The sequence below is a fragment of the Flindersiella endophytica genome (genome assembly GCF_054779015.1).
Genome location: NZ_BAAGYY010000044.1, coordinates 1 through 225,997 on the forward strand (window position 1 = coordinate 1; position 225,997 = coordinate 225,997).

Consider the following 225,997-nt stretch of genomic DNA (forward strand, 5'->3'; position numbering starts at 1 on the left):
TTTGGCGGCCTTGACCCGCGCCACTTGGCCCTTGCCGGCATCGGCCGGTGCCGGCGGGTCAGGGACGCCGGTTACCCGGTCGATCGGCACAGGCGTGCCATCCACAAAGACAAAGTTCGACGCTGACCAGGCTGAGCGCCACAACGCCTCGGTCAGGCTGCCTGGCCAGCCAGCAGGGCGATGCCTTCCTGAACATACCGCCATGCCGTGGCGGTCCCGACCTTGAACGCGTCCGCGACCTGCTCAAACGGCTCGTTCTTGAACAGGTGCACCAACACCAGCAGCGCCTGCCTGCCCGGGCTCAGCCGCCGCCACCGCGACCCGATCGCCTTCTGGTGCCCACCGATCAGCCCAGCAAGGAAGGACACATACTCACCCGGCAACGCCAAACTGGCAGGACAAGACAACACGAGGCCCTCCCGGCACGATGTGACTTCGACAATCACTTCAACTACCGGGAGGGCCTTGCTACGTCACGCACCAACACACCCCAAGCCACGATGAAAAAGGCTCAATGACCACGTTAACCAGCCAAATGCGTGGTTAACGTGGTCATTCGCGAAGGGTCGAGGATCAGCTGGTCCGCCGGCTCAGAGGTCGCCGTTGGCGGCAGCCTCGGCCAGCCCGATCAGCGTCCGCACGCCGCTGCCGGTGCCGCCGGCCGGGGTGTAGCCCCACGGTGCGCCGTCGTTGTACGCCGGGCCGGCGATGTCGAGGTGGGCCCAGCGCACGTCGTCGGCGACGAACTCGCGCAGGAACGCTGCCGCCACCAGCGCGCCGCCGTACCGCCCGGACGCCACGTTGGCCAGGTCGGCGATCTTGGAGTCGAGCCGCTCGCGCATCTCGTCCGGGATCGGCAGCGGCCAGCCGTTCTCGCCCACCTGGTCCGCGGTCTGTTTCACCTGCTGGGCGAAGCCCTCGTCGTTCGACATGATCCCGAACACCCGGCCGCCGAGCGCGATCATGCACGCGCCCGTCAGCGTCGCCACATCGACGATCACGTCCGGCTTGTCCTCGCCGGCCCGGACCAGGCCGTCGGCCAGAACCAGGCGGCCCTCGGCGTCGGTGTTGAGCACCTCGACCGTCTTGCCACCGCGGATTGTGAGGACGTCGGATGGCCGCTGAGCCGTGCCGGACGGCATGTTCTCGGCCATCGGCGCCCACGCCGTGACGTTGACGGGCAGCTCGAGCTCGGCGACAGCCGTCACGGCCGCGAGTACGCCGGCCGCTCCGCTCATGTCGCATTTCATCGTGAGCATGCCTTCGTTCGGCTTCAGCGAAATGCCACCGGTGTCGAACGTGATTCCCTTGCCGACGAATGCGAGGCTGACTTTCGCCTTCGGATGCCGGTAAGCGAGTTTCACCAATCGTGGCGGGCGTTCGGAGCCCTTACCGACACCGAGAATTCCGCCGTATCCACCGGCAGTCAATTCCTTGTGGTCGAGGATCTCGACGTCCAGGCCGAGCTTCTTGCCTTCGGTCCGGGCGGCCTTGGCGAATTCGGCCGGATAGAAGTCGGACGCCGGCATGTTGATCCAGTCACGGGTCAGGTTGACCGCCCGCGCGACCGCCTGCGCCCGGGCCAGCGCCCGCTTCACGCCGGCGTCGCGGGACTGCTCGGTCAGCACCGTGACGGAGCCCAGCCGCTTGCGCTCGCTGCCGTTGCTCCGGTACTGGTCGAACGCGTACGCCCCGAGCAGCGCGCCCTCCGCGAGCGCGCCGAGCTGCTCCGCCGTCCCGTCGACCGCGAACGCGACCGAGGTGGCCTTGCCGGCGAGCCGGCGGCTGACCGCACCGGCTGCCCGGCGTACCTGCTCAGCAGTAGGGGAGTCGGAACCGAGGCCGACGGCCACGACCAGCGGCGCGGAGACCGCGCCGCCGGACGGTACGAGCGAGATCTCCTCGACCTTGCCGGTGGCGCCGAGCGTGGCCAGCGTCGCCGTGAGCAGGCCCTCGAACGCGGCGTCGACGGTTTCGGCGCCATCCGCTAGCGCTACGCCGCCCGAGTCCGGGTGGACGCCGATGACCAGTGCATCGGCCTTGATCTGGGCGGGCGCCGCCTTGCGCACCGCGATGGACGGACCGGATGGGCTCACAGCAAGACTCCTCGTTGACGGTAAAAAACCTTCGGCGATGCATCGTATGTCGACGGATCGGCCGCATTGTAGGTTCACCGACATGAAGCATTCCCCTGTGAACGAACAGCACGTGGCCCTGCACGCAAAGTTCGCGGAGTTCGGCGGCTGGGAGATGCCGCTCGAATACGCAGGTGGCGGCGTGCTGAAGGAGCACGCCGCGGTGCGTACGTCCGTGGGAGTGTTCGACGTCAGCCACCTCGGCAAGGCCCGGGTGGCCGGATCCGGCGCCGCCGCGTATGTCGACGCGACGCTCACCAACTCGCTGGCCAAGATCGAGCCCGGCAAGGCGCAGTACACCCTGTGCTGTGACGACGCGTCCGGCGGCATCGTCGACGACCTGATCGTCTACTACAAGAGCGACGACGAGATGTTCCTCGTCCCCAACGCCGCCAACACCGCCGAGGTCGTACGCCGGCTGGCCGAGTCGGCGCCCGAGGGCGTCGAGGTGACCAACCAGCACGACGACTACGCGATCTTCGCGGTGCAGGGGCCGAGGTCCGACGAGGTGCTCACCGCTGTCGGCCTTCCGGTCGGTCACTCGTACATGTCGTTCGTCGAGTCGGCCTGGAACGACTCGCCGCTCACGGTCTGCCGTACCGGCTACACCGGCGAGCACGGCTACGAGCTGGTCGTCCCGGTCGCAGGTGCCGCCTCGCTGTGGGATGCGCTGCTGGCCGCGGGCGAGGCGTACGACATCCGTCCGTGCGGGCTCGGCGCGCGCGACACGTTGCGGACCGAGATGGGCTATCCCCTGCACGGCCAGGACATCTCGCTCGACGTCACGCCTGTCGAGGGCCGGATCGGCTGGGCGGTCGGTTGGAAGAAGCCGGCGTTCTGGGGCCGCGACGTGCTGGTCGCCGAGCGTGAAGCCGGACCGAAGCGGCGGCTGACCGGGCTGGAGGCCGTCGGCCGGGGCATCCCGCGGCCGGGCATGCAGGTGCTGGACGAGGCGGGCTCGCCGGTCGGGCTTGTGACCAGCGGGACCTTCTCGCCGACCCGGCGGGTCGGGGTCGGCCTCGCACTGCTCGACGCCGGAGTGGCCGAGGGTTCGACGCTCACCGTCGACGTCCGGGGCCGGCAGGAGCAGTTCACGGTGAAGAAGCCGCCGTTCGTGGACGTTTCGCCGAAGGCGTAACCGCTTGGCTTATCTCGTACCCGAGATATCGTTTCCGGTATGGACGACAACCTGCCGATCATGCCCGGGTTCCGGGAGATGGCGGAGCGCCGCCGTGACCTGGCAGCGAAGCTGGTCGAGCTGCGGCACGCCGCCGGCCTGTCGCAGACCCAGGTAGCCGCCCGGATGGGCACGTCGCAGTCTGCCGTCGCCCGGCTCGAGGCCGGCGACGTCGACGCGAGGCTGTCCACGCTGGAGAAGTACGCAGCGGCGATCGGCCAGTCCCTCGACCTCGGAATCACCCGGACGCGGAAGGCGGACCGATGATCGGCGAACGCGGCATCGACTTCGAGACCTACCTCCACAGCCAGCTGTTCGAACGGCGGATCGTGCTCGCGCAAGGTCCGCTTGACGACGAGCGCGCGACTCGCGTGTCGGCCCAGTTGCTGACGCTCGAAGCGCTGGCCGCCGAGCCGATCCGGCTGCACCTGGCGAGCCCGTCGGGCGACATCGGCGCGGCGCTCAGCCTGGTCGACACGATCGGCGTACTGGGCGTTGAGCTCACCGCCGTCGCGGTCGGCGAGGTGACCGGCGCGGCCGTGGCCGCGTACGCCGCGGCGCCGAAGCGGCTCGCGTACCCACACGCGCGGTTCGGGCTGAGGGAACCGGAAGGCCCGGAGTTCAAGGGCTCGGCCACCGAGATCGGCAGCCGGGCCGAGGACTACCTCAACCGCCACCAAGCCTTCGTCGAAGTACTCGCGGAGGCGACCGGCCGCCAACCCGACGCCATCGCCGCCGACCTGCGTACGGGGCGGTATCTCACCGCCGACCAGGCGGTCGGGTACGGCCTCGCCGACGAGATCGCCCAGCGCTAGCACCCGGCGCCGCGCGTTGGCCGCGACCTGCCGGGCGGAGGGCTTCCTCAACCGGCGTCGGGTCTTGCATGGGGTGCTGCCGGAGCGGCTGGCCGCCGGTCGGCGGACGGGCGTTTGTCTTACTGCTGGGTGCGGCTGGGCCGGCGAGTTCGCTCCGTGCTGACTTCCGGGCTGACGAACTCCACCGGTGCCTCGAACGCCGCCCGCCGGGCGGCTCGGCGCAGGGTGGCCAGCACGACGCGGCCGGCCAGCAGGACGAGCAGGGCGTTCACGACCGCGCGGATCAGGTCCCAGCCGAGTGAGGTCGACACGTAGAACGTGACGTAATGCCGCAGGTTGGCGGCTAGTCCGCCATCGGCCAGGTAGGCCAGTCCGGGCGGCAGCGTCGTCGAGAACGGCCAGAACGTCAGGTTCAGCAGCAGGCCGAACCCCAGCCCGCCGACTGCCGCGAACGCGGCCAGCAGGACTCGCTCGGCCCGTCCGGTCGCCGGCGGCAGCAGCCCCGCGAACAGTCCGGCCCAGGCCAGCCCCTGCATCTGGAACGGCAGCCACGGACCCACTCCGCCCGTCGCCAGTGCGCTCGCGATGATCGTGACCGAGCCCAGCGCGAAGCCGAACCCGGCGCCGAACACCCGTCCGGCGAGGATCACCAGGAAGAACATGGGCTCGAAGCCGCCCGTGCCGGGGCTCAGTGCGCGCAGCGCCGTCCCGACCGCCGCCAGTACGCCGAGCATCGCGACCGCCTTGGCGTCCATCCCACCCTCGGACAGCTCCGCCAGCACGACCGCGACGACGAGCGCGAGCAGCAGCATGAACAAGTACGGCGCGTCGCCGGAGTGCCCGGAGATCTGGCTCGCCGTACCGGCGAGGAACGGCCACGCGTAGCCGACGACGCCGACCAGCGAGGCCAGTACCAGCGTGGCCAGCGCTCGCGGCCGGAGTTGGAGCGGCGATGCGGGGTTCACGACGCGGCTTCCAGCGCTTCCGCCACCTCGTCGACGGTGAGCCACGGCTGTGGCCGCAGCACCTTCGCGACCTGCGGTGCGAACATCGGCGACGCACCGATCACCGCGGGCGTCGGCCCGTCGGCGACCACCTCGCCGTCGGCCAGCACGACGACCCGGTTCGCCAGTTCGGCCACCAGCTCCACGTCGTGTGTCGCGAACACGATCGCCCGGTCCTTCGCCAGGGAACGGACGATCTCGGCCAGCCGGGCCTTCGCGAGGTAGTCGAGCCCACGCGTCGGCTCGTCCAGCAGGATCACCGGCGGCTCGCCGGACAGGACGACGGCCAGCGCGAGCGCGAGCCGCTGGCCCTCCGACAGGTCCCTCGGATGCTGGTCCGGTGGTACGTCGGGCGCCAGCCGCGCCAGGATCTCGGCGCAGCGGCCGGGCGGCGCGTGCAGGTCGATGTCGGCCTGCTTGCACTCGGCGGCGACGGTCTCGGCGTACAGGAGATCGCCTGGTTCCTGCGGTACGAGGCCGACCGCGCGGGCGATTCGGGCGGGCTTCTCGGCCGACGGGTCGAGCCCGCCGACCCGTACCGAGCCCTTGGCGGGCCGGACCAGCCCGGCCAGGGTGCCGAGCAGCGAGGACTTGCCGGCTCCGTTGCGGCCCATCAGCGCGACCACCTCGCCGGCGGAGAACTCGAGCGACAGGTCGCGTACGGCCGGGCGGCTGTCCCGCCTTCCGTACCGCACGACGAGATCCCGGATGGTCACGATGGCCTCACCGCCGCCCGCGGTGTCCGGGCGAGCGGGTTGCAGACCGGCGAGCCGGTCCCTCAGCGGGCCGGCCAGCCGCCGGGCGTCGCGTACGGACAGCGGCAGCGGCTGCCAGCCCGCGAGCCGGCCGAGCTCGACCACGGGCGGCGCCACGGTGGACCGGGCCATGATCTGCTCGGGCGGGCCGACCTCGACCGCGGAGCCGTTGCCGGGTACGAAGATCACCCGGTCGGCGTACTGCACGACGCGCTCCAGGCGGTGCTCCGCGAGTACGACGGTCACGCCGAGGTCGTGGACCAGCCGCTGCAGCGCGGCCAGCACCTCCTCGGCCGCGCCCGGATCCAGCGCGGACGTGGGCTCGTCGAGTACGAGCACGCGTGGATGCATGGTTAGCACCGACCCGATCGCGACGCGCTGCCGCTGGCCGCCGGACAGGGTGAGGATCGGGCGGGTACGTACGTCGGCGAGCCCGAGCAGGTCGAGCGTCTCCTCGACGCGCGTGCGCATCACGTCAGGCGCGATGCCGAGCGACTCCATGCCGTAGGCCAGTTCGTCCTCAACGGTGTCGGTGACGAACGAGGCCAGCGGATCCTGACCGACGACGCCGACGACATCGGCGAGATCGCGCGGCCGATGAGTGCGAGTATCGCGCCCGTCGACGACGACCCGGCCGGACAGCGTGCCCCCGGTGAAGTGCGGCACCAGCCCGTTGATCGCGCGCAGCAACGTGGTCTTGCCGGTCCCCGTACGCCCGACGACCAGGCACAGCTCGCCCTCCGGCACCTCGAAGCTGACGTCGCGCAGGACCGGCTCAGCCGCGTCGGAGTACCGGACGGTCACGGACTCGAACCGAATCACAGCGCCTCCTCAGCCGGCGACGGGGACAGCCGGGCCGGTGGCGTCAGCGGGCCGGGGTGGCGGGTGGTGGCTTGGTCGGCGCAGCTCACCGGAGCTCTTCCGCGCTGTGGCGGGGACAGCCAGGCCGGCAACAGCCCGACCAGCGCGGCGATCGTCGGTACGACCGGCAGGGGCGGGAACGTCAGCGGAACGGTCGAGACCTGCAGGCCTTCGGCACCGCTGACGCCGGCCCAGATGAAGCCGGCGGCGGCCACCGCACCGGACAGCGCGACCAGCCATTCCGGTAGCCGCCACGGGTCCGGGCGATAGCGGGAGCGCTGGGTCCGGCGCCCGCCCAGCGCGAGCCCCGCCGCTGCGGCGAGCGCGCCGGCCAGCAGCATCGGCAACCCGAGTGGCGCGGGCGACCCGCCGTCGAGCAGGCCGTAGGTTCCGACGCAGACGCCGAGCAGCCCGCCGAGTACCAGGCCGCCGGTCACCCGGCGGGAACGGACCGAGACCGCCGCGGTCCGGCCGTACCCGCGAGAGTCCATCGCCGCGGCCAGCGCGACCGACCGCTCCAGCGCGCCCTCCAGTACCGGCACCGCCGTCGAACGTAGTGCCCGCAGCCCGCGGTCGGACCGCCCGCGCAGCCGGCGCGCCGCCCGCGCCCGGCCCGCGTCAGTCACCAGCTGGGGCGCGAACGTCATCGCGACCACGACCGCGACGCCCAGCTCGTAGAGCGCGCCGGGCATCGCCTGCAGCAGCCGCTTGGGGTTGGCGAGCGCGTTCGCCGCGCCGACGCAGACCAGGACGGTCGCCAGCTTCAGCCCGTCGTACGCCGCCGCGGCCAGCGCCTCGAGCGTGACGGGGCCACCGATCCGCAGGCCTCCGCTCCACTCCGGCAGCGGCACGGCGGGAATCGTGAACAGCACGGTCCGGCCAGTCACAGCGGCGCCGAACACCGTCTGGAACACGATCCGGATCGCGATGATCAGCAGGCCAAGCTTGAGGAACGCGGAGTACGAGCGGGCCCATGGCGCCCCCGTCCTCCGCACCGCGACCACATACCCGGCGACCGCGGCGAGCAGGAGGAGCAGCAACGGATTGCTGGTCCGGCTCGCCGCCGTCGCCAGCCCGAGTGCCCACAGCCACCAGGCCCCCGGATGCAACCGCCGCGGCGTCATCGGATCGCCTCCAGCCTGCCCCGGCCACCGGCCAACGCCTGGGGCACGCCAGCCCGGCCGACGGTCATGGCAGCGGCGGTGAGGTGGCCGACGAGGAGAGTCAGCAGTGGATGGAGCGCGTCCGGGCGCAGGCTGTGTGGGGTCATCGGGATGCCCCCGGCTCGACCCGGCCACCGGCGTCGCGCCTGGGGCGCGCTCGCCCGCCCGACGACAGCGGCGGCGGCGGCGAAATCGCAGGCAGCCGTGGCCGTCAGGGGAGTGAGCGCGCCCAGGTGCGGGCGCCGATACATCATCAGATCGTCAGTCGTCAGTCGATCCGGACGACGATCCCGCTCCCGCGTTGCGGCGCCGGACCTGCCAGAACGCCCCCGCCGCCAGCAGGACGATGATCACCACCACGATGACCGGCCAGACGGGAAAGCCGCCGTCCTGGTCCCCAGGCGAATCCGCGTTCGTCGCGGAGTCAGTCGTGGGCGAGGCAGACGCACTGGCCGACTTGTCGGCCGGCTTCGTGGTCGCCGGCGCCGGCTGGGCGAGCTGCAGCTGGATCTTCGGTTCCGGCGAGGGGATCTTCGGCACGTCGGCGTCCTTCACCGGGTCGCCGCAGCCGGCGGAGGGGAAGCTGTCGATCGCGCAGATCAGGCCCTTCTCCTCCCGGACGCCGCCGACCTGGCCGAGCACCTGGGCCGACGTCGCCTTCGGGTCGACGACGGCGCAGGCGCCGCGCGCCGCAGGTGGTGTCACGCCGTTCGGTGCCTCGTTGGCGCTGCCCGGGTCGATCACGACGCCGACTCGCTTCTTCCCGGCCGCGGCCGGGGTCGAGGCGCAGAGCTGGTCGAACGTGGCGGTCGCGCGCGGCACGCGCTGCCCGGTGGCGTTGCCGGAGATGGCGTAGCGCCAGCCCTCGACGGAGCCGTCCGCCGGCGTGACCTGGGCCGGGCCCTTGGTCGCGAACGCCCAGGCGCCGTCCTTGAGCTGCCAGAACCCCCAGAAGCGGTACGCGTCGGCGTGCGCCGTACCGGAAAAAACGGTGAAGCAGAGCGCGGTGGTTATCAGAGTGAGCAGACCGGAGATGAATCGCCAGCCGGACCTGTGCCCTCTGACCATGAGTCCTCCCTTAGGGCGGGTCCGAGCGCGGGGACCGGGGGAGGGCTCGCGGGAGCCTGAACCCGGCTCCGCCCGTAGACCTCGACGGGTTTGCGTGGAGCCTGATCACTGAGCAGGCGTTCCGGCTCGCCGCACTCGGGTAGGAGAGCGGCCTACGGTTGCGGGTCAGCGCCGGACTTCGACCGGCTTCCCCTGCTTCGTGACCTCGTACGGTTTGATTGTGCAGTACGCCGTGACAGATTGAGTGGGAGGGCTCGATGCCGATGACCTGGACCTGGCGGCTGGAGAACAGCTCCGGCAGCCCTGTGGACGCCGGCGATCTTGGCCGGGCGGAGTTTCCGTCCCAGAGCGACGCCGAGAGCTGGGTCGGTGAGTTCTGGCGCGACCTGCTGGCCGCGGGGGTCGATCAGGTGACGCTGCTCGAGGCTGAGCGCGTGGTCTACGGACCGATGAGCCTCCACGCTGCTGACTGAGCCAAGGGGCCGATCCGGCCGGTCAGTAGTTTTTGACCGGCGGGATCGGCTGGCCCGGCTTGAGCAGCGGCTTCGGCAGCCGGAGCCGCCGCAGCTGGGTGGCCCGCATGATGCCGTAGCTCACGGCACCGCGGTGAGACTCGTTCGGGAACTTCTCGCGTAGCTCCTTGCGCAGCTTGAAGCCGAGGTAGACCAGGTCGAGTGGTACGAAGATCAGCGCCGGCACCCACATCGTGAGCGCGATCGTCTGCGCGATCGGCAGCGGGATCAGCATGATCACGAAGATGATCAGGAAGTACGGCAGGAGGTATTCCGCCGGCGTCCGGCGCGCGTCGACGTAGTTGCGGACGAACCGCCGGATCGGGCCCCGGTCACGAGCGGGCAGGCTGCGCTCGTGCTTCTCGTCGGGGTTGTTCATCGCCTCGTTCATCTTGGCGCGCTGCTCGCGGCTCTTGGCCCGCTGCTGGCGTACGGCGTCCTTGCGGTCCTTCGGCGCCTGAACCCGGGCTTTTCGGGCAGCCTCTGCCTCCCGGCGCTTCGGGGTCGGGCGGCCCTTGCCGCTCCGCGCGGCTTCGCGCGACTGGTCCTGGACCTCTTCGGACGCGGCCTGGGCGGCGTCGGAGGAATCCTGCGTGGTCGTACGGCGTCGGAACACGAGAGGTGGGGTCGCCTTTGGGTAGGGAACGGGCATAGGGTGATCACCGTTACTGTACGACAAGAGCGCTGAGCCTATGAAGCTAAGCCGAACGAACAAGCATGAGCTCCGGACCCAACCGGCCTTAGCCTTGACAGAAGGGGGCGGCCTCCCGCTATGGGCGTCTTCAGCCGTTTGCAGATGATCTTCCGCGCGAAGGCCAACAAGGCCTTGGACCGTGCCGAAGATCCACGCGAGACCCTTGACTACTCCTACCAGAAGCAGCTCGAGATGCTCCAGAAGGTTCGCCGTGGCGTCGCTGACGTCGCGACCAGCCGGAAGCGCCTCGAGCTCCAGATGAACCAGCTCACGTCGCAGTCGGCGAAGCTGAAAGACCAGGCGTCGAAGGCGCTGGGCATGGGCCGCGAAGACCTCGCACGCGAGGCACTCACCCGGCGTTCCGGCCTGGAAGGCCAGATCTCCGACCTGTCGACGCAGCACGCGACGCTGCAGGGCGAGGAAGAGAAGCTGACTCTGGCGGCCCAGCGGCTGCAGGCCAAGGTGGAAGCCTTCCGTACGAAGAAGGAGACCATCAAGGCCACCTACACCGCCGCCGAGGCGCAGACCCGCGTGGGCGAAGCCTTCACGGGCATCTCCGAAGAGATGAGTGACGTCGGTCTGGCCGTACAGCGTGCGGAGGACAGGACCGCCGAGTTGCAGGCCCGTTCCGGCGCGATCGACGAGCTGCTGGCTTCCGGCGCGCTCGACGACGTCACGGGCACCGGCAAGGACGACATCTCGCTCGAGCTCGAGCGGATGGCTTCGGGCAACGACGTCGAGTCCGAGCTGGCCGCCATGAAGGCTCAGCTGGGCGGCGGCGCCGAGCCGCCCCGGCAGATCGAGGGCCAGGGCACGACCCCCGAGGCCGCGCCCGCGACCCCCGCGCAGGCCGACAAGCCTGCCGACGCACCCAAGCAGGGGGAAGCATGATCGTCCGGATCCTGGGCGAAGGTCAGTTGAAGGTTGCCGACGAGCATCTCGGTGAGCTCAACAAGCTCGACTCCGCGCTGGAGTCGGCCATCAACGCCGGCGACGAGTCGTCGTTCCGTACGGCTCTGACCGAGCTGCTCGACAAGGTGCGGGCGGTCGGCACGAAGCTGCCGGACGACTCTCTCGAGGACTCCGACCTGTTCCTGCCGCCGAGCGACGCCACGGTCGACGAGGTCAAGGACCTCCTCGGGGACGAGGGCCTGATCCCGGGCTGAGCAGCGCGCTGACCATGCTCTGATCAGGCCGAACACACGACAGCGGCGGGCTCCGGGAACGTCTGGGGCCCGTTCGTCGTTTCTCCTCAAGGTATGAAAGTAGGAGTTGAGACCTGAATGGCGCACACGCGTTTCACCGCCGACCGGGGCCTGACCGGCCGCATGGTTTTCGTCATGTTCCTGCTCGGCCTGCTCTACGTCGCGGTCGTGGCGGGCCTGATCGTCGCCGGCGTGTCCTGGTTGTTCGTGCTGCTGATCGCAGGCGGTGTGTTGTTCGCGCAGTGGTACTTCTGCGACAAGCTCGCGCTGCTCGCGATGGGCGCTCGCGAGGTGACGCCCGAGCAGGACCCACAGCTGCACGCGATCATCGACCGGATGTGCGCGCTGGCCGACATGCCGAAGCCGCGCATCTACGTCTCGCCGATGGACATGCCCAACGCGTTCGCGACCGGGCGTAACCCCAGCAACTCCGTGGTCTGTGTGACCCACGGCCTGCTGCGCCGGCTCAACACCACAGAGCTCGAAGGCGTGCTGGCCCACGAGCTGTCCCACGTCGCCCACCGTGACGTCGCCGTCATGACGATCGCGTCGTTCCTCGGCGTGGTGGCCGGGCTGGTGTTCCGGTTCGGGCTCTACTTCGGCGGCGGCAACAGCCGCGACAACAACGCCCTCCCGGTGATGGCGATCGTCTGGCTCGGCTCGATCGCGGTCTACATCATCAGCTTCCTGCTGACCCGCGCCCTGTCCCGCTACCGCGAGTTCGCCGCCGACCGGGCGGCCGCCTACCTCACCGGCAACCCCTCGGCGCTGGCGTCCGCACTCGTCAAGATCTCCGACGACGTACAGCAGATTCCGAAGCGCGACCTGCGCAAGGCCGCGCCGGCGTCCGCGTTCTTCTTCGCACCGGCGGCGGTCGGCAAGTCGCTTGCGGGCATACTGTCGACTCACCCGTCGACCGAGAAGCGGATCGAGAAGCTGTCGCAGATCGCCGCTCAGCTCGGCCGGGAGACGTACTGATCGACCTGACCGACCTGACCGACTGACGAGGCCCATCGACGCCTAGAGAGGCCGCCGCTGTGGTGAAGTTCCTGGACGCACTGTTCGGGCGTACGCAGCCGAAGAAGCCCGATCTCGACCAGCTGTTCGGCGTACCTTCGGCAGCCCTGACCCTCGAGGTCGCCGGCGGCTTCAAGCCGACGGGCGCCGGCTCGGTCTGCTACCGCGCGGCCGAGGGTGGCGCGTTCGCCGCCACCCAGGCCGACGTCCAGGAGCTGCTGGACGCCGATGACGGCCCGAAGGTCGAGCGCGTCCAGGACGAGTACGGCTACACCTGGCTGGTCGTACGCCACGACCCGTCCGACATGTCCGGCCTGGTCACCGACCTGCACGCGGTCAACAGCTCGCTCGAGGCCGCCGGCTTCGGCCCGTCCCTGCTGTGCTCCCTCGCGGTCTTCATCGACGGCGACGGGCGGCGGCTGGCGCTGGTCTACCTCTACAAGCGGGGGAGCTTCTACCCCTTCGCCCCGACCGGCGGCCAGCAGCGGGACAACGCGCTGGAGCTGCAGGTCCGCGGCATGGTCGCCAACGACCTGCGGGTCGAGCAGGACCTGAGCCGCTGGTTCCCGGTCTGGGGCGCGCCCGGCCTCTGAGCCGGCGTTCGCTCCGACGGTTTCGGCTCAGAGGAACATGCCCGACGGCAGGTAGGGCTGCGGCGGGCGCATGTGGCGCAGGCAGAGATAGCCCTGATTCTGGATCGACAGGCCGGCCGCCAGCGCGACGTCGACCGCCCACTCCTGGGCGGCCGAGAGGTAGTTGATGCGTACGTAGCCCCCGGCAGGCGACGCGGCGATCGCGGACCACAACAGGCGCTGCGCCAGCTTGCGGTTGGTCGCCGCCAGCAGGACGGGGGAGCCGGACTCGTCGACGTAGCAGTAGCCGCTGCCTGTGAACGTGTCGGCCACCAGCAGGCCGTGCTCTTCGTTCAGGAACTCGTGGTCGACACCATGTGCCGCGCCGCGGACCTGACGGTCGACCGAGTCGCAGAGGTCACGGTCGGACAGGTCGCCGACCCGGATGGCCTCCACGACGGGCAGCGTCGAGCGGTCGACCACGCCGCTGATCCGCATCGTCGGGTGCAGGCTGAAGCCGGCCAGCCGGTAGCGCCGGGCGGCCCGGGGGTCTTCGGTCGAGATGATGATGCCGCGCAGGCAGCCTTCGCTGTAGCGCAGCACCGCCTCCAGCAGCGCCGACCCGATCCCCGCCCCCTGGCGGTCGGGGCGGACGAAGAACGCCGACAGCCCCCAGAGGTTTTCCCGGCGCAGCGCCATCGTGACGCCCACGACATCGCCCAGTTCGTCGGCGGCGACCCAGCAACCGTCCGGGTCGTGTTGGAGGAAGAACGCGGCCCGGCGTTCCCAGCGGGCATCTCGCCGCGCGCGGTCGTCGCTGCCGCTCGGCGACGGCGGTGCCGGGACCTGGTTGCCACTGCGGAGCAGCTCGAGCGCGGCGTGGCTGAGCTCTCGCGCGGCCGGGATGTCGTCCTTACGCATGGGGCGGATGAGCACATTGCGAACCTACCCGGCACGATCTAGTGGTGCGTGTGCTGATTGCTCCTGACAAGTTCGCCGGAACGCTCTCGGCCGTCGAGGCCGCCAACGCGATCGCGGCCGGCTGGAAACAGCAGGCTCCGGACGACGAGGTGGTCACGGTCCCGATGTCGGACGGCGGGCCCGGCTTCATCGACGTCCTGCACGCGGCGTTCGGCGGCGAGCTCCACGCGCTGACTGTCGCCGGTCCGCTGGGCGAGCCGACGCCTGCGACGCTGCTCGTCCTCGACAGCGCCGAACGAACTGCCTACATCGAGTCCTCGCAGGCCTGCGGGCTCGCATTGGTGCCGCCGGACCAGCGGGAGCCGGAACGGGCGATCACGTACGGCGTCGGCGAGCTGCTGGCCGCCGCCGTCGACGCGGGTGCCCGGCGGATCGTGGTCGGCCTCGGTGGCAGCGGTACGAACGACGGCGGTGCGGGCCTGCTGGCCGCGCTCGGCGCGGTCGCGGAGCCGGCCGGCGCCCTCACCGGCGGCGGCATCGCGCTGGCCGGGCTGGAACGCGTCGACCTGACCGCGGCCCGCAGCCGGCTGGCCGGGGTCGAGCTGCTGGCCGCCAGCGACGTCGACAACCCGCTGCTCGGCCTGCGCGGCGCCACGAACATCTTCGGCCCGCAGAAGGGCGTCCACCCGGACCGGCTGCCGACGCTGGACGCGGCGCTGGAGCGACTCGCGGTCGCCGCGGACCGGAAGCTCGCCGACGCCGCCGGCGCCGGGGCAGCCGGCGGACTCGGCTACGCACTGTTGCTGATCGGTGGGAAACGAGTGCCCGGCGTTGAGACGATTGTCACGGCGACCGGCCTGGAGGACGCTGCTCGCGAGGCCGACCTGGTGATCACCGGCGAGGGCGCGTTCGACTACCAGTCCAGGGACGGCAAGGTGGTCTCCGGCGTGGCCGACGCGGCCGGCCGGGTGGTTCGCCCGTGCATCGTGCTGGCCGGACAGGTGCTCGTCGGCTCCCGCGAGATGCGCTCGATGGGGGTCCAGTCGGCGTACTCACTGGTCGATCTGGTGGGCAAGGACACAGCCTTTGCCCAGCCGGAACAGAGCCTGATCGCCCTGGCCGAAAGGGCCGCCCGTACCTGGCATCGTTGATTCTCTGTGCAACGATGGATGAGGCACACGGGAATGCCCGTGTCCACGGCATCGTTGATCTTCGACGAAGCCAGAGATTTTGACTTAACGCCGATAAGGGAGTCGCACGGATGACCGAGGCCACCCAGACCGAGCAGACCGCCGGTGTCACGCTGACCGACGCCGCCGCCACCAAGGTGAAGAACCTGCTCGAACAGGAAGGTCGCGACGATCTGCAGCTGCGTTTGGCCGTGCAGCCGGGCGGTTGCTCGGGCCTGCGTTACCAGCTGTTCTTCGACGAGCGCCACCTCGATGGTGATGTCGTCCGTGAGTTCGGCGGCGTCGAGGTCGTCACCGACCGGATGAGCTCGCCCTACCTCCTTGGCGCGACGATCGACTTCGTGGACACGATCGAGAAGCAGGGCTTCACGATCGACAACCCCAGCGCCACGAGCTCCTGCGCCTGCGGCGACTCGTTCCACTAGACGCGAAGGCGCGGCAACAGCAGTTCGGCGTAGCGCTCACTGCCCCAGAAACACCGGGTTGGTGAGCGCTGCCATCTGTTCCAGGAACGGGAGCGCCGCGTCCTGGTCGGTCCGCCGGACCTCGACACGTACGTACGACGACACCGCCGGCGTGGTTCGCCAGCTCACCACGCCACCACCGGCCGGCACCGGCAGGTGCGCCAGCCAGCCCTCGTCGGTGACGAAGCGCACGTAGCCTTCCGGGACGCCGCTCACGGCGACCTCGATTTCCACCTCGGTCTCCGCCGGCACGGCCAGCCGCTCGCCGATCCCCGCCGAGGACCCGCCACCCGACGCGCGGAGTTCGACCGAGACCTCTGACGACTCCGTCACGTAGCAGTGCCCGGCCCGGATCCCAGCCAGGATCGCCGGCACCGTGAGGTCGTCGGCCAGCACCACCGTCTGCGCCAGTCCGATCGGCGACGACGACTCGTGAGTGTCGCTGGCACCGACTGCCGGCAACCACGTGCCGCCCCGGCCGGACTCCACCAGCGTGGCGTTCCAGCCCTGCAGCGACACCTCGTCGTCGACGGTCCACTCGCCGTTCCAGACCTCGACCGCGGAGATGCCGGAGTAGCCGTGCTTCCACTGGCAGCCCAGGCACGGCGCGTGCGGATGCGCCGCGATCGCGAGGCCGTCCTGCTGGTGGATCTCGGCCAGCACACCCGGCAGGGTCCCGTCGATCGCGCGGTGCCGCCAGTCCAGCCAGGTGCCGGCCCGCAGCCCGGCCGCGACCAGGTGCCCGTTGCGGGTCGTGACCTCCTCGCCGTTGATGATCAGCAGATCGTCGGACGCGTGATGGCCCCAGATCCCGTGCGCGGTGTTGGTGTTGTGCTCGGTCGACACGATGAAGTCCAGCCCGGCGGCGCGAGCCGCGTCGACCAGCTCCTTCGGCTGCCACTGCCCGTCGGAGTGAACGGTGTGCGTGTGCAGGTCGCCGCGGTACCACGCCCGCCCGCGCCCGGTCGCCCGCAGGGGCGCGTGCAGCGGTTCGAACCCGGAGGCAGCATCAGCTGACCGGGCGCCCGTCCGCAGCGTCACCTCGACGCGGTACGCCATCCCGTCCGGATGCACGGTGTACGGCCCGAGCAGCAGCTGCCACGTGCCCGCACCGATCGGCCCCGGGACGTATCCGGGCGTCGCCTCCGCCGTGCTGATGAAGAACGAGGTCCGCGCCCCACCCGACCAGCCCCGGAACCCGTCGCCGTCGAAGATGCCGACGTCGAGCGCGTTGCCCTGCTGGCCGGCCGGCGGCTCCGGCCGGTCGTAGGAGTACGACACGGCCAGTTCGCCGACGCCATCCGGCACCTCGATCGGCACGTACACCCAGTCCGGTGCGCCCGGCGCGATGTGTCCTTCGTGGATCCGCGTCTCGACCTGCGAGTCCGAGTCTTCTGGCACGCGACGAGGCTATCGCGGGTCGCCCTCCGGCCCCAGGTCCGTCAGGTGCCGCTTGCAGCGCCGGACACCGTCGGCGTCGCCGAGGTCGGTGTAACGCAGCCAGGCCGCCTCGTAGTGACGCAACGCGCGGTCCCGATCGTCGCGCATGCGGTACGCATGCCCGAGATGCTCGTTGACTTGCGCGAGTGTGGCGGGATCGCGGTCAGCGAGCGATTCGGCCGGGGTGAGATACCGCAACGCCTCCGCGGGATCGCCGCGGCGCAACTCCACCGCGGCGAGGTTGATGTAGGCAGAGCAGCGCGCCCTGTGACTCTTGTCGGGGAACAGCCGGAGCGCTTCGGCGAACGCCGCGGCTGCCTCGTCCAGCGCCTGCTGGTGGAGGGGCGAGTCCTTGGGCGCTTCGCCTGCCGACTCCAACCGGAGCCGCCCGAGCTCGTGGCAGCGTACGGCACCGACCTCCTGCTGGGGCGCCACCTCCATCAGCCGTTCCGCCTCGGCCAGGCAGTCCGCCGCCGCATCGAGGTCACCGATCCAGCGGTGCGCGGTGGCCTGCCTGATCTGCGCCAACGCCCCGATGTCGGGCCGGCCGGCTTCCGCGGCGAGCTCGGCCATCCGTCGGGCCAGCTTGAGCAGGTCCTCCGGCCGGTGCTGCCTGTGTAGCCATGACTGCAGCTGATCCAGGAGCTGGTTGAGGTCGTCGATCAACTCAGGCAGCAGATCAGCGGGGTAGGCGCCGGCGACGAACGGCGTGAGGCGCTCTGCCGCCTGCTCCGATCTCTGCTCCAGCATCGCGGTCGCTCCCGCGGCGTAGTCGTGGACGAGCGCCCGGATCGCGCGCGCGGCCGGCACCGCGCTGTTGCGGGCGCCGCTACCGGTCCCCGCGATGACCAGGCGCACCTCCTCGGGGACGCGGTATCCGCGGTTGGTCCGCTGCACCAGGTTGTACTGCTCCAGCTCCGCGCGTGGGTTACCGGTGGGAGATCCGCCGGCGATCGTGCGCTCCATACTCGCGATCGCCTGCTCCGGAAGGTCCGTCACCGGAAGCTGTGCGAGCGCGTACATCAGCGCCATGGCCTCCTCCGACAGGTCCTCCTCGATGTGGCGCAGCAGCTCGGTCCAGATCTCCACCAGCGGGTTTTCGCCGGCCTCGACGGCGACCGCCGTCAGGGGCTCGGCCAGACCGGGGATGGACACCTTCGCGCCGGGGCGCTTCAGCGCGATCGTGAGGTCCTTCACCGCACGTGGCCGGCCGAGGCAGGCGAGCAGGACGGCGTCCAGCCCGTCGCGCGAGCCGATCTCGTACCCTCTCATTTCGAACTCGAACATCGCCCGCATCTCGTCCGGGGTCAGCGGCTCGACCGGCAGGTCGAAGTAATGTCCAGTTGGGCAGTTCCCCGCGATGACGAGGATCGGCTGCTGCGGGCCCGCCTGCGGCCAGTGCGGCAGCAGCCAGTCGAGCTGGCCGGGCGACACGTTGTCGAGCACGAGCGTGAGCCGCTTGTCCTGGCAGGCCTTCACCAGCAGCTGGGCCGCCAGGTCGAGAGTGTGGTCACCACCGGCCGGGTAGGCCAGCTCGAACTGGGTGAGCAGGCGCCGCGCCACCGTGGACTGGTCGTCGGGTTCGTGTGAGGAGAACCCGCGCAGATCGAACAGCATCGTGGTCGAAGGGTCGATGCTGCCCGCCGCCGCGGCTTGGTGCACAACCAGGTCCGCGACCGTGGAGGTGCCGACGTCGCGCAGACCGCAGATCACGACCTTGCCGTACTGCGCCAGGATCTCCGGCGCGGCCTCCACGTGCCGCACGCGGATCCGCCACACCTCGGAATGCGGGCGCAGGCGGTCGTACGGCCGCAGGTCGGGCGGCGTCTCGTCGGTCTGCGAGGTGAGGAACAGCACCAGCCAGACCGCGAGCAGCACGCAGAACACGACGAGTACGACGACAGCGGTGAGCGCGGAGATCAGCGAGCTGAACGCCGCGACCACGAGCGAGGCCGCCATCACGGCCGTGCCCCCGGACAGCGACCGGAAGCGTTCGATCGTCCGCTCGCTACGGCGTTTGGGCGGGGAGGTCACTGTCGGCCACCGCCGATGAGCCCACGGACGACCCGGCTCCAGGTCAGTGCGAGCAGGATCACCGGTGGCAGCAGTGCGATCACCGCGCTCGCGGCCACGGCACCGGACGAGCTGACGAACTGCCTTGCCTCGCCCCAGAGCACAAGCGTCAGCGGCGTCGAACCCGGCCCGCTGATCAGCAGCCCGACGATGAAGTCGTTCCACACCCAGACGAACTCCAGGACCGCGACCGCGATCAGGGAGTACTTGGTCCGCTGCCATACGCGGCCGACCGTGACGTGCGAGCTCGGGCGGCCCAGCGCGAGCTCGACGGCCTGCTCGGGCGACAAGTGTCGAGCGGCGTGGGAGTACGAGGCATAGAGCACGAGGATGGCGAACGGAAGCCCGGCGGCGGCGTGCACGATGGCGAGCACGACGGGAGAGCCGGTGACGCCGGCCCAGCCCAGGAAGCTGCCGAGCGGGCCGGCGTACATCTGCACCGGCGTCGCAACGAGAACGGTCAGCAGCAGCCGGATGCGCGTGGACGCGCGCGTGCTCAGCCCGCCCCACAGCAGGAGATAGGCAGCCGGAACGCCCACGACGACGACCAGGCCGGTCGCCAGCACCGCCATCACGAACGTGCGGGTCAAACTGGACAGCAGCTCGGGATGGACGGCATCACCGAACGAGGTGAACCCGACTCCACTCGGGCTCCACCAGCTATCCGCCACCGCTGGCACCGGATCGTGCAGGGCAGTCGCGAACAGGACGACCATCGGGAGCACCCACAACACGATCACGCTCGCTGCCAGCAGCCTGGCTCGCCAGCCTCTGTGATCGGATCCGTCGTCGGGCTCCAGCGGGCTCCAGAGCGCCGCCGGCTCGTCGCGGTCGCCTCCGCGCAGGAGCCGCTGACCGCCGAAGACGATCAGGTTCACGAACGCGAACAGGAGGACCGCCAGAACAGCCCGCTCACCGAACGTCGAGCCCAGGCTGCGCCACCATTGGACGCCCATCACGCCGACGTCGTCCTGCACCGAACCCGGAGCCACGATCAGGATCAGGTCGAACACCCTGAGCGCGGCGATCAGGACCGTGAGCACCACGACGGTGCTGACCGGCAGCAGGAGGAGCAGCTTCCTGTGCCTGGACAGGGCGTCGAGGACCCGGAGCGGGGAGAGCCGGCGCCGGCCGCTCCGACGCGGTCGTCGCAGCGACGCCAGCAACTGGGCCGGCATCGCTTCGAGTCCTGCCCGGAACAAGGTGACAGCGAAGCCGAGCCAGATCCAGGCGAACGCGGAGATCAGTACCAGCCAGACCCATCCCGGGCCCAGCCAGGCGGGTGGCTGCCACGGCAGCAAGCCGGCGACCACTGTCGCGAGGCTGCGTTCAGGAGTGGGGTCGAAGATCAGTCGGAACGCGGCTCCCGCCGCGAGCGACGAGACGCCGGCCGGGAGCACGAGGACGAGGATCAGAACCCGGCCGAGGCTGCTGGCGATCAGGCTGAGCCTGGCCAGGCCGAAGCCTATGACCAGGACAACACCGGCGACCAGCAGCCAGAGAACGCTGTTGATGACGGCGTGCTGGACATCGGGGTCCCCGGCCAGGTCCCAGAAGTTGTTGCGACCGGTCATGGCGTTGGCCTGGACCGACCAGACGACCGCGGAGACGAACGTCACCGCGACAGGCACGAGCACCAGCAGCCCGATCAGCAGCATCGCAGGCAGGCCGAGCAGCCAGCGGTTGACCCGCAGTCTCGCGCGGCTCGACACCGGGCCGCTCGGGAGCTCGCTGCCGAGGATGTCCGGCGGTCCCGGCTCGGCAAGCGGCGGCTGTGGCTCAGCCCGCGTTGCCATAGCGCCTGCCAATCGCCTTCATCCGGTCGATGGCGGCATCGACCAGTTGGGACGTGTCCGCCGTCGACGGCAGCTGGGAGAGGAAGTCTTGCAGAACGCGGCCCAGCTCGTCGCCCACCGCGCCAATCTGGTCGGAGAGATCGAACGGGAACTCGTTGTCGGCCAGCTCCTCGACCTGCTCGCGGAGGTGCGCGGAATAGGGCCACTCCGGCCGGACGGCTGGTGGCTCGACCTGACGGTTGCCGGCGATGAACCCGCCGGGGTTCTGGACCCAACTGGTCGGCGCGTCCTTGCCGGCCAACCAGGTGACCAGCTGTCGCGCCTCGTCGCCGGCCCTGCGGTGCAGGACGGCGATGTCGCCGCCGACGACCAGTGGCTGCTCTGGTCCTACGGCGGGGAAGCGGAACAGGTCGACGTTCCTGAGCTCCCGATCGGACAGGAAGCGCCTGATCACCGACTCCGCGAAGTCGGGCGTCATGACCGAGGCCGCGTTGCCGCGAAGGAAGACCTCGAGAACGTCGTCGGGAAACTGCAGGGCGAGCGCGCCGCGACTGCCGCCGGCGAGCGCATCCGGCATTCCCCACATCGCGGCCAGCCGTTCGAACGCCGTGCGTACCTGTCGGCTCTCCCACAACCGCTCGTCTCCGGGGTTTCGCTGCAACTGGTCGTACACATCCCGGGAGGCACCGAGGAGGACGTTCTCGAGGTAGTCCGTCAAGGGCCAGCCGTCGGCGCCGGCGACGGCGAGCGGCGTGAGTCCCTTGCGGACAAGGCGTTTGTTGAGCGCCAGCCAGTCGTCCCACGTACGCGGCGGGGTGAGGTCGCCGAAGTAGTCCTTGCGGTACCACACCAGCGACTTCTGCGCGAGCTTGAAAGGGATGCCGTAAGGCTGTGCGGGCCGGCCGAACCACAGCAGCTCCCGCCAGCGGGTCGCGAAGTAGGAGTTGCTGGTGAGCGCCGTCCGCAGTCCCGTGGGCAACGGCTGGAGCTTGCGGTAGTGCTCGCGCAGGAGGCCGATGCGTGGCAGCATGACGATGTCGGCTCGCCCGGAGGTGTTGTCGTTGAGCGCGGTCGAGATGTCGTCGCCGCGCGGGGCGAGCTCGACGGCGAACTCCTTCAGCCGCTTCGGTCGCCGGGCCAGGACCTTGAGGAAGGCTTGGCGTTCGGCCCCGCTCCACGAAACCGCCACCCGTACGGACGGGCGCAGGCCGAGTGCCTCGCTTGCCGCGCAGCCCGAGACCGCCATCGCCGACGTGAGCACCGAGGCCTGAAGCAGCGTCCTCCGATCCACCACACCACTCTCCCCATGATCGCCGGCCGCCCCGCCTCCAACCCTAGGTGAGCAGACGGAGCTGCGCAGCGATCTGGCCTGGAGGTGTGGAAAAGCGCCAACCCGCCGTGCGAAAATCGGCTAGACGAAGACGACCGGAGTCAGGTCGGGCTGGTGGATCTCCTTGTCGAGCGGGTGAATCGGGCGGTCGACCTCGTGGTAGTCCAGTCGTTCGAGATCCTGGTCGACGCCGCCCGGGGTCAGGGCCAGCACCCAGCCCTTGGCCGCGGCGAACAGATCCGGTTGCAGATAACCGATCTTGACCGCCGTGATGTCGTGCGCCGCCGGATCGAGGCCGAGTGCGAGGAGGTCCTTGACGAAGTGGTACGGCCGCCGGCGGCTGGTCAGGATCGCGTGGATGCCGCCCGACTTCACGACGGCGACGCGGACCTCGTTGCCCATCCGGGTCTCGGTGTGCAGGGCGTAGACCTCGCCGGTCAGTGCCACCGCGTCGCCCCCGCCGTAGACGCCGCCGACCGACACCGAGACCTGGGAGCCGAGGCCGGCCTCGAAGGCCGTGTCGACCGCGTCCGGTGCCACGCAGCTGGCCCAGATCGCCGAGCGTTCGCCGGACGCGAGTTCGGGTGTCGCGAGGAACTGGCCGAGGAGGTACGCGACGTCGTTAGAGCCGCCGGCCGTCGGGTTGTCGCCGGAGTCGCTGACGAAGAACGGCCGTTCGGTCGAGTCGAACGCCTGCCGGATGGCCCAGTCGGCCTGGCCGGCCGGTGCGCAGAACTCGAACTGCTCGCGTACGTCCCACCAGGCCCGCGCGATCCGGGACGCCTCCTGGGTGACGACGGCTTCGTCGGTGCCGTAGACGACCACGGTCGCGGCCGAGCGGTGCTCGTCGGCCCAGGCGTAGCCCACCAGCAGCGACGCGTCGATCACGCCTGCCTTCGCCTCGGACTCCGGCAGCGAGGCGTAGATCGACTGAGCCGGCTCGACGCGCGTGCTGGTCTTCTCGCCGGGCAGCATCACCGGGACCTTGATCCAGGCGCGGACCGGACGGATGCCTTCGGTCAGGCAGCGGGCGAGGTTGCGGACGGCGCGCTCGCGGGTCTCGACGTAGTCGATGTGCGGAGCCGTGCGGTACGCCGTGATCAGCTCGACGGTCTTCGCCAGCTCCTCCGAAACCTGTCCGTGCAGGTCCATCGAGGCCGAGATCAGGCAGTCGTCGCCAACCAGCGCACGGATCTTCGCAGCCAGCCGGGCCTCCGCGTCACGGCGGCCGTCGACGGACATGGCGCCGTGGATGTCGAAGTAGAAGCCGTCGAGCGGTCCGTCGGCAAGCGTGGCTTGCAGGCGGGCCAGGAGGTCCTGTTCCATCGTGTCGTACGCCTCGGGCAGCACCTGGCCGCCCGGCAGCGCACTGGCCTTGAGCAACGGGATCCACTCGATGTCCGGGTGCTCGGGCAGCCGCCAGTTCGAGAGGAACGGATAGCGCTCGGCCATCTCCTCGGACCCGCGCTGGATGAAGAACTCGCCGAGTGTGGTGCGGTGGGGCGCGAACGTGCTCGACTCGGTGGAGATTCCGCCGATTGCGACGCGGTATGTCACCTGGCAACTCCGTCTAATGCTCGAGAGCGATACAGAATGCGTGCTCGCCGCGACCGGTGGGCAGCGAGACCGTGATGGTGTCGTCGTCGACAGTCCAGGTCGCGTCCGCGGCCGATCCGGCGGAACGGGCGCCGCCGAGCAGGCGGACTCGCCTCGGCTCGCCGAGCTGCCGGGGCAACCCGATCTCCGCTGGCAGCGTATCCGAGTTTGCCGGGAGCAGGCCGATGGCGTAGGTCGTCCGGCCGTCCTTGGAGCGGGTGAAGTAGACCTCGTCACGCTGGTACGGCGCGACCGGGCGCGTGCCGTAGATGGCTTCGCCGTTCGCGTCGAGGAAGGTGCCGAGCCCCGCGAGTCGCTCGTAGACCTCCGGGACGAACTCGCCGGTGGCGTCCGGGCCGATGCCGAGCAGCAGGTTGCCGCCGCGCGAGACGATCCGTACCAGCATGTGCACGACCTCGGTGACGGACTTGTAGCGCTCGTCCGGGCTCGCTGCGTACCAGCTCGGGCCGAGCGGGATGCAGCTCTCCCAGGGGTAGGGGAGTGGCTCGTCGGGGTACTCGTGCTCCGGCGTGAGGTAGTCCTGGAACGGTCCGCGCACGGCGCGGTCGACGACGATCAGGCCGGGCTGGTGCTCGCGGGCCATCGCCGCGATGCGTTCCATGTCGACGTCCTGGCCACGCCGGCCCGGACGAACCCAGCCGCCGTCCAGCCAGAGCATCTCCAGCTCGCCGTAGCGCGTGACGAGCTCCTCGATCTGCCGGTACGTGAACTCCTTGAACCGCTGCCAGCGCTCGGGGTAACGGGTCAGGTCGTAGTTGGCGTGCCGGTCGGCTGCGGGGAAGCGGCGCCACCAGAAGTCGTCGCTGTGCCAGTCCGGCTTGGAGAAGTACGCGCCGGCGGTCAGGCCCTCCGCTCGGAACGCGTCGAACACGTGCCTGGTGAGGTCGGCCCGTGGGTCGGCCGAGAACGCGCAGGCCGGGTCGGTGACCTTGTACGTGGTCTGCCGCGTGTCGTACATGCAGAAGCCGTCGTGGTGCTTGGTGGTGAACACGGCGTACTTCATGCCGGCCTGGGATGCCGCGCGCGCCCAGCCCTCCGGGTTGAAGCGGGTCGGGCGGAAGGTGGCGGGCAGCGCCTCGTAGCGCTGCTTGTAGAGCGCGTAGTCGTGGGCGTACGGCCCGCGCCGCTCGCACCAGCCCTCGTCCTCGCCGCAGAGCGACCAGCTCTCGACGACGCCCCACTGGCTGTACGGACCCCAGTGGATGATCATCCCGAGCTTGCGGTCCTGCCACTTGTCGAGGGCTTCGCGGACCAGCGGGTCCCGAGGTGGGATATAGGCCGCTATATCGGTCGTGCTGTCCAAAAGCTGTTCCGGCACGCGGGCATCCTATAGGATATTTCGTAATGTCAGGTCGACCACCTGTCTATTTGCCGGGCGTCCTAGATCGAGTTACTAGTACGCTCCCCCAGGAGGTACGTGATGGCGACGGATGCGCCTGAAAGCCAGGCACGAAGGGTCGCGCGGCTGCCGCAGCGGCAGATTCTCGCCGATGACGTCTACGAATCGCTCAAGGCGTTGGTGATGGATCACGCGATCGAGCCTGGCGCGCGGATGAACATCGACGGGTTGGCCCGTGATCTCGGCGTGTCGCAGACGCCGGTACGCGAGGCCTTGGCGCGCCTGGAGTCTGACGGCCTGGCTGTCAAGGAACCCTTGCGGGGGTACACCGCGACGCCGTTGCTGTCCCGGGCCGACTTCGAGCAGCTCTTCGAGGTTCGGTTCCTGCTCGAGCCGTGGGCCACGGCCCGCGCGGCCGAGCGGGTGACGCCGGCCGACCGGAAGCTGCTGAAGGCCGAGCTCGCGCAGGTGAAGGACGTCCCTGCCGAGGGCGACTACGACGCCTACCGCGTCCTGACCAGTCACGACCAGCGCTTCCACGCGATCATCCACGAGATGTCGGGTAACCTCCTGCTGAGGTCGCTGTTCGAGAAGACGCACTGTCACCTGCACATCTTCCGGCTCTACTACGGCAGCGGGATCGGCCTGCAGGCCGTCGCCGAGCACAGGCAGATCGTCGCCGCGATCACCGCGGGCGATCCGGAGACTGCCGAGTCGGCGATGCGCGACCACCTCACCGCCTCCCGCGACCGGCTGCGCCCCGTCCTCGGCTGAACGGCAGCCACCGGCCCAGCAGGCGGGAGCGTTCGGCGTCGGGCGGAGGGCGCTCGAAGGGCGCTGCCCGCGCCGCCAGTTCGGTGATCAGCAGGATCGCCGCCAGCTCCACGGCCAGCAGGCAGATCAGCACGACCAGCTGGAACGCGGCGGCGACCAGTGGCTGCGCGCCGCCGAGGACCATGCCGATGAACGTGCCGGGCAGCGTGACCAGCCCGACCGTGCGGGTCTGGTCGAGCGCGGGTACGAGCGCGTCGGCACCCGCTGTCCCGGCCACGGTACGGACTGCTTGCCGCGGCGTGAGTCCCAGGCTGAGCGCGGCCTCGTACTCACCCCACCGGTCCCGCATCGTGCCGAGCAGTCGCCTGCCCGCGAGGCTGGTCGCCGTCATCGCTCCGCCGATCAGGATGCCGCCGAGGGGGAGCAAGGTCGCGGGGTTGTCCGGCACCGAGTGGGTCGCGGCCAGCAACGTCAGCATGACGACCGCCGGACCTGCGATCGCGAGCCCTGCGCGGCGCCGGCTCCGGGGCAGTGCCCGCAGCCGTCCACCGCTGGTGAAGGCGGCGACCGTGAGCATCAGCAGCAGGAACGCGACCGTTCCGGCGAACGAACGCAGCGCCAGTCCGACCAGGAGCCCGACCGCGGCGAGTTGCACGACGGCCCGGATCGCGGCCACCGGGATGGCGCGCTCGTGGCCGAGCCCGCCGAGCCGGGCGAGCACCGCGGTGAGTACGACGAGCACGACGAGGAGAACCGCCGTTACCGCGCTCAGTCCCGCTAGGTCCATTCGGGCATCCTGTCTCCTGTGACCGACACATCTGGTCGCGGCCTCCTGAAGGCCGTCCTCGACGACGTGGAAGCCGGCCGCATGCCTCCGGCCGACGGCACGATCCGGGTCGTGCCGCAACCAGTGCCCGAGCAGGCAGCGGTGGTGGTGTTCACCGCCCACATCCTGATCGCGGCCGACATCGAGCCCGAGTGGGCCGCGACGCTGCTCCCGCCGGGCGACCTGTCCGAGCCGCTCAACCCGCCGTTCCTCGGAGCAGTCTGCGAGCGGACGAAGCGCCGGGTCAACTGCGTCGACATGGTGACGTACGCCCCGGCACTGCCCGGTGACCCACCGCTGGCGCTCGAGCGGATCGACGACGACTGTGCTTGTCCGGCCCCCGCGGCCCCCGCGGGCTCCGCCCGCACGGGCCCACCCCACTCCTGCCACCCACGGGTCAGACGTGCACACGTCTACCGGTCGGACGTCAGCGTGTGGACTCTGCCCGACGGCGGCGGCGTGCTGATCCTCGGCCGCGGGCTCGCCGGCCGGTGGGAGGCGGCGTTCGAGGTGCCGCCGGAGCACCGAGGGCGTGGGCTCGGCCGGCTGCTGGCGCAGTCCGCGCGGCATCTGCTGCCGGCAGGAACGCCCGGCGTCTGGGCCCAGGTCTCGCCCGGCAACGCCGCGTCGGTCCGTACGCTGCTGGCGGGCGGCTTCCTGCCGGTGGGTTCGGAGGCGCTGCTCGTGCGGCACCGTTCCCCGGGCGGCTGAACAGGGTGGCCGAACAGAGTGCCTGAACGGGACGGCTGAACGGGTGGGAACGAGCCTGACCCCACGAGCGGCCTCAGGGCGAGTCGGTAGGCTCGCCCGCATGCGGAGGCGATCCTTCTTGGCCGGCGCGGCCGGTGCGGCCGCCTCGTTCGCCACCATCGGTCTGGCCGGATGCAGCGACGACACACCCGGCGGGCCTGGTGACACGCCGACCGAGCTGCCCCGGACGGGCCGTCCCCGCTACCAGGGCGAGATCGTCGTGGCGACGCTGCAGAACCCCTCGCCGGCGGCGCAGCAGGCGCTGACCAAGGCGTACCAGCAGTACCAGCCTGACGTCGACATCCGCTGGGAGACGCAGGACTGGCCCGACAAGGGCCTGTACGCCACCTGGCTCAGCGCCCAGCTGGCCGCGGCGCCCACCCGCCCGGACATCATCTCCGGAGAGTACGAGCCGGGGTTCAGCAACTACGTCAACCTCGAGGAATACCGGTGGCGCACCAACCCGTACACCGGAAACGCCTGGGACAAGGACTTCCTGTTCGCGCGTGTCCGTGACCTCGACGCGACTGGGAAGCGCACCACGATCGGTACGGAGACGCAGCACCTGTCGTGGTACTACAACCAGAAGGTCTTCGACGACCTCAAGCTCGAGCCCCCGGCCAACTGGGACGAGCTGGTGACGGTCTGCGAAACCATCTCGGCGACCGGCGTCACACCGCTGTCGGTGAGCCTGAGCGACGCGGTGATTCCGTGGTTCGCGCCGACGTACTTCGACCAGTACCACACGTCCTGGGCCGGCATCGTCCGCGCCCGCGAAGGCGACTGGGACTGGGACCCGCGCCGTCCCGAGTTCGTCGACGACCCCGACGAGCAGCAGCTGCACGTGAGGTACACCTTCAGCCCGCTGCGCTTCTACCAAGCGCTGAAGGATCGGCGGCTGCGGTTCGACACGCCTGCCGTCATCGAGATCATGTCGAACCTCGGCCGGATCTTCCCGCGTTACGCCGACTCGGCCACCCTCCTGAGCGGCGACCACTACGTACCGTTCCTGCAAGGCCGGGCCGCGATGATGGTCGAGGCCTCCTGGGCCCTCGTCCAGCTCGACCGCGACCTCGACAAGCTCAGCGCCGAACGAGCCAACGAGCTCAACATCGACCCCGGATCGGTACAACGCTTCGAATGGGGCGTCTTCGAGTTCCCGCCGATGGTCAGCTCACTCGCGTCGTCGATCGTCCGGGTGCCCGAGCCGACCGTGGGGTACGAGATCGGCGTCGTCGGCAAGGGCGACGAGCAGACGGCGATGACGATGGACTTCCTGATGTTCTGGTTGTCGAAGCCGGGGTTCAGCGCCTTCCTCGACGCCGAGCAGTCGTCGCCGGGATGGGTGCCGGAGGGCTTTCCACTCGTCACCGAGGTCGCATATCCCGATGACGTCGCGAAGCTGCAGGAGAAGGTGCGGCTGACGGGAAATCCGATCGGGGTCTACAGCGACTTCTGGGTGTCTGGCGGCGGACAGGCGACGCAGGATCTGCGAGGGCTGTTCGGTCAGGCCATCCAGGGGAGGGTGGCGGCTCCGGAGTTCGCGACGCAGTTGCAGGCTTACGTGCAGGCGCATTTCACCGAGCTGCTCGGGCATGCGGGGCTCACCGACGGCGATCTGGCCAACCCCGCGCGGAGGCCGGCGACCCTGTAGGTCGAGGTCTTCGGCTCAACGCCGCAACGAAGTCGCGTCGACGTACTGCTCCACCGGCTCGTCCGCTTCGGCCTCGGCGCTGAACGGCCCGGGGCCCGGCCGCCTCGGCTCGCGTACGCCGGCGGCCCCGCCGCCGAACTCGTCGTCCGGACGGTCCGGATTGGTCGTCGGCGCCGTGGGCATGAGGTCGCGGCTCCACCTGCGCCTTCGCAGTGGGTTGAACTTCCCCGGCCGGCTCGACTTCGCCATGACGTAACTCAGCCCTTTCTTCGCCCGAAGACGCGGATCCCGCCCGCGTACTTTCTGTGTACGGCCTGTCGTGACACGCCGAGTACCGCCGCGATCGCCTCCCAGGAGCAGCCCTGGATGCGGGCGCGCCTGACCTGGACCTCGGTCTCGGCTTCGAGTCGCTGCCGGGTGGCGGCGAGCTCGGCCAGTGCTTCCAGCGGCTCCTGGGCACGGACGGTGTCCAGCAGGTTGTCGACCATGCATGTCAACATATGTTGACGGATATGGCTTGTCAACCTGGGTAGCGTTCGTGAGGTGACCCGGAACGAGACGGAGCACGGCCAACACAGCGCCCCCGAGCAGCCCGGCCCGGAGTATCCCGAGCGCTGGGAGGCCGACATCGTGCTGCGCGACGGCGGCACCGCGCTGCTGCGCCCGATCCGTCCAGGCGACGCCGAGCTGCTGGTGGAGTTCTACGCCCGCGTCTCCGACGAGTCGAAGTACTACCGCTTCTTCGCGCCGTACCCCCGGCTCTCCGACCGCGACGTGAAGCGGTTCACCGAGGTCGACCACAAGGATCGTGTCGCGTTGATCGTGACGGTGGGCGCGGAGATGATCGCGGTCGGGCGGTACGACCGGATCGCCAGCACGCAGGCGGAGGTCGCGTTCCTCGTGCAGGACGACCACCAGGGCAGGGGAGTGGGCAGCGTCCTGCTCGAGCACCTGGCCCAGGCCGCGCGCGAGAACGGCATCAAGCGGTTCATCGCCGAGGTGCTGCCCGACAACCGCCGGATGACCGGCGTGTTCGAGGAAGCCGGCTACCAGACCAAGGGCGGGTTCGAGGACGGCGTCATCGAGCTCGAGTTGGCCATCGAGCCGACCCGGACGAGCCTCGACGTGATGCAGTCGCGCGAGCACCGCAGCGAGGCACGCTCGGTCGAGCGCCTGCTGAAGCCGAAGTCCGTCGCGGTGATCGGTGCCAGCCGCAAGCCGGAGAAGCTCGGCCAGGCGCTGGTCCGCAACCTCGTGCTCGGCGGCTTCACCGGGCCGGTCTACGCCGTCAACCCCAGCACCCGCGCGGTGGTCGGCGTCCCGTCGTACGCCTCACTCGACGACGTCCCGAGCGAGGTCGACCTCGCCGTGGTCGCGGTGCCGGCCGACAGCGTGCGGCAGGTCGTCTTCGACGCCGCGTCCAAGGGCGTACACGGGCTGCTGGTCGTCTCCAGCGGGTTCGCCGAGTCGGGTCGCGAGGGCCGGGAGCGCCAGCGTGACCTCGTACGGCAGGCCCGGGCGTACGGCCTGCGCGTGATCGGGCCGAACGCGCTCGGCATCATCAACACCGACCCGGACGTGGCGCTGAACGCCTCGCCGTCGCCGATCGTGCCGAAGCGTGGGCCGGTCGGCTTCTTCTGCCAGTCCGGCGCGCTCGGCACCGTGCTCGTGGAGACCATCGCCAGGCGTGGCATCGGCGTCTCTACGTTCGTCTCGGCCGGCAACCGGGCCGACGTCTCGGGCAACGACGTGCTGCAGTACTGGGAGGAGGACGACGCCACCGAGGTCGTCCTGCTCTATCTGGAGTCGCTGGGCAACCCGCGTAAGTTCAACCGGATCTCCAACCGCGTCTCGGCCGGAAAGCCCATCGTGGCCGTCCGTTCCGGGCAGTTCAGCCAGGGCGTGCCGCTCGGGCACACCGTGCACCGCGCGGACGTGCCGGAGGCCGCGTTCGACGCGATGTTCCGGCAGTCCGGCATCATCCTGGTCGAGGGCATCGAGGAGATGCTCGACGTCGCGCAGATCCTGGCGTACCAGCCGCTGCCGGACGGGTCCGAGCTCGGCCTGGTCGGCAACTCCGATGCCCTTGCCACGTTGGCCGCCGACGCCGCGGCCCAGCACGGCCTGCCGGTCACGCGCGAGCTGGCGACGCTGGGCTCCGACGCGACCGCCGCCGACTTCCGGGCCGGCATCCGCGACCTGCTCGACGACTCGAACGTCGACGTGGTGGTCGCGATGTACGCCTCGCCGACCGACACCGTGGGCACCGAGATCGCCGCCGCGATCGCCGAGTCCGCCCGCGACGCCGAAAAGCCTGTGCTGGCGGCGTTTCTCGGGCGCGAGGGCATGCGCCCGGACCTCCTCGGCACCGTTCCGTCGTACGCCACTCCGCAGGCCGCGGTCCGTGCGGTGGCCAAGATCGCCGACTACGTACGCTGGCGGCGCCGCCCGCGCGGCGGCACTCCCGTGCTCGACGACATCGACACCGCGGCGGCTCGCGCGCTGCTCGAGGAGGTGCTCGCGAGCGCGCAGGAGGGTGCGGATCTCGACCAGGCGCAGCAGCAGAAGCTCTTGTCCTGTTACGGAATCGACCTCTGGTTCGCGCATCCGGTGAGCACCGCCGAGGAGGCGATCGAGACCGCCGAGCGGCTGGGCTGGAACGTCGTGCTCAAGGCCACCGCGCCCCGGTTGCGGCAGCGCCCGGACCTCGCCGACGTCCAGCGCGACCTGGAGACGCCGGCCGAGATCAGGATGGCGTGGGAGACGCTGTGCGAACTGGTCGGCGCGCCGGAGGAAGCGGGGTACGTCGTGCAGAAGACCGCGCCGCCGGGCGTCCCGACCTACCTCGGCGCGACGGGCGACCCGATGTTCGGCCCGGTCGTGACGTTCGGCGTGGCCGGCGTGGCGACCGAGCTGCTGGGTGACCTGGCCTACCGCATCCCGCCGCTCACCGACGTCGACGCCGCCGCGATGGTCCGCGAGGTGCGGGCGGCGCCGCTGCTCTTCGGCCACCGCGGCGGTGAGCACGCCGACGTAGCGGCGGTGGAGGAGCTGATCCTGCGGCTGTCGCGGCTGGTCTACGACCTGCCGGAGGTGCTGTCGGCCGAGCTGCTGCCTGTGCTCGCCGGCCGCGCCGGTGCGGCGGTGCTGGGCGCCGCGATCCAGATCGCCCCCGTCGAGCCGGCGACCCGCACCGACTGGTACGCCCGCCGCCTCACGCGCTACTAGACGATCTATTCCAAGGGGTCGCCTGACGCGCGACGCCTGGCCTCCACGCTGGCTGCGTTGTCGTCGATCGCCGGAGGCCCCTCCTGGCTCCTCCTCCGGCTGTGCCCACCCCCACGAGCGGCGCCATGCGCCGCGCGCTTGACCGGCGACCCCTTGGAACAGATCGTCTAGCTGAAGCTGCTGACCACGGACTTCGGGAACGCCGGCTCAGCCTTGGCCGGGCGAGCGAAAGCCCGAGGGCGTCCCCGCCGGGCAATCGGCGGGAACGCCCTCGAAACGCGTGCGCCGTCTGTGCGGCGTCCTCGGTGCTTACGTGCTTACAGGTCGGCGAGCGAGACGATCGCCTTGTTCTTCACCGAGGCGTACGCGCCGAGGATGACCTTCAGCACGTTGATGCCCTCGGCCTCGGTGTTGATCGGGCGGCGCTTGTCGGCGACGCAGCCCACGAAGTCGGCGACCTCGGCGGCGAACGTGTTCACCTGCGGGAAGTCCAGCGTCGTGGTCTGGTCGTCGATGCGGTAGCTCAGCGTCTTGCCGTCGCTCCACAGCGCGCCCTTCTCCGCCACGACGGAGAACCGCTCGGTCACCGCCGCCGGGCGGTAGGCCCAGCTGGTGACGATGTTGCCGACACTGCCGTCGGCGAACCGGACCAGCACCTGCGCGGAGTCCTCGCCCTCCATCGGCAGGCGGTAGCGGCTCGTCATCGCCGTCACCTCGGTCGGGGCGGCCTGTGCGAGGTTGAGCAGGAGGTACGTCGGGTGGTAGCCGGTGTCGATCAGCTCACCGCCACCAGCCGTCTCGAGCGACCCACGCCAGCCCATGTCCTTGTTGAGCCCGCCGTTGAAGAACGAGTCGGTCGTACGGATCTCGTAGACCTGGCCGAGCGTGCCGTTCTGGATCAGCTCGCGCGCCTTGGCGACGGGGGGCATAAACAGCTGGTTGTGCGCGCACATCAACGTGACGCCGCTCTCCTTGACGGCAGCGGCGATCTTGTCGGCCTCCGCCGTCGTGATGCAGAGCGGCTTCTCGCACAGGATGTGCTTGCCGGCGGCCGCGGCCGCGAGAATCGCGTCGGCGTGGAGGTGGTGCGGCAGGCAGATGTCGACGGCGTCGATGTCGGCCTGGGCGATCATCTCCTTGTAGTCTGCGAAGATCTGCGCGCCGCCGAGCTGGTCGGAGCGCCGCTCGGCGTTCTCGACGACAACGTCGGCGACCGCGGTCACCTTGGCCTGATCGGGGATCGCGAGGTATCCGTTCACGTGCGGGTTGGAGATTCCGCCGCACCCGATCAGTCCGATCTTGACGGTCATGAGAAACAATCCTCTCTGAGCTGCTAACTAGAGGCTTACCGGCGCGTCGATCGCGACGGAGTGGTTGGCGGCTTCCATCAGGCGGGTCAGATCCACACCGAGGGCGACGTTGTCAGTTGCCTTGGTGCCATTCTGGATGTGCTCGACCCATTGGTGGAAAGCCGACGGTAGCGGCTCCGGTACCGTCACTTCTGTCCATTCCTTCCCGTCCGCATACGCGGGCGAACGCACGAGCAGCTTCGCCTCCGGCGTGCCGTACAGCAGGCTGCCGTGCGTGCCGTGCACCTCGATGGTGAACGGCGAATGGTTGTTCACGAATCCCGTCTCGGCCAGGCCGATGGCGCCGTTGCCGTAGCGCAGGACCGCGACCGCGTTGTCCTCGACGCCCCTGCCGGTGACGTGGCCGTAGCTCGCGCTCACAGACGTGGGCAGCGCGCCGAAGAACAGCCGGTTGAGATACATCGGGTGGGCGCCGAGGTCGACCATCGCGCCACCGCCGCACTGCTCGGCGTTGTAGAAGTGCTCCGGCAGCCAGCCCTCACCGACCGAACCGCCGTGCGAGAGCCGGACGCGGACGAGCGTGATGTCGCCGAGCGAGCCTTCGTCGAGCACCTTGCGGATCGCCTGGGTGTAGCCGTCGTAGACCCGCGGCAGCGAGAGCGTCAGCACGACGCCTGCCTGCTCGACCTCGGAGAGGATCTCCTCGCATTCGCGCGTGGTCAGCGCGAGGACTTTCTCGGTGAAGATGTGCTTGCCGGCCCGGGCGGCTTTGCCGATCACTTCCGGGTGCCGGTTGGTCGGTGCGTCGACGATCACGGCGTCGACGTCCGGACGGGCGAGCACCTCGTCGAGGGACTCGTGGAAAGGCACGCCGAGCTTCTCGGCCTCTGCCTTGCCACGCTCTGGCTCCTCGTCCCAGACGGCGGTGATCGTAGTGTCCGGATGTTGCGCTGCGTTACGGGCGTAACCGCCGGCGTGGACATGCCAAAAGCTCAGCATGGCAACACGAATCATGAATGCCCCAACTCCTGCTCAGGTAGGCCTCGAACCATTCTTGCCAGAGAACGTGGGAAGTCGACCTCACGTACACGGGAAAATCGGCCGATTGTGGCCGACTCCAGGCCGGTTGTCTTACCGGCGTCAGGACGATCTTGACACACCCGGCCATGACCTCCACGGACAACCGGCTGCTCGCCGAGGTGTTCGTGGTGCGCGGGCAGCGGAGGCGGCCGCCGAAGGTGCTCGGCAGGCCCCGGAGCCCGGGCGTCGCCAGCCGGCTTCTGCTGCGGGCGGCCGCCGTCCACCTGGATCGTTCGATGTCTGGCTGGTCAGCGCGCGCACCGGCCGCTGATCGCGACGAAGCGGCAGCGTCGCTTGCGCGAGGCTCTCGTCCTGCTGGAGAACGACGACCCTTTTCAGCTGCGGCCGCGCTGTCCGGCGGCACTGGCCGCCGGACGCCGCGCCGACCGGCGGGGGCTGCGGAGTGGGAGTGCTCGGAGGCGGCAGCCGGCCGGTTCGCGGCGGCGATCGATGTCATGGCCCCGACCGAGCTGGGCCGATCCCGGCTCGAAGAGGTATGTCGGTGCTCGCCGATAACGTCACCGGCATGTGCGACGAAGACCTGCTCGACGGCGTGCTGATCGCCGAGAGCCTGCTGCCCGAGACCGAGCTCGACCGGCTCGACCTGACCGTGACCCGGATCGTACGATCGAGGTCGGGCACTCGCTCGCCGGACCAGCCGAAGACGTGGACGTTGCTCTACTTCCAGGCACCGGCCGAGGCGTCGGTCCGGCTGGCCGAGACCTTCGCCAGTGCGTTACAGCCGACCGGCGGGTGGTACGTCGACTGGAATGCGGGTGCGGACAAATACGTTGTGTTCGCCGGCCGGATCTTCCACTACCCACGCGCTGACCAGGCCGGACATTCCGCTGCCATGGCCCACGGCCGCAGCGTCGGAGTGCCGGAGCCACAGCTCGACTGGGGCCGCTGACGACGGCCCCAGCAGACTGTCGGTGCTCGCCGCTACTATGACCGAACCACGCTCTTCGCACACATGATCGACTGATTACTCGAGGACGGAACCGCCGCCGTGGCCGACCAGCTCACCATCCGAGGAGCCCGCGAACACAACCTCAAGGACGTCTCCCTCGAACTGCCCAGAGACGCCATGATCGTGTTCACGGGCCTGTCCGGCTCGGGCAAATCCAGCCTGGCCTTCGACACGATCTTCGCCGAGGGCCAGCGTCGCTATGTGGAGTCGCTGTCGGCGTACGCGAGACAGTTCCTTGGTCAGATGGACAAGCCCGACGTCGACTTCATCGAGGGCCTGTCGCCGGCGGTCTCGATCGACCAGAAGTCCACGTCGCGCAACCCGCGGTCGACGGTCGGCACGATCACCGAGGTCTATGACTACCTCCGGTTGCTGTGGGCGCGGATCGGGCGCCCACACTGCCCGGAGTGCGGCCGGCCGATCGCGCGGCAGACGCCGCAGCAGATCGTCGACCGGATGCTCGAGCTGGAGGAGGGCACCCGTTTCCAGGTGCTGGCCCCGCTGATCCGCGGCCGCAAGGGCGAATACGGCGAACTGTTCCGCAACCTCACCACGCAGGGCTACTCCCGGGTCCGGGTCGACGGCGGGGTCTATCCCATCGCTGAGGTGCCCAAGCTCGACAAGCAGAAGAAGCACACGATCGAGGTCGTCGTCGACCGGTTGACGATCAAGAAGTCCGCCAAGCGCCGCCTGACCGACTCGATCGAGACCGCGCTCCACCTCGGTGGCGGCCTGGTCACGCTCGACTTCGTCGACCTCAAGGACAACGATCCGGAACGCGAGCGCACCTGGTCCGAGCATCTCTACTGCCCTTACGACGACCTGTCGTTCGAGGAGCTGGAGCCGCGGTCGTTCTCGTTCAACAGTCCATACGGCGCGTGCCCGGAGTGCACCGGTCTCGGCACCCGGATGGAGGTCGATCCCGAGCTGATCGTGCCCGACCCGTCGAAGTCGCTGGCCGAGGGCGCGCTGGCGCCGTGGGCCGGTGCCCACATGACCGACTACTTCGGTCGCCTGGTCGAGGCGCTGTCCACCACGATCGGCTTCCGGATGGACCAGTCGTTCGAGCGGCTGACGGCCAAGGCCAAGAAGGCCTTGTTACACGGCTATGCCGACCAGGTGCACGTCCGCTACAAAAACCGTTACGGCCGCGAGCGGTCCTACTACACCAACTACGAAGGCGTCATCTCCTACGTCAAGCGCCGGCACGCCGAGGCCGACTCCGACGCCAGCCGGGAGCGCTTCGAGGGCTATATGCGCGAGGTGCCGTGCCCCGCGTGTGAGGGGTCGCGGCTCAAGCCGATCTCGCTGGCGGTCACGATCAACGACAAGTCGATCGCGGAGGCCTGCCGGCTGCCGATCGCCGACGCGGCGGAGTTCCTGCGTTCGCTCGACCTGACGCCGCGCGAGAAGCAGATCGCCGAGCGCGTACAGAAGGAGATCGGCGAACGGCTGCGGTTCCTGCTCGACGTCGGGCTCGACTACCTCACGCTCGACCGGCCGTCCGGGTCGCTGTCGGGTGGCGAGGCGCAGCGGATCCGGCTGGCGACGCAGATCGGGTCCGGCCTGGTCGGCGTGCTCTACGTTCTCGACGAGCCGTCGATCGGCTTGCACCAGCGGGACAACCACCGGTTGATCGAGACGCTGGTGCGGCTGCGCGACATCGGCAACACGCTGATCGTCGTCGAGCACGACGAAGACACGATCCGCCACGCCGACTGGGTGGTCGACATCGGTCCGGGCGCGGGGGAGCACGGTGGCCAGGTGGTCCACTCCGGTCCGCTGTCCGGGCTGCTGAAGCATCGCGACTCGCTGACCGGGGCGTATCTCTCCGGCCGCAAGCAGATCTCCGTTCCCGAGCTGCGCCGGCCGCCGACGCCGAAGCGCGCGATCACGGTGCACAGGGCCTACGAGCACAACCTGCAGGACGTCACCGTCTCGTTCCCGCTCGGCACGTTCATCGCGGTCACAGGTGTGTCGGGCTCGGGCAAGTCCACGCTGGTCAACGACATCCTCTACACCTCGCTGGCCAAGCAGATCTACGGCGCCAAGGACGTGCCCGGCCACCACCAGAAGATCACCGGCACCGACAACATCGACAAGGTGATCCACGTCGACCAGTCGCCGATCGGCCGCACTCCGCGCTCCAACCCCGCGACCTACACCGGCGTCTTCGACCACATCCGCCGGCTGTTCGCAGAGACGCCGGAGGCGAAGATCCGCGGCTACCAGCCGGGCCGGTTCTCGTTCAACGTCAAGGGCGGCCGCTGCGAAGCTTGCTCCGGCGACGGCACGATCAAGATCGAGATGAACTTCCTGCCCGACGTCTATGTGCCGTGCGAGGTCTGCCACGGTGCGCGCTACAACCGCGAGACGCTCGAGGTCCACTACAAGGGCAAGACGATCTCCGAGGTGCTGGAGATGCCGATCGAGGAGGCGCTCGACTTCTTCGAGGCCATCCCGGCGATCGCACGCCACCTGAAGACCCTGGTCGAGGTCGGCCTCGGCTACGTCCGGATGGGCCAGCCCGCCCCGACGCTCTCCGGTGGTGAGGCACAGCGGGTGAAGCTGGCGTCCGAGCTGCAGAAGCGTTCGACGGGCCGCACCCTCTATGTCCTCGACGAGCCGACCACCGGCCTGCACTTCGAAGACATCCGCAAGCTGCTCGGCGTGCTCACCTCCCTGGTCGACAAGGGCAACACGGTCATCGTGATCGAGCACAACCTCGACGTGATCAAGACCGCCGACTGGCTGATCGACCTCGGCCCCGAGGGCGGCATCCGCGGCGGTCTGGTGGTCGCGGAGGGCACCCCGGAAGAGGTGGCCGCCAACCCCGCCAGCTACACCGGTGAGTTCCTGCGCCAGGTGCTGCCGGGCTATGCCGAGCAGCCGGCGAAGAAGCGCATCTCCGCGGCCCGCAAGGCCAAGACCGTCCGTTCGACGAAGGTGGTCAGTTCGGCGGTGAAGTAGCCGCAGTGTCGTTTGTGAAGAGCCGCCCGGGCTTGTCGGCCCGGGCGGCTCTTCGCGGTTTCGTGTCAGCTGTCAGGTCATGGATACCTTCGCCAGCAGACTGTGTAGTCCAGATGCTTGAAGCCCCGGTCGGGGAACTTGTAACCGACCCAGCCGTCGTTGCCGCAGAAGCTCGGCTGGTACTTGCCGGTGTAGCCGGTCACGATCGCGTTGGCTTTGTCGCAGTCGGAGAAGTGCATCCACCAAGAGTTGCCTTCGTTCTTGACCTTCACGCAGTTGTTCTTCTTCGTGTAGGCCGCGTCGTCCTGGTAGAGGTACTTCGTACAGATGACGACGTTGAGCTCCGGCCGGCTGGCGTTGGTGTAGGAGATGCCCTCGCGGTAGTCGCTGCGGTCCCGGCACTTGTCGTAGCTGGTCGTGCCGTAGTACTTCGCGATCACCTCGAACGCGCCGGGTTCACAGGTGGACATCCGCCACGACGTCGACGTGGACGTGCCATAGACGCACTCGCCGACGATCGCGCTGCCGGCCGGGTCGGTGTACTGGTAGTTCAGGCACAGCACCAGGTCGTTGGAGTCGTCGGACGGGTCGTCGTAGTAGACGGCGTAGTTCGAGTGGTTCTTGTCGCCGCCACAGCGCTTCGTGTCGGTCGTCGCGGCGATGCGCTGGACGACCTTGTAGCTGCCGGGGCTGCAAGCCGAGTCCAACGTCAGGTTCGGCGAGGACTGCGTGCCGGAGTCGGTGAAGCACTGGTCGACCTGGGCTTCGTACCCGTCGTCTGTGAAGAGCGGCGTCGGCGTCGGCGAGGGCGACGGGGAGTCCGAACTGTCGTCGGAGGTGTCGTCGGAGTCGTCGCTCGAACTGGTCGAGCTGGCAACGGGATCCGACTTGCCCTTGAACGCCTTGAAGGCCAGGTAGCCTCCGCCGCCGAGCAGCCCGACCACCAGCACGATCGCCAGGATGACAATCGCGATGGCGCCGCCACCCATGCCCTTCTTCGGCGGCGGGCCGTACTGGTTCGGCATCGGTCCCATCGGCCCACCAGGCGGCCCGTACGGACCACCAGGCCCACCGGGTCCAAAACCTCCGGGGCCGCCGGGTCCAGGTCCGCCCGGACCGAACGAGCCGGGCTGCTGCCCAGGCATCGGCGCCCAGGCCGGTTGGTCGTACGGCCCGGGCCCGCCCGGGGGTGGCCCTTGCGGCTGGAACGGCCCCGGTCCGCCCGGGCCTCCGGGCCCAGGCGGTGGCGGAGCCGACCCAGCCTCCGCCGCGGTTACGTCGACACCCTGCGGTGGCGGAGCGAACGGGTTGGCAGCGGGCGGGGTACCGGTAGCCTCGCCGCCTCCGGAAGCGCCGGCCGCACCCGCACCAGCCGCCGCGGCTAGCCCGGCAGCTCCGGCAGCCGCGTCGCCGAAGTCGGAGTGCTCCCCGGCTCCTGCCGGGTCCGATCCGGGCTTCGCCACATCGCCGGCCTCCGCAGCCAGTGGCGTAGCTGCCGTACCCGATCCGGCGTCGTCCCCCGCGCCCATCGCAGATGTCTCGCCGCCCTCATCCGCACCTGCGGCCGCAGCCCCGAGCTTCACGGTCGACTCGCCGGTATCGCCCGCAAGCGGCGTGGCTCCCGCGGCTTCCGCCCCCAGCTTCGAGGTGGCTTCAGCGTCATCTCCGCCCTCGCCCGCAGACGACCCGGCTGCCCCGGCATCTGCTGCCGGCGATGCGCCGGGCTCGATGTCGTCGTGGTCGAGTTTTGTAGCGGCTTCAGCCTCGCTGGCCGACACGGGCGCGCCGGTGTCGCCGTCGGCTCCTGCTGCTGGCGTGGCGGCAGGCTCGGTGTCGTGGTCGAGCTTCGCAGTGGCTTCCGCCTCGCCGCCGGCGGACGGCGTGGTTGCGCTGGTGTCGCTGGTTGCGAACTGCTTGGCCGCCTCGGCGTCGTCGCCCGCGCCGGCTGCCGGCGTGCTGCCCGGCTCGGAGTCGTCATGGTCGAGCTTCGCGGTGGCTTCGGCCTCGCTGGCGCCTGCTGCTGCTGCCGTGGCGGCCGGCTCGGAGTCGTCGTGGTCGAGCTTCGCGGTGGCTTCAGCCTGGCCGCCGGCGGATGGCGTGGTGTCGCTGGTTGCGAACTGCTTGGTCGCCTCGGCGTCGCCGTCCGGGCCAGCTCCTTGCGAGGCGGGCGCTCCGGCGGCTCCCGCCAGCTGCGTGGTCGCCTCATCCGATCCGCCCTGCCCGCCGAAAGCTCCGGGCTGCTGGTCGCCGTAGCCGCCAGGTGCTGGGGACTGCTGCTGGCCGCCGCTGTACCACTGGCCGGGCTGTTGCTCGCCGTAGCCGGGCTGCGGTGGCGGCGGCGGAGCCTGGTTGCCGTAGCCACCCTGCGCCGGTGGCTGCTGCGGGCTACCGCTTTGCCATTGCTGGCCGGCGCTGTGCCATGGGTCCGGCGGCTGCCCGCCGGGGCCACCCTGCATCGGTGGCTGCTGTTGGCCGCCGCTGTACCACTGGCCGGGCTGCTGTTCGCCGTAGCCGGGCTGCGGTGGCGGCGGCGGAGCTTGGTTGCCGTAGCCGCCACCCGGAGCCGGGGGTTGCTGTTGGCCGCCGCTGTGCCATTGGCCGGGCTGCTGTTCGCCGTAGCCCGGCGGCGGGGGAGCCTGCTCGCCGTAGCCACCCTGCGCCGGAGGTTGCTGTTGGCCGCCGCTGTGCCATTGGCCCGGCTGCTGTTCGCCGTAGCCCGGCGGCGGGGGAGCCTGCTCGCCGTAGCCACCCTGCGCCGGAGGTTGCTGTTGGCCGCCGCTGTACCACTGGCCCGGCTGCTGCTCGCCGTAGCCACCCTGCGCCGGTGGCTGCTGCTGACCGCCGCTGTGCCATTGCTGGCCGGCGCTGTGCCATTGACCCGGCTGCTGCTCGCCATACCCAGCGGGCGGAGGCGGCGCGGCCTGCCCTCCGTAGCCGCCACCCGGACCGGGCGGCGGCTGCGGCGGTGGTTGGTCGCCGTAGACGCCGGGCCACTGCGATTCCTGCGGCGGCTGACCCCCATAGCCAGGCGGCGGAGCCGGCTGCGTGGGATCCCCGGCAGCAGAGCCGGCGCCACCGCTGCTCCAGTCCGGGAGCGTGGACTGGTCACCCGCGTCGGCCCACCAGGGAGGGGTACTGGCGCCGAAGCCGGAAGGGCCGGCCGACGAGGACTCGCCGCCGCCTGACCAGGCTGGGAAACCGGACTCGTCGCCACCCGCGGACGCCCATGGCGGCGAACCGCCTGCCGGCTGGCCGGGTTGGCCGTCGTCCGGCCCGCCCTTATCCGGCGACTCAGGTGGTTCGGACTGCGATCCCGGACTCATGGCATCCCCTGCTGCTGACTCCGACGGGTAATGCTCCCGCTCACTCCCGTCTGTCCTGATAGGTCCCTGAATTCTGTCAGACGACTCCGTCCCCGCCTGCACCGAGACGCGCGCGTCGGCCGGGCGAACGCGGCGGGTAAAGCGGCATAGGCTCGAGAGCTATGACGCAAACGCCGCCGTTCGATACCGCTGTCACCGACCATCTGCTGTCCACCACGCGTGCCGTACGAAAGCGGCTCGACCTGGAACGCCCGGTCGAACGCGAGGTGCTGCTCGACTGCCTCCGGCTCGCCATCCAGGCACCCACCGGCAGCAACAGCCAGGGCTGGCGCTGGGTCGTCGTCACCGATGCCGACAAGCGGACAAAGCTCGCCGAGCTCTACCGTTCCGGCGGCGAGAAATACCTCCGGGCCCGAGGCGACGCACCGGTCAGCGGCCAGCAGGCCCGCGTTCAGGACTCCGCGAAATACCTCGTCGACATCATCGACCGCGTGCCTGTGCTAGTGATTCCTTGCCTGCAAGGCCGGATCTCCAAGCTCGAGCACGCCGCCGGGTTCTTCGGCTCGATCCACCCGGCCATCTGGAGCTTCCAGCTCGCACTCCGCTCCCGCGGCCTCGGATCGGTCTGGACGACGTTCCACCTCGCCCACGAGCAGGAGGCAGCCGAGCTCCTCGGCATCCCCGACAACTTCACCCAGGCGGCAATGCTCCCCGTCGCCTACACGCTCGGCACCGACTTCAAGCCGGCCGTACGCAAGCCGATCGAGGAGCTCACCTACTGGAACACCTGGGACAACGCCTAGACGATCTATTCCAAGGGGTCGCCTGACGCGCGACGCCTGGCATCCACGCTGGCTGCGTTGTCGTCGATCGCCGGAGGCCCCTCCTGGCTCCTCCTCCGCCTTGCCAGCGCGGCGCCATGCGCCGCGCGCTTGACCGGCGACCCCTTGGAACAGATCGTCTAGCCGACGCCTCAGCTCGGCACGTTCACCGGCTCCGGCTTGCCCGTCTCCGTCGAACGTGCCGCGGCCTCGGCCAGCGCGAGGCTGCCCAGGTTGCGCCGGCCAGACGTCTCGGGCTCGTCGCCGGTACGAATGGCGCGCACGAGCTCCATCAGCGTGCCCTGCCGCCCGACGTGCTGCATCTCCGGCAGCGACACCTGCTTGGGCTGGCCGGAAAGCTCGCGAATCTCGACCTGGTCGTTCTCGGTGACGCCCGCGCCACCGTCCCGGCCGGTCCAGTAGATCTCGCCGCGCTCGCACTCCATGAACCACCGGCCCGACCACGGCGTCGGCGCGCCGGAGCTCGCCCAGCTGCCGCGGTAGCTCACGATCGTCCCGCCGGAGAACGTGATGGTCAGTGCCGCCGAGCCCGGGCTGTTGAACCGGCTGTACGGCGGATCGGTCGCCTTCGCGTACACCTCGACCGGCTCCTGGTCGAGCACCATCCGCATCAGGTCGAAGTGGTGGATCGCCATGTCGTACAGCAGCGGGTGCTTCAGGTTGTAGTGCCGGTGCTTCGCGCCGGCCGGCGCCTTGTTGGCCCACTTGCGGAAATCGAGGTTGACGACACCCAGCTGCCCGAGCTTCTGCTCCTTGACGAGCCCGGCCGCGGTCCGGGCGGCCGGATAGAAGCGGTAGTTCTGGCTCACCGCCAGCTTCAGCCCGCGTTCGTCGGCGAGCTCGACCGCCTCCCGCGCCTCCGCCACGGTGTGGCCGAACGGCTTCTCCACCAGGACGTGCTTGCCCGCGCGCAACGCCTCCAGCACCACCGGAACGTGGAAGTCGAGCGGCACGGTCACCAGGACGGCGTCCGACTCGACTGCGTCGAGCGCGTCGGCGAGCCGGGCGTAGGGCTGGTCGATCGGGTCGACCTTGGCTACACAGTCGATGTCGGGCAGGGTCGGGATCACCGAGCGCGCCCAGTCACCTCCCCAGCCACCAAGCCCCACGTGAATCAACCGGATCGCTTGTCCCGCCATCGTGTGTCCTTTCTCGGCCGCGTTCCGCCTTGTGTTCGACGGGTTCCCATACGAGCCTGGACCCTGTGAGCGCACAAGGCGAGCGGATAACCGGAGCCGGTCAGGGCTGTGCCTATCCGGCCCCCGCGGCCTGCGGCCGTACAGGCCCACCCCGCTCCTTCGGACGGGTGGTCGCGGCGGTCGATCTCGGCGCGGAGAGCGGCCGCGTCCTGGCCTACGGTTTCGACGGCGAACGTCTGACCCTGCTTGCCAGCAGGCGATTCCCGAACGGTGCGCGCACTGCGGAAGGCTTCCTGCGCTGGGATTTCGAGGCGCTCTGGACCGCGGTACGCGACGGGCTGGCCGAAATCGGCGCTCAGCTCGGCCGGATCGACAGCGTGGGCGTCGACAGCTGGGGCGTCGACTACGGCCTGCTCGATGCCAACGGCGACTTGCGCGAGGATCCGGTCGCCTACCGCGACGCACGGACGTCCGGCCTGCTCGAGGCGGCAGGGGAGGCCGTCGGACTGGAACGGATCTATGACGAGACCGGCATCCAGCTGATGGAGTTCAACACGATCTTCCAGCTGTACGCCGACGCGCGCGCGAACCGGTTCGCCGGCACAGAGAAGCTGCTGCTGATCCCCGACCTCTTCCACTATCGCCTCTCCGGCGTGGCGGTGTCCGAGACCACGATCGCCAGCACGACCGGCTGCTACGACGTTCGGCGCAAGGCCTGGACGACGGATCTGCTCGCCGACCTCGGCGTCCCGGCCGAGATCCTGCCGGAGGTCGCCGAGCCCGGCGCCGACCTCGGCCCGTTGACCGCGGCCTTGCGCGGCGGCGCTCTCGACGGTCCGGCGTTCGCGGGTACGCGGGTCGTGCTGCCTGGCAGCCACGACACGGCCAGCGCCGTCGCCGGCGTACCGTTCGCCGATCCGCACGCGGCCTACATCTCGTCCGGCACCTGGTCGCTGGTCGGCCTCGAGACGCCTTCGCCCGTTGTCACCGAGGCCACCCGGCTCGCCAACCTCACCAACGAAGGCGGCGTCGCCGGTACGAATCGCCTGCTGCGCAACGTGATGGGCCTGTGGCTGCTGCAGGAGTGCCGGCGGCAGTGGCAGCGCGAGGGCACCGACCTCAGCTACACCGAGCTGGTCGCGCTGGCCGAGAGCGCGCTCACGACCACGGTGATCAACCCCGACGAGCCGGCTTTCCTCGCTCCGGGCGACATGGTCGACCGGATCAGGGAGCAGGCCCGGCGTACCGGCCAGGCCGAGCCCGTCACGGTCGGCGATGTCGCCAAGTGCGTGCTGGTCAGCCTCGCCGATCGGTACCGGCAGACGATCGACGACCTCGCCGTCGCCAGCGGCCGCGACATTCCCGCGATCCACATCGTCGGCGGCGGTGCCAACAACCACCTGCTCGACCAGCTGACGGCGAAGGCGACGGGCCGGCCGGTGTACGCCGGGCCGACGGAGGCGACCGCGCTGGGCAACGCGGTCGTCCAGCTGATCGCGCTCGGCGAGCTGGCCGACCTCGCGGAGGCCCGGAAGATGTTGCGTACGACCGAGAAGCCGCAGGCCTTCCACCCGTCGCAGTGACTGCCACAAAACCGGTCCAAAAACACTGTGAGCCACTCGAAAACGCCCAGATGAACAGGGTGTTACACCAAATGGCGCGTAGTGGCCATTTGATGTCATACCTCTCGACAGCGCGGCGTGATTTGCCGTACACATCTTGCATCCCGCATTCGTAATAGGGGTTCCTCGACCCCCTAAGCCGGGTGCAAACCACGCAGAGGAGGGGCGAGGTGACCAGAAAATCCACCTGGAGGCGGCCACTCGCGTTCGCGGCCGCTGCCGTCACCGCCATCGGTGGCGTCGCGGCGCTCTCCGGATCCGCGGGGGCCGCGGTCCGGGCACCAGAGCAGGCACCGCTTCTAGGCGCCGGCAAAACCACAGCCGTCAAGGGCGAGTACATCGTCGTACTGAAGGAGGGCGTCTCGGCCAGCCGTACGAACCAGGCGAAGCAAAGCGCCAAAGCCGACGGCGGCAAAGTCAAGTTCACGTATTCCCATGCCCTGAACGGGTACGCGGCCGACCTGTCGTCGGACGCGCTGGCTTCGGTTCGGGCCAACCCGGACGTCGACTACGTCCAGGCGGTGCAGAAGGTCGGTATCGACGAGACGCAGACGCCTGTCACGTGGGGCATCGACCGGCTCGACCAGCGGGCGTTGCCGCTCAGCGACAGCTACACCTACACCTCGACGGGTGAAGGCGTCACGGCCTACATCATCGACACCGGCATCCGTACGTCGCACCAGGACTTCGGTGGTCGCGCCACCAGCGGTTTCGACGCGATCGACGGCGGTACGGCTGACGACGGTCACGGCCACGGCACGCACGTCGCCGGTACGGTCGGCAGCAACACCTACGGTGTCGCCAAGGGCGTCAGCCTGGTGGCCGTGCGGGTGCTCGACGACCAGGGCTCTGGTACGGACGCTCAGGTCATCGCCGGCATCGACTGGGTGACCGAGAACCACCAGGCCGGCGCGCCGGCGGTGGCGAACATGAGCCTTGGTGGCGGCGTCTCCGCGTCGCTGGACGCCGCGGTCGAGGCCTCGATCGCCGACGGCGTGACGTACGCGCTGGCAGCCGGTAACGACTACGGCGGCGACGCGTGCGACGGCTCTCCGGGCCGGGTGGCGCCGGCGATCACCGTTGGTTCGACGGACTCGAGCGACAACCGTTCGTCGTTCTCCAACATCGGTTCCTGCGTCGACATCTTCGCTCCCGGCTCCGACATCGAGTCGCTCGGCAACTCCAGCGACACGGCGACGGCGACCATGAGCGGCACGTCCATGGCGACGCCGCACGTGACCGGCGCGGCCGCGCTCTACCTGGACGCCAACCCGTCGGCGACGCCGGCGCAGGTGGCCAGTGGGCTGACCGATGCCGCGACGCCGGACGCGGTCGGCGACCCGGGCTCGGGTTCGCCGAACAAGCTGCTGTTCACTGAAGAGGGCGAGGGCACGGGTGAGCAGCCGCCGTCGGCCTGCTCGGACCTCGCGACGGTGAACCCCGGCACGCTGGCTAGCGGTGCGTCGCAGTACTTGTCGAGCGCGGACGGCTTCACGGCCGGCGCGGGCGCGTTCAGTGGCTGCCTCGACGGCCCGGACGGTGCCGACTTCGACCTGTACCTGCAGAAGAAGGGCAGCCTGGGCACGTGGACGACGGTCGCACGTGGCATCACCGACGCGGCTGACGAGGAAGTGACCTACACCGGTACGGCCGGTACGTATCGCTGGCGCGTGCATGCCTACAGCGGCAGCGGCGCCTACACGTTGGGCTACGAGGCGCCGTAACTCCCCACCGGCGCGGTCGTAGCTCCGTTCCTGCGAATGACCACGTTAACCACGCTTTCAGCTGGTTAACGTGGTCATTCGCTTTACGCGGCGGAGCAGCAACATCAGCACTTCGCCACGCCAGTAGGTGCTTCGCCACGGGCCGGGGCGTGGTTAACCAGCCAATTGCGTGGTTAACGTGGTCATTCGCGATGAGGGGGAGGGGCGGCGAGCGTGGACCAGAGCGCGGAGACGAGCGGGCGGCGCAGGTCGGGGCGGCGGACGCAGAGTCCGATCCGGAACTCCGTGAGCGCGGGGTCGGCCGGCAGCACGACGAGGCGGTCGCGGACGACGCTGCCTTCGTAGACGAGCTTCGGCACCACGCCGACCCCACATCCCAACGCCACAAGGGTGAGCAGCGCCTCGTGCCCGTCGGTCTCGGAGTCGACCCTGGGCGTGATCCGGCGCTTGCGGAACCAGCGGTCGGCGTACTCGCGAGCCAGGCCGCGGCGTGGCAGGACGTACGGCACGTCGGCCCAGAAGGAGTGGGGTGGGCCCGTGGCGCCGAAGGCGCCGGGGGCTGGATGAGCACAGTCCTTTTGGGCGACGCGGGCCAGCTCCTTGTGAGTCCGGGAAGCGACGAACACCACAGGCGTACGGGTGATCTCGCGGCTCAGCAGCTGCTCGGGCAGCCGGCCCGGCAGGGCGGCGACCGCGAGATCCACACCGCCCTCGTCGAGGCGGGCGATCGCGGCCGGCGCGTCGCCGGTCTGGATGTCGAACCGTACCTGCGGATGCCTGGCTCGAAACGGCGCGAGCAGGTCGGGCAGCAGTGACTGGCAGGCGGTCACGGTGGCGAAGATGCCGACCCGGCCGGTGAGCTCGCCGGCGTCGGATCCGCTTTCCTGGCCGGCGTTCCGGTAGGTCGCCCAGAGCCCCAACGTGTGGTTGGCGTAGTCGCGGAACCGTCTCCCGGGCTCGGTCAGGGCGACGCCGCGCGGCCCGCGGTCGAGCAACCTCTGGCCGGCTTGGCGTTCCAGCCGCTGCACCGTACGGGTGAGCGTCGCCGGGGAGACGTGGCACTCGGAGCTGGTGCGGCCGAAGTTGAGCGTGTCGGCGAGGTGCAGGAACAGCTGGAGCTCCTGGTGATGGTCCATGGTCGCGCTTCTTTCACTTTCTGGAACGCTGCGCTTCGAACCTTGCGCTTGTCGAAATGCTAGCTCAGGGCCTAGAACAAGGAGCATGACGTTCACATCCAAGATCTTCGAGGTCGACACCATCGAGCTCGCCGGCACGACCGAGAGCATCGTGCGCGGCGGCAGGAACCTGTTCCCCCTTCTGCCCAAGGCCTTGGCCGGCGTACGGCAGATCAGCGTGATCGGTTGGGGGTCGCAGGCGCGGGCTCAGGCGCTCAACCTGCGAGACTCACTGGCGGGCACGGGCATCCGGGTGGCGATCGGGCTGCGGCCGGGGTCGGCGTCGTTCCCGAAGGCCGAGACCGAGGGATTCTCGCGTACCGACGGAACACTCGGCGACTGGCTTGAGGTCACGGCTGCCGGTGACCTGGTGCTGCTGCTCATCTCGGACGCGGCGCTGGCCGAGAACTACGCCTCGATCTTCGCCGCCCTACGGCCGGGTGCGACGCTCGGCCTCTCGCACGGCTTCCTGGCCGGGCACCTGTCGGCGCTCGGCGAGTCGTTCCGGGCCGACATCAACGTCGTCGCCGTCTGCCCGAAGGGCATGGGCGACTCGGTGCGGCGGCTCTACCTGCAGGGCGCCGACGTCAACGGCGCGGGCATCAACTCCAGCTTCGCGGTCGTGCAGGACCTGGACGGCGGCTCGGCGGACCGGGCGCTGGCCTGGTCAGTGGGCATCGGCTCCCCGTACACCTTCGAGACGACGCTGGTCAGCGAGTACCGCTCGGACCTGGTGGGCGAGCGCGCGATCCTGATCGGCGCCGTCCACGGGATCGTGGAGAGCCTCTACCAGCGCTACCGCCTGGCCGGCGACTCGCCGGAGGTCGCGTTCGAGCGTTCCGCGGAGGCCGTGACCGGCGCGATCTCGCCGGCGATCTCGAAGGCGGGACTGCTCGCTGTGCGGGAGAACCTGCCTGCCGGACCCGCGGTGGCGGAGTTCGACCGGGCCTACGCGGCGACCTACGGCACGACCAAGGACCTGATCGAGGAGATCTACGACGAGGTCGAGTCGGGCAACGAGATCCGCAGCGTCGTGCTCGCCGGCCGCCGGCTGGCCAGGACGCCGATGACCTCGGTCAGCGGATCGCCGATGTGGGCTGCGGGCGCGACGGTCCGGGCCGGCCGGACCGAGGGCACTCCGGCGGCCACGGATCCCTTCACCGCAGGCGTCTTCCTCGCCGTCATGGTCGCGACGATCGACGTACTGGCGGAGCGCGGCCACCCGTGGTCGGAGATCGTGAACGAGTCCGTCGTGGAGGCGGTCGACTCGCTGCTGCCGTACATGCACGCGCGCGACATCGCTTACATGGTGGACAACTGCTCGGTCACCGCCAGGCTTGGCACCCGCAAGTGGGGCCCGCGCTTCCAGGCCCTGCTCGACCAGGTGGTGTATCCCGAGGCCGACGCCGGAACGGCGGACTCCGTTGCGGTGAAGGAGTTCGTGGCACACCCGGTGCACGAGGTGTTCACCAAGCTGGCGGCCTACCGCCCACCGGTCGACGTCTTCGTGGGCTGAGCCCTCGGCGGAGAGCGCCAGACCCCCAGGCGACTACGTCAGGGCTGGATCCGGCCATAGGCCTTCAGGACCTGGAGGGCGCGGAGCGTTTCGATGCCGCGCCACTCCAGGACCGCACCCGTGCTGGGCGGCTCCCAGGTGATGTCCCAGCCGCCGTCCTCGAGCTGGCCGGCCTCCAGCGCCTCCAGGTGCGCCAGCAACGCGACATCGCTGAAGAAGTGCCGCCGCGGACTGTCCGGCGCCGGCGCGAAGTGCAGTGGCGTCAGCCCATAGCCCTGCCCCGGCAGCGCCTGGAAGAACGCGAGCTGGTTCAACCGCCCGCCAACCCCTTCGTAGACCTTCTGCGCCCACACCTCGTCGGGCTCCGTCTCACAGAACCGCAGCACCTCGAGCGCGGTGTGCGCATCGGAGACGGCCCCCGGCGCGTCGATCTCCAATCTGCAGAACGCGGCCGCTGCCTCGATCCACGGATGCCGCAACCCGAACGCGCGCGCCCGCGCCACGATCCCGGCCGTCGGATTCAGGGCCGGTGGGAACTCCCCGTCTCCCCAGTGCGCCGCCCGCGGATGCGCCGCCACACTCGGAAGCACGATCGGCAGCCCGCCGTCGTCGGCCGCGATGCGTACGAGGAACGGCAGGCTCGCCGCCGCCGTGTCGGCCGCGATCTGCCAGACCATGTCGTGCTCGCCGGCGTAGTCGAGGATGTCGTCGAGGACGGTGTAGCCGAAGTCGACGGCGAGCGGCTGGCTCTCCGGCGCGCGTACGTCGGGTTCCAGCGACTGCCCGAACGCACCGTCGGCGTTGCGATAGGCCGCCAGCGCCGACAAGGCGGCGAGCGCGGGTGTCGGATCGGCTGACCCGTTGGCGTCGGGACCCTGGGCGGTGTCGAGGTAGACCTCGGCAAGCCGGACCTCGAGGATGCGAGCGTTGGCCCGCAGGAAGGTCCGAGCCGCGGGCACGTCGATCGTCATGCGGCAAAGGCTAACGGGAACAAACGGGCGCTTCTTGTATGGATCGGCCACCCCTCCACTCTCACCGCAGCAGCTGGGACGGGGTGGAGCCGGTGAGCTCCTTGAGATCGCGCGACAGGTGGGCCTGGTCGGTGTAGCCGGCCGCGAACGCCAGCTCCGCCAGCGCGACGGCCGGCTTGACCAGCGCCAGCCGCCGCGCCCGCTGCAACCGCGCCACGCGCAGGAACGTCGCCGGCCCGTAGCCGACCGAAGCCGTGAACGCGCGACGGAACTGCCGCTCCGACACCGGCAGGTCGCCGACCACCGCGCTCACCCGTGGGCCGCCCACCAGCAGCCGCCGCACCGCTTCGTCGACGAGCGAGTCGGGGGAATAGCGGGTGCGCGCCAGCCGTTCGGCCACCACCGCTGCCAGCTGCTCCGGCCCGGCCAGTAATCGCTCGGTGAGCCGCACGCCCTCGGCGCCCCACAGATCGGCCAGGTCGACCCGCTGGTCGAGGAGCTCGGACGCCGGCAGGCCGAGCACTCGATGCGCGCGCCCCGGCCGGAAGCGAATGCCGTAGGTCGGTGTCGACATCGGCTTGGCCAGCACCGCACGCGTGTCGGGCCCGGCCACGAAGACCCGATCGGGCTCGCGCGAGACGATCAGGTCGAGACAGCCGTCGGGCAGGATCGGCGTCACGCCGCTGAACGCCGACCACCACACGCACTGCACGTCGGCGCCCAGCCGCACCGGCGGTGCGAACTCGGCGTAGGTGCGTTCCTGTCCCATGTCGAGGACGCTACCCCCGACCACCGACACATCACTTGTCACGCTCACGAAGAAAGCGACAACTCCGCCAGGTACCCCTGGTCGTCGCCGTCGACCGTCGTGAGCCGCCATGGCGAGCCCTCCACCACCGAGCGCAGCTCGTCCGGCGTGCAGAGCAGCAGCGAGACCCACGGGTCGGCGAGGTTTCCGAAGCGGGTACGGATCCGCAGCGTGCCGGGCAGCCGCCCGGCCGCCTCGTTCCGCGCGTAGTACGCCTGCTGGACCGGATCGTCGGACCGGGAGAACCCCAGCCCTCCGAGGATCCGCGCGCCGGGCGCGGCGACGGAAGCGAGCGCGGCCAGCGCCGCGGGCGGGTCGCCGCCGATCAGCCCGAGGTTGGCGCCCAGCAGCAGGAACGTGTCGTACCGCTCGCCGACCTGTGCCAGCTCACCCAGGCCGGCCAGGCCCACCTGCCGTACGTCGTGCACGCCCCGCGCCCGGCTGACCTCGCACGCGCCGGCCGAGACGTCCACGCCCGTCACCGTGCTGCCCTGCTCCTGGAGGTACAGCGCATGCCGGCCGGCACCGCACCCGACGTCGAGCACGCGTCCCGACACCCGGGCACAGGCCGCCACCTCGAGCTCGCCCCACTCCGACGGCCCGGTGAAGTACATCGCCGGATCGTGCGGGGTCAGGAGGTCGTCGTCTCGTTCCATGGCGGCGAATACCGGTCGCCCGGTGCTCGCCGCCTTGAGCATCTCGCCGAAAGCGTCACCGATCACCCGGCAACGCTAAAGGCAACCCCGAGAGACAGCTCAGCCCGCCGCCTGCCAGATCACGGCGGTCGGTGCCGCCGCGGTGAGCTGGAGGTTCCCGGACCACGAGACGAACGACTCGCCCGGCAGGTAGTCCGTGCCGAGCAGGAACCCCCGCTGCAGGGCTCGCACGGTCACCGACGCACCCGTGTCGGTGCCGACGACCACGCGCCTGGCCGAGATCGACTCGATGTCGGCCGCGGTCGTGCCTGCCGGCAGCTCCACGGTCGTGGCCGCCGGTACGTCCCGCTGGATCGACCAGGTCGGGTCGACGTGGTTGGACCAGTAGACCGTGTCGCCGGACTTCAGCCGCACGCCCAGCGCCACCCCGATCCAGTTGGCCCCGGTGTTGGCGTCGCTCGTCTGCTTCTCGACAACCGTGTAGAGGTAGTTGCGCTGGTCGCTCACCTCGGGCGTCGCCGCCGACTGGTCCGACGGCGCCTCGACCTTGCCCTCGCGGATCAGCTCCTTGGCCATCACGAGGTAGCTCCAGGGGTTCTGGTCCATGACGTACTCCCGCGCCTTGCCGGCGGGCAGCGTGCCGAGCACGGACGGGAAGAACCGCATCTGGTTGTCGACGACGTCGCACATGTTGTTGTTGGACGTGCACGTCTGCAGCGTCGCGTGGTCGCCCTCGTAGCGGCCCTTGAACTGCAGCGTCTCGTGGTTGGGCGCCTGGTAGACGTCGCTGCCCGTGACCCGCCTGCCCTGCGCGTCGACCGTGACGGCGTAGATCCACTCGATGTCGGTCGTCCGGCCCCACCGCGCCATCAGCGCGGGTGTGTTGGTGCCGCCGTCCTCGTTGCTCCACACGACGGAGTACGTGAACCGGCGCTCGCCCGGCACCGAGGTGGTGCCGGCCTCGTGCCAGGCCAGCAGCGGCGTGTCGGTGCGCGCGTTCTGGTTGGCGTCACCGAGGTCCGGCAGGTTGCGACCGTAGACGATCGGCGCGTACTTCAGCGCGAGGTACTCCGGGTCGCCAGGGGAGTACGTCCGTACGCCGAAGTCCGACACCACGACGCGCCGCGCGGAGGCCGCGGACCGCTCGCCGGCGAACCGCAGCTTCACCACATGCGTGCCGCGGGCGAGCCGGCCGAGTCCGAACTGCTGCTTCAGCGGCTGATCGCCGGTCACCACGACGTCTGTGGCGTACCGGTCGTCGACGAACACCGACACGACGGCGGACTCCTGGCCGGCGACCGCCCAGTCCGTGCCGGGTGCCGCCACCTCCAGGTCGAGCAGCGCCTCACCGGACGCTCGGGTGTGGACGGGCACGATCACGTCGCGTCCGTCGCGCTTGACAACCAGGTCACCTCTGGCCTGCGCGGCCGCGGCGCCCGCGGCGCCTGCCGGACCAGCGAGGCCGGCGAGACTCGCGAGCGCGGTGGCGACGCCGGTCAAGGCAATGATTCTGAGCTTCATGCCCGTGGTTCTACACCCGGGTAGTGAATGGTCGTAGGACCAAAGATGGACAAGAAGCCCAGCCCGCGTCCGATTCGGGACGTTGCACCGGGCGGCTAACGTGCTGGGATGTGACCACCGTGAACGCTGTAGACAGCACTGAGGACAACACTGACACCAAGCCTGCCCAGGGCGGCATCTTCGGTCCCACGTTCCGACCGTTGACGATCGGCATCGTCACGCTCGTCCTGCTGGTGGCGTTCGAAGGGATGGCCGTCACCACGGCGATGCCCGCCGCGGTCCGTGAGCTCGACGGGCTGGCGTTCTACGCCTGGGGCTTCTCCGGCTTCATGGTCTCCAGCATGTTCGCGACGGTGGTCTCCGGGCAGCTGGCCGACCGGCTCGGCCCGACCGTTCCGCTGGTTGGCGGCATCTCCCTGTTCACGGTCGGACTGGTGGTCGCGGGCAGCGCGCCGTTCATGTGGCTGTTCGTCCTCGGCCGGGTGATCCAGGGCCTCGGCGGCGGCGCGATCGTGGTCTCGCTGTACGTCGTCGCCGGGCGCGCGTACCCCGCGGCGCTGCTGCCCCGGCTGTTCTCGGTCTTCTCCGCCTGCTGGGTGCTGCCGTCGATCATCGGGCCGCTGATCGCGGGCGCGCTGACCGAGCACGCGACCTGGCGGCTGGTGTTCCTCGGCCTGGTGCCGTTCGCGGTCGTGCCGATCGTGCTGGTCGCGCCGAAGCTGCGCTCGCTGCCGGCTGTCGAGCCGCCCGCGCGGCGCGCCGGCCGCAAGCGGCTGGCGCTGGCCGCGGCGATCGGCATCGGGCTGCTGCAGTACGCCGGCCAGGAGCTGCGCTGGTGGAGCCTCGCCGTCCTGGCGGTCGGTCTGGTGCTGCTCGTGCCCAGCCTGCCCAGGCTGCTGCCGCCCGGCACGCTGCGGTTCCGGCGCGGACTGCCTGCGGTGATCGGTATCCGCGGGCTGGCGGCCGGTGCGTTCTTCGGCGCGAACTCCTTCATCCCGCTGATGCTGACCAGCCACCGGCACCTGTCGACGACGCTGGCCGGTGTGGTGCTGACGATCGGCGCCCTGGGATGGAGCACCGGCTCGTGGTGGCAGGGCAGGCCGACGATGCGCCGGCCGCGCTATCAGCTGGTGCAGATCGGGACCGCGTTCATCGCGTCCGGCCTGGTGGTGACCACGCTGACCGTGCTGACGGCGGTGCCGGTCTGGCTCGCTCCGGTGGGCGGCGTCCTGTCCGGACTGGGGATGGGGCTCACCACCTCCAGCCTGTCGGTGCTCCTCCTGGAGCAGTCGCCGGTGGCCGAGCAGGGTGCGAACTCCGCATCCGGGCAGATGTCGGACGCGATGGGACAGGTCATCCTGATCGGCCTGGGCGGCGTGCTGTTCGCCGTGCTCAACGCCACGCTGCCGGCGACGCTGGTGTTCGGGCTGATCGACCTGGTGATGGTGGCCATCGCGGCCCTGGGCGTCACGCTGGCGCGTCGCGCCAAGCCGAATGTCGGTGTGCCCGCATAGGCTTTTCGGCATGAACAAGACGCGGCTGCCGGGCCGGCCGGACACGGAGCTGGTGATCGTGCTGGACTGCCGCGACATCGACCGGACCGCCGCGTTCTGGTCGGCCGCGCTCGGCTACGTCCGCACCGACACGGTGGGTCCCTACTGCTCGCTGCATCCGTCGGACGGCAACGGCATCGAGCTGCTGCTGCAGCGCGTGCCGGAGTCCAAGCCGGCGGTGAAGAACCGGCTCCACCTCGACCTGCGCGTACCCGACCTGGAGGACGAGGTCGACCGGCTGGCGGCGCTTGGAGCCGATGTGCTCACCAGTGAGCCGATCGTCGAACACGGCTGGGGCTGGCACGTCCTGGCCGATCCGGAGGGAAACGAGTTCTGCGTGTTGCAGCCGCCGGCGCAGTAGTTTCCGTGGGAGTCGGCAATAGCGAACAAATAGCGTCGAATCGTTGTCCGGTGCCGGACAGGTTCCCCGTTGGTTGCCCGAAAGGTCACTGCGAGGTCGCGAAGATCGTGACAAGGTAGATCGGGTGGGGGTGATGCCCGTGCGACATCGGATAGCCGCACGCCTTGCAATGCTCGCCTCGGTCGCCACGGTGGCGGTGGTAGGGGCGTCGAGCCCGGTACCTCCGTACCTCCGGCCGGTGGACGAACCGCCCAGCAAGCTCACCGCCGAGTCCGACAACGGTGTTCGCCCGTTCGTCGATCCGGACGGCCTGTCGTTCAACCCACCGGGATGGGACGACAAGACCACGCCGGCGCAGGACGACTCCGACGGCACCAAGACCAAGAACGCCGGCGACCGCGCCAATGTCGCAGGCAGCCTGGGCATACCAGGTGTCGTGCTCAAGGCGTACCAGAACGCCGCCGGCAAGCTCGCCACCTCGGATCCCGGCTGTCACGTCACGTGGCAGATGCTGGCGGGGATCGGGAAGATCGAGTCCAACCACGCGCGCAGCTCGGTGACGAAGAACGGCGACACGACCTCGCCGATCCTCGGGCCGCGGCTCGACGGCGCGCGCTGGTCCGCGATCTCCGACTCCGACGGTGGCCGCCTGGACGGCGACTCGGTGTGGGACCGCGCGGTGGGCCCGATGCAGTTCATTCCCACGTCGTGGGCCCGCTTCGCCGTCGACGGCAACGGTGACGGTGTGGCCAGCCCGCACAACGTCTTCGACGCGGCGTACGCGACGGCGACCTACCTCTGCGTCGGCAACCGCGACCTCTCCAACCGGGCCGACCTGACCGCGGCGATCTACACCTACAACCACTCCGACTCCTACGTCGCGCTGGTGCTGTCGTGGATCGACGCCTACACCCAGGGCACCGTGGTCGCGACCGGCAACCGCTCCAACAACAACGACAAGACGATCGTCGCGAGCGACCCGATCCCGCCGCCGGGCGACAACGCACCGAACGAGCCGGCCCCGAAGCCGAACCCGCCGCCCAAGGTGCCGGACCCAACGCCTACGGCGACCCGCACATCGGATCCGCCCGACCCGCCGAAGTCCGACCCGCCGCCGACGACCAAGCCGACGGACGAGCCCACGAGCCAGCCGACGGACGAGCCGACGACTCCGAACACGCCGGACCAGACGCCGACCCCGACGCCGACGGCGACCTGCACGCCGACTCCGACCCCGACACCAACGCCGACGCCGACCGACCAGATATCGCCGAGCCCGTCGCCGTCCTCGCCGGTGCCGACGCCGGCGGACACCCAGTCCCCGAGCCCGACACCTTCGCCGGTGGAGGAACCGGAGCCGACCACCACCCCCACGCCGACTCCCTCACCGACCTGCACGCCGAACTGACGTAGGGGAGCGCGCACCAAGGCTGCCGCCGAAGGCCGGCCGACCAGCGATGGACGGCCGGCCTTCGGCTGCGTGCCGTGCTCATTGCGGGTCGTCGGTGTCCCAGGGACAGCGGAACTGCTCCGGCTCCAGCTCCCACTCGCGGCCAGCGTGACCGGGGCCGCGCGCCGACACCTCGGTCACCAGGCGCCGGCCGAGGCGCAGTGCGCTCAGCTTGTCGGCCGGCCGGCGCGAGCCGTCACCCGGCCGGCATGGTCAGGGCAATCGGCCGAGGAAGAGGAGGGACGCGGCCGCCGCTGCCAGGGCGGACAACAGGGCGAAGCCGATCCAGCGCGCTGTGACCTCGCGTTCCTCGGTCGTGTAGCCAATCGAGGAGCCGATGTCCTCGTACGCGGACGACAGTTCGGTCCCGGACTCCGCGGCGAACATCTTGCCGTCGGTCTGGTCGGCGATCTGCTGCATGGTGTTGAGGTCGACGGGAACGTCGGTGACCTGGCCGTCGATCTCGACCGTGCCGTACTGCGTGCCGAAGCCGATCGTGTAGATCGGGACGTTGGCCCGTTGCGCCGCCGCGATGCCCGACTCGACGCTGCGCCCGGTGTTGCGGAAGCCGTCGGACATCAGCACGATACGGGCCGGCGGCGGGTCGTTCGGGTGCTCGGGGTCGGCGGGCACCTGCTTCAGCGCCTCCAAGGACGTGAAGATCGCCTCGCCCGTCGCTGTGGACTCGGCCAGGTCGGCTCCGTCGATCGCCCGGATGACGGACTGGTGGTCGGTGGTCGGCGGCACGAGGATCTGGGCCGTACCGGCGAACGTCACGAATGCGACGTTGTACTTCTCCGGCAGGCCCTCCACGAACTTCTTCGCCGCCGCCTGGGCCGCCTTGATCCGTGTGGGCGACACGTCGTCGGACATCATCGAGAGCGAGACGTCCATCGTGAGGACGATCGTCGCGCGCTCGCGGGGCACCCGCACCTCCGACTGCGGCTGCGCGAACGCCGTGACGATCAGCCCGACCGTGATCATCGTGAGGATCGCCGCGACGTGCCGGCGCCACCCCGGACGCTTCGGCGCCACCTTGTCGAGCAGTGTCAGGTTGGTGAACCGCATGGCGTAGCGCTTGCGCCGCCACTGCAGCAGCGCGTACGCCGCGACCAGCACCGGCACGAGCAGGAGCAGCCACAGCCGGCCGGGTTCGACGAAGCTCATGCGCCCGCCCCTCTCGCCTGCGGAGAGTGCAGCTTGACCGCGACCCGCCGGTGCTCGAGTACGAAGCGGGCGGTGTCGGCCACCCAGTCGCGCGACGTCGACAGCTCCAGGTGTGCCGCGCCGGTGCGGCGAAGCGCCGCCCGGACGCGCTCGCGGTGTTCACGCGCTCCCGTGGCATAGCGGGAACGGACCTTGGGATCGGCGGTGTTCACCTCACGGACTGTGCCGGACTCGGGATCGGTCAGCATCACGACCCCGACGTTCGGCAGCTCCCACTCGCGTGGGTCCGTGATCTCGACGGCCAGCAGCTGGTGCCGGCCGGACAACCGTTTCATCGCTCGCTCCCACGGCAGTTGACCGTTCTCATCGAACTCGCCCGCGCCGTCCAGGAAGTCGGAGACCACGACCCGCAGGCCACGGCGCTGCTTGGCGCGGGAGAGCTGTTCGAGGGCGCCGGAGAAATCGTCCGTGCCCGGTGACGAGCTCCGCGGCTCGCCCAGCAGCGACCGCAGCAGACCGTACAGCGCGAGCCGCCCGGACCGCGCGGGCCACCGGCGGGTCTGGCCGTTGCGTACGACGAAGCCGCCGAACCGGTCGCCGAGCCGCTGGGTCAGGAACCCGACCGTGCCGACCGCGGCGACGGCGAGCTCGCGCTTCTCCAGCGCCGCCGTTCCGAAGTCCATCGACGCGGTCAGGTCGACCAGCGCCCACGTCTCCAGCTCGCGGTCGGCGATCACGTCGCGGACGTGCGTGACGGTGGTACGCGCGGTGACCGACCAGTCGATCCGGCGTACGTCGTCTTCACCCGGCCGGTAGACCCGCGCCTCCGCGAGCTCGGTGCCCGGCCCCGGCAGCAGTCCGAGGTGCTCACCGCGCAGGAAGCCCTCGAGCCGCCGGACGATCATCAGCTCCAGCCGGCGCAGCGCCTGTTCGGGCGCCAGCTGGCCGAGGCTGAGCGACCCGGTGGGCTGGCTGGCAGGCCTCAACGGAACTCCGGGCGGCCTTGACCCGGGCCGATGTCGTTACGCCAGACCGGGCGCGGTGGTGGCACTGCCGACAGCACGCGATCGACCACCTGGCCGGCGTCCACTCCGTCGGCCATCGCGTCGAACGTCAGCACCAGGCGGTGCGGCATCACGTCACGGGCGACGTCGCGTACGTCCTCGGGCAGGGCGTAGTCGCGGCCGCGCATCAGCGCGAGCGCCCGGGCCGAGGCGACCAGGCCGAGCGTCGCGCGCGGGCTGGTGCCGACCTCGATCACTCCGGCGAGATCGGGTACGTGGTATTCGACCGGCCGCCGGGTGGCCAGCACGAGCCGCACGACATAGTCGGCGACCAGCCGGTGGACGAACACGCGGTCGACCGCGTGCTGCAGCCCGATGATGCGCTCGGGATCGAGCACCTGTCGAGCGCTCGGCGGGTCGACACTCATCCGTTCCAGGATGCGGTATTCCTCTTCGGCGTCGGGCAGGTGCACGTCGACCTTCATCAGGAACCGGTCGCGCTGCGCCTCCGGCAGGGGGTAGACGCCCTCGTTCTCGATGGGGTTCTGCGTGGCGATCACGATGAACGGCTTCGGCAGCGGGAAGGTCTGGCCTCCGATCGAGACCTGCTGCTCCGCCATCAGCTCGAGCATCGCGCTCTGCACCTTGGCCGGCGCGCGGTTGACCTCGTCGGCGAGGACGAAGTTGACGAACACGGGCCCGAGCTCGACGTCGAACGCCTCCTTGCTCGGGCGGTAGATCCGGGTGCCCACGATGTCGGACGGCACCAGGTCGGGTGTGAACTGCAGCCGCGCGAACTGGCCTCCGACGACGTCGGCGAACGTGCGGACGGCCAGCGTCTTGGCGACGCCCGGCACGCCTTCGAGCAGGCAGTGCCCGCGGGCCAGCAGGGCGACCATCAGCCGCTCGACCATGTGCTCCTGGCCGACGATGACCCGCTTGACCTCCTCGACCGCCTCCAGGATCAGCTTCGCGTCGGCGGCTGGCTGGGGGTGCGGTGCGGAGGAGTTCTGCGTGTCTGAAACGCCGGGGTTGTACCCCGGACCGGAGCTGGTCATAGGCTGTCCACTTGCTGGCGAGTACGTCGTATCGTCGGCCACGGCACCTAGGGTGCCATCCCAGACTAAGAAAACTATGAAGGCGGGGGCCTAGCACAAAGATGAGCTCTGAACCGCTACGCCCAGGTGACCCGGCTGTCGTAGGACCATTCCGGGTACGCGGCAGGCTGGCCAACCACCAGGCCGGCGTCGTTCTGCTCGCCCAAGACGCGGCGGGCAACTCGGTCGCGGTCGCGGTGCTGCATGCCGCTGCCGCCGAAGACTCCGCCGTACGCGACCGGCTGGCCGGCGCGCTCGAAGACATCGCCGACCCCGAACAGGTCGCCATGTCCGGCGTGCGTGACCCGGTGCCGTGGGTGGCGACCACCTACACCTCCGGGCGGCCGGACCACGCGCTCAGCCTGCTCGACGCGGCCGCGCTGGCCGGCGGCTCGAGCCTGTTCGGCAGCCAGCAGACCGGACCCGACTTCGCGCCCCACTGGGCGGGCAGCCCGGCGTCGCAGTCGTTCACGCCGACAGGGCCGTCAGGGCCGCAGGGACCGTCGCCGGCGCCGCCGGGCGTACCGGCTGGGAAGCCCCGTGACACGCAGCGCTCGCTGCTGATCCTCGGCGGCATCATCTTCGGCGCGATCGTGCTTGTGATCGGCGTCTGGTGGCTGGTCTCCACCCTCACCGACGACAAGAACGTCACCGCCGACCCCGGCGAGTCGCACCAGACCCTCGGACCGCTGCCGAGCGGCTCGCCGAGCGCTGGGCCGACCACGACGTCCGACCCGTCAGAAACTCCGACGACTGGACCCTCGTCCAAGCCGACCTACACCGACGGCCCGCCCGGGCCGGTCGCCGGCCCGACCTACGGCAAGGGCGAGCCGACCTACCTCATGGAGCTTCGGGGCATGCCGTTCTCGTTCCGTGCGCCGGGTACGTGGGGCTGCGTCAGCGGCTCGGTCAAGGGCCGCCCCGACGTCAAGGCCTGGGTCTGCGCCGACGAGGCCGGAACGTTCGGCAACGGCGAACGGCCGGCGGTCCCCGGCAGGTCCGAGATCTACCTCGAGAAGTGCCCGGCCCCGTGCGGCGCCGCCCAGTGGAAGAAACTGCGCGACACCGCCTTCGACCTCGACGACAAGCAGTGGAAGGCCACCGACTCGACGACGCGCTACGCCGAGGAGAGCCTGCAGTCGGGGAAGACGCGGCTGTCGATGAGCCACGTCTTCGCCTCGAAGGCAGGCGGCAAGGCCGATACGCACATCGGCATCAAGGTCAGCGGGGCACCCGCCGACAAGAAGACGATGCAGAAGCTGATCAACGAGATCCGGACCAAGTCCGGCTGACGAGCGCGCCGGCGGGCTCTGACTAGACCTCGATGGTTCGGGGAATGGCGGTGCCATGCCTGTGCGCGTCGGCACGTCCGGCTGGTCCTACCAGGACTGGCGGGGACCGTTCTATCCAGGCGACCTGCCGCAGCGGTTGTGGCTGGAGCACTACGCCACCCGCTTCTCGACCGTCGAGCTCAACAACGCGTTCTACCGGCTGCCCGGGCGCGACACGTTCGAAGGCTGGCGCGACAAGCTGCCGGCCGGGTTCGTGGTCGCGGTGAAGGGGAGCCGCTATCTCACGCACATCAAGCGGCTGCGCGATCCCGCCGAGCCGGTCCACCGCCTGGTCGAGCACGCCAGGGGACTGGGCGCGCGGCTCGGGCCGTTCCTGCTGCAGTTGCCGCCCACCCTCCGGTCGGACGCCGGCCTGCTCGACGCCTGCTTGGCCGAATTCCCCGCCAGGACCCGCGTGGCGGTGGAGCCCAGGCACGAGTCGTGGTGGGAGGACGCCGGCGCCGTACGGCCGGTGCTGGAACGCCACGACGCCGCCCTGTGCTGGGCGGACCGGCTCGGCCGCCCGGTCACGCCGCTGTGGCGTACAGCGAGCTGGGGCTACGTCCGCCTCCACGAAGGGCGGGCCAAGCCGTGGCCGCACTACGGCCGGGCGGCGCTGGAGTCGTGGGCACAGCGCGTCACCGACACCTACGAGGACACCGCCGACGTCTACGCCTACTTCAACAACGACCCCGGATGCGCTGCCGTGGCCAACGCCGACACGTTTGTGGGGCTGTTACTACAACGGGGTACAACAGTCCAGTAGTTGTAAGGCCGTGCATCCGTACGGCAGAATGTGCACGCGGGTTGGCATCTGACGAAGCCGTGAGACGCCTGTTGAGGACGCAGGGGAAGGCGCTCCTCGAACAGGAAGGTGGAGTCCGGTGACAACCCGAGGTGTGTTGTTCGTACATTCCGCGCCGGGTGCGCTGTGTCCCCACGTCGAGTGGGCGGCCGCCGGCGTACTTGGCGCGCGCGTGAATCTCGACTGGATCCCGCAGCCCGCGGCTGCGGGTGCTTACCGTGCGGAGCTGTCCTGGCAGGGCGCGGCCGGCACGTCCGCGGCACTGGCTTCGAGCCTGCGCGGCTGGCAGCAGTTGCGCTACGAAGTCACCGAGGAGCCCAGCCAGGGCTGCGAGGGTGCTCGCTACTCCTACACGCCCGCGCTCGGGTTGTTCCACGCCGTCACCGGCGTCCACGGCGACATCCTCGTGCCCGAGGATCGGCTGAAGGCCGCGATCGCCAAGGCAGCAAGGGGAGAGGGGAACCTCGAGTCCGAGCTTGATCGTTTACTCGGCAAGCAATGGGACGACGAACTGGAGACGTTCAGGCATGCTGGTGAAGGCGCGCCCGTCCGCTGGCTCCATCAGGTCGTGTGATTCGCATGTTGCGTAAGGTAGGCGAATGGGCGGTCTCGGAGTTCGAGACGGGGGTGCGATTTTGGAAGCTACTCACCAGTTAGGCTTGACCAGACCAGTGGGTTGGTGGGTAACGTTTCGGTGACGCAGGGCGCACCGAAGATCCAACTCGAAGTGACGATCCAGGGCGAGGCCTGACCAGGCCAGGAACCACTTCGAACCTTAGACTTTGTGGCAAGAGGGCGAATCACAGACGTGGCCGCGCGGCGCCGACAGGGGCGACCTCGGTAGCCGAGCACGCGGCCGCACCACGTGGGACGCGGGCCGGGAGTTCCTCCCGGCCCGCGTCCTCTTTTTGGTCCCCGGTTTGTCTACGGTTCTTGTCTCCGGCGAAGTCGTGCCGTCAGGCCGGCGGAACCGCGGTCTGCCCGCCGTCGACGACGAGGAGCTGGCCGGTTACGAAGCTCGACACCGGCGTCCCGAGATACCACGCGGCCTCCGCGATGTCCTCCGGCGTCCCCCAGCGCCCGATCGGGCACAGTTCGAGCCAGTTGCGCTCCGTCGCCTCCACGTCGCCGGAGGCCTCCGCCAGCGCCCGGTTGAGCGGCGTCTCGATCACGCCCGGTGCGATCGCGTTGCAGCGGATCCCCTTGGGTGCGTACTCCGCCGCCAGCTGCCGCGACAGCGAGACGATCGCACCCTTCGAGGCGGCGTACGCCGGTTGCTCCGCGAACCCGCGCAGCGCCTGGGTCGAGGCGATGTTGACGATCGCACCGCGGATGCCGTGCTCGAGCATCGTCCGGACCGCGGCCGCCGAGCCCCAGAACGTGCCGCCCTGGTTGATCGCCCACGTACGTTCGACCGACTCTCGCGTAGCCGTGTGGATCGAGGCCGGCAGCGCCACACCGGCGTTGTTGACCCAGACCGCCAGCTCCCCGTGCTCCATCGCCAGCGCCGCGGCCGCGTCGTGCGTCGCCGGGTCGGTGACGTCGCCGACGTACGGCACGAGCGAGTCGCCGCCGTCGCCGTCGGCCAGCTCCAGCACGGCCTGGTCGCGGTCGACGCCGACCACGGTGTAGCCGCCCGCCTGGAACCGCCGCACGATCCCGAGCCCGATCCCCATCGCCGCGCCCGTGACCACCACGACCGGCGGGCCGCTCACGCGCCCGCCGCGAACTCGACGACCTTCGACGCAACGACCCGGATGATCACTCGCTGCGAACCCTCCGGATCGGCCGGCGGATCCTGGCCGAGATAGCGATGGGTGAGCTGGTACGACATCGCGCGCTCCGGATCGGCCGACACCGATGCCGTGCCGCGGATCTCCAGCGAGTGGTACGGATTCGCGGTGTCGAAGATCGTGATGCTCACCCGCGGATCCCGCTCGATGTTGCGGACCTTGCGACGGTGAGCCATAGCTGAGAACAGCAAGGCCTCGCCGTCCCACTCGTACCACACCACGGACGTCTGCGGACTGCCATCGGCATTGAGCGAGGCGAAGACGGCGAAGTGCTTGCCGTCGAGCAGCGCGAGCGCGCTGTCAGATAAGGAGGTCGACACAACCCCAGGCTAGCGACGCTCCAGCCCTCTGCCACGAATCGAAGCGTCGATCAGCTCGACCGGGTGGTAGAGCGGGAGGTCCTCACCCAGGTGCCGCCGGATCTGCAGCAGGCAACCCGGGTTGGCGGTCGCCAGCGCGTCCGGCGTCACGGTCCGGACGTTCGCGGCCTTGCGCTGGCCGAGCTCCTCGGCCGCCTCCGGCTCCAGCAGGTTGTAGACGCCCGCCGACCCGCAGCACAGCTCGGCCTCCGGGATGTCGACCACGTCGAGCCCCGGAATCGTCCGCAGCACCGCCCGCGGCTGCGCGCGTACCTTCTGCGCGTGCCCGAGGTGGCAGGCGTCGTGGTACGCGACCCGCGACAGGCCCTTGACCGGGTGCCGCGCCGCCCGCGGTGTCAGCTCGGCGAGCACCTCGGTGATGTCGCGCACCTTCGCCGAGAACTCCCGGGCCTTCTCGGCGTACGCCGGATCGTCGGACAGCAGGTCGCTGTAGTCCTTCAGCATCGAGCCGCAGCCGGCGACGTTCACCACGACCGTGTCGACGTTGTACGCCGCGAACGTGTCGATCGTGTGCCGCGCGCGCCGCAGTGCCTCCGGCTCGCGCCCGGCGTGCTCCGACAGCGCCCCGCAGCACCTCTGCTCGGCCGGGACCAGCACCTCGCAGCCCTCGGCCGCCAGCACCCGCGCGGTCGCGGCGTTCACCCGCGAGAAGTACACCTGCTGCACGCACCCGGCGAGCAGGGCGACCGTACGACGCCGCTCGCCGACGGCCGGGATCCGCGTCGGCGCCTTGCCGAACACCTCGCGCAGCTTCACCGGCGGCAGCAGCGCCTCCAGCGCCCGCAACCGCGGCGGCAGCTTGCCGACCAGCCCGCGCCGGTGCAGCAGCTTCCGGATCCCCAGCTTCTGGTAGGCGATGCCGCCCAGCGCGGCGAGCCGCAGCCGGCGGGGATACGGGAACAGCGCGAAGATCAGCTGCCGGAACGCGCGGTCCTTCCAGCCACGGCTGTGGTGCCGCTCGATCTGCGGTCGCATCGACTCCAGCAGCCGGTCGTACTGCACGCCGGACGGGCACGCGGTCACGCACGCCATGCAGCCCAGGCAGGCGTCGAAGTGCCCGACGAGCGTGTCGTCGAAGGACGCGGCGCCCTCGTGCACGAGGTTCATCAGGTAGATCCGGCCGCGCGGCGAGTCCATCTCCTCGCCCCACAACGCGTACGTCGGGCAGGTCGGCAGGCAGAACCCGCAGTGCACGCAGTCGTCGAGCAGGTCCGGATCCGGCGGCCGGTGTGCGTCAAACCCTTGTGCGGTCACGAAGCGTCCGTCCTTTACATCCACGGTGCGAACCGGCCGGGGCAGAGCCGGTTGTCGGGGTCGAGCTGTTTCTTCAACGCCTGCAGCACTTCGACCGACGACGGCGGGCGGCCCCAGGCAGGTACGAGGTCGGTGAGCCCGGGCGCCCCACGGTGCAACGTGACGCTTCCACCGGCTTCGGTGGCGTCGGAACGCCAGGCCTGGAAGACCTCCGCGTGCCCGGCGACCCCGCCGCCGGACAGGCGTACGGTGTGGACGCCGATGCCCACACTCGACGTCAACTCGACCTCGACGCTGTACTCCGAGGCGAGGTAGACCAGCCGGTTGGCCAGCGACGGCATCCGGTCGGGTCGGGTGCCCGCCCGGAACACCGTGTCGCCCTCACCGCCCAGCGCGCTGTCGGCGACGGCTTGCCAGGCCTCCGCCCCCGCCGCGTCGTCGAGGACGTCGGGCGTGCTCGCACCCAGCTTGGTCAGCAGGTCGGCGGCCTTGTCGACTCGCCGGCGGACGCCGTGGTCGGTGCCTTCGAAGCGGACCAGCAGCCGGCCGGTCGTCGCGTCGCCGTGCCACTCGACCGACACCGGTTCCAGCGGCGAGCCGAGCAGGTCGAGGGTGTACCCGAACGCCTGCCCCGGATCGCAGGCGACCGCGAGGGTGGCCGTGGACTCCGGCAGCGGATGCACCCGCAGCACGACCTCGGTCAGCAGGCCGAACGCACCAAGCGATCCGGAGAACAGCTTGGCCAGGTCGTAGCCCGCGACGTTCTTGATCACGTGCCCACCCGACCGCGCCACCGTGCCGTCGGCGAGCACCACGGTGACGCCGATGACGAGGTCGCGCAGCGAGCCGTACCGAGGGCGCAGCGGCCCGGCGTCGCCCGTGGCCAGCAGGCCGCCGACGGTCGCACCGCGCCCGATCCGGGCGGCGTCCAGCGCGACGTACTGGCCCCGCAGCTGGGACTGCAGTGCCGAAAGGGAGATCCCGGCCCCGACCGCGACCGTCATGTCAGACGGGTTGTAGGCCACGATCTGGTCCAGGCCGGTGGTGTCGAGCACGATGTCGGTGGGCTCGACGGGTGCGCCCCACGACTGCGCCGACCCGGCACCGCGGATCAGCACCCGCCGGCCGGCGTCGGCGGCCTTGGTCAGGACGTCACGCGCTTCGCGCAGGTCGGCGGGCCGCTCGGTGATCGGCTCGGCCGTCGACACGGGCTCAGAGTCGTTCGATGACACCGGCGTCCTCCAGCGGATGCGGACGGTACTTTCCCGGCCGTTCGCCGCACAGCCGGGGAGTCGGCAACACCTTGCCGGGATTGCAGAGGTTTTCGTGGTCGAACGCCCGGCGTACGCGGTCGAACGTCGCCAGGTCCTCCTCGCCGAACATCACCGGCATCGAGCAGGCCTTGTCGGTGCCGATGCCGTGCTCACCGGACAACGAGCCGCCGAGCTCGACGCACACCTCCGCGATCTCCTTGGAGAGCTGCTCGGCGCGTTCGTGCTCACCCTTGGTCTCGTCGTAGAGGACCAGCGGGTGGAGGTTGCCGTCGCCGGCGTGGAAGACGTTCGCGACCCGCAGCCCGGCCTCGCGGCCCATCTCGCCGATCCGGCTCAGCGCCTCCGACAGGCGGGTGCGCGGCACCACGCCGTCCTGCACGAAGTAGTCGCGGCTGATCCGTCCGACCGCGGCGAACGCGGCCTTGCGTCCCGTCCAGATCGCCAGCCGCTCGGCCTCGTCGCGGGCGACGCGGATCTTCGTGGTGCCGTTGCCGCGGCAGAGGTCCTGTACGGACTCGAACAGGGCCGCGCACTCGTCGTCGGGCCCGTCGAGCTCGACGACCAGCGCGGCCGGCGTGCCGAGCGTGTAGCCGGCGCCGACCGCGGCCTCGGAGGCCTCGATCGCGAGCTCGTCCATGATCTCCATCGCGGCCGGGACGATTCCCGCGGCGATGATGTCGGTGACGGTCTCACCGGCGGCCTCGATCGAGGGGAAATCGGCGAGCAGCGTCTGGACGGACTCGGGCTTGCGCAGCAGGCGTACGACCACCTTCGTTACCAGCCCGAGCGTGCCCTCCGAGCCGATCATCAGCCCACGCAGGTCGGGTCCGGCGACCTCGGGGGAGGGCCCGCCGAGCCAGGAGCGGGTGCCGTCGGGAAGCACGACCTCGATCGCCAGCACGTGGTTGGTGGTGAAGCCGTACTTCAGGCAGTGGGCGCCGCCGGAGTTCTCCGCGACGTTGCCGCCGATCGTGCAGACCTGCTGGCTGGACGGGTCGGGGGCGTAGTAGAGGTCGTGGGGTGCGGCGGCCCGGCTGATCGCGAGGTTGGTGACGCCCGGCTCGACGACCGCGCGCCGGTTGACCGGGTCGATCTCGACGATCGAGCGCATCCGCTGCAGCGAGATCACCACACCGTCGTGGACGGGCAACGCGCCGCCGGACAGGCCGGTGCCCGCGCCGCGGGCGACGTACGGCACGCGAGCCCGGTGGCACGCGTCGACGGCGGCGGCCACCTGGTCGGACGTGGCCGGCAGGACGACGAGCGCGGGCGTGACGCGGTAGCCCGCGAGCCCGTCGCACTCATAGGTCCGCAGCTGAACGGGATCGCTGATCACGGACTCGGCGCCGACGATGCCCTCGAGCGCTGTGCGCAGTCCGTTGATCGCTTTCATCGAACCCTCCAACCGTGCCGCTCGGTAGGTCTCTGCCCATGACTACTTCCAGGACTATTCCGGCCGGCCACTTCACCCTAACGTCGGATGTTCGCTGCGACGTCCGGCGGCGGTCACGGCGCGCGGCCGGTCCATGCCATGTGTATGCCAGGATCGGATGCCGTGAAGTGGTGGCAGATTGTCCTGATCGTGCTCGGAGTGGCGCTGGCCGTACTCATCGCGTTCGGCATGTGGAGGGAGTCGGGCGCGCGCCGCAAGAACATCGACGACCAGGTGTCGCGCAACGGGTGGAGCCGTGCCGACAGCGACCCGGGCCTGCTGACCCGGTGGGAGGGCGAGCCGTTCAACCTGGGCCGGCAGTACCAGGCGACGAACGTGATCACCGGTGACTACCGCGGGCACACGATCGTCGCGTTCGACCTGACGTTCGTCGCGCGGTTCGGCAACCAGGAGCACGCCCGGCATCAGTACTCCGTCTACGCCGTGTCGGCAGGCGGCGCCACCGATCAGCCGCAGGCGGCGCGGGCCAAGCAGCTCGCCGCGATCACCACGGACCAGGAGCTCGCCAAGCGGCTCACCGCGATGGGCGAGAACGACCGTACGTTCCGCCTGGTGGGCGGCGACCTCCTGACGTGGGACCTCGTACCCCTGGAGGCCTACGCCACCCGGCCGGGCCACCTGGAGAGCCGGTTCGCGCTGCTGATCGACGTGCTCGACCGCATCCCGCCTGGTACGTGGCCGTCGTCACAGTGAGCCCGGTGCCTGTGGACAACCCGGATTGGACGGCCTTGCGGCATATGTAAGGTGTATCGGTCGCAAAACACCAATGAGGGATGGTGCACACGGTGGGAGAAAGACACGTCGACCGAGAGCTGATCCGAAGCATCGGCGAGCGGATCGGTTCGGAAACCCCGGAGCCGCTGAAGTCGGCCATGCGAAAGTCCGACGCCGCTCAGGAAGTGAGCATGGCCAACTGGACGGCTGTCACGAAGTCGTTCGCGTCCGCCTACGTCGTCGCGGTCGAGTACGCCACTCAGTCCTGGGACACCAAGATCGACGACGCGACCCACCTCTCGGAGGCGCTCGCGGTGCTGGCCGACCGCTGGAACGAGATCGAGCAAGTGTCCTCGGTCTCGCTCGAGCAGGCCATGAACGCGATCGAAGGCTCCGGCAACGGTGCCTGAGCACCACGAGCACCGTTAAGCAGAGAGGGTTCGACAGTGAGTATCTCCGAAGCCACCGTTGCGGTTCTTGAGCCGGGCGCGGCCATGGCACAGGGCGCGTACGTCGGCATGATGCTGGCGTGCACGGCGTTCCCGGCCGCTCGTTTCCTCCCGGCCAACCTCGCCAGCGAGGCGTTCCTGCTGCAGACCGACACCGGCGCGATGGGCAAGGCCGCGGTCGACCTGTGGAAGTCCGGCGAAGAGGGCGTGAAGGCCGCCGACGTCATCCGGGAGCAGCTGGAGCGGATCGACGCCGAGACCTGGCAGAGCGGCGACCAGAAGGAGTTCCACAAGTCCGCGACCGACCTGAACACCCGGATCAGCCTGACCCAGATGGTCTGCGTGATCACGGCGACGTTCACGATGGTGATCGCGTTCCTGATCTTCGCGATGATCACCGTGGTCACCGTCTTCGCGGCGATTCTCGGTGCGCTCGCGATCACCTACTGGGCGACCCGGTTCATCCCGTTCCCGCCGGTGCAGGCGTTCAACATGACGATCTTCAGCCTGGGCAACTCGATCAGCTTCTCGTGTAAGTCGTTCATCCGGGCGATGGAAGTCCCGATGAACGCGATCCAGCACACCGGCGCCGGCATCATCGGTGCGCTGACCGCGATGAGCACCGGCATGCAGATGGTCATGGGCGGCGGCCTGCAGGCCGGCCTCGACCTGATCCAGGGTGCGGTCAGCGGTCTCGACGACATGGCGCGCGGTTTCGCGCAGCGGGCCGAGAACCAGTTCCTCGGCGGCGCGGGCATGGGCGGCAAGCTGGCGGGCCGGTTCCCGGGCGCCGACGCGATGCTGCAGAAGGTCGGCCGGTACGCCGGTATGTCGCCGTGGGGCTGGGACTCCGTGGCGCAGGGCTCGCCGAGCGGCACGGGCCGGCTGTTCGATCCCAACGACGGCCCGATCCCGGACCAGGAGTGGGGCAACCGGCACTCCGACGAGCTGGGGGAGAACAACCCCGAGCGGGAGAAGTACCAATAGCACGTCCCTCAGGCGTTGGTGAAATAGCGGAAGGAACAGCACGTGTTCTCGTTCGACCAGATTCCGACGTACCTGCACGACCCCGAGGAGATGGCTCGACAGCAGGCTGTGCAGATGGAGCGGCTGGCCGACTACCAAGAGCAGCTCGCCGCCGCGGCCGGCACGGCCGAGAGCGAGGACGGTGAGATCAGCCTGACGTTCTCCGAGGAGAAGGGCCTGCAGAACCTCAGGATCGACCCGCGCGCGTTTCGGGACGGCTCGGAAGACCTGGCCACCCAGATCCAGGACCTGGTCAACCAGGCCCGGACCCAGCTGCAGCAGAAGCAGGTCGAGATCGCCCGGAGCACGTTCGGCGACACCGTGGATCCGGCCCAGCTGCTCGCAGACATGCCCGAGATGCAGGCGCAGCTCGGCGAGCTGATGAACATCACCCGTGAGACGGGCAACGACGTGGGCATGCTGGTCGAGCGGATCCAGCGCGCGTTCCCCACCAGCTGATCCGGCCGCCGACGGGGCCGCCGGCACTGGTTCCACGGACTCCGCGATACTGAACGTCGATCTCACGCAGCATCGCAACGCGGTTTGGTGACGGCGGGCGAATCCCTGGGAGGGCGCACTTGCGGAAGGGTCGTTTCACGCTGGATCCGGTGCTGGTCATCGGAACGGTGTCGTCGGTCGGGATCGCGGTGTTCTTCTACCGCAACACCACGCTCGCGCCAGCGTTCGCCACGTTCGCGGGCCTGCTCGGCGGGATCATCACGCTGCAGGTGCAGATCCTGCTGCGTGACAAGCGACGGGCCGAGTACGAAAGCCGGATGGGCATGCTGATCCGGATGATCGAGGGCACGTCCTGGCTTCCGGACATCGTGGAGTCGATGCTCCGCTCGGCGACGCGGGTCGAGCAGGAGTACGCCGGTACGCCGGCCGTCGACGCGTGCAAACTCGCGTTCGAGGACTGCCGGGGCAAGCTCACCGACCTGGAGCACGGGCGGTTCCAGCTTCCGTACAACGACAACTCGCTGGCACTGCGACTCGCGCGGAACGTCGAGCGAGAGATGCTGGTGACCAGCGTTCCGGCGATCGATCTGGACTGGTGGGAGGAGCCGGAGGGGCGCGCCTACTGGGAGCACCAGGCTCGGGCGCTGCGGGACGGGCGTGAGATCCGGCGGGTCTTCATCCACAACGGATGGTCGGATCGGCTGGACGCGCTGGCGCGGATGCAGCAGGAGGCCGGTGTGAAGGTGCGTCGGGTGCACACGGACCGGCTGCCGGCGAACATGCGCGTCATCATCGGGCTCTGGGACGGGCGCTGCGGCCACGAGCTCAACTACAACGCGTCGGGTGAGGCGGTGCTGTTCTCGTTCACGGTCGCGCCGTCCGATCTGGCTCGGCTGCGTCAGTTGTTCGAGTTCATCGAGCGGGTGGCTGTGGGGCTCGACGAGGAGGAGCCCGGGCTGCCGGTCGTCACCGCCTGATCCGGCTGGCCCGGCTGGCCCGGCTGGCCCGGCTGGCTCGCTTGCCTGCGGACGGCTGCGCGGAAGCCGTCGTATCCGAGGATCGCCAGCGCCACCCAGATCAACAGGAAGGCGCCCCACCGCGGCCCCGACATCACCTCGCTGAACACCAGCAGGCCGATCAGGAACTGAATGACCGGCTCGAGGTACTGCAGCAGGCCGGCCACGCTCAGCGGAATCCGGTTCGCCGCGGCGCTGAACAGCAGCATCGGCGACAGCATGACGACGCTCGCGCCGATCATCAGCAGCGCGTGTGCCAGCGAGACTCGCCCGAACGTCGCGGTGCCGTCGACCTGCAGCACCAGGCAGTACGCCAGCGCCGGCAGGAACAGGATCGCCGTCTCGACCGTCATGCTCACCACGGCTCCAACGCCGAGCGCCTTCTTGATGAGCGCGTACGCACCGAAGCTCGCGGCCAGGCAGAGCGCGATCCACGGCGGGCGGCCGGTGCCCACGCCGAGCACGAGAACTCCCGCCACACCGGCGCCGACCGCAGCCCACTGCAGGGGACGTGGCCGTTCCCGGAACACCAGCACGCCGAGCAGAACCATGACGAGCGGGTTGATGAAGTAGCCCATCGACGCGTCGATCACCCGGCCACTGGTCGTGGCGTAGATGAACAGTCCCCAGTTGACCGCGGTGAGCAACGAGGCGACACCGAGCAACGCGAGCTTGCGGGGCTGGCGCAGGAGATGCCGTAGGCGCTTCGCGTGCCGGCGCAGGACGATCAGCGCGCCCAGCGCGAACAACGAGCAGACGACGCGCATGGACAGGATCTCCAGCACACCGGACGGCCGCAGCAACGGCCAGTACAGCGCAGACGAGCCCCAGATGACGTACGCGGCCGCGCCCAGCACGAGCCCGCGCCGGGCCTGCGTTTCGGCGGTGTTTCCGGGCGCGGGCATCCAGCCATAGTGCCAAACGCCACCAGGCCGGTGGAGTGCGTGGCCGGAGCGGCGCCGGCGGGCGGGCCGCCCGCGGCGTTCGGGGACGCGGCGTCAGTCGTGGGCGGGCGTCGGGTCGCACACCTGGTCGCTGGCGCTGGTGAGCCGATCGACCTGCTCGTCGGCCAGTTGCCAGCCGGCCGCGCCGAGGTTGTCCTCGAGCTGCGTCATCGTCATCGCACCGATGATCGGCGCGGTCACCGCCGGACGCTGCAGCAGCTCCGGCGTAGACGTCAGCAGTGTCGAAGAACATCCCGCCGGCCTCGGCGAAGCGATCCGCCAACTGGTGAGCGACCTGCTCGTCGGGTGCGGCGTCGAGGTCGTCGGCGCCCCACAGCATCGTGCCAAGTCAGAGCTCGCTGACTTTCAGTCCGGTGCGTCCGAGTGTGTGGTATTCCATGCCGCGAGGCTAGGTTCGAACCGTCGGGTCGGGCCGGTCCGTTCGGCGGCGCCGATTCCGGGCCAATCGCGGACGTGGAGTCGCTGATGGAACTGCTCACCGGAGCGGGGGAGGGCCGCGAGGTCTGGCGAGTCGGCGGCACGGTACGCCGTGCTGTCGGGCCGCAGACGCCGGCGGTGCACGCGTTGCTCCGCCACCTGGAGGCGGTCGGCTTCGAGGGTGCGCCACGGGTGCTCGGCTTCGACGAGCAGGGCCGGGAGGTGCTCACCTACGTCGAGGGGGAGCCCGGCTGGAACGGCCCGTACGACGATCGGACGCTGGCCGAGACCGCTCGTACCATCCGCCGCTTCCACGACGTCGTGGCGGGCTTCACGCCGCCGCCGGACAGCGTGTGGCGCGAGGCGCACCAGCCCGCCGGAACCTACGAACGGCAGATCATCTGCCACAACGACCTGTCACCACCGAACACCGTCTACGCACCGGGCCGCGCCCCGGTCTTCATCGACTGGGACCTCGCCGGTCCGGCGCCCGCGCTGTGGGATGTCGTGGCTGCCGCCCGCAGCTTCGTTCCGCTGTACGTCGACGAGGACTGCGAGCGGATCGGGATACCGATCCTGCCGCGTGGGCCGCGGCTGAAGCTCTTCTGCGACGCGTATGGCCTGACCGAGCGCGCCGCGTTCGTTCCGCTCCTGTGTGGGTATTTGCGAGAGCGCGACAGCCCGAACACCCGGCGGACACTGCGCCAACTTGACGCTTGGGAGTTGGGAAGCTACCTGGAGTAGTACATGGCCGGTCTGGCCAGGTCCGGCGTGGGTGGGGGACCAGGTTCGCAGCGGAGGTGGCAGGGTTGACTGCAGGGACGACCTGATGCGACAACTGGAGGCAGCCGTGCGGGCGAGCGTGGTGACAGAGGGTCTGGGCGAAGCGGGTGAGCGCATCTTCACCGATGCCGCATTGGAGTTCGTGGGCGAGCTGCACGAGCGGTTCGCGGGCCGGCGTGAGGAGTTGCTGGCGCTGCGCCGCGAGCGCCGGGAGCAGATCGCCCGGACGGGGCGGCTCGACTTCTTGGCCGAGACCAAGGAAATCCGCGAGGACCCCGACTGGCGGGTGGCACTCGCGCCGTACGACCTGATCGACCGGCGGGTCGAGATCACCGGGCCCACCGAGGCCAAGATGGCGATCAACGCGCTCAACTCCGGCGCCAACGTCTGGCTCGCCGACCTCGAGGACGCCAACACGCCGCACTGGTCGAACGTCGTGTCCGGCCAGTCCAACCTCTACGACGCCGTTCGCCGGCAGCTCGCGTTCACCTCGCCGGAGGGCAAGTCGTACTCCCTGAAGGACGACGGAGACCTTGCCACGATCGTGATGCGCCCGCGCGGCTGGCACCTGCCCGAGCAGCACGTGCAGATCGACGGCCGGCCGGGGATCGGCGCGCTGGTCGACTTCGGCTTCTACTTCTTCCACAACGCCAAGGAGCTGCTCTCGCGCGGCAGCGGGCCGTACTTCTATCTCCCGAAGCTGGAGTCACACCTCGAGGCCCGGCTGTGGAACGACGTCTTCGCATTCGCCGAGGAACGCCTCGAGGTCCCGCAGGGCAGCGTCCGCGTGACGGTGCTGATCGAGACCATCACGGCGGCGTTCGAGATGGAGGAGATCCTCTACGAGCTCCGCACGTACGCCTCCGGCCTGAACGCCGGCCGCTGGGACTACCTCTTCAGCATCATCAAGAACTTCCGCGACGCCGGCGCCGACTTCGTGCTGCCCGAGCGCAACGCGGTGACGATGACCGCGCCCTGCATGCGGGCCTACACCGAGCTGCTGGTCAAGACCTGCCACCGCCGCGGCGCGTTCGCGATGGGCGGCATGGCGGCGTTCATCCCGAGCCGGCGGGACCCGGAGATCAACCAGGTGGCGTTGGCGAAGGTGCGTGCCGACAAGGAACGTGAGGCTGGCGACGGCTTCGACGGTTCGTGGGTCGCGCACCCCGACCTGGTGCCGATCTGCAGGGAGGTCTTCGACGCGGCGCTCGGCGCGCGGACCAACCAGCTGCATGTGCTGCGCGAGGAGGTTTCGGTCAGCGCCGAGGAGTTGCTCGACACCAAGTCGACGCCGGGCGGGATCACCGAGGCGGGTCTTCGCAACAACATCTCGGTCGCGCTGCAGTACCTCGAGTCGTGGCTGGGCGGCAACGGCGCGGTCGCGATCTTCAACCTGATGGAGGACGCGGCGACCGCGGAGATCTCGCGTTCGCAGATCTGGCAGTGGATCCGCAACCAGGTCGTGCTCGATTCCGGCGACGTCGTGACGGCCGAGCTGGTGCACCGGATCGAGGACGAGGAGCTGGCCAAGATCAGGGAGGCGGTGGGTGAGGAGCGCTACGCCTCCGGCCGCTACGACGATGCCCGGCGGCTGTTCGAGCAGGTCGCGCTGGCCGACGACTACATCGACTTCCTCACGCTGCCGGCGTACGAGCTGATCGACTGACCGCTCGGCGGGCTAGGGCTCGCCGGGTTCGGGCTGGTCCTGCTGCCTGGCGGCGTGAGCGCGGACCTTCGACCGGTTGCCGCAGGTGGCCATGATGCACCAGCGTCGGCGGCCGCGGGGGTCGAGGAAGAGCCAGCCGCAGCTGTGACCTGGGCAGGCCTTCACCTGCTGCCTGGCCGGGCTGCCGAGCAGGTCGGCGGCCGCCCGGGCGACGGCGAGTAGTGGCTGGTCCAGGCCGCTGCGAGAGGGGAATCGCCACTGTGCCAGGCCGTCGGCTTCGGCGACCAGGCGGACGGTCGCGTTGGCCTGTTGGGCGGCCTGCGCCACGATCTGGAACGCCGAACGGTTGGCCGGCTCGAGGAGTACGTCGTGGAGCGCGCGGCGTAGGTACCAGGCCTGGCGTACGGTCGCTTCAGCGTCGGCCGGCTCGCGTTTCGCCTTGCGTAGCAGGCGTTCCGTCGTCTCGGCGTCGATCAGCCCGGCGAACTTCGCCCACACGGCGAAGTGCTCGTAGGACGGGATCCAGTCGCGCCGCGGATCGCCGGGCTCGGCGTTCCAGCCGGCCCACGTGTTGCAGAAGTCGAGCGCGACATGCCCGCCGATGCGGTTGGGCATCGGGTAGCCGTCGAACTCCGTCCAGTGCATTGCGATCGTGTCACGCCCTCTTGCTCTTCGCTCCTCCTAACCGGTTATCTGAGATTAACCGGTTAGGAGGAGTTTTATGCGTCTTCGTCGTGCCACCATTGTCGCTGCTCTGACCACTGTCGCGCTCGCGGCCGGAGCCACTCCGGCGTCGGCCACCGGCCCGGAGCCGTGGAAGCCGTTCCGCAGCGAGGGCTCGATCTCGCCCGCGGGCAGGCACTGCACGTACCCGCTGGAGACCAAGATCGTCGACGACCAGGAGGAGTCCCGAGTCGATGCCCGCTATCCCGACGGCGCTGTGAAGGCAGTGGAGTACAGGGGCGTGCTCATCGTCGACTTCATCAACCTCGACACCGGTGAGTCGATCCGGCGCGACCTGTCCGGACGCGGCCTCGAGACGCTCTACCCGGACGGGAGCACGTCCAGCTTCGGCGGAGTCGGACCGTTCGGGATCGGCTTCGTGGCTACGGACGACTACCCGCAAGGCCGTTACGTACTCGACGGCATCCATGAGATCACCTACGACAAGGACGGCACCAAGCACATGGCAGTCGCGATCGGCCCGGAGGAGAACGTCTGCGAGACGCTCGCCTCCTGACCGACTGCGTCACCAGGCGACGGGCATCGCCGAGAGTCCGCCCGTCAGCAAGTGAGTACGCCTGGGCAACTCCTCTGCGGGCACCGTGAGCCGCAGTCCTGGCAGCCGGTCGAACAGCGTGCCGAACACCGACTGCAGCTCGATCCGCGCCAGTGAGGCGCCGATGCAGAAGTGCGGCCCGTGGCCGAACGTCACGTGCGGGTTGTTCTGCCGCCTGATGTCGAAGTCCTCGGGCTCGGTGAACACCGCGTCGTCGTGGTTGGCGTCGCTGGTGTCGAGCAGGACCAGATCGCCCGCGGACACAGTCGTTCCGGCGACGTCGAGGTCGGCGCTGGCGTACCGGGGAATCCCTCCGGTGCGCTCGCCGGCCTGCCGCCGCGGGCGGTTGAGCCGCAGGATCTCTTCCACGGCGGACGAAACCAGGGCCGGCTCACCGCGCAGTGCCGCCAGCTGGTCCGGGTGCGTCAGGAACAGCACGATGCCCCGGTCGATCGCGGAGACGGTCGTCTCGTGCCCGGCGAACAGCAGGCCGGCTGCCAGCGAGACCACATGGTCGTCGGTGAACGCGTCCGGCGCCATCGCCTGAGCACCGAGCAGGTCGGACAGCACGTCCTCGGCCGGCTCGCCGCGCTTGCGGTCGAGCAGCGAGCGCATGTACGCCTGAAGCTTCCCGATGCCCGCGAGCGAGGTCGCCTCGCTGGTCATGTCGGCGGCGTCGTCGGACCAGTGCCGGAACTGCTCGCGATCCTCGTACGGCACGCCGAGCAGCTCGCAGATCACGAGGACGGGCAGCGGGAACGACAGCCGCTCGTGCAGGTCGGCTGGGGAGCCCGCGTGCTCGGTTTCGTCCAGCAGGCCGTCGACCAGCGCCTGTACGCGCGGCTTGAGCTGGGTCAGCCGCCGCGCCGAGAACGACCGGCTCAGCAGCTTGCGCATCTGCTGGTTCTGCTCGCGTTCGGCCTCCGGAGTGCCACCGGTGGCGCGTCCGAAGATGACGGAGTCGGTGTAGCGCGAGGCCTTCTCCGGCTCGGGATGCGAGCGGCCGAGCCGTGGGTCGGCCAGCAGGGTCTTCACGGTCTCGTAGCCGGTGATGTGCCAGGCGGGATCGCCCGCCGGCGTCGTGATCTGCCGGATCCTCGTGTCCATCGCTGCTGCTCTCTCCGTGCGAGGGGATAGTCTTCTCGATTGGGAGACTAGAACATCATGAACTCACTACACAATGATTTTAGTACAGAAAATCGCCCGCCGACACTGCAGGCGCTGGATGCCGTGTTCGGATTGACCACCCGGCTGGCGCGGGAGACGGCTGAGGAGCTGGCAGCGCGCGGGCTGAACGAATCACGCGCCGAGGTGTTGTTCCGGCTGGAGTCGGGCGGGCCGATGGTGCAGCGTCAGCTGAGCGAGCTGCTGCGGTGCACGCCGCGGCACGTCACCGGCCTGGTCGACGACCTGGAGGGAGTCGGACTGGTCGAGCGCAAGCCGCATCCGACCGACCGGCGGGCGTCGCTTGTCACGTTGACCAGGAAGGGGAAGTCGACGACGGAGTGGATGATGAACGAACGCCGGCGCGCGGCAGACATACTGTTCGGCGACGTCGACGAGGTGAAGCTGGCGGCGTTCATCGAGGTGATGCACGGCGTGCTGGGCAAGCTCCAGCGCCCGGACACGGAGCAGCCGGAGTAACCGGCCCGGGCGCTCGGTTCGCTACCAGGTGACCGGCAGCTCCAGCAGCCCGCCGGTGAGCATGTAGTTGCGCGGCCGCAGCTCGTCGAACGGCACTGCCAGCCGCAGGTCGGGGAACCTCGTGAACAGCGTGCTGAACACCGTCTGCAGCTCGGTCCGGGCGAGCGGTGCACCGATGCAGAAGTGCGGACCGTGGCCGAAGCCCAGGTGCGCGTTGTTCTTCCTCGTGATGTCGAACGTGCGGGCATCGGCGAACATCGCCTCGGTGAGGTTGGCCTGCTCGAGGCTGAGGATCACCAGGTCGCCGCTCGGGATGACCGTGTCGCCCACCTCGATGTCCGCGGTCGCCCAGCGGGCCAGCCGGCCGGGCGGTCCCTGCACGGGGTTGGGCAGCCGCATGATCTCCTCGACCGCCGACGGGATGAGGTCGGGATCGGCCTTGATCGCGGCCAGTTGCGGAGGATTCCTGAGCAGCAGCACGACACCACGGTCGATCGCGGAGACCGTCGTCTCGTGACCGGCCCAGAGCAGGCCCGCGGCCAGCTGGACGACCCGCGCGTCCGACATCACATCGGGCATCAGCTGCTGCGCCCTGGCGAGGTCGGTGAGCACGTCCTCCGCCGGCTCGGCGCGCTTCTGGTCGAGCAGCTTGCTGGCGTAGGCCTTGAGCTGCGCGTCGGCGGCCTCGGCACGGGCGCGGTCGCGCATGTCGGCGGCGTCGTCGGACCAGCGCCGGAAGTCGTCGCGGTCTTCGTACGGCACGCCGAGCAGCTCGCAGATCACCAACGCCGGAAGGGGAAACGCGAGCATCTCGTGCAGGTCGACCGGCGGCCCGGCCGCGGCCATCTGGTCGAGCAGGTCGTCGACGAGCTCCTGCACGCGGGAACGAAGCTTGGCCATCCGCCGCGCGGAGAACGCCGGCGTGAGCAGCCGGCGCATCGCCTGGTGCTCTGCGTGTTCCGTCTCCGGACTGCCGACCGGTCTGCCGAGCACTGCCGCATCGGTGTAGCGCGAGGCCTTCTCCGGCTCGGCATGCGAGCGGCCGAGGCGCGGATCGTCGAGCAGGGACTTCACGGTGGCGTAGTCCTCGGCCAACCAGGCCGGATCTCCGGCGGGCGACGTCACCCTGGACACCAAAGCGGTCATTGCTGGCACAACTCCCCTCGCGTGGTGGTCGGTGCTACCCACACCGGAGAGTAGGTGAGTTTCCTGAGCTTGCCAACGGATCTCAGACTGTTTTAAAGACTGGATCGTTCAGGATTTCAACGCAAGCCGCGCCGCCGTGGCGAGCTTGTGCATCACGGCCACCTCACCGCGTTCGTGCCAGGCCAGCCGGCGGAGCACCTTCACCGACGTCCACTCGCCGTCGTCCGACCGCCGTTCGATGCCGGCCGGCATCGCCTCGACGGTTTTCCGTACGTGGGCAGCCGATTCGTCCAGCTCGGTGAGCAGATCGTCAGCCCTGTCCTTGGAGTCGAGGCCGGCGACCGGAAGGTAGTAGCGGCTCTCGGTGTCGGCGACGTGCCAGGCCAGCTGGCGGATCGTGCGCCATCGGGCATACGAGGGAAGGGTGCGCTCGGGGTCCTCCCAGTCGAGCACCTCGTCCGGCAGCGCCCGCACGAGCGCGAGCGTCTGCGGCCGGACATAGTCGAGAATCGCGAGCGTCGTCCGGCGTTCGTCGTCCGTACAAGGCCTGTGATCGCGCTCGAACGCCCGCTCGTCACCGGTCTGCTGACAGGCCGTCCGTTCGACGACGTTGAGGTCGACCTTGCCGGTGATCCGCTTGCGTACGTCGGAAAGGGCCGCCGCCTCGTCGGGCCCCTGTCCGCAGGTGCCCCACAGATCGAGGTCATAGACCCATGCCGCGCACCAGCCATCGAACGCCATTCCGGCGTTGTTTTCGACATACACGTCCACGACGCGCATCAGATCCGCCGCCTCCCGAGCGTCGAGCCAACCAGAACCTGCTGTGCCCAACTACGCAGCCGAAGACTAGCGGACCGTAACGGCGGCATTCATCCGGTGTGTCGAACGAGAAACCGGGCGAGGCGACCTGCGTTTGTAACGCGGACTCGCCTCGCCCGGTGATTGGCCGGCATGCCTGGTCGGGCGCCGGCCGCGGGGCTGGCACTGGGTTGGTGCCGCTGCCTCGGAAGGGTCGGGAAAGAAGGGGAACTCAGGCCGAGCGGAACGCGATCACGAGGTTGTGCCCGCCGAAGCCGAACGAGTTGTTGATCGCCGTCAGCTCGCCTTCGGGCAGGGGCCGCGCCTCGCGGGCGACGTCCAGCCCGACCTCGTCGTCGAGGTCGTCGAGGTTGGCGGTCGGTGGGACGACGCGATTGTGCAGCGCCAGCACTGTCGCGATCGACTCCGCGACGCCGGCGGCGCCGAGCAGGTGTCCGAGCCCGCCCTTGGGAGCGGTCACGATGACGTTCGACGCCGCCTCGCCGAGCAGCGTCCGGATCCCCAGCGCCTCGGCGACGTCGCCGACCGGAGTCGACGTGGCGTGCGCGTTGACGTGGTTCAGCTGCTCGGGCCGGATACCAGCGTCGGCCAGGGCCTCTCGCATGGCGGTGGCGTTGCCCGAACCGGTCGGGTCGGGCTGGACGATGTGGTGCCCGTCAGACGACACACCGACGCCGGCGACCTCGGCGTAGACCCTGGCACCGCGGCGTTCAGCGTGCTCCGCCGACTCGAGGATCATGACGGCGCCGCCCTCGCCGAGCAGGAAACCGTCGCGCGCCTTGTCGAACGGCCGGGACGCCCGCTCCGGCTCGTCGTTTCGCCGGCTCAGCGCCTTCATCGCGCCGAAGGCGGCGACCACGAGCGGAAGAATCGCTGCCTCGGCGCCACCGACGACCGCGACATCGGCCTTTCCGGTACGGATCAGGTCGACGCCGTGCCGGATCGCCTCGTTGCCGGACGCGCAGGCCGCGACGGGCGTCTGGACGGCGGCCTTCGCGCCGACCTCCAGTCCGACCCACGCCGCGCCACCGTTCGGCATGATCATCGGGATCATGAACGGGCTGACGTGCCGCGGCCCCTTGGTGTTCAGCGTGTCGTACATGTTGATCGTCGAAGCGATGCCGCCGATGCCGGAGGCGATCGAGACGGCGATCCGCTCACCGGGAACGCCGGCGTCGACCAGCCCGGCGTCCTTCCAGGCCTCCCTCGTGGCGACCATGGCGAACTGCTCGTAGCGGTCCATCCGGCGCGCCTCGACCCGGGAAAGCAGTTCCAAGGGGTCGACAGCGGCGGGCGCGCCGAGACGACTGGGCATCTCGGCGTACTGCTCCCCGGTCAGCTGCTGGCCCGCGGATCTCCCGGACAGCAGGCCTTCCCAGGTGGAAGGCACGTCGCCTCCGAGCGGGGTAGTGGCCCCGAGTCCAGTGACGACAACCTTGGTGCTCATCGCAGATCTCCTTCTTCGCCTTGCGCGGTTCAGCCGGGTCGGGCCGGTCGGGGCCGGGACGACCGCGTGCACCCCTCGGCACGCGGCCGGCCTCGACGTGGGCCTTCTGTCTGGCTGGCCCTATGCCTGGGCCCGCTCGATGTAGGCGACCGCGTCTCCGACGGTCTTGAGGTTCTTCACTTCGTCGTCCGGGATCTTCACGTCGAACTTCTCCTCGGCGGCGACGACCACCTCGACCATCGACAGCGAGTCGACGTCGAGGTCGTCGGTGAAGGACTTCTCCAGCTGGATGTCCTCAGTGGGGATACCCGCGACCTCGTTCACGATGTCGGCGAGTCCGCTGCGGATCTCCTCAGTTGTAGCCATGCTCAATTGCTCCTTTTACGTGATTTCTACCGGGGCACCGCGCCCGACTCGTCGAAGGGCGGGACATCTGTACTGTGCTGTCAAATGTTCAGGGAATCCGCACGACCTGCGCGGCGTACGCCAGTCCCGCGCCGAAGCCGACCAGCAGCGCCCTGCCGCCGCTGGTGATCTCGCCGCTTCCCAGCATGCGCTCCATCGCGAGCGGGATCGACGCCGCGGACGTGTTGCCCTGGTCTGCGATGTCGCGGGCGATCGCCACCTGCTCCGGCAGCTTCAGCGAACGCGCCATCGCGTCGGTGATGCGCATGTTGGCCTGGTGCGGGATGAAGGCGTCCAGGTCCTCCGGCGCGATCCCGGCCCGGTCGATCGCCTCGCGGGCGACCTTGGCGACTTCGTACGAAGCCCACCGGAACACCTGGTTGCCCTGCATCGTGAGGTGCGGGAACGAGCTCGCGTCGACCGCCTCGCGCCAGCCGGTCCGCTGGGTGATCATGCCGAGCTGCGAACCGTCGGATCCCCAGACGATGGGGCTGATGCCGGGCTCGTCGGACGGGCCGACCACCGCCGCACCCGCTCCGTCGCCGAACAGGAACGCGGTCGAACGATCGGACAGGTCGGTGAGGTCGGACAGCCGCTCCACCCCGACGACCAGGACGTAGCCCGGCGTACCGCCGACCACCATGCTGCGCGCGAGCTCCAGGCCGTAGCAGAACGCGGCGCACCCGGCGTTGATGTCGAGCGCGGCCGCTCCGCCCGCGCCGATGTCGGTGGCGACGGCCGGAGCGAGCGCCGGCGTCTGGAGGAGGTGCGACACGCTAGCCAGCAGCACCGTGCCGATCTGGTCCGGCGACACGCCGGCATCGGCGAGCGCCTTGCTGGAAGCCGCGGCCGCCATCGCCTGCAGGGTTTCCTCGTCGCCGGCCCAGCGCCTGGTCTGGATGCCGGAACGGGTACGGATCCACTCGTCGGAGGAGTCGATGTAGGTGCAGATCTCCTCGTTGGTCACGACCCTCGCGGGACGGTAGGCGCCAATCCCCAGAATGCGTGCGTGCGGTGTCGCCAACGTCATACCGCTCCTATCTGTCGTCACGCCGGGCTGACCACTGGGTTGAGCCGGACCAACGGCTGCCCAGGCGAAACCGGGTCGCCGTCGGCGACCAGCCACTCGACGACCTTGCCGCCGTGTGGTGCGAGGATCGGGTGCTCGTCGCGGCGGCTGACCACCGCGCCGACGACCGTTCCGGGTGCGAGCTCGTTGCCGGTCTGCGGCCGTACCTCGCCGAACGAGAACACGCCCTTGATCGGCGAGACCAGCAGGCGTCCCGCCGGGGTGCTCTCGCTGTCCGGCCGGCTGTGCTCGCCCTGGCCGTGCTTCTCGACGAACTCGCGGGCCGCGTCGAGCTGGTCTGGTGTCTTCAGTGCGAACGTCTCAACTCCGCGCAGGGCGCGCCGGGCGATGCCGGTGAGCGTGCCGGCGGGCGGCACCTCGAGCAGGCCGGTCACGCCGAGCTCCCGCATCGTCTCCATGCAGAGGTCCCAGCGCACGGGCGAGCTGACCTGGGTGACGATCCGCCCCAGCACGTCGCGGCCACTGGTCACGACCTGGCCGTCGCGGTTGGACAGCAGCCGGGTGCGCGGGTCGTGGGTGGAGATCGATCGGGCGTAGCGGCCGAGGTGGTCGACGGCGTGCGCGACGTAGTGCGTGTGGAACGCGCCCGCCACCTGCAGCGGGACCACGCGGGTCTTCGCCGGCGGCTCGGCGGCGAATCGCGCGAGGTCGTCCAGCGCACCGGCGGCGACGATCTGGCCGGGGCCGTTGTTGTTGGCCGGGACCAGGTTGTGCTGCTCGATGAGCGCGAGCACCTCTTCGGGGTCGCCGCCCAGCACCGCGGTCATGCCGGTCGGGCTCTGCTTGGCGACCTCGGCCATGATCTTGCCGCGCTCGCGGACGAAGACCATCGCCTGCTCGGCGGTGATCACGCCGGCGCCCGCAGCCGCCGTGACCTCACCGACGCTGTGGCCTGCGACCAGGTCGATCTTGCGGAACGCGTCGACAGCGGGACGCGGGAACAGTGTGACCGCGGCGACCAGCCCCGCCGCGACCAGCAGCGGCTGCGCGATCGCGGTGTCGCGGATGGTCTCGGCATCGGCCTTGGTGCCGTAGTGGATCAGATCGAGGTCGCAGACGGCGGACAACCAGTGCATCCGGTCGGCGAAGGTCGGATCCTCCAACCACGGAGCGAGGAAACCAGGAGTTTGCGCCCCCTGTCCGGGCGCGACGATGACGAGCACGTCTTCAACCATGACTGGTGAACGGCTCAGAGGGACGGCGGTATCGGCACGAATCTTCGCCGGAGATCGCTGTAGGAACCCTACAAAGTGGCAGGTCGTGTCTCCCAAATAGCGCTGGTTAAGCTCGCGGCGCATCCGCGCCGCGCTGACGGTGCCGCGGGGGATGGCAATAGGCACCGTGTCGGGCATACTCGCGAGGCGCCGCGGTGCCGTCAGCGTGGATGCGGGGCGTCGCGAGTCAGGCGATATTTGGGAGGCGCGGCCTAGTTCGACGGGTTCGGGTTCTATGCGCGGAGACGTCCCAGTGTCAGGGCGAGCCGCAACGTGTAGGCCTGCCGCGGGTCGGACGGGGAGTAACCGGTGAGGTCGGTGATCCGCCGCAGCCTGTAACGCACGGTGTTCGCGTGGACGAACAGTAGCCGGGCGGTGGCTTCCACCGAGCTGCCGGTCTCGAAGAACGCGCCGAGCGTCTCGAGCAGCACCGGCCCGCTCTCGGCGAGCGGTCCGTAGAGGTCGGCGACCAGCTGGCGGCGGGCGTGCCCGTCGCCGGAGAGGGCGCGTTCGGGCAGCAGCTCGTCGGCGGCGACCGGGCGCGGAGCGTCCAGCCAGGCCGGTGCCGCGCGCAGGCCGGCCACCGCGGCCCGGGCGCTCTCGGACGCGGCGAACAGGTCGGGCACGACCTGCCCGTAGACCACCGGGCCCGGCCCGAAGTGCGGCGCGACGGTGGTCGCCGCGGCCTGCGGGGTCTGGCGTACGACACCGGGCTGGGTCGTGCCGCCGTCGGGCAGCGCGACGCCGCCGAGGATCGCGATCAGCCGGTCGCCCTGGACGCCGGTCAGCACGTCGAGCTTGGCGTGCCGGGCGTCGCGGCGCAGCATGTGGACCTTCGACTCGGTGTCGCCGTCGGGCGACCGCCCGGCCACGACCAGCACACCGGCCGACTCCATCCAGCCGAGCGCGGCGGCCCTGGAACGCACGGCTTCGTCGGCCTCGGCACGCAGCACGGAGTCGACGATCAGCGCCTCCAGCCGGGCGTCCCAGGCGCCGCGAACCTCGGCAGCCCGGGCGTAGACCTCGGCCGCGCCGAACGCCAGCTCACGGGAGTAGAGCAGGACCGCCTCGCGCACCATCGGCACGCGGTTCTCCGGCACGATCTCGTGGATCTTCTCCTCGACGACCTCGATACAGATCCGGACCAGTTCGACGGTCTGGTGCAGCGTGACCTTCCGGGTCAGCTCGCGCGGCGCGGTGCCGAGCACGTCGGCGGTGACCGCGGGATCGTCGCCCGGCTCGCGAAACCACGCGATGAACGCGGCGATACCGGTCTGGGCCACCAACCCGATCCAGGAGCGGTCCTGAGGACTCATCGTGCGGAACCATGACAGCCGCTCACCCATCCGGGCGATCGTCGCGGCGGCTAGCGTGCCACTGGCCCGCTCCAGATGCGCCGCCGTATCTGCACGGATGGTGTCCCGGCTGTTGGAATTCGACACTCTGGCAGTCTGGCACGCCGTGCCCACACGTCTACTCAACCGGGCAAGCTATGTCTATGTCCTCCACCGAAGTCGCCGGGCCGATCGAGCAACTGAAGCGAATCGCCTACCTGATGGAGCGCGTACGTTCGGAGTCGCGCCGGACCACGGCCTACCGCAAGGCGGCGGCGACGCTGCGTGCGTTGCCCGACGGCGAGCTGGAACGCCGGATCGCGACCGGCACCGTCACCGAACTGGCCGGTATCGGCCCTTCGACCGGCAAGGTGATCAAGCAGGCGGCGGCCGGCCAGGTCTCCGACAAGCTCGCGGAGCTCGAGGCGGCCGCCGAGCCGTTGCCGTTCGGTGGCGGTTCTTCGTTGCGGGCGGCACTCCGCGGCGACCTGCACCTGCACTCGGAGTGGTCCGACGGCGGGTCGCCGATCCGCGACATGGCGCAGGCGGCGATCGCGCTCGGGCACTCCTACATGGCGCTCACCGACCACTCGCCGCGGCTCACGGTCGCGCGCGGGCTGACGGCCGAGCGGCTGCGCAGGCAGCTCGACGTGGTGGCACGGCTGAACGACGCCCTTCCAAATGAATATGGCGAGCCGTTCCGGATCCTGACCGGCATCGAGGTCGACATTCTCGAGGACGGTTCGCTGGACCAGGAGGAGGAGCTGCTGGGCCAGTTGGACGTCGTGGTGGCCAGCGTGCACTCGAAGCTGAGGATGCCGGCCAAGGACATGACGCCCCGGATGGTCGCCGCGATCGCGAACCCGCACATGGACGTGCTGGGGCACTGCACGGGCCGGCTGATCACGGGGGAGCGCGGGCTGCGGGGCGAGTCGGAGTTCGACGCGGAGATCGTGTTCGAGGCGTGCCGGCAGTTCGACGTGGCGGTCGAGATCAACTCCCGGCCGGAGCGGCTCGACCCGCCGAAGCGCTTGCTGGCGCTGGCGTTCGAGATGGGCTGCGCGTTCTCGGTCGACACCGACGCGCACGCGCCGGGACAGCTGGAGTGGCAGGGCTACGGCTGTGCGCGGGCCGAGGAGGCCGGGATCCCGCCGGAGCGGATCATCAACACCCGCGAGCACCCGCTGCCGGTCTGAGCCCGGCGGCTGCCGGTCAGGCCGGGTTGATCTCCTCGCCGCGGATACCGGTGAGCTGCGCGAACGACGCCAGCAGCTCCTTGGGCGCGGTGGTGCCCGCCCGGATCGCGACGCCGGGCTCGGTGTAGCCGCCGGGAGCCTGCAGTGCGACCGTCTCGCCGGTACGCAGCCGCAGCAGCAGGATCGGCCACGACGTGCCGTCGGGCGGCTGCTTGTCGAAGAGCCGGGACAGCCGTTCCTCCACCTGCATCCGCGAGAGCGTCAGGCGGGCGACGACCGGCTGCTCCTTCAGAGCCGGCCACTCCGCCGAGCCGATCGCCTGGAACGGTGGCACCGGCCACGGCCGGCGGGCGTCGAGCTCGGCGACCAGACGAGTCAGGAAGTCGCGGGCAGCGGCCTGCTCACCGGCCTCGAAGCCGATCTGCTCGCCGGCCGCGAGCGCCGCCGACGCTGCCTGGTAGTAGTCGTCGACCGGCTCGGTGAACATCTGCTGCTGGATCAGCTCGCCGGCCCGGCGGCTCACCTCGGCGTCGGCGACCGGTCCGCTCAGGTCGATGCCGTAGAGGGCGGCGTTCACCAGGCCGCGCCATTCGGTTGCCGCGCTCAAAATCCTGCTCCTCTGTTGACGGTGCCGGTCGGAAGACCCTGCCGGCCGAGCTCGTCGATGACCCTGTCGTTGTGCGCCTCGGTGGGCCGGTAGTGGCCGCTCTTCCGGGTCATCTCATCCAGCGTGCCGTTGGTGACCCGGACCTCTCCGGCTCCTGCGACGTCGGCGCCGCCGAGGAAGCTCGAGTGATGCAGCTCGTGGACGATCTGCTTGTTGGAGGCGTAGAGGTTGCCGTGCTGGTCCATGACGAACATGGCCCGGCCGCCGCCGGAGTGGGCGGTGCTGGCCGCGCTGGTGTCGAACGGCGTGCCGTCGGAAGCCCTGTAGAGCTTGCCGTCGCGTACGAACAGCCGATGGGCCTCGAGCTCGTCGGCGTCCATCTTGCGTACGGTCTTCGGCGCACACCACCGGCTGGGATCGGCGGGGTTGTGCTCGCCCTTGTAGTGCGGCTCGAGGCTCTTGCCCGGAAGCAGATCGTCGTCGGCTCGCCGCAGCGCGGGCGGGATGCCGGTCTTCTTCGCCGCGTCGCCGGCGTTCTCGGCGACGTTCTTGGCGGTGCGGCCCATCCGCTTCCTGGCCGGCCGGATGAGGTCGCCGAGCATCTTCTTCAGGAATCCGCCGCCGGCTTTCGCCGCCTTACCGAACTTGGCCAACGCGTCCCTGCTCTCGAGGTTCTTCCGAAGCTGCCGCTGGATCTTATCCGAGTGTCGGTGGGCGGCGATAAGACAGAGTGATGAACGAAGCATTGGGTAACGCACGTGACCTGAACGGACGCACCGCCCTGGTCACCGGTGGCGCCGCCGGCATTGGCGCGGCGGTGGCCGAGGCGCTGGTGCGGGCGCGGGCCGGTGTCGTGATCGCCGACCGCGATGTCGAGTCCGGGCAGGCGACCGCGCGGCGGCTGGGCTGCGCGTTCCTGGAGGCCGACGCCGGCTCGCTGCCCGGCGTTCACGCGATGTTCGAGGCCGTTCACAGCCGATGGGGGCCGGTCGACGTGCTGGTCAACAACGCGGGCGGGTTCAGCCGGCCGACCTACCCCGAGGCGAGCGCCGGCCACTGGCTCGCCGCGCTCGACCTCAACCTGCGCGCGGTGATGCTGGCGACCCAGCTCGCGATCGAGGACCTGGCCGACCGCGGCGGCGCGATCGTCAACGTCTCCTCGGTCGCGGGGGTGGGGCACGCGGCGCACCCGTCACCCGAGTACGCCGTCTCCAAGGCCGGCATCGTGCGGCTCACCGCCTGCCTGGCGCCGCTGCGGGAGAGCGCGGGCATCCGGGTCACCTGCGTGTGCCCCGACCTGGTCGACACACCTTCCTCGCGACGCGATCGGGCGAGCATGCCTGCGGACCAGCTGGCAACGCTTCCGCCCGCGATCCCGCCCGAGGAGATCGCCGACGCCGTGCTGCGACTGGTGCTCGACGAGAGCCTGGCCGGACGCGCGATGGTCTGCCGGCACAAGGAGCCCAAGCGTGTGCTGCTGCCGGTCGTCGACTGGGACGACTACATCGACCACCTCGCGACGCTGGCCGGCTGAGGGTTCCTGCCTGCAAGAATTCTTGACAACAACCTTCGTGATGCATTGTGCTCGGAGCAGAAACTCACAAGGTCTGCTGCTGGTCTCGGAGGTAGGCAGTGAACTGGAGCCTGGCCGTCCTGCTCCTCGGCGCTCTCGCGTTCCCCGGTCCCAAGCCCGCTGCCGGCGGTGGTCTCGCGGCCGCACCCAGGGCCGAACCAGGCGCCTGGCCCACCGACTTCACCGCCTGGACCAGTCCTGCCGACTTCGCCTCCGGCACGTCCAGCTCGACCGTGGTGTCGGCGAGCGTCGGTGACGGAGCTCTGACGCTCTCAGCCGGCGCGGCCGAAGGCACCTGGACCTCGCCCTGGCTGACCACGCCCGCGCCGTTCACCGAGACCGTGCCGTCCTGGCAGGCCGACACACCGGGCGCATCCTGGCTCGGCCTCGACCTGCAGGTGCGCACGCCCACCACCGAGAGCCACTGGTACACCATGGCCAACTGGGCGTTCGACACCACGGAGATAGAGCGCGAGACGATCGGCACGCAGGCCGACGCGGTCGGGCGGATCATCTGGGACACGTTCCGTTCGTACGACACCGCGCCCGGCGGCGCCCCGGTCGCGTACCGGCTGCGGGCGACGCTGCACGGTGATGGCGCACACGCGCCGACACTCCGGCAGGTCGCGTCCACGTCGTCGGCGCCGGGCTCGCTGCCGCCGACCAGTGCGCCGATCTCGGCGAAGGCCGTCGAGCTCGACGTGCCGGCCTACTCCCAGATGACGCACGCCGGCGAGTACCCGAAGTACGGCGGCGGTGGCGAGGTCTGGTGCAGCCCGACCTCGACCGCGATGGTGCTGGCGTACTGGGGCGCCGGTCCGAGTGCCGGCGACCTCGCCGGCCTGCCGAAGGACAAGGTGTTCGAGCGCAACGGCCGCAAGGACGGCCAGGTCGACTGGGCGGCGCTGCACGTGTGGGACTTCGGGCGCGGTGGCGCGGGCAACTGGCCGTTCAACACGGCGTACGCCGCGTCGTACGGCCTGGACGCCTCCGTACGGGAGTACTCCACGCTGCGCGAGGTGGAGCGTTGGCTCCGCGACGGTGTGCCCGTGATCATCTCGATCAACTGGAACAACACCGACGCCGACACCGGCAACGACCTCGACGGCGCCGCGATCCCGAGCAGCGCGGGCCACCTGATGGTGGCGATCGGCCTCACCGCCGCCGGCGACGTGATCGTGGCCGACCCCGCCGCGGCGTCGAACGCCGAGGTACGCCGGGTCTACCGCCGCGATCAGTTCGAGCGCAACTGGCTGCGCGCCTCCAACGGCGCGACCTACATCATCCAGCGGGCGAGCGGTCGCTGAGACCGACTCAGCCGAGCTTGCGCGCGAACGCGTCCACCGCGTCGGCCACGTCGGCGTGGACGCGGGCCGAGTCACCGATGCCGGCTGACACCTCCATCGCGTGGTCGGCACCCGGCACCTCGTGGACCGTGTGGCCGCAGGCCTGGGCGAAGTCGCTGTCCCACACCCGGTCGCCGGTGCCTCCGACGAGCAGGGTCGGTGCCTCGATCGCCTGCAGGGCCTGGCGAACCGTCGGCTCGGTGAGCAGGGGAGTGAGCCAGACGCCGGGCAACTGGCGTTCGGCCGCGAGCCGGAGTGCCAAGCTGCCAAGCGACTTGCCGACCAGCAACACGCGCTCGGCCTGCGGTTCGGCCTCGATCGCCCGCACGGCCTGGTCGCACACCCACGACTGCCGGTCGTCGCTGTCGGACATGGTGCGGACGTCCCACCACACCTCGTGGATCGTCCAGCCGAGCTCGTTCAGCACACGGCCGGTGTAGTGCAGCAGCGGTAGCGCGGGGAAGTAGCCGGCGCCCGGCAGGATGACGGCCACCCGTGACGGGTCGGCTTCGCGCCGGGTGATCAGGTCGATCTCCATAGCCGCTTATCCTTTCGCAGATGGAGCCCATGAGTTTCGAGGTCACCCTGGGACGATCGGACGCGTCGAGGTCGGGTGCCTTCATCCAGCTTCCGTTCGACGTCAAGGCGCTTTTCGGCAAGGCGAAGCCCAAGGTGCTCGTCACGATCAACGACCACACCTACCGCTCGACGGTCGCGGTCTACAGCGGCGACTATCTCCTGCCGGTCAACGCGCAGAACGCCAAGGCCGCCGGCGTCCAGGCCGGCGACACCGTGACCGTCACGATCGCCGAGGACACGGCTCCACGTCTCGTCGAGCTGCCCGAGGACCTGGCCGAGGCCCTGCGGCCCGTACGCGAGAAGTGGGACCAGCTGTCCTACAGCCACCAGCGGGAGTACGCCACGTGGGTCTCGGAGGCCAAACGCCCCGAGACCCGCGCGCGTCGAATCGCCCAGACGGTGGAGAAGCTGAGCTGACCGCTCAGGCGTCGCCGCCTTCCTGCTTGATGTGGCGTACGGCTGTCGGGTCGGTGATCTGATAGCGGTCGGCCGCCTCCCGGACGTGCTCCGGCTTCACCTCACCGCGTCGCGCGAGCTCGGCCAGCGTCGCCACGACCACGGAGGGCGCGTCGACGTTGAAGAACCGCCGCGCCGCCGGTCGCGTGTCGGCCAAGCCCCAGCCGTCGGTGCCGAGCGAGCTGTAGTCGCCGGGCACCCAGCGCGCGATCTGGTCGGGCACCGCACGCATCCAGTCGGAGACGGCGATCACCGGGCCGGGTACGCCCGAAAGCTTCGACGTGATGTACGGAACGCGAGGCTCCGAGCCGGCGTTGCGGAGGTTGTGCTGCTCGCACGCCACCGCGTCCCGCCGCAGCTCGTTCCACGACGTCACCGACCAGACGTCGGCCGCGACGCCCCACTCCTCGGCCAGCATGCGCTGAGCTTCGAGCGCCCACGGCACGCCGACGCCCGACGCGAGCAGCTGCGCCCGCGGCGTCTTCTCGTCGGCGCCTTGGTACGGCGAGTAGAGGTGCAGCCCGCGCACGATGCCCTCGACGTCGACACCCTCCGGCTCGACCGGCTGCGCGATCGGCTCGTTGTAGACGGTGAGGTAGTAGAAGATGTTCTCGCCGTTGGGGTGCTCGTCGGTCGAGCCGTACATCCGGCGCAAGGCGTCCTTGACGATGTGCGCGACCTCGAACGCGAACGCCGGGTCGTAGGCCACCGCGGCCGGGTTGGTGGACGCCAGCAGCTGGGAGTGCCCGTCGGCGTGCTGCAGGCCCTCGCCGGTCAGCGTTGTCCGCCCGGCGGTCGCGCCGATCAGGAACCCCTTGCCCAGCTGGTCTCCGAACGCCCACATGAAGTCGCCAGTGCGCTGGAACCCGAACATGGAATAGAAGATGTAGACCGGGATCATCGGTTCGCCCTGCGTGGCGTACGACGTGCCGGCCGCGATCACCGAGCCCATCGCACCGGCCTCGCTGATGCCTTCGTGCAGGAGCTGTCCGACCTCGGACTGCTTGTAGGCCAGTAGCAGCTTGCGGTCGACGCCTTCGTAGACCTGACCGTGCGGGTCGTAGATCTTCGCCGTGGAGAACATGGAGTCCATGCCGAACGTACGGAACTCGTCCGGCGCGATCGGCACGAACCGCGCGCCGATCTCCTTGTCGCGCATGAGGTCCTTCAGCAGCCGGACGAACGCCATCGTGGTGGCGATCTTCTGCTTGCCGGAGCCCTTCTTCAGCTCGGCGTACATCGAGTCGTCGGGCAGCTTGAGCTGGACCGGGTGGACGCGGCGCTCCGGGATCGACCCACCGAGCTGGCGCCGCCGCTCCAGCATGTACTCCATCTCTTCGGAGTCGGCCGGCGGGCGGTAGTAGGGCGGCAGCTCGTTGCTGTCGATCTCCTGGTCGGTGATCGGGAGGTAGAGCCGGTCGCGGAACTTCTTGACGTCGTCCTTGGTGAGCTTCTTCATCTGGTGCGTCGCGTTGCGCGCCTCGAGCGCCTCGATGGTCCAGCCCTTGATGGTCTGGGCGAGGATCACCGTCGGCTGGCCGACGTGCTCGGTGGCGGCCTTGAACGCGGCATAGACCTTGCGGTAGTCGTGGCCACCGCGCGACAGGTGCCGCAGGTCGTCGTCGGTGAGCTTCTCGACCATCTTGCGCAGGCGTACGTCACCGCCGAAGAAGTTTTCGCGGATGTAGCCGCCGGTCTCGACGGCGTAGGTCTGGAACTGGCCGTCGACCGTGGTGTTCATCTTGTTGACCAGCACGCCGTCGCCGTCCTGCGCCAGCAGCGGGTCCCAGTCGCGGCCCCAGACCACCTTGATGACGTTCCAGCCGGCGCCCCGGAAGTAGGCCTCCAGCTCCTGGATGACCTTGCCGTTGCCGCGGACCGGACCGTCGAGCTGCTGGAGGTTGCAGTTGATCACGAACGTGAGGTTGTCGAGCTCCTCACGGGACGCGACGCCGATCGCGCCGAGCGACTCCGGCTCGCCCATCTCGCCGTCGCCGAGGAACGCCCAGACGTGCTGCTCGGAGGTGTCCTTGATGCCGCGGTTGTGGAGGTAGCGGTTGAACCGGGCCTGGTAGATCGAGTTGATCGCCGTGAGGCCCATCGAGACCGTCGGGAACTCCCAGAACTCCGGCATGAGCCGCGGGTGAGGGTAGCTCGACAGGCCGTTGTGCGCACCGTGCGAGACCTCCTGGCGGAACGCGTTCAGGTGGTCCTCGGTGAGCCGGCCCTCCAGGAACGCCCGGGCGTAGATGCCGGGGGAGGCGTGGCCCTGGATGAAGATCTGGTCTCCGCCACCAGGGTGGTTCTTGCCGCGGAAGAAGTGGTTGAAGCCGACTTCGTAGAGGCTCGCCGCCGACTGGTACGTGGCGATGTGCCCGCCGACCTCGAGGCCCTTGCGGTTGGCGCGCGACACCATGATCGCGGCGTTCCACCTGATGTAGGCGCGGATCCGGCGCTCGATGTGCTCGTCGCCGGGGAACCACGGCTCCTTCTCCGGGGGGATGGTGTTGATGTAGTCGGTGCTCCGCAGGGCAGGCACGCCGACCTGCTTTTCGCGCGCGCGTTCGAGCAGGCGAAGCATCAGGTAACGGGCACGTTCCTGGCCACGCTGGTCGAGCACAGCATCCAGGGATTCGATCCATTCACGGGTTTCGTCTGGATCGATGTCCGGGAGCTGGGTCGGGAGGCCGTCTGTGATGACGGGCCTACGCTCTGCTCCAGAAGCCACGGCGATCCCTCTCTTCGCATGATGTGGGGGTCTCCCACACCGCACAGTTCTCTCTCGGTGTCTCTCGTGTTACAGACCACCACCGGAATTCAAGAGGCTTCGGTGCGACTCCTGAGTTCCAGGCTCTCCATCATTCTCCCGCGCCGTGGTCTAGACCACTGACACCTGGCTCGAAGAAAGTCGAATTTCGGCTGGCACGGGAGGCCCCGGTGGGACACTTGACAGGCAGTGCGGCTCGCGGGGTGTTCAAGCGCCTGTCGGGGGCAAATCTCTCCTATCACAAGTCGTGGCAGCAATGATGCTGGGGAGTTCCTGATGTACGCGCACGTTGGTGACCGGCTCCACGTCCACGGAAGGCACGTAGGCAACCCTGACAAAGCGGGGCGCATCATCGAGGTCCGTGGTGACGGCGGCAGACCACCCTACGTGGTCAGCTTCGACGACGGCCACGAGGCTCTGGTGTTCCCCGGACCGGACGCGGTGGTGGAGTCGCCGTCGGACGAGGCCCAGGAGGCGCCGTCGGCTCCGGCCTGAGGCGTCCAGTATCGGCCAGCGCGGGGTCCACGGTACGGTCGCGTAACTCACAGACCGTGAATCGGACAGTAAAAGCAAGTGGAAGAGAGACGGATGCGGAGCCAGGTCGTCGAGGTGCGGACTGGAGACAGCGAGACGGTGACCGATCTCACTGACCGTGCACAGCGGTTCCTCGCCTCGGAGGCGGGTGGAGACGACGGCCTGCTCCATGTCTTCGTGCCACACGCAACGGCGGGCGTGGCGATCATCGAGACCGGGGCGGGCAGCGACGACGACCTGCTGTCGGTACTGGGTGAGGTGTTGCCACGCGACCATGGCTGGATCCACCGGCACGGCTCGCCGGGGCACGGGCGCGATCACGTACTGCCGGCCTTCGTCGCGCCGTACGCCTCGCTGCCGGTGCTCGCCGGCTCGCTCGGGCTGGGCACGTGGCAGCGGATCTGCCTCGTGGACACGAATCGCGACAACCGAATACGAAGTGTAAGGTTTTCCTTTCTCGCGGGGTGAGATGAGCGCCGACACGCGGCAACACTTGCGCTGAGTGGCGCGGAGGCGCTGAACTACGGGCCAGCACATCGGTAAGGACGACAAGGAGGGCTACGTCGTGAGTGCGACCGCAGACGAGGCCGAGGGCCAGTCTGGGCCGGCTGAACGGCTTGGTTTCCAGCCGGGCATGGTGGTGCAGGAACTCGGCTTCGACGACGATTGCGATGAGGACCTGCGCCTGTCGATCGAAGAAGTGACGGGGAACGAGCTCGTCGACGAGGATTACGGCGATGTGGTGGAAGCGGTCATCCTGTGGTGGCGAGAAGACGACGGTGACCTCATCGACGCGCTCGTGGACACCAAGACCGACCTCACCGACGGCGGCGTGATCTGGCTGTTCACACCCAAGGTCGGCCGGGATGGTTACGTCGACGCCAGTGACATCGCTGATTCGGCGCCGACCGCCGGACTGTCGACGACAACGAGCTTGTCGGCGGCGCCCGACTGGGCCGGCACCAAGCTGGTCGCGCCGCGCTCCGGCCGGCGTTGAGTCGTGAACCTAGGTGAGGTCGCGCCAGACTTCACGCTGAGAGATCAGCACGGCGCCGAGGTGCGGCTCGGCGCCTTCCGTTCTCCTTCGGATGCTTCCGGGGAGGTGCGGAACGTGGTGCTGGTCTTCTATCCGTATGCCTTCACCGGCGTATGCACCGGCGAGCTGGCCGCCTTGGGGAAGCGGCTGGCGGAGTTCGAGGCGCTGTCCGCCTCGGTCGTCGCGGTGTCGTGCGACTCGGTGTACTCGCAGCGGGTTTTCGCCGAGCGCGAAGGGCTGACGTTCCCGCTGCTCTCCGACTTCTGGCCGCACGGCGCGGTGGCCTCGGCGTACGACGTGTTCGACGCCGAGCGCGGCTGCGCCCTGCGCGGCACGTTCGTGATCGACACGGCTGGAGTGGTGCGCTGGCAGGTGGTGAACCAGCTGCCGGACGCCCGCGACCCGGACGAGTACCTCGCGGTTTTGAGCGGTCTCTAGTCGTTCGGTACGCTAACCCGGCCATCTCCTCTCCGGGGCCGTAGCTCAGTGGTAGAGCATCGCGTTTACACCGCGAGTGTCGGCGGTTCGATCCCGTCCGGCCCCACCCACGTGTTTTCTTCGCCGGTTCCGGCTCACTCGCTTGGAATCATCATCAGACAGGCGAGCGCCGCGCAGCCGTAGAGGGCGGCTGCGACGAGTGCGACCAGGTGGAAACCCAGCAGGAAGTACGGCTGGCCCGGCTGCCCGGCGAACGCGCCCGCCAGTGCGATACCGACCGCGCCGGCTGCCTGCCGGGCGGTGTTGTTGATCGCCGACGCCAGTCCCGACCGTTCGGCCGGTACCGCCGCGATCGCGGCGGCGACCACGGCCGGCGTCAGGATGCCGAGACCGATACCCCATAGCAGGAACGCCGGCAGCAGCGACGGATAGCCGGAGCCCGCGGTGGTGAGGCCCAGCAGCGCGAGCCCGGCTCCCGCGACCAGGAGCCCGGCGACGATCGGGTATCTCGGCCCCACCCGTCCGGTGAGCCGGCCGGCGAACGGGGCCAGCACCGCCAGCGGCGCGAACAGCGGGACGATGGCGAGCCCGGCCTGGAGTGGGGAGTAGTCCCGCACGGACTGCAGGTAGAGCGTCAGCACGAACAACACCCCGAGCGTGCAGAGGTTCATCGTCCCGGCCGCGGCGTTGGCGACGGTGAACCCGCGCCGCCGGAACAGTGCCGTCGGCACCATCGCCGCATCGCCCGCGCGCCGCTCCACGAGCAGGAACGCGACCAGGCCGCCGATCGCGACGACGACGGCGAGGAGCACCGGCGCCGACCGGATCCCGGCGCGGCCGGCCTCGATGCCCGCGTACACCGTCGCGAGCAGGACGACCATCCCGAGCACGGCACCGGGCAGGTCGAGCCGGCGGGCGGACGCAGTGGTGCGGTCCTCGCGTACGACGTGAACAGTGGCGACGATTGACGCCAGCACGATCGGGACGTTCAGCAGGAAGACGGCCCGCCAGCCGAAGCCGCCGATCAGCAGCCCGCCGAGCAACGGGCCGGCCGGCAACGCGACGCTCCCGACCCCCGCCCAGACACCGATCGCCTTGGCCTGCTGGGCTCCGGCGGGGAAGGCGGTACTGATGATCGCCAGCGTGCCGGGCAGCAGGAACGCCGCCCCGACCCCCTGCACCACCCGGGCCGCGACGAGGACGCCCACGTCCGGCGCGAGCCCACACCCGAGCGACCCGATGCCGAACGTCACCAGCCCGGCCAGGACGACGCGCTTGTGCCCGCGCAGGTCGCCGATCGTCCCGCCGGCGAGCATCAGGGACGCCAGTGCCAGGGCGTACCCGTCGACGACCCACTGCAGCCCGCTCACGCCCGCGCCCAGCCGGTCACCGAGCTGCGGCAGGGCCACGTTGACGATCGTGACGTCGAGGAGGACGAGGAAGTAGCCCGCGCACATGACGACGAGCACCACCCACGGCGACGTCTGACTGCCGCCGGGGGCGGTCGTGGTGGTGTGCCGGCTGGTTGCCTCAGGCATTCCCGGCCGCTACCCCCGGCACAACCGTGGAAACCGCCCGGGCCCTAAGTCCGGACAATTCGCCGGCGGAAGAGCGCGTTCGCGAGGTAGATCAGCGCACAGGTGAGGCTGACAGCGGACGCCAGTGAGCCGAAGCCGAACCCGTCGTCGTCGGTCGCGACCAAAACCAGCACGGACACCGCCAGCACGACAAGCACCAGCGCCGACACCACCCCGATCACCGGCACGCCGCGCAACCGGCGCCGGCGCCGTCGGTACAGGAAGCTGCCGGCGCCGAGTGCCGCCAGCGAGAGCAGCAGGAACAGGTTGCCTATCCAGCCGGTGAGGGCCAGGACGATGGCGTTGTCCGCATACACCGGGAGACAGGCCATGAGTGCGCCGAACACTGCTGCCGCGATCAGCCAGGCCGGCTGGTCCCTGCTCTGCCCGGAGAGTCGCACGTCGTGCCGAACGGTGCCCAGCAGGTAGGTCCAGAGGCCGGCGATGGCGAGGACGACCGCGACGCTGGCCACCCAGAACTCGTTGTCCTGAACCAGCCAGAGAGCCATGATCAGCGCCTGCCCGTGTACGAAGATGGCGACCACCTGCGCGGGTAGGAGCGTGGCCCGGTTCTGCCTCCGCACCCATCGGAAGCCGGCGAGGCCGGCAGCGACGATACCCGGAGTAACCGTGTAGACGATGAGCCAGGTTTCGACGCTGGTGAGCGGAGTCTCTCCGTCGCTGCCCGCCGGGAGGAAGAGGCTGCCGAGCCACAGGAGGGCTCCCGCAAGCAACCAGCGCGGATCATCCGGTGGCTTGGCAGGCGCGGCGGTCGGCTCCGGCCCCCGCTCTTCCACAGATGGGGTCAGCTCGGTCTCGCGCCGGCTGCTGATCACCGGCGCGGTGGACCGGCCCGGCCGGGCCGCGCGCCGGGTTTTGGGGCGATCGAGGGCGGCCTGTTGCTCGACGGTCAGCACCACCGGCACGCCGCCGCCCGCCCAGCGCAGCTGGATCTCCGCCTCGCCGGCAGGTGCGTCGACCGTGGCCTGGACGACGAGTTGGTCGCCGGTGAGCGTGGCCGTGACGCCTTCCGGAACGGTGTCGAGTGTGGCCTCCAGCGCTACCGGCGGTCCGATCAGGCGTACGGTCGCCGAATCGCCGCCGCCCACCAGGCTCAGCGTCTCCGGCCGCACCCCCGGTGCGCACGCGGCCAACGCGGCTCCGGCTGCCTCCCGGACGCGCAGCGAGTCGTCCTCGGCCAGCTGGAGCAGTGCCGCGACCGCCGCCCGGGCCATCGGCAGGTCCGTTCCGGCGGCGCGGTCGCGGAGGTCGGTGGCGGCGCCGAGGCGGGCGGCGGCCACCGGACTCGCGAGCAGTTCGCGGATCTCCGTGGGCAACGCCGACACCGATGCGCGCGGGCCGCGTGGGCTGCGGGTCACCCGGAGGTCGCCGCTGGCGCCGAACGTCCAGAGATGTGGTGTCTGGGGCCGGCCCGCCTGCTGGATCCGCTGCCGGATGTACTCGAACAGCTCGGAAAGTCCTACCCAGCCGTCGCCGTCGCGGTCGGCGTCGCCGTCGGCGATGCCTGCCCGCATCGCCGAGGCGAAGACCGACGGCTCCACCTGCGAGTCGGTGAGCCGGTCGCCCTCGAAGGCGTACTCGATCGCGCTCGACGCTGTGATCACCGCCCGCGAGCGAGCACCGCCGCCCAGCGCGGCGAACGCGTCGCCCACCTGTGGGTCGCCGGCGGCGCGCGCCACCATGCCGCGCGCGAACGCTCCGCCGTAGCAGCAGTCCAGGAAGATCACCGCGCCCGCGGCCCGGCTGTCGTTCAGCAGCGAGCACAGCAGCTGCGCGGACACGGCGGTCGACTGCAGCCGGTTCGGCCGGGTGTCGTGAGCGGCGAAGTAGAGGTTGCCCTTCGGGTCCTTCAACCCGTGGCCGGACACGTAGAGCACCACGATGTCGTCTGCCGTCGCTTCGGTGAACAGGTCCTCGAGGGCCAGCCGCATCTCCTGCGCCGAAGGGCTTTCGAGCCTCGCTACCGAGAACGGCCCGATCCGCGGGTCGGCGAACAGATCGCCGAGCTCGACCGCGTCCCGCACCGCCGACGGCAGCTGAGCCAGCTGGCCGTCGGCATACGTCGAAGTCGAGACGAACAGGGCCGAGCGAGCCATGCCCCCACCTCTCTTCGCCCTATTCGATGCGTTCCGGGCCAGTCGTGGATGCCAGCCAGGCTTCGACGAGCCGTGCGGTGGTCTCCTCGTCGGCGGCCGCGAGCTCCAGTGACTTCTCGCCGAACTGGATCTTCAGCGCACCCGCGGACGTCGCGAGCCCGCGGCGGCGGCGCTGCCACGCGCGCAGCACCGAGAGCAGCGACTGGACGGAGACGACCATGGCGGGAATGGAGACCAGGATCGCTTGTACGGAAGCGGCTTCGAGCCCTCGGGAGCCTTCTGGTGCCGGCCCTCCGGGGTCTGGCTCGACCCGCGCGCTCGGCACGTGCTCGACCTCCTGGACGAGCGACCGCACCGCATCGTCCAGCGCGGCCGGATCGGTGTCGAGCTCCTCGACCAGGACCCGGAGCCGGATCTCCGCCATTGCTGTTCTCCTCGCGAGCCACCCCTCGATATCGATCCTAGGACGTCAAACCACCGCCGGATGGCGGTTCGCGAAACCGGCGAACGGAACTTCCCGCCCGCTTCCCACGAACACGAGGGCGATCGCCTGCGCGGGGAACTGGAACTCCGGTGCGATCCCGAACACTCCGCCCTTCACCTCCACCCGCCAGCGCCCGGCCGGTGGCGTCCGCACCACCACCTGCTCGACGTTGTCGACGACAGGACCCAGCGCGGCCGCGGCCGCCACCAGTCCGCTCACGCCGAGGTTGGCCGGGTCCCACTGGTTCCCGCGGTACTCCTGGCCGGCCGGCCCGGCCGGCGGCGTGACGTGCAGGGTCACCGGATGCTGGATCGTCGCCCCCGGCGGGTCGTCCCAGGTCAGCATCACCCGCAGCACCTGGGTGCCCGCGGGCAGCTCGAAGTCGTACGTGAGCGTCGATCCCGGCCCGACCGCGTCGTCCCTTGCGTGGAACGTGACCGGCGCTGTCGGCGCCAGCGACTGCCGCAGATCCAGCCGGCCCCAGCCGAATCCACCGGCGAGGTTGGGTGGCGAGGCGGCGGGGGCGAGGTTCGTCGCGCCGTTCAGCAGGGTCGCCCGCACCAGGGCCGCACTCGGCGCGTCGTACGCCAGCCGGCTACCGGTCCGGGTGACCGCTGTCTGGCAGTGCCGCAACGTCTCTCCCTCCGACTCGACCCAGGTCAGCCAGAAGTACCGTCCGGTCCACGCCAGCGTGAAGTCGCGGACGTTCGCGGTGGCCGAGCTGATCGCGTGGATCGGCGCGGGCGTCGCCACCGCACCGGGAGGCGCACTTGGCGGCGGTGGGATCTGCACTCGACGGCCGTGCTCGTCCAGCAGGGTGAAGTACAGCGTGCGTACGCCACCGGCGCTCGGCTGGCCGATGAACGCCAGCCCGAACCCGGGGCTCCACAGGTTCGCCACCTGAGCCGCAGTCGCGTTCGCCCCCGGACTGGCCAGCGGCTCGTCGAGGAACGTGCACACCACCTGCGGGTCGGTCGCCTCGGTGGCCGGCTGCCAGCCGGGCGCGGCCGGAAAGATCACCTGGATGTCCCGCCGGGCCGGGGCAGGCGCCGGCAGGTTGGCGAGCACCGCGCCGTCGCGGCCGAGCCGGCTGACCCAGACCTCCCACGGATTGGCCGCCGCGGCCCGGAACTGGAACGCGACCAGGTGCTGACGCTGGCGGGCGGCGGCACCGGTGAGCCCGACCGGTCGCGGCGCGATCGCCGCGTTCGTCGACTGGCCGGCGACAGCGGTCAGCTGGACCGCGGCCTGGGCGGTGAACGCTCCGGTCGCGGCGTTGCGCCGGCTGCGCGCGATCCGGGACTGGTGCACACCTGCGTTGTCCTGGTCGGCGAACGCGGCCAGCACGAGGTTCTCCTCGTGGACGTACTGGAACCAGCCGTGCCGCGCGGTACGCAAGGAGTGGCCGGTCGCGACAGGAGGCACCAGGTCGTGGTCGGCCGCACCGACGTCGGCCAGCGTCGCGGCGTTCAGCGTCGCCAGCCGGATCCGTTCGGAGACGAACAGCCCGGACTGGTATCCGACCAGGATCCGGGCGTTGGCTCCTGGTACGAAGCCGAGCTCCGGCGTCTCGGCTCCGCCGGCGTCCTCGCGGGTCTGGTGCGGCGCGAGGCCGGCGATCGGAGCACCCTGCGTGTCGAGCACCTGCACGGTCGCCTTGCCGATCAGTGGTGCGGTCACCACGACGAGCTGTTGCCCGGTCCACAGCATCGAGTGCCGGTCGACGTCGGCCGTTCCGGCCAGTACGACAGCCGGTGCCGGCACACCATCGGCGGAGGTGCGAACCAGCTCCGCGACACTCAGGCCGGCGGCTTGCGGCGTCTTGCGCAGCACGAACCGCTGCCCACCGGCCCAGCAGGCGCTCACGGCTTCCAGGGAGGGGCTTGCGGCATAGGGCGCCAGGATGTGGTTGACGTAGGCGCCGGCACGGATCATCGGCGTGTTCGGATCCGCCTGTGCCTGCAGGGTTCCGTCGGGTGTGATGACGAGGGCGTACGCGCCGCGCCGGTCGCTGTTGATCTCGTCCTCGCTCTGCCACACCACGGTTGTCGTGCCGTCCGCGGCGACGGTCGCCGCGAACCCGGAGGTGGCCAGCGGACTGTCGGAGACGCGCAACACGTTGCGGAGCAGGGGATCCTTCGGATCGGCAGGTATACCCGCCAGCGGCGTACCGGCGGCGTCGAGGATCGTCGCGTAGACGTCGAAGAGCGCGGCCGCCGCCGAGTCCTGCGTGTCGTCCTCCCACACCAGCACGCCGCCCTGCACGGGATGCGGTGCGACGAACGGCCGGCGGCAGGTCCGCCCGGCTGGGATGGAGACGGGCGTCAGGAGGTTCCCGGTCGCCACGCCGTTGGCGTCGAGGAAGCGCAACCGGATCACCGCGCCGGCCCCGCCGATCTCGTCGCACCAGGCGAGCAGGTAGCGCCGGCGGCCCGGATCCCAAGCCAGGTGAGGCTCTCGCAGCACCGTGGCCTGATCGACCAGCACCGTCGAGGCGCCGATCGGCGCGCCGGCCGCGTCCAGCCGCTGGAAGCGCAGCCGATTGTGCCCGGCCGTGCTGGAGTCGACCCAGGCGAGTGCGAACCGCGTGCCGTCGTGGGCGATCGCGCCATGCGGGGAGAGCTGGCTCGCCGCCCCGAGGTTGCGTTCCGGTCCGACGGTGGCACCCGTGGTCGCGTTGAACAAGCGGAATCGCAACGTGCCAGGCCCATCCTCGACCCAGGTGACCGCTGCCTGGTTTCCGACGACGAGCAGCCCCGGCGGACGCTTGGCTGTCGTCGACGCCCCGTTCGTCACAGCCACCGTTCCGGCAGTCCCGAAGGTGGCTTCGACGCTGAGGTCGCGTTTCAGCCGTCGAAGCTGAACACCGGTGGCCTTCTGCCGGTGCACGACGAGCGTCGCGTCGCCGTGCCGGGCGACCCGTGGCGACGAAGTAGCGCCGACGTCGGTGCCGATCTGAACTGGGTTGGCGTTCACCGGTACGAGGGTGCTCGCGGTCCGGTTCGCCATCAGCCGTACCGCGGCGGCAGGCACGACAGGTGTGAACCACGCCAGCAGCAGCCCGTCCGCGTGCGGGCAGGCGACGGGCAGGCCGAAGAACTGCGTCGGCGGTGGGGCGGCCGCGGATGGGACCTCCTCCAGCAGCCGTGGCCGGCGCAGCAGGCGGAAGAACGTGCGGTAGTACTGCCGCACCAGCAGGCCCGCGCCGGTGACGTGCGGCGTGGCCTGGCTGGTCCCGTTGAAGAACGCGTAACGGTTGGGTGCGCCGCCGGGGACGGAGGAGGACCCCATCGAGATGATGTTGGTGCCAGGGGCGACGAGGTGCGGCGCGATCCGGCCGGTCGGCGCGAGCGTTCCGTTGGGCAGCCTCCGCGTCACGTTGCCGCGGTTGCTGAACAACGCGATCTCGTTCGCCTGGTCCGACATCGCGAACGGCAGCGCATCGGCAGCCGTGAAGCTGGCGTGGCTCCACCGGTTGGCGGCGTTGGGGAACGCCGAGGTCCGATAACCGGTGGGATGACCCAGGTTGTTGCGGACGTTCTCGCTCGCGCCCACGCACAGGATGTTCTTGGCGACCTGCTCGGGTCGAAGCGCGCGCATGTCCATCAGGCCGTCGCCGCCTGCCGGCTGCAGGTCCTCCTCGTCGTTGTGGGAGCAGAAGAGGACCAGCACGTCCGGGTGTGCGAAGCAGACGCGATCGAGTTGGGTACTCGACGTCGCGGTGTACTCGTTGCCTGTGGGCCCGATGCCCTGCCGCCAGGAGTCGTTGTGTGCTCGCGCGCCCGCGCGGTAGGCGATCATCAGCTGCGGAACGATGGCGTTGGTCAGCGGCTGCGACACGACGAACGCCGCGGGTGCGACGCCGGCCGTGGTCACCGGAAGCGCTTGGGCAGCGGCACCGGAGCCGTTGCCCGCGATGATTCCCGTGACGTGTGTGCCGTGGCCGTTGGTGTCGATCTGCAGGAGCCCACCTGCGTTGATCACCCGGCCCCGGATGTCGACGTGCATGGTGGCGAGTACGCCGGTGTCGAGGCCGGTGTCCATCACTCCGGCGATCTCTCCGGCGCCGTCGAGGTCGACCAGGAACTGCCTGCCGCCGAAGGCCTGGGCCACTTGGTCGGCGGCCACGATGACCCGGCTCCGGTCGAGGCCGGGGACCGGCGCGCCGTAGCTTTCCAGAGATGCGACACCGGGAAGACGGGCGATGGCCAGCGCCTGGGTCGCGTCGGCCTGGGCGACGATCGACCAACGGTCGAGGATCTGAACCGTGGCGCCGGTCGTGGTTATCCGGGCCTGGAACTGCTCGGGATCGATGTCGTCGAAGAGGCCGATCAGCAGGTTGCCGCCGTCAGCGGATGGCAAGGCGGCGGGCGAGATCTGTAGCTCGCGCAGGGTCGCGGTGGTGAACGGCTGTCCGCGGGTGGTCAGGTTGAAGTCGACGGCGTACGCGGGATGGTACGGCCCGGACCACACCACGAACCCGAGCTGGGCAAGCGCGGGCCGAACGTCCGCGGGAAGGTTGAAGACCACGCCTTGCGCGGGAATCTCCCGGACGGCCACGCCGCCGAGCGAGACGATCTCGTCCAGCCAGTGCGGCTCCGGCGGTGCCGCGAACAACACCAGCCAGTACGGCTGCTCGGCCGCTGCCGTCAGCTCGGGTGCCGGCTCCGGATCGCCTTCGGCGGGGTCGAACGTCAACGCCGGCAGCTCCAACGTCTCGGAGTCGTCGATCCGGTGGGCGACGATGCCCTGCTCGCCGAGGCGCTCCAGCTGAGCGTCCGTACAGGAAACCCACAACGCCTCGCCAGTCTCGCGCAGCACTGTGAACTCGCGCTCGCCGAGATAGGCGAGCTGCTGCTGCCGGAGGTAGTTGTCACTGGAGAGCCGCAACGCTGCTCTGATCCGCGACATGATGGTTTCCCCTTACGCTCTTGCGTTTCTAGGCGTCCACGTCGATCCGGACGTCGACCGGGTGGCCGGGACGTACCGGCTGGCCTGGCGTGCTGACGCGTTCGATCGGCTGGCCTTCGTCGTCGTGCAGGGCGCGGCCGACGTCGAGCCGCAGCCTGGCCTTGACCTCGACGACCCGATCGTCGTTCACGTCAGGGTCGTCTGCCTCGGCTTCCTTGGGCGCCGGCGTGCCGGTCAGCTCGATCGCCTCGGTCGTCACGATCGCGGAGTAGTCGCCGTCGGAGTACTCAGCCGCGCTCGCGTCCGCCACGTCCGTCAGCTCGAGCGTCAGCACGGCGAGCACGAGCGCCTCGGCGCCCTCCAGCGCACCGGCGTCGGCGCCGGACAGCACGATGCGGACGACCTGGACGGCCTGGAGGTTGGTGCGGACGGCGATCACGGAGTAGCGCACGCCGACGTGGGTCGAGCCGGTGACGTCACGGCCGGCGAGGTCGAGCGTGAACTGCTTCGGATCGGTGTCGCTCCAGCTGACTTCACTGTCCCGCAGGGTGATCCGGCCGAGGTCGCCCTGCAGCCAGACCCGTCGCGGGCCGAGCGCGGGCGGCTGCGTCAGCGCGAACGGACCGGCCGGCGTGGCCGCGTTCAGCGGCAGCAGGTCGAACCCGTCGTGCGACCGCGGCTCGGCATCGGCCGGGCTGTGCGGCAACGTCTCGACGGTGAGCGCCGCCCGTTCGACGGTGAGCGACACCGGGGGAGAGGCGCCACCGAGCAGGCCTGGAAGCCTGGCGCGCAGCAACTCGTCGAGCGCGGTCCGCAGGCTCATTCGTCCTCGCCGCTGTCCGTGCCGGACTCGGGCCTGGCGGACTGCCGCTTGCGGACGAGCTTGCCGCGCTTGACGTCGAACCGGTAGTTCTCGTGTATTTCCAGCGGACTCAGCTTGACCACGCCGCTGCCCGCCGGTATCTCGACGACCTGCAGGCTGGAACCAGGTGGGACCGGCGGGACCTCGGGCAGGTCCGGGTCCATCGACGCCGGTAGCACGTCGGCCTGCATCACCGACTGGATCTCGCCGTTCTCGTCATAGGTGACAAAGGTTCTCATCGTGCCGACCTTTCTCGTTCTGTGTTACGCCGGTCCGCGCAGGGCCCAGACCCTGAGGTGGATCTGGGTCGCGGCGGACCGGAGGTTGGTGAGCAGGAGGTAGGGAGACGAGAAGAACCGCCCAACCTGCGCCTCATAGGTGTAGTACTGAAAGCTCCAGGTGATGTAGCTGTCGTTCACGGTGCCGTGTGGAAAGGCGAGCAGGTTGTAGAAGCGGGGGTTGCTGTCCAGGAACTCGCCGGCGAAACCGACAAGGGCAGTCCCGCTCCCGGCGATGCTCAGTGCGCCGTTGTAGGCCAGAAAGCCGTCCAGCTTGACGGTTCCGACGGCTGCGTCGGCGATCCGGTCGGTTGTCACCGATCCGACCGCCAGCTCCGCGGTGGTCACGTTGCCGTCGGCGATCTTGGCCGTCGTCACCGCGTTCGCGGCGATCTGGTTGGGGCCGACGATGTTGTTGGCCAGGGTGCCGGAGATCGTGCCGGTCACGGTGAGGTTGCCGGAGACCGTGCCGCCACTCTTGTTGAACTTGTCGTTCTCCAGCCGGATCAGCTCGTTGATCGCCTCGTTCCAGTCGGCCGAGCGGATCGAGTCACCGCGGCCCTTGGGATACGGGTTTGCCGGTGCGTATGCCATCAATTCCTCCTAGAACTCCACGTCCCACAGCAGGGTGAGCTTGAACGCGTCCGTCTTCGTCACCGGCTCGAAAACCACCCGGTTGTACATCACTCCGGCCGTCGCGGCGTTGAAACTGCCGGCCTCGCGCAGCGGCGCGGCTCCGTTGGCCTCGCCGAAGTCGAAGACCGCGGTCAGGATGACCCGGACCCGCGCGACGGCGTTGCCGCCGGTCCCGTCGACGAAGTCCTCGTACCGTCGCTCGCTGATCGCCGCCCGCGTACCGCGCTGGGCGATCAGCCCTGCCTGGGTGTCGGCCGGTACGGTCCCGTCCGTACCCACGCCGATGAAGCCGATCTGCGCCGGCGTCGGACCAGCTGTGCCACCGGCGAACATCTGCGCCACCATGAGCCGGCCGCTCTTCACGATCCGGTTCCGGTACCGCTGTTCGTTCACGATCCGGCCGTCCTGGTCACTCAGCCGGACGGTCAGCGCTCCGCGCGGATCGATCCGTTCTGTCGTCATCGCTTTCGTCAGCTCCCGTCAGTTCCTGTCAGGTCCCGTCAGTTGAATCCGTGGTCGGTGTCGAACGTCGACACGTCGAACGTGCCGCCCAGCCTGATCCGCTCGGTCAGGTCCTGGCTCTCCCGGCTGCGCTGCACGCTGCCGGCCGTCAGCTCCTCACGCAGCCGCGTGTTCTCCGCGATCCGGTGGGTCAGCTCGATCCGCAGCCGTTCGGTCGGCTCGAGCCGATCCCTTGCCTGCAGGGTGAAGTGCACGCTGCCCTCGACGCCGGCCGCCCGGGTGTCGTCGACGACTTCCTGGATCGACTCGCGCGGCAGGCCCTCGAACACGAACAACTGGCCGGTGTAGCCGTGCCGCTCCCGAAGCGCGTCCACGACGGCCTGCAGGTGATAGGGCACGTGGACTTCGAACGTCAGCGGCCGGGCCCGGCGCCAGCGCAGCTCGGCATGCACGTCGGGCGGCCCGAACGCGTGGTCGTCGAACACACCGATGTCGAACGGCGCACCGGAGACCTGGATCCGCCACTGGCTGCGGCCCTGCGGTACGAACGGCAGCGGCACGGGCGTGGCGCCGTCGAGCGTGGTGAAGGAGCCGGTCACGTCGTCCAGGCCGAGCGCGGCACGCAGCATGCCGTCGTCGTCGGCCCGCAGCGTCAACGTCGAGCCGTCCGGGATGAGCAGGTCCTCGGCACTCATCAGCCCCGGACCGTCGAGCCGCTCGACGCGCAGCGACCAGCCCGTGCCACTGGCGAAGGTAAGTGTGAACTCCGGCGGGTTCGCCTGCACGGTTGCCGAGTCCACCGTGAGCACCAGCTCGCCGCGGTCGCCGGTGACCGCGGTGTCGCCGACCATGCGTTCCGGCCCGGCGGTGTACTCCTGAACGGTGACGAGTGCGTCCAGGTCCGCGCGCAGTGCCTCGGGCAGCGGTATCGACTCGAGATCGAACGGCAGCCCGAGCGCCGAGCGCACCGCGCCCCGGACGGCTCGTACGGTGCCGCCACCGGTGAACATCGGCACGACCGCGCGCAGCCGTTGCCGGAACGCCTCGTCGGGTTCCGGCGACCCGTCCAGCAGGCGACGCCGTTCGACCGAGAAGATCGCCGCCAGCCCGTCGAGCCCGGCGCCCGTCGCGTAGGCGACCCAGTGCGACTTCAGCAGCCGCTTGACGCCGTCGTCGGCGATCGTCAGCTCGGCGCCGATCACGTCGAGCAGCCGGTAGAGCAACGCGGCCGGATCCCTTGCGGCGTACGCCTCCGGGAACAGCGACGTCAGGTGCCGCGTCTTGGCCAGGGTCATCACTCACCGTCCGGCAGGATGATCGTGACGGCGGCCTCGGTGAGACCCGGGTAGACCGCGGCGGAGACGACGACGGTCAGGTCGGGCAGGTGCTCGTCGCTGTTGTACGAGGGATAGTCCGCCGGCGACAACCCGACGGTCGCGGTGTGGTCGCCGCCGAACGTGGCACGCTTGACCGTCCGTCCCACCGGTGCCGCCGGCCGGTCCGGCGTCTCCTTGGAGCGGGCCTTCACGGTGACGGACAGGTCGAGCGCGAACGTCGTCAGCGGCGCGATCTGGCCGGTCCGGTCCAGCAGTGTGATCGTGAGGGTGTGCGTGTCGCCCCCGCCGTCGGCTGCGCTGACCGACGGTCCGGCCAGCAGCACCACGGCCAGTTCGCCGGACGCCGCCCGCACCACCTCGGTCGGGCCGACGATGAAAGGGTCGGTCACCGGGCCGGTCTCCTCCGGCGGATCCTGCGCGGGCACGGGCTTGGTGTAGGTCAGTACGCTCTCGGCGACTTCCGCCAGGCCGGGCACGTCGTACGCCAGCGCCGTGAGGCGGCGCAGCGACAACGGTTCGGCGATCGGCAACTCGTTCAGCGTGGCGACCACGCGTTCCAGCAGCACTCCCGCGGCAGTGAGCTGCGCTCCCGGCTCCGGAATCGCGTAGAGCGTTCCGGACAGGCGGACCTCGTTGATCCGCTGGATCCGCGCGACCACGCCCGCCGCTCTCGTGCTGTTGACGACCTGGTCGACCTGAGCGCTCACCGCAGCGTCGTCGTCGCCCGCCCAGCGCACCCAGACCTCGCCCAGCGGGATCGTCTCGTCGGCCGCGTGGTCGGTCACGGTCACGCCGCTGACCCCTTCGATGCCCAGCAGGGCGAAGCGAATCGCGTCGAGCGTGGCGTTGCCGGCTCGCTCCAGCGCGTGCTTGGCGCGCTCCCGGAGCTGGTCGTCCGGCTCGGCCTCCTCGCCGCCGGTGAGCGCGGACTCGTTGGTGATGCCGTCGATGCCGGTGGGTGGCGTCGGCATCACGACGATCGTGTCGGGCGCGGCGTTTCCGTCTGGTCCGGGCGCCTGCGCGTCGATCGGAACCGTCACGCTGCGCGGGCGGTACCTGATCCGCAGCTCGGCCGTGACCGACGGGTCGACGTGCAGCAGGCGAGGGTCGGTGTCGAGGGTGTTCTCCAGCGACGGTTCGGTGTCCGGGTCCGCACTGCGTGGCCAGACACCGACCACCTCGGCGATCCAGTTGGTGACCGTCACGGCGCCGGCCTGCGGCAGCCGGAACTCCTCCAGGCTCGCCTCGATGCCCGCGGCCTCGCTGGTGACGAACACCCGGCCCGCCCGGTCGGCGACCCTGGTCTGCGGCGGGATCGGGATCCGCAGGTCCGTCGCCCGCTTGCGGAAGAACGTCACCGTGCCCTTGGCCGCCTGTGCGGGCTTGCGCGGGACGCCGAGCAGCGCGACCACGTTGTCCAGCGCGACTCCGGTCGCCTGGTCGATGAACGCGCGCCGGTACGCCTCGTCCATCTGGGCGTAGAGCGTCTTCATCTCGTACGCGACCGCGCGCAGCAACGTGCTCACCACGCTGCCGGCGTTGAAGTCGGTGAGCCCCGCCGGCCGGTCGCGGTAGGTGTAGTCGACGTCCAGCCAGCTGCCGGAGTCCGGTCGTTCGGTGCCGGCCCACACCAGGCGGTTGCCGCGTACCTCGTAGTGCTGGCCGGCGGCGAAGACGGTGTACTCGGCGTGCGACAGGCCCGCCACCCGCGTCACGGCGTACGTGCCCGACGGCAGCTCGAACGACGTCGTGGTCTCCGACACCAGGAACCGCGTGCTCGCCGGCTGCTCGACACCGTCGCGGATCCGATCCTCCAGGCCGGTGACGAGCTCGGGAAGGGTTACGGAGAAGGGATGTCCCGGATCGATCACGCGGTCACGCTCCCCAGTCGGACGTCATGCACGAGGTTCAGAGGGTTCGGCTCCGAGATCAGCAGCACGTCGAGCGACAGGCGTACGACGTCGCGCTCGCCGGGCAGCACGGTCGCGGTGACCGTCCGTACCTCGGCGACCCGGGGGTCCTGCTCGATCGCCGCGCGTGCGTAGGCCATCAGCTGGATCCGCGTCCGTTCGTTGTTGGGCTGGCCGATCAGCTCGTGCAGCCGCGAGCCGTAGGCCGGGTAGCCGAGCCGGGCGAGCTCCTCACGCCGCACACGTAGCCGCATCGCCAACGCCTGAACGATGTTCTGCTCACCGGTGGTGAGGCGCAGGTCGCCGGCCGGGCCGGCCGCGAGGTCGGTGCCCACGTCGACATCGCCGGTCACACCGACCAGCTCCAGGTCGTGCCCCCAAAGCTCGGAGCGCTCAGCCATCGGTTCTCCTCCCCTTCATGCCGTCACGTTGACCGCCAGCGGTGCACTCTCGTGCCCGACGGCGGTGTTCTGCAGATCGAAGACCCGGGCGCGCAACTGGTAGGCGCCGACCGGAAGGCTGCCTGGCAGCGGTCCGGTGTAGCGGACCTTCGGCGGTGCCGGATTCCCTTCGAAAACGAGGCTGTTCGGGGCCGGCGTGAACGGCACGGTCGTCGATCCGGAGGTGAAGGTGAACGTGTAACCGACGCGGTTGTTAGCCTGGTAGTCCGGCTGGGCCCAGTTCACCGGAGCCTTCGCGGCCAGGACCGCGCCCGCCTTCGACAGGTTGGTTCCCGGCGCCGTCGGCTGCAACAGCGTCGCGGTCAGAACCGTCACCAGGCAGGGAAGTGGCGTATCCGGTGGACCTCCGGCCAGGCCGGCTTCGGTGACCGCCTCGATCGCCGCCTGGTTCTCACCGGCCACGTCCTTGGCCGTGAACGTCAGTACGTGCGTGCCGATCTCGAGCGGTTTCGTCACCTCGGTCTGCGGATTCGCCGGCCGGTGCAGCGCCGCGTCGGTCACGGGATCCGGCGCGACGTACAGGCTGGAGTACCACGCGAAGAACAACGAACCGGCAGGCGTGGAGTCGACCCGCCCGGCCAGCGGTACGGCTGCCGCGCCGGTGAAGACCTGGCCGTTCGACGGCTTGGTGATGGTGAGGTGAACGACGCCCATGCCTGCTCCTACTGCCCGCTCGAGCTGAACGTCGCCGATCCGCCCGAGGGCAGGATCACGGCCTTGTCGCCGACAACGCAGATCGCGATCTGGTTGGCCTTGACGGTCGGGTTGTTCGAGCTGGGTAGCACCATGCCGGGCCAGGTCGGCACGTTGCCCTGCATCGCCATGCCCTGCGTGACGATCGCCTTTCCGTTCGCCTTGACGGTCTGGTTGAAGCTGTTGATGACCCAGACCTTGGGGCCGGGGTCGGTCGGTCCGGTCGGTGGCGGCGGCAGGTTGACCGGCGGTGCTGTGCCGTGCTGCGGCGAGCTCGGTGCCGAGAGCTGGATGAGCGCTTCCTTGCCGTCGACAAGGACCTTGTCCTTCAGGTCCAGCGGGCCGATCAGGCTGAGGTTTCCCTTGAGATTGAGCTCGCCCATCACGCCCCCGTGATCTCGTGGCCGCTGATCGTCGTCGAGCCGCTCGTGCCCTGGACCTTCAGATCGCCCTTGACCGTCACGTCGCCTTCCACAGTGAGCCCGTCGCACTTCACGCTCACCGGTACGTCGGGCGACTCGAGCGTGATGCCGTCCTCGGCCAGCGTCAACGTGATCTTGTCCTTGACGGTGATCCGGATCGTTCCGTCCGGATCGAGCAGGATGCGTGCGGTGGCTTCGCTGTGGTCGGCCTTGGTGACCTCGCGCTGCAGCTGGATGCTGCCGTCGGCGGCGAAGCGCAGCTGGTTGCGCGTGTCGTCGGGGACGCGGTGCTCGAGGATCAGCTCGCCGTCGGCGTAGATCGGAGGGTGCTCGGCGGCGTGGTAGAGGCAGGCGATCACCACCGGCTGCGCGAGGTCGCCGTCGAGGAAGTCGACCAGCACGAGGTCGTCCACTCGCGGGGACGCGGCGAAGCCCGGGATGCTCGTACACACAGGGATCCGGTGCAGCTCCAGGTCCTCGTGCTTGAGCCGGACGTCGACCTCGTAGTTGTTCTCGTCGTCCTCGGCCTCGTGCGGATGCGTGGCGGTCACCACGGCGAGCCGGCATCCCCTGCGGGTGGCGAGCTCGGCCCGGGCGACCCGGCGCATGATGTCGATCGTTCCGGTCGACGGTCCGTTCGTGTGGCCGTTCGTCGGGACAGTCACAGCAGGCCTCCGACCGCGCCCAGCAGGCCGCCGCCGCCCGCACTGGTGCTCACCGACAGCTCGGTCGTCCAGCCATGTCGGACGTCGAGCACGTGCCGCAACGCCCGGACGTACCCCGAACCGGTCAGGCCCGCGGCGAGATCGCCGTCGGCGCCGACCAGCTCGCCGAGCTCGGCCTGCGGCCTGCCGAGCACGCGTAGCCGGATCGACTGCCTGGTTCGCTGTTCGACCGCTGCCAGCCCGGCGGCGAACCGGTCGGCGAGGTCCTGCGTACGAGCGGCCGGGTCGAGCACGAGCGCGTCGGAGCCACCGTCCGGCCGGCCCGAGAGCTCGTCGATCGTCAACCAGTGCACGGTGTTCTCACCGCTGTCCGACGCCGGGCTCTCGCCGCCGACCGCGGCCAGCAGGCCCGGCTGCCGGCTGGTGCCGGTGAGCGCGAGCACGTCCTTGCCGTAGGTGTAGGTGGCCGCGCCGCCGCCCGTGTCCGGCGCGTGGAACATCAGCTTGCCTTCGCGGTTGGCGTAGAGCTCGAAGCCGAAGCGGTCGGCCAGTGCCCTGGCGTGCACGTAGCCGGACACGGTCTTGTCGACGGTGTAGGCCGGTAGCACCTCGCCGGCGTCGATGGTTCCGGTGTCGAGCCCGGCCTGGTCGGCCAGGTCGCTGACGATCGCGCCGGCGTCCCGGCGTTCGTATCCTGCGGAGGTACGCAGCCGGAGCAGCGCGAGCGTGCCGCCGAGCGCCCACACCTCGGCTCCGGTCAGCCCGGGCCGGACGGAGGTAACCGTCCCGGTGAAGGCCACCTCGGTGTCGTCGTACCCCAGCGACAGCTCGACCGGATCGCCTGGCGCGACGTCCACCGCCTGCCCGAAGGTCACGCGCAGCGCGTCGGCCGGTGTGTCCATGTCGCGTTCGACGACGATCCGCGTCGGCAACCCGACCGGCGACTCGGTGTCGGAGCTGAAACCGCCCATGGTCAGGGCGAACTGTGGGCGCATGGTCATGGCACCTCGTGTGCGAACGCGTCGCCCTCGAGCCACGAACCGTCGTATCCGTTGGCGATGATGTCGATCAGGTAGACGATGAGGTAGAGCGGCCCGAACCAGCCGTACTGGTTGGTGTGACGCAGCTCGTGCTCGTAGATGCTGGTCGCGGTGCCGGTGTGCTTGCGGTTCAGGAAGAACACGTTTCCGAACGTGATGGCCTGGAAGCCGGCCGCGCCGTCGCCGAGGGTGCCCATCCAGCCGCCGATGAAGACCAGGGCGAACGCGTTGAGGTTGCCTGACGCCGCCGCGTCGAATCCGACGGCCTGCCAGCTCTCGGCGGTGCCGAGCGCGGACAGGATCCAGCGGATCGGCTCGGAGATCAGGCAGGTGATCTCGATCAGCATGCCGAACAACGTGTTCGGCAGCGTCCAGATCGCACCCAGCAGGCTCAGCAGGAACCAGCCGAACGACCAGTGCCCGTCGGGGTCGAAGCGGTTCACCGGATCGTTGCCGCAGAAGGCGTACCTGTCACGCAGTGCCGGCTGGTTCAGCCAGGCCGGCAGCCATCGGGCGCGTTCGCCGGCCTGCCGGGCACCGGTGCGGAACGGGCTCACCAGCCGGGCGTCGTCCGGCCGGGCGGTGTGGTTGTCGGGTGTGAGGAAGCGTCCGAGCGCCGGGTCGTACCACCGGGCACCGAAGTCGTAGAGCCCGAGCTCGGGATAGTACGTGCGCCCACCGAAGACGGCGGCGTCCTGCAACGGCTCGCCGAACGGCCCGTAGCCCAACTGGGCAAGGAGTTCTCCGGACTCGCCGGTGACCGCGTGCACGGTGCCGATGTGGTCGACGCGGAGGTAGCGCACACCCTCTGGTGTCAGCTCGGCGAGCAGGCCGTGCGGTGTGCGCACCGGAATCCGTACGGGAGCGCCGTTCTCGTCGGTGACGGCGAGCAAGGTGCCGTCGGGGGCGTAGAGGTAGCGTTCGGTCCGCTCGGCCGCGCTGCCGAGGATCGCCAGCGCGAGCCGCCCGGCGTGGTCGTAGGCCATCCGGCCCACGGTCACGCTGTCGCGACGTACCTCCACCAGCTGGCCCGCGTCGTCGTAGCGGTAGGTCAGGTCGCCGTCCGGCCGGCTCTGGTGGACGACCCGGCCGTGCCGGTCGTAGCTGAGCCGCACCGGCTCGGGAAGCACACGATCGCCCGTCGCGTCGTAGTCGTACTGCCAGCACACGTCGCCGGTCGCGCCGGACAACCGCCCGCGGTCGTCGTAGCCGAAGCGCAGCTTGCCGTCGGTCGCCAGCCGGCCGTCGGCGGTGTACTCGTAGGTGTGCCCTGCCACCCGGAGCGGCCGGTGGTCGACCTTGTCGTACTCCGCCACGTCCGGCAGACCGTTCCCCAGGGCCCGCCCGGCCAGCTCGACCGACGACCAGGCGCCGGCCTCCCACCGGTGGCGCAGCACATGGCCGCCGGGCGTGCGCAGCTCGCACAGCCGGCCGTCCGCGTCGTACGAAAGCTCGGCGGAGATGCCGACCCCGGCAAGGGTCTGCGTCACCGTCACGCCGGCGCCGGAACCAGTGTCCGCGTAGGCGTAGGACGTGCTGATCGCGCCGGCCCGCGCCTCGGCCAGCCGGCCGTCGCCGGTGTAGCGGTAGACGCTTCCACCCGACCTGCCGTGCGTGGTGCGGCTGAGCCGGCCGTCGGAGTCGTAGGTGAAACGATGCGGCACGTCGCCGTCGTCGACCGCGGTCAGCCGATCGGCGTCGTCGTAGCGGTAGCAGGTGCGGAGGCCGTTGCAGTCGGTCACCGAGCTGAGCCGGCGCTGCTCGTCGTAGCCGAAGCTGGTGCACCTGCCGTCGGCTTCCACGATGCTTCGCAGGTCGCCGTTGGCGTCGAAGTCGTAGCGATGGGAGTGCTCGCCGGCCTCGCGGGCGCGCCGCTCCGCCCGCAGCATCGCGTCGAGGCGCTCCAGCGCCGGCCGTTCCCGTTCCGGCGGAGTGACCGCCACACGGTCAGAAACTCGCAGACGCACTGACCTCACCTCCGACCGGAATCGCGTCGAGCATGTCGTCGAAAGCGTTGGCGACCCGCTCCAGCTCGAGAGCGAAGCTGGTCCTGAGGTTGTCGAGCACGATCGACAGCCGGTCGATCAGGACGACCAGGTCCAGCCGTTCCAGCCGGTCGACCACGGTCTCGAGTGCGTTGCCGGCCGCCGTCACCGTGGCCTGCAGCTCGGCGATCAGGGCCTGGACGTCCTCGACCAGCTGGCGCAGCGGCTGGTCCAGCACGCCGGCAAGGGCATCGAGGATCTCGTCCACGCGTGCCGCCAGCGTCTCCACCGCGGCGGTGTACGACGCGTCGACCCGGGACGCCAGCTGCGCCGGGTCCACGGCGTCGAACACGTCCAGGAACGGCTGGAACAACTCGGTACGCAAGCGCGGGATGATCGCACCCGGGTCCAGGATCGCGAGCTTCTCGTGCAGCGCCGTGTAGAGCTCGTCCAGCGCTGCCTTGACGACCAGCGGGCTGATCTGGCCGAGGGCCTTGCGGACGGCTTCGAACAGCCTGGCGACAACGGGATCGAGGCCCGCGCGCACCCTGCTGACTCCACTGACCAGACGACCGATCGCGACGTCGAGATGCTGGGTGCGGCTGGACGGCCGGAGCGAGACCAGGCCGGCGAGAATCGCGGGCAGGTCCAGCGGTTCGGCGCCCCGCAGGAACTCGGGAACCAGCCGTTCCAGGCCGGCCCGTAGCCGCGCGTACGACTCCGCCACCGGAGCCGGATCCAACCCCGCCACACGTACCGAGAACCGGGCACCGATCTCCGCGTGGAGCTGCCTGGGCGCTTCGAGGTCGATGCCGGCCTCGACGGAGACGAACGCGGCTCGGGTCGCCTCGACATCCTGCTGCCGTTCGGCCGGCGCCGAGCCGGCCTGTAGCTCGAAGCGCTGGTGCAGGCTCGGCAGGCTGACCACGGCGTTGAGCAGCACGTCCGGCGTCGTCGCGGTGAAGGCGTCCCTGGCCTGGACGAAACGCGCGAGCAGCCGGCTCGGGTCGGCGTCGTCCAACGCGCCGACGCCCAGCCGCAGCGCGTTCATCGCGCCGACCACGGCATCCTCCGGCAGCTCGGCCACCAGGTCGACGACCAACTGGTACACCTCGTCCAACGGCCGCAGCAACGCGTTCACCTGTTCGCGGACCGGCTGGTAGAGCAGGACTTCGGGCAGTTGCGTGTCGGGGTCGCCGAGCACCGCGTCGGTCATCGCCTCGATCGCCGGCCGCAGTCCGGCGACGAACGTGGCGAGTGGCTCGGGCAGGTTCAGGTCGTCGAGCGCGTCCAGGATCGCCTGCCTGGCCTGGCCGAGCAGCTCGTGCTGCTTGGCGTCCAGGGCCTCCAGCGCGGGGCGGATGTCGAGCAGGTCGAGGACACCTTCGACCTGCGACCACACCTCGGAAAGCGGGCCGAGCCAGCGTTGCGGATCCAGCAGTTCGGCCGCCGCCCGGAGCTGGTCGTACGTTCCTTGCAGCGGCTCGAGCAGCCGGCCGGGCCGTAGCGCCTCGAGCGACTCGGCGACCGCGTCCGCCTGCTCGCGCAGCGGTGCCAGCAACGCGCGGGCCGACGCGCTGCCCACGGCCTCCGTCGCTTCGTCGAGGGCCGCTCGCAGCGGTTGCAGCAACGCCGTGGGATCGAGCTGGCGGAGGACGGTCATCAGGTCGTCGAGCACGCCGCGGATCGCCAGCAGGGCCTGCCGTACCAGCGCGTCCAGCTCGTCGTATCCCGCGGTCAGGCCGACGACGACCTCGCCGCGTACGTTCAACGCGCGCAACGTCGCGAGCGCGCCCTGGATCGCCAGCCGTTCGACATCGGACAGCGACTCGGCACCCATCGCTTTCAGCCGGTCCCGGACGTCGCCCAGCTCCACGACGATCTCGTCGGTGACCGGCGTGAAGCGCAACTCCTCCAGGCTCCCGACGAGCGCGTCGAGCTGGTCCAGCTGGGCGGCGGCGCCCTCCGACAGCGACGTGACGAGCTCACCGGCCTGGTTGGCGACGTAGCCGAGCTTGGCCAGCACGTCCTTGACCGGAAGAGTCGGCGTGTGGGCGCCGAGGCCTTCCAGCGCGGTGCGAACGCCGTCGACGAGATCCTCGTCGAGCTGTTCCTGGACGAACGTGTCGAGCTCGGCGAACGCCTGCTCGATGCTGGTCACGATGTCGTCGATGCCGAGGTCGTCGATCGCGCCTTTCGCCTGCGTGAGCAGATCGTCGATGGCGGCCTCGACGTCCTCCAGCGGAATCTGGTCGATCAGCTCGCGCAGCTTGCCGACGAACTCGGCGAGGACGTCGCGGACCAGCATCAGCGGCGAGGAGTCCACGACCTGGTTCACCGCGTCGGCGAACACCATGCCGCGCCGGGTCACCTCGTCGGTGTCGAACAGCCGCTCCACGCCGGCGGCGACACCTTCGAGCACCGTCGTGATCTCGTTGCTCAGGTCGTCGAACGTCAGCACCCCGGCGGTCGCGTCGGCGGCGGCGTCGAGCAACGGCTGGATGGAAAGGACGGCTTGCCAGTCGAAGCTGTCGACCGCCGTACCGAACGCGTTGTAGACGACCGTGACCGCGGAGACGGCGGTGCCGGCCGCGGTCCCCAACGCGTCCAGCGCGGCCCGCAGCCCGGCGTATGCGGCAGCGTCGGCGGGATCGAAGCCGTCCAGAGCGGAAACCACCGCCAGGTAGGCGTTGGCCAGTGCCGTGAGCGGCGCCTGCAGCTGCGGCTGCAGGTTGATGCTCTGGGCGGTGACGGCGATCTCGAGCGCTCCGGACAGGTGCGTGCGCAGGTCGTCGAGCAGGCCTGCCGGGAGGCCGACGAGGTTCTGGGCGAGGAACGGCAGCAGGTCGTCTACGTGGTCGGGGAACGAGGTGCGCAGCTGCTCGATCGCCGCCAGCGCCTCGGTCAGCGTGGCCACGTCGTCCAGGTCGAGGATCTCGGCGACTCCCGCGCCCAGGTTGGTGGAGAACCCACCGGACACGTCGGAAAGGATGCCGAGCACCGACTCCAGCACACCGGCGCCGCCGGACTGGGCGAGCAGCGGATGCTCGTCCAGCGTCTGCCGTACGGTCTGGTAGGCCTCGCCGATCGACTCGACGAACTCGATGTTCGCCGGCCGCAGCACGCCGTCGACCCGTTCGAGGGCGGCCGGCAACTGCTCGGTGATGCCGCTGACGTCGACGTCGGCGCGCTGCTCGATCCCGCTCAGGGCGCCGGCCACGCCGGCCAGCGGCGAGTCCGGGTTGTCCGGAGCCAGGCCACGGACGGCTTCGACGAACGTACCGGCCTGCGTGGCCGCGCCGGCGTTCGCCGAGGCGAGCTCGTCCGCACCCGGCAGGCCTCCCGACAGCTGTCCCGCCACGCCGTCGCTCAATGTGCCGAGCAGTTCGGGAGCCTCGCCGGCGGCACCGGTGAACGAGTCGAGCGTCTCGCCCAGGCGGGCGGTGGGGTCGCCGAAGTCAGGCACCGCGGTCAGCAGGTCGGTGAGCCCGGCTACCTGGTCCAGCGCGTTCTGCAGGTCGTCGACGAAGCCGAGCGCCTCGGTGTCCAGGAGGCTGTCCAGGTCTCCGAAGTCGCCGAGCTCGGTGCCGAGCAGGCCGGCCTCCGGCGGCTCCGGCGGTTCGATGTACTCGACGACGCGGCAGCGGAAGCCGAACTCGTCCAGGTGTCCTGCCCGCTGCGCCACTTCGAGCGTCTCGACGACGACCTGGGCGACGAAGCTCTCGCCGACCGCCTCGGCGAAGAAGTCCAGAGGCTCGCCCGCCAGTTGCGCGTCGCGCAGCTTCTGCACCTGGTCCGCTGCATCCGGCCCGTAGCAGGCACCTGCGAAGCTCACTTCGACGCATGGGCGTCCGAGCACCTGGGTCACGTCGCCGGCCATGCCGGGGACCGGGTGGCGGACCAGCCGGGTCCGTTCCCGTACCGAGACGTCTGTGAGGTTGTGGACGCTGATCCCGCCAAGCTCGACTGCCACGGCTCACCAACCCAGTCCGTAGGTCCGCTGGAACTCCCACTCCAGTTCGTCGCGCAGCCGGCCGGCGACCTCGTCGGCGATCGTCGCCACCAGTGCCTGGTCGGCCTGGGCGTCGATGCCGGCCGGCGCGTACGGCCGCGACTGATCGGCGGGATCGGCCGGCGGTGCGGTGGCCGATCGCCCTGCCTGGCTTGGCGAAACGCCGGCGGCGGCCGGCGGCTGTTCCGTCCCGCTGCCGTTGCCGTCGATACCGTCCGTACGGTCGACGCCGTCGGCACGCAGGACGGAGGTGAGCTGTGCGATGCCACGTCCGAGGCGGGTCACCGGGAGTTGTGGGGTCGTGGAGCCGGGCTGCTGCCGGACCGGCTCCGGGTGTCCGGCGAGCACACCGGACGATCGTGTGGTCGCGGCAGGTACAGCCGGTGCCGCCGGCGTGGCGGCGCTCGGGAGCTCGGGCGTGGATGCGGAGCCCACAGGGATCCCGGCCGCCGGCAGATCCGCGCCGGCCAGTCGGCTCCTCACCCGCGGTGGTATGTCCGGTTCAGCGGCGGAGGTTCTCGGCTGCGCTCGCGATCCGGCTTCGCCGGCTCCGGCCGTCGCGGCCAGATCATCGATCCGGGTCGGCGGCCGGCCGCTGCTCACCCGTCCACCGTCGCCGGCCGCGCGGAACCGGCCGCCGTGATCGTCCTGCCCGGCAGGCGGATCCGGGCGTCGTGCTCCGGCCGTCCGGTCCGGCACCGGACCTGCCGGCGTCGCGGTCTCGAGGGGCAGCTCCTGCCGAGTGGTCATTCCCGGCCACCGAGCCGCATCGCCCGCCGTCGTGGAAACCCAAGCGGGCTTGGTGTTCGAGCCGAGCGTTCCCGGTGTGGTCGCGTTGCCCATGGCGATGCGGGCGTCGCGCGGAGCCTCGGATCCCGGCAGGTAACGGCCGAACAGCCGGTCCAGCTGGGCTTCCGGGTCCTCCAGCGCGTCGAGCGAAGCCGGAACGTCCAGCACCGGCAGCCGGAAACATCGGGCTGTCGCGCGCGTCACGGCTTCGGTCCGCAGTCGCCATGGGTCCTGGTTCATCGGGCGCTCGCCTGGTCGTACTCCACCAGGTGACGTACGCCGGCCAGGTAGATCGCCACCTGGCCGGGGGTCAGCCGGCTCACCTGCTCCGGCGTCCAGCCGAAGTGCCTTGCCAGCAACAGATGTGTCGCGCCGAGAGCGCTGCGGGCGGCGTCGTCCACGCCGTCCTCGGTGCCGAGGCCGGAGATCTCGTTGATCCGGTCCAGCAGGTACTGCACGAGTCCGACCTGCAGGCGGCGGATGTCGTCGATGCCGAGCTCCGGTTCGAGCAGCGACTCCTTGAGCATCAGCACCGGGATCAGGCCGGCGTCGTCCCTTGCCGCCTTGGAGATCAGGTTCAGCGCGGCCAGGCTGAGCGGCCGCAGCTTCACCATCCCGTCGGCGGAGTCGCCACCAGGGTTGAGCAGATGCCCCGGAACGACCACCTCGTGCACTACCCGGCTGCCGGCCAGCAGGTCGCCGGCCGACAACATCAGGCTTCCTCGAACGCGATACGCAGTGCCTGGAACGAGACCCGTTCCATCACGAAGTCCTCCAGTGGAACGTGGTAGTTCCAGCTGTCGAACTGGACGCCGAACAGCGTGACCTTGGAGAACGAGTCGGGCGACGCCGACGACGTCAGGTTGGCCACGATGTTGAACGCCGGCTGGACGAAGTTCGCCGACTCGGGTGGGCTCACCGCACCCTGGCCGAGCAGCAGCCGCAGCAGCGCGCCGTTGATGTGGGTCCGGTCGGCCGAACCGGAGACGCTGACCACACCCGGTCGCAGGTGCGTGGGGTAGCGGCTGCCGATCTCGTAGACCGCGCGGACGTCGCTCGTCACCCGGATGACGACATCGCGCAGGCTGCCGACCGTGTTGCTGAGGTCGTACTGCTCGACGATGCCGCCGGCCGCGGCTCCTTCTGGTGCGTTGCTGTCTCCGACGCTCACAATGAGGCTGGCGTCGATGGCCCGGTACACGTCGTTCGCCATCTCTGGTGTTCACCTTTCCTTCGCCGCGAGGCGGTCAGCTCAAAATCATCGTGACGCGGATGTACTCGATGCTGAAGGTCGGCTGAATGGTCATCGTGACCGCGACCTCGCCCGCGATCTCCTGCGCGCGAGTAGCCGAAACTTCGAGCGTGTAGGACGTCAGTGCCTCGTCCTGGACCATGCCGGTCAGGAAGGCGTCCAGAGTCGCCTTCATCGCCGAACGGACGCGGTCGTTGTTCAGCCGGCCGATGTACGGATTGGCCGCGGAACGCACGCCGTACTTGGCGTAGTCGACGATCCGGCGGGTCGGTATGGCCGAGAACGGCGTGCCTTCGCCGGCGGTCGTCACGCCCTTGAGGACGCGGAAGCCCTGCTTGTCGACGACGGTGAGGACGTTGCGGCGGATCAGCTGGGCCTGCTCGCCCCGGTTGACGTCGATCGCCAGGCCGGGAACGTTCAGCGGCTTGTTGGTCAGGCTGGTCTGCACCGAGAGGGAGCCGAGCAGCCCGGCGACCGCCGCCGCGGTGTAGGCGGGCGGCAGCACCGTGCCCGTCGAGTCGCGCAGTCCGGGCGCGACGAGCACGATCCGGTCAGCGGCTGTCGAGTGGCCGAGGAACTCCGCGACCGTACTGCCTTTCGCGCCGATCACACCGATGCGTTCGTGGTCGGCCTGCTCGGTTTCGTTGAGGTGGCCGAGCAGCACCGAGCCCATCGTGGCGGCGTCCTGTCCGGCCAGCACGACGATGTTGATGAGCTGCCCGGCGAGCACGTCGAGGCCCGCGCGGTAGTCGTCCGCGGTGGCCACTTCACCGTTGGCGCCGGCGACGTTCGCGCCGGTGCCGAAGTAGCCGTCGGCGCCGGAGGCAGGCAGCTCGCCGCCATGGGTGTCGTCGGCTTCGACCGAGGCGAAAGCCGAGCTCTGGTTGACTCTTTCGGCCAGGACCGTGCCGGCCGGCACGACGTAGCTCTCGCTGGCCGTGCCGCGCTCGAGGCGGACCTCGACGCAGCTGGCGGCGTCCACGCGGTACCACGCCTGCAGCTTGTCACCGTCGGCGCTCTTCGGAGCATCCGCGGTGGCGAAGTCGAGCGTCCCGTCCCAGACACTCAGCCGGATCTGGCCGGCCGTGGGATCGGGCGCCTGCACGGCGTACGTCGCGCGAACGGTGCTGCCGGCGGCCGGCTGCTCGGCGGCGGCGAACGTGAGCTCGCCGGTGGAGTCGGAAAGCCGCACCTCGCCGGCACCGGGCGCGCCGCCCGATCCATAGAGGATGTCGCCGTCGCCGTACGCCTTGGTCGTGCCGTCGGCCGCGGTGACCGTGACGCGGTTGACGGAGGCGACCGTCGGGCTCGCCGTCGGCGTCACGACCGGGTGCTGGGCGAGGACGTACCGGCTGGACGCGTCGGGTACGACGCGCTCGTCCTCCACGATGTGCCGGTAGACGATCTCGAGGGTGTCGACCCGCTTGGAGATGCCGCGAACGATGCGGATCCGGTTCGCCGAGGACGGCAGCACCCGGGAAAACCGCAAGGAGCCGAACGTGGTGGTGTGTTCCTCGCCGGCGATGTCGCAAGGTGCCTCGGCCGGACCGGCCTGCACCCGGATCGCGTTCCCGTCGGTGCCTGGCTGGCGGGCTGTGAGGGTCGCGACCGCCGAGCCGGTGCCGTTCTTGAGCGTGAACGTCGCGGACGCCTGTCCCGCCCCCGCCACCCGCACGGCGACGACCGACGACGCGCCGTTGGCGTAGACCTGCTCCAGCGCCCGCACGAGTGTCAACGGCTCGGTGCCGGTCGGCTGGGTGAAGCTGTCAGGTGCGCCGTAGAGCTGCCGGGCCGCGGCCAGGCCGGACAGCGGGACCGCCGTCCCCACGGGACCATTCGCCGCGGTGCCGAGCACGCCGACCACTCCAGTGGCGATGCGGCCCGCAGAGATGAGTCCCTCCGCCCGGACCTCGATATAGGTGGACGGAATAATCATCTCAGCCATTTGCTGTCCTTACGGTTGTGTAATGGACTTCGGCCACAGATCGGTGTCAACACGACATCGCTGCGAACCGGTGCTTCAGTGTGAGCGCCGGTCTCATGGACGGACTGCTCCGCACGAGCAGCATTGGAGGCAGTTTTCGATGGCCGTCCGGGAATGCCGATTGCCTTTTGGGGCAGGCTGAGCTGAACCGGCTGTCAAGCCGGAATTAACTGTTCTATCGGCGCGGTGTGGCCAGCCGGACGCGCACAGCGAGCGCGATGGCGGAGGCCGCGAACAGGACGGCGGTGACCAGCAGCCAGCGGCCGAGGAACGGCGGCAGTGGCCCGCCGCTGATCTGGGCGAAGTTCTTCGGGATCCCGGCGATCAGCGGGAAGAACGTCAGCAACAGCAGACCGGACAGCGCGGCCGGGATGCGGATGTGGTTGAGCCAGGTGCGAGCGGGCAGCCGCAGCCGGAGCGCCCGGTGGCGCAGCACCGCCGAGACCGAGCGGTTGGCCAGGCTGTAGATCGGCAGCAGCACGAGGTCGTGCGCCACGATCGCCACGCCGAACCAGACGATGACACCGATCGGGTTGCGTGGGAGCAGCTTCAGCATGGCGTACGCCGTCACCGCCATCGTGGCGACGAACACCAGGAGGTGGAGGGGGTTGCCGCCGTACCACTGGAAGAACCTGCGCATCTCAGACCTCGAACGTCATCCGGGAGACCCATTTGGTGTTGTGTACGCCGGGGTTGTTCGGCACGATGATCCGCGCCGGGAAGCCATGGTCGAGGGTGAGCTCCTCGCCGTCGACCCGCAGCGCGAGCAGGGCGCCGGGGTCCAGGATCTGGTTCTTCCGCAGGTACGCCGCCCGGAACCCGCCCCGGGGTTGCAGCGACTCCACGAGCACCCGGCCGGCCTGTGACGCACCGGCGAGGCGGGCGAGGTCGCGCAGTCGTACGCCGGTCCAGGTTCGGGTCGTCGCCCAGCCCTCGACGCAGGCGAGCGTGATCTCCTCGGTGTGGAGCGGCAGCCCGAGCAGGTCGGCGCGGGACAGCCGGACGATACGCCCGCCGCGCAGCTCGAGCCGCCAGTCCGGTCCCACGTCGTCCGGCGTCACGCCCCTGCTCGCCGCGGTCTTGTTGACGGGGAAGTCCTGCGCGCCGCCGCGCGGTGCGAGCAACGCCAGCCTGCGCAACGGCCCGCCGATCGTCTGGCCCGCCGTCAGCAGCAGGACGAGCAGCGAGCCTCCGCCGACGGCGGCCAGCAGGCCGCGCCGGGAGATCGTCGCGGGCGCCGGGGCCGGCGGGATCAGCGTGTCGGCCTGCTCGGCCTCCGGCTCGGCCGGCTCCGGTCGCGTGTCGGCGACGCCGGCCTTGAACGGCCGCAGGCCCTGTGTTCGCAGGACGTGCACGACCCTCGGCGTCTTCAGGACGACATGGAGTACCAGCGCGCCGATGAAGACCCAGGCGCCGTAGAGGTGCGAGGCGTAGAAGCCGGCCGGGAACGGATACCAGTACTGGATGTTGATCAGCCCGGTCACGAACTCGAACACCGCTCCGCCCACGAGGAACACCAGCGTGAGCCGTTCCAGCAGTTGCGCGGGCGAGCGGACCGGAGGCCAGGCGAAGAAGCGCGGAATCACCGACCACAGCTTGGCCAGGAGCACCGGGATCAGCGCCAGGCCGACGAGCACGTGCAGGCCCTGCGTGAGTTGGTACAGCCGGCTCGGCCGGGTGGGCCAGTCGAACAGATAGAAGCCGAGCAGACCCTTGTCCGGAGTGTGATCGTTGCCGAGATCCGGGTTGTAGGCCGCATACGAGAGCAGCCCGGTCACGAACACGATCGTCAGGCCGACGAGCAGCACCAGACCGAGTACGGACGTGAGCCACGGCCCGCGGAGAGGGCTGCGCCAGAAGCCACGGCGGAACGGGCCGGGCGGTGGTCCCAGCTCTTCGAGCTTTCTCAGTTGCATGACGGCCCCTTTGCCGAAGGCGTCGAACCGGGTGAACGCGTCGAACCCGGCGAACGCAGGCCGGCGAACGAGCGGTCGCCGGCCGTCCAGGTCTCCTCGATCTCCAGCCCGGCGGTCGACGCGGCCCGGGCCAGATGCCGCCAGCCCACGACCGCCCAGTCGAACTGCCGGGCGTGCACGCGAGCCGTCGAACGGTCGAGCCGGTCGGGATCGGGATCGTGCTCGACGTAGACGACTCCGCCGGGTGACAGCAGTTGCCGGATCCGGCGCAGCAGGCGCTCGGGCGCGCCGCCGATGCCGAGGCAGCCGTCCAGCAGCAGCGCGGTCGGCCACCGGCCTTCGCCGGGCACCCGGCCGAAAACCGAGCGGCGCAAGGCCAGTCCGCCGCCGGCGACGACGTGCCGGATGGCTTCGGGCGCGACGTCGATGCCGAGTGCGGGCACGCCGCGCCGGTTGAGCTCCAGCACCATCCGGCCAGGGCCGCAGCCGACGTCGAGCGTGGCGGCCTTGCAGCGTTCGAGGACGAGCTCGTCGACCGGATCGGTCGGACGGGCCCAGCCGGTCAGGTCGAGAACAATCGGTGCTCGCATCTCTTCAGGCCGCCCTGTCCTGGATCCGGCGCAGCTGCCGGGCGAACCTCGTGTGCGGGGCGGTCCGGGCGACGGCCAGCGCGTCGTCCCACTCGTCGACGTCGCGCAACCGGGGGAGCTCGCCGATCTCCAAGCCCGCCTCGGCCAGCCGGCGGCGCTGAACCGCGCCGGTGTACGGAGTCGACATCGGTACGCCCCGGACCAGGCCGGGATCCGGGCAGGCGAGCCCGAGCGCCCAGAACCCGCCGTCCTCGGCGAGCCCGATCCAGGCCGGCTTGTCGGCGAAGTCGCAAGCCAGCAAGGCGGACGTGAGCTGTGGCGTGTCCATGCCGACCAGCACCATCGGGCCGTCGATCGGTGCGATCGCGGCCGCGATGCGTTCGTCCAGTCCGCCGTCGGCCTGCGGCACGACGTCGAAGCCGGCCGGAAGCCAGTCGCCGGGCCGGCCGTCGAGCGCCAGGACCCTTCGTACGGCAGGGGTTTCGGCGACGACTTGGAGCGTGTCCGTCAGCGCCGCCTCGGCCAGGCCGGCGGCCTCCTCCGGCGAGCACGGTGGCGTCAGGCGGGTCTTGACACGGCCCGGCCGCGGTTCCTTCGCGATCACGACGATCGTACGGTCAACGGGCATGGCCGGCCTCCGTCAGCACGTTCTGCATGTCGTGAATGGTCCGCAGCGTGCCGCGGACGGTGCCGGTGACCTTCGACTTGCCGGTCCGCGGGCGATAGGCGACCGGCAGCTCGTCGATCCGCCAGCCGGCGTTGGCCGCCCTGACCACCATCTCCAGCGGGTAGCCGAACCTGCGGTCCCGCAGCTCCAGGCCCAGCAGGGCTTTCCGGCCGGCGGCGCGCATCGGGCCGAGGTCACCGACCCGGGCGCCGCAGCTGCGCCGGACCAGGTGCGCCAGTACGAGATTGCCGGCGCGCGCGTGGATCGGCCAGGCGCCGCGGCCGGTGGGCTTTCGCCGGCCGAGCACCAGGTCGGAGTCGCCGTCGAGCACGCGCCGGGCGATGCCGGGCAGCTCCTGGGGATCGAGCGAGCCGTCGGCGTCGCAGAACGCCACCACGTCGGCGGTGGCGGCCTCGAGCCCTGTGTGGCAAGCGGATCCGAAGCCGCGCCGGCTCTCGTGGACGACCAGCGCGCCGTGCTCCGAGGCGATCCGGTCGGACCCGTCGGTCGACCCGTTGTCGACGACGATGGCGCGGTAGCCGGCCGGCATCCGCTGCAGGAGCCACGGCAGCGCGCCCGCCTCGTTCAGGCACGGGAAGATCACGTCTACGGTCGTCATGCGGCTGTCTCCTCCGCGGCCAGTTCGGCGATGCCGTTCTCGAACGCGACCTGCGGCTTCCAGCCGAGCTCGTGGCGAATCCGTTCCGAGGAAGCGGTGATGTGCCGGACGTCGCCCAGCCGGTACTCGCCAGTCACCACCGGATCCGGGCCGCCGAGCGCCTTGGCCAGCGCACCCGCGAGGTCGCCGACGGTGCGGGGCGTACCGCTGCCGACGTTGTAGGCGCGCAGCGTTCCCGGCTCGATCCCTTCTCCTGCGGCCGCCTCGAGCGCGGCGACGTTGGCGGCCGCGATGTCGCGTACGTGCACGAAGTCGCGGCGCTGTCCGCCGTCCTCGAACACCCGTGGCGACTCGCCGCGCCGCAGCGCCGACCGGAACAACGCGGCGACGCCGGCGTAGGGCGTGTTCAACGGGAGACCCGGGCCGTAGACGTTGTGGTACCGCAGGGCGGCGACCCGGCCGCCGGTGGCGCGTGCCCAGTTGGCGGCGTAGTGCTCCTGGGCCAGTTTGCTGGTGGCGTAGGCGTTCCGGGGATCCGGGCGGGCCTCCTCGGTGACCAGGCCGGGCTCGAGCCGGGCGCCGCACTCGGGGCAGGGCGGCTCGAACCGGCCGTTCTCGAGGTCCTCGACCCGGCGCGGACCGGGCGGCACGCTGCCGTGGGAAGGACAGGTGTAGGCGCCCTCGCCATAGATCACCATGGAGCCGGCCAGCACGAGGCAGGGGAGTCCGGCGCGGGCCATCGCGGCGAGCAGGACCGCGGTGCCGACGTCGTTGTGGGAGGCGTAGTCGGGGAGATCGTCCGTACTCACGCCGAGACCGACCTTGGCGGCCTGGTGACAGACCGCGTCGACGCCTGCCAGGGCGGCCTCGACAGCCTCCTGGTTTCGTACGTCGGAGTCCGTGCTGTCGGCGAGGTCGAACACCGCCGCTTCATGGCCGGCGGCATGGAGCGCCTGGATGATATGGCCGCCGATGAACCCTCGGCCGCCTGTGACGAGTACCCGCATGTCTGGTGACGCTAGAGCCGCGCCAGGTCGAATCGGGGCCTTGCGGACGGCCTGTAGGAATTTGGTAAGAACTCCAGGCGGGGCTGTTGCCGCACCGCGTCGAGCGAGGCGGTCATCCGCCGCAACCGGCCGGCAACCTGCTACTGCCGGACGACGACAGTGGTCGTGGTGACCCGCCAGGCCTCATCCCCGCGGGCCAGGACGTAGGTCGCGTGCGCGGTGCGATCGGGTTCGATCCACGACTCGTGAACGATCGCGACCGCCGGCGTGACCAGGCGGATGGAGTCCCTAGAGGCGTGCGGGCGCCACCGACGTTCCGGAAGCGGCCGCCTCGTAGAACGCACGGCACGCCGCGAGGTTGTCCCACGCGTCCTCGACCGTGGCGAACGGCTCGCTCTCGCCGCGGACCACCGACAGGATGTCGTCGGCGCCGGTCGCGAAGCCGGCCGGGCTCGGCAGCTGGATCCACCCGCCGAACGGCTGCAGCGACCCGCTCACCGACAGCTTCCCGGACAGGCTGTCCTGCACGATCGCCGCGTCGGTGCCGACCAGGCTCATCTGCTGCCGCCCGCCGCCGCTCGGCGCTGTCCAGGTGTCTTCGATCGTCGCGACCAGGCCGTTGTCGAACGTGATCACGGCCGTGCCGTAGTCCTCGACCGGGAGGTCGGGGTACTTCAGGTTGCCGATCGTGCCCGTCACCGACGTCACGCGGGCGTCGAACAGCCAGCGCAGCAGGTCGATGTGGTAGATGCTGTGGTCGATCCACCCGCCGCCGGGCGCCCGGTCACGGTCGGCGAACCAGCCCGGCTGGGCGTCTCCGCGCCAGCCCTGCGGCAATCCGGCCCACATCGCGAAGTTGGCGGTGAGCGGCTGCCCGAAGTGCCCCTCCCGCACCCAGGTGCGCAGCTGCTGTGAATGCGCCGCCATCCGCACCCGCGACTCGGCCGGAACGAAGGTCACGCCCGCCTCGCGTACCGCCGAGACGATCGACGTCGCCTCCTCCAGCGTGCGGGCCAGCGGCTTGATGGAGACGATGTGCTTGCCGGCCTTGGCGGCGGCGATCACCTGCGCGGGGTTCTGGTCGGTGCTGACGAAGCTCCCGACGACCTCGACGGACTCGTCCTCGATCAACTGCGCCGCGGACTCGGCGACCGGAGCACCCACCTGCTCGGCGATCTGCCTGGCCCGGGCGGCGTCGGCGTCCCAGATGCCCACCAGTTCGGTGTCGGGCCGGTTTGCGAACTCCTGTGCGAGCGGGACCGCGGTGTACCAGTGGTCGAGCCCGACAATCGCGACCTTGGTGGGTGCTGCCGTCATGGTGAGCTTGCTCCTTTACGGGTAGGTCTGGTCCTAACGTATCGGCTCGCCGGCCCATCACCGGTGTCCGTTTGTGGCCGGATGTTTTTACACGCAGAGAGTGGGCGGAAAGCCGCCGAGTCGGAAAAGAATAGACATCAGGCACGCACAGCTCTTGATGGAGGCAACGCATAATGACCGCGGCGACACCGGACGACAAACAGGCACCTTTGCGCATCGGCATGCTGGGTGCGGGGATGATCGCGACGGTGGGTTACGGAATCCTGCCAAACCTGAAGTGGATCGCGGACAAGGTCGAGGTGGTCGCGATCGCCGACCCGGTTGTCGAGCGGGCCCAGGAGGCGGCCAAGGAATTCGGCATCCCAGAGGTCTACGACGGCGTTGACTCGCTGCTCGAGAACGCCGAACTCGACGCCGTGGTCAACGTGACACCGATCAATTATCACGGTGAAACTTCGCTGAAAATCGTGCGGGCCGGAAAGCACCTCGCGACCGAAAAGCCGCTCGCGACGACGATGGACGACGCGAACGCCATCATCGAGACCGCGGAGGCCAACGGACTGCAGATCGTGTCCTCGCCGCCCGACATGATGGAGCCGACCTACCGCGAGGCACGGCGGCTGCTCGACGAGGGCGTCGTCGGCAAGGTCGCGTTCGCCCGGGTGCGCAGCTCGCACGCCGGCCCTGGCGGCGGGCCCGGCGGCTGGCCGATGGACCCGACGTGGTTCTACCAGAAGGGGTCCGGGCCGCTGCTCGACATGGGCGTCTACGGCATCCACGAGATCACCGGCCTGCTGGGCCCGGCCAAGCGGGTCGTGGCGTTCAGCGGCATCACCGAGCCGACCCGGACCGTGCGTGGCGGGCCGTTCAAGGGCCTTTCGATCGAGGTCACCGCCAACGACAACAACCTCTTCATGCTCGACTTCGGCGGGTCGACGTTCGCCGTGGTCGACGGCACGTTCAACGTCCACGCGTCCAAGAGCCCGAAGATCGAGATCTTCGGCCGCAAGGGCGTCCTGAACGTCGTCGGGCGGCGCGGCGAGGATCCGCTGGAGGTCTACGCCGCCGACGTACTCGACGGTGTCGACGGATGGGTCGAGACCAACGGCTGGCCGCATCTGCGGCGGGCGCAGGCCTGGACCGACAAGCTGCAGCGCGGCATCCTCGTCGACCACCTGGCCGACTGCATCCGCTCGGGTGAGCGGCCGGTCCTCAGCGCCAACCATGCGCGGCACGCACTGGAGATCATGCTGAAGGTCGAGGAGTCGGCGCGTACGGGCCAGGCCGTCGAGCTGACGACGACGTTCTGACGTTCTGACGTTCTGGAGCAGGTTCTGGACTGAGAGGGTGACGATGGCTGGACACCGGATCGCCTTGCTGGGCACGGGTTTGATCGGCGACTTCTACGTCAAGACGGTGCACGCCGGCCGCGGGCCGGACCGCGTTGAGGTCGTCTACTCCCACCGTGCCGAACGCGCGGCGGAGTTCGCGGCGCAGCACAGCATCGCGCGGCACACGACCGACCTCGCGGCGGCGATCCAGGATCCAGCCATCGACACCGTTGTGATCGGTATCCCCAACGACCGGCACGAGGAGGCCGTGTCGTTGGCAGCGCAGGCCGGCAAGGCGATTCTGTGCACCAAGCCGCTCGGACGTACGGCTGACGAGGCCAGGCGGATGCTGGACACGGTCGAGTCCGCCGGTGTGTTCGCCGGCTACCTGGAGGATCTGGCGTACACGCCGAAGACGTTGAAGGCGCTGGCGGCCGTCCGCCAGGGCGCGATCGGTGACGTGCTCTGGGCGCGGTCGCGGGAGACGCATCCCGGACCGCACAGCGCGTGGTTCTGGGACAGATCGCGGGCCGGCGGCGGCGCGATCGTCGACCTCGCGTGCCACTGCATCGAGATCATCAGGTCGTACGTCGGCAAGGGCAATCGTCCGGTCGAGGTGATGTGCTGGGCCGACACGCTCGTGCATCCGATCGAGGCCGAGGACAACGCGATCGCGATGATCCGCTTCGACAGTGGAGCGATGGGCCAGTTCGAGGTCTCGTGGGCGTTCCGCGGCGGCATGGACCTGCGCGACGAGGTGGCGGGTTCGGAGGGCACGGTCTGGCTGAACCACTCCCTGCGTACGGGCTTCGAGATGTTCAGCTCGGGCGGCAGCGGTGGCTATGTCGCCGAGAAGGCCGAAACCGAAGCCGGCTGGCTGTTCCCGGTGGCCGACGAGCTCGCGGAGTACGGCTACGTCGAGATGTTCGCCGACATGTTCGCCGCGATGGACGAGGCCCGCGAACCGGTCGAGACGTTCTACGACGGCTACGTCGTGAACGCCGTGATGGACGCCTGCTACCGCTCGGCGAAGTCGAAGGCCTGGGAACCGGTCGAGCTCGAGTGGCGCGGCGGCGAGACCGCACGCCTCAGCCCGACCGGCGCCACGTACGAGGGCAAGACCGTCATCAAGCGCGAGGCGATGCCGGACGGCACCACAAAGCTGATCCTCAAGGACCCGGCCACCGGCGAGTTCGAGGACCGCCTCGTCTAGGGATCAGATCTTCCGGGCGGGCCGAAGGTCCGAGGTCGGCAGGACGTTCGGTCCGGCCTGCGCGCCGATGGGAATCAATCCCTCCCTAGGCTGTGACTCCGGCGCCTCCAGGTCGACATGTCGGTCGTATCCCACGACCTGACCTCGGCTGGAGCAGCCTCATGACCTTCCCATCCATCCGCCGGTGCGTGCCGCGTGGCCTCCTGGTCGCCGGTGTCGTCGCCGCCTTGCTGTCTGCCGGCGGGCCGGTGACAGCGGCGTCGTTCGGGACGCCCGCGGCCACCTACACCGCCGGCGGAGTGTCGGCCGGCGGCGCGTACTACGCCAAGAGCGGCTCGTCGCTCATCCTGACTGTGAACACCAGCGCTGACACCAAGTGTGTGGAGGTCGCCGGCCTACCGATGCAGACATCGACGGCCGGCAAGACCTCGTGGACGTTCGAAGTGCCGACGGAGCCGTCGTCGGTAGCCGACGGCGTACAGACGAAGCCCGTTTCGATCGGCGAGAGCAACAACAAGAACAACTGCGCGGTGCGCACCGCGACCACGACCGCGTCATACGTCCTGGACAACACCGGGCCGACCGTGACGGCAGAGGTCGCACCGGCGCCGAACGCGGTCGGCTGGAACCGATCCGACGCGACAGTGAGCTGGACCGCGGACGACGGCACCGGCGTCGGCAGCGGCACGGTCAGCGGGAACACCACGGTGACCGCCGACACCGCCGGCCGGCTGGTCAGCGGCTACGCGACCGACGCGCTCGGCAATCGGGGCGCGACCGCCACCACCCTGGTGAAGAAGGACTCCGCGGCCCCGATCATCGGCGGCACGCGTACGCCAGCGGCCAACGCCCACGGCTGGAACAACACCGACGTCGAGGTCGCGTTCACCTGTTCGGACACGCTGTCGATGCTCAAGAGCTGCGTCGCCGCCGACGCCGCGCCGGCCGCCAGCCGTACGCTGACAGGCGACGGCGCCAACCAGTCGGTCGGCGGCACGGCGACCGACAACGCGGGCAACACCAGCACCGCGGCGGTCGGCGGCGTCAACATCGACCAGACCGCCCCGGACGTCACCGCCAGCGCGCGGACCGCTGACCACGCGGCATACACCGCAGGCATGTGGACCAACCAGACCGTCACCGTCACGTTCGACTGCGCCGACGCGCTGTCCGGAATGGACGGCTGCACCGGCCCGCAGACGCTCGACGGCGAGGGCGTGAACCAGCAGGCGATCGGATCCGGCGCCGACCGGGCCGGAAACTCCAGTACAGCGGAGTTCTCCGGCGTCAACATCGACCTGACAGCGCCGAACACGACCGCCACCGCGCCCGAGACGGCGTGGAACAACACCGACGTGACGGTCCAGCTCGGCGGCCACGACGCCCTGTCCGGCCTGGCCGCGACGCACTACCGCGTCGACGGCGGAGCCGTCCAGACCGGTGACAGCGCGGGGTTCAGCGCAGAGGGATCGTACGAGCTCTCGTACTGGAGCACCGACCGCGCCGGCAACCAGGAGCAGCCGAAGACCGTCACGGTGCACATCGACAGGACACCGCCGGCGATCACGCATGCGCTCACCCCGGCAGCCAACCCGAACGGCTGGAACGACAGCGACGTCACCGTCACGTTCGACTGCGGCGACACCGGCGGTTCCGGCGTCGCGAGCTGCGGGCCGAACCGCACCGTCACCAGCGAGGGCAAGGACCAGGCCGTTCCTGGGACGGCGACCGACAACGCGGGCAACACCGCGACCGACCCGGCGACCGTCAGCGTGGACAAGACCGCGCCGGAGGTGTCGGCGTCGGTGAGCAGCGCGGCGGAGAAGAACGCGAACGGCTGGTACAACGAGGACGTCACCGTCTCGTTCGCCTGCTCCGACGAGCTGTCCGGCATCGACAACTGCCCGGCTCCCAAGTCGCTCGGCGAGGGAGCGAACCAGTCGGCGAAGGGCACAGCCGCCGACGCGGCCGGCAACCAAACCGGCGCCGAGCTGTCCGGCATCAACGTCGACAAGACGTCACCGGTGCTGGTCGGAACGCCGAGCACGACCGGCTGGTCGAACGGCGACGTGACCGTCGACTGGACCTGCACTGACACCGGATCCGGCCCGGCCGCACAGCCGGCCGGCAGCGTGGTGTCCGGCGAGGGCGCCAACCTGTCGGCGTCCGCCACCTGCACCGACCGGGCCGGCAACGCCGTCACCGAGTCGGTGACCGGTATCCGGATCGACCGGTCGGCGCCGAGCACGCATGCCGTGGTCGACGCGCCGGCCGAGAGCCGTTGGTACGCCGACGGTGTGGACGTCACGCTGTCCGCTTCGGACTGGCTGTCCGGTGTCGGCGAGACCTACTACCGGATCGACGACGGCTCCGTGCGCACGTACGACGGCGGCTTCCGGTTCTCCGAGGGCGGCAAGCACACGCTCACGTTCTGGAGTACCGACCGGGCCGGCAACGCCGAGGCGACCGACGGCAACAGCCTGGTCCTGTGGGTGGACGACGCACGTCCCGGGATCGTGGGCAGCTCCTCGCCGGCGCCGAACGCGTACGGCTGGAACAACACGCCGGTGAGCGTGTCGTTCTCCTGCTCCGACACGCAGTCCGGTGTCGCGCAGTGCACCGATCCGGTCGACGTGACCGGTGAGGGCGCCGGGCAGAAGGTCACCGGCACCGTCGTGGACGGGGTCGGCAAGTCCTGGTCGATGACGGTCGACGGGATCAACCTCGACTTCACCGCGCCGGTCGTCGACGGCGTACCGACGACCGACCCGCGGGCCGGCTGGTACAACGGCGACGTCACGATCCACTGGGTCGGCAGCGACGGGCTGTCGGGCATCGAGCCCGGGAGCGTTCCGGCCGACAGCGTGCTGACCGGCGAGGGCGGCGATCTCGGAGCCGGACCCGTGACCGTCAGGGACCACGCGGGCAACGTCAGCGAGCCGGCCTCGATCGGCGGCGTACGCATCGACCGCCACGGCCCGGCGATCAGCGGTGGCCCGACGACCCAGCCGAACGCCGCAGGCTGGTATCGCGACGAGGTGGTCGTCGACTTCACCTGCACCGACCCGGCTTTGGCCGACGGAACGACCGGCTCCGGCGTCGCCGCCTGCCCGACCGGCAAGGTGCTGAAGGCGTCCGCCGCGGGTCAGTCCGTGACCAGCGATCCGGCGTCCGACCTGGCCGGCAACACCACGCCGGGCAAGCAGATCGGCGGCATCGACATCGACGGGCTCGCGCCGAGTACGTCCGCGAACAACCAGTGCACGAAGACCAACGGCTACTGCACCGGCTCGACGGCCAACGTGGTGCTGTCCGCGACCGACCAGTCCGGCCTGTCCGGGGTGAAGGAGATCCACTACGCGATCGACGGCGGACAGGAGAAGGTCGCTTCCGGCGCTGCTGTGACCGTGGCGGTCCCGCTGGATGGCAGCGGAGCGGGCACGGTGACGTACTGGGCGGTCGACAGGGCCGGCAACGCCGAGTCCCCGAACGCCGTGGCCCTGCGCTGGGACAACATCGCGCCGGCGGTCACCCACACGGTGACGCCGAACCAGAACGCCGACGAGTGGAACAACACCGACGTCACCGTACGGTTCAGTGCGAAGGACGATGACGCCGGCTCCGGGCTGGACGAGTCGTCGCTCACGCCCGACGTCGTGGTCGACGCCGAGACCGCCGGACAGCTCGTCCGGGGGCACGCGAAGGACCTCGCCGGCAACGAGGGAACCGACTCGGTGACGGTCAGGCTGGACAAGACCAAGCCGGTGATCTCGGGCTCGATCACGCACGGTCTCCTGGGGTCGAACGGCTGGTACACCGGCCCGGTGACGGTGCACTTCACCTGCTCCGATCCGGCGGCGGCGGGCGGCGCGACCGGCTCCGGCCTCCCGGCCGGGACCTGCCCGGAGGACGTCACGCTGACCGCCAACCGGGCGGGCCAGTCGGTGACGCGTACGATCGCGGACCGGGCCGGCAACCTCGGATCGGTCACGGTCTCGGGGATCGACATCGACCAGGAGCCGCCGGCGATCGTGTCCGCGAGCGTCCGCGACGGCGCGGTGTACGACGCGCCTCCGGCCCTGAGCTGCACGGCGTCCGACGAGGTGTCCGGCGTCGACAGCTGCGACGTGCAGGCGGTCAAGACGGCGAACGCGGGGGAATACGCGTTCACTGTGACCGCGAAGGACAAGGCCGGCAACGTCACCCGCGTGACGGGTGCGTACAGGGTGAAGCTGTACACGTTCGGAGGCTTCGGCCAGCCGATCAACGACCCGGCCGTCAACCCGACCTTGCCGATGAGCACGTTCAAGACCGGCAGCACGGTGCCGGTGAAGTTCCAGCTGCGCGACAGCGCGGGCAACCTGGTTCAGGCCAGGACGGCGCCGCAGTGGATCGTTCCCGTGCGTGGCAGCCTCACGACGGCCTCTGTGAACGAGTCGCCGCTGACCGCTGACGCGACCACCGACGGCACGTTCCGCTGGGATCCGACGGCACAGCAGTACATCTACAACTGGCAGACGAAGGGACTGCAGGCCGGCTACAACTACAAGCTCGGCGTCAAGCTGGACGACGGGTTCACCTACTCCGTCACGGTCGGGCTGCGATAGCCACCGCGATCCGATCCCGCCGGCCACGTGCGCCCATCAGGACGTACGTGGCCGGGGCGGTCTATGCCGTCAGCTCGCGGTAGCGCGTGGCCACTGCCTGGATGAGCCCGGCGTCGTCGGCCAGTGGGGAGCCGACCACCTGGAGCAGGTGGCGGGCCGCGATGCTGGGGCCGTTGCCCACCGCGGCCTTCAGCTCGTCCGCCCTTGGGTCGTTGACGTGCGTGCCCTCGCGCAGGTGTGCCACCCAGCCCGCCAGCGCCGTCACGCCGGCCTCCGGCAGCATGCCGTTGGCGCGTTCGCGGGCGAGCACCGGCAGGATGCGGATCGGGAACTTCTCGGAGCCGTCCATCGCGATCTGCCGGAGCTCGTGGCGGATCCGCGGGTTCTCGTACCGCGCCAGCAGCGCCGAACGATAGGCCGCCAGATCCGAAGCGGACAAGGGCAGATGCCGGCAGGCCTCGTCCCACCACTGCTCGACCCAGCCGCGGCAGACCGGATCGCCGATCGCCTCGGCGACCGTACGATGCCCGCGGGTCGGGCCCGCATAGGCGAGCAGGGAATGAGATCCGTTGAGCAACCACAGCTTGCGCTGCTCGAACGGCTTCACGTCCGACACGAACTGCGCGCCGCCCGCCTCCCACGCCGGGCGTCCGCCGGGGAAGTCGCCGGCCAGCACCCACTCGGTGAACGGCTCCGTCACCACCGGCGACGCGTCCTCGAAACCGGTCATCGACAGGATCTCGGCCCGGTCGTCGTCCGTCGTGGCCGGTGTGATCCGGTCGACCATCGTCGAAACGAACGAGACGTTGTCCGACGCCCACGCCGCGAGCTCCGCGGAGGAACGAGCCGCGCAGTCCAGCACGAGCTTGGCGACCGTCGAGCCGTTGTCCATCAGGTTGTCGCACGGCACGATCGCGATCGGTCCCGCGCCCGCGGCCATCCTGGCCTGCAAGCCGTCGACGACCCGCTGGACCACGGCGTCGCTGCGGAAGTAGCCCGCCTCGCTCACTGTCAGCGTGACGTACGCGACCGCCGGCGAGGTCCAGAATCGCTTCCAGGCTTCGAGATCCGCACTCGCGTACGCGCCGGACAGGCACTCGATCAGCTCCGCCGAGTCGCCTTCGGGCCCGCGCGTGAGCAGGTGGTAGACCGCGTCCTGCGCCGACAGCACCTCGGCCGCATCGGGCCGGCGGCCGGTGAACGCCGCGACGCCGAACGCCTCCTCCGCAGGTCCGGCGGCGTTCGCCTGCTGCGTGTACCACGCCTGGTGCGCGCGGAAGAACGCCCCGAGCCCGACATGGATCGCCCGCACCGGCGCTGCCGGTGCTGTTCTGCTCAACCGCATCAGACCACCCGGAACGTACGCGCCGGGATGGCGTAGGCCAGGTCGCGGGCGGTCTCGGCGGCCTCGTCCTCGGCCAGCCGGTGCTCGGCGACCAGCTGCGCGAGGAACCGGCAGTCGAGCCGCCGGGCCATGTCGTGGCGTACGGGGATCGAGCAGTAGGCGCGCGTGTCGTCGACGAAGCCGGCGGTCTTGTGGAAACCGGCGGAGTCGGTCACGGCCGAACGCCAGCGGCCGATCGCGTCGGGGGAGTCGAGGAACCACCATGGCGCGCCGACGTAGACGGAAGGATAGAAGCCCGCCAGCGGCGCGATCTCGCGCGAGAACACGTCCTCGTCGACGGTGAACAGCACGATCCGGAAGTTCGGGTGCCGGCCGTACGCCTCGAGCAGTGGCCGCAGCGACCTGGTGTATTCCGTCACCGCGGGAATGTCGTGCCCGGTGTCGGGCCCGAACGTGCGGAACGTCGCGGTGTCGTAGTTGCGCAGCACGCCCGGATGCAGCTGCATCACCAGGCCGTCCTCGCTCGACATCCGCGCCATCTCGGCCAGCATGTGGTGCCGGAACGCCTGCTTCTCCTGCGGCCCGGCCGTGCCCGACAGCGAACGCAGGTAGGCCCGCTTCGCCTCGGAGAACTCCAGCGGCCGCCCAACGGCGTCGTCGCTGCCGTGGTCGGTGGCGGTCGCGCCGTGCTCCTTGAAGTAGGCCCGCCGCTTCTCCAGCCCGGCGATGAAGCCTTCGTAGGTCTGGATGTCCTCGCCGCTCACGTCGCCGAGCTTGGCCACCTTGTCGAGCCAGTCCGGCCGCGCTGGGTCGAGGTAGGCGTCGGGCCGAAACGTCGGGATCACCCTGCCGGTGAACGACGAGTCGTTGGCGATCCGCTGGTGTGCCGACAGGTCGTCGCACGGGTCGTCGGTGGTCGCGAGCACCTCGAGCCGGAACTTGTCGAACAGCGCGCGCGGCCGGAAGTCCTTGTCGCCAAGACGTTCCGACAGCTGGTCGTAGAGCTGGTCGGCGGTCTCCGCCGACGGCCGCAGCCGGACGCCGAACACGTCGACCAGCGCGGCCTCGAACCAGTAGCGCATCGGAGTGCCCCGGAACGCCCACCAGTGCGAGCAGAAGATCCGCCACAGCTCGCGCGGGTCGGTGTCGCCGTAGATCACGTCGTACGACACACCGTGGGCGTGCAGCAGCCGCGTGATGTAGTGGTCGGGCACGACGAACAGCCCGGCCGGGTCGCCGAACGGCGTGTCGTCGGCGATGATGCCCGGGTCGACGTGCCCGTGCGGAGAGATGATCGGCAGCTCGGAGATGTCGTCGTAGAGCCGCCGGGCGATCGACCGCACGGCCGGATCGGTGGGAAACAACCGGTCTGGGTGCAATTCGAGTTCCATTACGCGATCTCCGCTTCGTCGACGAACGTCAGCCGGTTTCCGTCCGGGTCGTGCGCGTCCGGCCTGGACCCGGCACAGGCGAGCCCGAGATGGTTGATCGGTGTGCTCGCAGGTGGAGGCTGTATTTCCCCGGGGACGACCCCGGACCCCGGATTTTGGCACAGCTTCACGGCATCGCTGCCGATCCGGAAGTACGCCACGCCGTCCTCCCCTTCCGCGGCACGCGGGGTCCAGCGTTGCATGCCGAGCTGCCCGCCGTAGAACTCGATGGCGGCATCGAGGTCGGGTGCGGTCAGGGCCACGAAGGCAAGGCTACGCACAGATCCCGACGTGATCGGCGGAACCCGGAATTCTTCCGAACGCTGCAGCAGTTCGACGCGCACGCCGTTCGGGTCGGCGAGGAACGCGATCCGGCCCTGCCCGCTGCCGGCCACCTTGGGCGCGGACAGCTCGGCGTAACCCGCGTCCATCAGCCGCGCGAACTCGGCGTCGATGTTGTCGGTCATGAAGCCGATGTGGTTGAGCCCGTACGTGCCGTCCGGGTCGCTGTCTTCCTTGCAAAGCAGCTCCACCAGCCCGGTCGCGATCTGGATGTGCACCCGGTGAGTCCGAGAGTTCTCGATGAAGAGGTTGTCGACGACTTCGGCGCCGGTGGTCTCGGCGTAGAACGCGAGGCTGGCGTCCAGGTCCTGGATCGGCCCGCCGACGTGGTTGAGCTCGTAGATCATGCGAGGTTCACCCGCTTCCCTGTCTCTGCGGACACGTAGGCCGAATAGACGACCTCGATCACGTCGCGGCCGAGCCGTCCGTCCGACAGCGGAGGCCGGTCGAACGCGACGCTTTCGGAAAAGTCCTGAATTTCCTGGGGATATCCGCGCATCCAGTCCTCGTCGGGCGACGCGAAGCTCCAGCCGGCCTTGGTCTCGGTCTTCTCGATGGTGTACTCGTCGGCGAAGATCGCGGGATCCGGCGCGTACGCCAGCACCGCGTCGTTCGGCGTCATGTTGGCCTTGATGACCGAGTTGGAGGTGTAGACCTCCATCGTGTTGCGGATGCCGCCGAGCAGGTTGAACGACGCGCTGATCACGGCCTTGGAGTCGTCGGTGAACGTCAGCACGGCCGTCGCCCAGGTCTCGACGTCGACCCAGTCCGACACCATCCACCGTTGGCCGTGCGGCTGGAATCCCTCGGCCTGGTACATCGGTGAGGTGTCGGCGACGACCGACTTCACCCGGATGGGGTTCCCCTCGCGCAGGCCTTCGTACTGCTTGAGGTGCAGCGCGCCACCGATCGGGTGCGAGCCGAGGATCATCAACGCGCCACCGCCCGCGGTCGCCCGGCGCTTGGACGCCTCCGCGTGCGAGCCGCTGTGGCTTTCCTCGGCGCGGATGTCGAGGATCGCGCCGCCGCCGGCGTCCAGGAGCCGCTTCACCTTCGTGACCGGCGGCGCGTAGACCCAGTTCTCGGCGTACATCAGCTTGACGTTGTTGGCGTCGGCCGCGGCCAGCATCCGGTCGGCGGAGTCGAGCGCCTCCCGCAGCCTGGTGGACGCGTCGGCGTCGCTGAACGAGCCGGTCAGCGGCTTCTCGCAGACGATGTGCTTGCCGGCGTTGGCCGAGTCGACGGCGATCTGGGTGTGCGTGGCGTTCGGGACGCACAACGTCACGACGTCGATCGACTCGTCGGCGAGCAGCTCGTGGTAGTCGGAGTAGGCGGTCGGGATCTCGTGCTTGTGCGCGAACTCCTCCGAGTGCGCCTTGGAAAGGCCGGCGACGCCGACGAGCTGGGCGTCGACGCCGTAGACCCGCCGGTACGCCTCGGCGTGCAGCACCGCGGAGAAGCCGGTGCCGATCATGCCCACCTTGATGACGGGCTTGGCCGGACTGCCCATCAGCGCATGCCCTGGACGTACTGCGCGAACTGCGGAACCGCGACCTCGGGTTCCTCGATCTCCGGGTGCCAGGCCTTCTCCCACTCGAAGCTGACGAAACCGTCGTACCCGACGCGCTTCAGCAGGTCGAAGAACTCACGCAGCGGCATCTTCCCTTCGCCCGCGAGCTTCAGGTCGAAGCCGGTGGGGGAGAAGTCGCCGGAGTCCTTCAGGTGCACGTGCCTGATCCGGTCGCCGAGCGCGCTGTAGGTGTCCTCGAACGCCTCACCGGTGCGGTAGGAGTGCAGCACGTCCCAGAGGATCGCCAGGTCGGGCGCGGGGTTGGCGGCGAACAGCTCGGCAACCTGCTTGCTGGTGCAGAACGAGTCGTGCGTCTCGAGGATCGACGTGACGCCGTACTGCTTGCTGATCGTCGCGGCCTCCGCGAGCCCGTCGGCGATCCGCTGCGTGGTCTCCCGGCCCGCCTGGTCGGGCGTGACCGTGCCGCCGAACAGCCGGATGTACGGCGCGTCCAGCGCGGCCGCGATCTTGGCGTACGTGTGGACGGCTTCGAGCTGCTTGGCGCGTTCGCCGGGATCGGGCGAGCTGAACCGGATGCTGGTGTCGACGCAGGAGACCGCCACGCCGGCCTTCCGGAGGCGTTCCCTGGTCGCCTGGAGGCCGTCCGGGGAGAACTCCGGTTGGCTCGCGAGATCGACGCTGCCGGAAAGGAACCGCAGCTCAACGCCGTCGTAGCCGGAGCTGGTCGCGAGGTCGAGCACCTGGTCGAGGGAGTAGTTGGGGCAGCCGAGCGTGCTGAAGCTCAGTCGGATCACGTGGACCTCCGGTTCTCGTTGGCGCTTGGTCAGGAGTGGCGTACGGGTGCGGTGGAGTCGCGGACGACCAGCCGCGTGGGCAGCACGATCTCGTGGTGCTCCAGCTCGCCCTGCAACTGGCTGAGCAGCAGCCGGACCGCAGCGCGGCCGGCGTCCTCGATCGGTGCGGCCAGGGTGGTGAGTGGGGGATGGCAGAAGTCGGCGCCGAAGATGTCGTCGCAGCCGAGCACGCTGACCTGGCCCGGCACGTCGATACCGAGCTTGCGGAAGCGCCTGAGCAGCCCGAACGCGAGCAGGTCGTTGAACGTGACGATCGCGCTGACGTCCTTGCTGAGCAGGTCCTCGGCCGCCAGCTCGCCGCCCTCGACGGTCGGCGAGGACGTCTCGACCCGGTGCAGGTCGAACCCGGCGCGCTTGGCCTCCTCGCGGAGCGCCTTCCAGCGCTTGCCGTTCGACCATGATGTGCGCGGCCCGGCGAGGTAGCCGATCTTGCGGTGCCCGAGCTCGGCCAGGTGCCTGGCGGCCTGCCGGGCGCCGTCCTGGGCGTCGATGATCACCCCGGGCACCGGACGGGTGCGGCGGTTGACCACGACCAGCGGCACCCGGCTGAACGCGTCCCTGAGCTGGGCGTCGGTACGCCGGGAGGACACCAGCACCAGCCCGTCGACGGCTCTGACCAGCCGGTCGAGCAGCGTCGCCTCGCCTTCGGGTGACTCGTCGGTGTCGGCGAGCACCAGGGAGTAGCCGCCGCCGGCTGCCGCGCGTTCGGCGCCGCGGATCAGGTCGAGGAAGAACGGGTTGGTGATGTCGGGAACGAGCAGGCCGAGCGTCATGGTCCGGCCGGACGGCAGGGCCCGGGCGATCGGGCTCGGCCGGAAACCCATGTCCTCGGCGATCTGCAGGATGTGGGCACGGGTGGCGGCGCTCACCCGGTCGGGTTTGGACAGCGCGCGCGAGACCGTGGAGGCGGCCACGCCCGCCCGTCGCGCCACGTCGTGAATGGTCGGGGCATGCCCCGACCGCGCGTTCGTCATCGCACCTCCTCACCCTGACGTCACCGACAATGACCACGGGTGCTCGGTCATCTACCACGCGGCGGAGCCGCATAGTCAGCACAGTTGCCAGGCACATCTGCCTGGCAGTTGCGAAATGACCGAGCACCCGTGGTCATTTCGCCGGCGTTGCCACTGTCGGACAGGCACAGTCTGGTCCCCTTGACAGATCTTGGCAACCGGTTGCCATGATGGCAGGAGAAGATTCGAAAAAGGAGCGCGCTGACCGCATGTGGACCCTTTCGGGATTTGCCGACGAGATCGACGCCGACCCAGAGATCCAGTTCCAGACCCTTGACGCGCTGGGCATCCGCTACGTGGAGTTCCGCAGCGCGTGGGGCACGAACGTCCTCGACCTGAGCGACGACCAGGTGGCCGAGATCAAGCGCCTGCTCGCCCAGCACGGCATCCGCCTGTCCGCCGTCGGCTCGCCGATCGGCAAGATCGGCATCGCCGACGACTTCGACGAGCACCTGCGCCGGTTCGACCGGGCGTTGTGGGTGGCCGAACAGTTCGAGACGAAGTACATCAGGCTGTTCTCGTTCTTCCTGCCCGAGGAGGAAGAACCCGCCAAGTTCCGCGACGAGGTGCTGCGCAGGCTGTCCGCGCTCAGCGACCGCGCCAAGGGGCACGACGTGATCCTCGCCCACGAGAACGAGCGGCACATCTACGGCGACATCCCGAGTCGTTGCCTCGACCTCGTCGAGTCGATCGGGGCCGACAACTTCAAGCTGGTCTGGGACCCGGCCAACTACGTCCTGTGCGGAGTGCACCCCCACACGGACGGCTTCGCACAACTGCGCCCCTACACGGAATACCTGCAGATCAAGGACGCCGTGATGGCGACCGGCGAGATCGTGGTCGCCGGCGAGGGCGACGGCGAGGTCCCGCAGACGATCCGCGCACTGCGCGACGACGGTTTCGACGGCTTCTTCTCGATGGAGCCACACCTGGCGCTGGCCGGTAAGTCCGGTGGGTTCTCGGGTGCTGACCTGTTCGGCAAGGCCACCAAGGCCTTCACCGACCTGCTTACGGCGGAGGGAATTCAATACCGATGACTGACCAGGGAGCTCTCAGGTTCGCGGTGCTCGGCGCCGGCGTGATCGGCGAGCTGCATGCCCAGACGATCAAGAGCCTCGCGCCGCGGGCCGAGCTGACGGCGGTGATCGACGCGGTTCCCGAGCGCGCCCAGCAGCTCGCGGAGAAGCACGGCGTCCAGGCGTTCACGTCGCTGGACGACGCGCTCGCGAGCGACGGCATCGACGCGGTGACGATCGGCACGCCGAGCGGCATGCACGCCGACCAGGCGGTCGCGGTGCTCGATGCCGGCAAGCACGTCGTCATCGAGAAGCCGCTCGACATCAACCTCGAGGCGGCCCGGCGCGTGCTGGACGCGGAGAAGCGTTCGTCCGCGACGGCGATGGTGGTGAGCCAGCGCCGGCACGGCAAGGCGAACCAGATCGCGCACGAGGCCGCGCAGTCCGGCAAGTTCGGCAAGCTGACCTCCGGCTTCGCGACCATGCAGTGGTGGCGCAGCCAGGGTTACTACGACTCCGGCGAGTGGCGCGGCACCTGGGCGCTCGACGGCGGCGGTGCGCTGATGAACCAGGGCATCCACGCGATCGACCTGTTCGTGTGGTTCATGGGCGAGCCGGTCGAGGTCCACGCGTGGACCGGCTGCCTGGCCCACGAGCGGATCGAGGTCGAGGACACCGCGGTGGCGACCGTACGCTTCGCCAACGGCGCGCTGGGCACGGTCCACGGCACGACGGCCGCGTACCCCGGCATGACGCAGCGCGTCGCGGTGCACGGCGACCGCGGCTCGGCGATCGTCGAGAACGACAAGCTGATCTATTTCCACGCGGCGGCATCCTCCGACGGTCCGGAGCAGTACGCCTACGGCGCCGGCAACAAGGCCAACCAGGCCGAGGAAGTCATGCCGTCGCAGGAGGACTACAAGCCGGCCAGCGCGAACCAGATCGCGGGGCTGGAGGCCACTTCGCACACCGCACAGTTCGAGGACTTCCTCGACGCCGTTGCCGAAAAGCGCTCTCCGCTGGTGACCGTTTCCGAGGCCGCGAAGACACTCGCGTTGATCCGCGGCATCTACGAGTCCGCCCGCCTGGGCAAGCCGATCAAGATTCAGGAGCTCGAGAAGTGAAGTTCGCCGTCTTCACCGCAAGCCTGCCGGAGTGGACGCCCGAGGAGGCCGTGACCGAGCTCGCCGCACAGGGCTGGGACGGCATCGAGTGGCGCGTCGTCGACCAGAAGCCGCCGACTGGCGCATCCGGGTTCTGGTCCGGCAACAAGTGCACGTGGCCGCAGTCGTCGTTCCTGGAGGACGTGCCGCGGATCAAGGAGATCACCGAGCAGGCCGGCCTCGGCATGCCGTCGATCGGCGCGTACGCCACGTCCGACCAGGTGGACGAGGTGTCCAAGCTGATGCAGGGCGCGGCCGAGCTCGGCATCAAGCAGATGCGCGTGCCGGTCGGCCGGCCCGACAAGGACTACAACGCGACGTTCAAGCAGCGTCGTGAGGAGTACAGGACGATCGAGCAGCTGGCCAAGCAGCACGGCGTGAAGGCGCTGATCGAGCTGCACCACCAGTCGACGGTCTCGAGCGCGTCGGCGGCGGCGCGGTTCGTCGAGGGCTTCGACCCGGCGTACGTCGGTGTCATCCACGACATCGGGAACATGCTGCAGGAAGGGTACGAGTTCGACCTCTGGTCGCTGCAGATCCTCGGCGAGCACCTGGCGCACGTCCACGTGAAGAACGCCTCGCCGGTGGCGACGCCGGTCGAGGGCGCGAACCGTACGGACTGGAAGTGGGCCTGGGCGCCGATGCGGCACGGCGTGGGCAACCTGCCCAGGCTGTTTGGAGCTCTGGCCGAACACGGGTATGACGGATGGGTGTCGGTCGAGGACTTCTCCACCGAGGTGCCGCTTCGCGAGCGGGTGCGCGACAATCTTGCCTATCTGAAAGAGATCGTCGGAGGCTGAGTCACATGGACGTTGTCGGAGGACCGGGAACCGTTCTGACCGAGGACGACGCTCGGTCCTTCGTCACCTCTGTCCTGGGGTCGGCGCCGCTCGACGGGAAGTCGCTGTGCGTCATCGTGCCCGACTCCACGCGCAGCTTCCCGCTGCCGATGCTGATGTCGGCGCTGCACTCGGCGGTCGCGGGGCGGGTTTCCCGGCTGACGGTGCTGGTGGCGCTGGGCACGCACCCGGCGATGACGCCCGAGCAGCTGTCCGCACACGTGGGTCCGCTGCCGGGCGCGACCGTCGTCAACCACGAGTGGTGGGATCCCGAAGCCCTTGTGCCGTTGGGCGAACTGTCGGCAGCCCAGGTCTCGGCAGCCACCGACGGACGCATGAACGAGCCGGTCGTGATCCGGATCAACCGGCACGTCGTCGAGCACGACGTGGCGCTGGTGGCCGGGCCGGTGTTCCCGCACGAGGTGGTGGGCTTCTCGGGCGGCAACAAGTACTTCTTCCCCGGCGTGGCCGGTTCGGAGATCATCGACCTGTCGCACTGGCTCGGTGCGCTGATCACCAACGTCAACATCATCGGCGCCGGCTACACCCCCGTGCGGGCGCTGATCGACCAGGCCGCCCGGCTGATTCCGGCGGAGCGGCTGTGCCTGGCCGCCGTCGTGAAGTCGGGTTCGAAGGATCTGCACTTCCTGTCGTTCGGCACGCCGGAGGAGACCTGGGAGGCCGCCTCGGCCGTTTCGGCGGAGACACACGTTCGCTGGCTCGACCGGCCCTACCGTCGCGTGCTGTCGCTGGTCTCCGAACGCTACGACGAGATCTGGACGGCATCCAAGGGCATGTACAAGGTCGAACCCATCGTCGCCGACGGCGGTGAGGTGGTGCTGTACGCGCCGCACGTCCGCGAGATCTCGCTGACGCACGGGCACGTGCTGGAGAAGGTCGGCTACCACTGCATGGACTACTTCACCAAGCAGTGGGACCAGTTCGAGGACTACCCCCACGGTGTCCTGGCCCACTCGACCCACCTGCGCGGAACGGGAACGTTCTCGGCGGCCGAGGGGGAGCGGTGCCGCATCCAGGTGACGCTGGCGACCGGCATCGACGAGCAGAAGACGCGTTCGGTCGCGCTCGGCTACCTCGACCCGGCGACCATCGATCCGGTCGAATGGGCCAAGGACCCCGACACGCTCGTCATCCCCAACGCCGGCGAGATCCTCCACCGCCTGCGCTGACCTGTCGTTCGCCGCCGGCCGGATCGGTCAGTTCGGCGATGGTGGCCAGCGCGGCCGCGCGTTCGTCGGGGGCCCATCGCACCTGCCAGCGGGGCCACGTCCGCCGCAGCGCAAGGTGAACCGCGTGCTGCTCGACGGCATGGTCGTGGTGGATCGTGAAGCGAGTAGAACAGCCGCCTCTCGCCGTTTTGGGCCAGGACGTAGTTGGCGCGCATCCCCGTGCCGGACACGATAATGGGCGTTATGACCGAACTCCTGCCTGGACTTCCCGACCCGTTGATCCGCATCGACGGCACGCCCGTCACCTCCCCGGAGGAGTGGTTCGGTGATCGCAAGCCGGAGATCCAGGCGCTTTTCGAGCTCCACATGTACGGCCGCACGCCCACGGCCACGGTGCCGGTCGAGGTTGACACGCTAGCGCACGACGCCGGCGCGTTCGGCGGAAAGGCGACCAGGCACGAGATCCGCCTGACGTTCGGCGGCCGTGTACGTGTCGGGCTGCTCGTCTTCCTCCCGAACGCCGAGACGCCTGTTCCGGTGTTCCTCGGGCTCAACTTCCGCGGCAACCAGATCGCCGAAGCCGGTTCGGACGACCCGGACCGTCCGAGCGACAGGTGGCCGATCGAGGAGATGGTCGAACGCGGCTACGGCGTCGCGACCGTGTGTTACGAGGACATCGATCCCGACGTCGACGACTTCGGCAACGGCATCCATCCCCTGTTCTACGAAGCGGGCCAGCAGCGCCCGGCCGACGACGAGTGGGGTGCCATCGGCGCCTGGGCGTGGGGCCTCAGCTGCGCGCTCGACTGGCTCGAGACCCAGCCGCAGGTCGACCGGGAACGCGTCATCGTGCTCGGCCACTCACGCCTCGGCAAGGCCGCGATGTGGGCCGCCGCCCAGGACCCGAGGTTCGCGATGGCGGTGAGCAACAACTCCGGCTGCGGGGGAGTCTCGCTGTCCCGCCGCCGGATCGGCGAGACCGTGGAGGCGATCACCACCCGCTTCCCGCACTGGTTCTGCAGGAACTTCGACGCGTACGCCGGCAACGAGCACGCCCTGCCGGTCGACCAGCACCTGCTGGTCGCGCTGGTCGCGCCGCGCCCGGTCTACATCGCCAGCGCCGAGGACGACACCTGGGCCGACCCGGAAGGCGAGTTCCTCGGCGGCAAGTACGCCGACCCGGTCTACCGCCTGCTCGGCACCGACGGCCTGCAGGCCGCGGAGCAGCCGCCGCTCAACCAGCCCGTCCAGAGCCGCATCGGCTACCACATCCGCCCCCGGCGGCCATGCCATGACGGCGTACGACTGGCACCGCTTCGCCGACTTCGCCGATCGCCACCTGTGAGCCCCGGCGCGGGCCTAAGCTCAACCCATGAAATCGGGGTCCGTCGCGCAGACGGAGAAACCTGTCTATCCGACCTGGATCAGGTCGTCCCGGATCGTGCTGTTCTGGGCGCTCGCCACTGGAGTCGTCGTCGCCGCGGTGGCCACCGCATATCTCCTCTGGCTCCCCGGCCTGGCCATCGCCTTGTTGGCACTCCCGTTCGTCTACATCGCGACGGTGCTCAGCGTGGTCACCTACCGGCTCGGTCCGCGCGGCGGCGACCTCCAGAACAAGATCCACCAGCTGCTCATCGACGAGGCGGGCACCGGCGGCGGCCGCCTGCTCGACGTCGGCTGCGGGAGCGGACAGCTCCTGATCCGGTACGCGAAATCGAGTCCCGGCGACCACGTCGGAGTCGACTACTGGGGCGACGACTGGGCCTACTCCAAGCAGCAGGCAGAGCGCAACGCCAAGCTCGAAGGCGTGCCGCACCTGGAGTTCGTGCACGGCAGCGCGTCCCGCTTGCCGTTCCCGGATGCCAGGTTCGCCCGCGTGGTGAGCTGCCTGACCTTCCACGAAGTACGCGAGGCCGCCGACAAGACCATCAGCATCGCCGAGGCGCTGCGCGTGCTCGAGCCGGGTGGCCGGTTCGTGTTCGTCGACCTGTTCGACGACCCGGCCTTCTACGGGGGGCGCGAGCGCGTGCTCGCGGCCGTACGGGACGCCCGCGGCGAGATCGAGTCGGTCCGGACGCTGTCGGAGATCTTCGACCTCCGGTTCCCGATGAACCAGAAGCAGGTCCTGAAGTACGCCGTCGTCGTCGCGGGGACGAGACGACCCAGCCGATAGCCTCGGCCGCATGCCCAGGCTGAAAACCGTCATCGAGGTACTCGACGAGCTCTACGACCCCCGTACCGCCCAGTCCTGGGATGCCGTCGGCCTGGTCTGCGGCGACCCGGACGCCGAGGTCGGCCGCGTGCTGTTCGCCGTCGACCCCGTGCGCGCGGTCGTCGACGAGGCGATCCAGTGGAAAGCGGACCTGGTCGTCACGCACCACCCGCTGTTCCTGCGCGGCGTGCACGGCGTCCCCGCCACCACGCCGAAGGGCAGGCTCGCGCACACGCTGATCCGCCACGACATCGCCCTGCAGGTCTGCCACACCAACGCCGACGCCGCCCGGCCCGGCGTGTCCGACGCGCTGGCCAGGGCCGTCGGCCTGGACCCGGACAGTCTTCGCCCGATCGAGCCCGACCCGGCCGATCCGGCGAAAGGCATCGGCCGGATCGGCACGCTCTCGCAGCCCGAGACCCTCGAAGCCTTCCGCCGACGCGTCGCGGCCGCGCTGCCACCCACCGCGCACGGCGTCCGCGTCGCCGGTGACCCGGCCCGCCGGATCAGCACGGTCGCGGTCAGCGGCGGCGCCGGCGACTCCTACCTCACCGCCGTACGCCAGGCCGGTGCCGACGCCTACCTCACCGCCGACCTGCGCCACCACCCGTCGTCCGAGCTGCGTGAACACGACGACGCGCCGGCCCTGCTCGACGTCGCGCACTGGGCCAGCGAGTGGCCGTGGCTGGCCGACGCCGCCGAAAGGTTGGTGCAAGCGCTCCAGGCAAGAGGCACTACGGTTGAGACTCATATCTCAACCGTGTGCACCGACCCCTGGCTGGAGCACATTCCGTCTCAGGGAGGGAGCGAGCTCTGAACGCCGACCCCGCGATCCAGCAAGCATTGCTGCAGATCCAGGCGCTGGACACCCGACTCGACCAGCTCGCCCACCGCCGCCGTTCGCTGCCGGAGGCCGCCGAAGCCGAGCGGATCGCCACCGAACGTGCCGAGCTCGAGGGCAAGCTCGGCACCGTCGAGGTCCGCCTCACCGATCTCGCTCGCGAGCAGCGCAAGGCCGAGGCCGACGTCGAGCAGGTACGCACCCGCAAGGCGCGTGACGAGCAGCGCCTGCAGGCCGGCCAGGTCGGCTCGCCGAAGGAGCTCGAAGGCCTGCAGCACGAGATCGAGACACTCAACCGGCGCCAGTCCGATCTGGAGGACGTCGAGCTCGAGGTGATGGAACGCCTCGAGGAGGCCACCACCGAGCTGGCCGATCTCCAGGCCAGGCAGACCGAGCTGGACGCCAAGCTCGCCGAGGCCGACCAGGCCAGGGACAAGGCGTTCGCCGAGATCGACGGCCAGGCCGAGGAGATCCGGACCGACCGCGCCGGCCGGGCTGCCAGCCAGCCCGAAGACCTGATGAAGCTGTACGAACGACTGCGCACGTCGCACAACGGCGTTGGTGCGGCCGAGCTGCGGCAACGGCGCTGCGAAGGCTGCCGGATGGAGCTCGACGCCACGTTCCTGAGCCAGGTCGTCACGGCACCACCCGATCGCGTACAACGTTGCGAGGAGTGCGGCCGGATCCTGGTCCGGACCCCTCAGTCCGGACTCTGACGAACCCTGACGAACTCTGAAGGCTTTGAGGCTATGACGCAACTGATCTACATCGAAGCCGACGGGGGATCGCGCGGCAACCCTGGCCCGGCGGCCTACGGCGCGCTGCTGCGCGACGCCGGCACAGGCAAGGTGCTGGCCGAGGCGGCCGAGAGCGTCGGCATCGCGACCAACAACGTCGCGGAGTACAACGGGCTGATCGCGGGCCTCCGGCTGTTCCAGGAGTTCACGCCGGACGCCGGGCTCGAGGTACGCATGGACTCCAAGCTGGTCGTCGAGCAGATGGCCGGCCGCTGGAAGATCAAGCACCCCGACATGCGGCCGCTCGCGCTGGAGGCGCGCCGCCTGGCTCCGCCGAACGTCCAGTGGACGTGGGTGCCGCGTGAGCAGAACAAGGCCGCCGACGCTCTGCTCAACAAGGTGCTCGACGGCGGTCCCGCGGTGTGGCGCTGGGTCGGCGACTCCAGCCCAAAAGCCGATCCGGCCGGCGGCGCGGCCGAGGGCGAGCTTGACTTCGGCCCCGAGTTCGGCGCCGCTGCCAGAGCTGGGACCGGGGCTGGGACTGGTGCTGCGGCCGGCGCCGAGACTGGCGCCGAGACTGGCACTGAGACTGGCACTGCGGCCAAGCGCGGCTGGGGCGAGACGATCGGCACGCCGACGACGCTCGTGCTGCTGCGCCACGGCGAAACTCCGATGTCACAGGCGAAACGGTTCAGCGGCTCCGGCGGCAGCGACCCCGCGATGACACCGCTCGGCCAGCAGCAGGTGAAGAACGCCGCCGCGCTGCTCGCCAACCGCGGCGGCATCGACGTCGTCGTGAGCTCGCCGCTGCTACGCACCCGCGAGTCGGCCGCGATGGTCGCCGAGGTTCTCGGGCTGACGTTCGAGATCGAGCCGGGCCTGGCCGAGACCGACTTCGGCCAGTGGGACGGGCTCACGTTCGCCGAGGTACGCGACCGCTGGCCCGCCGAGCTCAACGCCTGGCTGACCTCGACCGCGGTCGCGCCACCCGGCGGCGAGTCGTTCGACGCCGTGCTCGCCCGGGTGCGGCAGGCGCGCGACAAGATCCTGCGTACGTACGGTGGCCAGACCGTGCTCGCGGTGACCCACGTGTCGCCGATCAAGCTGCTGGCGTCGCTCGCGCTCGACGTGTCGACGCCGACCATCTTCCGGATGGAGCTCATGCCCGCCTCGATCACCGAGCTGCGGTGGTACTCCGACGGTGCCGCGTCGCTGCACACTTTTGGCGCAACCGCGATGTGACGTGTGATTTCGTGCCAGGCTTGGTGGCATGGAGATGTCGAAGCTCAGCAGGCGCGCGGTGCTCGGTGGTGCGGCAGGGCTGGCAGGCATGGCGGGGCTGTCCGCCCGTGCCGGGTTCGGCTCGAGGACGGCTTCCGCGGCCGCCTACCCGACAGTGGTGTCCGCGACGCCCAACGCGGCGCTGACCAACACGTTCACGCAGTACGCCAACACCGGCGGCGGCTGGACCGGCGCCGACGGCTCGTACTCAGCGAAGCTCCCGGACGGCCGGCAGCTCTGGGTCTACTCCGACACCTTCCTCGGCGAGGTGACTTCCGACGGTGGGCGCCCGCAGACCTCGCCGTTCATCAACAACTCGTTCATCGTGCAGCAGGGCAGCCGGTTGTCGACCGTGCACGGCGGAACAGCCGCCGACCCGCGCGCGGTGATCGCGCCGGAGACGCCGGACGCGTGGTACTGGGCCGGCGCGACCAAGGTGTCGGGGAACCTGCTGCAGATCGTCTACCTGGAGATGATCCGCACCGGCACGGGCATGTGGGACTGGCGCTGGAACCGCAACGTGGTCGCACGGTTCGACGCGACGACCTTGCGGCTGCTGGGCACCGCGCCCGTTCCGTCGTCGGCGAACATCCAGTGGGGGATGTGGCTGGAGAAGGTCGGCACCTACACCTATGTCTACGGCGTCGAGGACCTGCAGAACGACAAGTACCTCCATGTGGCCCGCGTACGCGGTGACGACCTGCGCGGCACCTGGTCGTACTGGACCGGCTCGGGCTGGTCTGCCGTGGAGGCGGAGTCGGCGCGCGTGCTGCTGGGGATCGGCAACGAGTTCTCGGTGACGCGGTACGGCGACTGGTACCTCCTGGTCACCCAGGACACGACCGAGATCTTCAGTGCCAAGCTGACGGCGTACTTCGGGACCAGTCCGGTCGGCCCGTTCGGTGGCAAGACGCTGCTCTACACCACGCCGGAGACCGGCCCTCTGGGCAGCTACGGGAACCCGAACATCATCTCGTACAGCATGCACGAGCACCCGGAGCTGCGCCGAGGGGACCGGCTGCTGGTCACGTACTGCGTGAACAGCCTGGACAGCAACGACCTGTATGCCGACGCGTCGATCTACCGGCCGCGCTACATCGACGTCGTGCTGAGCGGCTGAGCAGCTGGCCGGCCGGCGGTCAGAAGTCGCCGTCGGCGACCTGCAGGACGGTCAGGCCGAGCGCGCGCCACATCTCCACCACCTGGCGCCGGTCGTCGAGGACGAACTCGACGTCGCACCGGTGGCGGACGTGCTGGTCGAACAGCTCGGACTTGACGATGTAGTCCTTGCGGTTGTCGTCGTCGGCACGCATGTAGAGCGCTTCGTACGCCACGCCGACGTGCTCGTCCAGCCAGCGCGCGGTCGCCTCCCGGCCGGCCTCTTTGCGGCCCGACAGGAACACGATCGCGTAGCCGGCGCGCGCCATCGCCCGGACGACCGAGATCACTGGTGCGTTCGGCAGGTCCTCGCCGACGCGTTCGTGGTCGTACGGAGAGCGGCCGTTCATCAGCGCCGTGGTGCCGTCGATGTCGACCAGGATCGTGCGCGGCGTGCCTGCGACCGGGGCGTACGACACGTACACACCGGCCTGCTTCACCTCCTCGACGGGCAGCGGCAGCGGCCGGCTCCGGCCGGCGAGGTAGCGCAGGTGCATGTCGCGGATGCGCTCCTCACCGACCTTCCAGCCGCGCGCCTCGTCGCGCTCGAGACAGGTCTCGAGCGGCACGTTCGTCAGGTCGACGACGTGCACCTCGGCGCCGGCCGCGCGCCCGACCTGTGCGACCTGGCGGGCACTGCGCTGCGGCAGGTTCGTGTCGGAGCACACCACGCTCACCCCCGACCTGAGCAGCGCCGTCATCGCGGCGTCGCGCGCGTGGGTCACCGCCACCTCGGCGTCGGCGTAGCCGCCGTGCATCATGTCCCGGAGCAGGTCACGGTTGACCTCGGCACGGCGCTGGGGGTCCTCCCGCACCCACGCCCGTGCCCAGGTGGACTTCCCGGACCCGGGCAGGCCGCGGGTGATGTACAGCTCGACCATCACGCCACGTCCTCACTGTGGTTCACCATCGAACGGGCGCCGGACGGCTTGATCGACGCCCAGATCTTCGGCATCGGGTCCTTGCCGTCCAGCAGCATGAACAGCCAGCCACGCAACGGCGAGCGCTGCGCCTGCATGGCGTAGTCCTTACGGGAGAACCCGTCGCCGAGCCGGGCGAGCAGCGCTGTGTGCTCGTCCGTGGCGTTCGACAGGATCTCCGCCGCGGCGCTGTCGAGCTCGCCGGCCAGGTCGCGTACCCATGCGTGGAACTCGTCGGGCAGCTTCTCGCAGATCTCCGCGGCGGTCTCGCCGGCGCCGAGGCGCTCCCAGACCACGCGTGCGTTCAGGCCGGTGACGAGCCTGTGCAGGGCAACGTAAGCCGCGAGCTTGATCTTCACCTGAACGCCGGTGCCCGGGAACCGGACCACGACGCCTTCGGCGTTGTCGCGTGCGGGCATCGCCAGTGCCTCGGCCAGCGTGCGCGCGGAGAGCACGTCGGTGCGAGGCCCGGGCCAGCCCGGCACCTCGCCCGGGCCGAACGTCTGGCCGGTCTCGATGTCGACGGAGCCGAGCAGCAGCAGGTCGTCGAGCCCCATGTAGTCGACGACGATCCGGTTGCCGGGGTAGACGATCTCGAACAGGACGGTGTGCCCGGCCGGCGGCTCGAACGCGGCGTACTTGTCGCGCAGCACCTTGGTGGCGTGCAGCGCCTGCTCGGACGCGAACGACCCACGGGTCGCGATCGCCCAGCCGTCGCCGGCGCGGTAGAGGATGCCGAGCGAGCCGTCCAGCTTGTCGGTCACCTCGACGGGCGCGTCAAGGTCGAGTTGCACCTCGGCCTGCTCGCCGTAGTTGAAGAACTTCGCCCACGGCCGAGCCACGATCTGCCCCTGCTCGTCGGCGATCAGGCCGCGGCACTGGGTGGTCACGGATGTCCACGCACGTTCGTACTGCGTGTGCTCGGTGTAGTTGTAGATCAGCAGAGGCAGCTCCGGATGCCGCTGGACTCGGACGAATCCCTCGTCGACCGCGCTCTTGAGGTCGAGGGCTTCGAACAGGCCGTCCAGCTTCATCGCTACTGCGCTCCTTCTCTGGTTGGTGGATCACGTTTTCCAGTAGGAGAAGGGAACCACATGGCCAGTGGCGCAGCGTAGCGATTTTCGTTTGTATCGCTCGGCGTGAGACCCAGCCGGCGCTCCTGGGGGAGAGCGGCCGACCGGGTCCTGCAATGTCGGACGCCACACGCCGCCCACGGTTACGCGGACGCTCGGATCGACGCTGGGAAGGCTTCAGAACTCGGACACATCTTCGCCAGGTCGATGCTTCCGACGGAGCTGCCCGTTGCCAGCGGGGCGGATGCGTCTCGCCCGATCTGCTCAACCAGGGGAGGACGGACGAGCCGGGCTGTAAGCCGGATTCTGTAGTCGGCGGTCATCCATCTCGGGACGCCGTCGCCGGCGTCCTCCAGCGGCCTACCCGCAGGCATCGGACGGGCAGTCCTCGAACGCCTGCGCGAGCCGGTTGCCGTAGCTCGCGGCTCTTCTTGGCCTTGCACCAGGTGGGGTTTACCCAGCCGCCCGAGTCACCTCGGGCGCTGGTGGTCTCTTACACCACCGTTTCACCCTTACCCGCACCTCGTACCCTCGCGGGTCCGAGGCCGCTGGCGGTCTGCTTTCTGTTGCACTTTCCCGCGGGTCGCCCCGGGTGGGCGTTACCCACCACCTTGCCCTTCGGAGTCCGGACTTTCCTCGGCGACCCACAGCAGTGGGCCGACGCGACCGCCCGCCCGGCTCGTCCGCGAGCCAGCCTAGCGCTCGCCGCGCCAGAGCCCGCGCAACGGGCACGTTCAGGAGTTGTTCTGATCGCGCCCTTATGGGAGGCTCCCGATGTGGCGGTCATTCGCGTACGAGACCTGGTCAAGGAGTTCCGCCGGCCGAAGCGTTTCACCGGCCCACTTGGCGGTGTACGTACGTTGCTCACCAGGCAGTACACCACCACCCGTGCCGTCGACGGCGTGAGCTTCGACATCGACGAGGGGGAGCTGGTCGGCTACCTCGGCCCAAACGGCGCCGGCAAGTCGACCACGATCAAGATGCTCACGGGCATCTTGGTGCCAACCTCCGGCGAGCTGACCGTCAGCGGCATGACCCCGTGGAAGGACCGCGAGCGCAACGCGCGGCAGATCGGTGTGGTGTTCGGGCAGCGGTCGCAGCTGTGGTGGGATCTCCCGCTGCACGACTCGCTGAAGCTGATCGGCAAGCTCTACGACATCCCGCGTGACCTCTACCACACCAACGTCGAGCGGTTCAGCGAGCTGCTCGGCCTCCACGAGTTCCTCGACGCACCCGTACGCCAGCTCTCGCTCGGCCAGCGGATGCGCGGCGATCTCGCCGCCGCGATGCTCTACCAGCCGCGGATCCTCTACCTGGACGAGCCCACGATCGGCCTCGACGTGGTGGCGAAGGAACGCATGCGCGCGTTCGTCGCCGAGCTCAACCGGGACGAGAAGACGACCGTCATCCTCACCACCCACGACCTCGACGACGTGGAGCGGCTCTGCAGCCGGATCGTGCTGATCGACCACGGCAAGGTGCTCTACGACGGCAACGTCGACGCGCTGAAGGCACGCTACGCGCCCTACCGTGAGCTGGTCGTGCAGCTGGCCGAGGACCTCGAGACCACCTCGATCGACGTGCCGGGGGCGGAGCAGGTGCGTTCCGGCGAGGGCAAGGTCTACCTCCGCTTCGATCCCGAGCAGGTCCAGGTCGCCGACGTGATCGCCCAGGTGATGGCCCAGCACACCGTCTCCGACCTGGCGATCATCGAGCCGGAGCTCGAGGGCGTCATCCACCAGATCTACGAGCAGCGCGCCGCCTGACGAGCCCAGGCTCGAGCCGCAGCCTCAGCCCTCGTCGCCCTGAGCCTGCCAAGCCGCCTCCGCGTTCCGGAGCATCGTGGCGTCGGTGTAGAGGCCGTGGGTGAAGAGCTCCAGCGTCGGCACGGTCATCCGGCGGAGCACGTCCGGCCCGAAGCGCTCGAAGCCCAGCGCCCGCGCGAACGGCGGCGGCATGGTCAGCAACGCCACGCTCGTCAAGATGCTCAGTACGGCCAGCGCCCGCGGATCGGACGACGGGCGCATCGTGCCGTCGGAGGCTCCTGCCCGCAGGAGCGCCTCGCTGTCCTCGACCAGCGCACTCACGAAGGTGCCGGCGGCGGGCGTGTCCTCCACGATCGCTCGCGCGAGGTACTGCACATAGAGCCGGTACTCCTCGGGGCTGGAGAGGTACTCGCCGAGCAGCTCCTGCGTTCCGGCCGCATGCGCACGCTTGGTCAGTACGCCCAGGACGTACTCGTCGCAGGCGGCCCGCAGCCCTTCCTTGCTGCCGAAGTGATGCGGGATCAGGCCGACGCTGACGCCCGCGGCCGCCGCGATGGCGCGCAGGTTCGCCCGCTGGAAGCCGTCCTGGGTGAAGTGCGCGATGGCGGCGTTGCGGATCTTGGCGCGAGCGGTGAGGTCGGCGTCGTCCGGCGGTACTGAACTCATGGCTGGCAGGCTAAACATGTGTTCAGTGAGAGGCAAGTCCCAAGCTAGGCCGGCAGCAGCACGATCTCGGTCTCGGGGTTGTAGGCGACCTCGGGCGCGCCGTCGACCAGGAGGTCGGCGCGTTCCCGGGTCGCGTTCTCGGTGAAGTGCACCTGCTCGGCCGCGGCCCAGGCGTCCCAGTGCGGCTGGTAGGTCTCGCCGTCGCGGGTGATGCCGCGTTCGTACCGGATCTCCAGCGGCGCCTCGATCCAGATCTTCAGCGTGGCCTCGCCATCGACCAGCCGGGCGGCGGCGCCCACGCCTTCGAGGATCACGATCGGCCGGGCGGCGACCTCGTGCCACTCGGCGTACTCCTCGCGGTGCCAGTCGTAGCGCCGGTACCCGCCCGAACGCCCGCGGCGTAGCGGCCCCAGCACCCACTCCTCGAGCCGGTCGGTGACGGCAGGCAGCCCGCCCCAGCCCTCGTAGAACGCGTCGAGCTGGACGACCTGAACGCCGAGCGGGCCCTCCCGCATCGGGAACATCGTCAGCGGAGCCGCGCCGAGCGCGCCGCCGACGGCCCGCGCCAGCCGTCCGGCCAGCGTCGTCTTGCCCGCACCGGACGGGCCGTCGACACAGACCAGCCGTACCATGCCGAGCCTGGGCCGGGCATTCAGAATCTGCTGCGCGAGCGAGTCCAGACGGACCGATCCGACCTGTGATCCAGAGTGCACAGCGCCCTAACCTAGTCGGGCAGTCGCGCCCGGTGACCAGGGCCTGGTATCCTGACCGCTGGCCGACTCGGTGACGCATGCGCGACATCGAGTCCCAAGCGGAGGACCACCTCCCACCCGCACCGACCGACCAACGGTCGTCGGGTCCGGCCGGCCGCGGCGGATCGTGAGGTTCGCCGGCGGGCCAGCTCGATGTATCCAGCCTCCGGGCGGGAATATCGAGCGCCGGTACGTGGCTTCCGCAAGGGTTCCAAAGGAACGGCGGAAGCCTTTTTCGTGTTCCCACTTACGGGAAAGGTGCTCCGCAGTCCCGCGGAGCGGGGAACACATTGTAAGGATCGACAGGAGGATCGTCATCGCCACAGAGCTTCGCGTCAACGAGCGAATCCGGGTGCCCGAGGTTAGGCTCGTCGGACCGAACGGCGAACAGGTCGGCATCGTGCGCATCGATGATGCGCTCCGCCTGGCTCAGGAGTCAGACCTCGATCTCGTCGAGGTCGCTCCCACCGCGCGGCCGCCGGTCTGCAAGCTCATGGACTATGGCAAGTTCAAGTACGAGACTGCGCAGAAGGCCAGGGAAGCGCGACGCAACCAGGCCCAAACGCAGATCAAGGAAATGAAGCTCCGGCCGAAGATCGACCAGCACGACTACGACACCAAGAAGGGTCACGTCGTACGGTTCCTTCGCCAGGGCGACAAGGTCAAGATCACGATCATGTTCCGCGGACGCGAGCAGTCCCGGCCCGAACTGGGCTTCCGGATGCTGCAGCGGCTGTCGGAAGACGTCGCCGACCTCGGCTACGTCGAGTCGGCGCCGCGTCAGGACGGCCGCAACATGATCATGGTGCTGACGCCCCACAAACGTAAGTCCGAAGCCAAGGCAGAGGTTCAGGCCGAGAAGGCACAGCGGGCGGCCGAGCGTGAAGCAGAGCGCCAGGCCGAGCGTGCCGAACGGACCGAGGGCCACCGCACACACACGGCACCGGACGCGGAGACGGAGGCGGCGAGCAACGGCTCGAGCGCCACGACCGACTCGGCGCCCGACGTGGCGGACAGCCCTGCACCGGACGACGGCGAGCAGGCTACGCAGGCGCAGGCACCGGCTACGTCCGGTGCCAACGCCGGCTGACACGCGGTCAGCGCCGAGGCGCACTGCAGCTGTGGGTCGCGCCCGACCTCGCGGTTGGGCGTGCCCGGTCGCGCCCTGCGCGCATCACAACAAAAGATGGCAAGGACCGCGAACGACGCGGGCAGGCAAGCCCACTGGGCGCAAACAGGTACGGCGAGAAGGAACCCGAGCAGATGCCAAAGATGAAGACCCACAGCGGCGCGAAGAAGCGCTTTCGTGTGACCGCCAAGGGCAAGCTGATCTACAAGCAGAGGGGCACCGGCCACCTGAACGAGCACAAGGCGGCCAAGCGCAAGCGTCGGCTCGGTCAGCCGGCTCAGGTGTCCAAGGCTGACGCCCCGAAGATCAACAGGCTGCTCGCTCGCTAGAGCTATCGCTGTCGTCCCCGTTCGAGAACTTGATCATGCTTCCGCAGGCGGCGAAGCATGACGAACACCAGCAAGGAGTCCGCCAGTGGCACGCGTGAAGCGGGCAGTGAACGCCCACAAGAAGCGCCGCGAGGTCCTCGACAAGGCCAAGGGTTACCGCGGCCAGCGTTCGCGCCTCTACCGCAAGGCGAAGGAGCAGGTCACCCACTCCCTCGTTTACGCCTATCGTGACCGCCGCGCCCGCAAGGGCGACTTCCGCCGGCTGTGGATCACCCGGATCAACGCCGCGGCTCGCCAGAACGGCATCACGTACAACCGGTTCATTCAGGGTCTGAAGGCCGCCGGCGTCGAGGTCGATCGCAAGATCCTCGCCGAGCTGGCCGTCAACGACGCCGCGGCGTTCACCGCCCTGGTCGAGGTGGCCAAGCAGGCCCTTCCGGCCGAGGCGGAGGCTGCGGCCTGACTTCGCATCAGAGAACCAGAGACTTCGGCCGTAGGAGTCGCCGGTTAGGCACGTGGCGGCTGGCGCCGGGCTGGCAAGGCGGAGGAGGAACCAGGAGCGGCCTCCGGTGAGCGACGACAACGCAGCCAGGCCGGATGCCAGGCGTCGCGTGCCAGGCGAATCCTACGGCCGAAGTCTCTTGGGTCTGGAGCTGACCGATCCGCGCACCGGCAAGGTGATGGCGGCCCGGCGGCTCGCGAAGCGCGCATTTCGTGCGCGGGGCCGGAGGTTCTTGGCGGAAGGCCCACAGGCCGTCGGTGAGGCGCTCGGACTGCCCGGCACCGTTCGCGAGATCTTCGCGACCCGGCCGGCGCTGGAGCGCTACACCGACCTGGCCGACTCGGCCCGGGCCGCCAAGATTCCCATCAACCTCGTCTCCGGCGAGGTGTTCGCCGCACTCGCGCAGACCGTGACGCCGCAAGGGCTCGTCGCGGTCTGCGACTTTCTGGACACCTCTCTCTCGTCGATCCTGGCGGCTTCGCCGAGGCTCGTGACCGTGCTCGCGCAGGTCCGCGACCCTGGCAACGCGGGCACGGTGATCCGCTGCGCGGACGCGGCCGGCGCGGAGGCGGTCATGCTGACCGACGCCTCGGTCGACGTCTACAACCCCAAGTGCGTACGAGCGTCTGCCGGCTCGCTCTTCCATCTCCCGGTGACGGTCGACGTCCAGGCGGCCGCCGGAGTGGACGCGCTGCGCTCGGCCGGGCTGACGATCCTGGCGGCCGATGGTGCGGGCACGATCGACCTGATGGAAGCGGCCGAACGCGGGCTGCTGTCCGGTCCGACGGCGTGGATCTTCGGCAACGAGGCCTGGGGGCTGCCGGCCGAGACCCGCGCCCTGGCCGACGAGGTTGTGCGCGTACCCGTCTATGGCCGCGCCGAGTCGCTCAACCTCGCGACGGCGGCCGCCGTCTGTCTGTACGCCTCGGCGACCGCTCAGCGCAAAGCGGCCGGCACCAGCGAAGTCGGATAGCCTCTTCTCCGTTCGTCCAGAACGACCTCATCCAGAGCGACCCGAGGGACCTGGCCTGTCGACGGTCCGGCACCCGGCCCAGAAATGACCTGGGCACGGTGCCAACGCCAGGAACGATGAGAGGAACGTCTGCCCATGTCAGAGTCCTTGGTGCTCCGCCTTGCCGACCCGTCCGACGCTCCGGCCGTCGCCGCCTTGCACGCCGACAGCTGGCGCCGCCACTACCGCGGCGCGTACGCCGACGCCTTCCTCGACGGCGACGTCGTGTCCGACCGGCTCGCGGTGTGGGCCGACCGGCTCGGCGCGGGCGGCGACCCGAACGGCCAGCACACCCTGCTCGCCGAAGCGAACGGCGAGCTGGTCGGCTTCGCCCACACCATCTTCGGCAAGGACCCCACCTGGGGCGCGCTGCTCGACAACCTGCACGTGAGCCACCGTTACCAGCGCCGCGGCCTCGGCGCCCAGCTGCTCCGCCGCTCCGGTGCGGCGGTCGCCGACAGCGTGCCGGGTTCGGGGCTCTACCTGTGGGTGCTCGAGCAGAACACCCGAGCCCAGGCCTTCTACCAGGCCCTCGGCGGCACCTCCGTCGAACGTGGCGAGGTCCCGCCGCCCGGTGGCGTGCCGGGCAGGCTGAACGGTGCGCCGGCCTGCCTCCGTTACGTCTGGCCCGAGCCGGAGTCGCTGCGTCCTATGAGCCCCCACCGGGCTGGGACTTCCACTCCTCTCGGGTGATGACGTAGGTGTAGCCGGTGAACTCGATGGGGCGTCCGGCGGTTGTGGTCCGGTACGCCATTCGCTGTTCGCCGGTCTTGCGCAGCCCGAGCCGGGTCAGCAGTCTCCGTGACGCGTGGTTGAGCTCCGCCGTAGCCGTGACGACCTGCGCCACACCCAGTGCCGTGAACGCGTGTGCCAGCGCCGCCCGGCAGGCTTCCGTGGCGTACCCCTGTCCGTGGTGGCGGAAGTTGAAGACGTACCCGAGATGCAGGTCCGGCCCCGACGGTGACAGCGATACGAAGCCGATGAACGTGCCGTCCTGCAGGCAGACCGCGAGATACGACTCCCCGGTCGCGAACCACTCGACGACCTTCCGGATCTCCTCGGAGGCAGTCGGCCACGGCCGGTCATAGGCCGCGAGGCCCGATGTCTGGTACTGCCGGATCGTCTCGTGCAGCGCTTCCCAGTCGCCCGGTCGGAACTGTCGGATCAGCAGCCGTTCCGTACGCAGCGTCACCATGATGCGGCCTCCATCCCCAAGGGGGTTCCCGGAAGCTGCGGGATCGAACGTGCGCAGCGTCGCCGGCTGTGATCTGATGGCTCGCCGTGGACACCGAGCCGGAGCGGGGAGCCACCCCGCCCATCCCACCCATCCCCACATCCCGGCTGGAAGCCTTCAGTGACGGCGTGATCGCGATCGCCGCGACCCTGCTGATTCTCGAGGTGGCCCGGCCGGCCGCCGACGAAACGATCGGACGATGGCTGGGCGCCGAGTGGCCGGGTTTCACGGCGTACGCCATCAGCTTCATCACGATCGGCATCCTGTGGGTCAACCACCACGCCTTGTTTCACCTGGTGGAACGAGTGGACCGGCCCCTGCTGTTCCTGAATCTCGGCCTGCTGCTCACAATCGCGTTCCTGCCGCTGCCGACCGCGGTGGCCGGCGACCGGATCGGGGAGCCCGACGCATCCGCCGCGGTCGTGCTGTTCACGATCACGCTCGGCGCGGGCGCCACGTGGATCACGCTCATGTGGCTCTACGTGGTGCGGCACGGCCACTTGCTCGTCCCGGGCGCCCGCGGCCGGGACCGCACCGCGCTCCGCCGCTCCCTGATCGGCCCGGCGGGTTACGTCGTCGCGATCCTGCTCGCCTTGCTGTGGCCGATCGCCGGACTGCTGGTGGACGCCGCGCTGGCGGCGTTCTTCGCGTGGGCGCCCCGGCAGCTCCGCGCGGGCTCGAATACCTAGACTGTGTTTTCTCCAGCCCCCGGGCGGGCTTCGCCCGCCCCGACCCACCCCACTCCTTCTTCACGCGTAGGACTTGATGAGGGGAAAGCCCGCTGCCGATGTCTGGCCCGAACAGCAACTACGACCCGGTAGAGGTCACGCCGCTCCATGCGAGCGAAGTCGAGCGGATGCGGGACGACGCGCTGGCCGCGATCGCCGCCGCGAAGGACCTGGCCGAGCTCAAGGAGACTCGCCTCGCCCACGCCGGTGACCGCAGTCCGCTCGGTCTCGCCAACCGCGAGATCGGCGCGCTGCCGCCGCAGGCGCGCAAGGACGCCGGCATGCGGATCGGCGCTGCCCGCAAGCAGGTCACCGAGGCGCTCAAGCAGCGCCAGGTCCAGCTCGAGGAGGAACGCGAGTCGCGCATCCTCGTCGAGGAGGCGGTCGACGTCACGCTGCCGTGGGACGTACGGCCGCAAGGCGCGCGGCATCCGCTGACCACGATCCAGGAGCGGGTCGGCGACGTGTTCGCCGCGATGGGCTGGGAGATCGTCGAAGGGCCCGAGGTCGAGGCCGAGTGGCTCAACTTCGACGCGCTCAACATCCCGCCGGACCACCCCGCGCGCACCACGATGGACACCTTCTTCGTCGACCCGATCGACGCCGGCGTCGTCCTCAGAACCCACACCAGCCCGGGCCAGGCCCGCACCATGCTGTCGCGCAAGCCGCCGATCTACATCGTCTGCCCTGGCCGCGTCTACCGCACCGACGAGCTGGACGCCACCCACACGCCCGTCTTCCACCAGGTCGAGGGCTTGGTCGTCGACGAGGGCATCACGATGGCCCATCTCAAGGGCACGCTCGACCACTTCGCCCAGGCGATGTTCGGCGAGGGCCTTTCGACGCGCCTGCGTCCGTACTACTTCCCGTTCACCGAGCCGTCGGCCGAGCTCGACCTGCAGTGCTTCGTCTGCCGCGGCGAGTCGGTCGGCAACCCCGACCGCCCCTGCCGTACGTGCTCCAGCGAGGGCTGGATCGAGTGGGGCGGCTGCGGTGTGGTCAACCCACGCGTGCTCACCGCGTGCGGTGTCGACCCCGAGCGCTATTCCGGCTTCGCGTTCGGCATGGGCCTGGAGCGCACGCTGATGTTCCGCCACGGCATCGAGGACATGCGCGACATGGTCGAAGGCGACATCCGCTTCAGCTTGGCATTCGGAATGGAGAACTGATGCGCGTCCCGATCTCCTGGCTGAGGGAGTTCGTCGAGCTGCCCGCCGAGGTCAGCGCCCGCGAGATCGCCGACCGGCTGATCGCGGCCGGTCTCGAGGTCGAGGGTGTCGAGGAGGCCGGTGCCGACGTCGAGGGCCCGCTCACGGTCGGCCGCGTGCTGGAGTTCCAGGACGAGCCACAGAAGAACGGCAAGACGATCCGCTGGTGCCAGGTCGACGTGGGTGCGGGCAGCGAGCCGCGCGGCATCGTCTGCGGCGCCCACAACTTCGCCCAGAACGACCTCGTCGTGGTCGCGCTGCCCGGTGTCGTGCTTCCGGGCGGCTTCGCGATCACCGCGAGGAAGACCTACGGCCACGTCTCCGACGGCATGATCTGCTCCGAACGCGAGCTCGGCCTCGGCGACGACCACGCCGGCATCATGGTGCTCGGCCCCGACGAGGGCCGGCCCGGCGACGACGCGAAGGCGCTGCTGCACCTGCGCGAGGACGTTCTCGACATCGCGGTTACGCCCGACCGCGGCTACACCATGTCGATCCGCGGCGTGGCCCGCGAGGCCGCGACCGCGTTCGGTGTGGAGCTCAAGGACCCGGTCCGTGCACAGCTGGACGAGTTCGGCGACCCGTACCCCGTCCGCCTCGAGGACCCCGGCTGCCCGGCGTTCGCCGTGACGAGCGTCAGCGGCTTCGACCCCGACACGCCCAGCCCGCGCTGGCTGCGCCGCCGGATCCAGCTCGCCGGCACGCGTCCGCTGGCGCTGTCGATCGACATCACCAACTACGTCATGTACGAGATCGGGCAGCCGATCCACGGCTGGGACCGTGCCAAGCTGACCGGCCCGATCGTCGTACGCGCGGCGCAGCAGGGCGAGAAGCTCGTCACGCTCGACAGCGCCACCCGCGAGCTCGCAGCGTCTGATTCGTTCGAGGGGTCGGACATGGTCGTCACCGACGACACCGGCCCGGTCGGGCTCGGTGGCGTGATGGGCGGCGACTCCACCGAGCTCGACAGCCGGACGACCGACATCGTGGTCGAGGCGGCGTACTGGGACCCCGTACGCATCGCCCGCACCTCGCGCCGGCACAAGCTGTCGACCGAGGCGTCCAAGCGGTTCGAGCGCGGTGTCGACACGCAGCTGCAGGCGTACGCCGCCTACCGTGTGGCCGAGCTGCTGACCCAGCTCGGCGGCGGCACGATCGACTCGGCCGCGTTGGTCGGATCGGTGCCGGGCCGCGAGACCGTACGCCTGGCGGCCGGCCACGCCGCACAGGTCGCCGGCTACCCGATCTCCGCCGAGGTCGCCGCCCGGCGGCTGCGCGACGTCGGCTGCACGGTCGAGGCCGAGGGCGACCTGCTCGCGCTGACGCCGCCGTCCTGGCGGCCCGACCTCACCGACCCCAACGACTTCGCCGAGGAAGTGATCCGGCTCGAGGGCTACGACGCGGTGCCGAGCGTGCTGCCGGTCGCCCCGCCGGGTCGCGGCTGGACGGTCTCGCAGCGGTTGCGCCGCCGGATTGGCCTGGCGCTGGCCGGCGCCGGTTACGTCGAGGTGCTGGCGTACCCGTTCACCGGCACCGCCGACTACGACCGGCTCGGCCTGCCGGCGGACGACCCGCTGCGACGGACCGTCGAGCTGGCCAACCCGCTGTCGGACGAGCAGCCGGGCCTGCGCACCACGCTGCTGCCGGGCCTGCTCACGGCGGCGCAGCGCAACGTCGGCCGCGGCCAGACCGACCTGGCGATCTTCGAGTCCGGCCCGGTGTTCCTGCCCGGCGCCGACCAGCCGCACGCGCCCAGGCCGAGCGTCGACCACCGCCCGTCCGACGACGAGCTCGCGGGCCTGAACGCCGCGCTGCCCAGGCAACCGCGCCACCTCGGTGTCGTGCTGACCGGCGCGTGGACTCCTGCCGGCTGGTGGGGCGACGCCCGCCCGGTCTCGTGGGCCGACGCGGTGGAAGCCGCCCGGCTGGTGGCCCGGACGGCCGAGGTCGAGCTGGCCGTCCGCCAGGGTGGCCGCGCGCCGTGGCACCCCGGCCGCTGCGCCGAGCTGGTCGTCGGCACCACGGTCGTCGGGTACGCCGGCGAGCTGCACCCCAAGGTGTGCCAGGCGTTCGAGCTGCCGGCCCGTACCTGCGCGGCCGAGCTCGACCTCGACGCGGTGATCGCGGCCGCGCCCGAGGTGATCCCGGCGCCCCACTTCTCGACGTTCCCGGTCGCGAAGGAGGACGTCGCGCTGGTCGTGCCGGCCGAGGTCCCGGTCACCGAGGTCGAGGCGGCGCTCCGCGAAGGCGCGGGGGAGTTGCTGGAGTCACTGCGGCTGTTCGACGTCTACACCGGATCGCAGATCCCCGACGGCACGAAGTCGCTGGCGTTCAGCTTCCGGTTCCGAGCACCCGACCGGACGCTGACCGACGCCGAGCTCGCCACCGCGAAGCAGGCCGCGGTCGACCTGGCCGCGCAGCGCTTCGGGGCGACGCAGCGCGGTGCGTGACGGGAGTTTGACTGCCGCATGAAGGCGATGACGTACAACATCCTGAACGGCGGGCAGGACGACCTCGACTACGGCCGGCTCGAGTCGGTGCTCGAGGTCGTACGGGCCGAGGCGCCGGACGTGCTCGTGGTGCAGGAGCTCAACCACGCCGAGCTGTTCGGGCATCGCGTACTGCATCGCCTGGAGAACGACACCGGCCTGCGCGGCTTCCTGGCGCCGGCGAAGACCGGCTACCACGTGGGCGTGTTCGTACCGAAGCGATGCGAGGTACGCAAGACCGAGGCCGACAGCGACCACTTCCACCACGCCGCGCTGGAGGTCGTCGTCGAGACGTCGGCGGGGCCGCTCACGATCGTGGGCACGCACCTGTGCCCGTTCGGCGGTGAGGTGCGAGTGGTGGAGGCGCAGTACCTCACGCGCTTCGCCAGCAGCAGCGACCGGAAGGTGCTGCTGATGGGCGACCTCAACTCCCTGTCGCCGTCGACGGACCACGCCGAGCTGGTGAAGCGGCTTCCGGCGGTGCAGCGGGCCCGGCACGTGGTGCCCGGCACGGAGTACGAGGTCGATACGCGGGCGGTCGCAACCCTCACCGGTGCGGGGTTCGTCGACCTCTGGCAGCGGTTCCACGCCGGCGAGCAGGCCTACACGATCCCGACCGCCAGCCACGCGCGGAAGGTCTTTCCGGGTGCGCGGATCGACTACATCCTCGGCAGCGAGTCGGTCGCGGAGCTGGCGAGCTCGTGCGCGATCGTGTCCGGCGATGCGGCCGACGTGGCGTCCGATCACTACCCCGTCGTCGCCGAGTTCGACTTGGAGCTGGTGTGAGTCCCGATCCCGGACCGAGCACTGTCGCGCTGGTCACCGGAGCGAGCCGGGGCATCGGCCGTGACATCGCGATCGGCCTTGCGCGGAAGGGGATCGCGGTCGGCCTGGTCGCGCGTGACGGCGACGCGCTGGAACGCGTCCGCGCGGAGTGCGGGCCGAAGGCGGCGATCGCGACCGCCGACGTGACGTCCGGCGAGCAGGTGCGAGAAGCCGTGGCGGCCGTGCGAGAACAGCTCGGCCCGATCGACCTGCTGGTCAACAACGCCGGCCGGATCGAGTCGAGCGAAGTGCCGTTGTGGGAGGCCGATCCCGACGAGTGGTGGGCGATCGTCGAGACCGACCTGCGCGGGCCGTTCCTGTTCTGCCACGCGGTGCTGCCGGAGATGGTGTCGCGCGGCGCGGGCCGGATCGTCAACCTGACAAGCGGTGTGGCGATCGCCGACGGCGTGATCTACAGCGGCTATCGGGCGGCGAAGACCGCGCTGGTCCGCGTCACGGCCGCGATCATCGCGGCGGCGGGGGAGCGGGGGATCACCGCGTTCGACGTCTCGCCGGGCCACGTGGCCACCGACATGACGCTGTCGATGGAGATGCACCGCGGCCGTACGGAATGGACGCCTCCGGAGGCCGTCACCGACATCGTCACCACGATCGCCGCCGGCCGAGCGGACTCGTTGTCCGGCCGCTACCTGCGAGCCGGCACCGACGACATCGAAGCGCTGCTCGCCCGGGCCGACGAGCTGTCCCGCCTGGACGCGCGCACGCTCCGCCTCCGCCCCTACGGCGACGACGATCCGCTCGCCTGACCCGCCCCCCGCGAATGACCACGTTAACCACGTAATTGGCGGGTTAACCACGCCCCGGGACGTGGCGAAGCACCTATTTACGTGGCTAACGTGCGCGGCCGAACAACGAGACCGAGCGCGTGGGGATTGGCCGGAGACCTGCGCTTCCTGGCCGGTGAACGGTGGCGGCGCTCGGTCCGCCGGACGGAGCATGGAGCCCTGGCAAACCGGAACTCGAGGAGGACTCCGTGGCTACCGATCGTCCGAGTGAGATGAACGTCGGCATCTACCTGTTCGAAGGCGTCGAGGAGCTCGACTTCGCCGGCCCGTGGGAGGTGCTGGGCGCGTGGTCGCGGATGGACACCGGCCCGGCCGAGGTGACCACGGTCGCCGAGACCAGCGAACCACTGCGATGCGCGCACGGCCTGACCGTCACGCCCGACCGGGCCTGGGCCGATCGGCCGGCGTACGACCTGCTCGTGCTGCCGGGTGGCAGGGTCGGCAACGTGAACAACTCCGCGGTCCACGAGCGCCTGCGTGCGCTGTCCGACGCCGGGACGCTGATGGTGAGCATCTGCAACGGTGCACTCGTGTACGCCGAGGCGGGCCTGCTCGACGGCAAGCCGGCCACCACGCACTGGGGCTCGATCGAACGGCTCGAGGAGCTCGGCAAGGAGCCCGGCCGCGACATCGAGGTCCGTCCCGAAGCCCACTATGTCGACGCGGGCCAGGTGCTCACCGCCGCCGGCGTGTCGGCCGGGATCGACCTGGCCCTGTACCTCATCAAGCGGCTCGACAGCGAGCAAGCCGCCAAGGACGTCCGCCGCTACATCCAGTACGACCCGCAGCCGCCTGTCTAGGCCGGGCCGGCGGATGTGCTGCGCTCGCGGGAGCATCCGCCGGCAGTACGGCCGGGGTGTGACCAGCACGTGGCGGGCGAACTCCGGTCGCGTCGCCCGGTACGTCCGGTGCGACCCGCAGCCGCCTGTCTAGGCCGGGCCGGCGGATGTGCTGTGCTCGCGGAAGGTTCGGCGGTACTGGCGGGGTGAGACCAGCACGTGGCGGGCGAACTCGGACCGCATCGCCGATGCCGACGCGTACCCCGCCAGCTCCGCCACCCGGTCGACGGCGGCGTCGCTCGACTCCAGCAGTTGCTGGGCCAGCCGCAGCCGCTCGCGCCGTAGCCACTGGCTCGGCGCCATCCCGAGCAGCTCCTCGAACCGGCGGCGCAGGCTGCGCACGCTGAGGTTGCCCTGCCGCGCCAGGGCGGGCACGTCGATCCGGTCGCCGAGATGTGCCCGTCCCCAGTCGAGCAGCGCGGCGAACGACGCGTCGTTCGAGCTCGCCGCGGTCGCCTGCTCGACGTACTGCGCCTGGCCGCCGTCGCGGTACGGCGGCATCACGATCCGCCGCGCCACCGCGTTCGCGACGGCCGCGCCGTGGTCCAGGCGCACCAGGTGCAGGCACAGATCGATGCCGGCCGCGGTGCCTGCCGAGGTGTAGACGTCGCCGTCGGCGACGTACAAGACCGCCGGGTCGATCGTCGCGCCGCCGGCCACCGCGGCCAGCCGGTCGGCGTACTTCCAGTGGGTCGTCGCCCGCCGGCCCGCCAGCAGTCCGGCCGCGGCCAGCACGAACGCACCCGTGCACAGCGAAACCACCCGGGCGCCCTGCCGGTGCGCGGCGTTCAACGCCTCCACCAAAGGTGCCGCCGGCACGTCCGACGGGTCGCTCCAGCCCGGCACGATCACGGTTCCGGCCTCGGCCAGCGTGTCCAGCCCGTACGGAGTCTCGATCACGAACCCGGTCGAGGTCCGCACGGGCCCGTCGACGGCGACGAGCCGGAAGTCGTACCACGGCCGCACGATGTCCGACCGGTCGACGCCGAACACCTCGCACGGCACGGCCAGGTCGAACGTCAGCGCGCCCTGGTCGATCACCGCGGCGACCAGCCCACGCTGACGTTCGACCGGCCGAGCCTCGTCCATGTCTCGACAGTCTGGCAGGGCGGGCAACCCGCCGGACGCACCTCAGGCGGAACGGCAGCAGCCGGCGATCGCTGTCGCGGCGGGCCGTGGTGTGGTCTCGGCGGCCGCCTCGACCTCGGCGAGCATCCGCTCCCGTTGCGCCCGCGTGATCAGCGTGCCCCGGTTCACCACAGCATGGATGCGCCGCAGGTTGCCGATGTCGTCCAGCGGCGAACGATCCACGATCAGCAGGTCGGCCGACCTGCCGGGCGCCACGGTCCCGGTCACGTGCCCGATCCCCGCCGTCCGCGCCGCGTCGCGCGTTCCTGTCTGGATCGCCCGCATCGGCGACAGCCCGGCGGCCACGAGCTTCTCCAGTTCGTCGTGCATGCTGAAGCCCGGAACGCCGTACGCGGGCAGGCCGCAGTCGGTTCCGGCCGTGAGCGTCACGCCGGCGGCCTCGAGCTCGGCGACCAGCCGCAGCAGGCGTTCCCACGTCTGCTGCCCGGCGGCGATCTGCTCCGGCGTCCAGTCCGGCCCGAGCTGCGCGTCCCAGTCGCCGCGCAGCCACGACGGCACGTACTTCGCCTGCTCGTTGGCCTTGACGACCTGCGGCGCGAAATAGAAGGTGCGGTTGACGTGCAAGGTCGGCTCGATGACCGTCCCGCGGCGCCGCAGCGACGCGAACAGCCGCGCCGCCCGTCGCGGGTCGTACTCCTTGGCCGCCGCGGCTTCCAGCTGGCGAACGAGGATCCAGCGCAGGACGGGATTGGCTGGATCGATCGGGTTCGCCGCGATCTGCCGGCGTACCTCGTCCCTCGTGCTCGCGACGTCGATGATCAGCCCCCAGAGGTGCTCCATCGTCAGCATCCCGAGCTCGCTGCCGCGTTCGGTGCTGACCTCGTCGGGCAGGTGCCCGGAGAACGGCAGCCCGAGCCGGCGCGCCTCACCGGCGATCGCGGTGAGCAGTTCGTCGTTCAGGTGCGAGAACACCTTGATGAAGTCGGCACCCTCCGCCCGAGCCTGCCGTACCGCGGCCCGCGCCTCCTCCGGTGTACGGACGCCGGTGATGTCACCGGGAAAGAACGAGTACGGGCCGTCGATCGCGTTGCTGGCCAGCACCATCCGCGGCCCGACGAGCTCGCCGGCCTCGATCCGCCGGCGCATCGTGTGGTGGAACGGCCGGCCCATCATCTCCCGGATCGAGGTCACGCCGTTGGCTACGTACAACGGGAGGCAGATCCGCTCCAGGTCGAGCGTGTGCGTGTGCATGTCGACCAGTCCGGGAAGCACGTACGTGCCGCGTACGTCGACGACCCGGACCCCGTGAGGCACGCCGGCGCGCAGACGTCCGACCGCGGCGATCTCCCCGCCGACCGTGACGATCGTGCTGTCCGGCCTGGGCCGCCCGCCCGTCCCGTCGATCAGGGTCCCCCCGGTGTAGGCGATCGCCTCCCCACCGGCCGCGAACGCCGGCTGCCCAGCCGATCCGGCGCCGGCGAGAGTCAGCCCACTCGCGGACAACCAGCCGAGCACCTGCCTGCGGCTCACCTGCTGCATGTACCCCTCCAAGGTCGGAACGCTTTACGGACTAAGACCGCGATCCGGCCCGGAAGTCATCGAACGCGGGGAGCCCCGGCGGTCCGCGGTGGCTCACCAGCCTCGGCGATCCGTCGAGCCCATCGCATAAGCGCGGGAGCGGGGGAAGACTGGGGCTATGACACTGACGATCGGACACGGACCGCTGGCCGGCAAGGCACGCGAGACCGTCAACTACCGAATCGAGGGTCCAGCACACCGTCTGTTCTTCGAGCCGTTCCCGCGCCGCGTCCGCGCGACGTTCGGCGGCATGGTCGTCATCGACTCCGATCAGGCGATGCTGCTGCACGAGACCGGCCTCCTACCGCAGCTGTACGTGCCGTGGGAGCACGTCGCCGCGGTGGTGAAGCCGACCGACCATCACACGCACTGCCCGTTCAAGGGCGACGCGTCCTACTGGTCGATCGCCGTCGGCGACCGCACCGCCGAGAACGCGATCTGGTCCTATCCCGAGCCCATCCAGGAGTCCGGCTGGCTGCTCGGGTACGCCGCGGCCTACTGGGACAAGCTGGACGCCTGGTACGACGAGGACGAGCAGGTCAGAGGCCACATCCGCGACCCCTACCATCGGATCGACGTCCGCCGGATGTCGCGGGCGGTCAAGGTCACGCTCGACGGGCACCTGGTCGCCGAGTCCGACCGCGCGCTGGTGCTCTCCGAGACCGGCCTGCCGAACCGCTACTACATCCACCCCGGCGACGTGCGCACCGAGCTGTTCAAGTCGTCCGACACGCAGACCCACTGCCCGTACAAGGGCGACGCGTCCTACCTGACACTCCACCTGCAGGACCGCGAGCTCGAGGACGCCGCCTGGCTCTACTCCGAGCCGTACGACGGCGTGTCCGCGATCCGCGACCACATCTGCTTCTACGACGAGAAGGGTTTCGACGTCCAGCTCGACCCTGCCGAGGGTTGAGACCGGGTCAGGCCAGCCTGCGCTCCGGGTCTTTCCCGATGCGGCCCGTGACACCCGCAGGCGAGCCTGATGATCATGAAGACTCCAATCCTCATCGGGCTCACGACGGCTGTGCTCGCACTCGGCGTCACGGTACCCATCGCCGTGCCCCTCATCGCACCCGTGGCCGCGGCCGAGCGGCCGCGAGCGACCGTCCGCTACACCGAATACGGCATTCCACACGTTCTGGCCGGCGACTTCGGGTCGCTCGGTTACGGCCAGGGCTACGCCGCCGCCCGCGACAACCTCTGCGTGATCGCGGACGGCATGCTGACGCTGGGCGGCGAGCGATCGCGCCACTTCGGTCCCGACACCGCGCCGACGACGATCATCGCCGCCACCCGGACCAACCTCGCCAGCGACACCTACTTCACCGCGATCAACGACTCCAAGGCGATCGAGAAGCTGCTGGCCCAGCCCGCACCACGAGGCCCGAAGCCCGAGGTCCGCGAGATGGTCCGCGGGTACGCCGCGGGCTTCAACGCCTATCAGCGCGAGGGACACCGCGCCTCCTGCCAGGACGCCGGCTGGCTGCGGCCGATGACCGAGCTCGACATCTACCGCCGGGTGTACGCGCTCGGCCTGCTGATGAGCCAGAGCCAGGTGCCGGAGAACATCGCGGCCGCCGCGCCACCGCAGCCCGGCGCGCCGGAACCCAAGCCCGCCGGCGATCCGGCCGCCGCTGCCCGCGCGTTCGCCACGAGCATCGACGGACCGGGCAGCAACGCGATCGCGGTCGGCCGCACGGCCGCCCGCGGCGGCCGCGGCATCTCGCTGGCGAACCCGCATCTGCCCTGGGTCGGCGACCTGCTGTGGTGGAAGGAGCGGGGTGGGCCCGTGCGGCCGTAGGCCGCGGGGGCTGGATAAACACAGTCTCAGCTCACGATCCCGGGCCGCTACAACGCGGCGGGAGCGTCGTTCGTCGGTACGCCGTTCATCTCGCTCGGCCACAACGAGACGCAGGCGTGGAGCGGCACGATCGCCGACGCGATCAGGCACTTCACGCTGTTCGAGCTGAAACTCGCACCGGGCAAGCCGACGACCTACCTGGTGGACGGCCGCGAGGAGCGGATGCGCGAACAGCAGATCACCGTCACGGTCAGGCAGCCGGACGGCAGCCTCGCCGAGGTCACGCGCCACCAGTGGAACACGAGGTACGGCCCGGTCGTCGACGGCATGCGTGACCTGAGCCTGCCCTGGACGTCGACCACCGCCTACGCCTTCGCCGACCCCAACGCGGGAAACCTGCGGATGCTCAACTCCCTGTTCGAAGCCGGCCGGGCCACGGACAGCAAGGATTTCCTGCGCAAGATGCGGGAAACCCAGGGCATGCCGGTCTTCAACCTGCTGGTGGCCGACCACAAGGGCGACGTCGCGTACGCGGCCACGAGCGTCGTCGCGAACGTCACGGACGAGCACGCCGCGCGCTGCAACACCGAGCTCGGGAAGCAGACGTTCCCGTCTGCGGGCATCGCGGTGCTCGACGGCTCGCGTCGCGCCTGCGCGTGGCAGAACGACCGGGACGCGATCCAGCCCGGCACGTTCGGCCCGGCGAACCTGCCGACCCAGGTCCGCACCGACTACGTGGCCAACTCCAACGAGTCGTACTGGTTGACCAACGCCAACCAGCCGCTGGAGGGCTACGACCGGATCCTCGGCGGCGAGCGCTCGATCCGCAACGTGCGCACCCGCGACACGATCACCGAGATCACCGACCAGCTCGAGCAGGGGCCGTTCACCGCGCAGGCCATGCACGACCTGCTGTACTCCAACCGCTCCTACTCCGCGGAGCTCGTTCGCGACGACACCGTACGAATGTGCCGCGAGCAGGGCTCTGAGCTGGCCACGGCGTGTGACGTGCTGGCGGACTGGGACCTGCGCTGGAACGTCGAAAGCCGTGGCGCTCTGCTGTTCGGCCTGTACTGGGAGCGGCTCTACCGCGCGCTGCCCGACGAGGTGTTGTGGAAGGTGCCGTTCGACGTCCACGACCCGGTGAACACGCCGAACACGCTGAACACCGCCGCGCCCGAGGTCAGGACCGCGCTCAGCGCGGCCGTCCAGCAGCTCCAGCAGGAGGGTATCCCGCTGGACGCGAAGCTCGGCGACCACCAGTACGTCAGGGTCGGCGACCGCAAGCTTCCCCTCGGCGGTGGTTCGGCCGTGAACGGGGTGTTCAAGATCGTCGCCAGCGACTGGGTGCCGGGGGAGGGATTCACCCGGATCGGTGGACTCGGCTCCAACAGCTCCAGCTATCTGCACATCGTGGCGTTCGACGGCGATCGCTGCCCCGACAGCCGGACGCTGCTGACGTACTCGCAGTCAGCTGATCCGACGTCTGCGCACGACAACGATCAACTGGAGCTGTTCTCGAAGAACCAGTGGGTGACCGAAAGGTTCTGTGAGCACGAGATTCAGGCCTCGCCGGAATTCAGCGTCCTCCGGCTCGGGTCGAAGGGCCTGATTGGGCCGTAACCGGGAGACACTTAGAGGCAAGGTCCCAAAGCTCGAGGAAACAGGTAGGTTGCGTCGAATGCGGCAGGAACGGCAGCACGCGCGACGCCCGCGCACACCGGTCAGCCGGATCATGTCCGGCATCTGTGTGCTGGCGATGCTGTTCCTGCTGCCCGCGCCCGCCTCCTTCGCCTCGCATCCACCACAGGCCCAGCCGACGCCGGCCGCGACCGACACCAGACCGCGACCGGTGCCCGACGTCGAGACCGGCCCGAAGGTGCTCGACCTCGGCCCGGCCTCGCTGGTCACCTCGACGATGGTCGCCGAGCAGATCGGCGACCGGATCTACGCCGCCAGCAACGGCCTCACGCCGGTGCTGGTCGGCGCGTACGACCCGGCCCAGCATCGGGTGACCAAGACCTACAAGCTGCCGACCGGCACCGGCGCCTGGGCGATGGCCCACGTCGGCACCGACCTCTACGTCGGCGTCTACGGCCCCGCCCACCTCTACAAGATCGACACCGTGCGCGGCACGGTGCGCAAGGTCGCCGAGCTCGGCACCTGGATCTGGTCGCTCACCGCCGCACCCGACGGCAAGCTGTTCGCCGGCACCTACCCCCGCGGTGAGGTCTGGCGCTACGACCCGAAGACCGGCAAGGCCGCCAACCTCGGCCGGGTGGTGCCGGACCAGCAGTACGTCCGCAGCATCGCCGCCACCAGGACCACGATCTACGCCGGCGTCGGCACCGACGCCCACCTGGTCGCGATCGACCGCCGTACCGGCCGCAAGACCAACCTGCTGCCGTCGAAATACTCCGGCCGTACGTTCGTCGCCACGCTCTCGCTGTCGCGCGACGGCCGTACGCTCGCGACCAGCCTGACGCCGAAGGGCACGCTGCTGGTGTTCCGGCTCGGCGCGAACGGGCTCGCGAGCGGTGCACCGGTCGAGGTGCAGGCCCGCGGCGAGACGTTCAGCTCGGCGGTTCAGGTCGCGGCCAACGGTGACATCTACTTCGGCGCGCGCCCGACCGGCAACCTCTACCGCTATCGCCCGGCCACCAGGAAGCTCACCAACCTCGGCGCTCCCTATCCCGGCGCCACGTTCTACCGCATCTTCCCCGGACGCGACGACCAGAGCGTGCTCCGCGCGGAGGTCGAGACCGGCGTGGTGGAGTACGACCCCGCGAGCAGGACGTACTCCACGTCCGACCTCGCCGAGGCCGGCCTGGTGCCCGGCCCCGAGCTGCCGATGGCGATCGCGGTCGCCGACTCCAAGGTGCTGGTGAGCGGCAAGCACGGCATGCAGATCCACGACATCGGCACCGGCGCCAGCCACCGGGTTCCGATGCCGGGCGAGGCCAAGGCGATCACGCCGGTCGGCGACCCGGCGTCCGGGCCGAAGAACAGATCGGCGAACGACACCGTCTACCTCAGCGCCTACACCCAAGCCAGGGTGCTGCGCTGGAACGTCCACAGCACTGCCCCCGAGCTGCTGGGCCTGGTCGGTCACCAGCAGACCCGGCCCACCGACGCCTGGTACGAGCCGAAGCACGACGCGCTGCTGGTCGGCACCGAGCCCGACTACGGGCAGATGAACGGCGCGCTCACGATCCGCGAGCTGGGCAGCGGCGAGATGCGGACCTATCGCGGCCTGATCCCCGACCAGACCGTCCGTTCGGTCGTCTCCGACGGCGACGTCGCCTATCTCGGCGGCGCCACGCGCAACGGTCTCGGCACCCGGGCCACCGCCGACCGTGCGACGCTGGTCGCGTTCGACCTGCGGACGCGCAAGGTGCTCTGGCGGGCCGCGCCGCCGCCCGGCGTCACGAGCCTCACCGACCTCGCGGTGTTCCGCGGGCTGGTCTACGCCGTGACCGACGGCGGCTCCCTGGTGGTGTTCGACCCGGCGCGCCGGAAGGTGATTTCGTTCACTCATCCGGGCGCGAACCGCAGCACGCTGGTCGAGGCCGGCGGCCGGTTGTACGCCACTGACGGCGATCGGCTCTACCGGATCGATCCGCGCGACTCCGAAGCGCCACGGATCACCACGATCGCCGACGGCTTGCGCGCGCAGTGGTACGGAGCGTCACCCTTGCTGGCGGCCTGCCCGGACGATCGCTGCGTCTATGCCCTGAAAGTTCGCAACCTGGTACGGATTCGGCTCATCTAACGAGGTGCGAGCAGCGGCGGTGGGTTCGGCTGCTCATCCGCGAAAAGGTCCAGTTCCCGGTATGTTTCTGGGCTGGCACGTGTGGCGAGGCACGCGATGGTGGGCAGCCGGCTGGGAGGTCGTCGTATGTGGTGGGAGCGGTCTTGGCTCCTCCGCGCTCTGATGATCTTCTGTCTTGGCGCTGCCGGCTTCGTCACTATGGGTGTTCCCTTCGACAGTTCCAGCTCCATTCGCGCGCTGCGCGCCACGACGGCCGAGCCGCCTCGAATCGAGAATCTCGGGCCCGCGTCGTCCGTCACGGCGACGACCGTGGCCGACCAGGTCGGTGACCGGCTCTACACCGCGACGGCCGGCGTCTCGCCGGTGGTCGTCGGCGCGTACGACGCGGCGACCAAACGGATCGACAGGAAGTTCCCGCTGCCGACCGGCGATGGCGTCTGGGGCATGACGCACCTCGGCACCGATCTCTACGTCGGCACGTACGGGCCCGGGCACCTGTACAAGATCGACACCGTGGCCGGCACGGTCACCAAGGTCGCCGACATGGGGCAGTGGATCTGGGCGCTGACGGTCTCGCCCGACGGCAAGATCTTCGCCGGCACGTACCCCAACGCCGAGGTCTACGAGTACGACCCGGCGACCGGCCGGACCAAGAACCACGGCGTGGTCCAGGCGGGCGAGAAGTACGTCCGCAGCATCGCGGTCACCGGCGACACCATCTTCGCGGGCATCGGGTCGCACGCCCACCTGATCGCGATCGACCGGTCCTCCGGTGCCAAGCGTGACCTGCTGCCGGCCAAGTACGCCGACCGGACGTTCGTCGCGACGCTCGACATCGCGGGCGACACGCTCGCGGCTGCTCTGTCGCCGACCGCGACCATGCTGGTCTACGACCTGCGCGACCTGTCCGCGCCGCCGCGCGAGGTGCAACCGCCGGACGACTCCTACGTCACGGCGGCGACCGTCGAGCCGTCGACCGGCGACGTCTACTTCGGCACCCGGCCGTCCGGCACGCTCTATCACTGGGTCGCGAGCAGCGGCGAGCTGAAGCGGCTCGGCCAGCCGTTCGACGGCGCGACGTTCTACCGCATCTTCCCGTCCGCGCGGACGATCCGGGGCCAGCTCGCCGGGCACGTCGTCGACTACGACGTCGCCAGCGGCGAGTTCAGCCTGGTCGACCTGGCCGAGGCCGGCCTGCCCGCGCAGCCGGAGCTGCCGATGGCCGTCACGATCAGCGGCGGACGTGCGCTGGTCAGCGGCAAGGGCGGTATCCAGGTCCACGACCTGGCCGGCGGTGACAGCACGCGGATCAGCCTGGTCGGCGAGGCCAAGACGATGACGCCGGTAGGCCGCCCAGGAAGAGAGACTGTCTATCTCGGCGTCTACACGCTGGCGCGGCTGTTCCAGATGCGTTCCGATCGGCCCGGAAACGACTACAGCCTCGCCGAGCTGGACCCGATCCGGAACGAGCAGACCCGCCCGACCGACGCGACGTACGTGGCCTCGCGGCGTGCGCTGCTAGTTGGCACCGAGCCCGACTACGGCAAGCTGAACGGCGCGCTGTCGATCCGCGACCAGCGCGACGGCAAGCTGGACGTCTATCGCGGGGTGATCCCGAACCAGACCGTGCTGTCCGTCGCGGCGACCGACCACAACGCCTACCTCGGCAGCTCGACGCGCAACGGGCTCGGCACCGACCCGATCGTCAAGGAGGCGACGCTCTCGCAGTTCGACCTCCGGACACGCAAGGTGCGCTGGCAGATCACGCCGGTGCCCGGCGCGACCGCGATCACCGACGTCGAGGTCTACCGCGGGCTGGTCTACCTGCTGACGAACACCGGCAAGCTCGCGGTGGTCGACCCGACGCGCCAGACGGTGCTGTCGGTGACGCAGGCCGGCGCGGGCTGGGGCTCGCTGGTCCAGGCCGGCGGCGGTCTCTACGGCGCCGACGGGTTCACGCTGTTCCGGATCGACCCGGCCGCCGGCCGTGACTCCGGCGACCCGCCGCGCGTCACGGTGCTCGTAGAGGACCTCGACTCGGAGTGGTACGGCAGCCGCCCACTGCTCGCCGCGGCGCCCGACGGCCGGTCGCTGTTCGCCTTGCAAGGACGCGACTTGGTTCGGGTCTGGCTGTAACTCTGCCTGTAGCTTGGACGGCATGGTGGCTATTGACCGGCTGCTGGCGTTCGCGGCCATGGCGTTCCTGCTGATCGTCGTTCCCGGACCCAGCGTGCTGTTCACGATCGGGCGGGCGCTGGCTCACGGCCGGCGGACCGCGCTGATGAGCGTCCTCGGCAACGCGACCGGCGCGTTCCTCCTGGTCGCGACCGTGGCGCTCGGAATCGGCGCCGTGGTGGAGCGTTCCGTGCTGGCGCTGGCAGTGCTGAAGTATCTCGGCGCGGCCTACCTCGTCTACCTGGGAGTGAAGGCGATCCGCTCGCGTGGGTCGCTTTCGGCCGTGCTCGCCGACGTCGAGGTGGGCAGGGACCGCGGCTGGCGCACGCTGTGGGACGGGTTCGTCGTCGGCGTGACCAACCCGAAGACGATCCTGTTCTTCGTCGCGGTGCTGCGCAGTTCGTCGACCAGGGCCGCGGCCACTCGGCCCTGCAGATGCTGCTGTTCGGGCTGGTCTTCTGCCTGATCGCGCTGACGTCCGACAGCGTGTGGGGCCTGGCGGCGGCGACCGCACGCACCTGGTTCGCCCGTTCGCCGCAACGTCTCGCGATGGTCGGCGGCGCCGGCGGCCTGGCGATGATCGGCCTCGGCGTGGGAGTCGCCGTCACCGGCCGCAAGGACTGAGTCCCAGAGTCCGCAGGCCGCCGGGTTTCCGGCGGCTTTCGGGTGGCTTTCACCGGCTGGCTCCTTGGTGCCATGCCCCTGCGCGGTCGCGGATTTCCACCGATGGTGTGAACATGAGCCGTCGATCCGTTCTCGCCGCCCTGCTGGCGTTGCCGTTCGCCGCCGCTGTCCTCGCACCGGCCACACCGGCGAACGCCGCCACCACGTTCGAGACCGTCTTCACCTACCCGACCCTCTCGGGCACCCAGGACCTGGCGATCGAGAACAAGGTGATCCAGCTGATCGGGCTGGCCGCTCCGGGATCGACGATCCATGCGGCGATCTACACGCTGACCCGTGAGACCGTCACCGACGCGCTGCTGGCCGCCAACGGCAGGGGAGTGAACGTCCAGGTGGTCGCCGAGGACGACGAGCCCACCGAGTCGGCTGCCAAGCAGCGGTTGCGGACGGGCCTGCCGGCCGGCAACTTCACCTACTGCGACGACGGCTGCCTCAGCTCGGAAGCCGGGCGGATCAACCACAACAAGTTCTACGTGTTCAGCGCGCTCACCGACGGCCGGACCAACGTCGTGATGCAGACGTCGCAGAACATGACGACGACGCAGACCCGGATGCACAACAACGCCGTGATCGCGAGTGGCGATGCCGGCCTCGCGACCGTCTACCGCAACCACTGGGCCAAGCTGAAGGCTCACCAGCCGCAGACGATCTCCGGCAGCGGAAAGACCTCCGACGGGAAGGTCGAGGTGTTCTTCTCGCCGCGCAACACCAGCAGCGACGCGTCGACGTTCGGCAACTCCGACATCGCGGCCGCGATGCTGAACGACGTCAAGTGCCCGGACGGCAAGATCCGCGTCGGCATGGCGTTCTGGACGACGGCCCGGCCCAACATCACAACGGTGCTGGCCGCCAAGCACGCGGCCGGCTGCAGCGTCGAGGTGATCGCCGACGGCGACGAGACCGCGCTGCCCGGGCTGGCCGACGCCGGGATCGCGGTGTTCGGACTGCCGGACGGCGGCTGCCGCTATCCGTACGGCAACGCCTGCTACGTCTCCAACATCCACTCGAAGTACGCGATCGTCGAGGGCGTGTCGACGAGGGCAGGCGTGTTCAAGAAGTACGTCTACACCGGCTCGCACAACTACACCGGCGCCGCCAAGGACGACAACGACGAGACGCTGATGAAGGTCGACGATGCCGCGACGTACGACGCCTTCCTCGCCGACTACACCAAGGTGCGCGACGAGGCGATCAGGATCGAGCCGTCCCGCTATCCGAACGCGACGTACCAGACCGTGAACACCGCGGCCGGCGGCGACCAGGACGACCCGGCGATGGCCGCCAACGACGCGGGCGACCTGGCCGTGGCTTGGGAGGACAGCCCGGGAACCGCGAACACCAGCGCACAGGTCTTCCTGCGGAGGTACCACAACGGCACTTCTGTGTTCGAGAAGAGCATCTCGGGCACCGGCAGCGGCTCGTGGGCCCACACCGAGCCCGACGTGGCGATCGACTCCGCCGGCAACACCGTGGTGGCATGGGCCGAGGACGGCGACGGCAACGGCTCGCGCAACGTGAAGGTCGTACGCCTCGGCCCGACCGGACCGGTGCTCGGCAGCGTCCAGGCCAACTCCGACCCCGCCGGCGACCAGATCTTCCCGTCGGTGGCCTCGGAGCCGGACGGCGACTTCGTGGTCGCGTGGGAGAGCCGCCCGTCGGAGACCGCGACGACGGCGACCGTGCACGCGGCCCGGTTCTCGGCCGGCCTCACCCGTGGTTATGAGAAGCAGGTCAGCGCGGCCGGTGGCACGCTCAACCGGCGCCCCGACGTGGCCCTCGACTCCGCCGGCAACGCCGCCTTCGTCTGGGACGAGGACTCCGACGGCAACGGCTCGTTCAACGTCGGCATGACCGCGTTCAACGCGAGCGGCGGCGTGGCGATCGCCGAGACCAACGCCAACTCGGCGACGGGCGGCGACCAGACCCAGGGCAGCGTCGCGATGAACGCCTCGGGCGCGTTCACCGTCGCCTGGACCGACGACCGCAGCGGTGCCAACCGGATCTGGGTACGCGGCTTCAACGCGGGCGGAGCACAACGGTTCTCCGAGCGGGTGCTGACGCCGGCTCCTTCGGTCGACTGCACCGAGTGCCCGGCGATCGGTTCGCAGACCGTGCCGCAGGCCGGCATCGACTCCACCGGCCGCGCGATCGTGGCGTTCGACGAGGCCGCGTCCGACGGCACCGACGTCTGGGCCAGGGGAGTGGCCGCGAACGGCTCGTTCGACGGGGTGTTCCCGGCGCGGAAGGTGAACCCGGTGACGCCTCGTACGCAGGCCTACGCGGCGGTGGCTTCGACACCTGCCGGCGGCCTGTCGTTCGGCTTCGCCGACGACACCGACGGCAACGGCCTCGCGCAGCTCCGCCTTCGCCGCGGCTTCGGCCACGGCTAGACGGTGCCGGTGGCTTTCCGGATAACGTCCGGAAGTTCGGGCGGGTAGGTCACGTCGCTGGCCTCGAGCTCGTCGGCGTTCCACCAGCGGTAGCCGAGCGTCGTGTCCTTCTCGATCGGCTCCATGTGGTCGAAGGAGACCTCGGCGTCACCCACCCGGACGGCGAAGAACGTCTGGTCCTGCGTGATGGCGTACGGCCCGAAGCTGAACTCGACCGTGCTCGTCCCCAGCGACTCGCTGAACTCCTCTACCTGGACGAGGATCCCGGCCTCTTCGTGCAGCTCGCGCATGGCAGCTTCCTGCAGCGTCTCGCCGTCCTCGGCCGCGCCGCCGACGGTGAACCAGAACGGTTCGTCGGGCCGGTGCGGGTCGAAGCCGTTCAGGAGCAGGACTCGCCCCTCGGAGTTGACGGGGAGTGCGCGCGCGGTGAATCGCCGTAACGGTGTCAGCGGGGTCACCTGGACAAGGTACCCGAACCGGGCGAACGTCCTGGGCGGCCAACTTCCGGTTGTGGTACCAATGCCAGACGGGAAGCCCGGTGACACCGGGGACAATCGGGAGGAAAGAAGCGAGATGGCAATGGGGGCTGAGGAGCCACAGCAGTTGTTCTACGCGATGGCAACGCAAGCCGAGCAGCACGTCCGGAACGGAGAGCACGGCCAGGCACTGCAGCTGTTCGCCCGCATCGTCGCCGGAGGCGACCCCGAGTTCGGGCCGCACGCCGCGTTACGGGTGGGTGCCCTGCTCGCAGACAGCGACCCGGAGGCCGCGGCCGCGAGCTGGCGGTTCGCCGCCGACCACGGGGCGGGCGAGATCGCGTCGGCGGCGGCGTCCAACCTGCAGCTGCTGGCGCAGCACACCGGCCGGCCGGCCCGCACCGAGCCGTCCTCGATCGCGGAGGTCTACGGCCGGGCCGCGGTCGGGCGCGGGCGGATGCTGTTGAGCGCCGGCGACATGCAGGCGGCTGACCAGGCATTCGAGGAGGCGGTCGGCTGCCCGCATCCTGACGTGGCGGCGGAGGCGCGGGTCCACCTCGGCACCAGCCGCGCGATGCAGGGCGACGCCGACTCCGCGCTGTCCGCGCTGAACCAGGTGGTCGAGAGCGGACATTCGCACTGGGCGCCGCTCGCCGCGATCGACGTGGCCGAGCTGCTCTGGGATCGCGGCGAGACCGCCCGGGCCGTCGAGTTGCTGCGCTGGTCGGCCAGCACCAACCACCCGACCGCGCGTACGTCCGCGCTGTCCAGGCTGGCGGCTCTCGGCGAGTCACCGGCGGCCGAGCCCGCGTTCGCCGGCACCGGTGGCGACGGCACCGCCGACAGCCCTCAAGGCCTGCAGGGCCAGCCGACCTTCCAGTACTCCAGCGACAGCAACGCCGCCGAGGCCGCCGGCTACACCGACGACCCCGGCGGCTCAGACGAATCTGACCGCTCTGACGACTCTGCCGGCACTGACGACTTCGAAGACATCGGCGGCATGGTGCTCGGCGAGTCCGCTCCCGACGCGTCCAGCGACGACTCCGACCGCATCGGCGCCGAGGCCGTGCGGACCGGCCGCCGGCTGCTCGGCCAGGGCGACCTCACCTCCGCGCTGCGCTGGTTCGAACAAGCCGTCGACACCGGCCACCCGATCCACGCACCGATCGGCGCCGCCCACGTCGCGCACGCGTTCTCGCAGCGCGAGGGCATGGCCGGTGCGGAGACCGGCATCGCACGGCTCGCCGACAGCGGCCATGGCGAGCTGGCCGGCCGCGGCTGGTTCTTCCTGGGCCGGCAGCTGGTGGCGGGCGGCACGTTCGACGAAGCCGAAGAGGCGTTGCAGAAGGCCGCCGACCTTCCCGGCAACGCCCAGCCGGCCGCGACCTGCAGCCTGTGGGTGCTCGACGCCGACCTTTCCAACGCCGAGGAGACCTTCGGCGAGACGCTCGACCGCACGCCGGATCTCGCCGGCGAGGTCGTCGGCCTCGCCGTCGACTTCGGTGACGTCCTGCGCCGACAGAACGATCCGCAGAGCCGGACGGCTTACGAGCTCGCGTTCCACCTGGCCCAGCGCACCGGTGACGAGGTGTTGGTGGCGGACGTGCGGAAGTTGCTCACAGGGTGACCCCTCGACCACCGACCGATTCCGGCCAAGGCCGCAAAGGGCACTTTACCCGCGACTGTTTATGCACATAACGTAAGCAGCGGATCGACCACGGTTAGCATGGAAGTGCGGTCGGGCCGGACGTCTCTGGCCGGCTCGGCAACACCCTGAACGACCTGAATCGAGCGGCTCGTGACGCGCCCCGTTGCGAACGAACGGCCAGGTGAGCTGCCAATTTGGCGGCTCGGCGACGTCGCGGCGCCAGCGCTCGGACCGCCTGGTCGGGTGTGTCTGACCGGTTACGGACTCGTGGCCAAAACTTTTCAGGTGCCTGTTGTGTGTCGCCCGGCCAAGCCCTATGGTTGCTTCAAATTGGAGAGCGCTTTCCTGGGCCCGGGAAGGCGCTCGCTGTACCTCACCAAGGACCCGGTGTGGCCGCGTTCGGACGGGCGGCCACCTCAAGGATGAGAGGGGTTGTGTATGAACAGCCCACACAGCGCCGGAAAAAAGCCCAGTAGGCGAGACCTGATCCGCATGGCCGGCGGCGGGCTACTAGTTACGACCTCCCTCAGCGGCTGCTCGTTCTTCTCCACCGACCCGACGAGCACCGGCAAAGGCAACGGCGACACCAAGAAGGGGCCCAACCCGAAGGAAGCCCCGGCACTCTCGGCCGATGTGAAGTCGGGCAAGCTGCCGAAACTGTCGGAGCGGATTCCGAAGAGCCCGCTCGTGCTGCAGCCGAACGAGGGAATCGGCAAGTACGGCGGCACGTGGCGGAACGCGCTGCTCAACAAGAACGACAACTCCTGGCTCGGCCGCACGATGGGCGGCGAGAACCTCCTGCGCTGGGACATTCCGTGGGAGAAGGAGACGGAGCCGCTGCCCAACGTCGCTGAGAGCGTCACGCCTTCCAGTGACGGCAAGGTCTACACGATCAAGCTTCGCGAAGGCATGAAGTGGTCGAACGGCGATTCTTTCGACGCCGACGACCTGCTGTTCGCGTTCAACGACGTCATGCTGAACCCCGACATCACGCCGGTCGCGCCGGACTTCATCCTGAGCGACACCACCCCGGCCACGATCAAGAAGATCGACCAGACCACGGTCGAGATCACCTTCGCCAAGCCCAACGGCCTGTTCATCCGGCGTTGTGCGATGGGGCAGCCGCTCACGGCGAGCCCGCGAAAGTACCTCTCGCAATTCCACAAGAAGTACAACAAAGACGTCGACAAGCTGGCCAAGCAGGAGAAGCAGACCGACTGGATCGCGCTGTTCCTCGCCAAGAGCGACAACTGGGCCAACCCCAAGAAGCCGACGCTGAACCCGTGGATGACCATCAACGCCCTCGGTGACAGCGGCAAGCTGACCGCGGTTCGCAACCCCTATTTCTGGAAGGTCGACCCGGACGGCAGTCAGTTGCCGTACCTCGACAAGGTGGTCTACGACATCATCTCCGACGCGCAGGTGATTCTGCTCAAGGGCCAGAATGGCGAGCTGGACTTCACCACCCGGCACATCACGAACCTGGCGAACAAGCCGGTTCTCGCCGCGGGCAGGAAGAAGGGGCAGTACGACTTCGTCGACCTGCGCAACACCGTCATGAACGACATGGTCATCGCGTTCAACCTGAACGACAAGGACCCGGTGCTGCGGAAGGTCTTCCAGAACAGGGACTTCCGGATCGGCATGTCGTATGCCATCAACCGGCCGGAGATGATCAACGCGGTCTGGCAGCGTCAGGGCGAGCCGTACCAGGCGGCGCCGGTGCCCGAGTCGGAGTACTACGACGAGGAGTTCGCCAAGCAGTACACCGAATACGACGTGGCGAAGGCCAACCAGTTCCTCGACAAGGCCGGCCTCACCAAGAAGGGCGGCGACGGTTTCCGGCTGCGCCCGGACGGCAAGAAGCTCACGTTCCAGATCGAGGTCGCGAGCCCGGCGTTCCTGCCGTTCTGGCCGGACGCCGCGAACCTCGTCAGCCAGTACTGGAAGAAGGTCGGAGTCGACGTCACCGTCAAGAACGAGGACCGCTCGCTGTTCTACGAACGCAAGGACGCCAACGGCGCCCACTGCACGGTGTGGCAGGGCGACGGCGGCGGCCGGGGCGGCGAGATCCTCGAGCCGCGGTGGATCTTCCCGTACAGCAACGAGTCGAACTTCGCGCAGCTGTGGCGTACGTACTTCCAGACCCGCGGCAAGGACGGCGAGAAGCCGCCGCCCGAGACGCTGAAGCAGATGCAGCTGTACTGGCAGCTCACCAACGAGCCCGACACCGAGAAGCAGAAGGATCTGTACAAGCAGATCATTCAGATCGCCAAGGAGCAGTTCTACGCGATCGGCACGGTTCGGATTCCCAAGACGTTCGCGATCGTGAAGAACAACTTCCACGGTGTGCCCAAGGTGATCCCCGAGGCGCCCGTGTACAACACGCCCTACCCGATCCAACCCGCGCAGTTCTGGATCGGCTGAACGGCCCACCGGCTGTGAACGTAGAAGTGGTCTGGAGGTAGTCGTCGTTGTTCCACTACATCTTGCGCCGGGCGCTGTTGATGATCCCGACTTTGATCGTGATCTCGATCGTGTCCTTCGCGATCATCCAGGCGCCACCCGGCGACTACCTCACGACCGTTGTCGCTCAGCTCTCCTCACAGGGCGACATCGTCGACCAGAACCAGCTCGCCCAGCTCAAGGTGCAGTACGGGCTGGGCGACCCGTTCGTCGTGCAGTACTGGAAATGGATCAGCGGGATCGTGCTCCATGGTGACTTCGGCTGGTCGTTCCTGTGGAACCGCTCGGTGTCCGACATGCTCGGGCAGCGGGTGCCGCTGACCGTCACGATCGCGGTTCTCACCCTGCTGTTCACGTGGGTCGTGGCGTTCCCGATCGGGCTCTACTCCGCGGTCAGGCAGTACTCCATCGGCGACTACATCTTCACCACGTTCGGCTTCCTCGGGCTGGCGATCCCCAACTTCATGCTCGCCCTGGTGTTGATGTGGATCGGGCTCACGTACTTCGGGCAGAGTGCCGGCGGCATCCTGTCGCCGCAGTACCAGGACTCGGCCTGGAACCTCGGAAAAGTGCTCGACCTGATCAGCCATATGTGGGTGCCCATCGTCGTCCTCGGGACGGCGGGCACGGCCGGGCTGATCCGCGTCCTGCGGGCGAACCTGCTCGACGAGCTCCGAAAACCGTACGTCGTGGCGGCCAGGGCCCGAGGGATGCCAGAACGCCGGCTGACCTGGAAGTATCCGCTTCGCGTCGCTCTGAACCCGTTCTTCTCCACGGTGGGCTGGGTGCTGCCCGGCCTGATCAGTGGTGAGGTGATCGTGGCGCAGGTGCTGAACATCCAGACCACCGGACCGCTCCTCGTCGACGCGCTGAAGGCGCAGGACATGTATCTGGCCGGCTCGGTCATCCTGATAGCAAGCGTCCTGACAGTGGTCGGCATGTTGATATCGGACATCTTGCTTGCCTGGTTGGACCCGCGCGTCCGGCTCCGGTACGGCGGCTGAGCGGAGAGGGAGGACGCGACGATGACAGAAGCACTGTCCAGCCTGCGATCCGACACGCCATCGGGCGGCGGCGAGCTCAGCGGAGTAGAAGAGTCCAAGGTCGCCGTAGCACCACAGTGGAAGCTGGTCTGGTGGGCGTTCAAGAAGCACAAGGTGGCGCTGGTCTGTGCCATCGTCACCTTGCTGGTCTACCTGATCGCACTCTTCAGTCCGTTCCTGGCGCCGTACTCCACGGAGTACTTCCGGGCCGACTACGCATACGCGCCGCCGCAGCGGTTGCACATCCTCGACGACGGCAAGCTCGGGCTCTTCGTCTATGCGTACAAGTCCAAGCAGGACCCGGAGACGCTGGAACTCAGCTGGTCGACCGACGAGACCAAGAAGGTGCCCGTCCGCCTGTTCACCAAGGGGGAGGACTACAAGCTCTTCGGGCTGATTCCTTCCGACATCCACCTGTTGGGTCCGGCCACGGGAACCAAGGGCCAGCCGATGTACCTCTTCGGCGCCGACAAGAACGGGCACGACCTGCTGTCCCGGATCATCCACGGCTCACTGATCTCGATGTCGATCGGCTTGATCGGCGTGATCGTCAGCTTCATCCTCGGGATCCTGCTGGGAGGGGTTTCGGGCTTCTTCGGTGGTATCGCCGACACGGTCATCCAACGGGTGATCGAGTTCTTCTCGTCAGTGCCGACGTTGCCGCTGTGGCTCGGCCTGGCGGCGGCGGTGCCCGCGGACTGGGGCCCACTCTCGCGCTACTTCGCGATCACCGTCATCCTGTCGGTGATCGGGTGGACGCACATCGCCCGGCAGGTACGCGGCAAGTTCCTGGCGTTGCGGGAAGAAGACTTCGTGATGGCGGCGAAGGTCGACGGCGCCAGCCAGCCACGTATCATCTTCCGGCACATGCTGCCGTCGTTCACCAGCCACCTGATCGCTTCGCTCTCGTTGTCGATTCCCGGCATGATCCTGGCCGAGACCTCCTTGTCCTTCCTCGGTCTCGGGCTGCAGGAGCCGACCGTGAGCTGGGGTGTGCTGCTCCAGCAGGCGCAGAACATCCGTTCGGTGCAGACCGCACCCTGGCTGCTGATCCCCGGTCTCTGCGTGGTGGTCGTCGTACTCGCGCTGAACTTCTTCGGAGACGGCATGCGCGACGCGGCCGACCCGTACAAGAACTAGTTGAGGATGATCGATGGAGCACGTGAGCAGCGAGACGCTCGAGGTCGGCAAGACCCGTAAGCCGACCGACACGGTGGACCTCGGCGACACCGACATCCTGTTGAAGATCGAGGGCCTGAAGACACACTTCTTCACAAGTGAAGGTGTCGTGAAGGCGGTCGACGGCGTCGACATCTCCGTGCCGAAGGGCAAGACGGTGTGTGTGGTCGGCGAGTCGGGCTGCGGCAAGTCGATCACCGCGCGGTCGGTGATGCAGCTCGTCGATCCGCCTGGAAAGATCCTCGAAGGCAAGGTGCACTGGCGCGCCGGCGACGACGGTTGGGTCGACCTGGCCAAGCTCGGCTCGCGGAGCGAGGAGCTCCGCCGGGTACGCGGCGGCGAGATCGGCATGGTGTTCCAGGAGCCGATGGCGTCGCTGTCGCCGATGTACACCGTCGGCGACCAGCTGATCGAGGCGATCCTGCTGCACCAGCCGCTCAGCAAGGAGAAGGCGCGCGAGCGGGCCATCCAGCAGTTGCGCACGGTCGGGATTCCCCAGCCGGAGCAGCGGATCGACGCCTACCCGTTCCAGCTGTCCGGCGGCATGTGCCAGCGTGTGATGATCGCGATCGCACTCTCCTGCGACCCGGTGCTGCTGATCGCCGACGAGCCGACGACGGCGCTGGACGTGACGACCCAGGCCCGGATCCTCGACCTGCTGCAGGATCTGCAGGAGCAGACCGGCATGGCGATGATGTTCATCACCCACGACCTCGGCGTCGTGGCGGAGATCGCCGACGAGGTCGTCGTGATGTACCTCGGCACCGTGGTCGAGCAGGGCAGCGTTGACGAGATCTTCAGCCGGCCCAAGCACCCGTACACCAAGGCGCTGCTGCGTTCCATCCCCACTATGCGTGGAACGGGCGAACGGCAAAAACTGGCCGCGATTCGTGGGATGGTGCCGCATCCACAAAATCGCCCGGCCGGTTGCCCGTTCCACACCCGCTGCGAGTTCGCGATGCCGGGTGTCTGCGACACCGAGAGCCCTGACGTCACGACGTTCGAGGACGGCCACCTGACTCGGTGCCATCTCTACGGCGACAGCGAGGGCGCGGCCGACGGGCTGGCCCGGGCCGAGGCGCTCCCGGTGTCGGCGACCGAGGCAGCCGAAACCGTCGTGCACGTGACCGAACGAGAGGCGGCACCGGCCGACGCCGCCGCGGTGGACACCGGCGTCGAGTCGCTGCTCGAGCTGGTCGGAGTCAACAAGTACTTCCCGATCAAGCGCGGCATGTTCAGCCGTACGCTCGGCAACGTCCGTGCGGTCGACGGCGTGAACCTCACGATCCGGCCAGGTGAAACCCTCGGCCTGGTCGGCGAGTCGGGTTGTGGCAAGACGACCCTCGGCCGCTGCATCGCCCGGATCCACGAGCCGACCGCGGGCAACATCTTCTATCGCGACGAGAACGGCAAGCGGGTCGACCTGGCGGCGTTGCCGAACCGCGACCTGAAGGACTATCGCCGGCAGATCCGGATGATCTTCCAGGACCCGTTCTCGTCGCTGAACCCGCGGATGACGCTGGAGCAGCTGGTCGGCGAGCCGTTGCGCAACAGCCGGCAGGCGCAGGGATCCGAGCTGCGCGACCGGGTCGAGGACATGCTGTCCCGCGTCGGTCTGCGGCCGGAGTATGCCCGGCGCTATCCGCACGCGTTCTCCGGTGGTGAACGGCAGCGGATCAACATTGCCCGCGCGCTGATCACCGGCCCCCGGCTGGTCATCTGCGACGAGGCGGTCTCGGCGCTGGACGTGTCGGTGCGCGCGCAGGTGCTGAACCTGCTGTCGGACCTGCAGGAGCAGTTCGACCTGACGTACCTGTTCATCTCGCACGACCTGTCGGTGGTCGAGCACATTTCCGACCGCGTGACGGTGATGTACCTCGGCAAGGTGGTCGAGACGACGGACACGGCGACGCTGTACTCCACGCCGCACCATCCGTACACCGAGGCGTTGCTGCACGCGGTGCCGTTGCCGGATCCGACGAACAAGCGGGCCAGGCACGAGCACGAGCTGCCCGACGACCTGCCGGACCCGTCGAACCCGCCACCTGGCTGTCCGTTCCACACGCGGTGCCCGCACCTTCAGCCGGAGTTGTGCAAGACCGATGTGCCGGACCTGCGGAAGACGGCCGACGGGCACTTCGCGGCGTGCCACCACGTGGAGAAGTTCTCGCTGACCGGTGTGGCCGCGCGCTGAGCGTTACCGGTAGGGAGCCCGGATCGAGGGCATAGTGCATGGGTGGACCAGGTAGGGATCATCTACAACGCGCGCTCGGGCGCCCTGCTCGCCGAGGCTGACTCGGTGGAGGAACGGCTGCGCGACCTGTTCGCCGGCCGTGGGGTGAAGGCCGACCTGCGCGCGTTCGATCCCGACATGGTGGCCGCGGACGTGCGCTCGTTGCTCGCCGCCGGCCCGGACGCGTTGATCGTGGCCGGCGGGGACGGCACCATACGTACGGTCGCGGCGCAGCTGTCCGGCGTCGACGTCCCGCTCGGGATCCTGCCGGCGGGCACCATGAACGTGCTCGCGCGAGACCTGGGCATACCGAACGACCTGGACGAAGCCACCGACGTCCTGCTCGCCGGCGAGGTCCGCGAGATCGACGTCGCGATGGTCAACGGCGACCTGTTCCTCTGCAGCTCGACGCTCGCGATCATGCCGCACCTCGGCCAGCTGCGGGAGCAGGCCAGGGACGGAATCGGCTGGCGAGTCGTTCGCCTGGTAGGCAAGGCGATCCGGATCCTGTGGCGGTATCCCCGGATGCGGCTTTCCGTCGTCGTCGACGGAACGGAGCATGCCGTCCGTACCCGGGCGATGGTCGTGTCGAGCAACCCGCTGACGACCGCCCCGGTCCGGATGCCGAGCAGAGAGCGGCTCGACACCGGCGTGCTCGCGGTCTACATCGCCCAGGACCGGACGAACTGGGACCTGCTGGCGGTCACGGCCAAGCTGTTCGACGGCAGCTGGCAGCAGGACGCCCGGCTGCGCAAGCTCGAAGGGCGAACCGTGGAGGTTCGCACGGACCAGCTGGGAGGGATGAGCGTCATGAGCGACGGCGAGACCGCTCAGTTGTCGACGCCGATCCGCTACGAGATCCGGCCACGCGCACTGGCTGTGCTGGCCGGCCCGCCGGACAAGACTCCGGAGGACACATGACTGTACGCGTGGCGCAGATCTCGGACCTGCACTTCGGCCGGCACGTGCCGCAGGTCGCCGAGGGGCTGCTCGCCGACCTGAAGGAGGAAGGCCCGGCGCTCGTCGCGGTCTGCGGCGACCTGACCCAGACAGCGCGCGAGTGGGAGTTCCGCGCGGCCAGGGAGTTCCTCGACCAGTTGCCGGCTCCGGCTCTGGTCGTCCCTGGCAACCACGACCTGCCCGGCTGGCGGTTCTGGTCGCGGTTCGCCCGCCCGTGGCGGCGGTGGCGCCGCAACATCTCCGACGACCCGAACGGCCCGGCGATCCACCGGGCCGCCGGAATCGTCGCGGTCGGCGTCAACACCGCCCGGCGCTGGGGCTTCCACCCCGACTGGTCGCGCGGCCGGATCAACTCCCTGCAGCTGGCCGGAATCCTGTACGCCCTCGGCCAGGCCGACCCCGACGACGTACGGATCGTGGTGGCCCACCATCCGTTCCTGCTCACGCATCCGGGCCGGAACCGCGGCCTGGTCGGCCGCTCGGAGCTCGCCCTCGAGAAGCTGCACCAGCGCGCCGACCTGCTGCTCGGCGGTCACATCCACCTCGCGTACAGCGGTGTGGTCGACGGCATGGTCGTGGCACAGAGCGGCACCGCGATCAGCAACCGGCTGAAGGGCGAGCCCAACAGCTACAACCTGATCGACGTCGACGGCGGTGGCATGACCGTTGAGACGCGGCACTGGACCGGCGACGGCTTCGAAACCGCCCGGTCCAGCCGCTACGCCCGCGATGGCCACGACTGGAGCCCAGGCTGACACCAGCTAGCTGACCTCGCGCCGGACCGTACGGATCACCCCGGCTACCAGCGGCAGCAGGATCCAGAGCCCGAACGAGACGCCGATCTCGGCCCAGTGGCCGCTCCACTGCCCGGCCTGGACGTAGCCGAACGTCGTCGCCGGGTTGAGCCATTGGCCGGCCGTACTGAACACCGAGAACGCCCCCAGCACGCCCCACACCATCGGCAGCAGGTAGTAGAGCACGATCGACGCCGCGGAGTTCTGCAGCAGGAAGCCGAACGCCAGCGCCATCGCGAGGTTCAGCACCACGAAGCCGGTCGTTCCGGCCACCGCCTCCCAGCCCAGGTTCCACCCGACGGCGCGGCCGAGCAGGCTCGAACCGGCGAGACCGGCCGCCGAGACGCCGAACAGGAAAGCCGTCCCCAGCAGGCTGAGCAGCAGCGCGCAGCTGAGCTTCGCCATCAGCACCCGCAGCCGTCGCGGCTCCAGGGCGAACGTGACCGCCGCCGTACGCTGGCTCCACTCCGCCGTCGCCGACAGGATCGTCACGACCGGCAGCAGGATGGTCAGCACCAGTGAGGCGATCCCGGCGTACCCGCTGAACGTCTGGTCGATGCTCTGGACGGCCAGCGGCACGGCGAGCACGCCCACGGTCAGCACCGCGACCAGCGCCAGCAGCCATCGGGCCGCCCTGGTGTCGGTGCTCTTACGCCACTCCACCCGCAGCAGCCGGGCGAACGGGATCGGGTGCAGGTTCGGCATTCCGGTGGCGGCGGCTGCCACCGGAGCGGGTCGATCGGTCACGGCGGTCATCAGGCGGCCTTTCCGGTGTCGTCGGAGTTGTTGGTGAGCGAGAAGAAGAGCTCCTCGAGCGCGGGCCGGTCCGAAGGGCGCAACTCGACCAGGACGATCCCGGCTTCCAGCGCCATCCGCGCGACCGTCTCGGCCGCCGCGTCGACCGACAGCGCACCGTCAGCGGACGGGCCGAACGGGACGTCGCGCGCCGTGAGCAGCTCTCGCAACCGCGCCTGATCGGCTCGGATTGCCTTCACCAGCAGACCGTTCGACGTCAGCAGCTCCTCCAGCGAGCCCTGCGCCAGCACGCGCCCACCACCGATCACGACGAGCCGGTCGACGGTCGCCTCGACCTCGGCGAGCAGGTGGCTGGACAGCAGCACGGTGCCACCGCGGTCGGCGAAGTCACGCAACAGCAGCCGCATCCACGCGATGCCTTCCGGGTCGAGCCCGTTGGCCGGCTCGTCGAGGATCAGCACCCGCGGATCGCCGATCAGCGCCTGCGCGATGCCGAGTCGCTGCCGCATGCCGAGTGAGTACGTGCCGACCCGCCGGTCACCTGCCCTGGCGCCGAGCCCTACGGCGTCCAGTACCTCGGCGACCCGGCGGCCCGCGTCGGGTACGCCGGCCAGGTCGGCGGCGATCCGCAGCGTCGCCCGGCCGGTCCGGCCGGAGTGCGTCGCGGCCGCGTCCAGGAGCGTCCCGACGACCCGGGCAGGGTTCGGCAACCGCTGGTACGGCCGGCCGGCGATCGTCGAGATGCCGGTGTCGGGCCTGGTCAGTCCCGTGATCATCCGGAGCGTCGTCGACTTGCCGGCACCGTTCGGGCCGAGGAAGCCGGTGATGGAGCCTGGTTCGCAGGCGAATGTCACGTCGGCCACGGCGGTGGTGGGTCCGTAGCGCTTGGAGAGTGCGGTTGCGCTGATCATGCGTTCCAGGCTGCCGCCCGGACCGGGCCGCGCGCATCGGCAGCTCGGCCGGATCCCGCGCGCTCTCGTTCACACTTTCGTCGTCGGTGGCGCGACGATCGGCCGATGCCGCCAGTTCGGGCGGACGCATAAGGTAAGGTGCCGTGACCGAACCGATGTCTGGGCCGATATCCGGGCCCAGCTCCTGGTGGCGACGCAGCCGCCGCGACTGGCTGGCCGATGTCACGGTCTCCGTGGTCGCGGCCGGCGCGGGCGTCGCACTGATCTTCTTCGTCCGCGACAACAACGGCATGTCCGATCTCCGGTTCGTGCTCGAGTTCGTCGCCGTCGCCGCGTCCTGCCTGCTGTTGTTCGTTCGCCGGCGCTGGCCCGTTCCCGTCGCTGTCGTCACGCTCCTGGTCGGGCTGTTCTCCGCCGGTGGAGTGCCCGCCGGCATGGTGATGTTGTTCGCGATCGGCGTCTACCAGCCGGCGCGCGTCGCGATCGGGTTCGCGGTCGTCAATCTCGTGCTGACAGCGATCTCGGAGGTGGTCCGCCCGGATCCGAACTCCTCGTTCTGGGAGGCGTTCCTCTGGGCAGGAGCCTCGACCCTGGTGCTGGTGGCGTGGGGCATGGTCATCCGGACCCGGCGTGAGCTGGTGCGGTCGTTGCGAGACCGGGCCGAGCGGGCGGAGGCCGAGCAACGACTGCTTGCCGAGCAGGCCAGGCATGCCGAACGTTCCCGGATCGCGCGCGAGATGCACGACGTGCTGGCGCACCGGATCTCGCTGATCGCGTTGCAGGCAGGAGGTCTGGAGGTGCGACCCGACCTGCCGCCGGGCGAGGTCGAGTCCTCCGCGCAGCTGATCCGGTCCACCGCGCGGCACGCGCTGGAAGAGCTGCGCGACGTGATCGGCGTCCTGCGCGACGGTCCGGGCGGCAACGGGCCGTCCGAGGTGCCGAACGCGCCGCAGCCGGCGCTGCGCGACATCCAGCGGCTGGTCGACGACGGCAGGCGCGCGGGTGCGAACGTCACGCTCACCATGGCCGTCGACGAGGCCGAGGCCGCGCCGGGCGCGCTCGGACGGGCGGCGTACCGGATCGTCCAGGAGGCGCTGACGAACGTCAACAAGCACGCCCGCGGCACCGAGACGACCGTCCGAGTTGCCGGGGGAGTGGGTAAGGGCCTGCGAGTGACCGTGCGCAACCGGCTGCCGGTCGGCCGCCGCCACGAGCCGCCGCTGCCGGGCTCGGGCCGCGGCCTGGTCGGGCTGGCCGAACGAGTGACCCTGGTCGGCGGCACGCTGTCGCACGGACCAACCCTGGACGGAGCCTTCATGGTCGACGCGAAACTGGAGTGGTCCGCGTGAGTGACGTGATCCGGGTCGTCCTGGTCGACGACGACGCACTGGTGCGGGCCGGCCTGAAGCTCATCCTGTCGGCCGCCGACGACATCGAGGTGGTCGCCGAGGCACCCGACGGCGGCGCCGCGGTCGACGTCGTACGCGAGCACCGTCCGGACGTCGTGCTGATGGACATCCGGATGCCTGACGTGGACGGGATCACCTCGACCGAGCGGCTGCGCGCACTGCCCGACCCGCCGCACGTGATCGTGCTGACGACGTTCCATCTCGACGAGTACGTCTTCGGTGCGTTGCGGGCCGGCGCGAGCGGCTTCCTGCTGAAGGACACGCCGCCGACGGAGCTGCCGCGAGCCGTGCGGCTGGTGGCCGAGGGCGAGGCGATGCTGTCGCCGGCGGTGACGCGCACGTTGATCTCACAGTTCGGAGACGGGCCGGGCAACGCCCGCCGTACGCATGCGGTGGCTGCGCTCGACACCCTGAGTGAGCGGGAACGTGAAGTCGCGCTGGAGATCGGGCAGGGCCGGTCGAACGCCGAGATCGCGGCGGCCCTGTACATGAGCGAGGCCACGGTGAAGACCCACGTGTCACGGTTGCTCACCAAGCTCGACGTGGCCAACCGTGTCCAGATCGCCATCCTCGTTCACGATGCGGGGGTGGCCTAGCGCTGCGAGGATAGTCGGCATGGCCAACCTTGACCTCGTGATGCTGAACTCCCTGCCGATGCCGCTGCGCTGGTACGCCGCGCCGAAGAGCTGGCAGCACCACGAGACCGAACTCAGAGTCCAGGCCGGTGCGCTCACCGACATGTTCGTCGATCCGCAGGGCAAGTCGCGGTCGGCCAACGCGCCGCGACTGCTGGGTGAGGTGACCGGCGACTTCACGATGAGCGCCCGAATCACGGTCGGGTTCGAGTCGACCTTCGACGCCGGCGTCCTGATGCTCTACACCGACGAACGCACCTGGGCGAAGCTGTGCTTCGAATACTCTCCGCAGCGGCAGCCGATGGTCGTCTCCGTGGTGACGCACGGCGTTTCCGACGACTGCAACTCCATTGACGTCGACGGTTCGACGGTATGGCTACGGGTCGCCAGGATCGGCCAGGCCTATGCGTTCCACGCCTCAGCCGACGGCGAGCGGTGGCGATTCGTCCGCCATTTCGGCCTCGATGGTGCTCCGCTGGTCGGATTCTCCGCGCAGTCGCCGACCGGCGAAGCATGCTCGGTGACGTTCGACCGCCTCCGCTTCACCACCAACACACTCACCGACCTCCGCGACGGCAGCTAACGCTTGCACCACAGGTACGCCGCAGCCATCCGACGGTGGCGTGGGCTCGTGGTGTACCGCTCCCGAAGCGCTTCCTGCTCATGCGGCGTGAGCGCGCCGTCGAGCAGTTCGGCGTACGTCGGCGCCAGCGGGTTGGGCGAGGTGACCAGGAAGCCGTCCCAGTCGTAGTCCGGGTCGGCGGGGGTCGTACGGATGTCGACCCGGTACTCCAGGTGGACTTCGCCGAACCCCGCGGCCTCCGCCAGCGCGATCAGGTCCCGCTCGTCGAAGTCCAGCATCGTGGGCACGAGGTTGCGTTCCTGCGCTGCCTCGACCTTTGCCACGATCGGCTCCAGCCCGGTGAAGTCGACGCCCCACAGCAGGTTCGGCTGCTGGTTCGTGCCGAACCGGTTGATCGGCTCGAAGATCGACAGCCGTCCGCCGGGCCGCAGCACGCGGTGCAACGCCTCGAACGAGCCGGCCTTGTCGTCGACGTAGATCAGCACAGATCGGGTCATCGCCACGTCGACCGAGGCATCGGCCACCGCTTCCAAGCCCGGCAGTTCGGTCTCGATGAACTCGCACCGGTCGGTCACGCCGAGGTCCGCGGCGAGCTCACGGCAGCGCTCGAGCAGGTCGGCGGAGTGGTCGGAGAAGATCACCCGGCCGTTCGGACCGACGCGTTCGAGTGCGCCGAAGCCGAGCAACCCGTCGCCGCAGCCGACGTCGAGCACCGTGTCACCCGGCTGCATCTCAGCCCGATCGAGCACGATGTCACGGCGCTTGCCGACGAACTCCAGCGTGCTCCGCAGCCGTTCGGCGTCGCCGCCGTGGCGACGTTCCAGCAGCCACTCGGCCCATCGGTCGGGGCTCATCAGTCGCGCGCCAGCAGGTCGAAGACCGGCCGGAGCAGCTCGATCACCTGGTCCGCCGGCGCGTCGCGCAGCGGTGCGAACTCCAGCAGCTGACGTTCGACCGAGATGCCCATCAGGATCGTGACGATCAGGGCGGCGCGCAGCTCGGCGTCCGGGCATGGGATGGCCGCCGCGATCCGTTCGACGAGATCCGCCTGCTTCGTACGGATCCGTTCGGCGGTCTCCGGGTGCGTGAGCATCGAACGCATCGCGGCGAGCGAGGTCTGCGGCGCGTCGCCGAGCTTGATGCCTGCCAGCTCGAGCAGGTGCGCGGTCAGCCGGTCCGGGTCGCCGGCCAGGTCCTCGGCCGGCGTGGCGACGGCGGCCTTGCGGAACAGCTCGTCCTTCGACCCGAAGTACTGCATGACCAGCGCTGGGTCGACACCCGCACCATCGGCGACCGCGCGGATCGTCGTGCGTTCGAAGCCTCGATCGGTGAAGAGCCGCCGCGCGACCTCGAGGATGCGCGCCTCGGACTGCTGCCGGCGTTCCAGGCGAGTGATCACAGTCTTCACTCTACAAGTGTTGACCGACGCTCGCTGTTCGCTCTACGCTTGTTGAGTGAATTCACGACAGCTCTTCGAGCAGATCCGCCAGGCCCAGGTCACCCGGGATGCCGACGCGTTCGCCGACGCCTTCGCGTCCGACGGCCGGCTGGAGCTCCCGTTCACGCGCCCAGGCGTGCCGGCACTTCGCGAGAGGCGCGAGGACATCCGTGCCGCCGCCAAGCAGGGCTGGGCCGTCACGCCGCTGAGCTTCGACCGTGTCCGCGACGCCGTTGTGCACGAGACGCCCGATCCGGAGTTCGTGGTCGCCGAGCACCTGCTCGACGTCACGAGCACGGCGACCGGCCGTACGTACAGCTACCCGTTCCTCGTCATGCTGCGCGCCCGCGATGGGCAGGTGGCGGTCTATCGCGAGTACCTCAACGTCACCGCGGTCGCCGAAGCCACCGAGCGCCTGCCGGCCTTGCTGGACAGCGCGGCGGGATGGCAGCCGGGGGAGCCCCGGGCAGCGCTCGCGCGGCCGGCGACAGGAGAGCTGCCCGAGCTGTACGCCCGTTACCAGCAAGCGGTGCTGGCCAACGACGCCGACGCGATGGCCGACCTGTTCGCCACCGAATGCGTGCTGGAGTTCCCGTTCTCCATCCCGGGCGTGCCGACCGCCCGGCAGGAGAGCCAGGAAGCCGTCCGGGCCTGGCTGCGCAGCCGGATCGGCAGCGGCCGGATCCGGTTCGAGGAGTTCCGCAACGTCAACCAGTACGCGACGACCGATCCCGAGCTGCTCGTCGTCGAGCACGACATCGCCGTCACCATGCTCGCGACCGGCAAGCCGCGCCAGGTGTCCTACGTCTACGTCCTGCGGATCCGCGACGGCCGCGTCGTCCACATGCGCGACTACGCCGACCCGATGTCCGTGCTTGCTCTGAGCTCTAGCCCTTGATGCCGGTCTGCGCGACGCCCTGCACGAGATAGCGCTGCAGGAACACGAAGATGAGCACCAGCGGGAAGATCGCCACGGCGGCAGCCATGAACAGCTCGTGGATGTTGATCGTCTGCGCGGTGATGAACGTCGACAGCGCCACCTGTACGGTCCACGACGACTGGTCCTGCCCGATCACCAGCGGCCACAGGAAGGCGTTCCAGTTGCCGATGAACGTGATCGCGGCCAGCGCGGCGAAGAACGGCAGCGAGTTGGGCACCACGATCCGCCAGAACGTCCGCCAGTAACCCAGCCCGTCGATCCTGGCCGCTTCCTCGAGCTCCCGCGGGAAGCCCAGGAAGTACTGCCGGAACAGGAACGCCGCGAACGCGTTGAACAGGCCCGGGATGATGAGCCCGCGCAGCGACGACACCCAGCCGAGCGACGACACCAGCACGAAGCTCGGGATGAACGTCACCGCGCCGGGAATCATCAACGTCGCCACGATCAGGTAGAACACCTTGTTGCCAAGGCGGTTCGGGATCCGCGCCAGGCCGTAGCCGGCCAGCGACGCCAGCAGCAGCTGCCCACCGGTGCCGAGCACACCGACGACCGCGGAGTTGAACAGCGCCCGCGCCATCGGCACTTCGGTGTCGTTGAACAGCTCCTGGAGGTTGCTCCAGTGCAGCGTCGACGGGAACAGCGTCCAGTCCGGCGCGGTGATGTCCGCCTCGCTGGACAGGGCGTTGCGCAGGATGAGATAGAACGGGACCAGGAACAGCGCGGTCGCGACGATCAGCGCGATCCAGCGCGCGATCGACCCCGCGATGCCGGTGGCGGTGCGGCCGTAGCCGATCGGCCTGGGCGTGCCAGTCGTACGTTCGGACGCCATCAGTCACCTGCCTTGCCGAAGCCGAAGATCCTGCTCTGGATCAGCGTGACGATCATGATGACCACCGCGAGGATCAGCGCGCCCGCGCTGCCGCGGCCGAGATCCTGGATCGACCCGAGCGAGACGCCGTACAGATAGACCAGCGGAGGTCTCGCGTAGTTGACGTTTCCGACCAGGTTGTAGAACTCGTCGAATGCTTGGTACGCAGCGATCAGGTTGAGCAGCAGCACGGCGATCGACGTCGCCCGCAACTGCGGGAACGTGATGTAGCGGAACGTCTGCCAGCCGGGCTTGGCGCCGTCGACGTACGCCGCTTCGTACAGCTCGGTCGGGATCCGCTGCAGGCCGGCGATGAACAGGATCATGTAGAAGCCGAGCTGCAGCCACAACCGCACCGTCACCAACGGAATCCAGTACCACGGCGGGTTGACCGTCGACAGCCACGCGATCGGGTCGAAGCCGAACCAGTCGATCATCGTGTTGGCCAGGCCGAAGCGCACGCCGTTGAAGATCGACAGCTTCCAGATCAGCGACGCCACGACGTACGAGCACGCCGTCGGCAGGAAGAACGCCGAACGGAAGAAGGCCTTCGCGACCTTCACCTGGTTGACCAGCAACGCCAACGCGAGCGAGAGCGCGAAGGTCAGAGGCACGATGAAGATGGCGAAGATGGTGAACGTCAGCATGGCGGACAGGAAGTTCGGGTCCGTCAGCATCTGGATGTAGTTGTCGAGCCCGACGAAGTTCGTCGGCGTCACGGTGTTCTGCGCGTCGAAGAAGCTGAGGAACAGGCTCCAGATGATCGGGATGTAGCCGAAGATCAGCAGCCCGATCAGGAACGGTCCGACGAACACCCAGAACCACAGGCTCGTCCCGCGAATGCCTTTCCGCTTGGCGGCATCCGCGGAACGCGCCTGTTTGGTCTCCGTGGAGGCGGACTGGGCTTGCGTGCTCATCCGTACAGCCGGTCGAGCTCGCCCTGCACCTTCTTCTCGGCCTTGCCTATCTCGGCGGCCGGATCGGCGCCCTTCTTGATGATGTTGGTGAGCATGTCGCCGTAGGCACTGCCCATCACCGGTGTCCAGGACGGGTTGTCGGTGAAGCCGTACTGCTGGGTGAGCTTCACCGTGTCGGCGGCCGGTCCGCTCTGCAGCTTCTCCGCCTTGGCGGCAAGGCTCTTGCGCGGCGGGATGTGGAAGCCGTAGCTGAGCGACCAGTCTTCCTGGAAGTCGCTCTTGTCGATCCACAGCCACTTGACGTACGCCTTCGCCGCGTCGATGTTCTTCGACTTGGCCGAGACGAACTGGGTCCAGCCGCCGGAGTAGATGGCCGGGTGACCCTGGTCGTCGAGTTTCGGGAACGGGAAGACGCCGAAGTCGTCGCCCCACTTCTCCTGGATGGCGGGCATCGCCCACAGGCCTTCCCACTGCATGGCGACGAGCCCGTTGAGGAACGCTCCGGGGTCGGTCCAGTCGGTGGGGTTGCCGAGCAGGAGGCTCTTGCTGGCATACAGCTCGTGCAGCTTGCCGAACGCCTGGCCCGCGCGGTCGTTGGTGAAGTTGGGCTTGTGGTCGTCGGTGAGGTAAGTGCCACCGGACGACTGCAGTGCGGGACCGCCGAGCGCGAGGCCGCCGTCGTTGCCGACGAACATGCCCTTGACGTCCTTGGTCGTGAGCTCCTTGGAAGCGGCGATCAGGTCGTCGATCGTCTCCGGCGGCTTGATGCCGGCCTTGTCGAACAGGCTCTTGCGGTAGTAGATCAGCTGCGGGTCCACGATCATCCGGATGCCGTAGACCTTGCCGTCGATGGTGTTGGTCGCGAGGTCGCCCTCGTTGAAGTCGCTCTTGACGTCGGCGAGGATGTCGTCGAGCGCGACAACCTGCTTGCTGCGCACCATCGCGATGTTGAGCTGGCTCTCGAAGACGTCGGGGCCCTTGTCGGACAGCAGTCCGGACGACAGCTTCGAGGCATAGTCGCCCGGTGTCCACTGCACGGCGACGTTGGCTTTGGTGTAGGCCTTGGCGTACTTCTGCGCGGCCTGCTGCGTACCTTTCTCGCCGTACTGGTGATACCACTGCGCGATCGTTGGCTTGCTGCTGTCACCGCCGGAAGGCCGGCCGGTGTTGCCGCCGCAGGCCGCGAGCGTGGAGAGGGCCGCCAGGGCACCGGCGCCGCGCAGGAGAGTGCGCCGGCTCAGGTCGGTGGTGGACCGCCCCGCTGGTTGAGACGTCGTCATCGACGGGTCACCTCCGAGAGGCTTTGTTCAGATGGATTTACCACGTTGAACATTCGCAGTTTCACACGCCGGACGTCAAGCAGAAACCCCGACGACATACCCGATCGTGACCTATGAATCAGCTACGTACGACACCTTTGCGAATACTGCCGAGATCTGGACCCGCCCGAAGGTCTCTTCGAGGGTTACAGCCCGGCCAGGCGTTCGCTCAACCACGGCATCCAGTCGTCCCGGTCGGCGCGCTGGTGGGTGAGCCGGATGGATCGTCCGTTGACGTCGAGCGTGACCCAGCGCCTGTGAACGTGCCAGCCGAGGCGGATCTCCGGGAGCCGGCCGTTGCGCTCGCGGACCAGGATCTGGCTGCCGCTGTAGGCATATGTGACGTCCCAGTCGATTCCGCGCTCCCGGCAGGCCTGCAGCATTCGCTCCTGCCAGGGCAGCGGGACGACCTGGAGCTCGCGGATGACATCTCCGGTCGGCACGGCGGCGTCGGCCCACAGCATCAGGAAGACGGTCAGACCCCTCAGCCCCCGGCCACCCGCGAGCGTGATCGGCGTACTCCAGGAGACCGACAGTCGCAGGTCGATCGTCTTCTCTTCGCCTGCGCCGAGCCGAAGTTCGCCGGCGATGGGTCGGTCGAGCAGGCGGACGTGGTGAGCTCCCTCATCGTCGTCGAAGTCCGCGTAGACCCTGGCCCAGAGACGGGCATGGACCTGCCGGAGGACGACCGGCTCCGCGGCTGCCCGCAGGCGCAGCTCGCCGAGCAGCTTGCCGCCCGGCTGGATCCGCCGGCTCGCCAGCGTGAGCGCCATGGTCGGATACGGCTCCCGCTGTGTCTCGGTCATCGCGCGCCTAACCTTTGGCGAAGACGGTCCAGATCTGGCCCTTGCCGAACGTCATCGGCTTGCCGTCGGCCGTGGTGAACGTAGTGCCGCTCGTCGCCTTCGGCCGCGACCAGCGCACGTCGTATGCCTTGCCGTCGCGCAGCACGACGGCGCGGCCGGAGCCGACCGTCGGCGTGTACGGCGAGAAGTTGCCCCAGCGGTCGTGGAACCTCGACTTGTGAATCTTGGTGTACTGCACGACGACCGTCGCCGGCCGGACCGACGGCACGCGACGCCCGTCCATCGTCACGGCGTAGCCGCCCTTCGTCCAGGTGAAGCCGATCCGGAACGCGGTGTATCCGACCCGCAGGCTCGACCGCGGCTTGCCGCCCGCCGGCGCCGCACCGAGATGGAAGCCGATGTCCTTGGCCTTGCTCGCCTTCGGCGCCCGCGCGAGCAGGCCGGACGTACGGGCGTAGAGGTTGTGGGGTGCGACCCGGCCGGAGCCGCGGTAGTACGCCGACCCGGCACGCGTCGGTGACACGTCGTAGAACGAGGCCCTGGCCAGCAGCGGCTTGAGCTTGCCCTGGGCACCGGAGTACGCCAGCGCGGGCCGGCCGAACTGAGCGAGCAGCTCGATGTCGGACTCGCGGGCGCTGCGGACCGGTCCGACCGCCTTCGGCATCCGCGAGGAGTAGACCGCGCAGATCCGGCTCAGCCCGGCCTCGACGGGCTCGATGTAGATCAGGTCGGCGCTCGCGAGCGCGGTCTGCGGCCGGGCCGGCTTGGAGTTGTCGAGCTTCACCGCGAGCACGGGCTTGCCGGTCGGCGTCGCCGGCACCGGTCGCTTGGTGGGGTTGGTCGGTTTGGCTGACGCTGTCGGCGAGGTGCTCGACGTTTCGTTGGATGTGGGCGGCGAGCTCGCCGGTGCGGCACCTTGCCGGCTGCAGCTGCAGCCGGCAAGGGCCGTCAGCAGCAACGCGACCGAAATCCATCGCTTTGCGTGACTGCTAGTGCTCATCTCGTAGACGATATGGCCTTCAGGTCTTCTGGACCGGGATACAGACCTCGAGCCTCGGGCTGGCTTCGCTGAAGTCTTCGGCGTAACGCTCGAACTCCGGGCCGTCGTCGCGCACGTAGCTCGACTGCTCGAGCCACTTGTAGGCCGCTTCGAACGTCAGACCGACCTCCGGCAAGGTCGTGGCGAACACGGCGTAGGTCTGGGTGGGGATGTTCCAGGCCTCCATGTCCTCGGGCACCGCATCCGCGCTGTCTACCCCGAACCCGGCCAGGTAGTCGAACTGACCGGTCGCCGGGTCGTAGCCCCTGATGACGCCATAGGCGATCCTGGGACTTGAGAGGTCCTTGATCTCCCCGGACCTGGGCATGAACCGATCCCAGAGCCGCGGAAACTCGTTCTTGTCGCCGGTGCCGCGTAGCTTCATGCCGACCACTGCGAAGGCCGGCAGAGTGGTGATGGTGGGTTCCACGGGCGTCGTCACTTCCTTCTGCTCCGCTTGGAACCACTGTTGGCCAACGAGCGTCGCGGCGGTAGAGGCGAACGCCATCGGGATGTCCTAGATCGTCTAGCTGTGCAGCTCGCTGATCCGGAACAGCGAGCGCAGCTCGATGCCCTCGGACGCGAGCTTCTCGACACCACCGCTCTCGCGGTCGATCGCGCACACCGCGGTGTCGACCTGCGCGCCGAGCTCGCGGAGCTGGCCGGTCGAGATGATGATCTGGCCGCCGGAGGTCACGACGTCCTCGACCACGACCAGCCGGCGGCCCGAGACCTCACCGCCCTCGGCGAGCCGGCAGGTGCCGTAGGTCTTGGGCTGCTTGCGTACGAACAACGCCGGGAGCCCGGTCACCTGCGACAACATCGTGACCAGCGGGATCCCGCCGAGCTCGAGGCCGGCGAGCGCGTCGGCGTCCGACGGGACCAGCGGCGCCAGCGCGGTGGCGATCTCGCGCAGCAGCGCGGGGTCGGACTCGAAGCGGTACTTGTCGAAGTACTCGCTGGTCGTCACACCCGAACGCAGCAGGAACTCGCCGGTCAGGTGGGCCGTCTCGTAGATCCGGGTCGCGAGACCCGTCGGCTGCTCGGTCACGCTCCCGACGATATCCCGCGGCCGGCTTCGGCCCACTCGTCCTCGAGGAGGCTGAACAGCTCCGAGTCGCGCCAGCCGTCGCGGATGCGCTGGGTGTGACGCATCCGGCCCTCGTAGCGCATGCCGAGCTTCTTCAGCACCGCGGCCGAGCCGGCGTTACGCGGGTCGCAGGTGCCCTGGATCCGGTGCAGGCCGTGCTCCTCGAACCCGATCCTCAGCAGCTCCCGCCCGGCCGTGCTCGCGATGCCGCGTCCCCAGCGATCGGGATGCACGATGTAGGAGATCTCGCCCTGCCGCTGCGCCCGGCTGTGGAAGATCAGCGCGCCGTTGCCGAGCACGTCGCCGTCGACCACGAAGACGTACAACAGGCGCGGCGGCGACTGGAGCGCGGCGTCCGCGACCGCACTTGCGACGAACGTCCGCGTCTCGTCCTCGGTGTTCGGGCCCCAGGTCTGGAACCGGCAGGCCTCCGGGCGGCTCGCCCAGGCGTGGACCGCCGGCCAGTCGTCGATCGCGAGCGGGCGCAGCTCGACGTTCACTTGAGCTGCTCCACGACTGTTTCGACGATCTGCCTGGCCTTCGGCTCCGCCTGCTCGTAGGTGAGGTTGGTGCCGCGCAGGGTCTTGACGTTCTGGGTCTCGGGATACGTCGCGCCGAGGAAGTTGACCTCGATCAGGACGTTGCCCGACCTGACGTAGAGGTGCGCTCCGGCGACGTGGTAGTTGATCTCGTCCTCCTTCTCGCCCACGTCATCGGTTGTGATGATGTTGCTCGAGTCGTCGCCGAAGGCCTCGTCGCCGATCCCGCTGACGTCGTGGACGTTCTTGTGGAACCCGCCGTTGCTCTTGGTGTCGGCGGCGTAGTCCTTGTCCTCGGCGAGCTCCTGGCCGGCAGTGGCGATCGCGGTCGCCGGTTCGCGATCCGGGTACACGCTTACCTCGAGCGCGACCCAGGTGGCCCGCTGCTTGTCGAGCGAGCCCCACCGGCAGTTCTGGCGCTCCCCGTCGTTCGTCTTGTTGGGCTTGGCGGATCCTGGCCGAAGCTCGGCGGCCAGCGCGGTCTGCAGCTTCGCGCACAGATCGGGCTTCGTGGGCAGCTTGGCCAGAACGTTCGCAGGAGGCGCTTCGGTCGGATCCGCCGACTTCGGGACGGAGTACGGCGTCGGGCTCGGCTGCGCGGCGATCCGCTCCCGCTGCTTCTCGGCGGCGATCGCGGCCCAGGTGACGGCGGTGAACATGCCGATCAGCAGGACGACGGACAGGCCGGCGGCCAGCGCGACCCGACCGCGTCCGGTGCCGTTCGGGGGCGCTGTGGATCGGCCCGGCTCGCTGGGGCCGCGGCGGGCACCGGGCGAGCGCGGGGGACCTGCCTGCTGCGGGCCTTGCGGTGGGCGCTGCTGCTGCCCTTGCTGAGGCGACGGCTGCCGGCCTGGCGGCTGCTGCCCCGGTTGCGGCCGCCGCTGCTGAGGCGACGGCTGCCACTGTGGTGGCTGCGCGGACACAGCTGGTTCCCTCCCTGGACGTCGGACTCGTAGAGCTTAGAGTCGTAGCCCAACTCGCGCGAGCAGCAGAGGTAGTCTGGCCGAAACCGCGACTGGCGTAGGTGGGTCACCACCGGGGAGCGGTCACGAGTCGAGCGGCATCGATCGCCTGGGTGCTTCCGAGCCTGTCCACGGAGGTATCGATCTTGCACGACATCACCATCGGCGACTTCCTCGAGCAGTTGGCGGCCAAGGTTCCGGCGCCCGGAGGTGGCGCGGCCGCCGCTCTGCAGGCCGCCCAGGCAGCCGCGCTGCTCGCGATGGTCGGCCGCTACAGCCAGTCCCCGAAATACGCCGAGCACGCGCCAACGATCGAACGCATCATCGCCGAGGCCGACGAGCGCCGGGCCGAGGCGCTCCAGCTGGCCGCGGAGGACGCCGAGGCGTTCGAGGTCGTCTCGCAGGCCTACCGGCTGCCGAAGGACACACCCGAGCAGCAGGACTCCCGCAAGCAGGCGATCCGGTCCGCCCTGGTCGAAGCCGCCCGCCCACCCGCCGCCGTCGTGGCCGGCGCCACCCGGCTGATCGAGCTCGCGGAAGAGCTGCTGCCGATCGGCAACCGCAACCTCCTCACCGACGTCGCCGCGGCAGCGGCCGCTGCCAGCGCGGCAGCCATCACCGCCCGCGTCAACGTCGAAGTCAACCTCGGCTCCCCACCCGCCGCCGACGACGGCGTGGACGACTTGGTAGCCCGAGCCGCCACCATCGTCGCGACCGTCCGCAGGGAGATCGCCACGTGACCGCCGCGCACCTGACCGCCAACCCCCCGCCACCCGCGATCCACGCCGAGGTCACCTCGGCCCAGCTGATCGAGCTCGCGGAGGAGCCGCTGCAGATCGGCAACCGCAACCCCCTCACCGCTGCCGTTGCCGCGGCTCCTGCTCCTGCCGCTGCTTCTGCCGGTGCCGGTGCCGCTGCTCCTGCTGCTCCTGCTCCTGCCGCAAGCGCCGTGGCGACCACTGCCCGCGTCGACGTCGAGGTCCACCTCGGCGGCCCAGCTGCCGTCGGCGGCGTGGACTGCCTCGTCTCCCGAGCCGCCGCGACCATCGCGGCTGTGCGTGAGGAGGTCGTCAAGTGACCGCCATGCGCCTGGACGGCAAGGCACCGGCGGCCGCGATCCGCGCCGAGGTCGCCTCGGCTGTCGCGGCCCGCCCCACGCCGCCGAAGCTGGCCGTCGTGGTGGTGAGCGGCGACGAGGCCAGCGCGTGGTACGTCCGTACGATCTCCAACGCCGCGGCCAAGGTCGGCGTCGACTGTGAGGTGATCGAGGCCGAACCCGACGGCTCGGTCATCCGCGCCACGCTCCGGCAGCTGAACTCCGACCATGCCGTGCACGGCATCGTGCTCCAGTCGCCGCTCCCGGCCGGCCTGCCGTCCGCCCAGCAGCTCGCCGGCGCGATCGACGCCGCCAAGGACGTCGACGGCGCGAACCCGTTGAGCCTCGGCCGGCTCGCCGCCGGGCAGCCCGCGTTCGCTCCCGCGACGGCCGCCGCCGTCCTCGCGTTGCTCGACCACCACGAGATCGATCTGGCCGGCCGGCACGCTGTGGTCGTCGGCCGTTCGACCGTCGTCGGCAAGCCCGTGGCTCACCTGCTGCTCGACCGGAACGCGACGGTCACCGTGGCGCACTCCCGTACCTCCGACCTGGCCGCGATCACCCGGCAGGCCGACGTCCTCGTGGTCGCGGCCGGTCGCGCGGGCCTGATCACGGATCGGCACGTTCGCCCCGGCGCGTACGTGATCGACGTCGGCACCAACCCCACGCCGGAGGGCAAGCTGGTCGGCGACGTCGACGCCGCATCCGTCGAGCCGGTGGCGGGCGGCCTGAGCCCGGTACCCGGCGGCGTCGGACCCGTCACGACCGCAGTACTGCTACGACACACCGTCACCGCCGCTGTGACCGCACCTGGGAGCCGTGCCAGCATCGGAGCGTGAACACCGCGCTGCTGCGCCGGCTGCGGCTCGCCAAGGACGCCATGGATCGCGACTGGGCCGAGCCGCTGGACCTGGACGCCGTGGCGGCGACCGCGGGCTACTCGCGTTACCACTTCGTACGGCTGTTCAAGCAGGCCTACGGTGAGACGCCCGGTCAGTACCTCAGCCGCCGGCGGATCGAGCGCGCCCAGGAGCTGCTGCGGTCGGCGAACCTGACGGTCACCGAGGTCTGCATGCTGGTCGGGTTCACCAGCCTCGGCACGTTCTGCACGCGATTCAAGCAGCAGACCGGGCTGACGCCCGGCGAGTTCCAGGCGTCGGCGCGCAGCTCCGGGCCGCCGCCGATCCCCGGCTGCTTCGTACTCTTCTGGGCCGGTGGCTTCCGCAAGAATCAAGAAGCCCTTCCGGACGGGGAAGACCTAGCGTGAGAAGCGCACATCTCCCTACGTAGAAAGCGGAACAGCATGATCACGTCCCTCGGCCTGGCAACGGTGTGGGTACTCGACCAGGACTCCGCCAAGAAGTTCTTCACCGAGAAGCTGGGTCTGGAAGAGCGGTTCGACATGACGCTCGGCGAAGGCGGCATGCGCTGGGTCACTGTCGGTATGAAGGACCAGCCCGAGCTGCAGCTCACGCTGATGGTCCCGGGCCCGCCGTCGATGGATCCGGAGTCCGCCGAGCAGCTCAAGGCGCTGATCGCGAAGGGCGTGCTGGGCGCGGGCGCGTTCAACACCGACGACTGCCACGCCACGTATGCCGAGCTGTCGGCCAAGGGCGTGGAGTTCATCCAGAAGCCGGAGAACCGTCCGTACGGCGTCGAGGCGATCTTCCGCGACGACTCCGGCAACTGGTACAGCCTGACGCAGCCGAGCGAGCAGCTCGACGAGTCGGTCGCCTGGAAGTAGCCGGCGCGGAAATCCACTGTCCGACGGCTGGGCTCGCCAGATATCGTCCGATTCTGTGGGAATCGAGGTAAGAACCGCACGCGAGGACGAACGCGAGCCGCTGCATCAGCTCAGCCAGCTGGCGTTTTCGGCCCGGCCGTCGGCGTTCGACGAGGACGACGACCGTTCCAACAACCCGCTCGACCGGCGCCTCGTCGCGACCGACGGCGACAAACTGGTCGGCCGGTTCTCGATCTGGGAGCTCGGCCAGTGGTTCGGCGGCCGGAAGGTGCCGATGGGCGGCGTCTCCGGCGTCGCGGTCGACCCGGGGTACCGGCAGCGCGGTGTCGGCTCGCGGCTGGTCGCCGCCGCACTCGACGCGATGCGCGAACGCGGCGAGGTGATCGCCACGCTCTATCCCATGAACCACACGTTCTACCGGCGGCACGGCTGGGAGGTCGCCGGCTCGTTCCCGGAGTACGAAGTCGACCTGCGCGACTTCGCCGACCTGCCCAAGCCGTCGTCCCCGGTCGTCGTCCGCCCGGCCGAGGAGGCCGACCTGCCCGCGATGCGCGCGCTGCACGACTCGCTCGCGTGCGAGGAGCCCGGCAACCTCTCGTACGGCGACTTCTTCGCGACCCGGCGGATGCTGGGCTACCCGGGGATCCAGGAGGCGTACGTCGCCGAGCACTCCGGGCGCCTCACGGGGTCGATCACGTTCTCCCACAAGGAGTCGAGCGGCAACCGCGAGTTCTTCCGGCTCGCGGTGGGGCATCACGTCGCCTCCGACCTCGACACCGAACTGGCCTTCGCCCGCCTGCTGGCCGGCCACTATCCCGTCGCGCGCACGATCACGTTCGTGGCGCCGCAGAACCGCGCCCTCACCATGCAACTCAGCGAACGCGGCACCCGCCCCCACGGCGAAGGCTGGTGCTGGATGACCCGCCTCGTCGACGCCCAGGGCGCGATCGCCGCCCGCGGCTACGACGACTCCGTCTCGGCCGAGGTCCGCCTTGACCTCACCGACCCCGGAGCGGCGTGGAACACCGGCCGCTGGACCCTCGCGGTCAGTGACGGCAAAGGCACCCTCGAGCCCACCACCACCTCGGCACCCGCGGTAGCCATGGGAATCGGCCAGCTCGCCGCCCTCTACACCGGCTGGTCCAACCCCGCCCAACTCTTCCGCCGCGGCTTGCTCATGGGCGCCACCGAGGCCGACGTCGCCGCCCTGACCAGAATCTTCCAGGGCCCGACCCCGTGGTGCCAGAACTTCTTCTGACCAGCTGCCCCGTTACGCCCACCGCTCGCCCCGGCTGCTGCAGTGCCGCCTACCCCCGCGCTGTGCTTCCGGCTGCTCTGACTCAGCTGGCGCCGCCATCCGCTCCACCTGTTCCCGATCGACCAGCGCCGCGCCGTGGTGGACGATCGGCCGTGGTGGCGGTCGGTGGAAGCCAACCGTGGCGCGGCCGTCAGCGAAACACCGACCACCTGTTGCCACCACCCGGCAGGATGGAAGACGTGTCGACGACGGTCCTACTCGGTTTTCTTCTGACGGTCGCTATCGCGCACGCGATACCCGGCCCGGACTTCGCGCTCATCCTGCGGCACGCCTCCCGCGGCGGCCGTTACGGTCGCTCGGCCGCCTTCGGCGTGCTGTGCGGTCTATGCGTTCACGTCACCGCCGCCGCCCTCGGCCTGTCCGCCCTACTGGCCCGATCCGCGACGGTGTTCACCGTCGTAAAGCTGATCGGTGCCGCGTTCCTGGTCTACCTCGGCGTGCACGCGCTGCTTGCGTCCCGAAAGCCGCGCGACACCAAAGCCTCAGCCGAAACCGCACCCGAGCCCGCCATTGAGGCAGAGCCCAACACCAACGCCGAGCCCAACGCACCAACACCGCCCACCCCAACCGGCAGCCGCCGCAAGGCGTTCGTCCAGGGCTTCGTCGGCAACGTGCTGAACCCAAAGGCGGCCCTCTTCTTCCTCAGCCTCCTCCCGCAGTTCATCGACGGCTCGATGCCAGTCGCTCCGCAGGTCCTCGTACTCGGCGTGATCACCGTGCTCTCGGCCCTGGTCTGGTGGATGCTGTTCGTCGCCCTCGTCGACCGGATCCGCGGCCTGCTGGCCAGGGGCGTCGTCCGCCGTACGCTCGACCGCATCACCGGCCTGGTCTTCATCGGCCTCGCCGTCCGCCTCGCGCGAATGACTACGTAAGCAGCCGGCGGGCGACCTCGCGCAGGTCGTCGGCCAGGCGGTCGTCGACGGGGGCGTGTCCGCCGAGCAGGCGGTACCACATCGTGCCGAACAGCAGGTCGGACACGAGTTTCGGCTCCACGTTCCGCTCGAGCTGCCCGGCCGCGATCCCGTCCTCCAGGATCTGCTCCACCAACGCTCGGCGCGGCCCGAGCAGCGCTGCCTGCAGACGCGCCTGCAACTCCGGATCGTGCTGCGCGTCGGCCATCAGCCCGGACAGCGGCTTTCCCGTCACCGGGAGCAGGTTGAAGACGAGACGCAGTGCCGTGTGTACGTCCCGCAGCGCGTCGCCGGTCCGGTGGAAGCGGGGCAGCTCCCGCGCGGCGATGTCCGCCAGCGCCTCCAGCACCACGTCGGCCTTGGCGGGCCACCACCGGTAGACGGTCTGCCGTCCGACGCCGGCTTCGTCCGCGATGCCCTTCATCGTCAGCGCCGCGTATCCGTCCTGAGCGCACAACCGCAGCGTCGCGTCCAGCACCGCCCGCCGGGCGGTTTCACTGCGCGGCCGGCCGCGGGGGAGCACTTCGTCCATGGCTTGCACTTTACAAGACACGGTGTACCGCTATCCATTAACGAGTCACCGTGTATTGGAATTGGGAGGAACGAGTACATGGAACGCACAGTCATCGTCGGTGGTACGTCGGGGGTCGGCCTGGCCACCGCGCAACGGCTCGCGAAGGCCGGCCACGAGGTCGTCGTCACCGGCCGGAACCCCGAGCGCCTGCAGGCCGCCCTTGCCGAGTTGCCCGCCGGCGCGACCGGCACCGCCGTCGACGCGCTCGACGAGGCGGCGATGTCGGAGTTCTTCGCCGGGCTCGGCTCGGTCGACCATGTCGTCATCACGGCGACGGCCGCGGCCGGAACGTTCGGCCCGGTCTCCGAACTGACCGTCGGGCAGGTACGGGAAGCTGTCGACGGCAAGCTGCACGCCTACATTTCGACCGTCCGCGCCGTGCTTCCGGTGCTGAGCAAGAGCGGCTCGATCACGGGCGTCTCCGCGCTCAGCGCGCAGGGCAACATGCCGGGCATCTCGGCACTGGCGGCCGCCAACTCCGCGGTGGAGGCCTGGATGCGGATCGCGGCGATCGACCTGGCGCCGATCCGCGTCAACGTCGTCTCGCCGGGCGTGATCGACACGCCGTGGTGGAGTTTCCTGGACGAGGCCACGCGACAGGGCACGTTCGACGCGTATGCCAAGCTGACGCCGGTCGGCCGCGTCGGCCGGCCCGACGACGTCGCCCAGACGATCCAGTACCTCGTGGAGTCGACGTTCACGACCGGCGTCGTGTTGCCGTGCGAGGGTGGGGTACGCCTGGCCGGACCGCAGTAGAAGCTCATCAGGCAACAGGAGGAGATCACGTTGAACGGGCAGGTCATCCTCGTCACGGGTGCCACCGACGGGCTCGGCGCCTACCTCGTGCGCGAGCTGGTCTCGTCCGGCGCCACCGTCGTCGCGCACGGGCGCAATCCGGACAAGCTCCAGGCTCTGCGTACCAGCCTCGGGGTCGAGACCGTACTCGCCGACCTGGGTGACCTGCGCCAGGTCGACCGCCTGGCCGGCGAACTGTTGGACTCGCTCGATCGGCTGGACGTCCTGGTCAACAACGCGGGCATCGGCTTCGGCCCGCCTGGTGCGTCCCGGCAACTGTCGGCTGACGGGTACGAGCTGCGCTTCGCGGTCAACTACCTCGCCGGCTACCACCTGGCGCGGCGGCTGCTCCCACTCGTCCGCAAGTCCGCGCCGGCCCGGATCGTCAACGTCTCGTCACTCGGCCAGGAGCCGCTCGACTTCGACGACCCGATGTTCGAACGCGGCTACGACGGAATGGTCGCGTACCGCCGGAGCAAGCTGGCCCAGATCATGTTCACCATCGACCTGGCCGAGGAACTGGCCGGCACCGGCGTGACCGTGAACACACTGCACCCGGCGACGTTCATGGACACGCCGATGGTCGCCGAGTTCGGCGGGCAGCCGATGAGCACGGTGGAGGAGGGTGGCACGGCCACGCTTCGCCTGATCACCGATCCAGCGCTCGACGGCGTGACCGGCCGCTTCTTCAACGGCCTGCGGGAGGCGCGAGCGAAGCCGCAGGCGTACGACTCCGCTGCCCGGCAACGGCTGCGGGAGCTCAGCGACGAGTTGGTCAGCCGGGTGCTGCCGGCTTGACCAGCTCGGTTGACGCCGGCCGCTGCTTCGCAGGCCCGTTTCTCACCGATTAGTCGATACGGTCGAGAGCATGGGTGAACCCTTGATCGTGACCGTGCCGGCGTCCTTGGAGTCCGTCTACCTCGTGGCCGGGCTCCGGCAGGTCCCAGACGATCTGGGTGGCATCGCGCGGCTGTGGGCCAGCCGGATGGACGGTTTGGAGCCCACCGACGGCGAGCCGACGCCCGGCACGTTGCAGGTCGCACTCGCAGGGCAGAGCCAGCTGCCGTCGGTCGAGCAGCTGAACGGAGCCGGCAACACACCCGACCTGGTGCTGCGGGTGTCGCAGTCGGAGCGCTGCCTCGTGATCCGTTACAACGGCTGGCCAGGATGGCCCGCCCGGCCGGCGACGATCAGCCAGGGCGTGGCCAACGCACTCGCGTTCGAGGCCGCGGGCCTGGTGCTCGATCCGTACACCAACCAGATCCTGCGGCCCAGGCGGCAGACCGACTGGGACCTCACCGGCCCGCCGGTGCTGCACCGCCTGCCGCTCGGTGACTGGACCCGGGCGGCCTACCAGGAAGGCGACCGGCTGATCCTGCTCGGCATGGAACGGTTCGGCGTGCCGAGCCTGGAAACACCCGGTGTGCCGCCCGCCTTGGTCGAGCCGTGGGGCAAGGTGCTGCGTTCGGTGGCCGGAGTCCTGCTCAACCAGTACTGGAGTCGCCTCGCCGACGAGCCGCAACGGGCGTTCGTCGAGCTCGACAACCCTTTGTGGGTTGGCGACTCGACGCACACCTTGGTGCGGCTCGCGCTCGACATCGACCCCGGCCGGTTCGAAACCGTGCAGGTGCTGCCTCCGGAGGACTTCGCCGACGGCTACCACGACTGGCTCCGCGCGACGATCGCCTCCGTACTCCCAACCGGGCCGACGGGTGGCTAGGGGGTGTCCTGCAAGTGTCGCCGGGCTGCGGCGGCCCTGGCCCCACGCTGGCTGCGTTGGACGAAGATCGCCCGTATGACCTTGTGCGATCGACTCCACCCGCCTTGCCAGCCCGGCACCCTTCCGCACCACCACCGTGGTGCCAGCCCGGCGCCACTCTGCTCATGTGGCGGCTACGCCGCCGGGCGTCCTCGCTATCCACCGACACTTACAGGACACCCCCTAGCCGGTAGGCAGGCCGGCGCGGGGCAGGTCGTCGAGAGCGACTTCGCGGGCTTGTCTCGGCGTAACCACCCAGACTCCGAGCAGCCGGACCCGATGCTCCGCGCAGGTCTCCCGCATCGCCCGCAGCCAGTCGATGTCGGACTGAACGATCGACTCCGGCCCGGCTCGCTCGATGACCAGCAGGAGCGCTCCGTGCTCCTTGCCGGCCAGCGATGCGAACGCGGAGGCGATCCGTAGGCATTCGTCGAACGGCGGGTCCGGGGGAGCGCCGTCGACCGGAACGGCCGCTTTGCCGTGGCATTGGTCGTCGCACAGCAGGAACGTGATCCCTGGGCCGCAGGTTGTCGAGAGGAAGGTCTCCTCGATCAACCTGCGAATACTCTCCGCGCTGTCAAGCGCCTTCGATGTAGTCATGGGCGCCATCGTGCGCTCGGTCAAGCAAGATCGTGAGCGTTGTCCCCAGGTCGGTTATCCACAGCCTCGAGCGGCTACGGACGGCCTATGGGCGGCGCACGAAGCGGGCCAGCACGTCGTACGGGTACGGCAGCTGCTTGTCGCTCGCCTTGGTCAGCCGGTCCATCTGTTCGTCGCTCAGCTTCCAGCCGGCCGCGCCGAGGTTGTCCTCGAAGTGCGCGAGCGTCCGGGCACCGATGATCGGCGCCGTGACGCCCGGCCGCTGCACCAGCCAGCGCAACGACACCTGAGCCGGACTCTTGCCCGCCTCCTCGGCGACCGCGTGCACGGCGTCGAGCACGTTCCAGGTGTGCTCGTTGGCGTACTTCTGCCAGGTCTCGCCCCAGTCGGGGTTGTCGTTGCTCATCCGGTCGATCCGTCCACCGGACACCGGCGCACTCATCCCGCGCCGGTAAGCGCCGGACAGCCAGCCGGCCCGCAACGGGCTCCACGCGATCAGGCCGAGGCCTTCGGCCTGGCAGACCCGGACCAGTTCCCACTCGGCTTCGCGGTCGAGCAGGTTGTACAGCGGTTGCAGGCAGGCGTACGGCTCCCAGCCGTGCTGGCGCGCCAGGTCGACGGACTTCTGCAGCTGCCAGCCGCTGTAGTTGCTGGCCCCGACGAACCGCACCTTCCCGCTGCTGACCAGCTTGTCCAGCGTGCCAAGCGTCTCCTCGAGCGGCGTGGCGTCGTCAAAGACGTGCACTTGGTACAGGTCGATGTAGTCCGTGCCCAACCGTCGCAAGCTCGCCTCAACCGCGGCGACGATGTGCTTACGCCCGGCACCACCGTCGTTCGGCCCGGGACCCATGTCGCCGTAAACCTTGGTCGCGATCACCAGGTCGTCACGCGTCTTGCCCTTCAGCCAGCGTCCAACCACCTCCTCTGAAACACCGACGCTGTAGACGTCAGCGGTGTCGATGAACGTGCCACCAGCCTCGACGAACCGGTCCAGCATCTGGTGGCTGGTCTGTTCGTCCGTCTCGTTGCCGAACGACATCGCACCAAGGCACAGCTCGCTTACCTTCAGGCCCGTCCGGCCAAGAAATCTCTGCTCCATACGATCGAGGTTAGGGTCTGTTGGGTGCAATCCAGCAGGCCAATGGACGATGCGGATCGCAGTCCAATCTCGCACTACGCGGCCGAGGTCGCGCCGCTCATCGACCGCGCACACGAGGCCTTCCACCGGCAAGCGGCCGCCGCCTTCCGACAAAGCGGACTCGACCGCCCACAACACGCCGGAATCCTCATCTCGCTGCGATTCGCCCTCGCCGACCCGTCGCGGCAGCGGGACCGCCCGCTACGACTGTCCGTCGTCAAACTGGCGTTTCGCTACTCGGCGCCCGACGCCGTCGCCACCGCCGTCGCCGAACTGGCCACGGCGAACTGGCTCCACACCGACGGCGACCTGGTCCGCCCGACTCAACGAACAGTGGACTGGACCAACTCGCTGTACGACCTGCACGCCCAGGTCGCCACCACCTTCTGGCAGCCGGCACCCGCGGACCTCACAACGCTCGCAGCCCTGGCCAACCGCCTACTCACCGCCACATCCGCGACGCCCAACACCGCGCCGACGCCGCCTGCGACCGACACCGCGAACCCGACTGCCGCGACAGCCCACGCCACCGGGACCGCCGAGGATGCCGACGTGGCGGCCGCCGCCGCGACGCAGGCCGCTGGCGCTGCGAGCACCTCCGCCACCGACTCCGCGGCCACGTCCGCTGTGGCAGGGCCTGTCACGAACGCCGGGACCGCCGGAGCCGCTACGACCGGGGCCACCGATGCCGCGACCACATCGGCGATCGGCGCCGCGACGACCACGTCTGCTGCGGACGGGCCCGCCACCAACGTCGCGACCGGTGGAGATGGCGGGGCTGCTGCGAACCGGACTGCTGCGGCTGCCGGCGACATCGCGGCTGCGCGGGTCGCCGAGACTGGCGGTGGGGGCGTTTTCGTCGCGTTGGGATTGCCGTATGAGCGGGCTGGGGATCCGCCGGGGCTCGTGCTGTTCAACCGGTTGGCGGTGCTGCGCTATCACCGCGCCGACGCGCATGCGGCTGCGTGGGCGGCCGAAGGGCTGACCGCGCAGGAGATGCAGGCGCTGCACTCGGGTGAGCTGCGTGAGCGAATCGAAGCCGAGACCAATCGACTGGCCGCCCAGCCGTACGCCGCATTGACCGAGGCCGAACGGCAGGCCTTCCTGGCAGGGTTGGCGGCGCTCTCGGCGGCGCCCTAGCCGCGGTCCGAGGTTGGAGGTGGTCAGTGTGCATGGCCGCCTGCCGGCTTGACGGCTCGTACACACAGGGCGAGCGAGGGGAGGGGAAGCGTGCCGTCTGCTTCTTCGTAGGGACGGACCGCCGCCACGAGGGCGTCCCAGGCGCCGGGTTGCTCGTCGGCCTTCTCTACGAGGCCCGGCGGCAGCATGTCGCGGTTGTAGCGGACGTATTGGTCGATCGTGTCGAACCAGAACGGCACCGTGTGTTCGGCGATCGAGACCTCGACGAAGCCGGCCTCGGCGAGGTGGCCGGCCAACCGATCCGGATCGGAGAGGCTGAACGGTCCGGGCGTGCCGGGCTCGGGCGCGGGCAGGGCGAGCCGTTGCGCGAGTACGCCAGGACCGGTCGCGACCAGGCTGCTGGAGGCCGGGCCCCAGACGGCCGCGACGAGCACGCCGCCTGGCCGCAGCGCGGCCGCCAGCCTGTTCAAGGTGTGCACGGGATCGACGGCGAACATCAGGCCGAACCGCGACAACACCACGTCGAACGACGCTTCCGGCTGATCGATCGCGTCGAGGTCGGCCTCCGCGAACTCGGCCTGCGGCAGGTCGCCGGCGCGTCGGCGGGCCACCGAAAGCATCGCCGGTGAGGCGTCGACACCGAGGACCCGGCCGGTCGGCCCGACCAGCCCGGCTGCGCTCAGCGCCGGCTCACCCTGTCCGGTGGCGACGTCGAGGACGGCCTGACCCTTCCGGACGCGGCCCAGCTCGAGCAGGCGAGCCGTCACGGAAGCGCCTCCGCGCTCGAAGACCTCGGTCCAGGCGTCCCATCCCGGGCTGGAGTTTTCCCAGTGCGCGCGCTGCTGCATCTTGTACGCGGCTGCGTCGAAAGAACTCGTCTTCATGGTGTCCTCGTGATCGGCTTTCGTCAGTCGGCGTAGGCGTGTGCGATGTGGTCATCGGGCATGCCGGGAATCCGAATCTCGATCGGCCGCCATGCGGCGCCGACCTCGAGCATCCGGCGTAGCTCGGCGAGGAAACAGAGCCAGCCGCCCAGGTGCTGCCGCGCGCCGGGCTGGTCGTCACCGAAGCCGCTGTGCACGATCGTCAATTGCGTCTGGCCTCCAGAGCCATCGAGCTCCCAGCGCACGGCGGTCTGCTTGCCCTGCCACCGCCAGGAGTACGCGAGCGACCGGTTGGGTTCGAGCTCGAAGATCTTGACTGGTTGTTCCTGTGGGCTGAACCGGATTTCGCCGCCGACCCGCGGTTCGACGAAGCTGTCGTTGCCGAACCAGCGGTCGAGCTTGTCCGGTTCGATCAACGCGGCGAAGACCTGCTCCGCCGGCGCGTCGATCGGTACGTCGATCCGGACCGAGTCGCCCGGTGGCTGCTCGGTGAAGTCGAGCCTTGGCGCCGGCGCCCGGCCCTCGAGGTAGTTGGCGAGGTTGGCGATCGGCAGTCGCCAGTCCCACAGGCTGGCCTCGCTCTGGATGCCCTCGACCATCTGGTCGTAGGTGGTCGAGCCGGTTTGGGTGAGCGTGAGCACCGTGCCCGCCGGCCCGTCGCCTGAGTGGTCGTCCGGCGCCAGGCCGATCTCGACGATCCGCTCGGTGGAATCGAGATCCCATGCGAAGCGCAGCAGCCGTCCCGGCTCGGCGTCGAGCAGCCGCTGCCGTCCGGCGTCGCCGTTGGGGGTGTACCTGCCCCAGAACGAGAACTGCTTGTCAGGCAAGGAGACCTCGGCGTGTTCGGCCAGCCAGCTACGCAGGCCGTTCGGGTCGGTCAGGGCGTGGAAGACACGTTCCGGAGAGGCGGCGAGGAAGGCCCGTAGCCTGAATGTGTCGCTGGTCATGCGGTAACTCCTGGTCCTTCTGTATCGGATTTGCCAAGCTGGTCGTCGAGGTGAGCGAGGACGAACGGCCAGGCGTCGGCATGCTGCTTGGCGGACGCCTCGTTCGGGAAGCCGCGGTGGGTCAGCCGCAGTCTGGTGCCGGAGCTGGTTCCGCCGGCTGTCTCAGCCTCGGCAGGGCTGAGCTCGACTGCCACCACCGTCTCGGCGCCCTCGGTGCCGGCCGCGCCGGTGACCCAGGTCAACTCGACCCGGCGGCCGGGCTCGAGTTCGAGAAACCGTCCGTAGTGCGGGTGGCGTCCGCCCTCGTGCTGGGTCTCGAACCAGAACGGCTCGTCGACCCCGGCTCGCATCGCGAGGGAGCCGGGAGTCGCGAACCAGAGGTCGAATCGCTCCGTCCAGGCTTCGTAGAGCGCCTCGGGCGAGGCCGACATCATCCGTTCGACGGCGATGTCGTGTGGACGGTCGGACAGGTCAGGGCGGGGTAGGCGAGTCATCGTGGTCATCCCTTCTCGGTCAGGTCGACGGCGGTGATCGGCTGCCAGGCATCGCCCAGCTCGTGCATGCGGCGCAACTCGGCTACGCCGCTGAGCCAGCCGGCCCAGCCCGACACGTCGGCGGGCCGGTCGAACCCGCTCTGCACGAATGTCAACGATGTCTTGCCTTCGGTGCCCGATAGCTCCCAGCGGACCATGCCCGCGCCGCCCCAGGAGAACGTGATCTCCTCGCCCGGCCGCGGCTCCGCGACCACGCCTGCCGAGCCGTCGAGCACGATGTCGCTCGGCCGCGCGCCGAACCAGTCGGCGAAGCGGTCCTCGTCGGCGATCGAGGCGTAGACCGCGTCGAGCTCTGCGTCGACGAGCACGTCGGCGTAGCGATCGGGGTCGAGGTCGTCTGTGTAGTCGCACATCGGTGTGAGCTTGCGCCCGATGACGTAGTCGGCGAGGTTGGCCATCGAGAGCGCCCAGAACGTGTGCATGACCCCGCGTACGCTCTGGCTCTTGCCGGCCAGCACCTCTTGATAGGGCACGCAGCCGGAGTGCGTGACGGTGGCGACCGTGCGCTCGGGTCCGGCGGGCTTCAGTCCGATCTCGACCGTGGTCTCCACGCCGTCGAGGAGCCAGGCGAACCGAAGCAGCCGGCCCGGCACCGCCTCGATCAGGCGTTGCCGGCCGGGCTCGCCCTCCGGCGTGAAGCGGCCCCAGAACTCGAACTGCCCGTCAACCAGCGACACCTCGGCCTGCTCGGCCAGCCAGATCGACAGCGCGTGCTCCTCGGTGAGCGCCTCGAAGACTTCCTCGGGAGGAGCGTCGAGCCGGACTTGATAGGTGACCGTCGTGTCGCCGGCCTGCGGCAGTTCGGACTCGACGATCAGCGGCTGATAAGCGGCGCCGAGCTCGTACATGCGCTTTAGTTCGGCCACGCCGCCGAGCCAGCCGGCCTCGTGCTGCGCGGCGTCGTCGAGCTCGTCGGCGCCGAAGCCGCTCTGCACGAACGACAGGTGGGTTGATCCATCGGAGCCGGTCAGCTCCCACCGCACGACCGCGCCGTGCTCGTCGCCGTAGGCGAGCCTGCGCCCGGGCTCGAACTCGAAGATCCGGCCGTCGATCCCGAACGTGGTGCGGCCGCCGACCGTGGGCTCCAGCTCGACCCGCCAGCCGAACCATCGCTCGATCTGGTCGGGATCCGCCAGCGCCGCGAACACCTCCTCGGGCGAGGAGTCGATCCTCAGCTCGAACCGGATCTCCCGCGCCCGGTCCGAACTGAAGTCGCACAGCGGCATCAGGTCGCGGCCCTCGAGATGGGCCGCGAGGTTGGCCAGCGCCAGGCTCCAGAACGTGTGCATGGTGTGCAGGCCGTTGCGGCGCCCCGGTGGGGCCATCAGCTCATCGAGCGTTGGCAAACCGGACTGAGTGAGCGTCAGCAGCGTGCCGTCGGATTCGTCGGCCGACCAGTAGAGCTCCACCCTGGTCTCGACCTCGTCGAGCGTCCACGCGAAGCAGAGCCGGTCGGCTCCCACCGCACGTAGTCGCTGCCGGCCGGGTTGGCCCTGTGGCGTGTAGCGACCCCAGAACTCGAACTGCCCGTCGGCCAGCGAGACCTCGGCGTGCTCAGCCAGCCAGGTACGAAGCGCGGCGGGATCGGTCAGCGCGCTCCGCACGCTCGCCGGCGGTGCCGCGATCCGGGCCCGAACCGTGTAGTCACTCATCTGGGTTTCCCTTCGGGTAACAGGCCACGGCAAGCCGGAACGCGTCGCCCTCGGAGCCGCCGTATCGGGTGAACAGGTCCTGCAGGGTGGTGCGCAGGTCGTCGAGGAAGGCCTGCCGTTGCTCGGGGCGTACCCGAACGTCGCCTGAGACGCCGATCGACGGGAGCTCCGGAGCCGTCCGGTCGAGCCCGGCGATGTCGGCCTGCACCTCTTCGACCAGGTTGAGGAGATATCCGAGGCTCAGCTCGTCCTGTGCGCGCCGCACGCCGAGCGTGCCGACCAGGCGCGGCGACATCCAGTAAGAGCGGGCGCTGGCTTGATAGATGCCCTCCTGGATGCCGCGCACCCGGCGCTCGCTCACCTGGGTCACCAACTCGGCGTCGACCAGGCGCCGCACGTGGTAGTAGACCCGCTGCGACGTCTGGTGGAGCTTGGTCGCCACCTCGCCGCAGGTGCGCGGCTCGGCGAGCTGCCGCAGCACTTCGATGCGCTGCGGCTTCAACAAGGCCTCCGCCTGCTCGAGGCGTTCGAGGTAGAGCACGTCCTTCATCACGAAAACAAGTTTGTACGTAAAAACTCTGCTTGTCAATAGCGGAGAGTATGAAGAGTGATCCCGTGCGGTAGCGGATTTAGGCTGGTTCGCGGCCGGGGTTTGGTGCCAAGCTGTTGACATG

General features: G+C 69.6%; 209 protein-coding genes, 1 tRNA gene, 1 other RNA gene, 2 pseudogenes and 2 riboswitches. Of the genes and pseudogenes, 98 read left to right on the plus strand and 115 right to left on the minus strand.

What is annotated here, in order from left to right; all coding sequences use genetic code 11:
* Positions 1 to 152: 152 nt before the first annotated feature.
* On the minus strand, positions 153 to 368 hold the full coding sequence (locus ACYVF6_RS44885; protein WP_460532887.1) for a helix-turn-helix domain-containing protein: 216 nt from the start codon (positions 366 to 368) through the stop codon (positions 153 to 155).
* A 222-nt stretch (positions 369 to 590) separates the two neighbouring features.
* Complete coding sequence (locus ACYVF6_RS44890) at positions 591 to 2,096, minus strand: M17 family metallopeptidase (protein ID WP_460532890.1); 1,506 nt, start codon at positions 2,094 to 2,096, stop codon at positions 591 to 593.
* 82 nt (positions 2,097 to 2,178) lie between these two features.
* On the opposite strand from ACYVF6_RS44890, the gene gcvT reads away from it, so the two are divergent.
* Genes gcvT through ACYVF6_RS44905 form a run of 3 tightly spaced genes read left to right on the plus strand, consistent with a single transcriptional unit; the run spans position 2,179 to position 4,127 of the window.
* Positions 2,179 to 3,273: a glycine cleavage system aminomethyltransferase GcvT gene (gene gcvT / locus ACYVF6_RS44895; protein WP_460532893.1), complete on the plus strand. Its 1,095-nt coding sequence runs from the start codon at positions 2,179 to 2,181 to the stop codon at positions 3,271 to 3,273.
* Positions 3,274 to 3,312: 39 nt separating this feature from the next.
* Positions 3,313 to 3,579, plus strand: coding sequence for a helix-turn-helix domain-containing protein (locus ACYVF6_RS44900; RefSeq protein ID WP_460532896.1), 267 nt, complete (start codon positions 3,313 to 3,315; stop codon positions 3,577 to 3,579).
* The gene (locus ACYVF6_RS44905) at positions 3,576 to 4,127 is read left to right on the plus strand and encodes an ATP-dependent Clp protease proteolytic subunit (protein WP_460532899.1); all 552 of its coding nucleotides are present in this window, start codon (positions 3,576 to 3,578) and stop codon (positions 4,125 to 4,127) included. The genes ACYVF6_RS44900 and ACYVF6_RS44905 overlap by 4 nt, the downstream gene beginning before the upstream one ends.
* A 119-nt stretch (positions 4,128 to 4,246) precedes the next feature.
* On the opposite strand, the gene ACYVF6_RS44910 is transcribed toward ACYVF6_RS44905, so the two are convergent.
* The 5 genes from ACYVF6_RS44910 to ACYVF6_RS44930 form a co-directional block, all read right to left on the minus strand.
* The gene (locus tag ACYVF6_RS44910) at positions 4,247 to 5,092 is read right to left on the minus strand and encodes an ECF transporter S component (RefSeq protein ID WP_460532902.1); all 846 of its coding nucleotides are present in this window, start codon (positions 5,090 to 5,092) and stop codon (positions 4,247 to 4,249) included.
* Complete coding sequence (locus tag ACYVF6_RS44915; protein ID WP_460532905.1) at positions 5,089 to 6,708, minus strand: ABC transporter ATP-binding protein; 1,620 nt, start codon at positions 6,706 to 6,708, stop codon at positions 5,089 to 5,091. Before ACYVF6_RS44915 ends, ACYVF6_RS44910 begins: the two co-directional genes overlap by 4 nt.
* The gene (locus ACYVF6_RS44920; RefSeq protein WP_460532908.1) at positions 6,705 to 7,871 is read right to left on the minus strand and encodes an energy-coupling factor transporter transmembrane component T family protein; all 1,167 of its coding nucleotides are present in this window, start codon (positions 7,869 to 7,871) and stop codon (positions 6,705 to 6,707) included. The genes ACYVF6_RS44915 and ACYVF6_RS44920 overlap by 4 nt, the downstream gene beginning before the upstream one ends.
* Positions 7,868 to 8,017, minus strand: a complete 150-nt coding sequence (locus tag ACYVF6_RS44925; protein ID WP_460532911.1) for a hypothetical protein — start codon at positions 8,015 to 8,017, stop codon at positions 7,868 to 7,870. The genes ACYVF6_RS44920 and ACYVF6_RS44925 overlap by 4 nt, the downstream gene beginning before the upstream one ends.
* Positions 8,018 to 8,171: 154 nt before the next feature.
* Positions 8,172 to 8,978 carry an SCO2322 family protein gene (locus ACYVF6_RS44930; protein ID WP_460532914.1) on the minus strand — a complete coding sequence of 269 codons (807 nt, stop codon included), beginning with the start codon at positions 8,976 to 8,978 and terminating at the stop codon, positions 8,172 to 8,174.
* A gap of 257 nt (positions 8,979 to 9,235) precedes the next feature.
* Between ACYVF6_RS44930 and ACYVF6_RS44935 the strand changes: the two genes are divergently transcribed.
* A complete protein-coding gene (locus tag ACYVF6_RS44935) occupies positions 9,236 to 9,451 on the plus strand; it encodes a hypothetical protein (RefSeq protein WP_460532917.1) in 216 nt (71 codons plus the stop codon).
* Positions 9,452 to 9,473: 22 nt separating this feature from the next.
* Here ACYVF6_RS44935 and ACYVF6_RS44940 read toward each other — a convergent pair whose 3' ends face one another.
* A complete protein-coding gene (locus ACYVF6_RS44940; RefSeq protein ID WP_460532920.1) occupies positions 9,474 to 10,106 on the minus strand; it encodes a DUF3043 domain-containing protein in 633 nt (210 codons plus the stop codon).
* A 156-nt stretch (positions 10,107 to 10,262) separates the two neighbouring features.
* On the opposite strand from ACYVF6_RS44940, the gene ACYVF6_RS44945 reads away from it, so the two are divergent.
* The 4 genes from ACYVF6_RS44945 (at position 10,263) to pspAB (ending at position 12,999) form a co-directional block, all read left to right on the plus strand.
* A complete protein-coding gene (locus ACYVF6_RS44945; protein WP_460532923.1) occupies positions 10,263 to 11,075 on the plus strand; it encodes a PspA/IM30 family protein in 813 nt (270 codons plus the stop codon).
* A complete protein-coding gene (gene pspAA / locus ACYVF6_RS44950) occupies positions 11,072 to 11,350 on the plus strand; it encodes a PspA-associated protein PspAA (RefSeq protein WP_460532926.1) in 279 nt (92 codons plus the stop codon). Before ACYVF6_RS44945 ends, pspAA begins: the two co-directional genes overlap by 4 nt.
* Positions 11,351 to 11,467: 117 nt before the next feature.
* Positions 11,468 to 12,367 (plus strand): zinc metalloprotease HtpX, encoded by a 900-nt coding sequence (gene htpX, locus ACYVF6_RS44955; protein ID WP_460532929.1) that lies wholly within the window; start codon positions 11,468 to 11,470, stop codon positions 12,365 to 12,367.
* A gap of 59 nt (positions 12,368 to 12,426) precedes the next feature.
* Complete coding sequence (gene pspAB, locus ACYVF6_RS44960) at positions 12,427 to 12,999, plus strand: PspA-associated protein PspAB (RefSeq protein ID WP_460532932.1); 573 nt, start codon at positions 12,427 to 12,429, stop codon at positions 12,997 to 12,999.
* Positions 13,000 to 13,026: 27 nt separating this feature from the next.
* Here the strand turns inward: pspAB and ACYVF6_RS44965 are convergent, their stop codons facing one another.
* Complete coding sequence (locus tag ACYVF6_RS44965) at positions 13,027 to 13,914, minus strand: GNAT family N-acetyltransferase (RefSeq protein WP_460532935.1); 888 nt, start codon at positions 13,912 to 13,914, stop codon at positions 13,027 to 13,029.
* Between the two features lie 29 nt (positions 13,915 to 13,943).
* Between ACYVF6_RS44965 and ACYVF6_RS44970 the strand changes: the two genes are divergently transcribed.
* Both ACYVF6_RS44970 and ACYVF6_RS44975 read left to right on the plus strand, forming a co-directional pair.
* Positions 13,944 to 15,050, plus strand: coding sequence for a glycerate kinase family protein (locus ACYVF6_RS44970; protein ID WP_460532938.1), 1,107 nt, complete (start codon positions 13,944 to 13,946; stop codon positions 15,048 to 15,050).
* A 110-nt stretch (positions 15,051 to 15,160) separates the two neighbouring features.
* Positions 15,161 to 15,514, plus strand: coding sequence for a HesB/IscA family protein (locus ACYVF6_RS44975; protein ID WP_460532941.1), 354 nt, complete (start codon positions 15,161 to 15,163; stop codon positions 15,512 to 15,514).
* A 36-nt stretch (positions 15,515 to 15,550) separates the two neighbouring features.
* On the opposite strand, the gene ACYVF6_RS44980 is transcribed toward ACYVF6_RS44975, so the two are convergent.
* The 6 genes from ACYVF6_RS44980 to ACYVF6_RS45005 form a co-directional block, all read right to left on the minus strand.
* On the minus strand, positions 15,551 to 16,954 hold the full coding sequence (locus ACYVF6_RS44980; RefSeq protein WP_460532944.1) for a CehA/McbA family metallohydrolase: 1,404 nt from the start codon (positions 16,952 to 16,954) through the stop codon (positions 15,551 to 15,553).
* A gap of 9 nt (positions 16,955 to 16,963) precedes the next feature.
* Positions 16,964 to 19,027, minus strand: a complete 2,064-nt coding sequence (locus ACYVF6_RS44985; protein ID WP_460532947.1) for a tetratricopeptide repeat protein — start codon at positions 19,025 to 19,027, stop codon at positions 16,964 to 16,966.
* Positions 19,024 to 20,862, minus strand: coding sequence for a sugar ABC transporter permease (locus ACYVF6_RS44990; protein ID WP_460532950.1), 1,839 nt, complete (start codon positions 20,860 to 20,862; stop codon positions 19,024 to 19,026). The genes ACYVF6_RS44985 and ACYVF6_RS44990 overlap by 4 nt, the downstream gene beginning before the upstream one ends.
* Positions 20,846 to 22,156 carry an ABC transporter substrate-binding protein gene (locus ACYVF6_RS44995; protein ID WP_460532953.1) on the minus strand — a complete coding sequence of 437 codons (1,311 nt, stop codon included), beginning with the start codon at positions 22,154 to 22,156 and terminating at the stop codon, positions 20,846 to 20,848. Before ACYVF6_RS44995 ends, ACYVF6_RS44990 begins: the two co-directional genes overlap by 17 nt.
* Positions 22,157 to 22,273: 117 nt before the next feature.
* Positions 22,274 to 23,749, minus strand: a complete 1,476-nt coding sequence (locus tag ACYVF6_RS45000; protein WP_460532956.1) for a M81 family metallopeptidase — start codon at positions 23,747 to 23,749, stop codon at positions 22,274 to 22,276.
* 13 nt (positions 23,750 to 23,762) lie between these two features.
* A complete protein-coding gene (locus tag ACYVF6_RS45005; protein WP_460532959.1) occupies positions 23,763 to 25,127 on the minus strand; it encodes an alpha-L-fucosidase in 1,365 nt (454 codons plus the stop codon).
* A 102-nt stretch (positions 25,128 to 25,229) separates the two neighbouring features.
* On the opposite strand from ACYVF6_RS45005, the gene ACYVF6_RS45010 reads away from it, so the two are divergent.
* The gene (locus tag ACYVF6_RS45010) at positions 25,230 to 25,922 is read left to right on the plus strand and encodes a GntR family transcriptional regulator (protein ID WP_460532962.1); all 693 of its coding nucleotides are present in this window, start codon (positions 25,230 to 25,232) and stop codon (positions 25,920 to 25,922) included.
* Here ACYVF6_RS45010 and ACYVF6_RS45015 read toward each other — a convergent pair.
* Positions 25,882 to 26,709, minus strand: coding sequence for an ABC transporter permease (locus tag ACYVF6_RS45015; protein ID WP_460532965.1), 828 nt, complete (start codon positions 26,707 to 26,709; stop codon positions 25,882 to 25,884). The genes ACYVF6_RS45010 and ACYVF6_RS45015 overlap by 41 nt on opposite strands.
* A gap of 18 nt (positions 26,710 to 26,727) precedes the next feature.
* On the opposite strand from ACYVF6_RS45015, the gene ACYVF6_RS45020 reads away from it, so the two are divergent.
* Both ACYVF6_RS45020 and ACYVF6_RS45025 read left to right on the plus strand, forming a co-directional pair.
* A complete protein-coding gene (locus ACYVF6_RS45020) occupies positions 26,728 to 27,459 on the plus strand; it encodes a GNAT family N-acetyltransferase (RefSeq protein WP_460532968.1) in 732 nt (243 codons plus the stop codon).
* A gap of 100 nt (positions 27,460 to 27,559) precedes the next feature.
* Positions 27,560 to 29,152: an ABC transporter substrate-binding protein gene (locus ACYVF6_RS45025; protein ID WP_460532970.1), complete on the plus strand. Its 1,593-nt coding sequence runs from the start codon at positions 27,560 to 27,562 to the stop codon at positions 29,150 to 29,152.
* A gap of 15 nt (positions 29,153 to 29,167) precedes the next feature.
* Here ACYVF6_RS45025 and ACYVF6_RS45030 read toward each other — a convergent pair whose 3' ends face one another.
* Together ACYVF6_RS45030 and ACYVF6_RS45035 are read right to left on the minus strand one after the other, a co-directional pair.
* On the minus strand, positions 29,168 to 29,401 hold the full coding sequence (locus ACYVF6_RS45030) for a hypothetical protein (RefSeq protein WP_460532973.1): 234 nt from the start codon (positions 29,399 to 29,401) through the stop codon (positions 29,168 to 29,170).
* A gap of 8 nt (positions 29,402 to 29,409) precedes the next feature.
* Positions 29,410 to 29,640, minus strand: a complete 231-nt coding sequence (locus ACYVF6_RS45035; protein ID WP_460532976.1) for a hypothetical protein — start codon at positions 29,638 to 29,640, stop codon at positions 29,410 to 29,412.
* A 55-nt stretch (positions 29,641 to 29,695) separates the two neighbouring features.
* On the opposite strand from ACYVF6_RS45035, the gene ACYVF6_RS45040 reads away from it, so the two are divergent.
* A complete protein-coding gene (locus ACYVF6_RS45040; protein WP_460532979.1) occupies positions 29,696 to 32,380 on the plus strand; it encodes a bifunctional acetate--CoA ligase family protein/GNAT family N-acetyltransferase in 2,685 nt (894 codons plus the stop codon).
* A gap of 317 nt (positions 32,381 to 32,697) precedes the next feature.
* On the opposite strand, the gene ACYVF6_RS45045 is transcribed toward ACYVF6_RS45040, so the two are convergent.
* Together ACYVF6_RS45045 and ACYVF6_RS45050 are read right to left on the minus strand one after the other, a co-directional pair.
* Positions 32,698 to 33,690, minus strand: a complete 993-nt coding sequence (locus tag ACYVF6_RS45045) for a Gfo/Idh/MocA family protein (RefSeq protein ID WP_460532982.1) — start codon at positions 33,688 to 33,690, stop codon at positions 32,698 to 32,700.
* Positions 33,691 to 33,717: 27 nt separating this feature from the next.
* Entirely contained in the window at positions 33,718 to 34,704 is a 987-nt protein-coding gene (locus ACYVF6_RS45050; RefSeq protein WP_460532985.1) for a Gfo/Idh/MocA family protein, read from the minus strand.
* 592 nt (positions 34,705 to 35,296) lie between these two features.
* Between ACYVF6_RS45050 and ACYVF6_RS45055 the strand changes: the two genes are divergently transcribed.
* Entirely contained in the window at positions 35,297 to 35,680 is a 384-nt protein-coding gene (locus ACYVF6_RS45055) for a hypothetical protein (RefSeq protein WP_460532988.1), read from the plus strand.
* A gap of 99 nt (positions 35,681 to 35,779) precedes the next feature.
* Positions 35,780 to 38,710, plus strand: coding sequence for an excinuclease ABC subunit UvrA (gene uvrA / locus ACYVF6_RS45060; protein ID WP_460532991.1), 2,931 nt, complete (start codon positions 35,780 to 35,782; stop codon positions 38,708 to 38,710).
* Between the two features lie 77 nt (positions 38,711 to 38,787).
* Here uvrA and ACYVF6_RS45065 read toward each other — a convergent pair whose 3' ends face one another.
* Complete coding sequence (locus tag ACYVF6_RS45065; protein WP_460532994.1) at positions 38,788 to 42,033, minus strand: LppU/SCO3897 family protein; 3,246 nt, start codon at positions 42,031 to 42,033, stop codon at positions 38,788 to 38,790.
* 161 nt (positions 42,034 to 42,194) lie between these two features.
* Here ACYVF6_RS45065 and ACYVF6_RS45070 point away from each other — a divergent pair, with 161 nt between their 5' ends.
* A complete protein-coding gene (locus ACYVF6_RS45070) occupies positions 42,195 to 42,836 on the plus strand; it encodes a nitroreductase family protein (protein WP_460532997.1) in 642 nt (213 codons plus the stop codon).
* Between the two features lie 170 nt (positions 42,837 to 43,006).
* Here the strand turns inward: ACYVF6_RS45070 and ACYVF6_RS45075 are convergent, their stop codons facing one another.
* The gene (locus ACYVF6_RS45075; RefSeq protein ID WP_460533000.1) at positions 43,007 to 44,014 is read right to left on the minus strand and encodes a Gfo/Idh/MocA family protein; all 1,008 of its coding nucleotides are present in this window, start codon (positions 44,012 to 44,014) and stop codon (positions 43,007 to 43,009) included.
* A gap of 65 nt (positions 44,015 to 44,079) precedes the next feature.
* On the opposite strand from ACYVF6_RS45075, the gene ACYVF6_RS45080 reads away from it, so the two are divergent.
* Positions 44,080 to 45,597 (plus strand): rhamnulokinase, encoded by a 1,518-nt coding sequence (locus tag ACYVF6_RS45080; protein ID WP_460533003.1) that lies wholly within the window; start codon positions 44,080 to 44,082, stop codon positions 45,595 to 45,597.
* Positions 45,598 to 45,806: 209 nt separating this feature from the next.
* Entirely contained in the window at positions 45,807 to 47,360 is a 1,554-nt protein-coding gene (locus tag ACYVF6_RS45085; RefSeq protein ID WP_460533006.1) for a S8 family peptidase, read from the plus strand.
* A 182-nt stretch (positions 47,361 to 47,542) separates the two neighbouring features.
* Here ACYVF6_RS45085 and ilvY read toward each other — a convergent pair whose 3' ends face one another.
* Complete coding sequence (ilvY, locus tag ACYVF6_RS45090) at positions 47,543 to 48,496, minus strand: HTH-type transcriptional activator IlvY (RefSeq protein WP_460533009.1); 954 nt, start codon at positions 48,494 to 48,496, stop codon at positions 47,543 to 47,545.
* Between the two features lie 85 nt (positions 48,497 to 48,581).
* Here ilvY and ACYVF6_RS45095 point away from each other — a divergent pair, with 85 nt between their 5' ends.
* The gene (locus ACYVF6_RS45095) at positions 48,582 to 50,051 is read left to right on the plus strand and encodes a ketol-acid reductoisomerase (protein ID WP_460533012.1); all 1,470 of its coding nucleotides are present in this window, start codon (positions 48,582 to 48,584) and stop codon (positions 50,049 to 50,051) included.
* Between the two features lie 38 nt (positions 50,052 to 50,089).
* On the opposite strand, the gene ACYVF6_RS45100 is transcribed toward ACYVF6_RS45095, so the two are convergent.
* The 4 genes from ACYVF6_RS45100 to ACYVF6_RS45115 all read right to left on the minus strand — a co-directional run bounded on the left by ACYVF6_RS45100 (position 50,090) and on the right by ACYVF6_RS45115 (position 54,007).
* Complete coding sequence (locus tag ACYVF6_RS45100; RefSeq protein WP_460533015.1) at positions 50,090 to 51,022, minus strand: hypothetical protein; 933 nt, start codon at positions 51,020 to 51,022, stop codon at positions 50,090 to 50,092.
* A 61-nt stretch (positions 51,023 to 51,083) separates the two neighbouring features.
* On the minus strand, positions 51,084 to 51,791 hold the full coding sequence (locus ACYVF6_RS45105) for a helix-turn-helix domain-containing protein (RefSeq protein ID WP_460533018.1): 708 nt from the start codon (positions 51,789 to 51,791) through the stop codon (positions 51,084 to 51,086).
* Between the two features lie 44 nt (positions 51,792 to 51,835).
* The gene (locus tag ACYVF6_RS45110) at positions 51,836 to 52,552 is read right to left on the minus strand and encodes a class I SAM-dependent methyltransferase (protein WP_460533021.1); all 717 of its coding nucleotides are present in this window, start codon (positions 52,550 to 52,552) and stop codon (positions 51,836 to 51,838) included.
* A 33-nt stretch (positions 52,553 to 52,585) separates the two neighbouring features.
* Positions 52,586 to 54,007 (minus strand): hypothetical protein, encoded by a 1,422-nt coding sequence (locus ACYVF6_RS45115; RefSeq protein WP_460533024.1) that lies wholly within the window; start codon positions 54,005 to 54,007, stop codon positions 52,586 to 52,588.
* Between the two features lie 110 nt (positions 54,008 to 54,117).
* Here ACYVF6_RS45115 and ACYVF6_RS45120 point away from each other — a divergent pair, with 110 nt between their 5' ends.
* The 3 genes from ACYVF6_RS45120 to ACYVF6_RS45130 all read left to right on the plus strand — a co-directional run bounded on the left by ACYVF6_RS45120 (position 54,118) and on the right by ACYVF6_RS45130 (position 57,329).
* On the plus strand, positions 54,118 to 55,521 hold the full coding sequence (locus ACYVF6_RS45120; RefSeq protein ID WP_460533027.1) for an MFS transporter: 1,404 nt from the start codon (positions 54,118 to 54,120) through the stop codon (positions 55,519 to 55,521).
* A gap of 10 nt (positions 55,522 to 55,531) precedes the next feature.
* Positions 55,532 to 55,921, plus strand: a complete 390-nt coding sequence (locus tag ACYVF6_RS45125) for a VOC family protein (RefSeq protein WP_460533030.1) — start codon at positions 55,532 to 55,534, stop codon at positions 55,919 to 55,921.
* A gap of 238 nt (positions 55,922 to 56,159) precedes the next feature.
* Positions 56,160 to 57,329, plus strand: coding sequence for a lytic transglycosylase domain-containing protein (locus tag ACYVF6_RS45130; protein WP_460533033.1), 1,170 nt, complete (start codon positions 56,160 to 56,162; stop codon positions 57,327 to 57,329).
* 255 nt (positions 57,330 to 57,584) lie between these two features.
* Here the strand turns inward: ACYVF6_RS45130 and ACYVF6_RS45135 are convergent, their stop codons facing one another.
* Genes ACYVF6_RS45135 through ACYVF6_RS45145 form a run of 3 tightly spaced genes read right to left on the minus strand, consistent with a single transcriptional unit; the run spans position 57,585 to position 60,600 of the window.
* Positions 57,585 to 58,538 carry a vWA domain-containing protein gene (locus tag ACYVF6_RS45135; protein WP_460533036.1) on the minus strand — a complete coding sequence of 318 codons (954 nt, stop codon included), beginning with the start codon at positions 58,536 to 58,538 and terminating at the stop codon, positions 57,585 to 57,587.
* Positions 58,535 to 59,524, minus strand: coding sequence for a DUF58 domain-containing protein (locus ACYVF6_RS45140; protein WP_460533039.1), 990 nt, complete (start codon positions 59,522 to 59,524; stop codon positions 58,535 to 58,537). Before ACYVF6_RS45140 ends, ACYVF6_RS45135 begins: the two co-directional genes overlap by 4 nt.
* Positions 59,521 to 60,600, minus strand: a complete 1,080-nt coding sequence (locus ACYVF6_RS45145) for an AAA family ATPase (RefSeq protein ID WP_460533042.1) — start codon at positions 60,598 to 60,600, stop codon at positions 59,521 to 59,523. The genes ACYVF6_RS45140 and ACYVF6_RS45145 overlap by 4 nt, the downstream gene beginning before the upstream one ends.
* A 101-nt stretch (positions 60,601 to 60,701) precedes the next feature.
* Between ACYVF6_RS45145 and ACYVF6_RS45150 the strand changes: the two genes are divergently transcribed.
* The 3 genes from ACYVF6_RS45150 (at position 60,702) to ACYVF6_RS45160 (ending at position 63,349) form a co-directional block, all read left to right on the plus strand.
* The gene (locus tag ACYVF6_RS45150) at positions 60,702 to 61,931 is read left to right on the plus strand and encodes a hypothetical protein (RefSeq protein ID WP_460533045.1); all 1,230 of its coding nucleotides are present in this window, start codon (positions 60,702 to 60,704) and stop codon (positions 61,929 to 61,931) included.
* 55 nt (positions 61,932 to 61,986) lie between these two features.
* On the plus strand, positions 61,987 to 62,736 hold the full coding sequence (locus tag ACYVF6_RS45155; protein ID WP_460533048.1) for a DUF72 domain-containing protein: 750 nt from the start codon (positions 61,987 to 61,989) through the stop codon (positions 62,734 to 62,736).
* A gap of 118 nt (positions 62,737 to 62,854) precedes the next feature.
* Positions 62,855 to 63,349 (plus strand): DUF3145 domain-containing protein, encoded by a 495-nt coding sequence (locus ACYVF6_RS45160; protein ID WP_460533051.1) that lies wholly within the window; start codon positions 62,855 to 62,857, stop codon positions 63,347 to 63,349.
* A 382-nt stretch (positions 63,350 to 63,731) separates the two neighbouring features.
* Here the strand turns inward: ACYVF6_RS45160 and ACYVF6_RS45165 are convergent, their stop codons facing one another.
* The 5 genes from ACYVF6_RS45165 to ACYVF6_RS45185 are packed head-to-tail and all read right to left on the minus strand — an operon-like array spanning position 63,732 to position 68,869.
* On the minus strand, positions 63,732 to 64,490 hold the full coding sequence (locus ACYVF6_RS45165) for an SDR family NAD(P)-dependent oxidoreductase (protein ID WP_460533054.1): 759 nt from the start codon (positions 64,488 to 64,490) through the stop codon (positions 63,732 to 63,734).
* The gene (locus ACYVF6_RS45170) at positions 64,487 to 64,888 is read right to left on the minus strand and encodes a PPOX class F420-dependent oxidoreductase (RefSeq protein ID WP_460533057.1); all 402 of its coding nucleotides are present in this window, start codon (positions 64,886 to 64,888) and stop codon (positions 64,487 to 64,489) included. The genes ACYVF6_RS45165 and ACYVF6_RS45170 overlap by 4 nt, the downstream gene beginning before the upstream one ends.
* A gap of 9 nt (positions 64,889 to 64,897) precedes the next feature.
* Positions 64,898 to 66,202, minus strand: coding sequence for a (Fe-S)-binding protein (locus ACYVF6_RS45175; RefSeq protein WP_460533060.1), 1,305 nt, complete (start codon positions 66,200 to 66,202; stop codon positions 64,898 to 64,900).
* A gap of 14 nt (positions 66,203 to 66,216) precedes the next feature.
* A complete protein-coding gene (locus ACYVF6_RS45180; RefSeq protein ID WP_460533063.1) occupies positions 66,217 to 67,410 on the minus strand; it encodes an FAD-binding oxidoreductase in 1,194 nt (397 codons plus the stop codon).
* A 4-nt stretch (positions 67,411 to 67,414) separates the two neighbouring features.
* The gene (locus ACYVF6_RS45185; RefSeq protein WP_460533066.1) at positions 67,415 to 68,869 is read right to left on the minus strand and encodes an FAD-binding oxidoreductase; all 1,455 of its coding nucleotides are present in this window, start codon (positions 68,867 to 68,869) and stop codon (positions 67,415 to 67,417) included.
* A gap of 162 nt (positions 68,870 to 69,031) precedes the next feature.
* Between ACYVF6_RS45185 and ACYVF6_RS45190 the strand changes: the two genes are divergently transcribed.
* The 5 genes from ACYVF6_RS45190 (at position 69,032) to ACYVF6_RS45210 (ending at position 72,554) form a co-directional block, all read left to right on the plus strand.
* Positions 69,032 to 69,622, plus strand: coding sequence for a type III secretion system chaperone family protein (locus ACYVF6_RS45190; RefSeq protein ID WP_460533070.1), 591 nt, complete (start codon positions 69,032 to 69,034; stop codon positions 69,620 to 69,622).
* A gap of 92 nt (positions 69,623 to 69,714) precedes the next feature.
* Positions 69,715 to 70,053: a hypothetical protein gene (locus tag ACYVF6_RS45195; protein WP_460533073.1), complete on the plus strand. Its 339-nt coding sequence runs from the start codon at positions 69,715 to 69,717 to the stop codon at positions 70,051 to 70,053.
* A gap of 36 nt (positions 70,054 to 70,089) precedes the next feature.
* On the plus strand, positions 70,090 to 71,079 hold the full coding sequence (locus ACYVF6_RS45200) for a hypothetical protein (RefSeq protein ID WP_460533076.1): 990 nt from the start codon (positions 70,090 to 70,092) through the stop codon (positions 71,077 to 71,079).
* Positions 71,080 to 71,121: 42 nt separating this feature from the next.
* Entirely contained in the window at positions 71,122 to 71,577 is a 456-nt protein-coding gene (locus tag ACYVF6_RS45205; protein ID WP_460533079.1) for a YbaB/EbfC family nucleoid-associated protein, read from the plus strand.
* A gap of 119 nt (positions 71,578 to 71,696) precedes the next feature.
* Positions 71,697 to 72,554 carry a hypothetical protein gene (locus tag ACYVF6_RS45210; protein ID WP_460533082.1) on the plus strand — a complete coding sequence of 286 codons (858 nt, stop codon included), beginning with the start codon at positions 71,697 to 71,699 and terminating at the stop codon, positions 72,552 to 72,554.
* Here the strand turns inward: ACYVF6_RS45210 and rarD are convergent.
* Together rarD and ACYVF6_RS45220 are read right to left on the minus strand one after the other, a co-directional pair.
* Positions 72,476 to 73,498, minus strand: a complete 1,023-nt coding sequence (rarD, locus tag ACYVF6_RS45215) for an EamA family transporter (protein ID WP_460533085.1) — start codon at positions 73,496 to 73,498, stop codon at positions 72,476 to 72,478. The genes ACYVF6_RS45210 and rarD overlap by 79 nt on opposite strands.
* Positions 73,499 to 73,591: 93 nt before the next feature.
* Positions 73,592 to 73,738, minus strand: a complete 147-nt coding sequence (locus ACYVF6_RS45220; RefSeq protein ID WP_460533088.1) for a hypothetical protein — start codon at positions 73,736 to 73,738, stop codon at positions 73,592 to 73,594.
* A 285-nt stretch (positions 73,739 to 74,023) separates the two neighbouring features.
* Here ACYVF6_RS45220 and ACYVF6_RS45225 point away from each other — a divergent pair, with 285 nt between their 5' ends.
* Complete coding sequence (locus ACYVF6_RS45225) at positions 74,024 to 74,719, plus strand: protein kinase family protein (RefSeq protein WP_460533091.1); 696 nt, start codon at positions 74,024 to 74,026, stop codon at positions 74,717 to 74,719.
* Between the two features lie 85 nt (positions 74,720 to 74,804).
* Positions 74,805 to 76,424 carry a malate synthase gene (gene aceB, locus ACYVF6_RS45230; protein ID WP_460533093.1) on the plus strand — a complete coding sequence of 540 codons (1,620 nt, stop codon included), beginning with the start codon at positions 74,805 to 74,807 and terminating at the stop codon, positions 76,422 to 76,424.
* Between the two features lie 12 nt (positions 76,425 to 76,436).
* On the opposite strand, the gene ACYVF6_RS45235 is transcribed toward aceB, so the two are convergent.
* Positions 76,437 to 77,069, minus strand: a complete 633-nt coding sequence (locus tag ACYVF6_RS45235; RefSeq protein ID WP_460533096.1) for a CGNR zinc finger domain-containing protein — start codon at positions 77,067 to 77,069, stop codon at positions 76,437 to 76,439.
* A 76-nt stretch (positions 77,070 to 77,145) separates the two neighbouring features.
* Between ACYVF6_RS45235 and ACYVF6_RS45240 the strand changes: the two genes are divergently transcribed.
* Positions 77,146 to 77,664: a hypothetical protein gene (locus tag ACYVF6_RS45240; RefSeq protein WP_460533099.1), complete on the plus strand. Its 519-nt coding sequence runs from the start codon at positions 77,146 to 77,148 to the stop codon at positions 77,662 to 77,664.
* A gap of 9 nt (positions 77,665 to 77,673) precedes the next feature.
* Here ACYVF6_RS45240 and ACYVF6_RS45245 read toward each other — a convergent pair whose 3' ends face one another.
* The gene (locus ACYVF6_RS45245; RefSeq protein ID WP_460533102.1) at positions 77,674 to 78,810 is read right to left on the minus strand and encodes a cytochrome P450 family protein; all 1,137 of its coding nucleotides are present in this window, start codon (positions 78,808 to 78,810) and stop codon (positions 77,674 to 77,676) included.
* A 57-nt stretch (positions 78,811 to 78,867) separates the two neighbouring features.
* Here ACYVF6_RS45245 and ACYVF6_RS45250 point away from each other — a divergent pair, with 57 nt between their 5' ends.
* Positions 78,868 to 79,347 (plus strand): MarR family winged helix-turn-helix transcriptional regulator, encoded by a 480-nt coding sequence (locus ACYVF6_RS45250; protein WP_460533105.1) that lies wholly within the window; start codon positions 78,868 to 78,870, stop codon positions 79,345 to 79,347.
* Between the two features lie 21 nt (positions 79,348 to 79,368).
* Here the strand turns inward: ACYVF6_RS45250 and ACYVF6_RS45255 are convergent, their stop codons facing one another.
* The 7 genes from ACYVF6_RS45255 to ACYVF6_RS45285 form a co-directional block, all read right to left on the minus strand.
* Positions 79,369 to 80,493, minus strand: coding sequence for a cytochrome P450 (locus ACYVF6_RS45255; RefSeq protein ID WP_460533108.1), 1,125 nt, complete (start codon positions 80,491 to 80,493; stop codon positions 79,369 to 79,371).
* Between the two features lie 108 nt (positions 80,494 to 80,601).
* Complete coding sequence (locus tag ACYVF6_RS45260) at positions 80,602 to 81,264, minus strand: DinB family protein (protein ID WP_460533111.1); 663 nt, start codon at positions 81,262 to 81,264, stop codon at positions 80,602 to 80,604.
* A gap of 259 nt (positions 81,265 to 81,523) precedes the next feature.
* Complete coding sequence (locus ACYVF6_RS45265; RefSeq protein ID WP_460533114.1) at positions 81,524 to 82,759, minus strand: beta-ketoacyl-[acyl-carrier-protein] synthase family protein; 1,236 nt, start codon at positions 82,757 to 82,759, stop codon at positions 81,524 to 81,526.
* A gap of 120 nt (positions 82,760 to 82,879) precedes the next feature.
* A complete protein-coding gene (locus ACYVF6_RS45270) occupies positions 82,880 to 83,125 on the minus strand; it encodes an acyl carrier protein (RefSeq protein ID WP_460533117.1) in 246 nt (81 codons plus the stop codon).
* Positions 83,126 to 83,213: 88 nt separating this feature from the next.
* Entirely contained in the window at positions 83,214 to 84,194 is a 981-nt protein-coding gene (locus tag ACYVF6_RS45275) for a beta-ketoacyl-ACP synthase III (protein WP_460533120.1), read from the minus strand.
* Between the two features lie 17 nt (positions 84,195 to 84,211).
* On the minus strand, positions 84,212 to 85,417 hold the full coding sequence (locus ACYVF6_RS45280; RefSeq protein WP_460533123.1) for an acyltransferase domain-containing protein: 1,206 nt from the start codon (positions 85,415 to 85,417) through the stop codon (positions 84,212 to 84,214).
* Between the two features lie 284 nt (positions 85,418 to 85,701).
* A complete protein-coding gene (locus ACYVF6_RS45285; protein WP_460533542.1) occupies positions 85,702 to 86,814 on the minus strand; it encodes a PucR family transcriptional regulator in 1,113 nt (370 codons plus the stop codon).
* A 152-nt stretch (positions 86,815 to 86,966) separates the two neighbouring features.
* Here ACYVF6_RS45285 and ACYVF6_RS45290 point away from each other — a divergent pair, with 152 nt between their 5' ends.
* Positions 86,967 to 87,998: a PHP domain-containing protein gene (locus tag ACYVF6_RS45290; RefSeq protein ID WP_460533127.1), complete on the plus strand. Its 1,032-nt coding sequence runs from the start codon at positions 86,967 to 86,969 to the stop codon at positions 87,996 to 87,998.
* Positions 87,999 to 88,014: 16 nt separating this feature from the next.
* Here ACYVF6_RS45290 and ACYVF6_RS45295 read toward each other — a convergent pair whose 3' ends face one another.
* The gene (locus ACYVF6_RS45295; RefSeq protein ID WP_460533129.1) at positions 88,015 to 88,605 is read right to left on the minus strand and encodes a hypothetical protein; all 591 of its coding nucleotides are present in this window, start codon (positions 88,603 to 88,605) and stop codon (positions 88,015 to 88,017) included.
* Positions 88,602 to 89,258, minus strand: coding sequence for a hypothetical protein (locus tag ACYVF6_RS45300; protein WP_460533132.1), 657 nt, complete (start codon positions 89,256 to 89,258; stop codon positions 88,602 to 88,604). The genes ACYVF6_RS45295 and ACYVF6_RS45300 overlap by 4 nt, the downstream gene beginning before the upstream one ends.
* An 80-nt stretch (positions 89,259 to 89,338) precedes the next feature.
* Here ACYVF6_RS45300 and ACYVF6_RS45305 point away from each other — a divergent pair, with 80 nt between their 5' ends.
* Complete coding sequence (locus tag ACYVF6_RS45305; protein WP_460533135.1) at positions 89,339 to 90,139, plus strand: SDR family NAD(P)-dependent oxidoreductase; 801 nt, start codon at positions 89,339 to 89,341, stop codon at positions 90,137 to 90,139.
* 98 nt (positions 90,140 to 90,237) lie between these two features.
* The gene (locus tag ACYVF6_RS45310) at positions 90,238 to 91,485 is read left to right on the plus strand and encodes a cysteine peptidase family C39 domain-containing protein (RefSeq protein ID WP_460533138.1); all 1,248 of its coding nucleotides are present in this window, start codon (positions 90,238 to 90,240) and stop codon (positions 91,483 to 91,485) included.
* 7 nt (positions 91,486 to 91,492) lie between these two features.
* Here the strand turns inward: ACYVF6_RS45310 and ACYVF6_RS45315 are convergent, their stop codons facing one another.
* On the minus strand, positions 91,493 to 92,062 hold the full coding sequence (locus tag ACYVF6_RS45315) for an alpha/beta hydrolase (protein ID WP_460533140.1): 570 nt from the start codon (positions 92,060 to 92,062) through the stop codon (positions 91,493 to 91,495).
* A gap of 20 nt (positions 92,063 to 92,082) precedes the next feature.
* Here ACYVF6_RS45315 and ACYVF6_RS45320 point away from each other — a divergent pair, with 20 nt between their 5' ends.
* Entirely contained in the window at positions 92,083 to 92,520 is a 438-nt protein-coding gene (locus tag ACYVF6_RS45320; protein WP_460533143.1) for a YdeI/OmpD-associated family protein, read from the plus strand.
* A 4-nt stretch (positions 92,521 to 92,524) separates the two neighbouring features.
* On the opposite strand, the gene aceE is transcribed toward ACYVF6_RS45320, so the two are convergent.
* Entirely contained in the window at positions 92,525 to 95,287 is a 2,763-nt protein-coding gene (gene aceE / locus ACYVF6_RS45325) for a pyruvate dehydrogenase (acetyl-transferring), homodimeric type (RefSeq protein ID WP_460533146.1), read from the minus strand.
* A 315-nt stretch (positions 95,288 to 95,602) separates the two neighbouring features.
* Here aceE and ACYVF6_RS45330 point away from each other — a divergent pair, with 315 nt between their 5' ends.
* The 5 genes from ACYVF6_RS45330 (at position 95,603) to ACYVF6_RS45350 (ending at position 97,440) form a co-directional block, all read left to right on the plus strand.
* Positions 95,603 to 95,821 (plus strand): DUF1918 domain-containing protein, encoded by a 219-nt coding sequence (locus ACYVF6_RS45330; RefSeq protein WP_460533149.1) that lies wholly within the window; start codon positions 95,603 to 95,605, stop codon positions 95,819 to 95,821.
* A 93-nt stretch (positions 95,822 to 95,914) separates the two neighbouring features.
* Entirely contained in the window at positions 95,915 to 96,328 is a 414-nt protein-coding gene (locus ACYVF6_RS45335) for a YjbQ family protein (RefSeq protein ID WP_460533152.1), read from the plus strand.
* 97 nt (positions 96,329 to 96,425) lie between these two features.
* On the plus strand, positions 96,426 to 96,857 hold the full coding sequence (locus tag ACYVF6_RS45340; protein ID WP_460533155.1) for a DUF3052 domain-containing protein: 432 nt from the start codon (positions 96,426 to 96,428) through the stop codon (positions 96,855 to 96,857).
* Between the two features lie 3 nt (positions 96,858 to 96,860).
* Positions 96,861 to 97,334 (plus strand): peroxiredoxin, encoded by a 474-nt coding sequence (locus tag ACYVF6_RS45345; protein WP_460533158.1) that lies wholly within the window; start codon positions 96,861 to 96,863, stop codon positions 97,332 to 97,334.
* A gap of 34 nt (positions 97,335 to 97,368) precedes the next feature.
* A tRNA-Val gene (locus ACYVF6_RS45350) sits at positions 97,369 to 97,440 on the plus strand.
* A 28-nt stretch (positions 97,441 to 97,468) separates the two neighbouring features.
* On the opposite strand, the gene ACYVF6_RS45355 is transcribed toward ACYVF6_RS45350, so the two are convergent.
* The 28 genes from ACYVF6_RS45355 to ACYVF6_RS45490 all read right to left on the minus strand — a co-directional run bounded on the left by ACYVF6_RS45355 (position 97,469) and on the right by ACYVF6_RS45490 (position 131,327).
* Positions 97,469 to 98,872: an MFS transporter gene (locus ACYVF6_RS45355; RefSeq protein ID WP_460533161.1), complete on the minus strand. Its 1,404-nt coding sequence runs from the start codon at positions 98,870 to 98,872 to the stop codon at positions 97,469 to 97,471.
* Positions 98,873 to 98,916: 44 nt separating this feature from the next.
* Positions 98,917 to 101,028, minus strand: a complete 2,112-nt coding sequence (locus tag ACYVF6_RS45360; protein WP_460533164.1) for a caspase family protein — start codon at positions 101,026 to 101,028, stop codon at positions 98,917 to 98,919.
* 19 nt (positions 101,029 to 101,047) lie between these two features.
* Positions 101,048 to 101,452: a hypothetical protein gene (locus ACYVF6_RS45365; RefSeq protein WP_460533167.1), complete on the minus strand. Its 405-nt coding sequence runs from the start codon at positions 101,450 to 101,452 to the stop codon at positions 101,048 to 101,050.
* Positions 101,453 to 101,497: 45 nt separating this feature from the next.
* A complete protein-coding gene (locus ACYVF6_RS45370; RefSeq protein WP_460533169.1) occupies positions 101,498 to 106,423 on the minus strand; it encodes a S8/S53 family peptidase in 4,926 nt (1,641 codons plus the stop codon).
* Positions 106,424 to 106,451: 28 nt separating this feature from the next.
* Positions 106,452 to 107,246 (minus strand): hypothetical protein, encoded by a 795-nt coding sequence (locus tag ACYVF6_RS45375; RefSeq protein ID WP_460533172.1) that lies wholly within the window; start codon positions 107,244 to 107,246, stop codon positions 106,452 to 106,454.
* Positions 107,243 to 107,524 carry a hypothetical protein gene (locus ACYVF6_RS45380; RefSeq protein WP_460533175.1) on the minus strand — a complete coding sequence of 94 codons (282 nt, stop codon included), beginning with the start codon at positions 107,522 to 107,524 and terminating at the stop codon, positions 107,243 to 107,245. Before ACYVF6_RS45380 ends, ACYVF6_RS45375 begins: the two co-directional genes overlap by 4 nt.
* Positions 107,525 to 107,548: 24 nt before the next feature.
* Positions 107,549 to 108,157, minus strand: a complete 609-nt coding sequence (locus ACYVF6_RS45385) for a hypothetical protein (protein ID WP_460533178.1) — start codon at positions 108,155 to 108,157, stop codon at positions 107,549 to 107,551.
* Positions 108,158 to 108,166: 9 nt separating this feature from the next.
* Positions 108,167 to 108,661: a hypothetical protein gene (locus tag ACYVF6_RS45390; RefSeq protein ID WP_460533181.1), complete on the minus strand. Its 495-nt coding sequence runs from the start codon at positions 108,659 to 108,661 to the stop codon at positions 108,167 to 108,169.
* Between the two features lie 38 nt (positions 108,662 to 108,699).
* Entirely contained in the window at positions 108,700 to 109,956 is a 1,257-nt protein-coding gene (locus tag ACYVF6_RS45395) for a baseplate J/gp47 family protein (protein WP_460533185.1), read from the minus strand.
* Complete coding sequence (locus ACYVF6_RS45400; RefSeq protein WP_460533188.1) at positions 109,956 to 111,869, minus strand: baseplate J/gp47 family protein; 1,914 nt, start codon at positions 111,867 to 111,869, stop codon at positions 109,956 to 109,958. The genes ACYVF6_RS45395 and ACYVF6_RS45400 overlap by 1 nt, the downstream gene beginning before the upstream one ends.
* Positions 111,866 to 112,309 carry a GPW/gp25 family protein gene (locus ACYVF6_RS45405; RefSeq protein ID WP_460533191.1) on the minus strand — a complete coding sequence of 148 codons (444 nt, stop codon included), beginning with the start codon at positions 112,307 to 112,309 and terminating at the stop codon, positions 111,866 to 111,868. The genes ACYVF6_RS45400 and ACYVF6_RS45405 overlap by 4 nt, the downstream gene beginning before the upstream one ends.
* Before the next feature lie 15 nt (positions 112,310 to 112,324).
* Positions 112,325 to 113,023 carry a hypothetical protein gene (locus ACYVF6_RS45410; RefSeq protein ID WP_460533194.1) on the minus strand — a complete coding sequence of 233 codons (699 nt, stop codon included), beginning with the start codon at positions 113,021 to 113,023 and terminating at the stop codon, positions 112,325 to 112,327.
* Positions 113,024 to 113,031: 8 nt separating this feature from the next.
* Positions 113,032 to 113,445: a hypothetical protein gene (locus ACYVF6_RS45415; protein ID WP_460533197.1), complete on the minus strand. Its 414-nt coding sequence runs from the start codon at positions 113,443 to 113,445 to the stop codon at positions 113,032 to 113,034.
* Positions 113,445 to 114,149, minus strand: a complete 705-nt coding sequence (locus tag ACYVF6_RS45420) for a phage baseplate assembly protein V (protein ID WP_460533200.1) — start codon at positions 114,147 to 114,149, stop codon at positions 113,445 to 113,447. Before ACYVF6_RS45420 ends, ACYVF6_RS45415 begins: the two co-directional genes overlap by 1 nt.
* Complete coding sequence (locus tag ACYVF6_RS45425; RefSeq protein ID WP_460533203.1) at positions 114,146 to 115,144, minus strand: hypothetical protein; 999 nt, start codon at positions 115,142 to 115,144, stop codon at positions 114,146 to 114,148. Before ACYVF6_RS45425 ends, ACYVF6_RS45420 begins: the two co-directional genes overlap by 4 nt.
* 2 nt (positions 115,145 to 115,146) lie before the next feature.
* On the minus strand, positions 115,147 to 117,156 hold the full coding sequence (locus tag ACYVF6_RS45430) for an RHS repeat domain-containing protein (RefSeq protein WP_460533206.1): 2,010 nt from the start codon (positions 117,154 to 117,156) through the stop codon (positions 115,147 to 115,149).
* Positions 117,137 to 121,147, minus strand: a complete 4,011-nt coding sequence (locus ACYVF6_RS45435; RefSeq protein WP_460533209.1) for a hypothetical protein — start codon at positions 121,145 to 121,147, stop codon at positions 117,137 to 117,139. The genes ACYVF6_RS45430 and ACYVF6_RS45435 overlap by 20 nt, the downstream gene beginning before the upstream one ends.
* A gap of 3 nt (positions 121,148 to 121,150) precedes the next feature.
* A complete protein-coding gene (locus ACYVF6_RS45440; RefSeq protein WP_460533212.1) occupies positions 121,151 to 122,215 on the minus strand; it encodes a hypothetical protein in 1,065 nt (354 codons plus the stop codon).
* Entirely contained in the window at positions 122,212 to 122,688 is a 477-nt protein-coding gene (locus ACYVF6_RS45445; protein ID WP_460533215.1) for a hypothetical protein, read from the minus strand. The genes ACYVF6_RS45440 and ACYVF6_RS45445 overlap by 4 nt, the downstream gene beginning before the upstream one ends.
* The gene (locus ACYVF6_RS45450; RefSeq protein WP_460533218.1) at positions 122,688 to 123,188 is read right to left on the minus strand and encodes a hypothetical protein; all 501 of its coding nucleotides are present in this window, start codon (positions 123,186 to 123,188) and stop codon (positions 122,688 to 122,690) included. Before ACYVF6_RS45450 ends, ACYVF6_RS45445 begins: the two co-directional genes overlap by 1 nt.
* 34 nt (positions 123,189 to 123,222) lie before the next feature.
* Entirely contained in the window at positions 123,223 to 125,172 is a 1,950-nt protein-coding gene (locus ACYVF6_RS45455; protein ID WP_460533221.1) for a phage tail sheath C-terminal domain-containing protein, read from the minus strand.
* 214 nt (positions 125,173 to 125,386) lie between these two features.
* Positions 125,387 to 125,851, minus strand: a complete 465-nt coding sequence (locus tag ACYVF6_RS45460) for a hypothetical protein (RefSeq protein WP_460533224.1) — start codon at positions 125,849 to 125,851, stop codon at positions 125,387 to 125,389.
* A 1-nt stretch (position 125,852) separates the two neighbouring features.
* On the minus strand, positions 125,853 to 127,127 hold the full coding sequence (locus ACYVF6_RS45465; protein ID WP_460533227.1) for a molybdopterin-dependent oxidoreductase: 1,275 nt from the start codon (positions 127,125 to 127,127) through the stop codon (positions 125,853 to 125,855).
* Positions 127,118 to 127,717, minus strand: a complete 600-nt coding sequence (locus tag ACYVF6_RS45470; protein WP_460533230.1) for a methyltransferase domain-containing protein — start codon at positions 127,715 to 127,717, stop codon at positions 127,118 to 127,120. The genes ACYVF6_RS45465 and ACYVF6_RS45470 overlap by 10 nt, the downstream gene beginning before the upstream one ends.
* Before the next feature lie 4 nt (positions 127,718 to 127,721).
* A complete protein-coding gene (locus tag ACYVF6_RS45475) occupies positions 127,722 to 128,345 on the minus strand; it encodes a TIGR04282 family arsenosugar biosynthesis glycosyltransferase (RefSeq protein WP_460533233.1) in 624 nt (207 codons plus the stop codon).
* Positions 128,335 to 129,003: a glycosyltransferase family 2 protein gene (locus ACYVF6_RS45480; RefSeq protein WP_460533235.1), complete on the minus strand. Its 669-nt coding sequence runs from the start codon at positions 129,001 to 129,003 to the stop codon at positions 128,335 to 128,337. The genes ACYVF6_RS45475 and ACYVF6_RS45480 overlap by 11 nt, the downstream gene beginning before the upstream one ends.
* Entirely contained in the window at positions 129,000 to 130,010 is a 1,011-nt protein-coding gene (locus tag ACYVF6_RS45485) for an NAD-dependent epimerase/dehydratase family protein (RefSeq protein WP_460533238.1), read from the minus strand. The genes ACYVF6_RS45480 and ACYVF6_RS45485 overlap by 4 nt, the downstream gene beginning before the upstream one ends.
* Before the next feature lie 288 nt (positions 130,011 to 130,298).
* Entirely contained in the window at positions 130,299 to 131,327 is a 1,029-nt protein-coding gene (locus tag ACYVF6_RS45490) for a Gfo/Idh/MocA family protein (protein WP_460533241.1), read from the minus strand.
* 173 nt (positions 131,328 to 131,500) lie between these two features.
* Here ACYVF6_RS45490 and ACYVF6_RS45495 point away from each other — a divergent pair, with 173 nt between their 5' ends.
* From ACYVF6_RS45495 to ACYVF6_RS45505, 3 genes are all read left to right on the plus strand, one after another.
* On the plus strand, positions 131,501 to 132,637 hold the full coding sequence (locus ACYVF6_RS45495; RefSeq protein WP_460533244.1) for a Gfo/Idh/MocA family protein: 1,137 nt from the start codon (positions 131,501 to 131,503) through the stop codon (positions 132,635 to 132,637).
* Positions 132,638 to 132,680: 43 nt separating this feature from the next.
* Positions 132,681 to 133,871: a Gfo/Idh/MocA family protein gene (locus ACYVF6_RS45500; protein WP_460533248.1), complete on the plus strand. Its 1,191-nt coding sequence runs from the start codon at positions 132,681 to 132,683 to the stop codon at positions 133,869 to 133,871.
* A gap of 161 nt (positions 133,872 to 134,032) precedes the next feature.
* Positions 134,033 to 138,478 carry an OmpL47-type beta-barrel domain-containing protein gene (locus tag ACYVF6_RS45505; protein WP_460533251.1) on the plus strand — a complete coding sequence of 1,482 codons (4,446 nt, stop codon included), beginning with the start codon at positions 134,033 to 134,035 and terminating at the stop codon, positions 138,476 to 138,478.
* A gap of 61 nt (positions 138,479 to 138,539) precedes the next feature.
* Here the strand turns inward: ACYVF6_RS45505 and ACYVF6_RS45510 are convergent, their stop codons facing one another.
* Genes ACYVF6_RS45510 through ACYVF6_RS45535 form a run of 6 tightly spaced genes read right to left on the minus strand, consistent with a single transcriptional unit; the run spans position 138,540 to position 144,954 of the window.
* Positions 138,540 to 139,823 carry a mannitol dehydrogenase family protein gene (locus tag ACYVF6_RS45510; RefSeq protein ID WP_460533254.1) on the minus strand — a complete coding sequence of 428 codons (1,284 nt, stop codon included), beginning with the start codon at positions 139,821 to 139,823 and terminating at the stop codon, positions 138,540 to 138,542.
* On the minus strand, positions 139,823 to 141,214 hold the full coding sequence (gene uxaC, locus ACYVF6_RS45515; RefSeq protein WP_460533257.1) for a glucuronate isomerase: 1,392 nt from the start codon (positions 141,212 to 141,214) through the stop codon (positions 139,823 to 139,825). Before uxaC ends, ACYVF6_RS45510 begins: the two co-directional genes overlap by 1 nt.
* Positions 141,214 to 141,942, minus strand: coding sequence for a VOC family protein (locus ACYVF6_RS45520; protein WP_460533260.1), 729 nt, complete (start codon positions 141,940 to 141,942; stop codon positions 141,214 to 141,216). The genes uxaC and ACYVF6_RS45520 overlap by 1 nt, the downstream gene beginning before the upstream one ends.
* Positions 141,939 to 143,105 (minus strand): Gfo/Idh/MocA family protein, encoded by a 1,167-nt coding sequence (locus ACYVF6_RS45525; RefSeq protein WP_460533263.1) that lies wholly within the window; start codon positions 143,103 to 143,105, stop codon positions 141,939 to 141,941. The genes ACYVF6_RS45520 and ACYVF6_RS45525 overlap by 4 nt, the downstream gene beginning before the upstream one ends.
* A complete protein-coding gene (locus ACYVF6_RS45530; RefSeq protein ID WP_460533266.1) occupies positions 143,105 to 143,920 on the minus strand; it encodes a sugar phosphate isomerase/epimerase family protein in 816 nt (271 codons plus the stop codon). The genes ACYVF6_RS45525 and ACYVF6_RS45530 overlap by 1 nt, the downstream gene beginning before the upstream one ends.
* Before the next feature lie 29 nt (positions 143,921 to 143,949).
* A complete protein-coding gene (locus ACYVF6_RS45535; RefSeq protein ID WP_460533269.1) occupies positions 143,950 to 144,954 on the minus strand; it encodes a LacI family DNA-binding transcriptional regulator in 1,005 nt (334 codons plus the stop codon).
* A gap of 248 nt (positions 144,955 to 145,202) precedes the next feature.
* Between ACYVF6_RS45535 and ACYVF6_RS45540 the strand changes: the two genes are divergently transcribed.
* Genes ACYVF6_RS45540 through ACYVF6_RS45555 form a run of 4 tightly spaced genes read left to right on the plus strand, consistent with a single transcriptional unit; the run spans position 145,203 to position 149,201 of the window.
* Complete coding sequence (locus tag ACYVF6_RS45540) at positions 145,203 to 146,030, plus strand: sugar phosphate isomerase/epimerase family protein (protein ID WP_460533272.1); 828 nt, start codon at positions 145,203 to 145,205, stop codon at positions 146,028 to 146,030.
* Positions 146,027 to 147,133: a Gfo/Idh/MocA family protein gene (locus ACYVF6_RS45545; protein ID WP_460533276.1), complete on the plus strand. Its 1,107-nt coding sequence runs from the start codon at positions 146,027 to 146,029 to the stop codon at positions 147,131 to 147,133. The genes ACYVF6_RS45540 and ACYVF6_RS45545 overlap by 4 nt, the downstream gene beginning before the upstream one ends.
* A complete protein-coding gene (locus ACYVF6_RS45550) occupies positions 147,130 to 147,972 on the plus strand; it encodes a sugar phosphate isomerase/epimerase family protein (RefSeq protein ID WP_460533278.1) in 843 nt (280 codons plus the stop codon). The genes ACYVF6_RS45545 and ACYVF6_RS45550 overlap by 4 nt, the downstream gene beginning before the upstream one ends.
* Before the next feature lie 5 nt (positions 147,973 to 147,977).
* Positions 147,978 to 149,201, plus strand: coding sequence for a nickel-dependent lactate racemase family protein (locus tag ACYVF6_RS45555; RefSeq protein WP_460533280.1), 1,224 nt, complete (start codon positions 147,978 to 147,980; stop codon positions 149,199 to 149,201).
* Between the two features lie 414 nt (positions 149,202 to 149,615).
* On the opposite strand, the gene ACYVF6_RS45560 is transcribed toward ACYVF6_RS45555, so the two are convergent.
* Positions 149,616 to 150,062 carry a hypothetical protein gene (locus tag ACYVF6_RS45560; RefSeq protein ID WP_460533283.1) on the minus strand — a complete coding sequence of 149 codons (447 nt, stop codon included), beginning with the start codon at positions 150,060 to 150,062 and terminating at the stop codon, positions 149,616 to 149,618.
* Here ACYVF6_RS45560 and ACYVF6_RS45565 point away from each other — a divergent pair.
* The 6 genes and pseudogenes from ACYVF6_RS45565 to ACYVF6_RS45590 form a co-directional block, all read left to right on the plus strand.
* Positions 149,970 to 150,341: pseudogene (locus ACYVF6_RS45565) on the plus strand (glucuronyl esterase domain-containing protein); the annotation flags it as partial. The gene ACYVF6_RS45560 and the pseudogene ACYVF6_RS45565 overlap by 93 nt on opposite strands.
* Positions 150,342 to 150,573: 232 nt before the next feature.
* Positions 150,574 to 151,374: a class I SAM-dependent methyltransferase gene (locus tag ACYVF6_RS45570; protein WP_460533286.1), complete on the plus strand. Its 801-nt coding sequence runs from the start codon at positions 150,574 to 150,576 to the stop codon at positions 151,372 to 151,374.
* Positions 151,375 to 151,384: 10 nt separating this feature from the next.
* Positions 151,385 to 152,230 carry a Nif3-like dinuclear metal center hexameric protein gene (locus ACYVF6_RS45575; protein WP_460533289.1) on the plus strand — a complete coding sequence of 282 codons (846 nt, stop codon included), beginning with the start codon at positions 151,385 to 151,387 and terminating at the stop codon, positions 152,228 to 152,230.
* A gap of 26 nt (positions 152,231 to 152,256) precedes the next feature.
* The gene (locus tag ACYVF6_RS45580) at positions 152,257 to 152,970 is read left to right on the plus strand and encodes a zinc ribbon domain-containing protein (protein WP_460533292.1); all 714 of its coding nucleotides are present in this window, start codon (positions 152,257 to 152,259) and stop codon (positions 152,968 to 152,970) included.
* Between the two features lie 33 nt (positions 152,971 to 153,003).
* The gene (locus tag ACYVF6_RS45585) at positions 153,004 to 154,233 is read left to right on the plus strand and encodes a bifunctional RNase H/acid phosphatase (RefSeq protein WP_460533295.1); all 1,230 of its coding nucleotides are present in this window, start codon (positions 153,004 to 153,006) and stop codon (positions 154,231 to 154,233) included.
* A gap of 28 nt (positions 154,234 to 154,261) precedes the next feature.
* Positions 154,262 to 155,392 (plus strand): DUF4185 domain-containing protein, encoded by a 1,131-nt coding sequence (locus ACYVF6_RS45590; RefSeq protein WP_460533298.1) that lies wholly within the window; start codon positions 154,262 to 154,264, stop codon positions 155,390 to 155,392.
* Positions 155,393 to 155,411: 19 nt separating this feature from the next.
* Here ACYVF6_RS45590 and ACYVF6_RS45595 read toward each other — a convergent pair whose 3' ends face one another.
* The 3 genes from ACYVF6_RS45595 to rnpB all read right to left on the minus strand — a co-directional run bounded on the left by ACYVF6_RS45595 (position 155,412) and on the right by rnpB (position 158,105).
* The gene (locus ACYVF6_RS45595) at positions 155,412 to 156,311 is read right to left on the minus strand and encodes a phosphatase domain-containing protein (protein WP_460533545.1); all 900 of its coding nucleotides are present in this window, start codon (positions 156,309 to 156,311) and stop codon (positions 155,412 to 155,414) included.
* Positions 156,311 to 157,384, minus strand: coding sequence for an RNA ligase (locus ACYVF6_RS45600; RefSeq protein ID WP_460533301.1), 1,074 nt, complete (start codon positions 157,382 to 157,384; stop codon positions 156,311 to 156,313). The genes ACYVF6_RS45595 and ACYVF6_RS45600 overlap by 1 nt, the downstream gene beginning before the upstream one ends.
* Positions 157,385 to 157,702: 318 nt before the next feature.
* Positions 157,703 to 158,105, minus strand: an RNA gene (rnpB, locus tag ACYVF6_RS45605) — RNase P RNA component class A.
* A 94-nt stretch (positions 158,106 to 158,199) separates the two neighbouring features.
* Between rnpB and ACYVF6_RS45610 the strand changes: the two genes are divergently transcribed.
* Positions 158,200 to 159,189 carry an ABC transporter ATP-binding protein gene (locus tag ACYVF6_RS45610; RefSeq protein WP_460533305.1) on the plus strand — a complete coding sequence of 330 codons (990 nt, stop codon included), beginning with the start codon at positions 158,200 to 158,202 and terminating at the stop codon, positions 159,187 to 159,189.
* 24 nt (positions 159,190 to 159,213) lie between these two features.
* Here the strand turns inward: ACYVF6_RS45610 and ACYVF6_RS45615 are convergent, their stop codons facing one another.
* Both ACYVF6_RS45615 and ACYVF6_RS45620 read right to left on the minus strand, forming a co-directional pair.
* A complete protein-coding gene (locus tag ACYVF6_RS45615) occupies positions 159,214 to 159,855 on the minus strand; it encodes a TetR/AcrR family transcriptional regulator (RefSeq protein WP_460533308.1) in 642 nt (213 codons plus the stop codon).
* 44 nt (positions 159,856 to 159,899) lie between these two features.
* Complete coding sequence (locus tag ACYVF6_RS45620; RefSeq protein WP_460533311.1) at positions 159,900 to 160,568, minus strand: nucleoside/nucleotide kinase family protein; 669 nt, start codon at positions 160,566 to 160,568, stop codon at positions 159,900 to 159,902.
* 391 nt (positions 160,569 to 160,959) lie between these two features.
* On the opposite strand from ACYVF6_RS45620, the gene infC reads away from it, so the two are divergent.
* The 5 genes from infC (at position 160,960) to ACYVF6_RS45645 (ending at position 164,272) form a co-directional block, all read left to right on the plus strand.
* On the plus strand, positions 160,960 to 161,697 hold the full coding sequence (infC, locus tag ACYVF6_RS45625) for a translation initiation factor IF-3 (RefSeq protein WP_460533314.1): 738 nt from the start codon (positions 160,960 to 160,962) through the stop codon (positions 161,695 to 161,697).
* 173 nt (positions 161,698 to 161,870) lie between these two features.
* Entirely contained in the window at positions 161,871 to 162,065 is a 195-nt protein-coding gene (gene rpmI / locus ACYVF6_RS45630; protein WP_460533317.1) for a large ribosomal subunit protein bL35, read from the plus strand.
* 85 nt (positions 162,066 to 162,150) lie between these two features.
* On the plus strand, positions 162,151 to 162,528 hold the full coding sequence (rplT, locus tag ACYVF6_RS45635; protein ID WP_460533320.1) for a 50S ribosomal protein L20: 378 nt from the start codon (positions 162,151 to 162,153) through the stop codon (positions 162,526 to 162,528).
* 106 nt (positions 162,529 to 162,634) lie between these two features.
* Entirely contained in the window at positions 162,635 to 163,540 is a 906-nt protein-coding gene (locus tag ACYVF6_RS45640) for a TrmH family RNA methyltransferase (RefSeq protein WP_460533323.1), read from the plus strand.
* A 24-nt stretch (positions 163,541 to 163,564) separates the two neighbouring features.
* A riboswitch (SAM riboswitch) is annotated at positions 163,565 to 163,663 on the plus strand.
* Positions 163,664 to 163,675: 12 nt separating this feature from the next.
* Entirely contained in the window at positions 163,676 to 164,272 is a 597-nt protein-coding gene (locus ACYVF6_RS45645) for a GNAT family N-acetyltransferase (protein ID WP_460533327.1), read from the plus strand.
* Here ACYVF6_RS45645 and ACYVF6_RS45650 read toward each other — a convergent pair.
* Positions 164,229 to 164,774: a GNAT family N-acetyltransferase gene (locus ACYVF6_RS45650; protein WP_460533330.1), complete on the minus strand. Its 546-nt coding sequence runs from the start codon at positions 164,772 to 164,774 to the stop codon at positions 164,229 to 164,231. The genes ACYVF6_RS45645 and ACYVF6_RS45650 overlap by 44 nt on opposite strands.
* A gap of 86 nt (positions 164,775 to 164,860) precedes the next feature.
* On the opposite strand from ACYVF6_RS45650, the gene ACYVF6_RS45655 reads away from it, so the two are divergent.
* The 6 genes from ACYVF6_RS45655 to ACYVF6_RS45680 all read left to right on the plus strand — a co-directional run bounded on the left by ACYVF6_RS45655 (position 164,861) and on the right by ACYVF6_RS45680 (position 171,669).
* Positions 164,861 to 165,502: a TMEM175 family protein gene (locus tag ACYVF6_RS45655; protein WP_460533333.1), complete on the plus strand. Its 642-nt coding sequence runs from the start codon at positions 164,861 to 164,863 to the stop codon at positions 165,500 to 165,502.
* A 98-nt stretch (positions 165,503 to 165,600) separates the two neighbouring features.
* On the plus strand, positions 165,601 to 166,710 hold the full coding sequence (gene pheS, locus ACYVF6_RS45660; protein ID WP_460533336.1) for a phenylalanine--tRNA ligase subunit alpha: 1,110 nt from the start codon (positions 165,601 to 165,603) through the stop codon (positions 166,708 to 166,710).
* The gene (pheT, locus tag ACYVF6_RS45665; RefSeq protein WP_460533339.1) at positions 166,710 to 169,199 is read left to right on the plus strand and encodes a phenylalanine--tRNA ligase subunit beta; all 2,490 of its coding nucleotides are present in this window, start codon (positions 166,710 to 166,712) and stop codon (positions 169,197 to 169,199) included. Before pheS ends, pheT begins: the two co-directional genes overlap by 1 nt.
* An 18-nt stretch (positions 169,200 to 169,217) precedes the next feature.
* On the plus strand, positions 169,218 to 170,024 hold the full coding sequence (locus ACYVF6_RS45670; RefSeq protein ID WP_460533342.1) for an endonuclease/exonuclease/phosphatase family protein: 807 nt from the start codon (positions 169,218 to 169,220) through the stop codon (positions 170,022 to 170,024).
* Complete coding sequence (locus ACYVF6_RS45675) at positions 170,021 to 170,830, plus strand: SDR family NAD(P)-dependent oxidoreductase (RefSeq protein ID WP_460533345.1); 810 nt, start codon at positions 170,021 to 170,023, stop codon at positions 170,828 to 170,830. Before ACYVF6_RS45670 ends, ACYVF6_RS45675 begins: the two co-directional genes overlap by 4 nt.
* Positions 170,831 to 171,057: 227 nt before the next feature.
* Positions 171,058 to 171,669, plus strand: coding sequence for a DJ-1/PfpI family protein (locus ACYVF6_RS45680; RefSeq protein ID WP_460533348.1), 612 nt, complete (start codon positions 171,058 to 171,060; stop codon positions 171,667 to 171,669).
* Positions 171,670 to 171,798: 129 nt separating this feature from the next.
* Here the strand turns inward: ACYVF6_RS45680 and ACYVF6_RS45685 are convergent, their stop codons facing one another.
* Positions 171,799 to 172,797 carry a helix-turn-helix domain-containing protein gene (locus ACYVF6_RS45685; RefSeq protein ID WP_460533351.1) on the minus strand — a complete coding sequence of 333 codons (999 nt, stop codon included), beginning with the start codon at positions 172,795 to 172,797 and terminating at the stop codon, positions 171,799 to 171,801.
* A 42-nt stretch (positions 172,798 to 172,839) separates the two neighbouring features.
* The gene (locus ACYVF6_RS45690; RefSeq protein WP_460533354.1) at positions 172,840 to 174,336 is read right to left on the minus strand and encodes an amidohydrolase family protein; all 1,497 of its coding nucleotides are present in this window, start codon (positions 174,334 to 174,336) and stop codon (positions 172,840 to 172,842) included.
* Between the two features lie 157 nt (positions 174,337 to 174,493).
* Here ACYVF6_RS45690 and ACYVF6_RS45695 point away from each other — a divergent pair, with 157 nt between their 5' ends.
* The 7 genes and pseudogenes from ACYVF6_RS45695 (at position 174,494) to ACYVF6_RS45725 (ending at position 185,200) form a co-directional block, all read left to right on the plus strand.
* Entirely contained in the window at positions 174,494 to 175,291 is a 798-nt protein-coding gene (locus tag ACYVF6_RS45695) for a DUF427 domain-containing protein (RefSeq protein ID WP_460533357.1), read from the plus strand.
* Between the two features lie 75 nt (positions 175,292 to 175,366).
* Positions 175,367 to 177,802: pseudogene (locus tag ACYVF6_RS45700) on the plus strand (penicillin acylase family protein).
* 58 nt (positions 177,803 to 177,860) lie between these two features.
* A complete protein-coding gene (locus tag ACYVF6_RS45705) occupies positions 177,861 to 179,951 on the plus strand; it encodes an outer membrane protein assembly factor BamB family protein (RefSeq protein WP_460533359.1) in 2,091 nt (696 codons plus the stop codon).
* Positions 179,952 to 180,149: 198 nt separating this feature from the next.
* On the plus strand, positions 180,150 to 182,087 hold the full coding sequence (locus tag ACYVF6_RS45710; protein ID WP_460533362.1) for a YncE family protein: 1,938 nt from the start codon (positions 180,150 to 180,152) through the stop codon (positions 182,085 to 182,087).
* A 22-nt stretch (positions 182,088 to 182,109) separates the two neighbouring features.
* A complete protein-coding gene (locus ACYVF6_RS45715; RefSeq protein WP_460533365.1) occupies positions 182,110 to 182,592 on the plus strand; it encodes a LysE family translocator in 483 nt (160 codons plus the stop codon).
* Positions 182,562 to 182,750 carry a hypothetical protein gene (locus ACYVF6_RS45720; protein ID WP_460533369.1) on the plus strand — a complete coding sequence of 63 codons (189 nt, stop codon included), beginning with the start codon at positions 182,562 to 182,564 and terminating at the stop codon, positions 182,748 to 182,750. The genes ACYVF6_RS45715 and ACYVF6_RS45720 overlap by 31 nt, the downstream gene beginning before the upstream one ends.
* A gap of 113 nt (positions 182,751 to 182,863) precedes the next feature.
* Positions 182,864 to 185,200 (plus strand): phospholipase D-like domain-containing protein, encoded by a 2,337-nt coding sequence (locus tag ACYVF6_RS45725; RefSeq protein WP_460533372.1) that lies wholly within the window; start codon positions 182,864 to 182,866, stop codon positions 185,198 to 185,200.
* Here ACYVF6_RS45725 and ACYVF6_RS45730 read toward each other — a convergent pair.
* Positions 185,197 to 185,658 carry an NUDIX hydrolase gene (locus ACYVF6_RS45730; RefSeq protein ID WP_460533375.1) on the minus strand — a complete coding sequence of 154 codons (462 nt, stop codon included), beginning with the start codon at positions 185,656 to 185,658 and terminating at the stop codon, positions 185,197 to 185,199. The two genes, ACYVF6_RS45725 and ACYVF6_RS45730, sit on opposite strands and share 4 nt — an antisense overlap.
* A gap of 115 nt (positions 185,659 to 185,773) precedes the next feature.
* Here ACYVF6_RS45730 and ACYVF6_RS45735 point away from each other — a divergent pair, with 115 nt between their 5' ends.
* The 7 genes from ACYVF6_RS45735 to ACYVF6_RS45765 all read left to right on the plus strand — a co-directional run bounded on the left by ACYVF6_RS45735 (position 185,774) and on the right by ACYVF6_RS45765 (position 195,960).
* Positions 185,774 to 187,303, plus strand: coding sequence for a tetratricopeptide repeat protein (locus ACYVF6_RS45735; protein ID WP_460533378.1), 1,530 nt, complete (start codon positions 185,774 to 185,776; stop codon positions 187,301 to 187,303).
* Positions 187,304 to 187,762: 459 nt separating this feature from the next.
* The gene (locus ACYVF6_RS45740; RefSeq protein WP_460533381.1) at positions 187,763 to 189,751 is read left to right on the plus strand and encodes an ABC transporter substrate-binding protein; all 1,989 of its coding nucleotides are present in this window, start codon (positions 187,763 to 187,765) and stop codon (positions 189,749 to 189,751) included.
* A 47-nt stretch (positions 189,752 to 189,798) separates the two neighbouring features.
* A complete protein-coding gene (locus ACYVF6_RS45745; protein WP_460533384.1) occupies positions 189,799 to 190,794 on the plus strand; it encodes an ABC transporter permease in 996 nt (331 codons plus the stop codon).
* A gap of 21 nt (positions 190,795 to 190,815) precedes the next feature.
* A complete protein-coding gene (locus ACYVF6_RS45750) occupies positions 190,816 to 191,973 on the plus strand; it encodes an ABC transporter permease (RefSeq protein WP_460533387.1) in 1,158 nt (385 codons plus the stop codon).
* A gap of 13 nt (positions 191,974 to 191,986) precedes the next feature.
* On the plus strand, positions 191,987 to 194,206 hold the full coding sequence (locus ACYVF6_RS45755; protein ID WP_460533390.1) for an ABC transporter ATP-binding protein: 2,220 nt from the start codon (positions 191,987 to 191,989) through the stop codon (positions 194,204 to 194,206).
* Between the two features lie 42 nt (positions 194,207 to 194,248).
* Positions 194,249 to 195,166, plus strand: a complete 918-nt coding sequence (locus tag ACYVF6_RS45760; RefSeq protein WP_460533393.1) for a diacylglycerol/lipid kinase family protein — start codon at positions 194,249 to 194,251, stop codon at positions 195,164 to 195,166.
* Positions 195,163 to 195,960 carry a metallophosphoesterase family protein gene (locus ACYVF6_RS45765; protein WP_460533396.1) on the plus strand — a complete coding sequence of 266 codons (798 nt, stop codon included), beginning with the start codon at positions 195,163 to 195,165 and terminating at the stop codon, positions 195,958 to 195,960. The genes ACYVF6_RS45760 and ACYVF6_RS45765 overlap by 4 nt, the downstream gene beginning before the upstream one ends.
* 6 nt (positions 195,961 to 195,966) lie before the next feature.
* Here ACYVF6_RS45765 and ACYVF6_RS45770 read toward each other — a convergent pair whose 3' ends face one another.
* Both ACYVF6_RS45770 and ACYVF6_RS45775 read right to left on the minus strand, forming a co-directional pair.
* Complete coding sequence (locus tag ACYVF6_RS45770; RefSeq protein ID WP_460533399.1) at positions 195,967 to 196,746, minus strand: hypothetical protein; 780 nt, start codon at positions 196,744 to 196,746, stop codon at positions 195,967 to 195,969.
* Between the two features lie 8 nt (positions 196,747 to 196,754).
* Entirely contained in the window at positions 196,755 to 197,666 is a 912-nt protein-coding gene (locus ACYVF6_RS45775) for an ABC transporter ATP-binding protein (protein WP_460533402.1), read from the minus strand.
* 143 nt (positions 197,667 to 197,809) lie between these two features.
* Between ACYVF6_RS45775 and ACYVF6_RS45780 the strand changes: the two genes are divergently transcribed.
* The 3 genes from ACYVF6_RS45780 to ACYVF6_RS45790 are packed head-to-tail and all read left to right on the plus strand — an operon-like array spanning position 197,810 to position 200,293.
* The gene (locus ACYVF6_RS45780; RefSeq protein ID WP_460533405.1) at positions 197,810 to 199,015 is read left to right on the plus strand and encodes a sensor histidine kinase; all 1,206 of its coding nucleotides are present in this window, start codon (positions 197,810 to 197,812) and stop codon (positions 199,013 to 199,015) included.
* Positions 199,012 to 199,671, plus strand: a complete 660-nt coding sequence (locus ACYVF6_RS45785) for a response regulator transcription factor (protein ID WP_460533408.1) — start codon at positions 199,012 to 199,014, stop codon at positions 199,669 to 199,671. The genes ACYVF6_RS45780 and ACYVF6_RS45785 overlap by 4 nt, the downstream gene beginning before the upstream one ends.
* A 19-nt stretch (positions 199,672 to 199,690) precedes the next feature.
* Positions 199,691 to 200,293 carry a DUF1349 domain-containing protein gene (locus tag ACYVF6_RS45790; protein ID WP_460533411.1) on the plus strand — a complete coding sequence of 201 codons (603 nt, stop codon included), beginning with the start codon at positions 199,691 to 199,693 and terminating at the stop codon, positions 200,291 to 200,293.
* Here ACYVF6_RS45790 and ACYVF6_RS45795 read toward each other — a convergent pair.
* Both ACYVF6_RS45795 and ACYVF6_RS45800 read right to left on the minus strand, forming a co-directional pair.
* The gene (locus ACYVF6_RS45795) at positions 200,290 to 201,147 is read right to left on the minus strand and encodes a class I SAM-dependent methyltransferase (RefSeq protein WP_460533414.1); all 858 of its coding nucleotides are present in this window, start codon (positions 201,145 to 201,147) and stop codon (positions 200,290 to 200,292) included. The genes ACYVF6_RS45790 and ACYVF6_RS45795 overlap by 4 nt on opposite strands.
* Entirely contained in the window at positions 201,147 to 201,692 is a 546-nt protein-coding gene (locus ACYVF6_RS45800; protein ID WP_460533417.1) for a TetR/AcrR family transcriptional regulator, read from the minus strand. The genes ACYVF6_RS45795 and ACYVF6_RS45800 overlap by 1 nt, the downstream gene beginning before the upstream one ends.
* Before the next feature lie 55 nt (positions 201,693 to 201,747).
* Between ACYVF6_RS45800 and ACYVF6_RS45805 the strand changes: the two genes are divergently transcribed.
* Positions 201,748 to 202,629 (plus strand): nuclear transport factor 2 family protein, encoded by an 882-nt coding sequence (locus tag ACYVF6_RS45805; protein ID WP_460533420.1) that lies wholly within the window; start codon positions 201,748 to 201,750, stop codon positions 202,627 to 202,629.
* Here the strand turns inward: ACYVF6_RS45805 and ACYVF6_RS45810 are convergent.
* From ACYVF6_RS45810 to ACYVF6_RS45850, 9 genes are all read right to left on the minus strand, one after another.
* Positions 202,619 to 203,500, minus strand: coding sequence for a carbohydrate ABC transporter permease (locus ACYVF6_RS45810; protein WP_460533423.1), 882 nt, complete (start codon positions 203,498 to 203,500; stop codon positions 202,619 to 202,621). The two genes, ACYVF6_RS45805 and ACYVF6_RS45810, sit on opposite strands and share 11 nt — an antisense overlap.
* Positions 203,500 to 204,456, minus strand: coding sequence for a carbohydrate ABC transporter permease (locus tag ACYVF6_RS45815; protein WP_460533426.1), 957 nt, complete (start codon positions 204,454 to 204,456; stop codon positions 203,500 to 203,502). The genes ACYVF6_RS45810 and ACYVF6_RS45815 overlap by 1 nt, the downstream gene beginning before the upstream one ends.
* Positions 204,453 to 205,736: an ABC transporter substrate-binding protein gene (locus ACYVF6_RS45820; protein ID WP_460533429.1), complete on the minus strand. Its 1,284-nt coding sequence runs from the start codon at positions 205,734 to 205,736 to the stop codon at positions 204,453 to 204,455. The genes ACYVF6_RS45815 and ACYVF6_RS45820 overlap by 4 nt, the downstream gene beginning before the upstream one ends.
* Before the next feature lie 185 nt (positions 205,737 to 205,921).
* Positions 205,922 to 206,581 carry a sporulation protein gene (locus ACYVF6_RS45825; RefSeq protein ID WP_460533432.1) on the minus strand — a complete coding sequence of 220 codons (660 nt, stop codon included), beginning with the start codon at positions 206,579 to 206,581 and terminating at the stop codon, positions 205,922 to 205,924.
* A 7-nt stretch (positions 206,582 to 206,588) separates the two neighbouring features.
* Entirely contained in the window at positions 206,589 to 207,581 is a 993-nt protein-coding gene (locus tag ACYVF6_RS45830) for a DUF3048 domain-containing protein (RefSeq protein WP_460533435.1), read from the minus strand.
* A 19-nt stretch (positions 207,582 to 207,600) separates the two neighbouring features.
* The gene (locus ACYVF6_RS45835; RefSeq protein ID WP_460533438.1) at positions 207,601 to 208,128 is read right to left on the minus strand and encodes a GyrI-like domain-containing protein; all 528 of its coding nucleotides are present in this window, start codon (positions 208,126 to 208,128) and stop codon (positions 207,601 to 207,603) included.
* Between the two features lie 18 nt (positions 208,129 to 208,146).
* Complete coding sequence (pyrE, locus tag ACYVF6_RS45840; protein ID WP_460533441.1) at positions 208,147 to 208,671, minus strand: orotate phosphoribosyltransferase; 525 nt, start codon at positions 208,669 to 208,671, stop codon at positions 208,147 to 208,149.
* The gene (locus tag ACYVF6_RS45845; protein WP_460533444.1) at positions 208,668 to 209,210 is read right to left on the minus strand and encodes a GNAT family N-acetyltransferase; all 543 of its coding nucleotides are present in this window, start codon (positions 209,208 to 209,210) and stop codon (positions 208,668 to 208,670) included. Before ACYVF6_RS45845 ends, pyrE begins: the two co-directional genes overlap by 4 nt.
* Entirely contained in the window at positions 209,207 to 210,172 is a 966-nt protein-coding gene (locus ACYVF6_RS45850; RefSeq protein ID WP_460533447.1) for a hypothetical protein, read from the minus strand. Before ACYVF6_RS45850 ends, ACYVF6_RS45845 begins: the two co-directional genes overlap by 4 nt.
* A gap of 78 nt (positions 210,173 to 210,250) precedes the next feature.
* Positions 210,251 to 210,333: riboswitch (ZMP/ZTP riboswitch) on the plus strand.
* A 24-nt stretch (positions 210,334 to 210,357) separates the two neighbouring features.
* On the opposite strand from ACYVF6_RS45850, the gene ACYVF6_RS45855 reads away from it, so the two are divergent.
* The 7 genes from ACYVF6_RS45855 to ACYVF6_RS45885 all read left to right on the plus strand — a co-directional run bounded on the left by ACYVF6_RS45855 (position 210,358) and on the right by ACYVF6_RS45885 (position 215,241).
* The gene (locus ACYVF6_RS45855; RefSeq protein WP_460533450.1) at positions 210,358 to 210,951 is read left to right on the plus strand and encodes a cyclodeaminase/cyclohydrolase family protein; all 594 of its coding nucleotides are present in this window, start codon (positions 210,358 to 210,360) and stop codon (positions 210,949 to 210,951) included.
* Positions 210,948 to 211,289, plus strand: coding sequence for a hypothetical protein (locus tag ACYVF6_RS45860; protein ID WP_460533453.1), 342 nt, complete (start codon positions 210,948 to 210,950; stop codon positions 211,287 to 211,289). The genes ACYVF6_RS45855 and ACYVF6_RS45860 overlap by 4 nt, the downstream gene beginning before the upstream one ends.
* A gap of 5 nt (positions 211,290 to 211,294) precedes the next feature.
* The gene (locus ACYVF6_RS45865) at positions 211,295 to 212,146 is read left to right on the plus strand and encodes a bifunctional 5,10-methylenetetrahydrofolate dehydrogenase/5,10-methenyltetrahydrofolate cyclohydrolase (protein WP_460533548.1); all 852 of its coding nucleotides are present in this window, start codon (positions 211,295 to 211,297) and stop codon (positions 212,144 to 212,146) included.
* Positions 212,143 to 212,574 carry a helix-turn-helix transcriptional regulator gene (locus ACYVF6_RS45870; protein ID WP_460533456.1) on the plus strand — a complete coding sequence of 144 codons (432 nt, stop codon included), beginning with the start codon at positions 212,143 to 212,145 and terminating at the stop codon, positions 212,572 to 212,574. Before ACYVF6_RS45865 ends, ACYVF6_RS45870 begins: the two co-directional genes overlap by 4 nt.
* Before the next feature lie 36 nt (positions 212,575 to 212,610).
* The gene (locus tag ACYVF6_RS45875; protein ID WP_460533459.1) at positions 212,611 to 213,051 is read left to right on the plus strand and encodes a VOC family protein; all 441 of its coding nucleotides are present in this window, start codon (positions 212,611 to 212,613) and stop codon (positions 213,049 to 213,051) included.
* Between the two features lie 55 nt (positions 213,052 to 213,106).
* Positions 213,107 to 214,309 (plus strand): GNAT family N-acetyltransferase, encoded by a 1,203-nt coding sequence (locus ACYVF6_RS45880; RefSeq protein ID WP_460533462.1) that lies wholly within the window; start codon positions 213,107 to 213,109, stop codon positions 214,307 to 214,309.
* Between the two features lie 239 nt (positions 214,310 to 214,548).
* A complete protein-coding gene (locus tag ACYVF6_RS45885) occupies positions 214,549 to 215,241 on the plus strand; it encodes a LysE family translocator (RefSeq protein WP_460533465.1) in 693 nt (230 codons plus the stop codon).
* Here ACYVF6_RS45885 and ACYVF6_RS45890 read toward each other — a convergent pair.
* Positions 215,234 to 215,812 (minus strand): TetR/AcrR family transcriptional regulator, encoded by a 579-nt coding sequence (locus ACYVF6_RS45890; protein ID WP_460533468.1) that lies wholly within the window; start codon positions 215,810 to 215,812, stop codon positions 215,234 to 215,236. The two genes, ACYVF6_RS45885 and ACYVF6_RS45890, sit on opposite strands and share 8 nt — an antisense overlap.
* 78 nt (positions 215,813 to 215,890) lie before the next feature.
* Between ACYVF6_RS45890 and ACYVF6_RS45895 the strand changes: the two genes are divergently transcribed.
* From ACYVF6_RS45895 to ACYVF6_RS45905, 3 genes are all read left to right on the plus strand, one after another.
* Positions 215,891 to 216,610 (plus strand): SDR family oxidoreductase, encoded by a 720-nt coding sequence (locus ACYVF6_RS45895; protein ID WP_460533472.1) that lies wholly within the window; start codon positions 215,891 to 215,893, stop codon positions 216,608 to 216,610.
* 30 nt (positions 216,611 to 216,640) lie between these two features.
* A complete protein-coding gene (locus ACYVF6_RS45900; protein WP_460533475.1) occupies positions 216,641 to 217,447 on the plus strand; it encodes a Rossmann-fold NAD(P)-binding domain-containing protein in 807 nt (268 codons plus the stop codon).
* A 70-nt stretch (positions 217,448 to 217,517) separates the two neighbouring features.
* Positions 217,518 to 218,369 carry a hypothetical protein gene (locus ACYVF6_RS45905; RefSeq protein ID WP_460533478.1) on the plus strand — a complete coding sequence of 284 codons (852 nt, stop codon included), beginning with the start codon at positions 217,518 to 217,520 and terminating at the stop codon, positions 218,367 to 218,369.
* A 222-nt stretch (positions 218,370 to 218,591) separates the two neighbouring features.
* Here the strand turns inward: ACYVF6_RS45905 and ACYVF6_RS45910 are convergent, their stop codons facing one another.
* Both ACYVF6_RS45910 and ACYVF6_RS45915 read right to left on the minus strand, forming a co-directional pair.
* Positions 218,592 to 219,008, minus strand: a complete 417-nt coding sequence (locus ACYVF6_RS45910; RefSeq protein WP_460533481.1) for a hypothetical protein — start codon at positions 219,006 to 219,008, stop codon at positions 218,592 to 218,594.
* 85 nt (positions 219,009 to 219,093) lie between these two features.
* Positions 219,094 to 220,107, minus strand: a complete 1,014-nt coding sequence (locus ACYVF6_RS45915) for an aldo/keto reductase (RefSeq protein WP_460533484.1) — start codon at positions 220,105 to 220,107, stop codon at positions 219,094 to 219,096.
* Positions 220,108 to 220,149: 42 nt separating this feature from the next.
* Here ACYVF6_RS45915 and ACYVF6_RS45920 point away from each other — a divergent pair, with 42 nt between their 5' ends.
* A complete protein-coding gene (locus ACYVF6_RS45920) occupies positions 220,150 to 221,286 on the plus strand; it encodes a hypothetical protein (protein WP_460533487.1) in 1,137 nt (378 codons plus the stop codon).
* A 23-nt stretch (positions 221,287 to 221,309) separates the two neighbouring features.
* Here the strand turns inward: ACYVF6_RS45920 and ACYVF6_RS45925 are convergent, their stop codons facing one another.
* From ACYVF6_RS45925 to ACYVF6_RS45945, 5 genes are read right to left on the minus strand one after another with little or no spacing between them, the layout of a single operon-like run.
* Positions 221,310 to 222,170, minus strand: a complete 861-nt coding sequence (locus ACYVF6_RS45925) for a class I SAM-dependent methyltransferase (RefSeq protein WP_460533490.1) — start codon at positions 222,168 to 222,170, stop codon at positions 221,310 to 221,312.
* A gap of 23 nt (positions 222,171 to 222,193) precedes the next feature.
* Positions 222,194 to 223,117 carry an SRPBCC family protein gene (locus ACYVF6_RS45930; protein ID WP_460533493.1) on the minus strand — a complete coding sequence of 308 codons (924 nt, stop codon included), beginning with the start codon at positions 223,115 to 223,117 and terminating at the stop codon, positions 222,194 to 222,196.
* On the minus strand, positions 223,114 to 223,611 hold the full coding sequence (locus ACYVF6_RS45935) for an SRPBCC family protein (RefSeq protein ID WP_460533496.1): 498 nt from the start codon (positions 223,609 to 223,611) through the stop codon (positions 223,114 to 223,116). Before ACYVF6_RS45935 ends, ACYVF6_RS45930 begins: the two co-directional genes overlap by 4 nt.
* 5 nt (positions 223,612 to 223,616) lie before the next feature.
* The gene (locus tag ACYVF6_RS45940) at positions 223,617 to 225,323 is read right to left on the minus strand and encodes an SRPBCC family protein (protein WP_460533499.1); all 1,707 of its coding nucleotides are present in this window, start codon (positions 225,321 to 225,323) and stop codon (positions 223,617 to 223,619) included.
* Positions 225,316 to 225,873, minus strand: a complete 558-nt coding sequence (locus ACYVF6_RS45945; RefSeq protein WP_460533551.1) for an ArsR/SmtB family transcription factor — start codon at positions 225,871 to 225,873, stop codon at positions 225,316 to 225,318. Before ACYVF6_RS45945 ends, ACYVF6_RS45940 begins: the two co-directional genes overlap by 8 nt.
* Positions 225,874 to 225,997 lie beyond the last annotated feature (124 nt).

Excerpts from the sequence above, each read along its gene's own strand:
- gcvT (WP_460532893.1), top strand. The coding sequence starts at position 2,179 with ATGAAGCATTCCCCTGTGAACGAACAGCACGTGGCCCTGCACGCAAAG.
- ACYVF6_RS44900 (WP_460532896.1), top strand. The coding sequence starts at position 3,313 with ATGGACGACAACCTGCCGATCATGCCCGGGTTCCGGGAGATGGCGGAG.
- ACYVF6_RS44905 (WP_460532899.1), top strand. The coding sequence starts at position 3,576 with ATGATCGGCGAACGCGGCATCGACTTCGAGACCTACCTCCACAGCCAG.
- ACYVF6_RS44920 (WP_460532908.1), bottom strand. The coding sequence starts at position 7,871 with ATGACGCCGCGGCGGTTGCATCCGGGGGCCTGGTGGCTGTGGGCACTC.
- ACYVF6_RS44925 (WP_460532911.1), bottom strand. The coding sequence starts at position 8,017 with ATGACCCCACACAGCCTGCGCCCGGACGCGCTCCATCCACTGCTGACT.
- ACYVF6_RS44930 (WP_460532914.1), bottom strand. The coding sequence starts at position 8,978 with ATGGTCAGAGGGCACAGGTCCGGCTGGCGATTCATCTCCGGTCTGCTC.
- ACYVF6_RS44935 (WP_460532917.1), top strand. The coding sequence starts at position 9,236 with ATGCCGATGACCTGGACCTGGCGGCTGGAGAACAGCTCCGGCAGCCCT.
- ACYVF6_RS44945 (WP_460532923.1), top strand. The coding sequence starts at position 10,263 with ATGGGCGTCTTCAGCCGTTTGCAGATGATCTTCCGCGCGAAGGCCAAC.
- pspAA (WP_460532926.1), top strand. The coding sequence starts at position 11,072 with ATGATCGTCCGGATCCTGGGCGAAGGTCAGTTGAAGGTTGCCGACGAG.
- htpX (WP_460532929.1), top strand. The coding sequence starts at position 11,468 with ATGGCGCACACGCGTTTCACCGCCGACCGGGGCCTGACCGGCCGCATG.
- ACYVF6_RS44975 (WP_460532941.1), top strand. The coding sequence starts at position 15,161 with ATGACCGAGGCCACCCAGACCGAGCAGACCGCCGGTGTCACGCTGACC.
- ACYVF6_RS44990 (WP_460532950.1), bottom strand. The coding sequence starts at position 20,862 with ATGGCAACGCGGGCTGAGCCACAGCCGCCGCTTGCCGAGCCGGGACCG.
- ACYVF6_RS45010 (WP_460532962.1), top strand. The coding sequence starts at position 25,230 with ATGGCGACGGATGCGCCTGAAAGCCAGGCACGAAGGGTCGCGCGGCTG.
- ACYVF6_RS45015 (WP_460532965.1), bottom strand. The coding sequence starts at position 26,709 with ATGGACCTAGCGGGACTGAGCGCGGTAACGGCGGTTCTCCTCGTCGTG.
- ACYVF6_RS45025 (WP_460532970.1), top strand. The coding sequence starts at position 27,560 with ATGCGGAGGCGATCCTTCTTGGCCGGCGCGGCCGGTGCGGCCGCCTCG.
- ACYVF6_RS45030 (WP_460532973.1), bottom strand. The coding sequence starts at position 29,401 with ATGGCGAAGTCGAGCCGGCCGGGGAAGTTCAACCCACTGCGAAGGCGC.
- ACYVF6_RS45035 (WP_460532976.1), bottom strand. The coding sequence starts at position 29,640 with ATGGTCGACAACCTGCTGGACACCGTCCGTGCCCAGGAGCCGCTGGAA.
- ACYVF6_RS45045 (WP_460532982.1), bottom strand. The coding sequence starts at position 33,690 with ATGACCGTCAAGATCGGACTGATCGGGTGCGGCGGAATCTCCAACCCG.
- ACYVF6_RS45050 (WP_460532985.1), bottom strand. The coding sequence starts at position 34,704 with ATGATTCGTGTTGCCATGCTGAGCTTTTGGCATGTCCACGCCGGCGGT.
- ACYVF6_RS45055 (WP_460532988.1), top strand. The coding sequence starts at position 35,297 with ATGTGCGACGAAGACCTGCTCGACGGCGTGCTGATCGCCGAGAGCCTG.
- ACYVF6_RS45065 (WP_460532994.1), bottom strand. The coding sequence starts at position 42,033 with ATGAGTCCGGGATCGCAGTCCGAACCACCTGAGTCGCCGGATAAGGGC.
- ACYVF6_RS45070 (WP_460532997.1), top strand. The coding sequence starts at position 42,195 with ATGACGCAAACGCCGCCGTTCGATACCGCTGTCACCGACCATCTGCTG.
- ACYVF6_RS45075 (WP_460533000.1), bottom strand. The coding sequence starts at position 44,014 with ATGGCGGGACAAGCGATCCGGTTGATTCACGTGGGGCTTGGTGGCTGG.
- ilvY (WP_460533009.1), bottom strand. The coding sequence starts at position 48,496 with ATGGACCATCACCAGGAGCTCCAGCTGTTCCTGCACCTCGCCGACACG.
- ACYVF6_RS45095 (WP_460533012.1), top strand. The coding sequence starts at position 48,582 with ATGACGTTCACATCCAAGATCTTCGAGGTCGACACCATCGAGCTCGCC.
- ACYVF6_RS45100 (WP_460533015.1), bottom strand. The coding sequence starts at position 51,022 with ATGACGATCGACGTGCCCGCGGCTCGGACCTTCCTGCGGGCCAACGCT.
- ACYVF6_RS45105 (WP_460533018.1), bottom strand. The coding sequence starts at position 51,791 with ATGGGACAGGAACGCACCTACGCCGAGTTCGCACCGCCGGTGCGGCTG.
- ACYVF6_RS45115 (WP_460533024.1), bottom strand. The coding sequence starts at position 54,007 with ATGAAGCTCAGAATCATTGCCTTGACCGGCGTCGCCACCGCGCTCGCG.
- ACYVF6_RS45125 (WP_460533030.1), top strand. The coding sequence starts at position 55,532 with ATGAACAAGACGCGGCTGCCGGGCCGGCCGGACACGGAGCTGGTGATC.
- ACYVF6_RS45135 (WP_460533036.1), bottom strand. The coding sequence starts at position 58,538 with ATGAGCTTCGTCGAACCCGGCCGGCTGTGGCTGCTCCTGCTCGTGCCG.
- ACYVF6_RS45145 (WP_460533042.1), bottom strand. The coding sequence starts at position 60,600 with ATGACCAGCTCCGGTCCGGGGTACAACCCCGGCGTTTCAGACACGCAG.
- ACYVF6_RS45150 (WP_460533045.1), top strand. The coding sequence starts at position 60,702 with ATGAGCTCTGAACCGCTACGCCCAGGTGACCCGGCTGTCGTAGGACCA.
- ACYVF6_RS45155 (WP_460533048.1), top strand. The coding sequence starts at position 61,987 with ATGCCTGTGCGCGTCGGCACGTCCGGCTGGTCCTACCAGGACTGGCGG.
- ACYVF6_RS45185 (WP_460533066.1), bottom strand. The coding sequence starts at position 68,869 with ATGAAAGCGATCAACGGACTGCGCACAGCGCTCGAGGGCATCGTCGGC.
- rarD (WP_460533085.1), bottom strand. The coding sequence starts at position 73,498 with ATGCCCGCGCCCGGAAACACCGCCGAAACGCAGGCCCGGCGCGGGCTC.
- ACYVF6_RS45225 (WP_460533091.1), top strand. The coding sequence starts at position 74,024 with ATGGAACTGCTCACCGGAGCGGGGGAGGGCCGCGAGGTCTGGCGAGTC.
- aceB (WP_460533093.1), top strand. The coding sequence starts at position 74,805 with ATGCGACAACTGGAGGCAGCCGTGCGGGCGAGCGTGGTGACAGAGGGT.
- ACYVF6_RS45235 (WP_460533096.1), bottom strand. The coding sequence starts at position 77,069 with ATGCACTGGACGGAGTTCGACGGCTACCCGATGCCCAACCGCATCGGC.
- ACYVF6_RS45240 (WP_460533099.1), top strand. The coding sequence starts at position 77,146 with ATGCGTCTTCGTCGTGCCACCATTGTCGCTGCTCTGACCACTGTCGCG.
- ACYVF6_RS45245 (WP_460533102.1), bottom strand. The coding sequence starts at position 78,810 with ATGGACACGAGGATCCGGCAGATCACGACGCCGGCGGGCGATCCCGCC.
- ACYVF6_RS45250 (WP_460533105.1), top strand. The coding sequence starts at position 78,868 with ATGAACTCACTACACAATGATTTTAGTACAGAAAATCGCCCGCCGACA.
- ACYVF6_RS45255 (WP_460533108.1), bottom strand. The coding sequence starts at position 80,493 with ATGACCGCTTTGGTGTCCAGGGTGACGTCGCCCGCCGGAGATCCGGCC.
- ACYVF6_RS45265 (WP_460533114.1), bottom strand. The coding sequence starts at position 82,759 with ATGAGCACCAAGGTTGTCGTCACTGGACTCGGGGCCACTACCCCGCTC.
- ACYVF6_RS45270 (WP_460533117.1), bottom strand. The coding sequence starts at position 83,125 with ATGGCTACAACTGAGGAGATCCGCAGCGGACTCGCCGACATCGTGAAC.
- ACYVF6_RS45275 (WP_460533120.1), bottom strand. The coding sequence starts at position 84,194 with ATGACGTTGGCGACACCGCACGCACGCATTCTGGGGATTGGCGCCTAC.
- ACYVF6_RS45285 (WP_460533542.1), bottom strand. The coding sequence starts at position 86,814 with ATGGGTGAGCGGCTGTCATGGTTCCGCACGATGAGTCCTCAGGACCGC.
- ACYVF6_RS45290 (WP_460533127.1), top strand. The coding sequence starts at position 86,967 with ATGTCCTCCACCGAAGTCGCCGGGCCGATCGAGCAACTGAAGCGAATC.
- ACYVF6_RS45305 (WP_460533135.1), top strand. The coding sequence starts at position 89,339 with ATGAACGAAGCATTGGGTAACGCACGTGACCTGAACGGACGCACCGCC.
- ACYVF6_RS45315 (WP_460533140.1), bottom strand. The coding sequence starts at position 92,062 with ATGGAGATCGACCTGATCACCCGGCGCGAAGCCGACCCGTCACGGGTG.
- ACYVF6_RS45320 (WP_460533143.1), top strand. The coding sequence starts at position 92,083 with ATGGAGCCCATGAGTTTCGAGGTCACCCTGGGACGATCGGACGCGTCG.
- ACYVF6_RS45330 (WP_460533149.1), top strand. The coding sequence starts at position 95,603 with ATGTACGCGCACGTTGGTGACCGGCTCCACGTCCACGGAAGGCACGTA.
- ACYVF6_RS45335 (WP_460533152.1), top strand. The coding sequence starts at position 95,915 with ATGCGGAGCCAGGTCGTCGAGGTGCGGACTGGAGACAGCGAGACGGTG.
- ACYVF6_RS45355 (WP_460533161.1), bottom strand. The coding sequence starts at position 98,872 with ATGCCTGAGGCAACCAGCCGGCACACCACCACGACCGCCCCCGGCGGC.
- ACYVF6_RS45360 (WP_460533164.1), bottom strand. The coding sequence starts at position 101,028 with ATGGCTCGCTCGGCCCTGTTCGTCTCGACTTCGACGTATGCCGACGGC.
- ACYVF6_RS45365 (WP_460533167.1), bottom strand. The coding sequence starts at position 101,452 with ATGGCGGAGATCCGGCTCCGGGTCCTGGTCGAGGAGCTCGACACCGAT.
- ACYVF6_RS45370 (WP_460533169.1), bottom strand. The coding sequence starts at position 106,423 with ATGTCGCGGATCAGAGCAGCGTTGCGGCTCTCCAGTGACAACTACCTC.
- ACYVF6_RS45375 (WP_460533172.1), bottom strand. The coding sequence starts at position 107,246 with ATGAGCCTGCGGACCGCGCTCGACGAGTTGCTGCGCGCCAGGCTTCCA.
- ACYVF6_RS45380 (WP_460533175.1), bottom strand. The coding sequence starts at position 107,524 with ATGAGAACCTTTGTCACCTATGACGAGAACGGCGAGATCCAGTCGGTG.
- ACYVF6_RS45385 (WP_460533178.1), bottom strand. The coding sequence starts at position 108,157 with ATGGCATACGCACCGGCAAACCCGTATCCCAAGGGCCGCGGTGACTCG.
- ACYVF6_RS45390 (WP_460533181.1), bottom strand. The coding sequence starts at position 108,661 with ATGACGACAGAACGGATCGATCCGCGCGGAGCGCTGACCGTCCGGCTG.
- ACYVF6_RS45395 (WP_460533185.1), bottom strand. The coding sequence starts at position 109,956 with ATGACCCTGGCCAAGACGCGGCACCTGACGTCGCTGTTCCCGGAGGCG.
- ACYVF6_RS45405 (WP_460533191.1), bottom strand. The coding sequence starts at position 112,309 with ATGGCTGAGCGCTCCGAGCTTTGGGGGCACGACCTGGAGCTGGTCGGT.
- ACYVF6_RS45410 (WP_460533194.1), bottom strand. The coding sequence starts at position 113,023 with ATGGGCGTCGTTCACCTCACCATCACCAAGCCGTCGAACGGCCAGGTC.
- ACYVF6_RS45415 (WP_460533197.1), bottom strand. The coding sequence starts at position 113,445 with ATGGGCGAGCTCAATCTCAAGGGAAACCTCAGCCTGATCGGCCCGCTG.
- ACYVF6_RS45425 (WP_460533203.1), bottom strand. The coding sequence starts at position 115,144 with ATGCGCCCACAGTTCGCCCTGACCATGGGCGGTTTCAGCTCCGACACC.
- ACYVF6_RS45440 (WP_460533212.1), bottom strand. The coding sequence starts at position 122,215 with ATGAACCAGGACCCATGGCGACTGCGGACCGAAGCCGTGACGCGCGCG.
- ACYVF6_RS45445 (WP_460533215.1), bottom strand. The coding sequence starts at position 122,688 with ATGTTGTCGGCCGGCGACCTGCTGGCCGGCAGCCGGGTAGTGCACGAG.
- ACYVF6_RS45450 (WP_460533218.1), bottom strand. The coding sequence starts at position 123,188 with ATGGCGAACGACGTGTACCGGGCCATCGACGCCAGCCTCATTGTGAGC.
- ACYVF6_RS45455 (WP_460533221.1), bottom strand. The coding sequence starts at position 125,172 with ATGGCTGAGATGATTATTCCGTCCACCTATATCGAGGTCCGGGCGGAG.
- ACYVF6_RS45460 (WP_460533224.1), bottom strand. The coding sequence starts at position 125,851 with ATGCGCAGGTTCTTCCAGTGGTACGGCGGCAACCCCCTCCACCTCCTG.
- ACYVF6_RS45465 (WP_460533227.1), bottom strand. The coding sequence starts at position 127,127 with ATGCAACTGAGAAAGCTCGAAGAGCTGGGACCACCGCCCGGCCCGTTC.
- ACYVF6_RS45470 (WP_460533230.1), bottom strand. The coding sequence starts at position 127,717 with ATGCGAGCACCGATTGTTCTCGACCTGACCGGCTGGGCCCGTCCGACC.
- ACYVF6_RS45475 (WP_460533233.1), bottom strand. The coding sequence starts at position 128,345 with ATGCCCGTTGACCGTACGATCGTCGTGATCGCGAAGGAACCGCGGCCG.
- ACYVF6_RS45480 (WP_460533235.1), bottom strand. The coding sequence starts at position 129,003 with ATGACGACCGTAGACGTGATCTTCCCGTGCCTGAACGAGGCGGGCGCG.
- ACYVF6_RS45485 (WP_460533238.1), bottom strand. The coding sequence starts at position 130,010 with ATGCGGGTACTCGTCACAGGCGGCCGAGGGTTCATCGGCGGCCATATC.
- ACYVF6_RS45490 (WP_460533241.1), bottom strand. The coding sequence starts at position 131,327 with ATGACGGCAGCACCCACCAAGGTCGCGATTGTCGGGCTCGACCACTGG.
- ACYVF6_RS45495 (WP_460533244.1), top strand. The coding sequence starts at position 131,501 with ATGACCGCGGCGACACCGGACGACAAACAGGCACCTTTGCGCATCGGC.
- ACYVF6_RS45500 (WP_460533248.1), top strand. The coding sequence starts at position 132,681 with ATGGCTGGACACCGGATCGCCTTGCTGGGCACGGGTTTGATCGGCGAC.
- ACYVF6_RS45505 (WP_460533251.1), top strand. The coding sequence starts at position 134,033 with ATGACCTTCCCATCCATCCGCCGGTGCGTGCCGCGTGGCCTCCTGGTC.
- ACYVF6_RS45510 (WP_460533254.1), bottom strand. The coding sequence starts at position 139,823 with ATGCGGTTGAGCAGAACAGCACCGGCAGCGCCGGTGCGGGCGATCCAT.
- uxaC (WP_460533257.1), bottom strand. The coding sequence starts at position 141,214 with ATGGAACTCGAATTGCACCCAGACCGGTTGTTTCCCACCGATCCGGCC.
- ACYVF6_RS45520 (WP_460533260.1), bottom strand. The coding sequence starts at position 141,942 with ATGATCTACGAGCTCAACCACGTCGGCGGGCCGATCCAGGACCTGGAC.
- ACYVF6_RS45525 (WP_460533263.1), bottom strand. The coding sequence starts at position 143,105 with ATGGGCAGTCCGGCCAAGCCCGTCATCAAGGTGGGCATGATCGGCACC.
- ACYVF6_RS45535 (WP_460533269.1), bottom strand. The coding sequence starts at position 144,954 with ATGACGAACGCGCGGTCGGGGCATGCCCCGACCATTCACGACGTGGCG.
- ACYVF6_RS45540 (WP_460533272.1), top strand. The coding sequence starts at position 145,203 with ATGTGGACCCTTTCGGGATTTGCCGACGAGATCGACGCCGACCCAGAG.
- ACYVF6_RS45545 (WP_460533276.1), top strand. The coding sequence starts at position 146,027 with ATGACTGACCAGGGAGCTCTCAGGTTCGCGGTGCTCGGCGCCGGCGTG.
- ACYVF6_RS45555 (WP_460533280.1), top strand. The coding sequence starts at position 147,978 with ATGGACGTTGTCGGAGGACCGGGAACCGTTCTGACCGAGGACGACGCT.
- ACYVF6_RS45570 (WP_460533286.1), top strand. The coding sequence starts at position 150,574 with ATGAAATCGGGGTCCGTCGCGCAGACGGAGAAACCTGTCTATCCGACC.
- ACYVF6_RS45575 (WP_460533289.1), top strand. The coding sequence starts at position 151,385 with ATGCCCAGGCTGAAAACCGTCATCGAGGTACTCGACGAGCTCTACGAC.
- ACYVF6_RS45585 (WP_460533295.1), top strand. The coding sequence starts at position 153,004 with ATGACGCAACTGATCTACATCGAAGCCGACGGGGGATCGCGCGGCAAC.
- ACYVF6_RS45590 (WP_460533298.1), top strand. The coding sequence starts at position 154,262 with ATGGAGATGTCGAAGCTCAGCAGGCGCGCGGTGCTCGGTGGTGCGGCA.
- ACYVF6_RS45595 (WP_460533545.1), bottom strand. The coding sequence starts at position 156,311 with ATGGTCGAGCTGTACATCACCCGCGGCCTGCCCGGGTCCGGGAAGTCC.
- ACYVF6_RS45600 (WP_460533301.1), bottom strand. The coding sequence starts at position 157,384 with ATGAAGCTGGACGGCCTGTTCGAAGCCCTCGACCTCAAGAGCGCGGTC.
- ACYVF6_RS45615 (WP_460533308.1), bottom strand. The coding sequence starts at position 159,855 with ATGAGTTCAGTACCGCCGGACGACGCCGACCTCACCGCTCGCGCCAAG.
- rpmI (WP_460533317.1), top strand. The coding sequence starts at position 161,871 with ATGCCAAAGATGAAGACCCACAGCGGCGCGAAGAAGCGCTTTCGTGTG.
- ACYVF6_RS45645 (WP_460533327.1), top strand. The coding sequence starts at position 163,676 with ATGTCAGAGTCCTTGGTGCTCCGCCTTGCCGACCCGTCCGACGCTCCG.
- ACYVF6_RS45650 (WP_460533330.1), bottom strand. The coding sequence starts at position 164,774 with ATGGTGACGCTGCGTACGGAACGGCTGCTGATCCGACAGTTCCGACCG.
- pheS (WP_460533336.1), top strand. The coding sequence starts at position 165,601 with ATGTCTGGCCCGAACAGCAACTACGACCCGGTAGAGGTCACGCCGCTC.
- pheT (WP_460533339.1), top strand. The coding sequence starts at position 166,710 with ATGCGCGTCCCGATCTCCTGGCTGAGGGAGTTCGTCGAGCTGCCCGCC.
- ACYVF6_RS45670 (WP_460533342.1), top strand. The coding sequence starts at position 169,218 with ATGAAGGCGATGACGTACAACATCCTGAACGGCGGGCAGGACGACCTC.
- ACYVF6_RS45685 (WP_460533351.1), bottom strand. The coding sequence starts at position 172,797 with ATGGACGAGGCTCGGCCGGTCGAACGTCAGCGTGGGCTGGTCGCCGCG.
- ACYVF6_RS45690 (WP_460533354.1), bottom strand. The coding sequence starts at position 174,336 with ATGCAGCAGGTGAGCCGCAGGCAGGTGCTCGGCTGGTTGTCCGCGAGT.
- ACYVF6_RS45695 (WP_460533357.1), top strand. The coding sequence starts at position 174,494 with ATGACACTGACGATCGGACACGGACCGCTGGCCGGCAAGGCACGCGAG.
- ACYVF6_RS45705 (WP_460533359.1), top strand. The coding sequence starts at position 177,861 with ATGCGGCAGGAACGGCAGCACGCGCGACGCCCGCGCACACCGGTCAGC.
- ACYVF6_RS45710 (WP_460533362.1), top strand. The coding sequence starts at position 180,150 with ATGGGTGTTCCCTTCGACAGTTCCAGCTCCATTCGCGCGCTGCGCGCC.
- ACYVF6_RS45715 (WP_460533365.1), top strand. The coding sequence starts at position 182,110 with ATGGTGGCTATTGACCGGCTGCTGGCGTTCGCGGCCATGGCGTTCCTG.
- ACYVF6_RS45720 (WP_460533369.1), top strand. The coding sequence starts at position 182,562 with ATGCTGCTGTTCGGGCTGGTCTTCTGCCTGATCGCGCTGACGTCCGAC.
- ACYVF6_RS45725 (WP_460533372.1), top strand. The coding sequence starts at position 182,864 with ATGAGCCGTCGATCCGTTCTCGCCGCCCTGCTGGCGTTGCCGTTCGCC.
- ACYVF6_RS45735 (WP_460533378.1), top strand. The coding sequence starts at position 185,774 with ATGGCAATGGGGGCTGAGGAGCCACAGCAGTTGTTCTACGCGATGGCA.
- ACYVF6_RS45740 (WP_460533381.1), top strand. The coding sequence starts at position 187,763 with ATGAACAGCCCACACAGCGCCGGAAAAAAGCCCAGTAGGCGAGACCTG.
- ACYVF6_RS45750 (WP_460533387.1), top strand. The coding sequence starts at position 190,816 with ATGACAGAAGCACTGTCCAGCCTGCGATCCGACACGCCATCGGGCGGC.
- ACYVF6_RS45755 (WP_460533390.1), top strand. The coding sequence starts at position 191,987 with ATGGAGCACGTGAGCAGCGAGACGCTCGAGGTCGGCAAGACCCGTAAG.
- ACYVF6_RS45765 (WP_460533396.1), top strand. The coding sequence starts at position 195,163 with ATGACTGTACGCGTGGCGCAGATCTCGGACCTGCACTTCGGCCGGCAC.
- ACYVF6_RS45775 (WP_460533402.1), bottom strand. The coding sequence starts at position 197,666 with ATGATCAGCGCAACCGCACTCTCCAAGCGCTACGGACCCACCACCGCC.
- ACYVF6_RS45790 (WP_460533411.1), top strand. The coding sequence starts at position 199,691 with ATGGCCAACCTTGACCTCGTGATGCTGAACTCCCTGCCGATGCCGCTG.
- ACYVF6_RS45795 (WP_460533414.1), bottom strand. The coding sequence starts at position 201,147 with ATGAGCCCCGACCGATGGGCCGAGTGGCTGCTGGAACGTCGCCACGGC.
- ACYVF6_RS45810 (WP_460533423.1), bottom strand. The coding sequence starts at position 203,500 with ATGGCGTCCGAACGTACGACTGGCACGCCCAGGCCGATCGGCTACGGC.
- ACYVF6_RS45815 (WP_460533426.1), bottom strand. The coding sequence starts at position 204,456 with ATGAGCACGCAAGCCCAGTCCGCCTCCACGGAGACCAAACAGGCGCGT.
- ACYVF6_RS45820 (WP_460533429.1), bottom strand. The coding sequence starts at position 205,736 with ATGACGACGTCTCAACCAGCGGGGCGGTCCACCACCGACCTGAGCCGG.
- ACYVF6_RS45825 (WP_460533432.1), bottom strand. The coding sequence starts at position 206,581 with ATGACCGAGACACAGCGGGAGCCGTATCCGACCATGGCGCTCACGCTG.
- ACYVF6_RS45830 (WP_460533435.1), bottom strand. The coding sequence starts at position 207,581 with ATGAGCACTAGCAGTCACGCAAAGCGATGGATTTCGGTCGCGTTGCTG.
- ACYVF6_RS45835 (WP_460533438.1), bottom strand. The coding sequence starts at position 208,128 with ATGGCGTTCGCCTCTACCGCCGCGACGCTCGTTGGCCAACAGTGGTTC.
- ACYVF6_RS45865 (WP_460533548.1), top strand. The coding sequence starts at position 211,295 with ATGCGCCTGGACGGCAAGGCACCGGCGGCCGCGATCCGCGCCGAGGTC.
- ACYVF6_RS45875 (WP_460533459.1), top strand. The coding sequence starts at position 212,611 with ATGATCACGTCCCTCGGCCTGGCAACGGTGTGGGTACTCGACCAGGAC.
- ACYVF6_RS45890 (WP_460533468.1), bottom strand. The coding sequence starts at position 215,812 with ATGGACGAAGTGCTCCCCCGCGGCCGGCCGCGCAGTGAAACCGCCCGG.
- ACYVF6_RS45895 (WP_460533472.1), top strand. The coding sequence starts at position 215,891 with ATGGAACGCACAGTCATCGTCGGTGGTACGTCGGGGGTCGGCCTGGCC.
- ACYVF6_RS45905 (WP_460533478.1), top strand. The coding sequence starts at position 217,518 with ATGGGTGAACCCTTGATCGTGACCGTGCCGGCGTCCTTGGAGTCCGTC.
- ACYVF6_RS45910 (WP_460533481.1), bottom strand. The coding sequence starts at position 219,008 with ATGACTACATCGAAGGCGCTTGACAGCGCGGAGAGTATTCGCAGGTTG.
- ACYVF6_RS45915 (WP_460533484.1), bottom strand. The coding sequence starts at position 220,107 with ATGGAGCAGAGATTTCTTGGCCGGACGGGCCTGAAGGTAAGCGAGCTG.
- ACYVF6_RS45920 (WP_460533487.1), top strand. The coding sequence starts at position 220,150 with ATGGACGATGCGGATCGCAGTCCAATCTCGCACTACGCGGCCGAGGTC.
- ACYVF6_RS45925 (WP_460533490.1), bottom strand. The coding sequence starts at position 222,170 with ATGAAGACGAGTTCTTTCGACGCAGCCGCGTACAAGATGCAGCAGCGC.
- ACYVF6_RS45930 (WP_460533493.1), bottom strand. The coding sequence starts at position 223,117 with ATGACCAGCGACACATTCAGGCTACGGGCCTTCCTCGCCGCCTCTCCG.
- ACYVF6_RS45935 (WP_460533496.1), bottom strand. The coding sequence starts at position 223,611 with ATGACTCGCCTACCCCGCCCTGACCTGTCCGACCGTCCACACGACATC.
- ACYVF6_RS45940 (WP_460533499.1), bottom strand. The coding sequence starts at position 225,323 with ATGAGTGACTACACGGTTCGGGCCCGGATCGCGGCACCGCCGGCGAGC.
- ACYVF6_RS45945 (WP_460533551.1), bottom strand. The coding sequence starts at position 225,873 with ATGAAGGACGTGCTCTACCTCGAACGCCTCGAGCAGGCGGAGGCCTTG.